The following is a 225,008-nucleotide window of genomic DNA, read 5'->3' on the forward strand; positions in this document are numbered from 1 at the left end:
CCATCGCGTGCTGAGGCCGGGCGGACGCTTGCTGGCGAGCTTCTACAACCCGGCGGTGTTCGTCGCCGACCGCGATCCGGCGTTGCTGGAGCAAGGCCTGATCAGGCCGCGATTCGCCATCCCGTACGCCGATCCCGCGCATTTGTCCGAGGCCGAGCTGGCGGCGAAGCGAACGAAGGGCGAGGCGCTGGTGTTCGGCCACAGCCTGGCCGAGTTGATCGGCGGGCAGACGGCGGCGGGCTTTCTGATCGCCGGTTTTCACGAGGACTGGCAGCCGCGGCCGCGGTTCCTGATCGATCGCTATCTGCCCACCTTCATCGCCACCTGGGCGCTCAAGCCAGCCTGACGCGCGAAAAAAAAGCCCGCCGGAAACGGCGGGCTTTTTCACGAGGGGCGCGGGGTCAGTCGCCGCTGACCACGTCCACGCCCTTGGGCGGAACGAAGGCGAAGCGGGAGGCGGGCAGCGCGGCGTTCTGCTGCGGCTTGCTGAACACGATGCGGGTGTCGTTGCCGAAGCTGTCGGTCAGCTGCATTTCCACCAGCATATTGTTCTTGAAGCCCATGCGGATGGCGCTGAAGGTGTTGTCCTGCTTTTTCGGGCTGGCGGCCAGCCATTCCAGCTCGCCTTGCTTGCCTGCCTCGTTCAGCTTGTAGCTGCGCTCGATCTCGTTGCTGCCGGCCAAGAGCGCGGCCGGGCTGGAGCCCAGCGCGGCACCCTGGGCCTTGCGCGTGGCCTGGGCCAGGTCTTGGTCGTAGATCCACAGCGTCTTGCCGTCGCCGATGATCAGCTGCGAGTAGGGCTTGCTGTATTCCCAGCGGAATTTGCCGGGGCGGGCGATTTCCAGCCGGCCGCTGGCTTCCTCGCGCTTGCCCTTGTTGCTTACGGTCTGGCTGAAGTCGGCGGACAGCGTCTTGCTGCCGGAAACGAAGGCTTTGAGCTGGGCGACGGCGGAAGCCTGGGCAGGCGCGGCCAGGCTGGCGGCGATGGCGGCGGCCAGCATCGGGAAAAACGGTTTCATGGCGTCAATGTCCTCGCGGGCGGTGCGGACCGGAATGAAAAAGGTAAGACCGGCATGGCGCCGGCCCGGTTCATCGCCGGGCCGGGCGATTGTGTTGGCGATTATTGCGCGCGGCGGGCTTTGCGCTTCTTCTTGGGCTTGGCCTGGGGTTGGGCCGCTTGAGCCTGAGGCTCGGCCGCCGCGGCGGGCGCGGGGGCTTCGGCGTGCTCGCCCGGCAGCAGCTTGTCGGTGTCCTTCAGCCAGTCAGGCAGGTCCAGCTTGTCGAAGTCGACGATGTCGTTTTCGCTCAGCTGGTAGACGAATTGCGGCTTGCCGTAATGGCTGTAGCGCACATTGACGTAGGCGTCGCCGCTGAACTCGGGCGCTTCGATGTGGACTTTCTGGCGCAGGGCCAGCAGGTCGCCGCCGCGGCTGGCGTAGATGTCGCTGACGGTGCGGCTCTTGTCGCCGCTGACCGGATCAAGCTTGACCAGGCCCTGCACCAGGCGAATCATCGCCTCGGCGCCGGACTTGTCTTCGCCGGGTTTGTCCGCAGAGGGCTTGATCTGTTCGTGCGCCACTTTAGCCAGACCCTCCAGCATCTGCAGGGTCAGCTTTTGCTCCTGTTCCCGGCTCAGATCCATCCGCAGCTTGTAATGCGCGCCGATTTCGCCGGCGTAGGCGTCCAGCGGCTGGAAGCTGAACGCCTGCTTGTCAGCCTGGGCGTAGGCATCGTCGATGATCCTCGGCATCGCCTGGTACATGGCCTTCAGCGGAATCTGGCTGGCCATCTCGGCCGGCAGCTTGGCGCGGATGAATTTGCCGGACTGTTTGCGCAGCGAGGGCAGGAACAGGTCGACTGCGGACGGGTCCACCAGCAGCGACATGTCCTGGGCGTGGAATTGAAGCGGGACCTTGATGCTGGCCAGCAGGTTGCGCCGCTCGAAACGCAGCTCCGGAATGGCTTCCACCCTGCCATTCGGCGCGTCGACCGCGCCGCTGACGTTGACGCGCACGGCGCGGCCCACCTGATCTATGGTGTCAGCGATGTCGGGCTGGGCCAGCTTGGAGTCGCGGTCGGTGAAGACCAGTTTGTCGAAGCCGATCTGGGCGTCGAAGTTGTAGCTGGCGTTCTGCCAGTTCTGCAGCATCACCTTGCGGGTAGCTTCGTCGGGCGTCTTGCCGGCCAGCGGCGTGGCGCAGCCGGCGAGCAGGGCGAGGGAGGAAAGGGCGGCGGCGGCCGCCAGTTTCATGCGGGTCATTGTGGTCAAGGTCCTGTTAATGTCCATGGTGCGCGATCCTGGCGGATCGTCTGGGTATTCCGGGATTATATCGCAGCTGCAATGGCTATGCGTTTGACCTGCGCGCGCGGCGGACGGCTGCCAGGCGGCCGCCCGGGCGAGGAGAGTCAGCTGAATTTGTTGGTGATCGGGTAGCGCCAGTCCTTGCCGAAGCCGCGCGGGGTGACGCGCGGGCCCACCGGCGCCTGGCGGCGTTTGTATTCGTTGATCTTCAGCAGCCGCACCACGCGGTTCACATCCGCCTCGGCGTAGCCGGCGGCGATGATGTCGGCGGCCGACTGGTTGTCCTCGACGTAGCGCGCCATGATGGCGTCCAGAATCTCGTACGGCGGCAGGCTGTCCTGATCCTTCTGGTCCGGACGCAGCTCGGCCGACGGCGGGCGGGTGATGATGCGTTCCGGGATCACGTCGGACACGGTGTTGCGCCAGCGGCAGAGCTCGAACACCAGGGTCTTGGCCACGTCTTTCAGCACCGCGAAGCCGCCGGCCATGTCGCCGTACAGCGTGCAGTAGCCGGTGGTCATCTCGGACTTGTTGCCGGTGGTCAGCACCAGCTTGCCGCTCTTGTTGGACAGCGCCATCAGCAGCGTGCCGCGGATGCGGGCCTGCAGGTTTTCCTCGGTGGTGTCCATTTCCAGGCCGGCGAACGACGGCGCGAGCGCGGCCATGAAGCTCTCGTACATCGGCCAGATCTCGATTTCGTCGTACTTCACGCCCAGGCGGGCGATCATGTCGCGGCTGTCGGTCACCGAAATGTCGGCGGTGTAGCGCGAGGGCATCATCACCGCGTGCACCTTGTCCGCGCCCAGCGCGTCCACCGCCACCGCCAGCGTCAGCGCGGAGTCGATGCCGCCGGACAGGCCCAGGAGCGCGCCGGGGAAACCGTTCTTGCCGATGTAGTCGCGCACGCCGACCACCAGCGCGCGGTAGACGCTTTCCAGCATGTCCGGCAGCGCGGCGCGCTTGCCGGGCTGGAGGTCGCCGTCGGCATAGTCGACCAGCAGCAGCTCGTCGTCGTAGGCCGCGGCCTGGGCGACCACGTCGCCCGCCTTGTTCAGCGCGAACGAAGCGCCGTCGAACACCAGCTCGTCCTGGCCGCCCACCATCTGTGCATAGGCCATCGGCAGGCCGGTTTCCTCGACGCGGAAGCGCGCCATCTGCTGGCGGGTTTCGATCTTGTCGCGGTGGAAGGGCGAGGCGTTGAGCGCTACGATCAGCTCGGCGCCGGCGTCGGCGGTTTCCGCGGCCGGCTCCAGATGCCAGATGTCCTCGCAGATCAGCACGCCCACCTTGACGCCGTTCTGCTCGAACACCAGCGGCGCGGCGCCGGGGGTGAAGTAGCGGCATTCGTCGAAGACTTCATTATTGGGCAGCTGCATTTTGTGATACTGGCCCAGCCGGTGGCCGTCGCGCAGCACGGTGGCGGCGTTGAAGCGCTCGTTGCCTATCCGGGCCGGATGGCCGACGATCACGGTGATGCCGTCCAGTTGCTCGATGGCGTCCAGGCCCTTGGCCACTTCGCGGTAGAAGCTGTCGCGCAGCAGCAGGTCTTCCGGGCTGTAGCCAGTCAGCGCCAGCTCCGGCGTCAGCAGGATGTCCGCGCCCTGGGCCATGGCCGCGTTGGCGAGGTCGACGATTTTTTTGGCATTGCCGGCGATGTCGCCGACCACGGGGTTGAACTGGGCGAGTGCGATACGCATCTTGAGAGGGCACCGATGATTCTTGATCGTTCGATTTTACCTGAAGATGGAGTCTGTCCAGAAAGGAAAAGCATTGCAGCTGCAACTGTATGACGGCGTGGCCGCCATCGCGCAAGCAGCGTGGCCGGCCGGCGAGGGCGCGGGGGTGTTCGTCGGCCGCGAATGGCTGGCGGCGCTGGAGGAAACCGGCTGCGTCGGCGGCGAGACGGGTTGGCGGCCGCTGCCGCTGGCCTTGGAACGCGACGGGCGAACGGTAGGGCTGGCACCGGCCTATCTGAAACAGCACAGCCGCGGCGAGTACGTGTTCGACTGGTCCTGGTCCGAGGCTTACGCCCGGTCCGGGCTGGATTACTACCCGAAGCTGGTGGTGGCCTCGCCGTTCACCCCGGTGACCGGCAGCCGGTTGCTGGGCGGCGCGGACGAGCAGGCGCATTTGATCGCCGGCTTGCGGCAGCTGGTGGACGACAATGGCCTGTCGTCGGCCCACGTGCTGTTTCCGACAGAGGACGAGGCCGGCCGGCTGCGGGAGGCGGGCTGGCTGTTGCGCGACGGCGTGCAGTTCCATTGGCGCAACCGGGCTTATGCCGATTTCGACGATTTCCTCGCCACGCTGAGCCGCGACAAGCGCAAGAAAATACGCCAGGAGCGACGCAAGGTGGCGGAGGCCGAGGTGGCGGTGCGGGCGCTGAGTGGCGGCGATATCGCCCCGACGGATTGGGAGCTGTTTTTCCGTTGTTACCGGCAGACCTATCTGGAACATGGCTCCCTGCCTTATTTGAACCTGGAGTTTTTCCGGCGGATAGGCGAGAGGCTGGCCGGGCATTGCGTGATGTTCATCGCCAGCCGGGAAGGGCGCGACATCGCCGCCAGCCTGTGCGTCCGGGATGGCGACGCGCTGTACGGCCGCTACTGGGGCGCGCTGGAGGAGGTGCCCTGCCTGCATTTCGAGCTGTGCTATTACCAGGGGCTGGAATACGCCATCCGCCAGGGGCTGGAGACGTTCGAGGGCGGCGCCCAGGGCGAGCACAAGCAAGCCCGCGGCTTCGAGCCGGAGAGGACGGTTTCCGCCCACTACATCGCCGATCCGCGCTTTCGCTCCGCCATCGCCGATTGGCTGCGGCGCGAACGCGAAGGTGTGGCTGATTATGTCGATCAGTTATTTTCCCATTCGGCTTATAAAACACTTGCGCGGGATGTGTAGGGCTTATATACTGCGCAGCCTCTGTGAACGAAACGCCCAGCGTATCGATCCAGAGTTCTGGAGAGGTGGATGAGTGGTTTAAGTCGCACGCCTGGAAAGCGTGTTTAGGTTAATAGCCTAACGGGGGTTCGAATCCCCCCCTCTCCGCCAGAATTCATTACGGAATCGCCTGGCGGTTTCGACAATTTAGCAAGACACCTCCGGAGAGGTGGATGAGTGGTTTAAGTCGCACGCCTGGAAAGCGTGTTTAGGTTAATAGCCTAACGGGGGTTCGAATCCCCCCCTCTCCGCCAAATTGAAAAGCCCCGACATGTCGGGGCTTTTCGCTTTTCCGCAGCAAGAAAACCGGTCGGCTTTCTTCATGCTGGCGATGGCGGCGTCCAAGGCCGGCATGGCGACGACGGCGATCATGCCGCGGCGCGGCTCATTCATTTGGATAGCAGCTCGCTCAGATTGCCGTGCACCTTTCGCAGCAACGCTTGCAGCTGCTTGGCTTCGCCGGCATCCAGGCCTTGCTGGGCCTGGCGCTGCAACTCATCTCCCAAGGCCATCGCCGATTTGAGCGCGTCGTAGGCCGGCGGCAGCAGCTCGATGCGGTTGACGCGGCGGTCGTTGAGGCAGGGCACCCGCTTCAGCCAGCCGGCGGCCTGCATCCGGTCGCACAGGGTCGCCACGCCCATCGGCGTCAGATCCAGCCGGTCCGCCAGCTCCACTTGCGACAGGCCGCCGTCTCCCTCATGCGCCGCCAGCGCGCCCAGCAGCCGGCATTGCGCCAGCGACAGTCCCAGTTGTTGCCGCGCGCGCAGATCGAAAAGGCGGCCATACAGACGGCCGGTATCGCTGACGAGAAAGCCGAAGCGTTCGGTGAGTCGCAGTTTCATAACGCCATAAATAATAAACCAGATTATTGCTTATACATGAATCCGCTTGCCGATGCCAAGCTCTGCCGCCGGATTATCGCCAGTCGAAAAACTAAAATCCGCCATCCCGTCATCGGAAAATGAATCGGCGTTATCCGCGCGCTCAAACTGCGATTGAAACCTTGCATCAAATGAATCGCGGCGTCTCGGCCAATTGGTGCGCGAAATCTGCCTGCCCGGTTCATTCCAGCCATTTTCCGCTCGAAACGGCGCAAAGCAGGAAGTCTCCTTTGTTTGCGCTGTCCAGCATATTGCGGTGCGGAATAACTCGCAAGCGGAGGCGGTTTGCCTGTTTTATGTCGGGTTTCCGGGCAAGGCTTGGTTCTGTTTTAAGTGTTGCTCCGGATTGCGAGCCGAGTAGCGGACATCTAATCAGGATAAGGCCAGCAAGAAATAAAACGGTCCGTTTATCCATTGCGGCTCATATTTTTCCTGGCTTCCCTTGCAATCTCATCCAATTTCCCGCCGCGGCCAAGCGGCATCGAGCCGAACGCGCGAAAACGGATCCGTGACCATGATCCGCATCTGGGAGGAAACATGTCCGATTTGAATCGTCGCCAACTGCTGAAAGGCGGAGCCATCGTCTTTGGCAGCCTCGCCTTGTCCGAGCCCTCGCTGGCGCGTTTGCTGCGCCTGAGCAGGGGCACCCGCTACAACGTCGCCAGCCCGCAGGGCAAGGCGATGCTGCAGATCTACGCGGGCGCGGTCAAGAAAATGATGGACCCCGCGCTGTATCCGGAGGGCAATCCGCTGAACTGGATATTCCAGTGGTACACCCATTTCGTGCGGGGGGACCGGACCAAGCAGCAGGAACTGAGCCGGGTGTATCCGTCGCCATCGGCTAACCGGACGCTGGCGGAAAAGATGTGGAATACTTGTCAGGCCCATAGCTCGGGGCAGCGCGAGGATTTCTTCCTGCCTTGGCACCGGATGTTCATCACTTATTTCGAAGACATCATCCGCCAGGTGTCTGGCAGGCATGATTTCACGCTGCCATATTGGGACTACACCGATCCCAATCAGCAAGTGCTGCCGATCGAGTTCCGCCGGCCCGGCGATGCGGTCTGGGGCTCGTTGTACCGCGAGACCCGCTGGCCTGGCACCAATGCGGGCAAGAATGTCACCGATGGGCGCAGCGCGCTGACTTTGGACTGCATGAAGTCCAATCTGTATTCCGGCTCGGCCGGCGACGCGGGCTTCTGCGCGAACACGGACATGAATCCGCATGGCGCGCTGCATGTCGATGTCGGCAACAGCAAGGGCATGGCCCAGGTGCCGTGGGCGGCGAACGATCCTATTTTCTGGATCCACCATTGCAATATCGACCGGATCTGGGCCAGTTGGAACCTGGCCGGGGGCAAGAACCCGTCCGACTCGCCTTTCCTCAACCAGCAGTTCGTTTTCGCGTCGCCGACTGGCTCCGCGGTGGTCGCGACGGTCAAAAATTACCTGTCTCTTCCCAAAGACGCTTATTCCAGCTATGTCTCGCGGCCGCCGGGCAGCCTGCCGTTCCCGATCAAGCTGGCATTGCCCAAGGCCGCGCTGGCCATGCGCCTGGAGAGCTTCGCGAGCGAAGCCGCGGGTCTGGTGAGGCTGGGGAACGCGCCGGTCACCGTCAGCCTGGGCGACGCGAAGTCTACGTCCGCGTCCGCGCCGCGGGTGGAGATGCTGTCGAGCCGGCTGGGCGCGCTCGGCAAGCAGTCCAGCCTGTTCCTGCGTTTTGAAGGCCTGTCCGCTCATGGAGCCGTCAACGGCGTTTACAGCGTCTATGTCCACACCGGTGGCGCGCCGACGGCAGATGAGCGGGGACCGGGCTTCGTGGGGCAGATCAATTTCTTCAGCGCGGCCGGCACCCATCAGCATGACGGCGAGGGTGCCGGCAACAGCCCGGACAAGAAGGCGTTCAGTTTCCTGTTGAGGGCGGAGACGCGCGCCTGGCTGCAGAAGAACGGCGGGGGCGAACCCCAGGTCACGCTGGTGCCTACGATTCCCGACGGCAATGACGAGGCGATGCCGACGATAGACAAGATAGCGCTGGTGGCGTCGTGACGAGGCGCGGCGCGGCCTGGATTCTGGGCAGGCCGCGCCGCTGCCGAGCGTCGGGGAGGGCGCGGCATATGGGGTCTGGAAAGCGTTTCGCTTGCACCGCGTTGGCGTTGGCCTTGTCCGGCCCGTCGCAGGCTGACGCGGCGGGCATGCGGTTGTTGGGGAGGTATGATGGCAACGGCCGCGGGGTGGAGATTGGAGTCGATGCCGTCCGCATGGCGATCCCGCTGGATGCGCGGGCCTGCCATGGTCGCCGAGGACGCGCCACTTTGTATCTCCGAGGTCTGAGGGCGGACGAGGGGCCGCATCCCGGCTATCGCGTGCTGCTGGTCCGGCGCGGCACGCGCGCGCCTGGCCAGCAGGTCGGCGAGTTCAACTTTTATGGCATTGGGCCCGGCGTCCGGCGGGATGCCAGTTTCGAGCTGGAACCCAAGCTCTTGGCAAACCGTCAGGGTCCATGCGTCGTCCGCCTGTTGCTGCAAGCGGCGGGGCCGGTGGAGAAGGCCGGCCGGGCCGCGATGGACAGCATAGAAATATGGCGCGAGTGAGCTGCCGGGGGCTCCGGCCTGGCGGCGTGGGCAGCCAAGCCAACCGGCCTGCGGTTGCGTTCCCGCATCTATCCCGCCTGTCAGCGCGCTCTTCCGTAATAGTACGTATCAGGATGGCGCCTCGGCGCGCGCCAAGGCTTTGCGCGTGCCGGCAGGCGGAAATACCGGGGGCAGATTGGACTTTCTCCTAACCCTAGCCCCCTAGCATAACTACAATGGATTTCATAAAGCGGGAAATTTGACCAGCAAGCCGGCATGCCGGATGCGGGCGCCAACGTCCGCATGCAGCTGCGCCGTCACAAGGAAACGAGATGTTCAACGACTTGCGACGCGAGCAGGCGAGCATCCTGATCGTCGACGATGTGGCAAGCAATATTCACGTGATCAGGGAGGCGGTACAGGGCCTGGGAGAGGTGCGCTTTGCCACTAGCGGCAAGGCGGCTTTGGAAATCGCCCAAAAGAACGTGCCGGATGTGATCCTGCTCGACATCGAGATGCCGGGCATGGACGGTTACGAGGTGTGCCGGGCGATCAAAGAGTCATCCCGGCTGCGGGATATCCCGGTGATCTTCGTCACCTCGCACGATCAACGCGAGCATGAGCTGCAGGCGCTGAGCCTGGGCGGCGTAGACTTCCTGCACAAGCCGCTGAACGTGCCGGTGGCGCGCGCGCGCATCCAGACCCACCTGGCGCTGCAGATGAGGACCAGGCAGTTGGCGCGGGTCAAGAAGGACTTGGTCGACGTGCTGCAGCATCTGCCGGCCTTCGTCGCGCACTGGAACAACAATCTGTGCTGCCAGTTCTGCAACGATATCGCGGGGCACTGGTTCGGAGTCGCCGCCGCCACCATGCGCGGCATGCACGTGCGCAAGGTGCTGGGCGAGGCCAATTACGCCGCCATCGAAGAGCACTTGAAGGACGTGATGCGCGGCAACTGTCCATCGTTCGATCTGAGCTTCGTCCGGCGCGAGGGCGGTCTGCTGTTCGGCCAAGTGTCGCTGGTGTTCCGCCCGGACGAGGATAGACAACCCGGTTTCCTGATGCTGATCACCGACGTCACCGAGCGCAAGCGGGCGGAGCTGGCGCTGCGCGACGAGAAAGAGCGCATCCGCATCACGTTGAACTCCATCGGCGACGCGGTCATCGCCACCGACGCCAACGGCAACATCACTTTCCTGAATCCCATCGCCGAAGACATGACGGGCTGGCAGGCCAAGGAGGCGCTGGGCGAGCCGGTGGAAAAAATCATGCCGCTGAGGGAGAGCTCCCAGGGGCATGCGATGTTCAATCCAATCCGGCTGGTGCTGTCCGAGCAGCGCTCGGTAGGCATGGCGATGAACTGCGCGCTGATGCGTCGGGATGGCCAGTTGCTGGAGCTGGAGGATTCCGCCTCTCCCATCTTGGATCACGCGGGCCAGCTGACCGGGGCCATCATCGTGTTCCACGATGTCAGCGAGGCCCGGGCGATGGCGGTGAAGATGACCTATCTCGCCCACCATGACGCCTTGACCAATCTGCCCAACAGGATGCTGCTGCAGGATCGCACGCAGCAGGCGCTGCAACAGGCAGCCCACGTCGGCGACAGACTGGGCCTGTACATACTGGACCTCGATCATTTCAAGGTGATCAACGATTCAATGGGGCATACGGTCGGCGATCAGCTCCTGCAACAGGTCGCCCTCCGTCTGCAGGCCGCGCTGCGCCCCTGCGACACCGTCAGCCGCCAGGGCGGCGACGAATTCATCATCCTGATACCGGGCCTGGGGGGCATAGAGCAAGCGGGCGCGATGGCGGACAAGATGCTGAAAGCCATCTCCGAGCCTTATCTGCTGGACGGCAGCCGCTACGATCTTTCCGGCAGCATAGGCGTCGGCCTGTACCCGGACGACAGCAAGGACCAGGAGGAGCTCTACCGCCACGCCGATGCCGCGATGTACCGCGCGAAGCAGGAAGGGCGCAACCGCTACCGTTTTTTCTCCGCCGAGATCGAGGAGGCGCTGCTGACGCGGCAGGCGCTGGAGAGGCATATCCGGATGGGCGCGGAGCAGGGAGGCTTCCTGGTCTACTACCAGCCCAAGGTGGATGCGCGCGACGGCAGCGTGGTCGGCCTGGAGGCGTTGCTGCGCTGGCGCAACGACAAGAACGAGATCGTGTCCCCGGCCCATTTCATTCCGTTGGCGGAGGAGACGGGCCTGATCGTGCCGCTGGGGTTGTTTGTGCTGCGGCAGGCCTGTCTGGATGGCAAGCGCTGGCTGGACGCGGGTCGGCGCTTGCGGATAGCGGTCAACGTATCTGCGGTGCAGGTGACCGAGTCGGACTTCTGCGATACGGTGAGGCAGGCGTTGAAGGAAACCGGCATGCCGGCCGAGCTGCTGGAGCTGGAAATCACCGAAGGCGTGCTGGCGCAGGATGTCGAGCGGACGATGAGCGTGCTGGCCGAGCTGAAAAGCCTGGGCGTCTCCATCGCCATCGACGATTTCGGCACTGGTTATTCCAGCCTGTCCTATCTGAAGCTGTTTCCGCTGGATGTGCTGAAGATAGACCAGAGCTTCATTCGCGACATGCTAGTCGATCGCCATAGCGCGGCCATCGTCGCCGCCATCATCAGCATGGCGCAGGGCATGAGGTTGCGCCTAGTGGCGGAGGGCGTGGAGCGGGAGGATCAGGCCAGCGAGCTTCTCAAGCTGGGCTGCCACATCATGCAGGGCTTTCTCTACGGCAGGCCGGAGCCGGTTGCCGAAATCGACAGGTGTTTCGCCTGACGGCCAGCATCATCCATGCTTTTCGGCGCGCGGATGGCGTTCGGCCGGAACGGCCATGATTTGACGACAAACCTGGGGGCATGCCTTGAACGGACATTGCGACTCGTCTGTCTGGATGAAAAAGCCGTTGTTGTCGACACCGGCCGCCGCATTGCTGGTGTTGTTGCTGGGCGCCGCGCTGAGCTTGCTGCTGGGGTGGAAGGTTGCGCTCGACAACCGCGCGCGGGTGGCGTCCGAGCTGCAGCGCGAGGCCCGGCAACTGGGCGCGGAGGTGGCGGCCCGCATCCAGCGCTATCAGTATGGCTTGAGCGGCGCTCGCGGCGCCATCGCCAGCAATGGCGAGCATGGCATCAGCCGCGCGCGCTTCCACACTTATGCCCAGAGCCTGGATGCTTCCATTGAATATCCCGGTCTGCTGGGTTTCGGCTATATCCGCCGGGTGCCGCAGCGGCAGGTGGCCGAGTTCGAGCGGCGGGAGCGCGGGGATGGGGCGCCGGATTTCGCCGTCCATCAACTGCGGCCGCATGACGGCGAGCGCGCGGTCATCGTCTATTTCGAGCCGGATCGGGGCGATCGCTCAGCCATCGGTCTGGATATCGCTTCCGAGCCCGGCAGACGCGAGGCGGCCGAGTCTTCGATGCGCGGCGGACAGGCCCGGCTGAGCGGGCCCATCGCCTTGATGCCGCATCCAGAGAATAAGGCGCAGGCTTTCCTGTTGTTGCTGCCGGTGTATGGCGGCGGGGTGATGCCCGCGACCGAAGAGGGGCGGCTGAGGGCGGGTTTCGGATGGGTGTTCTCGCCCATACGCGCCAGCGACGCGATGGCGGGGGCGATGGACGATCTGCCCGGTGTGGCCGTGGAGCTGGCCGATGTGACCAATGGCCGGGCGGTGGCTTTTTTCAGCGGCGGCGCCGGCGTGTCCCGGACCATGGCGACGGCTTCGACCCAGCAGCAATTGTTCGGACGCGACTGGCGATTGACCCTGAAGGCGGGCCCCGCCTTTGTCGACAGCCTGCGGCTGCCCAGCGCCGCCCAGGCCGCGCTGGACGGCCTGGGCGCGAGCATTCTGGCTAGCCTGCTGGCGCTGGTGGTGGGGCGCAACCGCCAGCGGCGCCTTGAACTGAGGGCGGCGCAGAATCGGCTGGCGGCCATCGTCGAGGGCTCGGTGGACGCCATCATCAGCAAGACGCTGACGGGCGTGGTCACCAGCTGGAACCACAGCGCCGAGCGCCTGTTCGGCTACCGGGCCGACGAGGCGATAGGCCGGCCGCTAGCCGAGCTGATCGTGCCGGAGGGGCGGAAAGGAGAGGAGGCTGACATCCTGAGGCGGATCGCGAACGGCGAGCGGATCGAGCACTTCGAGACAGTGCGCCAGCGCAAGGACGGCGTTCTGTTGAATGTGTCAGTATCGGTGTCGCCGGTGCAGAACGAAGCCGGGCAAATCGTCGGCGCATCCAAAGTGCTGAGGGATCTCAGCGAGCAGAAGCGGATCAAGACCGAGTTGCAGGCCCTGAGCGAGAATCTGGAGCGGCAGGTGGCCGACCGCACGGCGGAGCTGGACAAGGCCTGGCGCACTTTGCAGACGGTGCTGGACGCGGTGCCCTTCATCATCGGCTATTGGGACAGCGACCAGATCAACCGCGTGGCCAACCAGGCGTACCGGACCTGGTTCGGCATCGATCACGGCGATCTGCCCGGGCGGTCGATGAAGTCCGTGCTGGGCGAGGAGCTGTACCAGGCCAATCTTGTCCACGTGGAAGCCGCGCTGCGGGGCGAGCCGCAGGTTTTCGAGCGGCGGATACCCGGGCCGGACGGCATCGTGCGCTATTCGCTGATCCATTATCTGCCCGATTTTGTGGATGGCGGGGTAAAGGGCTTCTACGCCATCGTGCAGGATATTTCCGAGCAGGTGGAGAGCAGCAGCCGAATGACTTCGGCGCTGCGGGAGCGCGATCAGCTGCTGAACACCATCAATCAGCAACTGCTGTATTCGGCGACCGACACCGAAGGACGCATCCTGGAAGCCAACGACCTGTTTTGCGTGGCTCATGGCTACAGCCGGGACGAGTTGCTGGGACAGGACCACCGCAAGTTGAACGCCGGGGTGCACCCGGTGCTGTTCTGGCAGTCGCTGTGGCATACGATAGGCTCGGGCCGGGTATGGCGCGGCGAGCTCTGCAACCGGACCCGGGACGGCCGGCTGCGCTGGTTCGATACAGTGATCGTGCCCCATGTCGGGGATGGCGGCCGCATCGAGCGCTACATCGCGCTGCGCATCGACATCACCGAGCGGCGGCTGGCCGATGCCGAACTCGCCCGAGTGCATGGGCTGCTGACCAATGTGCTGCGCGCGGCATCGGAAGTGGCCATCATCGCCGCCGACGTGCACGGCATGGTTTCGCTGTTCAACAGCGGCGCGCAGCGCATGCTCGGCTATTCGGAAGACGAGATGGTGGGGCAGGCGATGCTGACCCGGTTCCATCTGGCGGAAGAGCTGAGCGCGCATGGCGAGGAGTTGACCGCGCGATATGAGCGCCGGGTGGAGGGGCTCCGCGCCCTGGTGCACGAGCCAGAGGCCGCGGGCGCGGAAACGCGGGAATGGACCTATGTCCGCAAGGACGGCACCTATCTGCAGGTGTCGCTGATGATGACCGCCATGCGGGACAGCGACGAATTGGTGGTCGGCTACCTGGCCATCGCCACCGACATCACCGTTCAGCAGCGGCAACAGCGGGAGCTGGTGGCCGCCCGCGATCAGATGCAGCTGGCTTCGGAAGTGGCGCAACTGGGTATATGGAGCTGGTCTCCTGCGGATAATCAGCTCAGCTGGAACGCGCAGATGTTCGAAATCTACAGCCAGCCCCCGGAGCTGGCCCAGCAGGGGCTGGAATACCGGCATTGGCGCGAGCGGGTGCACCCGGAGGACGTGGATTACATGGAAGCCAGACTGCGCGAGCTGCTGGCGAGCGGCGAGACGATGGAGCAGGTGTTCCGGGTGGTGCATCCTGATGGCGAAATCCGCCACGTGCAAGTGGGCGCCCGCCTGGAGCGCCACGGCGATGGGGTGAGGGTCACCGGCATCAACCGCGACATCAGCGAGAACCGCGCCTACGAGCAGAAACTGCTGGAGGCCAAGAGTCTGGCCGAGCAGGCCAGCGTGGCGAAGAGCCAGTTCCTGGCCAATATGAGCCACGAGATCCGCACGCCGATGAACGCGGTGCTGGGCCTGCTGCAATTGATGCAGCACACCCGGCTGGACGAGCGCCAGCTCGACTATGTGGGCAAGATCCAGGCCGCTGCCAAGTCGTTGCTGGGCCTGCTCAACGACATTCTGGATTTTTCCAAGATGGACGCCGGCAAGCTGCAGCTGGATCTGCACCCGTTCGAGCTGGAAGGGTTGATGCGCGAACTGGCGGTGGTGCTGTCGGGCAATACCAACGACAAGGACGTCGAAGTGCTGTTCCGCATGGAGCCGACGCTGCCTTCCATACTGGTGGGAGACCGGCTGCGGTTGCAGCAGATCCTGATCAATCTGGCCGGCAACGCGCTGAAGTTCACCACCCAGGGGCAGGTTGTGATCACGGTGCGCGAGTCGTCGCGCGGCGGCGGCGAGGTCAGCCTGTACATCGAGGTCAGCGATACCGGCATCGGCATCGCGCCGGAGCAGCTGGCGCGCATTTTCGAAGGCTTCACCCAGGCCGAGGCGTCCACCACCCGGCGCTTCGGCGGCACCGGTTTGGGCCTGGTGATCAGCCAGCGGCTGGTGGAACTGATGGGGGGCCAATTGCGGGTGGAAAGCCAGTTCGGCTGCGGCAGCCGTTTCTGGTTCGAGCTGACGCTGGGAATGGCCGCGGACGAGCCGCTGGCCCATGCGCCGGCCGAGTCGCTGGGGCCGCTGGCCATCCTGGTGGTGGACGACAACCCGCTGGCCGGTGAAATCCTGATGGACACCATCTCCACCGTCGGCTGGAAGGCCGAATACGCCGATGGCGGCGAAGAGGCGCTGGAAAAAGTGCATCGGGCCGATATGGCGGGGCAGCTCTACGATGTGGTGCTTATGGATTGGCGGATGCCCGGCCTGGACGGCGTCGGCGTCGCCGAAATGATGCGGCAGCAGCTGTCGCGCGACAAGCCGCCGGTGATCATCATGGTGACGGCCTTCGGACGCGAGGTGCTGGCCGAGGCGGCGGACAGCCCGAACCCGCCGTTCAGCGATTTCCTGACCAAGCCGATCACGCCGCAGCAGCTGGTGGACGCGGTGATCCGTTCGGTAACCGGAGCGGAGAGGGAGACCGCGCAGCCGGTTTCAACCCGGCGGCTGGGCGGCATGCGCATCCTGCTGGTGGAGGACAACGCGCTCAACCGGCTGGTGGCGTCCGAGCTGCTGCAGGAGGAGGGCGCGCGGATCAGCCTGGCGGAGGGGGGGCTGTCGGGAGTATCCCAGGCGGTGGAGGCGGATCCGCTGTTCGACATCGTGATCATGGATGTGCAGATGCCGGACATCGACGGGCTGGAGGCCACCCGCCGGATCCGCGCCGATCCGCGTTGTCGTAGCCTGCCCATCCTGGCGATGACGGCCAACGCGTCCCAGGCGGATCGTGCCGCCTGCCTGGAGGCCGGGATGAATGACCATGTCGGCAAACCGATAGACATCGACGAACTGGTGCTCAAGCTGCTGGAATTGAGCGGCCGCGTGGCCGCGGCGGGCGGCGGGCCGCCGCCGGCGCGGGAAGCCTTGCCGCGGGATGCGGCGGAAACCGGCGAGCTGGTCGAGCCGCTGCCTTCGCGCCTGCGCCGTTTCGGCAACAAGCTGCGGGTCTACCGGGCCGCGTTGTCCACCTTCCGTCCAGAGTGCGACGCGCTGCTGACCGGCATCGCCGAAAACGGACGCCTGGGCGCGCAGCCGGAGCTGGCTTCGGGGCTGCACACTCTGAAAGGCTTGTCGGTCACGCTAGGCGCGCTGGCGTTGAGCCAGCAGGCCGCCGCGCTGGAGAAGCGCGCGCGCGCGGGAGAGGCGATAGGCGGCGAGGATCTGGAGCGCTTGCGCGGGCTGCTGGATGACAGCGTGGCGCAGCTGTTCGACAGCCTGCCGGCGGAAGAGGCCAGAAAAGCGTCGAAGCCGCTGCCGGCGGCCGATTGGCTGGAGCAGCTGCGGGATATTCTGGCACTGCTGGAGGACAGCAACCTGGCCGCGATAGACCTGGTGGATGGCTTGCTGGACCGGCCGCTCAGCGGCCAGGAGGAGTCGGTGCGCGAAGTGGCGGCCTGCGTGCAGCGTCTGCAGTTCGAGCAGGCGATCGTCATCGTCAGGGAGCTGCTGGCGGAGGCCGGCTGATCGGGGCGCGCAGGCGGCCGGCCCGCGCTCAGGCCGCCGCGCGCCTCAGCAGCACCGGCACCGATTTGGAGGTCGGCGTGTTGGACACGTCGGCCACGCTGTCCAGCGGGATCAGCGGATTGGTTTCCGGGAAATAGGCGCCCAGGCAGCCGCGCGGGATGTCGTATCCCACCAGCCGGAAGCCGTCGGCGCGGCGTTCGATGCCGTCGTGCCAGACGGTGAAGATGTCCACCCGCTCGCCGTCGGCGAAGCCCAGCCTGGCCATGTCCTCCGGGTTGATCAGCAGCACCCGGCGCTGGCCGTAGACGCCGCGGTAGCGGTCGTCCAGCGCGTAGATGGTGGTGTTGTACTGGTCGTGAGAGCGGGCGGTCATCAGCACCATCAGCTGGTCGCCGTGCAGCGCGCGGGCGCGGGCGATCGGCGTGTCCTTCTCCAGCGCGTTGACGATGAACTGCGCCTTGCCGCTCGGCGTCAGCCAGCGCCGCTCGCGCGAGGCCGGGGTCAGGTGGAAGCCGCCGGGCCTGGCGACCCGGGCATTGAAATCGTGGAAGGCGTCGAACACCTTGGCGATCTCGTCGCGGATCCGCGAGTAGTCGCCCACATAGCTCAGCCAGTCCACCTTGCCGCCGCCCAGCGTCGCGTCGGCGATGCCGGCGATGATGCCGGTTTCAGAACGCAGCTGCGTCGAGGCCGGCGGGTTGATGCCGTAGGACAGGTGCACCATGCACATCGAGTCTTCCACCGTCACGCCTTGCGGGCCGGTTTCCTGACGGTCGATCTCGGTGCGGCCCAGCGTCGGGAGGATCAGCGCGTCGCGGCCGTGGACCAGGTGGCTGCGGTTCAGCTTGGTGGATATCTGCACCGTCAGATCGCAGTTGCGCAGCGCCTCGAAGGTGCGTGGCGTGTCCGGCGTGGCCATGGCGAAATTGCCGCCCAGGCCAAAGAACACCTTGACCCGGCCGTCCAGCATCGCCTTGATGGTGTCCACCGCGTCCAGGCCGTGCCCGCGCGGCGGTTCGAAGCCGTAGACGTCGCGCAGGCGGTCGAGGAAGGCCTGGGCCGGCTTGTCCTCGATGCCCATGGTGCGGTCGCCCTGCACGTTGGAATGGCCGCGCACCGGGCACAGGCCGGCGCCGAGGCGGCCGATGTTGCCGCGCATCATCATCAGGTTGGACAGGATCTGGATCGCCGCGACGGAATCGCGGTGCTGGGTCAGGCCCATGCCCCAGGTGGCGATCACCGCCTTGCCCTTCGCGTATGTCTGGGCCAGAGCGTCGATATCCTGGTAAGGCACGCCGGAGGCGGCGGCCAGGTCCGGCCAGCTTTCGGCGCGCAGGTCTGCGGCGAAGGCGTCGAAGCCGGCGCAATGCTCGGCCAGGAAGGCCGCGTCCAGCACCCGTTCGCCGCCGGCGGCGACGGCCGCGTCGTCCAGCTCCAGCACCCGCTTGGCCACGCCCTTGATCAGCGCGAAGTCGCCGCCCAGCGTCGGGCGGATGAACAGCGAGCTGATGCGGGCGCCGCCGTTGACCAGGTCCAGCGGATGCTGCGGGCTGGCGAAGCGGTCCAGTCCCTTTTCCTTCAGCGGGTTGATCGACACGATGGTCGCGCCGCGCTTGGCGGCGGCGCGCAGCTCGTTCAGCATCCGCGGGTGATTGGTGGCTGGATTCTGGCCGAATACCATGATGGTGTCGGCGTGCTCGAAGTCGTCCAGCACCACCGTGGCCTTGCCCACGCCCACCGTTTGCGGCAGCGCGCGGCTGGACGATTCGTGGCAGAGGTTGGAGCAGTCCGGGAAATTGTTGGTGCCGTACATGCGCACGAACAGCTGGAACAGGAAGGCGGTTTCGTTGCTGGTGCGGCCGGAGACGTAGAACGAGGCCTGGTCCGGATGAGGCAGGGCTTTCAGATGGCCGGCGACCCGCGCGTAGGCGTCATCCCAGCTTATCGGCAGATAGCGGTCGCTGGCGGCGTCGTAGGCCAGCGGTTCGGTCAGGCGGCCGTGCTGCTCCAGCTCGTAATCGCTCTGTTCCAAGAGCTCGGCGACGGTGTGCCGCGCGAAGAAATCGGCGCCGATGCGCTTGGAGGTGGCTTCGGCCGCCACCGCCTTGACGCCGTTTTCGCAGAATTCGAAGGTGGAGGTATGCTCCCGGTCCGGCCAGGCGCAGCCCGGGCAGTCGAAGCCGTCCGGCTGGTTCTGGTGGAACAGCGTCTTGTAACGGCTGCCGGGCACTTTTTCCTTGATCAGCGTGACCGTGGTGCTCTTGAGGGAGTCCAGCCCGCCGGCCGGTTGCGCGTACAGCTGGATGCGTTCGCTGGTCTTGGAATGGCTCATGTCGGGGCGGCTCCTGCTGGAAAGGTGTGGTTCCGGTTTTGCTTTGGATCAAGAGGTGCAAGGATAAAGGATGGCGGCCGCTTGCGGTAAATTCCTTGCGGGCGGCGTTTGCTGGCGCGCGGGGCGGCTCCGGCGGGATAATGTCAATCCTGGCCCGCCGGGGCAAACCATTGCCGGCAGCAGGCCAGGCCTTCTTCGCTGAGCCAGGCGCGGCCGCGGCCGTTGTCCCGGCGCTCCATGTGGGCCAGCCCCAGCTCGGCCAGCAGGTTCAGGCAGCGCAGCAGCGTGCTCATTCCCAGTCCGGCCTGCTTGGCGAGCCGCGCCAGGGGCCAGGGCTGGCCGCCGGTTGACGCGGCCCGCCACAGCTGCGCGAGCAGGGCGGCGATGCTGGGATCCAGCTGGTCGATGGGGGGCAGGTCGGTCATGGCGGTCGCGCGGTGTCGGGCGCGCCAGTGTAACCGATGGCGGCGCGGCCAATGGATGGAATGATGGATTTTCACGGCGGCCTTCTTTCCGGAGGACGCGAAACGAGGCGGACGGATGCGCAAGCAAGACAATGGCGGGACGGAAGAGGGGATGACATCGCTGGCTGTGGTGCGCCATCGCGATGGAGAGATCCGGCCAGACCAGGACCTGGTGGCGGAAGAAACGCCGGTGGCGCTGGTGTTCAACGGCATTTCGCACGCGGTGATGATGGCCACGCCGCTGGATCTGGAACGGCTGGCGGTGGGCTTCGCGCTGAGCGAGGGCATTGTCGGGCGGCGGGCGGAGATTTTCGACGTCGAAGCCGATTTCGTCGCCGGCGGCGCCGAGGTCAGGCTGGAAATCGCCCAGCCGGCTTTCCTGGCCTTGAAGGGCCGGCGCCGCTCGCTGGAAGGCCGCAGCGGCTGCGGCGTGTGCGGCATCGAGAGCCTGGCCTTGCTGGATCTGGAGCCCGGGCCGATGGAGAAGCCGGCCCATCCCGTGATCGCGGACGCGGCGGCGATCGCGCGCGCGGCGGCCGAACTGCCCGCCCATCAGCGCCTGATGCGGGCGACGGGCTGCGCGCACGCGGCGGCCTGGTGCGGCCGCGACGGCGAGGTGAAGGCGGTGTTCGAGGACGTGGGGCGGCACAACGCGCTGGACAAGCTGATAGGCTGGCTGGCGCTGGAGGGGATGGATCCGGGCGATGGCTTCGCCTTCATGTCCAGCCGCGCCAGCTACGAGCTGGCGCGCAAATGCGCCAGGGCCGGGATTCCGCTGCTGGCCACCATTTCCGCGCCCACCTCGCTGGCGGTGGACATCGCGCGCCGCGCCGGCGTCGCGCTGGCCAGCTTCTGCCGGCAGAACGGCTTCGTCGAGTACACGGCCTGACGCGGCTCAGCCTTGCGAGGCGGCCGCCAGGTCGTCCGGGGTATTCAGATTGCGGAAGGCTTGCGGCGCGTCGTCGAAGTCCACCATCGCCGCGCCGGCGCGCGCCTGCCATTCCCTGACCTTGCGTCCGCCGCCGCGCAGATAGTCGCGCAGCGAGGGCAGCAGCTCCGCGGAGACCGCCATGCATACCGGGTGCGGATGGCCTCCGCAACGGGCCACGCTGAGCGCGGTCTCGCCGCGCAGCAGCGGCGCCAGCAGCCGCGCCGCCAGGTCATCGGGCAGGAAGGGCAGGTCGCAGGGGGCGGTCACCAGCCAGGGCCCAGGGCAGGCGGACAGTCCGGCTTCCAGTCCCGCCAGCGGTCCGCCGCCGGCGAATTCCGCCGCGTCCGCCACCACCCGCCCCAGCGCGGCGTAGCGTTCCTGATTGCGGTTGGCGCTGATCAGCAGCGCGTCGGCCTGCGGCCGCAGCCGCGCCGCCGCCCGCTCGGCCAGCGGCACGCCGTCGAGCGCGATCCAGCCCTTGTCCGCGCCGCCCATGCGCCGGCCCTCGCCGCCTGCGAGCAAGAGGGCGGTGACGAATTCGGCGGAGCGATTGCTTGGCATGTGATTTTCCCGTGACTGGAATGAAAACAGGCGGCCGAGGCCGCCTGTCGGATCATAGCGCAGGAGAGAGGGTCAGTGCTGGGCGGCTTCTTCCAGCGCCGGCTGAGCCTTCTCTTCGCGGCGCGAGGCGATGAACATGTACATCGCCGGCACCACGAACAGCGTGAACAGCGTGCCGATGGACAGGCCGGTGAAGATCACCAGGCCCATCGCGTAGCGGCCGGCCGCGCCGGCGCCGGAGGCGATCACCAGCGGGATCACGCCGAACACCATCGCCGCGGTAGTCATCAGGATGGGGCGCAGCCGGATGGACGCCGCCTCCTCGATTGCCTCGCGCTTGGACAGGCCGGTCTTGCGCAGCTCGTTGGCCACTTCGACGATCAGGATGCCGTGCTTGCTGATCAGGCCCATCAGCGTCACCAGGCCCACCTCGGTGTAGATGTTGAGCGAGGAGAAGCCCAGGAAGATGAAGATCATCGCCCCGAACAGCGCCAGCGGCACCGACACCAGGATCACCACCGGGTCGCGGAAGCTTTCGAACAGCGCCGACAGCGCCAGGAACACGATGATCACCGCGAACAGCATGGTCACCAGGAAACCGCCGGATTCCTGCATGAACTGGCGCGACTGGCCGGAGTAGTCGACCGAATAGCCGGTCGGGGCCACTTGCTGCACCGTGTCGCGCAGGTACTGCAGCACTTCGCCCTGCGACGCGCCCGGCACGCCGGAGATGGTCACAGAGTTGAGCTGCTGGAAGCGGGTGATGGATTGCGGCACCACGTCGTACTTCAGCGTGGCCACGGTGCCGACCGGGATCACGCCGTTGTTGGGCGTCTTGATGTAGTAGTCCAGCAGCTGCGAAGGATTGAGCCGGTCTACCTGCTGCACCTGCGGGATCACCTTGTAGGAACGGCCCTCGATCGAGAAGTAGTTGACGTAGCCTCCGCCCAGCGCCGCGCTCAGCGCGTTGCCGACGTCCTGCTGGCTCAGGCCCAGCGCGGTGATCTTGTCGCGGTCCATCACCACCGTGGCCTGCGGCTTGTCGATCTTCAGGTCGGAGTCCAGGAAGTAGAACTTGCCGGACGCGCGCGCCTTGTCCATGACCTGCTGCGCCACCTGGTTCAGGTTCTCGAACGGTTCGGTGGTGTTGATCACGAACTGCACCGGCAGGCCGGAGGCGCCCGGCAGCGGCGGGAACTGGAACGCCGCCACGCGCGCGCCGGCGATCTTGTTCCAGCGCGATTGCAGGTCCATCTGGATCTCGTGCGCGCTGCGCGAGCGCTGATCCCACGGCTTGAACAGCACGCCGCCTATGCCGGCGTTGACGGTGGGCACGCCGGTGATCTGGAACATCTGCTGGTATTCCGGCATGCCCTTGGCCGCCTGGAACACCTGGTTGGCGTAGGTCTGCATCTGGTCCGAGGTGGCCGTCGGCGCGCCGACCACCTGGGACAGCACGATGCCCTGGTCCTCTTCCGGCGCCAGCTCCGACTTGGACATCTTGAACATCACCGCCAGCAGCGCGATCAGGATGGCGCCCATCACGATCAGCACCGGCCAGGTTTCCAGCAGGCTGTGCAGGAGGCGGCGATAGCCGTGGCGCACGCGCTCGAAGGTGCGGTCGATGGCGTGGACGAAGGGGCTGTTGTCCATGTCGGCGTTGAAGAAACGCGAGCACATCATAGGCGACAGCGTCAGCGCCACCACGCCGGACACCGTCACTGCCGCCGCCAGCGTGAAGGCGAACTCGGTGAACAGCGCGCCGGTCAGGCCGCCCTGGAAGCCGATCGGCACGTACACCGCCACCAGCACCACCGTCATCGCCAGGATGGGGCCGCCCAGCTCGCGGGCGGCGATGATGGAGGCTTCGAACGGCGTCTTGCCCTCGCGCATGTGGCGGTCCACGTTCTCCACCACGATGATGGCGTCGTCCACCACCAGGCCGATGGCCAGCACCAGCGCCAGAAGGGTCAGCAGGTTGATCGAGTAGCCCAGCATCAGCATGATGAAGAAGGTGCCGATCAACGACAGCGGCATCGCGATCACCGGCACCACCACCGCGCGGAAGCTCCCCAGGAACAGGAAGATCACCACGGTCACGATCACCAGCGCTTCCAGCAGCGTCTTCACCACCTCATGGATGGAGGTGTTGATGAAGTCGGTGGAGTCGTAGACGATCTGGCCGGTCAGGCCGGTGGGCAATTGCTGCTGGACGGCGGGGAAGGCCTTGCGCACCCGCGCCGCCACGTCGAGGATGTTGGCTTCCGGCGCCACCTTGATGCCGATGAATACCGAGCGCACGCCGCTGAAGGCGACGTTGAAGTCGTAGTTCTCCGAGCCCAGCGTCACCGTGGCCACATCCTCCAGGCGAACGATGGCGTCGCCGTTGCGCTTGATCGCCAGCTGCTTGAATTCGGCGACCGAGTGCAAGTCGGTGTCGGCGGTCAGCGGGATGGTCACCATCTGGCCCTTGCTGGAGCCCGGCGCGCTCAGCGCGTTGTTGCTGGCCAGCGCGACGCTGACGTCGGCCGCGGTGACGCCGTAGGCCGCCATCTTGGCCGAATCCAGCCAGGCGCGCAGCGCGAACTGGCGCGCGCCCAGGATTTCGGCGGTCTGCACCCCGGGAACCGAGTCCAGCTTGGGCTTGACCACGCGCACCAGGTAATCGGTGACGTTGTTGGTCGGCAGCGTGTTGCTGTAGAAACCCATGTACATCGCGTCAGTGGTCTGGCCGGTCTGCACCGTCAGCACCGGCTGCTGCGCCTGGGCCGGCAACTGGTTCTTCACCGAGTTGACCTGGGTGTTGATCTGGGTCAGCGCGCGGTTGGCGTCGTAGTTCAGCCGCAGCGTGGCGGTGATGGTGGACACGCCGTTGCTGCTGGAGGACGACAGGTAGTCGATGCCCTGGGCCTGGGCGATCGCCGACTCCAGCGGCTGGGTGATGAAGCCGGCCACGGTCTTGGCGTCGGCGCCGTAGTAGGTGGTGGAAATCGTCACCACCGCGTTCTGCGTCTGCGGGTACTGGTTGATCGGCAGGCCGAACAGCGAGCGCAGGCCGAGCACGACGATCAGCAGGCTGATGGTCGTGGCCAGCACCGGCCGCTTGATGAAGATATCGGTAAAGTTCATGGCGCTGCCTCAGTGTTCTTGCGGCGTCGGGTTCGGATTATCCGATGGGCGCACCGAGTTGTTGACCGTGATCGGCGTGCCGGTCTTCAGCTTCAGCTGGCCGCTGGTCACCACTTCCTGGCCGTCCTTCAGGCCGCCGGTGATCGCCACCTGATCGCCGCGCGTGTCGCCGGTGGTGACGAAGACCTGCTGCGCCTCGGGGCCGTTCTTGCCCTTCTGGACGATGAATACGGTCGAGCCGTACGGGTTGTAGGTGATCGCGGTCTGCGGCAGCGTCAGGCGGCTTTGCTTGCTGCCCACGTCCACGGTGGCGTTGCCGAACATGCCGGGCAGCAGCTGGCGTTTCGGATTGGCGATGGTGGCCTGGATCTGGACGTTGCGGGTGGCGGGGTCGATCTTGGGGCTGATCGCATTGATCTTGCCGTGGAACTGCTGGGCGCCGAAGGCGTCGCTCTTCACCTTGACCGGCTGGCCCGGACGGATCTGGGCGATCTGGCGTTGCGGCAGGTAGAAATCGATGTAGACCGGATCGATGGTTTGCAGCGTGACTATCTTGTCGCCCGGGTTCAGGTACTGGCCGGGATTGACCGGGGTGATGCCGACGCGGCCGGCGAACGGCGCGCGTATCGTCTTCTTGGCTACCAGCGCCTCCTGCTGCGCCACCTGGGCCTTCTTGCTCTTCAGGTCGGCCTCGTCGGCGTCCACCTGGGCCTGGCTGACGCCCTGCACGGCCAGCTGCGCGCGGTCGCGCTTCAGCGTGGTGGCCGCCAGCTCGGCCGCGGCCTGCAGCGCGCGCAGCTGGGCGACGTCGGAATCGGCGTTCAGCTGCACCAGCACCTCGCCGGCTTTCACGTCTTCGCCGGACTTGAAGTGCAGGCTGCGCACCTGGCCGGCCACTTCGCTGCTGACATCCACGCCGTGCACGGCGGACAGCGTGCCCACCGAGCCCAGCTGCGGCTGCCATTCCTGCATCTTGGCCACCGTGGTGGACACTGTCTGGGGCCCCGGCTTGGGCGAGCTGGCGATCAGCTTCTGGATGTGGAGGAAAAAGCCCACGCCCAGCGCCACCACCAGCGCCAGCACGCAGCCCAGCATGATCAACATTCGCTTGGTCATGATTCGTCTTCTCTTTGATTTAATGGCGATTCGTATTGGCCGGCCCGCCGCTCGCGGCGGGCGATGCGTGTGTCCTGTCGGTCAGTCGGCGGCCGCCGGCTGTTTCCACCAGCCGCCGCCCAGCGCCACGAACAGCGCCGCGGTGTCGCTATAGCGGGCGGCCTGGGCCTGGATCAGGCCGATTTTGGCCTGCTGGTAGCTGCGTTCGGCGTCCAGCAGGGCCAGGTAGCTGATGCCGCCCAGCTTGTACTGCCGGGTATGCACCTCCAGCGACTCGCGCGCCTGGGACTCGGCGTCGGCCTGGGCCTTCAGCGCCATGGCGTCGGCTTCCACCGCGCGCAGGCTGTCGGCGACATTCTGGAAGCCCTTCAGCACGGTCGCCCGGTACTGCGCCTCCGCCTGCCGATAGGCCGCCTCGGCCGCGCGGCGCTTGGCGCTGAGCGCGCCGCCGTTGAGCAGCGGCTGCAGCAGCCCGCCGGTGACGTTCCACAAGGTGTTGCCGACATCCATGTTGGGCAGCACCGTGTGCTGGGTGCCGTAGCTGCCGCTGAGGGTGATCTGCGGATACTGGTTCGCCGTGGCGACGCCGACATTGGCGCTGGCCTGGTGCAGCAGCGCCTCGCTGGCGCGGATGTCAGGGCGTTGGCGGGCGAGGTCGGACGGTAGCGACACCGGCAGTTCGTCCGGCAGCTTCAGCGATTCCAGCCGGAACTCCGGCAGGCCGCCTTCGCCGGGGAAGCGGCCCACCAGCGTCGCCAGCAGGTTGCGGGTTTGCGCCAGCGCTTTTTCCAGCGGCGGCAGCTGGGCGCGGGTCTGCGCCACCAGCGTGCCCTGGCTCAGCGACGCGGAGCGGGCCTGGGCGCCGAGCGCCACCTGCTTGTCGACGATGGCCAGTTGGGCTACCTGCGCCTTCAGCAATTCTTGCGTCGCCGCCAGCTGGCCGCGCAGCGAAGCTTCCTGAACCGCGGCGGTGACCACGTTGGCGACCAGCGTCTGGTAAGCGGCCTCGGTCTGGAAGCGCTGGTAGTCGGCCGCCGCCATCAGGCCTTCCAGCTGGCGGCGGGAGCCGCCGAACAGGTCAAGCGTGTACGACACGTTGACGGTGGCGCTGTAGACGTTGAATTCGCTGGGGTTGGTGCCGGTCAGGATCGCGCGCTGCCGGCCGCCGCCCAGCTGGGCGTTGACATTGGGGAACAGCAGGCTGCCCGAGGCGGCGTTGTAGTTCTCGCGGGTCTGGACCAGCGCCGCCTGGGCGGCTTCCAGCGTGGGGTTGTGCTCCAGCGCGGCGCGGATCAGCTGGTCCAGTTCCGGCGAGCGGAACAGCGTCCACCATTGGGCGGGCAATTCGCCGCCGTTGACCAGCCGCTGGCCGGCGCCGGCGGAACCGGCCCGTCCGGTGCCGGCGGTGGCTGCCGGCAGCGCCGACTCCGAATAGCCGCGTTTGGCGGCGTCCGGAAGGGTGGGGGATTTGAAGTCTGGGCCGACCGCGCAGCCGGCCTGGGACAGAACCAGGGCAAGCAGCGCGAGGCGGCGCCAGGACGGCCTGCCGGCGGCGGGCTGCCGCCGACGGGCGGATGGAGGATTGGATCTGGAATACACAGCGTGCTCCTGAATGTGCAGGAATGCCGCGCGGCCATCATCCGGATCTGCGGCCTTCCCCGATTTCTTCCCTTGCGAGGGCTCTCTTGGGCGGAGCAAGGGAATGAATCCCGTATGCTCTCTGGATTTCGTTCATATGTCTACTGGGTTGATGGTGTGGTTTTGTGAATGTCGTCTTGTTGAACATGGTTGTCGCTCCGATTCGGGCGGATGCTCAGATGGAAGACAGCCATTGCCGCGCCGCAGCATCCGGCGTCATTCCCTCTCGGCTGATCAGATGGTCCAGCCAGGCGACGGCGCGGTTGCCCAGCCGCAGCGCGCGCAAGCCGTCTACGGCGGCTGGCGGCAAGCGGGCCAGCGCGTCCTTGCGGATGACCAGCGTCGCCTGGTCTGGGCCGCGCAACAGGTTTTCCGGATCCGCCAGTTCGCGGATGCGGTGGCGCCAGTGCAGGAATTGCGGCTGCCACAGCGGCACTACCGTCCAGTCGCGCCGCGCGACGGCTTGCTCGAACGCGGAGACGCAGTCCTCCAGGCTGCCGTTTTCAAAATGGTAGCCATCCTCGTCCAGCCGGTAGCGGGAGATGATTTCGCGGGAGAAGCGGCTGATGCCGGCGCCGGGATTGATGCCCTGTATCTTCTTGACCATCCGCGCCGAGACTTCCGGCTTTTTCAGGTCGGCGATCGCGGCGACGGCCTCTGTCGGCACATAGTCGGGCACGCCCCACAGAGCGTGGGGGGCATAAAGCGCGGCCAGTTTTTCGACTTCGTCCGCTATCGGCGCGAGATAGGCGCCGTGGCTGCCGGGCAGCCAGGCGCTGCACAGCATGTCGCCCTGGCCGGCAGCCAGCAGCTCGAACGCGCGCTCGTGCGGCGCGCGGCGTTCTTCTACCGCCACGCCGTGCCGTTTCAGAACGGCGGCCACCGCTGCGGCGCTGGCGGCATGGAAGGATAGGTCTATCGTGATCAGGATGAGGCGGTTGGCAGTCATTGCGATCCCTTAATGGGGGCGCCTGCCGCGCCGTGCGGCAGGCGTGGAGCCGGTCCGGAGCGTCGCGCCGGACCGGTCGGCGGCATTCGCCGCGAGCGCAGGCAAGGACGGCGATGCTTCCTTGCTGCCCTTGCGGCTAGCGGTTTTCAAAAACCGGCCAGCACGATCTTGCCTTTGGCGGTATTGCTTTCCAGCAGCGCGTGGGCGCGCTTGAGATTGGCGGCGTTGATCGCGCCGAAGCGCTCGGCCACCGTGCTCTTGACGATGCCGGCGTCCACCAGCCGCGCCAGTTCGGTCAGCAGCTTGTGCTGTTCGATCTGGTCGTCGGTGGCGAACATCGAGCGGGTGTACATGAACTCCCAGTGCAGCGAGAGGCTCTTGCGCTTCAGTTGGGCAATATCCAGCGCGGCCGGGTCGTCTATCAGCGCGAGCTTGCCCTGCGGCGTCAGCGATTCGACGATTTCGCCGAAGTGCTGGTCGGTCTGGTTCAGGCTGGCGACATAGTCGACCTGATCGACGCCGATGCGTTTGAGCTCCCGGCTCAGCGGCTGGCTGTGGTCGATCACGTGATGCGCGCCCAGTTCCTTGACCCAGGCCTGGGTTTCCGGCCGCGACGCGGTGCCGATCACGGTGAGGCCGGTCAGCTGGCGCGCCAGCTGGACCAGGATGGAGCCGACGCCGCCGGCCGCGCCGACCACCAGCAGCTTCTTGCCGGATGGCTGCGGGTTGGCCAGCACCTGCAGGCGGTCGAACAGCAATTCCCAGGCGGTGATGGCGGTCAACGGCAGCGCGGCGGCGGTTTCGAAATCCAGACTGGCCGGCATGTGGCCGACGATGCGCTCGTCCACCGCGTGCAGCTCGCTGTTGGCGCCGGGCCGTTGCAACGCGCCGGCGTACCAGACGCGGTCGCCCGGCTGGAACAGGCTGGCCTTGGCCCCGACGGCGCGCACCACGCCGGCCGCGTCCCAGCCCAGCACGCGGGCCCGGCCGGCTTCCGGCGCCATATTGGCGCGCACTTTGACATCCACCGGGTTGACGGAGATGGCTTTCACTTCCACCAGCAGGTCATGCTCGCCGATGGCTGGGTCGGGCAGCTGCACGTCCTGCAGCGCTTCTGGGTGGGAGATGGGCAGGCTTTGGTAGTAGGCGACGGCTTTCATTTCGGTTTCCTTGTTTGCTATCCGGGCGGCGCAGAGGTCCGCCTTCGTGATGCCTCGCATGGTATTGCGGTTTGGTTTGAAGAAAATCCGGCTAATATATGAATCAGTTTCAAAAAAATTTTGATGAAAATGGTTCGAGTAGACGATTTGCAGGTGTTCATCCGCGCCGCGGACAATGGCAGCCTGTCGGCGGCCGCGCGGCAGCTGGACCTGAGTCCCGCGGTGGCCAGCGCCGCCTTGAAGCGGCTGGAGCAGGCGCTGGGCGCGCAGTTGTTGGCGCGTTCCACCCGCAGCCTGAGGCTGACGCTGGCCGGGGAGCGCTATCTGGAGCACGCCCGCGGCGCGCTGGACGCGCTGCAGGCGGGCAGGCTGGCGCTGGAGCAGGACCGGCGCGAACTGTCCGGCAGCCTGTCGCTGTCGATGCCGTCGGATCTGGGGCGCAACCTGCTCAGGCCCTGGCTGGACGATTTTTTGCGATCGCATCCCGGGCTGGGCCTGCAGTTGCGGATCAGCGACCGCGTGGCCGATCTCTACCGCCAGCCGGTGGACGTGGCGCTGCGCTACGGCGTGCCCGAGGACTCCAGCCTGGTGGCGCTGCCGCTGATGCCGGACAACCGCCGCGTGTTGTGCGCGTCGCCGGGCTACCTGGCCCGCCATGGCGCGCCGGAGACGCCGCAGGCCTTGCGCGGCCACCAGTGCCTGAGGATGGTGTTGGGAACGGCGGTGCACGAGCGCTGGAGCTTCGAGCGGGATGGCGAGCGGCAGACGGTGGCGGTGGGGGGGCGCTGGCTCAGCGACGATGGCGAGATCGTGCGGCGCTGGGCGGTGGACGGCTGCGGCATCGCCTACAAGTCCCGGCTCGATGTGCTGGCCGATCTGCGCGCCGGACGGCTGGCGCGCCTGCTGCCCGGCTACGAGACCGAGGCGACGCCCCTGTGCCTGGTGACTCCGCACCGCTTGATGCTGTCGCCGGCGGTGGCGGCGCTGCGCGCGCATCTGCAACATTGCCTAGAACAGTATCTGGCGGAACCCGGCGCGGACCGCGCCGATTGAAACAAGTTTCCTGGGGAGGGAAGGGCCGATGTGTATTTTCCGCGGGGATTCGGGCTATAATCGCGACCTTGAATCTCTAACCTTGCGAATCCAGCATTCCAAGCCACTATCTTCCAAATGATCCGCAAGCTCATCCGTAAAGTTCTGGAATTGCCCATGGGCAAGCGCCGCGGCAAGCCGCGCGTCTATCCGCTGCCGCAGCACGGCGTTCGCCGCGACCAGCTCAGCCACGCCGCGCTGCGCGTGACCTCCCGTCTGCAGGAGGCCGGCTTCTCCGCCTTCGTGGTGGGCGGCGCCGTGCGCGACCTGATGCTGGACGTGTCGCCCAAAGACTTCGACGTGGCCACCAACGCCACGCCGGAGCAGGTGCATCATCTGTTCCGCCGCTCCCGCATCATCGGCCGCCGTTTCCGCATCGTCCACGTGATGATGGGCCCGGAAACCATCGAGGTGACCACCTTCCGCGGCGGCAGCGTCGACGACACCAATGAAACCGGCCGCATCATGGCCGACAACAGCTTCGGCAGCCAGGAAGAGGACGCGCACCGACGCGACTTCACCGTCAACGCGCTGTTCTACGATCCGTCCAACGAAACCGTCATCGACTACCACAACGGCGTCAGGGATCTGCACGCCAAGAAGCTGGTGATGATAGGCCAGCCGGCGCGCCGCTATCAGGAAGACCCGGTGCGCATGCTGCGCGCGGTGCGCCTGGCGGCCAAGCTGGGCTTCGAGATCGACGAGGACACCAAGAAGCCGATCCGTTCCCACGCCCATCTGTTGAAGAAGGAGCCGCCGGCCCGCTTGTTCGATGAATTGCTCAAGCTGCTGATGTCCGGCCATGCCTACGCCTGCCTGAAAAAGCTGCGCGAGGAAGGCCTGGCGCGCGGCGTGTTCCCGCTGCTGGACGCGGTGATCGACGACAAGGGCGGCGAAGACGCCTTCCTGAAGCTGAGCCTGGACAGCACCGACGCCCGCCTGCGCGCCGACAAGCCGATTTCCGTAGGCTTCTTGCTGGCCACCTTGCTGTGGCGCCAGGTGGCCCAGGGCTGGCAGCGCCGTTGCGAAGCGGGCGAGAAGAGCCTGCCGGCGTTGCTGGACGCCATTTCCGATGTCGAGAACGAACAGGACAATGACTTCGCCATCCCGCGCCGCTTCAGCGTGACCATGCGCGAAATCTGGACGCTGCAGGCGCGTTTCGACAGCCGCACCGGCGGCCGTCCCTACCGTTTCCTCGAGCAGCCCCGCTTCCGCGCCGCCTATGACTTCCTGGCGCTGCGCAGCGAGGCCGGCGAAGTGCCGAGCGCCCTGGTCGAGTGGTGGGAGCGCTTCCAGCGCGCCGACGGCGACGAGTGCGAGCGCCTGATCGCCGAGGCGAAAGAAGGCGGCGCCGAGGAGCCGGCCAAGAAGCGCCGCCGCCGGCGCAGCGGCCGCCGCAAGCCCGAGGGCGCGGGGGAGAGCGCCGAGTGACGCTGGCCTACGTGGCTCTGGGCAGCAATCTGGAGCAGCCGGAACAGCAGGTCAGGGCCGCTCTCGCGGCCCTTGGCCATTTGGCCGAGACCGAGATGGTCAGGCATTCCTCGCTGTACCGCACCGCGCCGGTCGGTTACGCCGACCAGCCAGATTTCATCAACGCGGTGGCCTTGCTGGACACCGCGCTTCCGCCCCATCGGCTGCTGGACGAGTTGCTGGCGCTGGAGCAACGCTTCGGCCGCGAACGCAGCTTCCGCAACGCGCCAAGGGTGCTGGATCTTGACTTGTTGTATTACGATGGCGTCTTTCTCGAGGATCCGCGGCTGATCCTGCCTCATCCCCGGATGCATGAGCGCGCCTTCGTGATGGCGCCGCTGGCCGAGATCGCCGGCGGATCGACGCTGCCGGGCGTCGGCGACGTGGCCGCGCTGGCGGCGGCGCTGGCCGGCGACGGCGTGGAGCGCCTGGGCGACGAGGCCAACCCGAACAAACAGGAACAAGCATGAGTCAATTGCGATACGTGGTGGTGGAGGGGCCGATAGGCTCGGGCAAATCTTCGCTGGCCCGCCGGCTGTCAGAGTACTGGGGCGTGCAACTGAAGGCCGAGGACCCGGCCGCCAATCCCTTCCTGCCGCGCTTCTATCGCAATATGCCGGCCCACGCGCTGTCCACCCAGCTGAGCTTCCTGCTGCAGCGGGCGGACATCGCGCGCGAGATGATCAGCGGCGAGCTGCAGGCCGCGCCGTTGGTGTCGGACTTCCTGTTCGAGAAGGACGCGCTGTTCGCCCGCCTCAATCTGGACGAGCACGAACTGGCGGTCTACCAGCGCCTGGCGAGGCTGGCGCTGCCGGAGCATCCGGTGCCGGACCTGGTGATCTATCTGCAGGCGTCCGAGGACATCCTGCTGCAGCGGGTGGCCGCGCGCGCGGTCGACTACGAGGTGAACTTCCCCGAGGGCTACCTCAAGCGCGTCCATGCCGGCTATAGCGAATTTTTCCATCAGTACGAGTCGGCGCCGTTGCTGATCGTCAACACCGAACATTTGAATCTGGTGGACGGCGGCGAGGACTTCGAGTTATTGATCCGCTGCATCGCCGAAATGCGCGGCCAGCGCAGTTATTTCAACAAGAGCGTCTGACCGGGGACCGGTTGCATCGTCCCCCTGGACGCCGCAGATGGAACACGAGGAAGTCGAGAAATGAAAATAACCGTCAATACCCTGCACAAGCTGGCCGCGGAAGGCCAGAAGATCAGCATGCTGACCTGCTACGACGCCAGCTTCGCCAGCTTGCTGGACGAAGCCGGCGTGGAAATTTTGTTGGTCGGCGACTCGCTGGGGCCGGTGATGCAAGGCGTGGACTCCACGCTGCCGGTCAGCGAGGAGGACATGCTCTATCACATCCGCTGCGTGGCCCGCGGCAGCAAGAACGCGCTGATCCTCGGCGACATGACTTTCGGCGCCTACCAGGAAAGCCCGCAGCAAGCGTTCGCCCACGCCGCGCGCCTGCTGCAAGCCGGCGCCCACATGGTGAAGCTGGAAGGCGGCGCCTATATGGCCGAGACCACCCGCTTCCTGGTGGAGCGCGGCATTCCAGTGTGCTCGCACATCGGCCTGACGCCGCAGTACGTCAACATGTTCGGCGGCTACCGCGTGCAGGGCAGGGGCGAGGACGCGCAGCGCATCCTGAACGACGCCAAGGCGCTGGCCGAAGCCGGCGCCAGCCTGGTGTTGATGGAATGCGTGCCGGCGCCGCTGGCCAAAGAGATCACCGAAACCGTCAAGGTTCCGACCATAGGCATAGGCGCCGGCGCGGATACTTCCGGCCAGGTGCTGGTGCTGCACGACATGCTGGGCGTGTATCCGGGCAAGAAGGCCAAGTTCGTCAAGAATTTCATGGAAGAGGCGGGCAGCATCCAGGGCGCTGTCCAAGCCTACGTCAAGGCGGTGAAGGACCAATCCTTCCCGGCGGCGGAACACACTTACTGAGCCCGGAAGAGAACGAGAGATGGAAATCATCCGTACCGTGGCCGAGATGCGCGCCTGGCGCAAGCAGGCGGGCAAGCTGGCTTTCGTGCCCACGATGGGCAATCTGCATGAGGGGCACCTGAAGCTGGTGGCCGCGGCGCGCGAACGCGCCGAAAAAGTGGTGGTCAGCATCTTCGTCAACCGGCTGCAGTTCGGCCAGGGCGAGGACTTCGACGCCTATCCGCGCACTTTCGACGCCGATTGCGCCAAGCTGGCCGCCGCCGGAGTGGACGCGCTGTTTTTCCCGACCGAGCGCGAGCTTTATCCGCGCGTGCGGCAGGACTTCAACGTCGAGCCGCCGCACATCCAGGACGAGCTGTGCGGCGCCTTCCGTCCCGGGCACTTCCGCGGCGTGGCCACCGTGGTCACCAAGCTGTTCAACATCGTGCAGCCTGACCTGGCCTGTTTCGGCAAGAAGGACTACCAGCAGCTGCACGTGATCCAGGCGATGATCGCCGACCTGAACTCGCCGATCGAAATCGTCCCGGTGGACACCGGACGCGCCGCCGACGGCCTGGCGCTGTCGTCGCGCAACGGCTACCTGTCGGCCGAGGAGCGCGCCGAGGCGCCGCGGCTGTACCGCAACCTGTCCATGATTCGCGACGGCCTGCTGGCCGGCAGCCAGGACTACGCCGCGCTGGAGAACGCCGCGCGCGACGATCTGGCCGCCGCCGGCTGGACCGTGGATTACGTGGAAGTGCGTCAGGCCGACACGCTGGAAATCGCCCATGCCGGCGAGAAACGGCTGGTGGCGCTGGCCGCCGCGCGGCTGGGCAAGACCCGTCTGATCGACAATATCGAGGTATTCCGCTGAGAGCCGTCGGCGCGGCCGACGCCGCGCCGGGCGCTCCGAAACGGAACGAGAAGGAAAACTGCCATGCAACGCAATATGCTCAAGTCCAAGCTCCACCGCGTGACCACCACGCACGCGGAGCTGCATTACATCGGCTCCTGCGCCATCGACGAGAACCTGCTGGAAGCGGCGGACATTCTCGAGTACGAAGAGGTGCAGATCTGGAACGTCACCAACGGCGAGCGTTTCGCCACTTACGCGATCAAGGCTGAGCGCGGCTCTGGCGTGATCTCGGTCAACGGTTCGGCCGCGCGCCGCGCCGCGCCGGGCGACCTCTTGATCATCGCCTCGTTCGCGCAGTACGAGGACGCCGAGCTGAAGGGCCATTCGCCCAAGCTGGTGTTCGTCGACGGCGAAAACCGCCTCACCGAAGTGAAGGGCGCCACGCCGACCCAGCCGGCCTGATCATCCATTCGCTTTGCCTTGTCGCCGCGCGGCAGTCCGAACGGGCCGCCCGCGGCGATTTGCTTTTTTGCTAGCGTTTGACGTACTTGGCCAGCAGGCGGGCCAACTGGCCGGAGCGCCGCATCGATTCCAGCTCTTCGTCCACCAGCTGTCGCAATGCCTCGCCGCGCGGGTTTTTGCGGCTGAAAATCATGTGGAAGGGGTTGGGATGGGTGCCGGGCAGCGGAGCGTGTCCGATGGCCGCGTCGCCGATCACGTCCAGCGTGCCTATGCTGGCCAGGCCGGCCATCACTTCATAGTCCTCCGCGAACACGTCCAGCCGGCCGGCCTTCATCATCTTAACCAGTTCGGTATAACTGGCGGCGAGTATCATCCTGCTCTTGTCCACGCTATCCAGGCTGGCGTAGGCATAGCCTTTGACGCCGCCCAGCCGATAGCGGTTTAGGTCGGCCTGGCTGTCCAGCTTCAGCCCCTGGGGAAAGCGGTCTTTCGCGTAGAACACGTAATAATGAGTCTGGTAGTAGGGCGATGAAAACAGGAAGCGTTTCTCCCGGTCCGGGTTCTTGCTGGCGCTGAGCGCCATCACGTAGTTCTCACCCGCCTCTATCGAGGCCAAGCAGCGTTTCCACGGCGGCAGGACAATGGAGAACGGTATGCCGTGCTTGCCGAGAATGGCGCTTATCACTTCTACCGAAAAACCGGTGATCTCGGTCGTCGGCTTGCCGTCGGCCCGGCGGTAATAGGTGTACGGCGGCCATTCGTCGCCGTCGTCGCAGATGTGCACCGGCGAGCGGTCGGGTTCCTGGGCCGAGGCGGGCGCATGAGGCAGAGTCAGGCAGAGCAAGGCGGCGGAGAGGATGCGGCGCATGGCGGTTTCCCAAGAAGTGCATATTCCATTGTATGCGGCGTTTGCCATCTGCACGGGATGCCTGACGGGCCTGGCGCAATGGTTTTTTTGCACTTGCAGCATGGCTGAGGCATAGTGAAATGGAGAGGCGGCGAATGCCGCGTTCCAATCCTGCGAAGGAGCGTCGATGAGCGTAGGCCTGACTGGAGGCTGTCTGTGCGGCGCGGTGCGCTATCGCTTGCGCGGCACGCCATGCCACATCACCCATTGCCATTGCCGCAGTTGCCGACGGGCCAGCGGCGCCGCCTTCGTCACCTGGTTCACCATCCGGGTGCACGAGCTGGAGTGGCGCGGCGAGCGGCCGATGCAGTACCACTCGTCGGCGGCGGTGTCGCGCGGCTTCTGCCCGCATTGCGGCTCCACGCTCACCTATTTCCACGAGTCCGATCCCGAAGAGATCGACGTCACCGCCGCCTCGCTGGACACGCCCGAGGTGCTGGTGCCGGAGCACCATACCTGGTGGGAGCAGCGGCTGGAGTGGGGCACCGCCAACGCGCAGAGCGCGCTGCCAGTGCATCAGCGCTGCGGCGGCTAGGCCAGCTGCCGGGCGCTGACGACCACGCCGTCCTCGTCGGCGTACAGCCATTGTCCCGGCCGCAGCTCGCAGCCGCCGACGCGCACGGCGATATCCCTTTGGCCGCTGCCCAGCTTCACCGACTTGCGCGGATGCGCGGCCAGCGCCTTGACGCCCAGCGGCAGCTTGGACAGGGCGGCTGAGTCGCGCACGCAGCCGTCTATCACCAGCCCGGCCCAGCCGTTCTTCACCGCCAGTTCGCCCAACTGGTCCCCCAGCAGCGCGCAACGGCGAGAGCCGCCGCCATCCATCACCAGCACCCGGCCGTTTCCGGCTTCGCCCAGCGTCTCGCGCACCAGGCTGTTGTCCTCGAACAGCTTCAGCGTGGCGATCGGGCCGTGAAAGCGGAGGTTGCCGCCGAATGATTGAAAGATCGGGTCCAGAACCTGGATTTCCGCGTCGAAAGCGTCGCACAGGTCGGTGGTGGCCAAGCTCATGTCGTCTCCCGGATATGAAAATGCCGCCCACCGGTGAGGGTGGGCGGCATCGCCCGCGGGGTACGCGGGCTTTGGGGGCGCCGCTTGTGGCGGCTTAATGGAACTGTTCTTCCTCGGTGGAGCCGGTCAGCGCGGTGACGCTGGAGGCGCCGCCCTGGATCACGGTGGTGACGTCGTCGAAGTAGCCGGTGCCCACTTCTTGCTGGTGGGACACGAAGCTGTAGCCGCGGTCGCGGGCGGCGAACTCGGGCTCCTGCACTTTTTCGACGTAGGCGGACATGCCGCGCGCCACGTAATCCTGCGCCAGGTCGTACATGTTGAACCACATGCTGTGGATGCCGGCCAGGGTGATGAACTGGTACTTGTAGCCCATCGCGCCCAGCTCGCGCTGGAACTTGGCGATGGTGGCGTCGTCCAGGTTCTTTCTCCAGTTGAACGACGGCGAGCAGTTGTAGGCCAGCAGCTTGCCCGGATGCTTCGCGTGCACGGCTTCGGCGAACTTGCGCGCGAACTCCAGGTCCGGCGTGCCGGTCTCGCACCACACCAGGTCGGCGTAGTCGGCATAGGCCACCGCGCGGCTGATGGCTTGCTCCAGACCCTTCTTGGTCTTGTAGAAGCCTTCGGCGGTGCGCTCGCCGGTCAGGAAGGGCTCGTCGTTGGGGTCGACGTCGCTGGTCAGCAGGTCGGCCGCTTCGGCGTCGGTGCGGGCGATCACCAGCGTCGGCACGCCGTAGACGTCGGCCGCCAGGCGGGCGGCGATCAGCTTCTGGATCGCTTCCTGGGTCGGCACCAGCACCTTGCCGCCCATGTGGCCGCATTTCTTAACCGAGGCCAGCTGGTCTTCGAAGTGCACGCCGGCGGCGCCGGCGCGGATCATCGACTTCATCAGCTCATAGGCGTTCAGCACGCCGCCGAAACCGGCTTCGGCGTCGGCGACGATGGGCGCGAAGTAGTCGACATAGCCCTTGTCGCCTTGTTCGATGTTTTTGGCGTGCTGGATTTCGTCGGCGCGGGTGAAGGCGTTGTTGATGCGTTCCACCACCTTGGGCACCGAGTCCACCGGATACAGCGACTGGTCCGGGTACATCGCCGAGTATTCGTTGTTGTCCGCCGCCACCTGCCAGCCCGACAGGTAGATGGCCTTGACGCCGGCTTTCACCTGCTGCATGGCCTGGCCGCCGGTCAGCGCGCCCAGACAGTTGACGTACGGTTCGTTGTTGACCAGCTTCCACAGCTTTTCCGCGCCGTGGCGCGCCAGGCTGTGCTCCACCTGCAGCGAGCCGCGCAGGCGCTCGACGTCGGCGGCGCTGTAGCCACGCTTGATTCCCTTCCAGCGCGGGTTTTCGTCCCAGTCTTTCTGGATGGCTGCAATGCGTTGTTCGCGAGTCGTCATATTGAAACCCTTCTCGAAACGTTTCTGTGCTCGCCGGCGAACCGGCGTCCTCGATGGCTGTACGGCGTATCCGGTGTGCCGGATTTTTGTCGAAACCGGGTCTGTTCGACCTGATTTTTCTTGGCCGAGCGGGGCTGCGTTTTTGCACCGCCGCAACGGTTTTCTCCTTGGTGTGCGGCCATTATAAGCACAAAAAAATCGCGTTGTGTGCGGTGCAGCACAGAAAAAAAACAACATTTTCATAAGCTAACAATGTGCTGCTTCAAACGAATATTTGGGCTTGGCAAAAACATTGTTTACGAAAAATCAGCAGTAGAAATACGCACATTGATTATTTTTTCTTGGAGTGGAGATATGCAGATCGGGGCTTGAAATCGCTGCGAAAGTCCCTACCTTGGGTCTGGACATCAATTTAGCCGGTGCAATTCCGAGGAAACGTCATGCAAGAGAACCAAAACCAGGCGGCCGAAGCCGTGGAAAACGAAATGACCGATACCGCCAGCGAGGCGCACACCGAGCTGGAGCAGACTCCCGAGCAGCATATCGCCGGGCTGGAAGCTGAAATCGCCGAACTGAACGACACCCTGCTGCGCGCCCGCGCGGAGCTGGACAACCAGCGCCGCCGCGCTCAGGACGAAGTGGCAGCTGCGCATAAATATGCGATCAGCAAGTTTGCCGGCGAGTTGGTGACGGTCAAGGATTACCTGGAAATGGCGCTGTTGGACCAGAGCGGCCAGATCGACACCCTGAAGATGGGCGTGGACCTGACGCTGAAGCAGCTGGTCTCCGCCTTCGACAAAGCCCAGATCAAGGACATCGCGCCCAAGGCCGGCGACAAGCTGGATCCGCACCAGCACCAGGCGATGAGCGCCGAAGAGTCCGACGCCGAGCCGAACACCGTCGTGCGGGTGATGCAGAAGGGCTATTTGCTGGCCGATCGCGTGCTGCGCCCGGCCATGGTGGTGGTGGCCAAGGCCAAAGCATAAAAAAGGCCGATGCCGCCCTCTTGAAAAGCGCGGCATAGCCAATATTTATTGAGACAACAGGCCCTGGCTATCAGACAAGCCAAGGCCGGAACGAATAGAGAAAAGGAATACATCATGGGTAAAATCATCGGTATCGACCTGGGCACCACCAACTCCTGCGTGGCAGTGGTAGAAGGCGGCAACCCGAAAGTCATCGAAAACGCCGAAGGCAACCGCACCACGCCGTCCATCATCGCTTACGTCGAAGACGGCGAGATTCTGGTGGGCGCGCCGGCCAAGCGCCAGGCGGTGACCAACCCGAAGAACACCATTTACGCCGCCAAGCGCCTGATCGGCCGCCGTTTCGAAGACAAGGAAGTGCAGAAGGACATCGACCTGATGCCTTTCGAAATCCTGAAGGCGAAGAACGGCGACGCCTGGGTGAAGGCGCGCGACCAGGAGCTGGCACCGCCGCAAATCTCCGCCGAAGTGCTGCGCAAGATGAAGAAGGCCGCCGAAGACTACCTGGGCGAGGAAGTGACCGAAGCCGTGATCACCGTGCCGGCCTACTTCAACGACAGCCAGCGCCAGGCCACCAAGGACGCCGGCCGCATCGCCGGCCTGGAAGTGAAGCGGATCATCAACGAGCCGACCGCGGCCGCGCTGGCCTTCGGTCTGGCCAAGCAGGAAGGCGACCGCAAGATCGCGGTGTACGACCTAGGCGGCGGCACATTCGACGTGTCCATCATTGAGATCGCCGACGTGGACGGCGAGCACCAGTTCGAAGTGCTGTCGACCAACGGCGACACCTTCCTGGGCGGCGAAGACTTCGACCAGCGTGTGATCGATTACATCGTCACCGAGTTCAAGAAGGAGCAGGGCGTCGATCTGAAGCAGGACGTGATGGCGCTGCAACGCCTGAAGGAAGCGGCTGAAAAGGCCAAAATCGAGCTGTCCAGCGCGACCCAGACCGAGGTGAACCTGCCGTACATCACCATGGACGCCACCGGTCCGAAGCATTTGGCGATGAAGATCACCCGCGCCAAGTTCGAAAGCCTGGTTGACGACCTGATCGCCCGTTCGATCGAGCCGTGCCGCGTGGCGCTGAAAGACGCCGGCGTATCGCTGGCCGACATCACCGACGTGATCCTGGTCGGCGGCCAGACCCGCATGCCCAAGGTGCAGGACGCGGTCAAGGAATTCTTCGGCAAGGAGCCGCGCAAGGACGTGAACCCGGACGAAGCGGTGGCCGTCGGCGCCGCGATCCAGGGTTCGGTGCTGTCGGGCGACCGCAAGGACGTGCTGCTGCTGGACGTGACCCCGCTGTCGCTGGGCATCGAAACCCTGGGCGGCGTGATGACCAAGCTGATCCAGAAGAACACCACGATCCCGACCAAGGCCTCGCAAACCTTCTCCACCGCCGACGACAACCAGACCGCCGTGACCATCCACGTGCTGCAGGGCGAGCGCGAGAAGGCCGCCGCCAACAAGTCGCTGGGCCAGTTCAATCTGGGCGACATTCCTCCGGCGCCGCGCGGCATTCCGCAGATCGAGGTCGAGTTCAACATCGACGCCAACGGCATTCTGCACGTGTCCGCCAAGGACAAGGCTTCCGGCAAGCAGGCCAACATCACCATCCAGGCCTCCTCCGGCCTGTCCGAGGCTGAAATCGAGCGCATGGTGCAGGACGCCGAAGCCAACGCCGAGGAAGACAAGAAGCTGCACGAGCTGGTGACCGCGCGCAACCACGCCGAAGGCCTGATCCACAGCATCAAGAAATCGCTGTCCGAGCATGGCGACAAGATCGGCGCCGACGAGAAGGCCAAGATCGAGGACGCCATCAAGGCGGCCGAGGAAGTGGTGAAGGGCGACGACAAGGACGCCATCGAAGCCAAGGCGGAAGAGCTGGCCAAGGCCAGTCAGAAGCTGGGCGAGATCATGTACGCCCAGGCCGCTCAGGCGGAAGGCGGCGCCGAAGGCGCGCAAGCCGCCGCCGGCGACAAGAAGGACGAAGGCAATGTGGTGGACGCCGAGTTCGAAGAAGTGAAGAAAGACAAGGCCTGATAGCCGTCTTGTCATGATGGCGCCAGATGACCGGGCCAAGCCCTCCGGGAAGCCCCGGGGCTTGCTCCGGTCATCGGCGTTTGCGTGACGTCTTCAGGTTCGGTCTTTTGGAGAGTGCATGTCGTCCCGTATCACCTTTTCGGCCCGAGGGCCGTTTTTCGAAACGCTGAAGTCCCGGGTTGACGCCTATTTTCAGCAAACCGGCCAACGCCACACCGGCAATCGGCTGCTGCATTTCAAGACTGTGTTTTCCTACGCGCTGGCTGGTTTCAGCTACGCGATGCTGGTGTGGGGCGCGGAGCATCTGTGGACGGCGCTGCTGGCAGGTTTCGGCCTGACGCAGGGCCTGGTGCTGATCGCCTTCAACGTGATGCACGACGGCGCGCACGGCAGCTATTCGCGCAAGCGCTGGGTGAATTGGCTGATGGGCTCCAGCATGGAAGTGCTGGGCGGCAGCCAGAGCATGTGGCAGCAGAAGCATAATGTGCTGCACCACACTTACACCAATGTCGAGGGCAAGGACGACGACATCGCGCTGGGCAGCCTGATGCGCTTGTCGCCCGCCGCGCAGTGGCGGCCCTGGCACCGGCTGCAGCATTGGTACGCGGTGGTCCTGTATAGCCTGTTGACGCTGTTCTGGTTGCTGTTCAGCGATTGGCACAAGATGATACGCGGCAAGATCGGCGACACGCCGCTGCCGAAGCGGGCATGGTGGGAATGGCCTTATTTCGTGGCCACCAAGTTGCTGTATATCGGCTATGCGCTGGTTCTGCCTGCTTTGTACCATCCGTTTTCGCATGTGCTGCTGGCCTTCCTGGGCGTGCACCTGCTGTTCGGCCTGACCTTGTCGGTGGTGTTCCAGTTGGCTCACACGGTGGAAGGCGCGGCGTTTCCGCTGCCGGACGGCGACGGCAAGATGGCGGACGAGTGGGCGGTGCACCAGTTGAAAACCACGGCCAATTTCGCTTGCGGTAACCGCCTGGTGACTTTTTACATGGGCGGCCTGAATTTCCAGGTCGAGCATCATTTGTTCCGCAAGACCAGCCATGTCCACTATCCGGCGCTGAGCAGGATAGTCGCCGAAGCCTGTCGCGAGCATGGCATGCCCTACCAGTCGTTCCAGTCGGTGTGGTCGGCGATGAGGGCGCATTTCCGCTTTTTGAAACAGATGGGGCGACAACCGGCCGCGCTGAGCGTGGGCCCTGTTGCTGCGGCAACCAGAATTTGAGAGTGACAGCAAGATGTCCAAACGAGACTACTACGACGTGCTCGGCGTCAACCGAGACGCTTCCGACGACGACATCAAGAAAGCCTACCGCAAGCTGGCGATGAAATACCATCCGGACCGCAATCCGGACAGCAAGGAAGCGGAGGACAAGTTCAAGGAGGTGAAGGAGGCCTACGAGATCCTGTCCGACAGCCAGAAGCGCGGCGCCTACGACCAGTTCGGCCATGCCGGGGTTGACCCGCAGGCCGGCGGGGGCGGCGGGCAGGGCTTCGGCGGTTTCGGCGATTTCGCCGACATTTTCAGCGACATCTTCGGCGGCGGCCGGGGCGGCAACGGCGGCGGGCGCTCCAATGTCTACCGCGGAGCCGATCTGCGCTACAACATGGAGATTTCGCTGGAAGAAGCGGCGCGCGGCTGCGAGAAACAGATCCGCATCCCGTCGCACGAATCCTGCTCCACCTGCAGCGGCACCGGCGCCAAGCCGGGCACCCAGCCCAAGACCTGCGCCACCTGCGGCGGCCACGGCCAGGTGAGGATGAGCCAGGGCTTCTTCTCGATCCAGCAAACCTGCCCGACTTGCCATGGCACGGGCAAGCAGATCACCGATCCGTGCACCAGTTGCCACGGCGCAGGGCAGAAGAAAACCACCAAGACGCTGAACGTGAAGATCCCGGCCGGCGTCGACGAGGGCGACCGCATCCGCCTGGGCGGCGAGGGCGAGCCGGGGCAGAATGGCGGCCCGGCGGGCGACTTGTATGTGGTCACTCATATCAAGCAGCACACGGTGTTCCAGCGCGACGGCATGGACCTGCACTGCGAGATGCCGATTTCCTTCTCCACCGCGGCATTGGGCGGCGAGGTGGAAATTCCGACGCTAGACGGCATGGCCAAGGTGAAGATCTCGCCGGAAACCCAGAGCGGGCGCGTCTATCGCCTGCGCGGCAAGGGCGTGAAGGCGGTGCGCGGCGCCGAATTCGGCGACCTGCATTGCCATGTGGTGGTGGAAACCCCGGTCAAGCTGACCGAGCGCCAGAAAGAGTTGCTGCGCGAGTTCGAGGCGATCAGCCAGGGCGATGTGGCCACCCACAATCCGCGTTCCAAGTCCTTTATGGACAAGCTGCGCGACTTCTTCGAATAAGCCGCTTTTCGCCCGCAGCGCAAAACGCCAGCCTCAGGCTGGCGTTTTTGTTTGGGCGTCGCAAAGCAAAACGGCCGCCCATCGGGCGGCCGTTCGCACATTCCTGAAACCGGGGAGACTTAGAAGTTGTGTTTCATCATCGCCCAGATGGTGGACGAAGTGTCCTTGGCGTGCTTGTTGATGGTCTGCGCATCTCGGTTTTCCTTCACCTGGCCGTAGCCGGCTTCCAGCAGCGTGCGCTTGCTGAGCGTGTAGTCCAGCCCGATCGCCCATTGGGTCGCGCCCAGGCTGTAGCGGATGCCGTCCACTTTGGCGTCGTTGCGCTTGGAGTAAACAATCGACGGCTTGAAGTTGCCGATGGTGTAAGCGGCGTTCAGCGCCCAGCCGGTGTTTTCCAGCTTGTTGATGCCGGTATTGATGATGGGGCTCAGGCTGGCGACGCCGGGCAATTTCAGCGAGCCGTCCTTGTTGGCGGCGTGGGCATCGCCATAGAGCGTGACCCATTGATAGCTGGCCGCCAGGTACAGCGCGTCGCTGGTGTAGCCGCCTTCCAGGCGGTTGGTCGAGCTGTTGCTGCCGCCTTTGGTGTTCATCGCGCCGGCGTAGGCCCAGGCGCCGAAGAAGCCGGAATTCTGGTAAGCGAGGCGCAGGCCGTATTTGTCGCCTTGCTTCATCTGGCCGGCGGTGCTGTTTTCGCCTGCGCCGTATTGCAGCGAGGCGTTGAATCCGTAGAAATCCGGGGAGTCGTAGCGGATGCTGTTCTTGAAGCGGGAGTCGCCATAGGCGCCGAACACGTCTGTGGCTTCGTACAGCGGGAAGCCGGTGCCCATGCTGTCGCGGTACGGGCCGTACAAGTTGTCGGTGGATTCGGTGTCGCCCAGCACATCGGTGATGTAGCCCATGCGAATTTTGCCGAAGCCGCCTTCCAGGCCGACGAAGGTCTGGCGGTTGGCCAGGGTGCCGGAGTCGGTGCTGCCGAAGCCGGTGGTGCCGTCGGTGGAGAAGCCGGTTTCCACCTGCCAGATGGTTTTCAGGCCATTGCCCAGATCTTCATTGCCGCGGAAGCCGATACGGCTGCCGAAATCGTCAACGCCGAAAGTGGAGCTGTAGTTGTTGGTGCTGTTCTTGGTGATGGAAACGCCAGTACGCAGCGAGCCGTAGATATTGACATCGGCTTGAGCGAATGCCGGGATGGCCGCTGCGATGGCGGCGGCGAGTGCGATTTTCTTCATTTTCTCTAAAACCCTTTGTTTCGATTTTTTGCCCAGAGGCGCCTTCCGACGGTGTTGTTTTTATTCCGTCGTGATAGGTTCGGCAGTGTGTGGGAGGGATGAGTTTTCCGTCAAGACATACTTGTTAACATATCAGGAAGCTGACTGTGATGCTGTATGAATTTTTATGGCATTTGTTTTAGTTTATTTTGCTATTTTCTTTCTATTCAATGGCTTGTTTTTGCTGATTGCGCTGGGTTCTGTATTTTTTGCGAGGTTGAATTTGTATGGAATATAAAAATTTCAGCCGATAATGATAATGTTTGTTGCTTTTTTGCATTTTGCTGCAGTTGCACAATTAATGATGATTGAGTTTTTGTCATGCGCCGCCATGGCTGGGGAATGTCGGTGGATTCGCTGGCCACCAGCCGCCGCCTGGCATGAGCGCCAGCAGACGGCCGGATGTGAGCCGCAGGCCGTTTGTTGAGCGGATGCCTCCGTTGGCCGCGCAGCTTATCGCGGTTTCGCTTGTCGTTTGATGAGGCGCTTGCGTCGGGCTAGGCAGCAGGATTCGGATTGAGCTCGCGGAATGGAAGAATGTGAGGCCAGGCATTGGAAAAGCTGATGGATGCTTAAATGAATTTGAAAAATGGATGTTTTTGCTTTTCTACTATGCGATGAGCCGCGGATTTCCAACGCCGCCGTGGCCGGAGTGCGGCGGAGCGACGAATGCTGCGCGGATGCATAGGGGCGATGCGTAAAGCCCGCTGCCGCATCGTGGGGATTGGGCGTACAATTGCCGATGTCTTTTTTAGGGGGCTGTCGTCATGATTTTTGCTAATCGCTATTTCCCGGTGACCCGCATGCGCAGGATGCGCAAGGATGAGTTCAGCCGCCGGTTGATGCGCGAGAACGTGCTGACCACCAACGACCTGATCTACCCGGTCTTCGTGATGGAGGGCAGCAACCAGGTGGTGGACGTGCCGTCGATGCCGGGCGCGCCGCGCCTGACGCTGGACAGGCTGCTGCCGGTGGCCGAAGAGGCGCTGGAACTGGGCATCCCGATGCTGTCGCTGTTTCCGGTGATCACCGGCAACAAGGACAATGAAGGCAGCGAGGCCTACAACCCGGACGGGCTGATTCCGCGCGTGGTGCGCGAGTTGAAAAAGCGCTTCCCGGAGCTGGGGGTGATGACCGACGGCGCGCTGGATCCCTATACCATCCACGGACAAGACGGCGTGATCGACGCCAACGGCTACGTGCTGAACGATGAGACCACCGAAATCCTGATCAAGCAGGGCCTGTGCCATGCCGAGGCCGGCGTCGACGTGTTCGGCCCGTCTGACATGATGGACGGCCGCATCGGCGCCATCCGCGAGGCTTTCGAGGAAGAGGGCCTCATCCACACCAAGATCCTGGCCTACTCCGCCAAGTATTCGTCCGGCTTCTACGGCCCGTTCCGCGACGCGCTGGGCTCGTCAGCCAACTTGGGCAAGGCCGACAAGAACAGCTACCAGATGGACCCGGCCAATATCGAAGAGGCGATCCAGGAAGTGGCGCAGGATCTGGAGGAGGGCGCCGACATGGTGATGATCAAGCCCGGCATGCCCTATCTGGACGTGATCCGCCGCGTCAAGGACACCTTCCATGTGCCCACCTTCGCCTATCAGGTGTCCGGCGAGTACGCGATGCTGAAGGCGGCGTTCCAGAACGGCTGGCTCAACGAAGAGAAGTGCATGATGGAAAGCCTGCTCGCCTTCAAGCGCGCCGGCGCCGACGGCATCCTCAGCTATTTCGCGATGGACGCGGCTCGCTTGCTGCGCCAGCGCTGATATCATGAATGGATGAGCCGCACCCCTTGCCAAGACAGCGGCGAGGGGTGTTTGTCTATCTAAGGGCAATATATGGATGTGCTGCACTCCACCTGGTTCTGGCTGGCGGTGATCGCCGCGCCGGCCATTCTCGTGATTGGCACGCTGGCCCGGCTGGCCAGGCGCGAGCCGCCGGTCAAGCTGCCGCCTGGCGTCAAGCCGCTGGGCTGGGACGAGGAGGACGATGTTCCGGAAAAGTTGCATGACGGTGACAGAGAGCCGCCAAAACACTGATAACTGTCACTGCTAGCGCGCATGCGGCTGGGCTAGAATGGCGACAGTTTCGGCGCGCAGCCGCCAAGAGCGGCGCGCGGTGCCTGCGGACGCGGGTTCGATTCCCGCGTCCGGCCAATCCAAAGGACTGCCATGAATCACACTTATCTTGCCCACCTGCAGGCGACGCTGGCCCAGATCAAGGCCGACGGCTTCGAGAAGCCGGAACGCGTGATCGCCACGCCGCAAAGCTCCGATATCGCGCTGGCCGGCGGCGAGCATGTGCTGAACTTCTGCGCCAACAACTACCTGGGCCTGGCCGACGACAAGCGGCTGGTGCTGGCGGCCAAGGCCGGCATGGACCAATACGGCTACGGCTGCGCGTCGGTGCGTTTCATCTGCGGCACCCAGTCCATCCACAAGCAACTGGAAAAGTCGATCTCCGATTTCCTCGGCACCGACGACACCATCCTGTATTCCAGCTGTTTCGACGCCAACGGCGGCGTGTTCGAAACCCTGCTGACCGAAGAGGACGCGGTGATCTCGGACGAGCTGAACCACGCGTCCATCATCGACGGCGTGCGCCTGTCTAAGGCCAAGCGCTTCCGCTACAAGAACAACGACATGGCCGATCTGGAGGCGCAACTGGCCGCCGCCGAAGCGGCCGGCGCCCGCTTCAAGCTGATCGTTACCGACGGCGTGTTTTCGATGGACGGCATCATCGCCGACCTGAAGGGCATTTGCGATCTGGCCGAGCGCCATGACGCGCTGGTGATGGTGGACGATTCGCACGCGGTCGGCTTCATCGGCGAAACCGGCGCCGGCACCCCGGAATACTGTGGCGTGTCCGACCGCGTCGACATCTACACCGGCACGCTGGGCAAGGCGCTGGGCGGGGCGTCCGGCGGCTACGTCGCCGCGCACAAGCCCATCGTCGACCTGTTGCGCCAGCGCTCGCGCCCCTATCTGTTCTCCAACACGCTGGCCCCGGCCATCGCCGCCGCCAGCGTGGAAGTGCTGAACATCCTGAAGAGCGGCGAAGGCGCGGAGCTGCGCGCCAAGGTGCGCCGCAACGCCGAGCTGTTCCGCAAGGAAATGTCCGCCGCCGGCTTCACCCTGGTGCCGGGCGAGCACCCGATCATCCCGGTGATGCTGGGCGATGCCCGTCTGGCCGGCGAAGTATCCGCCAAGCTGCTGGCCGAAGGCGTGTACGTGATCGGCTTCTCCTACCCGGTGGTGCCCAAGGGCAAGGCCCGCATCCGCACCCAGATGTCTGCCGCGCACAGCGAAGAGCAGGTGCTGAAGGCGGTGGCCGCGTTCACCAAGGTCGGCCGCGAGCTGGGTGTAATCTGATTTGACCGCATGACAGGCGGCGCGGATCGAATGCCCGCGCGCCCAAGGATAGAGACATGAAGGCGCTTGCCAAGCTGAAGGCCGCTCCCGGCCTGGAAATGACCGACGTTCCGCAGCCGGAAGTCGGCCACAACGATCTGTTGATCAAGATCGTCAAGACCGCGATCTGCGGCACCGACATCCATATCTGGAACTGGGACGAATGGTCGCAGAAGACCATCCCGGTGCCGATGCACGTCGGCCATGAATACGTCGGCGTCGTCGCCGGTATGGGTTCGGAAGTGCAGGGGTTCAAGATCGGCCAGCGCGTGTCCGGCGAAGGCCACATCACTTGCGGTTACTGCCGCAACTGCCGGGCCGGCCGCCGCCACCTATGCCGCAATACCACCGGCGTGGGCGTCAACCGCGAAGGCGCGTTCGCCGAGTATCTGGTGATTCCGGCCTTCAACGCCTTCCCGATTCCGGATGACGTCTCCGACGACCTGGCCTCCATCTTCGACCCGTTCGGCAACGCCGTGCACACCGCGCTGAGCTTCAACCTGGTGGGTGAGGACGTGCTGATCACCGGAGCCGGTCCGATCGGCATCATGGCGGTGGCCATCGCCAAGCATGTCGGCGCGCGACACGTGGTGATCACCGACGTCAACGACTACCGGCTGGATCTGGCGAAGAAGATGGGCGCCACCCGCGCCGTCAACGTCGCCCGCGAAGACCTGAAGGCGGTGATGCAGGAGCTGCACATGACCGAAGGCTTCGACGTGGGCCTGGAAATGTCCGGCAATCCGCAGGCTTTCCGCCAGATGCTGGAAACGATGAACCACGGCGGCAAGGTGGCGCTGCTGGGCATTCCGCCGTCCAACACCGCGATCGACTGGAACCAGGTGATCTTCAAGGGCCTGGAAATCAAGGGCATCTACGGCCGCGAGATGTTCGAGACCTGGTACAAGATGGTGGCGCTGATCCAGTCCGGTCTGGACATCAGCCCCATCATCACCCACCACTTCAAGGTGGACGAGTTCGAGCAGGGCTTCGCCGCCATGCTGTCCGGCCAAAGCGGCAAGGTGATCCTGGACTGGCGCTGAGCGTCGTCCCGGTTCGACCGCATGCGAAGCGGCTCCGAGAGGAGCCGCTTTTTCATGCCCGCTCAGGCGGTTTTGAAATAGGCGATCATCCGCCGCAGGTGTTCCGCCTGCGTGTTCAACTGGTCGGAGGCGGCGGACAACTGCTCGGAGGTGGAGGCGTTCAGCTGGGTGGCCAGCGACAGGTGGTTGACCGCGGCGTTGATCTGCTGCAGGCCTTCGCTCTGTTCATGCGAGGCCAGCGCGATCTCCTGCACCAGGCTGGCGGTTTTGCGGATGGCGGGCAGCATTTCGTCCAGCGCCGCGCCCGCCTGTTCCGCCATGTCCACGCTGCAGCCGGCCAGCGAGCCGATTTCCCGCGCCGCCGTCTGGCTGTGTTCGGCCAATTTGCGCACCTGGGCGGCCACCACGGTGAAGCCTTTGCCCTGGCTGCCGGCGTGGGCGGCCTCGACGGCGGCGTTCAGCGCCAGCAGATTGGTCTGATAGGCGATGTCGTCTATCACGTCTATCCGGTTGGAAATGTCGCGTATCGCCGCCACGGTGCGGGTCACGGCCTCGCCGCCGCCGCCGGCGCTTTGCGCCGCCTGGCGGGCCATGGTGTCGGTGAGGCGGGCGCTTTCGGAGTTCTGGGTCACAGTGGCCGCGATCTCTTCCACCGAGGCGCTGGTCTCTTCCAGGCTGGCGGCCTGCTGCGACGCGTTCTGGCTCAGCGCCTGCGCCGAAGCCGCGACCTCGGACGAGGTGGCGTTCAATTGCTCGGCGTCGAGCCGCAATTGCTCGATCACCCCGGTCAGCCGGTTCACCATGTGCTGCATCGCCGCCAGCACGCTGCGATCGTCGCCGTCGCGCAGCGCCGGCCTTGCCGTCAGGTCGCCGCCGGCCACCCTGCGGGCGATCTCGGCCACCGCTGCCGGCTCGCCGCCCACCTGGCGGAACAGGCCCCGGCCGATGTGGCCGATGGAGCCGGCCAGGACCAGCAGGCTGAGGGCGGCGACCGCGATGAACAGGTTCAGAGTCTGGCGGTATCCGCGGTCGGCTTCCGCGATCCGATCGGCCAGCATCTTCTCGAATCCGTCCTGGACCTGGGCGCTCTGTCGCAGCAGCTGATCGGTCATCGCGCGGTCCATGCCGCGCACCAGCTTGTCGACGGCTTGCCCGGAGAGCGGGTCTTCCTGGCGGAAGGCTGCCAGCGCCGCGCGGTAGCGGACGGTCAGCCGGAGATGCTCGTCGCGCACCGCGTCTACCGCCGCGCTGGACTCGCCGTCGTCGCGCTGCGCGGCGGAGGCCTGGGCCAGCATTTGCTCGACGATGGCGCGCTCGGCTTCGAAGGCGGCTAGGTAGCGCTGGTAGTCGGCCGGATTGTTGCCGCGCAGCAGCACGTCCTTCCAGTCCTGCACCTGCACCTTGAAGTGCAGATTGGCCAGCTGCATCGCGTGGTTGATCCGGCTGCCGCGGCTGACCTGCTCCAGTTCCCGTCGGGTGTTTTCCGCCATGTCGCGCAGCTGGCCCAGGCAGGATAGGGACAGCAGAAGCAGGACCGTCAGGTTGATCAGGGCCAGGAGCCAGAGCCTGGTTTTCATGCTGAGAGCTTGTCGCATCGGCATTTCTTCGCATCGGGCTGGTTGCTATCGGTATAGCCCGCCGCGACGGAGTCTTCGCGTTCCCGCGCGATGCCGGCCGCTGTTGACCGCAGTCAATGAGGGCGGGGCGGGGGCAGGGATAATCGTGCTTGAACGGGTTTTTTGGAGACGATGATGATCGCGATAATCGGCGCGGGCGTTTCAGGGCTGTCCTGTGCCTGGTGGCTGCAACGGCAGGGCGTGGCGGTACGGGTATTCGAGGCGGCGGAGCGCGTCGGCGGCAAGGTGAGCACCTTGGCGGCTGACGCCTTGTGCGAACAGGGGCCCAATATGCTGTTATTGGACGAGGAGCTTCAGCAGTGGCTGGCCGAGTTGGGGCTGTCTCCGCTGTGGCCGGAGCAGGGCAGCGGCTTGCGGCATGTGCTGCGGAGCGGGCGATACCGGCCGCTGCCATCCGGGCCTTGGCAGTTGCTGGCTGGGAGCTTTTTGAGCTGGCCGGCCAAGTGGGCCTTGCTGCGCGGCCTGCTGCGGCCGGGCAGTCCCAAGGAGGCCGAGGCCAGTCTGGCCGAGTTCTGCCGCCGCCGCTTCGGACAGGAGGTGCTGGACAAGCTGCTGGACCCGCTGGCCGGCGGCGTGTTCGCCGGCGATCCGGAAGAGTTGGCTCTGGATGAGACGCTGCCGAGGCTGGCGCGGGCGGCGGCGCAGCCGCTGCCTTTGTGGCGGGGACTGTGGCGGCAAAGGACCGCGCGCGCCCGGATGTGCACGCTGCAAGGCGGGCTGCAGCAGTTGCCGCAGCGGCTGGCGCGAGATCTGGACGTGAGGCTGGACTCGCCGGTGACCGCGCTGCGCCGCGACGGCGAGGGCTGGCGGCTGCGCACCCGCGAGGGGTGGACGCGGGCCGAGCGAGTGGTGCTGGCCCTGCCGGCCGACGCCGCGGCCGAGCTGCTGCATCCGCTGGCGCCGGAGATGGCCGATATTTGCCGGCGCATCCCGTACGCGCCGCTGGCGGTGGTGTCCACCTTGCTGGACGGCGAGGCGATGGACCGGCCGCTGCCCGGCTACGGCGCGCTGCATCCGAGCGGGGAGGGGGCGCTGACGCTGGGCCACCTGACCGTCAGCAATATCTACCCTCACGTTTGTCCGGCGGGCACCCGGCTGGTGACCAGCTTTATCGGCGGCCGCAGGCATCCGGAATCGCTGGAGAGCAGCGACGCCGCATTGTTGAATGGACTCAACGCCGAGCTGGAGAGGCTGTTCGGCATGCGCGGCAAGCCGCTGGCGCAATACCTGGCCCGCTGGCCGCAGGCGCTGCCGCAGGGCACCGGCTTGCAGCGCAGGCTGCGCGGCGCGGCGGCGCGGTGGAGCGGCAGGGGGCTGCATCTGTGCGCCAACTGGCTGGACGGCGCCTCCCTGCCGGATTGCCTGGGAAAAGGGCGAAGGCTGGCGAAGCAATTGGCGGAGAGGGCGTCCGGCTTTGCGTGAGCGGCCGCAGGGGGTAGAATCGACCCTTGTTTCTTCAATTTTCCAACACCACCTCTATGCTTACCTTCCAGGAAATCATCCTCACGCTCCAGCACTACTGGAACCGCCAGGGCTGCGCGCTGCTGCAACCGTACGACACCGAAGTGGGCGCGGGCACCTCCCATACCGCCACCTTCCTGCGCGCGCTGGGGCCTGAACCCTGGAACGCCGCCTACGTCCAGCCCAGCCGCCGCCCGAAGGACGGCCGCTACGGCGAGAACCCGAACCGCCTGTTCCAGCACCACCAGTTCCAGGTGGTGCTGAAGCCGTCGCCGTCCAACATCCAGGAACTGTACCTGGGCTCGCTGCGGGAGCTGGGCCTGGACACGACGGTGCAGGACATTCGCTTCGTCGAGGACAACTGGGAAAATCCGACGCTGGGCGCCTGGGGCCTGGGTTGGGAAGTGTGGCTGAACGGCATGGAAGTGACCCAGTTCACCTATTTCCAGCAAGTGGGCGGTCTGGATTGCAAACCGGTGCTGGGCGAGATCACATATGGCCTGGAACGCCTGGCGATGTATCTGCAGGGCGTGGAGAACGTTTACGATCTGATCTGGACCCACTTGCCGGACGGCCAGCCGGTCACCTACGGCAATGTGTTCTACCAGAACGAGGTGGAGCAGTCGAAGTACGCGTTCGAGCACAGCAATGTCGAGCTGCTTTTCCGCCAGTTCAACGACTACGAAGCCGAAGCCAAGACGCTGCTGGACGCCAGCCTGCCGCTGCCGGCCTACGAGATGATCCTGAAGGCGGGACATGCCTTCAACCTGCTGGACGCCCGCGGCTCCATCTCGGTGACCGAGCGCGCCGCCTACATCGGCCGCATCCGCAATCTGTCCCGCGGCGTGGCGCAGGCGTATTACGACGCCCGCGAGGCGCTGGGCTTTCCGATGTGCCGCAAGGACTGAGCGGAGGGAGGTCTATGCTGTTAGGGGCGGCGGCAATCGTCGTCGCGCCTGACAGGGGGTGGATATGAGAGTCAAAGCCGCATTCTGGCTGTTGTTCGCTTTGCCGGCCTGGGCGCAGCCGGCCGCCGACTGGGTGGTGTACCAGGACGGCAGCCAGATGCAGCTGGCGATAGACGGCAACTCGCTGTGGCTGGGCAAGGATGGGCTGGTGCATTTCATCAACCAGGAACGCTTCGCCAAGCAACGCTACGAGAAGTCGTACCGGTTGAACTTCTATATCCGCCGCACCACCGGTTACGCCGATTGCAAGCAGTACCAGTACGTGTTTGTCGGTTCCGAGTATTTCGACAAGAACAACAAGCACCTGTTTTCCACCATGTTCCCGGTGCCGCGCTATGCCTGGAAGTGGCAGCCGGTGAACGAGGATTCGGTCGCCCACGCCATGATGAAGGTGATTTGCGAGGCGGCGGGATCCGCATCCCGATAATTGAAGCTTGAGAGAATGAACGCGACCCTGTTGATCGAACTCCTGACCGAGGAGCTGCCGCCCAAGGCCCTGCCGCGTCTGGCCGCCAGTTTCGCCCAGACCATCGCCGAAGAACTGAAGAAGATGCAGTTCGCCGCCGCCGACGCCGAGGCGGTGGTGTACGCGTCGCCGCGCCGCCTGGCGGTGCAGCTGTCCGGCGTGCTCGCCGTGCAGCCGGAACAACGCATCACCCGCCAGGGCCCGGCCGCCGCCGCCGGCATGAAGGACGGCCAGCCGACGCCGGCCTTGGCCGGCTTCGCCCGCTCCTGCGGCGTGGACGTGTCCGAACTCTCCATCGTCAGCAACGGCAAGCAGGATGTCTACGCCTATTCCAGCACCAAGCCGGGCGAGGCGCTTTCCGCGCAGCTGGCCGACGTGGTGTCGCTGGCGCTGAAGAAGCTGCCGGTGCCCAAACTGATGCGCTGGGGCGATTCCGACGTGCAGTTCGTCCGTCCGGTGCACGGCCTGATCATGCTGCACGGCGACAAGGTGATTGAAGGCGAGGTGCTGGGCCTGAAGAGCGGCACCGCCACCCGCGGCCACCGCTTCCTGTCGCAGGGCGACGTAGCCATCGCCAACGCCGATGGCTACGCCCGCGCGATGCACGAGCAGGGCAAGGTGATCGCCAGCTTCGACGCGCGCCGCGAGCTGATCCGCCACAAGCTGGCCGAGGCCGCCGCCAAGCTCGGCGCCACCATCGCCGCGCCGGATGAGCTGTTCGACGAAGTGACCGCGCTGGTGGAGTGGCCGGTGGTGCTGGAGGCCGGCTTCGAGGCCGAGTTCCTGCAAGTGCCGCAGGAATGCCTGATCCTGACCATGCAGCAGAACCAGAAGTACTTCCCGCTGCTGGACAAGAACGGCAAGCTGATGAACCGATTCCTGCTGGTGTCCAACGTCGATCCGCAGGATCCGTCCTTCGTCGTCGGCGGCAACGAGCGCGTGCTGCGCGCCCGCCTGTCCGACGCCAAGTTCTTCTTCGAGCAAGACAAGAAGCACCGCCTGGACAGCCGCCTGCCGCGCCTGGCCAATGTGGTTTACCACAACAAGATCGGCTCGCTGCTGGAGCGCGTCGAGCGCCTGCAGAGCATCGCCGGCGCCATCGCCCATGAGCTGGGCGCCGACGCCGCGCTGGCCGCCCGCGCCGCGTATCTGGCCAAGGCAGACTTGGTGACCGACATGGTCGGCGAGTTCCCGGAACTGCAGGGCATCATGGGCATGTACTACGCCCATCACGACGGCGAGCACGCCGAAGTGGCCGCCGCCATCGAGGGCCATTACCACCCGCGCTTCGCCGGCGACACGCTGCCGGAAGGCAAGATCGCCACCGCCGTGGCGCTGGCCGACAAGCTGGAAGCCATCGTCGGCATCTGGGGCATCGGCCTGATCCCGACCGGCGACAAAGACCCGTTCGCGCTGCGCCGCGCCGCGCTGGGCGTGGTGCGGATGGCGCTGGAAGCCGATCTGGACCTGAAGCGCCTGCTGGCGGTCGTCGCCGAGGCCTTCCCGGCCGGCAAGCTGTCCGCCAACGTCGCCGAGGAAGTGTTCGGCTTCATGATGGACCGCCTGAAGAACTTCCTGGCCGCCGACTACAAAGGCGACGAGATCGACGCCGTGCTGGCGCTGGCGCCCAGCCGCCTGAACGAAGTGCGCGCGGTGCTGGCCGCCGTGGCCGCGTTCAAGTCGCTGCCGGAAGCCGCCGCGCTGGCCGCCGCCAACAAGCGCGTCAACAACATCCTGAAGAAGGCCGAGGGCGAAATCGGCGCGGTGGACGCCGCGTTGCTGCAGGAAGCCGCCGAACAGGCCTTGTACGCCGCGGTGCGGGAGCTGGCGCCGGCGGTGGAGGCCAAGTTCGCCGCCCACGACTTCGCCGGGGCGCTGTCGCAGCTGGCCAGCCTGAAGGCGCCGGTGGACGCGTTCTTCGACGGCGTGATGGTGATGGCCGAGGACGCCAAGGTGCGCGCCAACCGCGTAGCGCTGCTGGCCAGCCTGGCCGCGCTGTTCAACCGCGTGGCCGATATTTCGCTGCTGGCGGAGTAAGCGGCAGGCAGACGCATGGATGGGAGGAGGCCGCGGCGACGCGGCCGGCCTCCCGTTTTGACAAGATGGCTGGGTGAAAGGATTATCGGGTGAAGCTAGTCATTCTGGACCGCGACGGCGTGATCAACGAGGATCGCGACGATTTCGTGAAGAACACCATCGAATGGGTGCCGCTGGCGCACAGCCTGGAGGCGATCGCCAACCTGACCCAGTCCGGCTGGCGCGTGGTGGTGGCGACCAACCAGTCCGGCATCGCCCGCGGCCTGTTCGACATGCACGCGCTGAACGCGATGCACGAGAAGATGCACCGGCTGGTCGGCCAGGCCGGCGGCCGCATCGACGCGGTGGTGTTCTGTCCGCACGGGCCGGACCACGGCTGCGAGTGCCGCAAGCCGCTGCCCGGCATGGTGCTGGAGATCGCCGAGCGCTTCAACGTCAAGCTGGAAGGGCTGCCGATGATAGGCGACAGCCTGCGCGACCTGGAATCCATCGCCGCCGTCGGCGGCCAGCCCATCCTGGTGAAGACCGGCAAGGGCGCCAAGACGCTGGCCAAGGGCGGCCTGCCGGAAAGCACGCTGGTGTTCAACGACCTGTACGATGCCGCCGAGCATCTGATCAACCATCATTGAGGCAGAGACTGAAAGCATGATTGGTTTGTGGATACGCAACTTGCTGTACTGGGTGGTGCTGATTATCGCCACGCCGGTGTTTTTCCTGCTGCTGATGCTGGCCGCGCCGCTGCCGCGCCGCAGCCGCCACGTGTTCGGCGTGAGCTGGGCGATGACCCTGTTCTGGATGCTGGAGCATGTGATCGGCCTGAAATACAAGGTGATCGGCGCGGAGAATATTCCGTCGGTGCCGTCGGTGATCACTTCCAAGCACCAGTCCGGCTGGGAAACGCTGGCGCTGCAAAAAATCTTCCCGTGGCAAGTGTATGTGGCCAAGCGCGAGCTGACCTGGATTCCGGTCTTCGGCTGGGGCCTGGTGCTGATGAACCCCATCATCATCAACCGCTCCGACCGCGCCCGCGCCAACCAGCGCCTGCTGGACCAGGGCCTGGAGCGCAAGCGCCACGGTTTCTGGATCACCGTGTTTCCGGAGGGCACCCGCACCAAGCCAGGCGTGGGCGGCAAGTACAAGCTGGGCGCCGCGCGCATGGCCAAGCAGTTCGACATGCCGATGGTGCCGGTGGCGCATAACGCCGGCGAGTTCTGGCCGCGCAACGCCTTCCTGAAATATCCGGGCGAGGTCACAGTGGTGATCGGCCCCGCCATCCATCCAGACGAAGAGACCGGCCCCGAGGCGATGATGGCCGAGGCCGAGGCCTGGATCGAGGCCCGCCAACGCGAAATCGGCGGCGTCGGCCCCTTCGCCCATCCCGATGAAAAACGCCAGCGTCTGGCACCGCCTGCCTCTGCCTGACGGCGAGGTGCCTGTGCTGTTGACGCGCCGAGCGCGCCAGAGCATAGGCATCAAGGTCAGCGGCGGAGTGGTGGAACTGATCGCCGCGCCGGGTGTCAGTCAACAGCGCTTGCATCAAGTGCTGCAGCAGCGCTACGACTGGATCGTCGGCCACGTGTTGCGCCAGCGCAGCCATCTGGTGGCCGGCGAGCAGCTGAGCAGTCTGGCGCTGCTGGGCGAGCTGTTGGCTATCAGGCTGACAGGCGGCGCGCGCAAGGCGGCGCGGCGCGAGGGCGGCGAGTTGCTGGTGGCGGGCGTCGCCGACGGCGACGCTGCCGCGCTGAAAGCCGTTCTGGCCAAATTCCTGAAACGCGAGGCGGCGATGCTGTTTCCCGGCCGTCTTTCCCTGCTGGCCGCGCATTGCCGCCGCAAGCCGGGCTCGCTGCAGCTGTCGTCTGCGCGCACCCGCTGGGGCAGTTGCAGCGCCGATGGCCGCATCCGCCTGAACTGGCGGCTGGCGCAGGCGCCGCTGGCGGTGGTCGATTACGTGACCGCCCACGAGCTGGCCCATCTCGAACACATGAATCACTCGCCGGCGTTCTGGGCCGAGACCGAGCGTCTCTGTCCGGGCTGGCGCGATGCCCGCCGCTGGCTGCGCCAGCACGGCGGCGGCTTGTTTGTCTTAGACTGATCTTTAAAAGGAAAACGCCATGAGAATGCTCCATACCATGCTGCGCGTCGGCAACCTCGATCGCTCGATCGCCTTCTACCAGGAAGTGCTGGGCATGAAGCTGCTGCGCCGCAACGACTTTCCGGATGGGCGTTTCACGCTGGCCTTCGTCGGCTACGGCGACGAAGCCGCCCACACCGTGCTGGAGCTGACCCACAACTGGGACACCGAATCCTACGACCTGGGCAGCGGCTACGGCCACATCGCCATCGAGGTGGAAGACGCCTACGCCGCCTGTGACATGGCGCGCGCCAAGGGCGGCAAGGTGACGCGCGAAGCCGGCCCGATGAAGCACGGCACCACCGTGATCGCCTTCATCGAGGATCCGGACGGCTACAAGATCGAGTTCATCCAGAAAGGCAGCCGCTAAACGCTGCCGGCGGGATGCCAGGTGCGGGCGTCTTGCCGAATTCGCCGGCCGTTTCGACGCGGCCGGCTGCGGGCGGGAGGGGCCGCCCGGGCGGACCGGCACCCGGAAGCCGGTCCGCTTCCAATAACAACCGGGAATGTTCCGGCAGCCGCGGCTGCGTTTTGGCATCACGGGCACCTGCTCGTTCGGGAAGGACTGATGAATAAAAAACTGATTGCACTGGCGGGAGGGCTGCTGCTCCCCGCGCTAGCCGGCGCCGCCGATCTGGACGGCGCCACGCTTGGCTTGGGCTGGGGCGTGCCGTTCGCCGGCATCCTGCTGTCCATCGCGCTGTTTCCCATGCTGGCTCCCGGCATCTGGCACCGCCATTTCGGCAAGATCACCGCGGTCTGGACCGCGCTGTTCCTGCTGCCTTTTGCCGCCGCCTTCGGGCTGGGGCACACCGGCGCGTTGGTGCTGCACGCGCTGTTCACCGAATACATCCCCTTCATCGTGCTGCTGTTCGCGCTGTACACGGTGTCGGGCGGCATCCTGGTCTGGGGCTCGCTGCACGCGTCGCCCCGGCTGAACACCACCATCCTGGCCATAGGCACCGCGCTGGCGTCCATCATGGGCACCACCGGCGCGGCGATGCTGCTGATCCGGCCGCTGCTGCGCGCCAACGAGGGCCGCAAGCGCAATGTGCACGTGGTGGTGTTCTTCATTTTCCTGGTGGCCAACGTCGGCGGCGGCCTGACGCCGCTGGGCGATCCGCCGCTGTTCCTGGGCTTCCTCAAGGGCGTGACCTTCGGCTGGACCTTCCAGCACATGCTGATGCCGGTGCTGCTGCTGTCGGCGCTGCTGCTGATCATCTTCTACTTCCTGGATCGCCACATGTTCGCCAAAGAGGCGAAGGAGGGCACGCTCAAGCCGGTGGACACCAGCCACGACAAGCCATTGAAGCTGCACGGCAAGCGCAACTTCTGGCTGCTGGGCGGCGTGGTGGGCGCGGTGCTGATGTCTGGGCTGTGGAAGCCCGGCATCGCTTTCGAGCTGCCAGGCGTCCATCTGGAGCTGCAGAACCTTCTGCGCGACCTGGCCCTGCTGCTGCTGGCCTTCGTTTCGCTGTGGATCACGCCCAAGCAGGTGCGCGCCGGCAACGAGTTCAACTGGCTGCCCATCCTGGAGGTGGGCAAACTGTTTGCCGGCATCTTCATCACCATCGCGCCGGTGATCGCCATCCTGCGCGCCGGCGACCACGGTGCGCTGGCCGGCCTGGTGCAGACGGTGTCGGGTTCGGACGGCAAGCCGCTGGACGGCATGTATTTCTGGATGACCGGCATCCTGTCCAGCTTCCTGGACAACGCGCCGACCTATCTGGTGTTCTTCAATCTGGCGTCAGGCGACGCCGCCGAGCTGATGGGGCCGTTCGCCAGCACCTTGCTGGCCATCTCGATGGGCGCGGTGTTCATGGGGGCGATGACCTATATCGGCAACGCGCCCAACTTCATGGTCAAGGCCATTGCCGAGCACCGCCACGTCAAAATGCCGGGTTTCTTCGGCTACATGCTGTGGTCGGGCGCGGTGCTGCTGCCGTGCTTCCTGCTGCTGACGCTGGTGTTCTTCCACTTTTGATGCCGCCTCTGCCGCAAGAAAAAAGCCCATCGCGCATGCGATGGGCTTTTTTTGTCGGAGAGGATCGGGGTCAGGCTTCGGCGGCTGCCGGCTTCAAACCGGCTTGCGGCGCCGGTCGGCCCAGCAGCGCTTTCCAGCGGCGGACGGCGGAGATCAGGATCACTAGTCCCAGCGCCAGCATTACAATGGATATGCCGGCGTTGAACACGTTATAGCCTTTGGCGGCAGGGTTCAGGTAGACGTTCTTCACCATCCAGTAGCCGGCGTAGTTGACCGTCACGTACAGGTAGGCGAGCGGCACCAGGCAGGTCAGCATGTAGCTGCGCTTGTGAGACAACCGCAGGATGATGGTGGCGCCGATGATCAGGCCGATGGAGGCCATCAGCTGGTTGGACACGCCGAACAGCGCCCACACCGAGTTGATGTCGCCGGAGTTCAGCAGGTATCCCCACATCGCGCAGGCCACGATGGAAGCGCCGATCGCGCCAGGCATCCAGTCGGTGCGCTTCAGCGGCGCCCACAGGTCGCCGACGAAGTCCTGGATCAGATAGCGGGCGACGCGGGTGCCGGAATCGATGGCGGTGAGGATGAACACCGCTTCGAACATCACCATGAACTGGAAGAAGTAGGACGCCAGATGGCTGAACCAGGGGATGCGGGTGAAGATGTCCGCCATGCCCACCGCCAGCGTCACCGCGCCGCCGGTGCGGCCGTACAGGTCCAGGCCTATCTCCTGCGACAGCTTGGGCAGATTGACCACGTCCATGCCCAGGGTCTGGAACACGGCCGGCGCGGAGTTGATGGCGAAGTAATCGGCCGGGTGCAAGGCGGTGGCGGCGATCAAGGCCATCACGCCCACCACGCATTCGGCCAGCATCGCGCCGAAGCCCACCGGCAGGATGTCGCTCCACTTGTCGATCTGCTTGGGCGTGGTGCCGGAGCCGATGAAGGCATGGAAGCCGGAAATCGCGCCGCAGGCGATGGTGATGGAGATGAAGGGCCATACCGGGCCGGACAACACCGGGCCGCCGCCGTGGATGAACTGGGTCACGGCCGGGAACTGGATTTGCGGGTTGATGAACACCACGCCGACCACCAGGAGGCCGAACACGCCGATTTTCATGAAGCTGGACAGGCAGGCGCGCGGGGTCAGCAGCATCCATACCGGCAGCGCGGTGGCGAAGAAGGCGTAGATCGGCAGCAGCAGCGATACGGTAGACGCCTTCAGCGACAGCCATTCGCCCAGCGCGGTGTGCTGGATGTAAGGACCAGCGAACACGCAGGCCATGATGGCGGCGATGCCGACGTAGCTGGCGTTCTTCATACTGCCGGTCACGCGTTCCCACAGGCCCACGCCGATGGCGATGGGGATGGTCATGAACACAGCGAAAGCGCCCCACGGGTTGCGTTCCAGCGCGTGCACCACCACCATGGACAGGCCGGCCATGGTGATGGTGATGATGAACAGCATGGCCAGGCCGGTGCACCAGCCGGCCAACGGGCCGAGCTCGGCCTTGGCCACCTCGGACAAGGACTTGCCATGGTGCTTCATCGAGGCGAACAGCACCACGGTGTCGTGCACCGCGCCGCCGATGACACAGCCGATCAACAGCCACAGCATGCTGGGCAGGTAGCCGTACTGGGCGGCCAGCACCGGGCCCACCAACGGGCCGGCGGCGGCGATGGCGGCGAAGTGGCCGCCGAAGGCCACCCACTTGCTGGTGGGCACGTAGTCCTTGCCGTCCTTCAGTTCGTGGGAAGGGGTGACGGCGCTATCGTCGACGCCCAGCACCTTGCGCGTGAAGAATACCCCGTACAGGCGGTAGCAGATCGCAAGTATGCACAGGGTGCCGATCACAAAACTCAATGCGTGATCCATGATGGAGGCTCCGGTGAAATCGTGGCTCCACCTTACGCTTCAAAAGGAGCGGGCCGACGCGGGAAATGGGCGAGCGGCAGCCTGGCGTCGCGAGCGGCGGCGTGGCGGGGGCGAGCGGCGGCGGCCACGACCCCATGAGCAGCGGAAAGAGCCAACCGCGAAGAGTCCCTGGGCCAAAACGAGCCGGCGCGGGCAGCGCAAGTTGCGGGACAAAGAGCGGGTCCGGGGGATTAGCGGTTCTGCGGCTGCCAGTCCTGATAGGGCAGGTGCACCCTGGCGTAGGCTTTTTGCAGCTCGCCGCTGGCGCGCGCGGCCTTGATGGCGCGGCTGATCGCTTGGTTGACGAAGTCGCCGCGGCGATTGCAGGACATGAACAGCACGTCGGGAAAGTCGTCGAAATGCTCGCGATGGATGTGGCTGAGCTTGTGCTTGCGCACTAGGTAGTCGGCTTCTTCTTGCGCCCACAGCACGGCGTCGACGCGGCCCAGATTAAGCTGTTTCAGCGACAGCTCCAGATTGACCACGCTTTTGCTGGGGAAGCCCCAGTTCACCGGCGGCGCCTCCACCGAATAACGGGCGAGGTTGGCGGTGCGAAGGATGTCGATCTTGCGCAGCGGCTTGGCCTGGTTGGAGTAGAGCACGAAAGTGACCTTGCCCATCATTTCGTGGGAGAACTGGTAGGGCGTGGCGCCGTCGGCGTTGTCGCGCACCTTCATGATGGGGAAGCGGAAATCGGCGCCGCGGGCATCGGTATCCAGGTAGACGCGCTTGACCGGCTTGATCTCGAAGCTGATCTTGCCTTCCGGATAATGGCGGGCGATGGTCTTGAGCAGTTCGGCGAAGGGGCCGGATTCGTTGCTTTCCAGTACCTGGGGCAGAAACACCGCGATGCCGTGCAGATCGGGCGCGTCCACCGGGGACGAGGGCTCGGGCGTGGTGGTGCCGTTGCAGGCGAGGGCCTGGGCGGCGCATAGGGCCAGCGGCAGGCAAAGCGTTTTCGGCGCGTATATGGCCATCCCCTTGCATCCATCCTTTTCGTCTTGCGCTTTGTTATGAGGCGGCGCTTGCTGATTTGGGTGTAGCACAGGGGGAGGATGGCGTCAGCCGGGAATGCCCAGCGCCTCCTTCAGCGGCTTGAGGAAGCGCCGGCTGACCGGCAGCGAGCGGCCGGCATGGGTGACAATGTCGGCCATGCCGTTTTCACCCAGGCGAATCTCATGGATCGCGCGCAGGTTGACCAGATGCTGGCGGTGGCAGCGGAACAGCGCGCTGCGCTCCTCGAAGGTGCGCAGCGTCAGCTCGGTGAAGTGTTCACGCCCGTCGCCGGCCTGGACAAACACGCCGCTGACGCGCGAGGACACGAATTCCACTTCGGAGAGCGGCAACAGCATGATGCGGTTGACGCCGTGACAGGGCACCACTTCCAGCGGGGGCAGGCAGCGCAAGATGTCCAGCGCCTGCGGCGCGGTTTCCCGCTTCAGCCTGGCCAGCGTCTTGGCTAGGCGTTGCGGGTCCACCGGCTTGAGCAAGTAATCGAACGCGTGTTCTTCGAAGGCCTGAATCGCGAAGTCGTCGAAGGCAGTGACGAAGACCACGCGCGGCATCTTGTCCGGGTCCAGCATCGCCAGCATTTCCAGGCCGCTGATCCGCGGCATTCTGATGTCCAGGAACACCACGTCTGGTTGCTGGCGGTGGATGAAGGCGATGGCCTCGATCGAGTTGCCGCATTCCCCGACGACGTCGCAATCGCTGTGTCCGGCCAGCATCTGGCGCAATTCGTCGCGTGCTAGCGGCTCGTCGTCGACCAGCAGGGTTTTCAGCATGGCGTTTCTCCGGGCGCGGGGCAGGGCACGCTGAGCGTGACGCGGGTGTAGGCCTCTGGTTTGCATTCCACCGACAGGCCGTAATCCGGTCCGTGGCGGGCGCGGATGCGGCGGTCCACCAGCGCCATGCCCAATCCGTCGCCGGGGCCGGCCGGCGCGTACAGGCCTGCGTTGTCTTCCACCGTCACGCAAAGCCTACCGTCCGCGCAGCGCGCGCCGATGCGGATTCGGCCGGCTTCCAGCAATTGAGAGGTGCCGTGCTTGATCGCGTTTTCCACGATGGGCTGAAGCGAGAACGCCGGCAGCCGCGCCAGGCGGGCAGCCTCATCCAGCGCGATCTCCACGTTCAGCCTGCCGGCGAAGCGCGCTTCCTCGATGCGCAGGTAGGCGCTGACGTGTTCGATCTCGTCTTCCAGCGTCGCGGCCTCTTCAGAGCGCTTCAGGTTCTTGCGAAAGAAGGTGGACAGGTATTGAACCAGTTGCCGGGCGTGCTCCGGGTTGCGCCGTATCACGGCCGACAGCGTGTTCAGCGCGTTGAACAGGAAGTGAGGATTCACCTGGGCATGCAGCAACTTGATCTCGGTTTGCGCCAAGAGCTGCTTCTGCCTGTCGTACTGGCCTTGCAGTATCTGGGTGGACAGCAGCCGGGCGATGCCTTCTCCCAGCGTCAGGTTGATACGGGAGAACAGCTTGTTGCGCGGCTCGTACAACTTGATGGTGCCGATCACCCGTTCGTCCTCGCCGCGCAGCGGAATCACCAGCGAGGACGCCAGCCGGCACTGGGCGCTGATGGAGCAGCGGTAGGGCGTCTCGTTGCCGTCGGCGTACACCACCTCGTTGCGCTCGATCGCGCGATGGGTGTGCGGCGAGGTGATGGCCGTGCCGGGCAGGTGGTGGCCGGCGCCTATGCCGATGAAGGCCAGCAGCCGCTCGCGATCGGTGATGGCCACCGCGCCGACGCCCAGTTCCTCGTACAGGATGCGGGCCACCGTCATGCTGTTTTCCGGGTCGAATCCCTGTCGCAGCACGCCTTCGGCTCGGGCGGCGATCTGCAGGGCCTTGCCGGAGAAGGCGGTGGAGTATTTTTCCGCCAGCACCCGCCGATCCAGCAGGATGCGCATGAACATCGCCGCGCCCAGCGTGTTGGCCGCCATCATCGGCAGCGCGATGCTGGCCACCAGACGCTCGGCCGCATCGGAAGGGCGCACCAGCGCCAGAAGGATCAGCATCTGTCCGATCTCGGCGACGCAGGCCACCGCCGCCACGACCAGAGGATCGAACAACCGCGCGCGCAGGCCGCGGCGCACCAGATACAGATGCACCAGGCCGCCCAGCAGGCCCTCCATCATCGTCGACACCATGCAGGCGCCAGCGGTGAGCCCCCCCAGCGAATAGCGATGCAGGCCGCCGGTGAAGCCCACCGCCAGCCCCACCCAAGGGCCGCCCAGCATGCCGCCCAGCACCGCGCCGATGGCGCGGGTATTGGCGATGGAATCCTGGATGTGCAGACCGAAATAGGTGCCCATGATGCAAAACATCGAAAACACCAGATAGCAGACCAGCTTGTGAGGCAGTTGCAGCGTGATCTGGGTCAGCGGGATGAACAGCGGCGTCTTGGACAGCAGATAGGCGATCACCAGGTAAACGCACATCTGCTGCAGCAACGACAGCACCAGGGTCAGTTCTACGAGCATTCGGCGGCGTGGATGGTTTGCATGAGGACAGTTTAATGGCTGTATCGCCGCCGCGGCCTTGTCCTGGCGCAAGAGTGGACGGCGCCTGCGGCGCGTCGAGGCGGGCGGGGAGGCCGGCTCGCGGTGTCGGGGCGGGCAGCTTTCCGGTATCCTTGCGGTTTCGTTGTTTTTAGCTGCGTTGAACGATATGCACATCCACATCCTGGGTATCTGCGGTACCTTCATGGGCGGCATCGCCGCCATCGCCAAACAGGCCGGCCACAAGGTGACCGGCTGCGACGCCAACGTCTATCCGCCGATGAGCACCCAACTGGAGGCGATGGGCATCGAGCTGGTGCAAGGCTTCGGCGCGGAGCAGGCGGATCTGAACCCGGACGTGTACGTGATCGGCAACGTGGTGACGCGCGGCAAGCCGCTGATGGAGGAAATCCTCAACCGCGGCCTGCCGTACATCTCCGGCCCGCAGTGGCTGGCCGAGAACGTGCTGCAGGGCAAGTGGGTGTTGGCGGTAGCCGGCACCCACGGCAAGACCACCACCAGCTCGATGCTGGCGTGGATCCTGGAAGACGCCGGCCTGGCGCCGGGCTTCCTGATCGGCGGCATTCCAGAGAACTTCGGCGTGTCGGCGCGGCTGCCGGGCCGGCCGGCGCTGGACCCGGACAGCGTCAGCCCCTTTTTCGTGATCGAGGCTGACGAGTACGACACAGCCTTCTTCGACAAGCGCTCCAAATTCGTCCACTACCGGCCGCGCACCGCCATCCTGAACAATCTGGAGTTCGACCACGCCGACATCTTCGCCGACCTGGCCGCGATCGAAACCCAGTTCCACCATCTGGTGCGCACCATTCCCGGCGACGGCCGCATCGTCAGCAACGGCCGCGAGGCCAATCTGGACCGCGTGCTGGACCGCGGCTGCTGGACCCCGGTGGAGCGCTTCGGCGCGGACGCCGGCTGGCAGCTGGGCGCGCTGCATGAGGATGGCGGCTTCGACGTGCTGTTGAACGGCGAGGCGCAGGGCACGGTGCGTTGGGTGCTGATGGGCGAGCACAACCGCCTGAACGCGATCGCCGCCATCGCCGCCGCCCGCCACGCCGGCGTGGCGGTGAAAGACGCCATAGCCGCGCTGTCCCGCTTCGCCAATGTCAAGCGCCGGATGGAAGTGAAGGGAACGGCGAACGGCGTCACGGTGTATGACGATTTCGCCCACCATCCGACCGCCATCGCCACCACGCTGGAGGGGCTGCGCCGCAAGGTAGGCGGCGCGCGCATCCTGGCGGTGCTGGAGCCGCGCTCCAACACCATGAAGCTGGGCACGATGAAGGACGCGTTGCCGGGCTCGCTGGAATTGGCTGACAGAGTGTTCTGCTCGGCGGCGGGGCTGAACTGGAATCCGGGCGAGGCGCTGCAAGTCATGGGCGCCAAGGCGCAGACCTTCGGCGATTTCGACGAGCTGATCGACGCCATCGTCGCCGAGGCCAAACCGGGCGACCATGTGCTGGTGATGAGCAACGGCGGCTTCGGCGGCATCCACCAGAAGCTGCTGGACAGGCTGGCCTGAGCCGCCGAGCGGAGAATGCCGCAAGCGCGGTTCCCGGCTCCGGGCGCTAGATTAAGCGCCTGTGTCGGCTTGCGGGATCAGGGCAGTTCGATGATGTAATTGGCGCCGCCCGCGCGGGCTTTGGCCAAAGCATCCTCCAGCCGTTCCAGCATCGGCGCGGGGCTGGTTTCCTCCGGCCGCAGCGTGCTGATGCCGATGCAGGCGGCCGCCTGGTTTTCGGCGCCTTGGTACAGGAAGGTGAGCTGGCGCAGCGACTTGATCAGGCGCCGTCCCATCTCATGGGCGCCGCTGATCGGCGTCTGCGGCAGCAGGATGACGAAGGTGTTGGCGCTGCGGCGCGCCACCAGGTCGCTGTCGCGGCTGCTTTGCAGGCACAGGCTGCCCGCCAGCCGGATCAGATGGCTGTAGGCGGAGCCGTCATCCTCGCGCGGCACCATCTCGGGAATGTTGACCAGCTCCAGCGCCAGGCTGGACAGATTGCCGCCGTAACGCTTGGCGCGGCTGGTTTCGGCGTGGGCGCTGGACATCAGCCTGTGCATGCCCACCACGCCGGTCAGTTTGTCTTCGTCTTCGCTCTGCCGGCCTTCTTCCTTCAGCGTCTTGACGATGCTGAGCGAGCGCTCCACCAGCTGGCGCTCGAAATCCAGCAGCTGCCCCAGCACCTTGGCCTCGGTGCGGTCGGAGAAACTGACCACCAGCAGCGGCACCTGGTCCAGCAGGATGCGCCGCGCCGACAACTGGACGTCGAACATCCGTCCGGTGCCGGTGCTCAACTGCATGCCGCGGTTGTAGATCATGTTGTTGCCGGCCAGCTCGCGGCAGATGTTGTAGGCCTCGGTCTTGTCCGGCAGGAAGTCGTAGACCGAAGACTTGAGCAGCTCGCTTTGGGGGCTGGCGAGCAGGATGCAGGCCAGCTGGTTGGCGCAGTAGATGCGGCCATCCTCGGGCGAGGCCAGCAGCAGGCTGCCTTGCACCGTGTCTATCAATGGCTGGAATGCCTGCAATGTAACCATCTCTCCGTCTCCCGTGGCTGCCGAAGGTAATGACGCGGCTCGGGCACCTGGGGGAGGCGTCGCAGCACACTACGTTCTTCTACTTAGTTTATTCATAGTTTTCGCCATTTTCACGTTGTTTGATGAAGATTAACTGCTTAATTTTCAATTAGATATCTGTGTTCCAGGCTGGGCGGGCTTTTCGCCGGGATAGGGCGGAGTCGGCGGCGCATCGTTTCGCGCGCATGGGAGAACCGGTCGGCCAGTCCGGTCTGGCAAGCGGCTGAACCATGAAAAAGCGCGCCCTCGGGCGCGCTTTTCGCATGAAGATGGCGGCTTCTTATTGCCACAGCTGACAGTATTCGGTGTTCGCTTCGTAGTTGTCGCTGACCGTGCCGTCGTTGTAGATCTTCTTCACCCAGCCGTTGGGCTGCCGGCTGGTCGGCTGCGCGCCGCAGTTGGGGTGCACCCAGTGGATGCCGACGCCGCTGGTGTACAGCTGGCCGCACAGCTGCAGGCGGTCGCCCTGCTGGATGGTGTTCAGCGGAGAGGGGACGTCTTCGCCGGCGTAGTCGTAGCCGTAGGCGTAGACATTGTCCATCGCCACGTCGTAGGTGCGGCCGTCCTGGTCGGCGCGCAGGCGGACGTGGGTGTGCGACAGCTCGACGCCGTTGAGCGACTGGCCGGAGGCGAAAGTCGGTCCGCTCACCACGGTGCCGGTCAGGTAGCTGCCGGCGGCGGCGCGGCAATCGGATTTGGCGTCCGCCAGCGCGGCGAAGGAAACGCCCAGCAGGCAGGCGGCCAAAGCAAGTTTCTTCATTTCATGACCCTTGTAGTTTTAATGACATTGTTTTAATACGAGAGTCATTCTAGTGATGATGAATAAGGCTTATGTTTCAATTGCAATAAAAGTGATGTGTTTGTTTTGCAATGGTGAAGAAAGTGTTAAGCGGTCGGATTGGCGAAGGCGGAGGCTGGTGGCAACGCGGAAATTGAGCGATCTGGCGCTGCCGGAGGCGGATCCCTGGCGGGATTGCCGAATATGCGGAATGTCATGTAAACGACTATTTACACTGGCATGAATTAGAGACTGCTCGCAATCGTGTTACATTCTGAAACGCATCTTCAAGATGCATCGTGAGGACTGACAGGCCCCACCACCCCGGGGCGCCAGTAGCAACCGTTCAACAGACGGCTCCCTCCCCCGGTTCCGCCGCGCAGGCGGCGCGGCTCGCTCCGGCGGTCCGCAATGCGCGCGACGGACATCTCGACTCCGCGGTTTGCCTCATCGGCAGGCGCGGACGTTCGGCGACGCCGCGGCATCGCGCGTTTCCCGTGCACGTTAGACCGGCTCCGTTTCGGCGGGGCGATTGCGCGTGCCCGAGCGCGCGTGGCGGCACACATAAAACCTATTACACGACAAAGATTTACAGGACATGGCTAGATCTCAATGGGGCTCGCGCCTCGGTTTCATTCTCGCGGCAGCCGGCTCGGCCATCGGGCTGGGCGCCATCTGGAAGTTCCCCTACGTCGCCGCCACCAACGGCGGCGGCGCGTTTTTGTTCATTTATCTCGGCATCTGCCTGACGTTGGGCCTGGCGCTGATGGTGTCGGAGATGGCGTTGGGACGCGCCGCCAGCGCCGGCGCCGTCGGCGCCTTCCGCAAGCTGGCCGGCGGCTTCTGGCCGGTGATCGGCTATATGGGCGTGCTGGTGTGCTTCCTCATTCTGTCGTTCTACAGCGTGGTGGGCGGCTGGACCGTCGCCTATATCGTCAAGTCGCTGCAGGGCAGCATCATGACTTCCGATCCCAAGGCGCTGGGCGCCATTTTCACCGGCTTCATCAGCGACCCGGTGCAGCCGGTGCTCTACCACGGCGGCTTCGCGCTGCTGACGCTGGCAGTGGTGGTCGGCGGCGTGCAGAAGGGCATCGAGGCGCTGTCCAAGTTTTTGATGCCGGCGTTGTTCGTGCTGATGCTGGTGTTGATCGCGCGCGGCCTGACGTTGCCGGGCGCGCTGGAGGGCGTCAGCTACTTCGTCGCGCCGGACTTCTCCAAGGTGAGCGCGGCGATGCTGGTGGACGCGCTGGGCCTGGCCTTCTTCTCGTTATCGCTGGGCCTGGGCATCATGATCACCTACGGCTCCTACGTCGGCCGCGAATCCAAGCTGGTGAGCTCGGCGCTGTGGGTGATCGCGCTGACGGTGGCCACCTGCTTCCTGGCCGGCCTGATGGTGCTGCCGGCGGTGTTCGCCTTCGGCTTCGATCCGTCCGCCGGCCCCGGCCTCACCTTCATCACCATGCCGGCGGTGTTCGCCCACCTGCCGCTGGGGCAGCTGTTCGCGGTGATGTTCTTCTGCCTGCTGTTGCTGGCGGCGCTGACATCTTCCGTTTCGCTGCTGGAAGTGGTGACCAGCTTCGCGATCGACGAGCTGCGCCTGTCGCGCCGCGCCTCCGCCATCCTGATGGCCGCCGGCACCTTCCTGCTGGGCATCCCGGCCTCGCTGTCGCTGGGCGTGTGGGGCGATTATCAGCTGGGCGGCATGAATTTCTTCGACCTGCTGGACTTCGTCACCTCCAAACTGCTGATGCCGGCCGGCGAATTGCTGCTGGCGCTGTTCGTCGGCTGGAAAGCCTGGCCGGTGGTGAAGGCCGAGCTGTCGTCGGGCCGCTCCCCGCGGGCTATGCAGTGCATGCGCGGCTTCTGCATGGCGCTGGCGCCCTTGCTGATAGGCTGGATCATGCTGGCCGGCATCTGACGCCGGAATGAGAAGACGGGGAGCGATGGCTCCCCGTTTTGCTATGGTTCAGACAGTACGGATGGCCTGGAGAGACGATGTCTGGATGGCGAGCGGCGGCGGTCTTGTTGGGCGCGTTGCAGGCGGGGGGCGCGCAAGCGGAAACCCTGCGCATGCTGCTGACGCAGATTCCCGGCGTCATCGAGCTGGCGCCGGACGGCGCGTCCATGCGGGGCACCGGCGTCGACCTGATGAAGGAAGTGGGGCGCCGGGCTAGCGTGGAGCTGCGCTTCGAGGCCTATCCCCAGGCGCGCGCCCGCCTGCTGGTGGAACAGCAGGCCGACGCCTGCTTTCCCGTTGGGCGCTTGCCCGAATTGCAGGCGAAGTACAAATGGACCGCGCCGCTGTTGCACATGCGCCTGGTGTTGTTGGCCAGGGCGGACGACGGCCGTCAGCTGAGCGGCTTGGAGCAGGCTCAGTCGCTGCGGGTGGGGGCGATGCGCGGCACCATGGCGGCGGCGCGGCTGAAAGAGCGGGGCCTGGCGGTGGAGGAGAGCGCCGATTATCTGAGCGGGCTGGAGAAGCTGCGGCTGGGCAGGCTGGACCTGTGGGCGATGCTGGATGTCGGCATTTCGTCGCTGGCCAAGCGTCTGGACATGCCGCCGCCCAGGGTGGCCTGGGTGATGGATACGCTGGACGTATCCTTCGCCTGCAACCGGAAAGTCGACGACGCGCTGATCGCCCGGCTGGACCGCGCCATCGCTTCGATGCGCGCCGACGGCAGCATGGCCCGTTTCGATCTGCGTTGACGGCAGGCATGCCAAATGGGCCCGCGCTGGGCTACACTGCCGTTTTTGCCCGTATGCGAGACACCGTTGAAAGCCCGTCTGACCCTGCTGGCAGGCAGCCTGCTTGTCGCCGCCTGCGCCACGCCGCCTAATCCGGCCTCCGCGCCGGCCCCCATCGTCGCGCCGGAACCGGCCTCCGCCCCCGCCGTCGACGTGCCGCCGTCCCAACCGGCTTCCGCGCCGGCCGCCGCGCTGCCCTCGCGCCCGGTCGCGCGGCCGGCGCAGCCGCCGGCGGCCATTTCCGACAGCCAGGGCCGCGCCTTGCTGGACCGGTTGCTGCCGCCGGGCATCCCGGACCGCAAGGGCTGGAGCAACGACGTGATGGGGGCGTTCAGCCATCTGAAGATTCCATACACGCCGCAGTTCTTCTGCGCGGTGCTGGCGGTGGCGGAGCAGGAGTCCGGATTCAGTCCGGACCCGGTGGTGCCCGGGCTGTCCAGGATCGTCTGGGGCGAAATCGAGCAGCGCCGGCAGAAGTACCTGATTCCGCAGTTCGTCGTCGACGCGGCGATGAGCAAGAAATCGCCGGACGGCCGCACCTTCAAGCAGCGAGTGGACGCCTTGCGCACCAAGCGCGAGATGAACGCGCTGTACGAGGACATGGTGCGCGAGCTGCCGTTCGGCCAGACCATCTTCGAGCATAAAAATCCGATCCGCGACGGCGGGCCGATGCAGGTCAGTGTGGCTTTCGCCGAAACCCACATCCGCGCCTGGCCGTATCCGTACAGTTATTCCAGCTTGCGCGACGAGGTGTTCGGCCGCCGCGGCAGCGTCTACTTCGGCACCGCCATCCTGCTGCAATACCCGGCGCCGTACCACGAGATGGTGTACCGCTTCGCCGACTACAACGCCGGCCGCTATGCCAGCCGCAACGCCGCCTTCCAGCAGGCGGTGGCCCGCCTGTCCGGCCGCAAGCTGGCGCTGGACGGCGACATCATGCTCTACAGCGACAAGATGAACCGCGTGCTGTCCGGCGAAACCAGCGACACCCAGCGCGCGCTGCAGTCCATCGCCGGCCGACTGGGCCTCAGCGACGCCGACATGATGCGCGACCTGCGGCAGGAGAAGCTGTCCGGCTTCGGCCAGAGTCCGCTGTACCAGAAGGTGTTCGCTCTGGCCGGCCCCAAGGCCCCGCGCGAAATCATCCCGCAGATCGTGCTGGTCAGCCCCAAGTTCACCCACAAGCTGACCACCGAGTGGTTCGCGCGCCGAGTCGACGGCCGCTACCAGCGCTGCCTGCAGCGGGGAGGCTGAGCGGGCCCGCCGGCTTGAGTCTGAACCGATAGCGCCTATAGTGATTGCAGCGGCGCCGAGGCGGGATTCCGCCCGGCGCCGGTTCGCATCCGGACGGCGGCCATGGCATGGCCGTCGTCTTCTGTTTCTCGGCTCGGGAGGCAAGGCATGAAGGTTTCCATCAACGGCAAGGAGGTGGAGCTTAACTCCTCTCCGGACACGCCCATTCTGTGGGCATTGCGCGACGAACTGGGCCTGACCGGCACCAAGTTCGGCTGCGGCGCGGCCTTGTGCGGCGCCTGTACGGTGTTGAAGAACGGGTTGCCGATCCGCTCTTGCGTGACGCCGATCTCCACGCTGGCGGCGGACGACAGCATCACCACGGTGGAAGGCAACGCCGACAAGGTGGGCCAGGCGGTCAAGCAGGCCTGGCATGAGCTGGACGTGGTGCAGTGCGGCTTCTGCCAGAGCGGCCAGGTGTTGGCCGCCACCGCCTTGCTCAGCGTCAACCCCCATCCTTCCGATCAGGACATCGACCTGGCGATGAGTGGCAACCTGTGCCGCTGCGGCACCTATCCCCGCATCCGCGCGGCCATCCACGCCGCCGCCAAGTTGCTGTAGGAGACCAGGATGACGACCACTGGAGTGTCCCGCCGCAGTTTCCTGAAAATGAGCGGCGCGGTCGGCGGCGCGCTATGCCTGGGCTTTGTTCTGAGCGAGGGCGGGCGCAGGGCCGAGGCGGCCGAGGCCAAGAACGCCATTCCCTCTCCCAACGCCTTCGTCCGCATCGAAAAGGACGGCGGCGTCACAATCGTCAGCAACAAGTCGGAAATGGGGCAGGGCATCTACACCTCGCTGGCGATGCTGATCGCCGAGGAGCTGGAATGCGACTGGAACCGGATCAAGGTGGTGTCGGCGCCGGCGGCGCCCATCTACGTCCATACCGCCTTCCATATCCAGATCACCGGCGGCAGCACCAGCACGCTGTCCAGCTATGACCAGTACCGCAAGATAGGCGCCGCCGCGCGCGACATGCTGATCGCGGCCGCCGCGCAACGCTGGCGCGTGCCGGTCTCGCAATGCCGCGCCGAAAACAGCCGGGTGTTCAACAACGCCAACGGCGCCAGCCTGGGCTACGGCGAGCTGACCGAGGCCGCCGGCAAGCTGCCGGTGCCGGACGCGGTGGAGCTGAAGCCGCGCCACCGCTGGAAGCTGCTGGGCACCCGCGTGCACCGGGTGGACGGCGACGAGAAGCTGGACGGCCGCGCGCAGTTCGCCATGGACGTCCGCCTGCCCGGCATGCTGACGGCGCTGGTCAAGCGCTGCCCCAGCTACGGCGGCAAGCCGAAGGGCTTCAACGCCGACGCGGCCAGGGCGGTGCCCGGCGTCAAGGACGTGTTCGCGATCAGCAACGGCGTCGCCGTGCTGGCCGATGGCTTTTGGCCGGCCAAGAAGGCGCGCGATCTGCTGGAGGTGGAATGGGACCGCGGCGCCAACGCCGAGCTGGATTCGGCCCGGCAGCGGGCGGATTACCGCGCCCGCGCGGCCAAGCCCGGGCAGGTTTATCGAAGCGAGGGCGACGCCAAGGCGGCGCTGGCCGGCGCGGCCAAGAAGCTGGAGGCTTGGTACGAGGTGCCGTATTTGTCCCATTCGCCGATGGAGCCGCTCAACTGCGTGGTCTGGCTGAAGCCCGGCAGCTGCGAAATCTGGAGCGGCACCCAGTCGCAGACGATAGACGCCGGCATGGCGGCCGCGATGTCGGGGTTGAAGCCGGAGCAGGTCACGCTGCACACCACCTTGCTGGGCGGCGGCTTCGGCCGGCGCGCGGTGCCGGTCGGCTCCGACTGGCTGAAGGAGGCGATGGAGGTGGCCAAGCATCACGGCCAGGACGTGCCCGTCCGGCTGATGTGGACCCGCGACGACGACCTGGCCGGCGCCTACTACCGGCCGATGTGGCTGGACCGCGTGCGCGGCGGCATCGGCGCCGATGGCAAGCCGGCCGCCTGGCTGCAGACCGGCGTCGGCCAGTCCATCATCGCCGGCACGCCGTTCGCGCCGATGATGATCAAGAACGGCATCGACGGGGTGTCGGTGGAAGGCACCGAGGACATGCCCTACGCGCTGCCGGCGGTCTCGCTGGACCTGCACACCCCTGAGATCCCGCTGCCGGTGCTGTGGTGGCGTTCGGTCGGCCATTCCCACAGCGCCTTCTCCAAGGAAAGCTTCATCGACGAGCTGGCGCGGCTGGCGCGCCAGGACCCGGTGGCCTACCGGCTGGCGCTGATGGACAAGGCGCCGCGCGAGCAGGCGGTGCTGCGCGAGGCGGCGCGGATGGCCGGCTGGGGCCGCAAGCTGCCCAAGGGCCATGGCCTGGGCGCGGCCGTGCACACGTCCTTCGGCTCCCATATCGCCCAGGTGGTGGAGGTGTCGGTCAAGGGCAAGGAATTGAAAGTGGTGCATGTCTGGTGCGCGGTCGATTGCGGCGTGGTGGTCAATCCCGACCAGGTGGCGGCCCAGATGGAGGGCGGCATCATGTTCGGCCTGTCCGCGGCGCTGTTCGGCGAGATAACCTTCAAGGACGGCGAGGTGGAGCAGAAGAATTTCGACGGTTACCCCATCGTCAGGATGTTCCAGGTGCCCAAGGTGGATGTTTCCATCGTCGCCAGCGAGGAAGCGCCGGGCGGCACCGGCGAGCCGGCGGTGCCGGTGGTCGCGCCGGCGCTGGCCAACGCCATCCATGCGGCTTCCGGCCAAAGGCGGCGCGAGCTGCCGCTGAGCCGGCACGGCTACCAGATGGTGTGAGGGATACGGACATGAAAATCTCGATAGTTTTGTGCTGGGCGCTGGGCGCCTGGCTGCCGGCCGCGTGGGCGGCGGGCGACCCGGCCGCGTCGCGGCAGGCCTTCGGCGATGTGGCCAGGGTGCTGCAATCGCCGCGTTGCCTGAACTGCCACACCGTCACCGACTTTCCGCGCCAGGGCGACGACCGCCATCCGCACCAGCAGATGATCAAGCGCGGACTGGCGGACATGGGCCATCCGTCGCTGATGTGCCTGGCCTGCCATCAGACGGCCAACTCGGCCGACGGCGCGGTGCCGGGCGCGCCCAACTGGCACCTGGCGCCGCTGAGCATGGGGTGGGAGGGGCTGAGCGCCGGCCAGATGTGCCGCCGGCTGGTGGACAAGTCGCGCAATGGCAACCGCGACGTTCCCGCGCTGGTCGCCCACATGACGACGGACCCGCTGGTGCAGTGGGCCTGGCATCCGGGCGGGCGGCGCACGCTGCCGCCCTTGTCGCAAAACGATTTCCACGACGCGGTGCGGCGCTGGGCCGATACCGGCGCCTATTGTCCGAAATGAGCGCGGCGGTGCGCGGCAACGACGAGACCGTGCTGGCGCAGACGCTGGACTGGCTGCGGCAGGGCCGCCGCGTCGCGCTGCTGACGGTGCTGGGCACCTACGGCGCCAGCCCCAGGCCGCCCGGCGCGCTGGCGGCGATACGCGACGACGGCGTGATCTGCGGCTCGGTGTCCGGCGGTTGCGTAGAGGACGATCTGCGGCGGGAAATCGCTGAAGGCGGCGTGTTCGGCCCCGGCCCCGCAACCTGGGTGCGCAGCTTCGGCGCCAGCGTCGAGGAGAGGCAGCGTTACCGGCTGCCCTGCGGCAACAGCCTCAGGGTGGCGGTGGAGACGGCACCCGACCCGGCACAGCTGGAGGCGCTGCTGGCCGCGGTGCGGCAGCGCCGCTGCCTGTGGCGGCGGGTCGATTACCGGGATGGCGCGGCTTATCTTCTGAATGAAGGGCCGGCGGACGCCTTCGCCGAGGACGAGACGGGATTTTCCGTGCTGCACGGCCCGCGCTGGCGGCTGTTGATCATCGGCGGCGCCGAACTGGGCCTCTACCTGGCGCAGATCGCGCTGACGCTGGACTACGCGGTGACGGTGTGCGAGCCGCGCGAGGAATACGCGGCGGGCTGGGAGCTGGGAGGCGTCGCGCTGTCGGTCGAGATGCCGGACGACCTGGTGCTGGCCTTCGGCTGCGACGAGCGCACCGCGGTGGTGGCGGTGACGCACGATCCCAAGCTGGACGACCTGGCGTTGATGGAGGCGCTCAGGCTGCCCTGCCATTATGTCGGCGCGTTGGGCTCGGCCACGACTACGATGAAACGAAAGGCGAGGCTGGCCGAGCACTTCGGCCTGACGCCGGCGCAGTTGGACAAGCTGCACGGACCTGTGGGGCTGGCGATAGGCTCGCGCACCCCGGCCGAGATCGCGGTCTCCATCGCCGCCGATCTGATCGCCAGCCGCAGCGCTTGTAACCGGGAGGGGGCTCATGGCGAGGAAAGGAGTTGCCGGACATGATGGCGGGCGCTCTGCTGGCGGCGGGCCAGGCGCGCCGCTTCGGCGCCGACAAGCGGCAGGCGCGGCTGCCGGACGGCCGCACGTTGCTGGAGGCCAGCGCCGAGGCGTTTATCGGCCGGCTCGGGCCGTTGGCGCTGGTGCTGCCGGAAGACGACGCCTTCGGGCTGGAGCTGTGCGGCCGGCTGGGCCTGCAGCCGCTGGCCTGCCGGCTCAACCGCGGCGGCATCGGGCATTCGCTGGCCTGCGCCGCCGCCTGGGCGCTGGGGCTGCCGGATTGCCGCGGACTGGTGCTGGGCTTGGCGGACATGCCGGCGGTGCGGCCGCACACCGTCAGCCAGGTGGCGGCGGCGCTGGCGCACGGCCAACTGGTGCTGCCCTGCTATCAGGGCCGGGCGGGCCATCCGCGCGGGCTGCCGGCGGATTGCTTGCCCGGATTGCTCGATTTGCGGGGCGATGCCGGCGCGCGCGACATCCTGGACTGGAATGGGGCCCTGAGGCTGGAGCTGGACGATCCGGGCGTGTTGCTGGACATCGATCAGCCGGAGGACCTGACGAAGCTGGTCTGAGCCGCGCACCCTGGTATTTACGCTTAGCGGCGGGCCTCTCCTATAGTGAGAAGTGTTCCGGCTCGGGGTGGATGACGGATATGCGGGTTCGCTTCACGGTTGCCCACAAACTGGTGCTGCTGATCGCGCCGCTGGTGCTGGCCCTGTCTTGCGTGGCGATAGGCTACGCCTGGCATCAACGCCAGTTGTTGCAGGTGCTGGACCGCGATCAGGTGCTGAGCGCCAATATCGAGATGGTGGGAGAGCTGATCCAGCAGCTGCAGGTCGAGCGCGGGTTGGGCTATGGCTATCTCAACCGCCATCAGGCGTTGCCTGCCGAGCTGGTTCGGGCGCGCACGGCGGCCGATATCGTGCTGCAGAAGCTGCGGGCCCAGCCGCAGGACGAGTTGTCCGACGGCCTGCGCGCCTATCTGAGCCACAGCGTGCCGACGCAGAATGATCTGGACCAGCTGCGCCGAGACATAGACGCCCGCCACATCTCGCCCGCGCCGGAGTTCAACCGCTATTCGGACATGATCGAGCAGCTGTCCGGCATCATCACCCTGTTCAATGCCCAGACGCCCGAGGTGCAGGCCCTGCTGTTGCAGTGGTCTGCGGTGAATTGCCAGAAGGAATTCACCAGCCGCACCCGCGGGCTGGTGACCGGCGTGCTGACCGTGGGCAGCTTCAGCATCACCAATTTCCGGCTGGTCAGCGGCGTGGAGTCGCAGGAAGAGCTGTGCCGCTCGCAATACCGGCAATACGGCGGCGACGAGGCCGCGCTGCGGGCGGCGATGGACCGCAGCCGGCAGTTCGAGTCGGCCCGCGACGCGGTGTTGGCGCGCGGCGCCGGCGCGATGCAGAGCGAGACGCCGGACGAATGGTTCCGCGTCGCCGGCCTGCGGGTGGCGGAGCTGTACCAGCTGCAGGGCCAGCTATTGCAGCAGATCCGCGGACAGTTGGACGCGCAGGCGAGCAGCGCGCGGGTGTATGGCTATCTGGTGCTGCTGGGCCTGTTGCTGCTGCTGTTGCCGATCGGCCTGGCCGTGCTGGTGGGCCGCAACATCATCCGCACCCTGGGCGCGGAGCCGGACGAGGTGGCGCGGGGCATGCGCGAGCTGTCCGCCGGCCGGCTGGACTTCTTCCTGCCGCTGCGGCGCGGCGACGACCACAGCCTGGCCGCCCACATCCGCCAGATGGGCGAGCGGCTGTCCGGCGTGATCCTGCAGGTGAAGGAAGACGCCGACGCGGTGGCCAATGCATCCATCGAGCTGAATTCCGCGTCGCAGGGCCTGTCGCAGGGCGCGGCGCGCACTTCGTCCGACGCGGAAGAGAGCAGCAGCGCGATCGACGACATCGCCTGCAGCATGTTCAGCATGGCCGGCGACGCCAATCACGCCGGCGGCATGGCGGACACCGCCAGCGCTCAGGCGGCCGAGGGCAACCGGGTGGTGCAGCAGACGATAGCGGCGATGCGCCAGATCGCCAAACGCACCGACATCATCGACGACATCGCCTACCAGACCAACCTCCTGGCGCTGAACGCGGCGATAGAGGCGGCGAGGGCGGGCGAGCACGGCCGGGGCTTCGCGGTGGTGGCGGACGAGGTGCGCAAGCTGGCGATGCGCAGCCAGGCCGCGGCCAAGGAGATCGGCCGGGTGGCGATAGACAGCGTGGAGCTGGCGGAGAGCGCCGGCCAGCAACTGAGCGATATCGTCGAGTCCAGCCGCCAGACCCTGGATCTGGTGAAGGGGATTTCCAGCGAGGCGACGGAGCAGGCGCAGCGGGTGGGCAATATCAACCAGGCGATGCGGCGGCTGAACCAGCTGTCGCAGGACAACGCCGCCGCCAGCGAGGAGCTGTCGGCGGCGGCGCAGGAGGTGGCGATGCGCGCCGACAGCCTGCGCCAGCAGATGCATTACTTCCAGCAGGGGACCGAGTCCTCGGATTGACGCTCAGCGCACCTCGCGCAGATTGTCGCGGTCGAAGCGCAGCCGCACCGGCGCGCCGGCCGGCAGCAGATCGGCCGCGTGGCGGTTGAGCCGGTCCACCTGCAGCGTCGCGCCGCCGGCGTCCACCTGGTAGCGGATGATGTTGCCCAGCAGTTGGTGCTGGCGGATCACCGCCGACAGCGCCTGATCGTCGGCGGCGTCATCGCTGCCCAGCAGTTCTATCGATTCCGGACGCACCGCCAGGTGGCCGCGGATTTCCAGCCCCAGCAGCGCGTGGCTTTGCTCGGCGGTCAGCAGATTGTAGTTGCCCATGAAGCGGGCGACGAATTCGGTGGCCGGCTGGGTGTAGATGGTCTCCGCCGCGCCCTCCTGCTCCACCTTGCCCTGGTTCATCACGAAGATGCGGTCCGACATCGTCAGCGCCTCTTCCTGGTCGTGGGTGACGAAGACGGTGGTCAGACCCAGGCGGCGCTGGATGTCGCGGATCTGCTCGCGCAGGTTCTTGCGGATGCGGGCATCCAGCGCCGACAGCGGCTCGTCCAGCAGCAGCACGCGCGGCTCCACCACCAGCGCTCGGGCCAGGGCCACGCGCTGGCGCTGGCCGCCGGACAGCTGGTGCGGCAGGTGGAGTTCGCGGCCGTTCAGCTCCACCAGCGCGATCACTTCTCCCACCTTGCGGCGGATTTCGTCGGCGGAGCGCTTCTGCATCTTCAGGCCGAAGGCGATGTTGTCGGCCACGTTCATGTTGGGAAACAGCGCGTAGCTCTGGAACACCATGCCGATGCCGCGCTTCTGCGGCGACTGGCGGGTGATGTCGTCGCCGGCCAGGCGGATGGCGCCGCCGCTGGGCGTCTCGAAGCCGGCGATCATGCGCAGCACCGTGGTCTTGCCGCAGCCGGACGGGCCGAGGAAGGTGACGAACTCGCCGGCCTCCACCTGCATGTTGAAATCGTGGACCACGGCCTGCTGGCCGAAGCGCTTGTTCAGATGGTCGATTTGCAGAAATGCCATGATGCTTTCCGTTTCCAATTCAATGTTCGTCTGCGCCGAAGGCGGCGCGGTTGCGGCTGACCACCTGCATCAGCCCCATCGCCGCCCAGGTGACCAGGAAGGCGATGATGGCCAGCGCGGCCGGCTCGTAGGCGCGGTTGGCGCCGATCAGTTGCAGATAGGGGCCGAAGGCCGGGCGGGCCAGCAGGCTGGCCAGCGTGAACTCGCCGATGACGATGGCGAAGGTCAGGAAGGCGCCGGACAGGATGGCGGTTTTCAGGTTGGGGAAGATCACCAGTCTGAGGATGTCGAACCAGCCGCTGCCCAGGCTCTGCGCCGCCTCGGTCAGCGAGCGGACGTCTATCGCCGACAGGCCGGTGTCCACCGAGCGGTACAGATAGGGCAGGGCCAGCGTCACGTAGCCGAACACCAGCAGCGCGTCGGTGCCGCGCTCGCTGCCGGTGAACGGCAGCCAGCCGCCGCTGCCGTAGAGGCGCAGGTAGCCGAACACCAGCACGATGGCGGGAATCACCAGCGGCAGCAGGGTGATGAATTCGATCAGCGGCCGCAATTGCGGCAGCTTGAGCTGCACCCAGAATGCGGTGGGCACCACCAGCAGGATGCCGACGGCGATGGTCAGCAGCGCCAGCAGCGCGGAGTAGCCGAAGCTCGCCTGGAAGCCTGGGTCGGTCAGCACCGTTTTATAGGCTTCGAAGCTGTAGCCTTCGCGCTTCATTTTCAGGCTGAATTCGAAGGTGGCGATCAGGGGCAGCAGGAAGTAGCCGCTGCCGAGCAGAATGGCGAGCCAGGCGCCCAGGCGCGAGGTGGCGGTGGGTTTCATGCGGCCTCCCTTTGGCTGCGCTTGCGCAGCCAGATGTAGCCGGCATTGGCGCTGCCGGTGATCAGGACCATGCCCAGCGCCAGCGCGTAGCCCAGGTTCTGGTCGTGCAGCACGTCGCCGTGGATCTGCGCGTACAACAGGATGGTGACGATGTTCAGCGAGCTGCCGGTCAGCGCGTAGGCGGTGGCCACCGCGCCGAAGGCGTTGGCGAACAAGAGCAGCGCGGCGCCGACCAGGCTGGGCCACAGCACCGGCAGCGCGATGTGCCGCCAGTAGGCGAAGTCCGAGCCGCCCAGGCTCTCGCAGGCCTCGCGCCATTCGTCCTTCAGCCCTTCCACGGCGGGGGCGATGATCAGCACCATCAGCGGCACCTGGAAGTACAGATAGGTCAGCGTCAGGCCGGCGAAGCTGAGGATGGAGAAGCCGCTGGCGTACAGGTCGAAGTCCAGATACTTGCGCAGCAGCATGGTCACCAGCCCCATCCGGCCCAGCGTGGACAGGAAGGCGAAGGCGAGCGGAATGCCGGCGAAGTTGGACGCGACGCCGGAGAAGGTGGTCAGCGTCGGGCGGATCCAGGCGGGCAGGCCGCCGCGTATCGCCGCCAGCGCCAGCAACAGGCCCAGCGCGGTGCCCAGGATGGCCGAGGCGGCGCTGATCTCCAGGCTGATCTTGTAGGCGCTGAGGATGTTGTCGTCGAACAGGCGGACGATGTTGTTCAGCGTGAAGTGGCCCTGGGCGTCCTGGAAGGCGCCCACCATCAGCATGCCGGTGGGCAGGATCAGGAACAGCAGCGCGAACAGCAGGAAGGGCGCGACGCCCACCCACGACAGCAGCGAGGCGCGGGCGGCGCTTGGGGGAATGGCTGTGCGGGAGGAGGGCGTCGGCATGGATTCTGAGGATGCGGACATCGGTGTTTCTCTAGGTGAACGGGCCGCCAGAGGCGGCCCGGAGGTAAGGCTAGACGCAGCGTGTTACTTCACGTTGCTGCCAACCACGCTGTCCCACTGCTTGGTGATGCCGGCCTTGTAGGCTTCCTGCTGCTCGATGGTCGGGAACACCGCTTTCTTGTAGGCGGCGGCGTCCGGCAGCTTGCTGATCAGCTCGGACGGGATCTTCTTCCTGGCGGTCAGGTCGTTGAAGCGGATCGGGTGGCAGTAGCCCTTCAGCCAGGCCACCTGGCCTTCGTCGGAGAACAGGTATTCCATCCACAGCTTGGCGGCGTTCGGGTGCGGCGCGTAGGCGCTGATGGCCTGGGCGTAGACGCCGGCCACCACGCCGCTCTTCGGCACGATCACGTCCACTTTCGGGTTGCCCTTCAGCGTGTCGCGGTCGGCCAGCGCGTTGTAGTCCCAGCGCACGATGATGGGGGTGGTGCCCTGGGCCAGCGAGGCGGCCTTGCCGATCACCGGCACGAAGTTGCCGTTCTTGTTCAGCTGCGAGAAGAATTTCAGGCCGGCGTCGGCGGATTTGCCCACGTCGCCCTTGGCCTGGGCCAGGCCGGCGGCGAATACGCCCTGAATGGCCTGGTTGGCGGCGCGCGGGTCGCCGGCCAGCGCCACGGCGTTCTTGTATTCCGGCTTCAAGAGGTCGGACCAGTCGGCCGGGGCCTTGCTGATCAGGTCGCGGTTGACCTGGAAGGTCAGCACGCCGTAGTAGTCGCCGTACCAGTAGCCGTCCTTGTCCTTGACGTTGTCCGGAATGCTCTTCCAGGTGGACACCTTGTACGGCTGCAGCAGGCCGGCGGCCTTGGCTTGCGGGCCGAAGGACAGGCCGACGTCGATCACGTCCGGCGCCTGCGGTCCCTTGTTGTTCTTGTTGGCCTTGATGGCCTCCAGCTCGTCGGCGGAGCCGGCGTCGGGATTCAGCTCGTTGACCTTGATGCCGTACTTGGCCTTGAAGCCGGCGATCACATTGCCGTAGCCGCACCAGTCGTGCGGCAGGGCGATGGTGTTCAGCTCGCCTTCCTTCTTGGCGGCCTGGACCAGCGCGGCGAGATTGTCTGCGATGGCGGCGTTGGCGATCAGACCCAAGGCGCCGGCGACGGCGATGTAACCCAGTTTGTGCTTCATCATTGCTCCCCTTCTGCGGCCGGTGGCCTATCTATCGAAAAACTGATGCGATGGTATGAGGGATTGATGACAAAACGACGTCATTAATATGACAAAACGGTTTCATCCGCCGATGTCCGCCGGCGCGGGCGGAAAAAAACCGCCAGGCCATCAGGCCGTGGCGGCTCAGTGAGAGGAACTTGATCAGGCGTGCAGCGCGAAATCCATCTGTTTTTCGGTGCGGTTGGGGAAGCGGCCGGCCAGGAAGGGCGTGACGTCCAGCGGCAGCGGCTCGCCGCGCACCAGCCCGTTCAGCAGCACGCCGGTGATGGCGGAGGTGAGGATGCCGGTGCGGAAGTGGCCGCAGGCGTTCAGATAGCCTTCGACGCCGTCTTCCGGCCCCAGGATGGGCAGCTCGTCCGGGGTGCCGGGACGCAGGCCGGCCCAGCAGCGCTTGATGTTGACGTTGGCGAGCTCCGGCACGCAGCGGATCGCGCCCTGCACCAGGCCGTTGATTTCCGGGTAGGTGATGGCGGTGTCGTAGCCCTTGTCCTCGGTGGTGCTGCCGATCAGGATTTCGCCGTTGTCCTTCTGCGCGATGTAGCAGTCGCTGGTGGTGATGCAGCCGCGCAAGAGCTTGGGCATTTTCTCGGACAGCACGATCTGGCCCTTGACCGGCTTGACCGGGATGGTGCGGCCGGTGGCCCAGCGCGACAGCTCGGCGGCCCAGGAGCCGCCGGCGTTGATCAGCGTGTGGCAAGAGAAATCGCCGGCCTCGGCGGTGCTGACGCCGGTGACGCGGCTGCCCTGGCGGGTGACGCCGGTGACGTTGACGTTGAAGAACACGTCGACGCCGTTTTGGCGCGCCGCCTCGGTATAGGCGTCGGTCAGGCGGAACGGGCTGACCTGGTGGTCGCACAGGAATTCCAGCGCGCCTTGCGCCTGGCCGCTGACATAGGGCTCGTCCGCGCGCAGCTGGGCCTGGTCCAGCCAGCGCACTTCGCTGGCCAGATGCGGAATCTGGGCGGCGATGTGCTCGGCGTACAGCTGGTCTTCCTCATCGTAAATGATGTACTTGAGCCCGGTGCGCTCGAACTTGAAGTCCATGCCGTGGTTTTCCATCAGCTCCTGGTGCAGCGTCGGGTACAGGGCGTTGGAGGCCAGCGCGAAGTCGAAGAAGCTCTGCGGCAGGATGTGCGGCGTGGTGGCGTCCACGGCCACCGCGGCGCCGGCGGCGTCGCGCTTGCGCTTGGCCGAGGTCATGCGGAAGAAGATCACGCCGCAGCCCAGGCCCACCGACTCGCCGATCGCCCACAGGCCGCCGGCCGACGCGCGCGACGCGTTGCCGGGGCGCTTGCTGTCGATCAGCGCGATCTTCAGGTCGCGGTTCTTGGACAGCTGGTAGGCGCAGGAGGCGCCGATCACGCCGCCGCCGGCGATCACGATGTCGTATTGCTTGCTCATGTCAAATCTCTTCAGTCTGTTGGGCATCGATTGCGGAGAAGGCCGAGAACGGCAGCGGGTCCAGCGGGAAGCGCGGGCGTATCCAGCCCACGTCGCGCTTGCCAGTGTGCTCGCGCAGGCGGTCGCTGCAATAGCCGACGCACATCTTGCCCTGGCAGTCGCCCATGCTGACGCGGGTGCGCATCTTCAGGCTGATCAGGTCGTTGACGCCCTGCTCCAGCGCGGTGTCGATGTCTTGGCGGGTGGCGTGCTCGCAGCGGCAGATCACGGTGTCGCGCGCCGGCAACGCAAGCTGGCCGCGGCCGCGGCGGGTGAAGCTGTCTATGCCCTTGCGGAAACGCAGGATGGAAGCGAGTTCGTCCAGGCATGCCTGGCGCCGGCTCAGCGCCTGCGCTTCGTCCAGCTTGCCCAGCTGCAGCAGCATGGACAGCGCGGCGATGCGGCCGGTGACGATGGCGGCGTCGCCGCCGCGCAGGCCGCCGATGTCGCCGGCCAAGTGAACGTTGCTGCGGCTGCTGCGCTGCCAGTCGTCGTTGACCGGCTTCAGGTAGCCGTCGTCGGCGTAGCGGTGCTCCAGACCCATCTGCTGGGTCAGCTGGGTGCGCGGGATGAAGCCGTAGCCGACGGCCAGCGTCTGCACTTCCAGGCGGCGGCTGCGCGTCAGGTCGGCGTGCCATTCGGCGTCGTACGGCGCGACGGTCACCTCGCCCAGTTCGGCGTCGCCGTGGGCTTCCACCACGCCCCAGCCGTAGTGCAGCGGGACGCCGTGGCGCTTCAGGTAGGCCACCATGCTCAGGCCGTCCAGGAACAGCTGCGGCTGGTTGAGCAGGGCGATCGCCTCCTTGGCCAGCCGGCCGAAGGCGCTGGCCTCGTAGACGCCGGCCACTTCCACGCCGGCGCGGTGCAGTTGGCAGGCGACCAGCGGCAGCAGCGGGCCGGTGCCCACCAGCACGGTGCGGCCCAGCGGCTTGACCACGCCGCTCTTGATCTGCAGCTGCAGGCCGCCCAGCATGATCACGCCGGGCAGAGTCCAGCCGGGGAAGGGCACGCTGCGCTCATGGCAGCCGGCGGCCAGCAGCAGCTGGGAGTAGGGGATGGCTTCGACCTGTTCGTTCGGCGTCAGCGCGAACAGTTCGCCGTCGCCGCCGCCGACGATGCGGGTGTCCAGCCGGATGTCGACGCGGCTGCGGTATTGCTCGAACTCGCGGTGCAGCGCCTGCATGTTCTCGCGATAGCGTTCGCCCAGGTAGTCCAGCACCACGCCCTGGCGCAGCGGGCCGCGGTAGACCACGCCGCCGACGCGGGAGGCTTCATCCAGCAGCACGCTGTCCACGCCGTGTCGGGCCAGTTCCATGGCGGCCGACATGCCGGCCGGGCCGCCGCCGACGATCACCGGTTTCGCGCTCATCTCAGGCCCTCCGTGTTCAGGCGGTTATGGGCCGTTTCCACTTTCATTCCGGGGCTGACCACGGTCTGGCAGGCGCGGCGCTTGTGGCGCCCGTCTATCTTGACCAGGCAGCAATGGCACACGCCCATCCCGCAATAGGAGCCGGCGATCTGCTGGTTGTCGTTGCGGCTGAGCTGGCGCAGGCCGACGGCGCTGAGCACGCTCAGCACGGTTTCGCCGCTGGCCGCTACGACGGGTTGATCGTTGATGTGTATCGTCAGGGTCTGGCCCTGCAATGCCTGGATATCGTGACTGCGGTGTAAGGACATGGTGCACCTTGCTGGTTTTGGCTAGCTGGCGGTTTCTTACCGTGAAGCCGGGTTCCGCCATCGCTCCGGTTCATGATCGCGATACAGGTTTTGTTCGCTTGTCGGCTAAATTATTTTCAAATCTGATGCAAATGGACTTGCTATGCGCAAGCAAAGTTCGTTTTAGCATTATGAAACTGCCATTTGTTTAACTCATGTCAATTTTTGAATTTAAACTCTATAAAAATGACAAACAGACAGTCTGTCTGTTACTTTTTTGCCGACTGTATATATGCAGATTCGAACGCGCTTCATGTTCGTTAACCAAGGGGGGAAATTCGGACATCGGCGGGAAAAACGGCTATGCCTCCTGGCCTGGGCGGCTACAAACGCTTACACGCCGAAACCTGAATGCTGCTGAATTCATTGCCGGGAGCGGTCAAGCTGTAATCGGTTTTGCAAGGAACTGAATACAGCAGGCCGGACGGCTGAGCCGATCCGGCCCGAAATCCAGGAGACGAATGGTGAAAACGATGATTGCCGGCCTCGTCCGGTTGATGCCGCTGGCGGCGGCGTGCGGACTCAGCGCCTGCGTGGTGGCGCCGCCTCGAACGGTGTACCGGCCGGTGACGGTGCAGGTGGAGGCACCGCGCAACTGGCGGCCCGCCGAACATCCCTACTATCTGCATGCGATGAGCGATCTGCGCCAGGCGCGCGCTTATCTGGCGCGGCCGGACTATCCGCAGATCGCCGACGACGAGCGCCGCGCGGTGGCCGAGATCGACGCGGCGCTGGGCGAGATGCAGCATGCCGCCATCGAGGACGGCAAGGATCCCTGGCGCTACGAGCAGCCCGATGGCCATATGAGCCCGACCGACCGCTTCCACCGCGCGCTGGAGCTGCTGGACGCCGCGCGCCGCGACGCCGGCCACCAGGAAGACGACCCCTGGGTGCGCGATTTGCAACGCCGGATCCTGCATCACGTCGACGCCGCGCACCACGCGGTGCAGCAAGCCATCAACGACGCTCTGCGCTGAGCGCCGGACCGATTTCGATCATACGAGGAGACAATCATGAAACTGCGTGGAATTCTGGCCATTGTGGCGCTCGCCGCCGCCGGCAACGCGATGTTGAGCGCCCCGGCGCTGGCCGATGGCTGGCATGAAGGCGACGCGTGGACCTGGCAGCAGCATCAATGGCATCCCGAGGAGCACCCCTACTACCTGCACGCGATGAGCGATCTGCGGCAGGCGCGCGATCTGCTGGCCCGCCCGGACTATCCGCGGGTGATGGACGACGAGCGGCACGCCGTCGATGAAATCAACAAGGCGATGCGCAAGATGCGCGACGCCGCCATCGACGACGGCAAGGACATCTACGACCGCGCTGAGCCGGACGCGCGCTGGCGGCCGGAAGACCGCTTCCATCAGGCCAAGACGCTGCTGAACAAGGCCCGGCAGGACGCCTCCCACCGCGAGGACGATCCCTATCTGCGCTCGCTGCAGCGCGATATCGTCCATCACATCGACGAAGCCCGCCGCGCGATCGACGTGGCGGTGTCCGACGCGCTGCGCTGATCCCGCCTGTTCCGCTGGCGTGTGACGCCGGGTGAGGCTTGCGCTACCATCGTCCGCAGACCAAGTGCGATGGAGTATGCAATGAGCCGAATCCTGGTGCTCTACACCGGTGGTACCATAGGCATGGACCACACACCCGAAGGCCTGGCCCCCGTGCCGGGCCTGCTGCCGCGCCTGCTGCAGCGTTTCGCCCGCCCGGGCCTGGAGTTCGACATCGTCGAATTCGAACAACTGATCGATTCTTCCGCGCTGACGCCGCGCCAGTGGAACCAGATACTGGACGCGCTGGTTTCCCGCTACCACGACTACGACGGCTTCGTCGTCATCCACGGCACCGACACCATGGCCTACACCGCCGGCGTGCTGGCGTTCGCGTTGCGCGGACTGGCCAAGCCGGTGGTGCTGACCGGCGCCCAGCTGCCGCTGGTGCATCCGCGCTCCGATGGCTGGAGCAATCTGGCCGATGCGCTGGAGGCGGCCTGCCAGCCCGACCTCAATGAAGTGGCTGTCGCCTTCGACCGCCTGCTGCTGCGCGGCAGCCGCGTCCGCAAGATGGACGTCGAGCGTTTCGCCGGCTTCAACAGCCCCAACGCCGAGCCGCTGGCCGAGTTCGCCATCCACGCGCACTGGCGCAAGGAGCGCTGGCTGAAGCCGGACGGCGAGTGGCGGCCGCTGCGGATAGACGAAGGCCTGAAGCTGGCCGCGCTGATGCTGACGCCAGGCTACGGCAGCGCGCTGGCGGGGCAGACGCTGCGCGACGGCGGGCTGGACGGCGCCGTCCTGCTGGCTTACGGCAGCGGCAACGCGCCGGCCGATCCCATTCTGCTGCAGGGCATCGCGGCGATGGCGGCGCGGGGCGCGCCGGTGCTGACGCTGACCCAGGCGCCCAGCGGCGCGGTGGAGGTGGGCGCGTACGCCGCCAGCCAGCCGCTGGCCCGCGCCGGCGCGCTGCCGGGCGCGGATCTGACGCCGGAGGCCGCGCTGGCCAAGCTGCAGGCGCTGCTGTCGGCGGGGATGTCCGGCGAAGAGCTGCGCAAGCAACTGGTCCGCCCGCTGCGCGGCGAAATGACGGTTTGAGTTTCCCCGTTGAAATCAAAGGCTGCCTAAAAAACAGGCAGCCTTTTTTCATGCTTTGCGCTCAGGGACTTGCGTGGCTTGTCCACAACGCTTCCACATGGCTTTGCACCGCGAGTGTGGGAAACCGGCGCGATGATCCGGCTTTGCGGCCGGTGGGAATGGACGGCATTTTTGCTTAAAAAATAATCAGTCAGGCGTGAGTCTTGGAAAATCAGCCGCTTGTGCGGCTTGTCCACATCCTGCGCACAGCTTTGTGTACCGGCGCGGTGGATGACGCCAGGCCGCCGGCGCGCAAAGCTGCCTAAAAAACAGGCGATGCCGGTTTTCCCTTCCCATACAGCGGCTTGCCGTGCCTATCCACAACCGGTCCACACGGCTCTGCACCGGCGATGGGGAAAAAATGTTGAAATGATTAAAAAATAATCAACACTGGGAAAGGCCAAGGCATTCAATGCTTTGCGGTTCTTGTCCACAGCCGGCTCACAGGGCTGTCCCCGGTGCTTGTGAAAATCCGGGAAACCATGGTCCATCGGGGTATAATGTCCGGCTTGGCCTGAACAATGGCCGGCGAAGGCCGGGAAGACGGATGATGGGGCAGCAAAGGGCCGCAGGGCCTATCCGGGTGGCGATCGTCGGGCCGGAATCCAGCGGCAAGAGCACGCTGGCCCGGGATTGGTCGCACCGATTGCGAGAGCTGGGCATGAGCGCCGCGTGGGTGGAGGAGTATTCCCGGGCCTATTATGCGGACAGGCCCTATGTGTCCAGCATCGCCGACATCGAGGCGATCGCCGCCGGCCAACTGGCGGCGGAAAGGCGCGCGGAGGAGGCGGGAGCAGACATCCTACTGTGCGACACCACGGCGCTGACTTGCAAGATCTGGGCCGAAGTGGCGCATGGGCAGGCGTCCGACGCGCTGCTGGCCTTATATCGGCCGCGCGATTACGCGCTGACCGTGCTCGCTTGTCCCGACATTCCCTGGGAGCCTGACCCGCTGCGCAGCCATCCTGGCCAGCGTGACTGGCTGCTGGATCTGCATCGGCAGGAACTGGCGCGGCAGGGCATCGCGGCGGTGGAATTGGCCGGCACGCATGAGGCGCGGCTGGCGCGGGCGATGGCGGCACTTTTGCCGTTGCTGCCTGCCTAAAAAATGATCAGCCTGGAAATGGATAAGCGAATCAGCGGTTTGCCGCGCTTGTCCACAGCGGCTCCACAATATTGTTCGCCGGCGGCGTGGATAGTCCGGCGAAGCTGCCTAAAAAACGGGCGGCGAAGAAAACATCAGACAGATTAAGGGCTTGGCGGCCTTGTCCACAGGCCGCTCACAAGCCTGTCCAGAACGAGTGTGCAAAACATGAAGGAAACTTACCAACTCTCCGGCGAGTACATCGCGCTGTGCGATCTGCTGAAAGCCTGCAACGTCTGCCATTCCGGCGGCGCGGCCAAGCATTTCATCGCCGAGGGCAATGTGTCGGTGGACGGGCAGGTCGAGCTGCGCAAGACCTGCAAGATCCGCGCCGGCCAGCAGGTCAGCGGCGATGGCTTCCTGATCGCGGTCGAGGCGGCCTGACATGGAAGACCCCGCCGACATCATGCCGGAGCCGCCGTTCGAGGTGGGCGACGACATGTGCTGCGGCAGCGGCTGCGAACCGTGCATCCTGGATATCCACCAGCAGGAGCTGCGCGCCTACCGCGCGCGGCTGGCAGCCAGGGAGAAGCGCCAGGCGGAGCGGCGGGCCGGGGGAGGCGACGATGGCCAATATTGACCTGCATTTCCATTCCAGAACTTCGGACGGCGCGTTGACGCCGACCGAGGTGATAGACCGCGCCGCTGCGCGCGCGCCGTCCTTGCTGGCGCTGACCGACCACGATTGCACCGGAGGCCTGGCAGAGGCCGCCGCCGCCGCCGCGCGGCACGGCATCCCCTTCCTCAATGGCGTCGAAATCTCGGCGACCTGGGGCCGGCACACGGTGCACATCGTCGGCCTGGGCATAGATCCGGACGAGCCCGCGCTGGCCGTTGGCTTGAAATCGATACGGGATGGCCGGCTGGAGCGGGCGCGGCAGATGGGGGCTTCGCTCGAGGCGGCCGGCATCGCCGGCTGCTTCGAGGGCGCGATGCGCTGGTGCGACAATCCGGAAATGATCAGCCGCACCCACTTCGCCCGCCATCTGGTGGACAGCGGCGCGGTCAAGGACATGCGCGCCGTGTTCCGCAAATACCTGACGCCGGGCAAGCCGGGCTACGTCGCGCACGAATGGGCCAGCCTGGCGGACGCCGTCGGCTGGATCGTCGGCGCCGGCGGCATGGCGGCGATCGCCCATCCCGGCCGCTACGATATGGGCAAGACGCTGATCGAGCGGTTGATCCTGGACTTCCAGGCCGCGGGCGGCCAGGGCATCGAGGTGGCTTGCGGCAGCCACAGCCTGGACGACATGCACAAGTTCGCGCTGCACGCCGACCGCCACGGGCTTTACGCCAGCAGCGGCAGCGATTTCCACGCGCCGGGCGAGGGCGGGCGCGACGTCGGCCATACCGAGGACTTGCCGCCCATCTGCAAGCCGATCTGGCGCGAGCTGGACGCGCGCGTCTTGAGGCCGGCGGGCTGACATAACAAGGACAAGAACATGGCGCAATTCTTCGTGATCCATCCCGACAATCCCCAGGCCAGGCTGATCCGCGAGGCGGTGAAGATCCTGCGCGAGGGCGGGGTGATCGCTTATCCCACCGATTCCTGTTACGCGCTCGGCTGCGCGCTCGGCGACAAGGAGGCGATGGAGCGGATTCTGGACATCCGCGGCGTGGACCTGAAGCAACGGATGATGACGCTGGTGTGCCACGATCTGTCCGAGCTGGCCAACTACGCCAAGGTGGACAACCGCCAGTACCGGCTGCTGAAGAGCGCCACGCCGGGCAGCTACACCTTCATCCTGCAGGGCACGCGGGAGGTGCCGCGCCGCACGCTGCACCCGAAGCGGGCCACCATCGGCCTGCGCGTGCCCGATCACAAGGTGGCGCTGGCCTTGTTGGAAGAGCTGGGCGGACCCATCTTGTCCTGTACCTTGATGCTGCCGGGCGACGACGCGCCGATTTCCGATCCTTATGAAATCCGCGAGCGGCTGGAGCACCAGGTGGACGCTGTCGTCGACGGCGGCTGGTGCGGCACCGAGCCGACCACCGTGATCGACATGACCGACGGCGTGGAACTGGTTCGCGAGGGCAAGGGCGCGCTCGCGCCGTTCGGTTTTTGATTCATTTTTTGTCTGTTAGGAAATCATGCAGGAACTCTCTTTGATCCAGACGCTGGCGGTGTCGATATTGCCGGTGCTGTTCGCCATCACCATGCCCGCCGGCGCCCAGGCCTTCATGGCCGACCGTCTGGGCGACCGCACCGCCTACATGACCGGGCGGCGCACCTTCAGTCCCTTCGCCCACATCGATCCCATCGGCTCCGTCGTGCTGCCGATGATAGGCGTGGCGATGGGCGGCTTCATCATCGGCTGGCCCAAGTCGCTGCAGCTGAATCCGGGCGCGATGCGCAAGCCGCGCACCGCCCTGGCCAAGGTGGCGGTGGTCACCCCGCTGGCCAATCTGGCCATGGCGCTGTTGTGGGCCGGCGCGATCGCCGCCTCCGCCTACGCGCCGGACTATTTCCGCGCGCCGTTGCAATGGATGGGGCTGATCGGCATCAAGGTCAATGTGGCGCTGATGATCTTCACGCTGATTCCGCTGCCGCCGCTGCCGGGCGGCGTCATTCTGCAGTCGCTGCTGCCGTCGCGCGCGGCCTGGCAGTTTTCCAAGGTGGAGCCTTACAGCTTCTGGATCCTGCTGCTGCTGATGTTCAGCGGCGTGCTGGGCGGCCTGCTGATGCCGCTGCTCAAACTGGTCAACATGCTGATTCTGAGCTTGGTTCTGTAGCGGCGCGATTGCGGCCGGATTTGCCAAATCCGCGCGGGGCTGTCATGTTCATAGCGTGGCAGAGCGCGGAGAACGGACATGTTCGACCCCAATCAGCTGGTGCAGCAAGTCACGATTTATGCGTTGCCGGTATTGCTGGCCATTACCTTGCACGAAGCGGCGCATGCTTACGCCGCGCGCCGCTTCGGCGACGACACCGCCTATCTGCAGGGGCGGATGACGCTGAATCCTTTCAAGCACATCGACCCGATAGGCACGGTGCTGCTGCCGCTGTTGACCATCTGGCTGGGCAGCTTCGTGTTCGGCTGGGCCAAACCGGTGCCGGTCAACTTCAACGCCTTGCGCAAGCCGCGCCAGAACATGCGCTGGGTGGCGGCGGCCGGGCCGCTGGCCAATCTGGCGATGATGCTGGCCTGGGTGGCCTTGCTGAAACTGGCGCTGGGCATGGACGGCGCCTATCGCGATCCGCTGATGCTGATGAGCAAGGCGGGCATCAGCATCAACATCTCGCTGATGCTGCTCAATCTGCTGCCCATCCTGCCGCTGGACGGCGGCCGCATCGTCTACAGCCTGCTGCCTCCCGGCATCGCCTGGCGCTACGCGCAGACCGAGGGCTGGGGCATGTGGCTGCTGCTGATTCTGGTGGCCAGCGGCCTGTTGGGCGTCATCCTGCAGCCGCTGTATGTCTTGATGTATCATCTGCTGCAATTGTTTTTCTAGAACCCTGAGCGGGCCTGGCCGCCGGATGGAGCCGGCGGCTTTTCATTTCCCGCGCAACCGAGAGCATAACAATATGTCCGCCAACCGCATTCTCTCCGGCATGCGCCCCACCGGCAGCTTGCACCTTGGCCACTATCACGGCGTGATCAAGAACTGGGTGGAGCTGCAGCACAGCCACGAATGCTTCTTCATGGTGGCCGACTGGCACGCGCTGACCACCAACTTCGACGATGTGTCCATCATCGGCAAGTCCATCAACGAGATGGTGATCGACTGGCTGGCCTCCGGCGTCGATCCGGAAAAGTCCACCGTTTTCGTCCAGTCCAAGGTGCCGCAGCACGCGGAGCTGCATCTGGCGCTGTCGATGGTGACGCCGCTGGGCTGGCTGGAGCGGGTGCCGACCTACAAGGACCAGATGGAGAAACTGAGCCACAAGGATCTGACCACCTACGGCTTCCTCGGCTACCCGTTGCTGCAGGCGGCCGACATCCTGGTATACAAGGCCGGGCTGGTGCCGGTGGGCGAGGACCAGGTGCCGCACATCGAGCTGACGCGCGAAGTGGCGCGCCGCTTCAATCACATGTTCGGCCGCGAACCCAACTTCGAAGAGCTGGCGAAGGCCGCGGCGAAGAAAATCGGCAAGGCCGGCAAGCTGTTCGAGCAGCTGCGCAACCGTTATCTGCAGGACGGCGAAGTGGAAGCGCTGATGCAGGCGCGCGATATTCTGGCGGCCAGCCAGAACCTGGGCGCAGCCGATCGCGAGCGGCTGCACGGCTGGCTGGAGAACAAGGGCAAGACCATCCTGCCGGAGTGCGAGGCCAAGCTGACCGCCGCGTCCAAGATGCCGGGCCTGGACGGGCAGAAAATGTCCAAGTCCTATGGCAACACCATCACCATGCGCGAAGCGCCGGAGACGGTGAGCAAGAAGATCCGCGGCATGCCGACCGATCCGGCCCGCGTGCGCCGCACCGATCCGGGCACGCCGTCCAAGTGCCCGGTGTGGCAGCTACACGAGGTGTACAGCGACGGCGAGACCAAAGAGTGGGTCAAGGCCGGCTGTACCACCGCCGGCATCGGCTGTCTTGACTGCAAGCAGCCGGTGATCGACGCCGTGGTGCGCGAGCAGCAGCCGATGTTCGAGCGCGCGGAAAAATACCTGAGCAATCCGAAGCTGGTGTCCGAAATCCTCGCCGACGGCAATGCCCGCGCCGAGAAGGTGGCGCGCGAGACGATGAACGACGTGCGCGCCGCGCTCGGCCTGGGCTACTGACGCCGCGCCTCCCCTGGGACAATCGGATGGAATGAAAAGCCGGGCCGCATGATCGCGGCCCGGCTTTTTCGCCGTTTCGGCGTTTCAGCTCTGCTGCAGCAGTTCCGACACTTCTTTCACCACCAGCACCACGTCGCGCGCACCGGTGCGGATCTCCTGGATCGCGCTGCGCGCCTGGTCGGCCAACTGCAGGCTGTTGCCGGCCAGCTCCTGCATCTGCCGCATCGCGTCGATGGCCGAGCGGGAATCGTCCTGGATGCTCTTGACGATGCCGGATATCTCGCCGGTGGACTGGCTGGTGCGTTCGGCCAGTTTCCGCACCTCGTCGGCCACCACCGCGAAGCCGCGGCCCATCTCGCCGGCGCGCGCCGCCTCGATCGCCGCGTTCAGCGCCAGCAGATTGGTCTGGTCGGCGATGTCGCTGATGGTGTTGACGATGCTGCCGATCTGGTCGGAGCTGTCGCCCAGCTTGGACAGGATGCCGGACGAGGTTTCCACGCTGCCGGCGACGCGGTTGATCTCGGTGGTGGCTTGCTCCAGCACTGAGCTGCCCTGTATCGACAGCTGCTCGGTGTTTTCCGACGCATGCACCGCGGACTGGGCGTTTTCCGCCTGCTGCCGCAGCTTCGTCATCTGCTCGCTGATGTCGCTGGCGAACTTCACCACCCGCACCGGCCGGCCGTTCGGGTCCAGCACCGGGTTGTAGGTGGCCTGCAGCCAGATCACGTCGCCGTTGCGGTTCACCCGGCGGAACTGCCCTTCCAGAAAGCGCCCTTGCCTCAGTTGCTGCCACAGCTGGCCGTACTCAGGGCTTTGCGCGTAACTGGCCTCGCACAGCATGCGGTGCTGCTTGCCGAGCACTTCGGCGCGCTGGTAGCCGAATACTTTCAGGAAATTGTCATTGGCGTCCAGGATGTTGCCGTCTAGATCGAACTCGATCCGCGCCATGGAGTGGTCTATCGCCTGGCGCAGCGCCTTGCTGTCCTGCTCCGCCTGAACCTGGGAGGTGATGTCGGTGGCCACCTTGATCACTCCGGTCACCTTGCCGGCCTCGTCGACGATGGGCGAGTAATTGGCCTCCAGCCATATTTCGCCGCCGTCCTTGCGCAATCTGAGAAAGTGGCCGGATTGGAATTCCCCGCGGCCTAGTTTCTGCCAGAACTCCCGGTAGTCCGCGCTGTTCGCAAAGCTGGGCGGGCAAAACATGCGGTGGTTGCGGCCGACGATCTCGTCGGCGCGGTAGCCCATTGCGTTCAAAAAGTTGTCGTTGGCCTGAACAATGTCGCCATTGGCGGAAAACTCGATCACCGCCATTGAGCGCTCGATGGCGGCCAGCCTGCTGTGGACTTGCGCCAGACTGTGCTGGGTGGTTTCAAGCTGTCGGGTAAGAGATCGGGTGAAAAAGACCATTCCTGCATTCCTTCAATCAAAACTAGGGCGAGTAGCGTGTTCAAGCCGTCCTTGGGCGGGCGGTCTTATGGGTACTGTCTAGTGCAGATTAATACAGAATAGGTAGATTTACTGATCTTTGATACCGCGGCAATAAAAACGGCGCCCGCTTGGCGAGCGCCGTCATGCCGGTGGTTGGAGGTTCAGTCCAGCTTGTAGCGCACGCCCAGGGTGAAGGCGCGGCCGCCGGGATCGTACTGGGTGGCGTCGTAATAGTGGCTGGCGTTGGAGTCCCAGGGCGGCCGGCGATTGGTCAGGTTCTGCACGGCGGCGGTCAGCGTGGTGCGCTTGATGCCGGCGTAGCTGGCGCTCAGGTTGAGGGTGTCCAGGCCATTGACCTGCTGTTGCGTGGTATCGCTGCCGGTCTGGGTGTAGCCGTCGGTATGGAACCAGGTGAGGGTGGACGACCAGTTGCCGGCATCCCAGTTGGCGGAGGTTTGGCCCTTCCAGCGCGGCAGCGCGCCCAGCAGATTGCTGCCCGCGCCTTCCTGCATGTCGCCGCCCTGCTGCAGCGGCTGGCGGAACGACAGCAGCCGGCTCCATTGCGCGGCCAGGGTCAGCTTGCCGCCGGGCAGTTTCCAGCCCTGCCGCAGCTCGATGTCGAAGCCCGAGGTCTCGCGGTCGCCCAGATTGGTGAATTGCTGGGTGATGGTTTGCAGCCGGCCTTGGGCGTCGCGGACGATGGCGCCGGGGTTGGCGCCGGGGTTGCGGATGATGTTGCCCACGTCTTCCAGGCCGATCACGTCGCGTTGCCGGATGCGGTAGTAATCCAGACTGACGCTGGTATCGGCGCTGGGCGCGAGCACCAGGCCCAGGTTGGCGTTGGTGGATCGTTCCGGCTTGATGTTCGGATTCGCCGTGATCAGGTGGGTGAAGGCGACGTTCTGGCCGGGCGTCAGCGGATCGTACGGGTCTTGCGCCGCGCTGTAGCTGACGGCGGTGCTGCTGGTGATTTCCGGCAGGGACGGCGCGCGGAAGCCGCGCGACACCGAGCCGCGCAGAGTCAGGCTTTCCAGCGGCTGGTAGCGCAGGCCCAGCTTGGGCGAGAAGGCGTTGCCGAAATCGCTGTAGTGGTCGGCGCGGGCGGCGGCGCTGAGGCTGAGGGTCTTGTGCAGCGGCACGTTGAATTCGCCGTAGGCCGCCTGGATGGTGCGGCCGCCGCGGATCAGGTCCAGCGCCGGGCGCAGCTCGGCGCCGCTGGCCACTTCCGCCGAGGTGCCGGCGTTCATCATCTCGCGCCGCAGCTGGTAGCCGGCGGCGAAGCCCACCGGGCCGGCCGGCAGCTGCGCCAGCTCGGTGCTGGCGGTGGCGTCCAGGCTGGCGACGCGGTACCAGGCGGGACGCATGGTGCTGATGCGCAGGCTGTCGCGCGCCGCCTCGCTGTTGCGCGAGGGGTCGATGAAGTTGTAGCCGCCGTTGGCGAGCAGCCGCTCGTAGGCGTAGCGGTTGACGAAGTTATACGCGTATTCGCGCAGCCGGCTGTCGGAGTACAGGCCGGACACATCCCAGTCCCAGGCGTCGCCGCTGCCCTTGACGCCCAGCAGCAGGCGGCGGAACGACACGCTGTCGGTCTTGTTTCGTTGACCCAGATCGAACAGGTTGGCGGTGATCGGCGTCGGCGAGGCGTTGGGATTGGAGGGGTTGCCGGCCGGCAGCACGTTGCTGATCGACGTCAGCGATTGCGAGGCCGCGTCCCAGGCGCGCAGGCTGCCGGAGACGGACAGCGGCGGCCCGAAGATCTGGGTGCTGTGATTGGCGCCGTAGAGGAATTCGGCGTAAGCCTCGGTGGCGGCGTTCAAGCGGTAGCTGCCGTGCAGCGCGGCGTGATAGCGCTCTATGCCCGGTATCAGCGTGGTGTACTGTGCCGGGTTGTAGGCCCAGATGCGGCCGCTCTTGCCGGGGTTTACCGCGCTGTAGTCCAGGTCCTGCAACGGTCCGGTCGCCATGGGGAAGCGCTGGGTCGGGTTGCCGTTGTAGTAGTTGGTCGGCGTGCGTACCAGCTTGCCGCCAGGCAGGCCGCGGAAATCGTTGTCCTTCAGCCAGTCCACCCCGTTTTGGTCCAGCCGGTCCCGCTTCTGGGCGTCGAAGGAGAACCAGACGTTGTAGCCGTCCTTGTCCGGGTCGCCCTTGCCGGCCAGCAGATTGAAACGGCGTTCATCCTGGCCGGTGCTGGTGTCGCGGCCGATGTCGGCGCCCAGCTCCAGCCCCTGGTAGGACGGGTACAGGATGATGTTGACCACGCCGGCGATGGCGTCCGAGCCGTAGATGGCCGACGCGCCGTCTTTCAGGATCTCGATGCGCTTCACCGCTTTCAGCGGCAGCGAGTTCAGGTCGACGAAGGTTTCCTGCAGGTCCTGGGCGGTGGCGTAGTTGGACACGCGCTTGCCGTTGACCAGCACCAGAGTGTTGCGCTGCCCCAGGCCGCGCAGCGAAACGCCGGCGGTGCCGGCCGAGAAGCTGCCGGTGTACTGCTCGTTGAAGCTGTTGCCGCTGTTGACGGCCAGCGAGCGCAATACGTCGGGCAGGCTGGTCTTGCCGCTGCGCTCGATGTCGGCGGCGCTGACGACTTGCACAGGATTGGTCTTGGCCTTGGAGCTGGCGCGCAGGTTGGAGCCGGTGACGGTGACGCGTTCCAGCGAATTGTCGCCGGCATCGGCGGCGTGGGCGGAAAAAGGCAAAGCGGCGCCCAGCCCGGCCAGCAGCAGGGTGTGTTTGATCATCACGAAACTTTCTTTGTTATGGGAGGAAGCGGTGCGCCTGTCCGGAAGGGATTAGCCGGACAGGCTGCGACAGCGGATGGGCTGCGCGGAAGGGGAGTGCTTGATGCTTTGCATGGTGGATACAAAATACATAATTATCTGATATGCAGAATGTATCGATGCGAAACGGATATGTGAAATGAAAGTTTCCGCTTAGTTAATTCCCTTGGCGGGATATTGCGCGCGGACCCCGCGGCCCCCGAACGACTGGCGGTTTGAAGCTTGCGGGTGGCTTGAGGCCTGGCCGACGCGGCGGAGTGGGATGAGCGGCGGTTTGCCGCCAGCCAGGGCGGGGATGCGAAAATCGGGGGCGGATAGCTTAATGGCCTGGCCGCATCGCCTCGACTTGTTGGCGCAGCGCTTCGCGGCAGCTTTGGAGCGCCTGCGGCGTTTGCGCCGCCTGCACGCAGCGCTGGGCGGATTGCAGCACCTGGATGTGCTGAGACAACATCTGCAGCTGCTTGGCTTTCATCTCGCCGAAGCGGGCCGGATCGCGGCCGTGCGGCGCGGAGGCGGCGGGGGCGGCCAGCGCCAGCGACGGCAGCAGGGCGAGGATGGCGGTCAGCGCTTTCTTCATGGCGTTCTCCTTGAGGCGGGATGCCTGATCGAGATATACACCACCGCCATCCGCGGCGCTCAGTCCAGCGGCTCGATCTCGCCGCCGGGGCCGACGCGGCCGCGGATCACCTTGCCGCTGGAAAGATTGCGCACGCGTATCGTTTCGCCCTGATGGCCATTGTCCAGCGCCTCGCCGGCGGCATTGACCTCGACGCCGTCCTGGCGGGCGACGATGCGGGCTTCGGCGCCGCGCTTGACCAGCAGCGGCGCCTGCAGCTGGCGGCGGCGCAAGGGCTGGCCGTCGGCGATGGCGGCGCGCGAAGCCAGGCCCTGCGGCGGCGCGGCGGCGCCGAACAGATCGGCCGGGTCGCTGACCGGCCGATTCGCCCAGGCGATGTCTTCTTCCCGCAGCGGCTCGCCGGCGCGCAAGCCGCGCGCGGCCACCGCCACCCGGGCGCTGGCGGCGGCGCGGACGATGACGGCGCCGCGCCAGCCGCTGGCGGGGCAGCGCAGTTCGAAGCGCATGCGGCTGAAGGCGCGGCTATCGGCCGCGTCGGCCTGCCACGGCGCCGCGCAGGCGGCGGGCAGGTCGCGCGGGGGCAGCAACTGCAGCCGGATGTCGGCTTGATCGAGTCCGGCGTCGGCCAGCCGCTGGCGGACCAGTTTTTGCGCCTGGCGCTCCACTTCCTGTTCGGCCGGCGAGGCCGCCAGGGCGGTTTGGGCGATGGCGAGCAGCAGGCAGCCGAGGCTGTAGCGGGTTTTTGCGAATTTTTCCATTACAAAATGCGTGGTAATTGTTGCGTATACGGTGACGGGCGCGCTTATTAGTATCGCTTTCCAATTGAATAGCTATTCATAGTAAATAGCTTGAACATGGTAGTGAACTGATAGGGTCAAGGCAATGGGCATGCATCTGGACAAGGCCCTGAGCATCCATCCCGAGGCCTTGCGGCTGCGGGCGGATCGGACCCGGGTGCTGGCGTCGAACATCGCCAACGAGAACACCCCGGGTTATCAGGCGCGTGACATCGATTTCAAGGCGGCGCTGGCATCGGCGGCCGCCGATTCGCCATTGGCGTTCGACGACGGCGGCGGCGATCTGCTGTACCGCCTTCCCAATCACCCGTCCCGCGACGGCAACACCGTCGAGCTCAGCGTCGAGCAGGCCGAGTTCTCGCAGAACGTTTCCGAATTCCAGACCAGCCTCACCTTCATCAACATGAAGCTGCACGGTTTGGCCAAAGTGATAGCGGGGCAATAAACCATGTCATTCCGCGACATCTCGCGCATCGCCGGTTCCGCCATGACCGCGCAGACGGTGCGTCTCAACACCGTGGCCAGCAACATCGCCAACGCCGACACCTCCGCCGGCACCGAGCAGGCCGCCTACCGCGGCCGCAAGCCGGTGTTCAGCAGCCAGATGCAGGGCGAGGGCATGGGCGTGCAGGTGCTGGACGTGGTGCAGAACCAGGAGCCGGTGCGCAAGGCGCACGAGCCGGGCAATCCGCTGGCCGACACCGACGGCAATGTTTTCTACAGCAACGTCAACGCGGTGGAGGAGATGACTGACATGTTGTCCGCCACCCGCGCCTTCCAGACCAATGTCGAGGTGCTGGCCAAAGTGAAAACCATGCAGCAGGACCTGCTGAAACTGGGAGATACCGCATGAGCGTGGAACAGGCGCAATCGAGGCAGCTCGCCGCCAACGGCGGCCAGAAGGATGGCGCGCAGAACGTGGCCAAGAACGGCGCGCAGCCGACCAACGACATGTTCATGACGCTGCTGCTGGCGCAGATCCGCAACCAGAGTCCGCTGGATCCGGCCGATCCGTCGCAGTTCGTCAGCCAGCTGGCGCAGATGAGCCAGATGCAGAGCACCCAGGACATGCTCAAGCAGCTGCAGAGCCAGGGCGCGATGCTGCGCGAGCTGCAGGGCGTGGCGCTGGGCGCGCAGGTGGGCAAGCCGGTGCTGGTGCAGACCGACCGCATCCGCAGCGACGGCCAGGGCGAGCTGAACGGCCGCCTGACGCTGGCAGGCCAGGAGGACGGCGCGACGCTGATCCTGACCGACGCCGCCGGCCAGCGCACCCGCATCGAGCTGGGCAAGCGCGCGGCGGGCGCGTCCGATTTCAAGATCAAGCTGGCCGATTACCATCTCGCCGCCGGCAACTACCAGCTGGAGCTGTCCACCGCGTCCGGCAGCAAGGGGCTGTTCGAGCTCAAGGCCGAGGTCGGCGGCGTGCGCCTGCCGGTCAACGGCGGCGAGCCGGTGCTGAGCCTGGCCGGCATCGGCGACTTCCCCGCTTCTTCCGTATCCGCCTTGCTTTCCGCTTAAAGTCACCCCGGAGATAACCATGAGCTTCGAGATCGCCCTTTCCGGCATCAACGCCGTCAACAACCAGCTGGGCAGCGTCAGCGACAACATCGCCAACTCCGGCACCTACGGCTTCAAGTCCGGCCGGGTGACTTTCGCCTCAGCCTACGCGGGCAGCCAGGCGATGGGCGTCAACGCCAATCCCAATAGTCAGAACATCGGCCGCAACGGCGGCCTGGTCAACACCGGCCGCGCGCTGGACGCCGCCATCGACGGCCGCGGCTTCTATGTGTCGCGCAGCACCGCCGGCGCGGTGACTTACAGCCGGGTGGGCATTTTCGACACTGACAAAGAAGGCTATCTGATCGACAACTACGGCGGCCGCGTGCAGGGCTACGGCCAGTCCGAGGACGGCGTGCTGGGCGCGCTGGGCGACATCCAGATTCCCACCGGCAACATTCCGGCCAAGCCCAGCGACCAGCTGAAGTACACCGGCAACATGTCGGCCGGCTGGGCGGTGCAGACAGTGCCGTTCGACAAGGGCGTGTCGCAGAGCTTCAACCATTCCACGATATCCGCGGTGTACGACTCGCTGGGCAACAAGCACAACCTGACCCAGTACTTCTGCAAGAGCGCCGACAGCACCATCACCGTCCACTACCAGCTGGGCGACAAGATGCTGGCCGCCACCACCGATCTCAAGTTCGACACCAATGGCAAGATGACGCAGCCTACCGCTCCGGTGGACCTGGACCTGGGCTCCCCGGCCGGCGCCAGCGCGCTGAAAGTGGCGCTGGACTACAGCGGCACCACCCAGTATGCCGGCGAAGGCAGCACCACCCGCAGCGCCGCCAACGGCTATCCGCCGGGCGCGCGCACCGGCGTCAGCCTGGGCGAGAAGGGCGAAGTCATCGTCAGCTACAGCAATGACCAGAAGCAGGTGGTCGCGCGTCTGGCCATCGCCAACTTCGCCAATCAGGGCGCGCTGACCGCGGCCTCCCAGACCAGCTGGCAGGAGTCGACCGCTTCCGGTCCGGCGCTGCTGTCGCCGGCCGGCAGCAATATGGCCGGCAAGCTGGTCACCAGCTCGCTGGAGCAATCCAATGTCGACGTCACCTCCGAGCTGGTGTCGCTGATGACCGCGCAGCGCAATTATCAGGCCAACACCAAGGTGATCTCCACCGAGAACCAGGTGATGCAGGCGCTGATGCAGGCGGTGTAAGGCGATGGACAAGCTGATCTACACCGCGATGAGCGGGGCGGGCCGGATGCTGCGCGCGCAGCAGATCCACGCCAATAACCTGGCCAACGCCGAAACCGGCGGCTTTCGCGCCGACATCGACACCGCCGTCAGCCAGGAAGTGCCCGGCTACGGCTACGACGCCCGACTGCTGAGCCTGAATGCGCCGACCGCGCTGTCCGACCGCAACGGCACCGTGGTGGAGACCGGCCGCGAGCTGGACATCGCCTTGCAGGGCGACGGCTTTTTCGCCGTCGCCGCGCCGGACGGCAGCGAGGCCTACACCCGCGCCGGCAGCATGACGGTGGGCGCCGACGGCGGGCTCAGCGTCAACGGCCACCCGGTGCTGGGCGACGGCGGCCAGATCCGCCTGCCCGAAGGTTTTCTCAAGGCAAGCGTGGCCGCCGACGGCACGATTTCCGTGCTGAACCCGGATGACAACGCGATGCAGCCGGTGGACAAGCTCAAGCTGGTCAAGCCGGAGGCGCGCGAAGTGGGCAAGCGCCCTGACGGCTTGATCGCCGCGCGCCAGGGCGGCCCGCTGCCGGTGGACGACAGCGTGCGCGTGCAAAGCGGCCACCTGGAGCGCAGCAACGTGTCCGCGGTGGAGGAAATGGTGTCCACCATGACGCTCAACCGCAATTTCGAAATGCAGATGAAGCTGTTCAACGCCGCCAGCGACATGAACGAAGCGGGCAACCGCCTGGTGCGCGGCTGAACGCCCGACTGATTGGGAGATACGATGAATCCGGCACTTTGGATCAGCAAAACCGGCATCCAGGCGCAAGACGCGCGCCTGACCGCCATCGCCAACAACCTGGCCAACGTCAACACCACCGGCTTCAAGCGCGACCGCATGATGTTCGAAGACCTGTTCTATCAGGTCGAGAAGCAGCCCGGCAGCAAGGTGGACGACAACAATACCTCGCCGTCCGGCGTGCAGATGGGCAACGGCACCCGGCTGGTGGGCAGCCAGAAGGTGTTCACCGAGGGCAACATCACCACCACCAACCAGAGCCTGGACGTGGCCATCATCGGCCAGGGCTTCCTGCAGGTGAAGATGGCCAACGGCGAGACCGGCTACACCCGGGCCGGCCAATTGGGCCTGAACAAGGACGGCGTGCTGGTGACCGCCCAGGGCCTGCCGCTGGAGCCGGAAATCCGCATCCCGACCGACGCCTCCAAGGTTTCCATCAGCGAAACCGGCGAAGTGTCGGTGACCCGCGGCACCAGCACCACGCCGGAAGCGGTGGACCGCATCCAGCTGGCCGGCTTCATCAATCCGGCCGGCCTGCTGGCGCTGGGCGACAACCTGTTCCAGAAAACCGACGCCAGCGGCGACGCCAATGCCGGAGATCCGGGCAGCGGCGCGCTGGGCAAGCTCAAGCAAGGCAGCCTGGAAGGCTCCAATGTGCAGGTGGTGGAAGAGATGGTGGACATGATCGCCGCGCAGCGGACCTACGAGATGAACACCAAGGTGCTGTCCGCCGCCGACAATATGCTGCAGCAGCTGGGCCAGTCGGTACGATGACGCTTGCCCGCCTCGCGCCGCTGGCGGCCTTGCTGCTGGCGGCCTGCGCCCAGTTTCAGCCGCCGCCGCCGGAGCCGGACCCGTTGCCGGAGCTGATGCGGCAGCAGACTTCGCAGCCGATCGGCGGCGGCGTGTTCACGTCCGGCGGCTCGCTGTCGCTGACCTCGGACAACCGCGCCTTCCGCCCCGGCGACGTGCTGACCGTGGTGCTGGAAGAAACCACCCAGGCCAGCAAGCAGGCCGGCACCAGCTTCGGCAAGAAGTCCGGCGCCAAGATCGGCCCCTCGCTGATCGGCAACACCACCTTCAACGCCCAGGTCGGCATCGACGCCAACCGCGACTTCAACGGCTCGTCCAGCTCCACCCAGCAAAACGCGCTGGCCGGCTCGCTGACCGTGGTGGTGCACAAGGTGCTGCCCAACGGCCTGTTGCAGGTCAAGGGCGAGAAGCAGCTGGCGCTGAACCAGGGCGAGGAAATGCTGCGCCTGGCCGGCTATGTGCGGGTGGAAGACATCGACACCGACAACCGCGTTTCCTCGCTGCGGATCGCCAACGCCCGCATCGGCTATTCCGGCAGCGGAGCGCTGGCCGACGCCAACAGTCCTGGCTGGCTGATGCGCTTCTTCGCCAGCCCGCTGATGCCGTTCTAAGGTTTTTCATGATATCGAGACAGATTCGAAGCCTGATCGCCGCCGCCTTGCTGGCGGCGTTGTCGTTGCCGGCCGCGGCCCGTCCGCTGCGGCAGCTGGTCAATGTGGAAGGCATACGCGACAACCAGCTGATAGGCTACGGCATCGTCGTGGGCCTGGACGGCACCGGCGACAACTCGCAGGTGAAGTTCTCCGGCCAGTCGGTCGCCAACATGCTCAAGCAGTTCGGCCTGAAGATGCCGGAGAAGACCGACACCCGCGTCAAGAACGTGGCCGCGGTGATGGTCAGCGCCAGCCTGCCGCCCGGTTACAACCGCGGCCAGACCATAGACGTGACCGTGTCGTCGCTGGGCGACGCCAAGAGCCTGCGCGGCGGCACGCTGCTGCTGACCCAGTTGAAGGCGGCCAACGGCGAAGTCTACGCGCTGGCCCAGGGCAGCGTGGTGATAGGCGGCCTGTCGGCGCAGGGCAAGAGCGGCTCCAGCGTCACCGTCAACACGCCCACCGCCGGGCGCATTCCCAACGGCGCGTCGATCGAGCGCGAGATTCCCAGCGATTTCGAGCAGGGCGACAGCATACGCCTGAGCCTGCGCCGCCCCAGCTTCGAGACCGCCACCAATGTGGTGAGGACGATCAACCGCAGCTACGGCAAGATCGCCACCACCCGCAACGCCACCACCATCGAGGTGAGGGCGCCGGGCGATCCGACCGAGCGCGTGGCCTTCGTCGCGCGGCTGGAGAAGCTGAACGTGGACGTCGGCGCGGAAATCCCGCGCGTGGTGTTCAACTCCCGCACCGGCACCGTGGTGATCAGCGAGGGCGTCACCGTGCGCCCGGCGGCGGTGTCGCACGGCAGCCTGCGCGTAGTGATTTCCGAGTCGTCCCAGGTCAGCCAGCCCGGCCCGTTCAGCAACGGCACCACCCAGGTGGTGCCCGACTCCCGGGTGCAGGTGGAGCAGGGCCAGGGGCGGATGTTCAAGTGGCCGGCCGGCGCCAGCCTGCGCGCCATCATCGATACGGTCAATCGCACCGGCGCCACGCCGGACGACGTGATGGCCATCCTGCAGGCGCTGGACCAGGCCGGCGCGATAGACGGCGAACTGGTGGTGATCTGATGCTGAACAACGATTTGCAGAACCCGTCCGCCGGAGCCGGCGGCGACGCGCCGGTGGCGGCCGCCAGTCCGGAATACCGCAAGAAGGCGGAAAAGGCGGCCGAGATGTTCGAGGCCCAGTTCGTCCGCGAGATGTTCAAGCAGATGCGCAAGACCACGCGCGAGGTGGCGGGCGAGGACAGCGTCTTCGCCAACTCGATGAACGCCGACATGCTGGATATCGCCGACGGCGCCTTGGCCGACCAGCTGGCCAGCCAGCGCACTTTCGGCATCGCCAAGGTCATCCTGGCGCAGCTGCTGCCGGAGGATGGGAATATTCCCGTTAAGGATGTGGACGCCGCCGTCGCCAGTCTGAAGCAGGGCCGGGATGCCGGCCAGGGGCTGGCGGCCTTCGCCCCGCCCATGTTCCCACTCACCAAGTGATGACAGCCAACCATGCGCATGATCAATAACGCGCTGTCCGGCGCCCAGGCGGCGCAGGTCGCGCTGAACACGGCCAGCCAGAACATCGCCAACCAGCAGACGCCCGGCTATTCGCGCCAGGGCGTGGTGCTGGCCACCCAGGCTCCGGGCGCCGGCGATCCGCTGAGCGCCGGCTACGGCGTCAACGTCAGCAACGTTCGCCGCTTCAGCGACGATTACAAGAACTTGCTGCAATGGCAGGCCGGCTCCAATGTCGGTTCGATGTCGGCTTCCCAGCCGTATTTCACCCAGCTGGAAAAGGTGATGGGCAGCAAGGGCAGCAGCCTGTCCGAAGGCTTCGACCAGTTCTTCGCCGCGCTGAACGCCGCCAGCCTGGACTCCAACACCATGCGCGACCAAGTGGTCCGCTCGGCCGGCGCGCTGGCGCAGCGCTTCAACAACCTGGACGGCGTGCTCACCTCGCAGCTGGGGGCCATCGCCGAACAGCGCAACGCCACGCTGACGCAGATCAACAGCGCCACCGCCAATCTGGCGATGCTGAACGAGAAGCTGACGTCGGCCAAGGCCCAGGGCATCAACACATCCGGCCTGGAGGACGAGCGCGATCGCCAGATCGACGCGCTGTCCTCGCTGATCGAGGTGAGGGTGGTGGCGCAGCCGGACGGCAGCAAGACCATTTCGCTGAAGAATGGCCTGCCGCTGGTGGCCTCCGACAGCGCCGCCACACTGTCCAGCGAGGCCCAGCCGGATGGCAGCCAGCAACTGAAGCTGGCTTTCGGCACCGAAAAGTACGCGATGGCGGGTTCTGATCTCGGCGGCCAGCTGGGCGGGCTCAACCGCTTCGAAGCGGAAAATCTGCGGCCGGTCCAGGCCCAGGTGCGCACGCTGGCCGGCGAACTGGCCGCCCGCGTCAACGACCAGCTGGCCAAGGGCTACGACATGAATGGCCAGCCGGGCAAGCCGTTGTTCCGCTATGACGCCGGCGCCGCCCACGGCCTGTTGCAGAGCACCGGCATCCTTGCCTCCGAGCTCGGTTTTTCCGCCGATCCGGCCAAGCCCGGCAACAACGACAATCTGCTCGAGGTGTTGAAGGTCAAGCAGCAAGCTTTCCCGCTGGCCGGCGTCGGCAATGTGACGCTGGGCGACGCCTATTCGCAGATGATCGGCCACCTCGCCATTTCCAGCCAGGCGAACAAGGCCGGGCTGGACACCGCCAATGTGATCCGCGCCGAGGCGGAAAAGAGCTGGCAGGCGACCTCGGGCGTCCAGCGGGACGAAGAGGCGGTCAGCCTGATCGAATTCCAGAAGATGTACCAGGCCAATATGAAAGTGATCTCGGTGGCCAACCAGCTGTTCGAAAGCACCCTGGCCATCCTGTAAGGACTTAGCATGCGTATTTCCAGCAACCAGTACCAATCCGTCGTGCTGCTGGCCATGCAGAACAGCAGTTCCGGCATGTCAGAGCTTTTGCAGAAGATGTCCAGCGGCCAGAGCATGCTCGTGCCGTCGGAGAATCCCATCGCCAGCGTGCGCCTGCTGCGTCTGCAGCGCGAAGAGGCGTCGCTGAAGCAGTACCGCGACAATATCGGCGCGCTCAAGTCGCAGCTGACCAAGAACGAAACGCTGCTGAGCGGCATCAGTTTCAGTTTGCGCGACGCGCGCGACCTGCTGGTGGCCGCGGCCAACCAGCCGGCGACCGACGACCTGAAGGCGATGGCCTCGCCATTGGCCAGTCTGCGCGACAGCATCCTGTACGCGGCCAACACCAAGGACAGCGAAGGCCGCTACATGTTCTCAGGCAGCGCGGTCAACAGCGCCACCATTGCCGTGGACGACGCTCAGCCGGCCGGCAGCCGCTACCGCTACAACGGCAACAGCGACCGGCAGCAGGTGACCGTGGGCGAGGGCGTGACCCAGACATCCAATGTCACGCTGGAGGCCATGGCCCCCTTGCTCAACCAGCTGGACAAGGCGATCGCCACGCTGCAAAGCCCTACCCTGGACAGCAAGGACCCGGCGGTGGGCGCCACCATGCGCGAGGTGATGAACGGCGTGGACGCCGCGCTGGATCGAGTCGGCGGCACCATTTCCGAGCTGGGCGGCGCGCAGAACGTGCTCAAGACCTTGGACGGCAACCATGACAGTCTGAGCCTGGCCAACCAGGGAAGCATCATCGAGCTGGGCAGCCTGGACTACGCCACCGCCTATATCGACATGAACAATCTGTCGATGGCGCTGCAGACCAGCCAGAAAGCCTACGGCAAGGTCAGCCAGCTGACGCTGTTCGACGTGATCTAAGCCATGTCCACCACGTTCAGCGGCATCAAGCAGACCAGCGGCGACAAGCGCTGGAGCAAGGACGGCGCGGCCGTCGCGGCGGCCAGCCCGCGCGCGCTTGCGGCCGCGCGCCCGGCGCTGGAGAGTCCGCGTCCGTCGGCCGGGGCCGCCAGCGGCTGGCGCTACAGCACCCAGCTCAACGAGCAGCTGAGCGCCGCGCAGTGCGCGCTGGGCTACGTCGACGGCATGCTGCGGCAGATGGAAAGCTTCAAGGGCAATCTCAGCCGGCAGCTGTCGCAGCGCCAGTTGGACAGCGGCAGCCTCAAGTTCCAGCGCGGCGAGCTGGAGGCTAATTGGCAACGTCGCCAGGCCGACAGCGCGGGGAGTCTGGACAGCCAGTTGCGGCTATCGCTGGGCGCGCCCGCTCGGCAAAGCTTCAGCGTGCGCGGCCTGGACCTGGACAGCCTGACCGGCGGCCAGCCGGAGACCCTGGTGTTCGCGCTGGATGGGCAGACCGCGCCGGCCGCGGTGCGGGTGGGCGACGGCATCAGCCGCGACGCCGCGCTGCGTCGGCTGAACCAGGCGCTCGGTCCGCTGGGCGCGCGCTGCGAGCTGGACGATCATGGCCGGCTGGGCTTCAGCTGCAGCGAGCAGGATTGGGCGCGCCTGCGCGACAGCCTGACCGTGCGCGGCGGCGGCATGCGCTTTCCCGGCGGCATGCCGCAACCGTTGCCGGCCCAGGCCGAGCCGGCTGCGCTGGACGCGGGGCAGTGGCAGCTGGACGACCATGCCCAGGTGCGCCAGACCCTGCAAGGCGTGGTGCGCTCCATCGCCCAGCTGCAGCAAACCCGCGCGGCCATCGGCAGCGCCATCGCCGAAGCCAGGCAATCGATAGGGCAGCTGGCCCGCACCGATGAGCAAAGCTGGGCCAGCGGCTTCGTCAGCGATTTCAACGCCAGGCTCAATCAGACCGCCGACTTCAACCATTTGCAGCAACTGGTGCCGGCGCTGCTGGGCATCAGCCGCTATCGCGTGATTTCGCTGCTTTCGCTTCGTTGACGGACCACAGCGGGCCCGTCTTGACGGCTGTCCCTGCGGGGCAGCCTTTTTTCGTGCCGGCTACACACCCGCTTAACATGTCCATGGCATGATGCGCCCTTTTCTAAAGGATGCTGCAATGTCCAAACGCTGGTGGCCGCTGGCCCTGATCATGGCGTCCTCGCTGGCCCGCGCCGATTTCTCCATTTCCGGTTTCGAGCTGGTGCACACCGCGCCGCGGCATGCCGGCCTGGACACGCCGGATTTGCGCGACCCGGCCACGGCGTGGGGACAGTTGTTCGATTCGGCCAAGCGGGAGATCGCGCTGGAGCAGTTCTATGTGGCGGGACAGCCCGGCAGCCTGATGGACGGCGTCATCGAGCGGCTGGACGCCGCTGGGCGGCGCGGCGTGAAGATCCGCTTCCTGATGGAAAAGAAAGGCATGTTCGCCAGCGACCCGGCGACGATAGAGCGGCTCAAGCGCATTCCCAATTTGGAGTACCGCCAGCTCGACTACAACCAGCTGACCGGCAACGGCATCATCCACGCCAAATTCATCGTGGCGGACGGACAGTCCGCTTATGTCGGCAGCCAGAATTTCGACTGGCGCTCGCTGCAGCACATCCATGAGACCGGCCTCAAGGTTGACGACGCGGCGATGGCCGGCCGCATGCAGGCCATTTTCGAACAGGACTGGGCGGCGCAGGCGACGCTGGCTGCCGGCGGCAAGGTCAAGCCCTTGCGCGAGGTGGAGCAGGCGGCGGACCTGTCCCAGCCGGCGGTGCTGCTGGCCAGCCCCAACGCCTACAATCCGGACGGCGTCGGCGATTCCGAACAGGCGTTGCCGCGCTTGATGGCCGAGGCGAAGGACGAGGTGCGCATCCAGTTGCTGGATTACGCGCCGCTCAGCTTCGGCAAGCCGCGCAGCTACTACCCGGTATTCGACAATGCCATCCGCGGCGCGCTGGCGCGTGGCGTCAGGGTCAAGCTGATGGTGTCGGACTGGAATCTGGAAAAGCCGGGCGTGGACTATCTGAAAAGCCTGGCTGTGCTGCCAGGCATGGAGGTTCGCGTGGTGACCATTCCGCGGGATGGCGCGTGCATCCCCTTCGCCCGCGTCATTCACAGCAAGACCATGGAAATAGACGGCAGGATAGCCTGGGTCGGCACCAGCAACTGGAGCGGCGGCTATATGGACAAGTCGCGCAATCTGGAAGTGGCGCTGCGCAGCGAGTCCATGGCCAGGCGCATCGCCGAACTGCACGAACAGACCTGGTCCTCTCCCTACGCCGCGCCGCTGGACGTCTCACGTTCATACCAGGCGCCGGACAAAGCCTGCCGTCAGGCGGGCTGACGCCCAGGCCCGGGTCATGCCGGGCCTGAGCGAAATACGTCAACATCCCATTCTTATTACCAGTTCCACGCGCGCGGCGGCCTTTCTCTGACTGATTATGCATAAAGCATAATGCGGACCGGGCGGACCACCTGTCCGGCCGCCTGACAAGAGGAGAGCCGAACCATGTGTGGAATTGCCGGATGGGTGAGTTTCGAGCGCGATCTGCGGGAGCAGCGCGCGGTCGCGGAGACGATGACGCGGACAATGGCCCGGCGCGGGCCGGACGACGAGGGGCTATGGCTGGACCGCCATGCGGCGCTGGGTCACCGCCGCCTGTCCATCATCGATCTGGAGGGCGGCCGCCAGCCGATGACCGCCGATGAGGACGGCAAGACGCTGGCGTGCCTGGTCTACACCGGCGAGGTGTACAACTTCCAGGAGCTGCGCCGCGAGCTGCAGGGCCTGGGCCACGCTTTCCGCACCCGCAGCGATACTGAAGTGGTGCTGCGCGCCTATCTGCAATGGGGCGAGGCGATGCTGGAGCGGCTGAACGGCATGTACGCGTTCGCGCTGTGGGACGCGCGCGAGCAGCGGCTGCTGCTGGTTCGCGACCGGATGGGCGTCAAGCCGCTTTACTACTATCCGATGCCGGACGGCGTGCTGTTCGGTTCCGAGCCCAAGGCCATCCTGGCCCACCCGGACGCGCAGCGGCGGGTGACGGCCGAGGGCCTGCGCGAAATGCTGGATCTGGTGAAGACGCCGGAGGCCGCGGTGTTCGCCGGCATGCATGAGGTGCGGCCCGGCCAGATCGTGGCGATAGACCGGAACGGCCTGAGCAAGCGCCGCTACTGGCAGCTGGAGGCGCGCGAGCACGCCGACGACTTGTCGACCACCATCCACACCGTGCGCGCGTTGCTGGAAGACATCGTGGAGCGTCAGATCATCGCCGACGTGCCCTTGTGCACCTTGCTGTCCGGCGGGCTGGATTCGTCGGTGGTCACCGCGCTGGCCGCGAAAAGCATGCAGCGCCAGGGCAAGGGCACGGTGCGCTCGTTCTCGGTGGATTTCGTCAAGCACGGCGTCGAGTTCGAGGCCGACTACCTGCGCGGCTCGCCGGACGCGCCTTTCGTGCGCGATCTGGCTGCCCACGCCGGCACCGAGCACCAGGAAATCCTGCTGGAAAGCCGCGAGCTGGCCGATCCGCGCCTGCGCGCCGCGGTGCTGGGCGCGCAGGACCTGCCGCCGGCCTACTGGGGCGACATGCTGCCGTCGCTGTACAAGCTGTTCGAGGCGATCCGGGCGCAATCGACGGTGGCCCTGTCGGGCGAGTCGGCCGACGAGGTGTTCGGCGGCTATCGCTGGTTCCACGACGCCGCCGCGGTGGACGGCGACACTTTCCCGTGGCTGGCCGGATCCAGCGGCTCCTTCTTCGACGGGCAGTCGCTGATCGCGCCGGGATTGCTGCGCGAACTGGACATGCCGGGTTTTCGCCGCGACAGCTACGCGCAGGCGCTGGCCGAGGCGCCGCGGCTGGCGTCCGACAGTCCGCGCGAGCGGCGGATGCGCGAGATCAGCCACATGCACCTGACCCGCTTCGTCCAGGCGTTGCTGGACCGCAAGGACCGGATGAGCATGGCGGTAGGGCTGGAGGTGAGGGTGCCGTTCTGCGACCACCGGCTGGTCGAATACGTGTTCAACGCGCCGTGGAGCATGAAGAACTTCGACGGCCGCGAAAAGAGCCTGCTGCGCGCGGCCGGCAAGGATGTGCTGCCGGACTCCATCGTCCAGCGCGTCAAGAGCCCGTATCCGGCCACCCAGGACCCGGCCTACGAGCAGGCGCTGCGCCAGGGCCTGACCCGGGTGTTGGACGACGCCTCGTCGCCGGCGCTGCCGCTGCTGGACAAGGCCGCCGCGTGGAAGCTGCTGGACCGGCCGTTCGGCAAGACCAGCACCTCGCCTGAGCGCGCCGGGCTGGAGATGGCGCTGGGCCTGAACGAGTGGCTGCTACACCACCAGGTGGCGTTGGACTTGTGAACCGGCTCAGCGGGGCGGCCGCACCGGCCGCCCCTGGATGGGCGTGGACAGGATGATGGCGGTGCGGGTCTCGCCCAGGTCGTTCAGGCTCGCCACCAGTTGTTCCAGATGCGAGACGTCGCGCGCCAGCAGACGGAACATATAGGAGTCGATGCCGGTGACGTGATGGCATTCCATCACCTCCGGCATCGCCTCCAGCCGCGCGAGCAGCGTTTTCTTGTCCGGCTGCGGCACGGTGATGCCCACCAGCGCCGACAGCGCGTAGCCGGCGCGCAGCGGCGCCACCCAGGCGTGATAGCCGTGGATCACGCCGGCTTCCTCCAGCCGCCGCACCCGTTCCGACACCGCAGGCACCGACAGTCCGACGGTCTGCGCCAGTTCGGTCAGCGATTGCCGCGCATTGGCCTGCAGGGCGGCCAATATCGCCCAAGCTTTGGCGTCTACTTCCATTCGTAAACTCCCTTTGTCTCTTTGCCTTGGTTTTCAAGGCCAGCATAGCGTCCAGGCGAAGAAAACGCATGGGCATCGGTTTTGCATGGCGGCAGACTATGGCTATGGCCGAGGGAGGAGAAAACATGTTCTGGCAGGCGGGCTTGATAGGTTTGGCGATCGCGGCGCCGGTGGGGCCGATAGGTTTGTTGTGCATCAGCCGCACCCTGCGCGGCGGTCCGCGGCTGGGTTTGGCCACCGGGCTGGGCGCGGCCAGCGCCGACGCGTTGTTCGCCATCGCGGGCGTGGCGGGCAGCAGCATGACACTGCATCTCGCCGGCCAGCTGGCGCGGCCGTTGGGCTGGGCCGGCTGCGCGCTGCTGGCCTGGATGGGGATGGCCACGCTGCGGCGTCCGGCGCTTGAGCCGGCTGATAGAGAGGAGGGCGGTGTCGGCTTGCGGCGCGCCTATGCCGGCACGCTGTTGCTGACCTTGAGCAATCCGATGACCATTCTGTCCTTTGCCGCGGTGGCGGCCGGCTTGTCCGGCGGCATGCCGGCCAGCGGCGCGCAACAGCTGGCCATCGTCGCCGGGGTATTCTGCGGCTCCGCGTCGTGGTGGCTGGCGCTGGCCTATGGCGGAGGGGCGCTGTTGTCCCGGCTGGGCGCGCGCGGCCGGCGATGGCTGGATGCAGGCTGCGGCTTGCTGCTATTGGGTTTCGCCGTGCTGCTGGCCTGGCGCGCGGCGGGGATTTGAGCGGACGGGCGGCAATGAAAAAGCCCGGCGAGGCAGGGCTTGGAGCGGGGGGAAGGGCGCTTACAGCTTGAAGTGGCCGACCAGTTGCTCCAGCTCGCCGGACAGTTCGCGCAGCCGGCTCACGGCATCGCTGACCTCGCGCACGGTCTGGTTGTTGCTCTGCGCCATGCTGCTGATGCGCTCGACGTTCTGCGCGATTTCCACGCTGGCGCTCGATTGCTCGCGGGTGGCGGAGGCGATGTCGACGATGCTGGTCACCAACTGGCCGTTATAGCTCTGCACTTCGAGCATCGCCTGGTTGGCTTCCTCGGCGATGCCGACGCTGAGATCCACCTGCTGGCTGCTGTGCTTCACGTCGCTGACCGCTTGCCGGGTTTCGTTGCTGATCGCCTCGACGATGCGGGTGATCTGGATGGTGGCTTCGGCGGTGCGGCCGGCCAGATTGCGCACTTCGTCCGCTACCACCGCGAAGCCGCGGCCCAGTTCGCCGGCGCGGGCGGCCTCGATCGCCGCGTTCAAGGCCAGCAGATTGGTCTGGTCGGCGATGTCCTTGATCACGCCGACGATGGTGGTCACTTCGCTGGAGCGCTCGCCCAGGCCGTTCATCCGCTCGGCCAGCGCGTGCATGCTGTCGGTCATGCGCTGGATTTCGCTGGTGACGCGGTTGACCTTGGCCACGCTCTGCTCGGTCAGGGAGCCGGTTTCGCGGGCGATGTCTCCGGCCTGCTGCGCGGTATTGGCGATGTGCTGGGCGCCGACGGTCACCTGCTCGACGCTGGCGGCGCTGGCCGTGGCGGCGTCGGACTGTTGCGCCGAGGCGTCGTGCACCTGGCTGGCCGACTGGCTCAGCGTCAGCGCGGACTCGGACACCTGGCGGCTCTGGTCCCGCACTTTGACGAACATGTCGCGCAGGCTGTCCAGCAGCCGGTTGAAGGCGTCGGCGGTGCGGCCGATCTCGTCGCGGTTGGCGATGTCTATGCGGATGGTCAGGTCGCCGCCGCCGCCGGCCAATTGTTCCATGGTCTCGGCCAGCCGGTTCAGCGGACGGGTCTGGGAGCGGATCGCGGCGGCCAGCAGCAGCAGGATCAAGGCCAGCGCCACCACGCCGATGGCGATGGCGCTGAGCATGGCCTTGCGGGCGTCGGCGGTGAGCGCGGCGGTGGGCATGCTGATGCCCAGCGACCAGAACTGGCCGGTCTCGCCTATCCGTATCGGGTGGAAGAAGTGGGTGAAGCCGCCGTCCTCATAGACGAAGTCCTCGCCTTTCTTGACGTCGGCCAGGTGGGGGAACAGCGCATCCTCCTTGGGCACCGGCTTGCCCAGCAGCTCAGCCTTGGGGCTGACCACATAAAGCCCGCCTTCGGACACGATGCGGATGAAGCCGCTCCCGCCGGGCTGGATCTGGCCGAAGCGCTTCTGCAGCTGGTCCAGCGCCACGTCGGTGGCGGACACGCCCAGCATTTTGCCGGTGGCATCCTTGATCACCACCGCCAGTGAGCTTTCCAGCACCATTTTGCCCTGCACCTCGTAAGGATAGGGTTCGGTGATGGTGTCGCGGCCGCGCTGCTTGGGCACGAAGTAGAAATCGCCCCAGCCGGTCTTCTCGTAGTCCGGCTTGTAGGTTTCCGGATGTTCCTTGTACTTGGGGAATTCCTTGATGCGGTCGGCTGACATCATCACGTCCATCTGAGCCTTGCCCTGGGCGTTGCGGGTGATGTAGGGCTGGTAGCGGCCGGTAGGGTCGTGGCGCGGCCAGTCGAAGCGGTAGGCGTTGTCGTCGCCGTCGAAGGCGTTGGGTTCCCACAGCATCCACAGGCCGATGGATTGCGGCGCATGGTCCAGCATTTCCTGGATGACGTTGTCGGTCTGCTTGCGGTCCGGCTTGCCGCCGCGCTTGACGCCGGCCACGGAGTCCGCCAGGTGGCGCGGCAGCAGGAAGCCTTGCGACAGCGTGTTCTCTGCGTTTTTGACGTAGCTGTCGGCTTGCTCGGAGGAGAGCTGGTAGCCGGTGTCCAGCGCCGAGGTGTAGTTGAGCCGAGCGATCAGCGCGATCATGACCGCGAAAGCCAGGGAAATGGCGGCGGCGGCCACCAGAGTGATGCGGGTGCTGAGGCGTCCCCATTTCGCGTGCGCTTGACTCATGACGGTTTCCTGCGTGGATGGCGGGTATGGCTCAGGCAGACTAAGTAAAATTTCTTAGTTGAATTGAATATAACGGGTAAGGATCAATACAGGCAATGCGATTGTGCGTATGTCGATACGCAGGAATGGAGGCAAAGCCGGGACTGGCGGAAAGCTTGAGCAGGGTAGGCGCGTCACAGATAAGGCCGCAACTGAGCCAAATCCTGGAGCAGGGCGGGGGCGTCGCCCCGGATGGTGTTCCATATCATGCGCTGGTCAAGTTGGTGGTAATCGTGGACTAACTTGCACCTGAGCTTGTTGGCATGGCTAAGCTGTTGAACGAGGCCGGGAGCATACTGCGAAATCTGCGGGGCGGCCAAGCGCGCTAAGTCCTTGGCCGCCTCTCCCAGGATCACGAATTGGTAGCAGCAACTATCCTGCAGCATCCCATTCGCCAGATACGAGGCGAGGTTGGCGCCCTGGGTGTATTGAAGGACGCTCTGCAACGCGTCCAGCATGTGCTGGCATCGTTCGGCCGGCGTGGGCATGCGGCTAGATTTCCTGGGCGATTTCCAGCAGTTGCCTGCGCTCCTGTCCGCTGAGTCCGTTCTCGCTGATCAGCTGCACGCTGACGCCCAGCTGCTGCGCCAGCCGCTCCTCCATCTCGAACATGTCGAAGTACGACGTGTCCGGCGCGGGGGAGATCAGCAACACCACTTCCGCGTCGCCGGCGCACACTTCCGGCACGTAGCGCAGATGATGCGGATGAAAGGGCTTGAGCGCGTGATTGATCAGGCTCTTGTGTTCGCGGATGAATTGAAGGTCATGCATGCGTTTCTCCCCGGATGAACGGGCGGATCCCGAATATCTGCATTAGGGGAATGCGACTTAGCTCAGTATGTGCCGCTTGAACGGGGTAAACAAGATGTGATTGAAAATCAATGGTTTCAGGCGAGGTTTGCCGCAGTATCTTGTGGCCGCTCAGGCGGTGGTGGGGCAAGTCGTGTGTGGGTTTGCGGCAACAATGCTGGCCTCCTGGCTTCAGGCCGGCGCGCCGGCATTGTTGCGCGGCAGATGCATGGACAGCAGCTGTTCCAGTTGGGAGAAGCTGAATGGTTTTTCCAGCTTGCCTGCCAGCAGCGCGCTGCGGGCGTCGTTGAACTCTTGCTGGAACGCCGTCATGCCGATGATGGGCGTATGCTGATTCGGGCCGAAGCGGCGGGCAGCCTCGGCAACCTCATAGCCGCTGGCCGCGCCGACTTGCAGGTCTATCAGCAGAACGTCGAAGCGGTGGCGCATGACCTGGGCCGCCGCGTCGTTGACCGTGGCGAAGCTGGCCACGCTGTAGCCGTTTTCCTGCAGCAGCGCGCCGTAGGATTCGCGTATCGGATCGTCGTCGTCCAGCAGCAGGACGCGGTTTTGGCCGCTGCCGGCGGCATCGCTGTTTTCCGGTATGGCAGCTTCTTGAACCGGCAGGTTCAGCGTGAAGGTGGTGCCGCGGCCTTCCTGGCTGTCTACCTCGATCTGGCCGCCGAACAGCGTGACCAGCTCGTGCACGATCGCCAACCCCAGGCCGCTGCTGCCGGGGCGGCGCGTTTTGCCGCGGGTGAAGGGGCGAAACAGCTGGACTTTGATGTCCTCGGGAATGCCCACCCCGGTATCCGCGACTTTGAGCGTCAGATTTCGGGGGTGATATTCCATTTCCAGGCGGATTTGCCCCTGGTCGGTGTAGCGGATGGCGTTGGACAGCAGGTTCCACATGATTTGGCGCAGCCGGTTGCCGTCCAGCCACAGCATGGGCATCGGCGGCACGGCCACGGTCAACGCCAGGCCTTTGGCCTCGGCATTGCCCTGATGCACGGCGATGATGCAGGCCACCAGTTCTTCTATGTCCGTGGCGGCGGGGTCGAGCGCGAGCTGATGGTTTTTCAGCGCGGAGATGTCCATGATGTCCCGCACTTGCGCCAGCAGGTAGGCATTGCTCTGCTTGAGGCGGGACAGGTAAGCGTAACCGGGATTGTCGGCAGGGATGCTGTATTCCAGCAGCTCGGTGCAGGTCTGGATGCTTTGCAGCGGCGAGCGGATTTCGTGGCTGATGGTGGCGAGGAAGGTGTCTCGGGCCAGCTCGGTCCGAACCAGCGCGGCCCTGGCCGCCTGCTCCCGTTCCAGAACCTGTTGCTGCTGCATGGAGTGGCGTTTGATTTCCGCCAGCCGGTGCAGCACGAACCAGAAGATGCCGAGAAAGGCCAGCCAGCACATCAGGCCCAGCAGGTACATGGTCTGGTGCCGCTCCACCATGCGCATTTGCTGCACGATCAGGCTGTTTTCCGCGTAGCGGGCCTTGACGCCATAGTCGGCCAGCAGCGGGCGCATCTGTTCCATGTCGCTCGACAGCTCAAGCGCGTCCTGCTTCGTCCATTGGCGCGGCGGATGCCGGAAGATCTTGGTCAGCAGGTCTTTGATCTGGTCGAAGCCTTCTATTTTTTCCAGGTCCGCGTTGACCAGCGACGAGCGGGTGAACAGCTGGTATTTGCTTTCGGCGATGGCGTAGCTCTTGTCGGTCTCCTCGCGGGTGATCTGGCCGGAGTGGTACCGCCAGGCATCCATTTCCAGGCGATTGAAGGTCAGTTGCATCTGCGCCACCATCCAGTACAGATCGGAAGCCTTGTTGGTGATGGGGCGCTTGATGACCGCAGCGTACAAGGTGAAGGAAATGATCACGGTCGCGAGCAGCGACAGGGCGAGGAAGGCGCGTTCCAGCCCTCCTATGCTGCTGAGCACGAGACGGAAATAACGAGTCATTTGACCTCGATGCGGGTGACTTGCCAGGCGAGTTTGGCGATGAAGATTCCGCTCGTTTCGGAGGTCGACATGTCTTGAATGGGGTACATCACCCAGAATGGGCCGAAGTCGTTCAGCTGCAGGGGTTTGTTATTCCAGGTTCTGGCCAGAATGACGTCGTATTTGCTGAAGTCGCTGGCGGGAATGGTGACGTTGTAGTTGTCTTCGCCATAAAACTTGATCTGGCGGCCTTGCGCGCCGACCTTGGCCAGCAGCTCCCGCACCAGCGGCCCGCGGAAAGTGCCCTTGGGCGTCCAGTCGGTCGCCGTGCTGATTTCGCGCATCGGCAGCGCGTTGAATTCGGCTTCGCTGAAGACGTAATTGCGGGCGGGCTGATTGGTGAATTTGCCGATATTGCCGCTGATCGTGAGCGTGACGCCGGCGGCCCGAGCCATTGGGGCGAGAGAGAGCAGGCTGGCGGCGAGAAACAAGATCGGGGGAAAGAGCCGGCTGATTGCTGATTTGGCGCGCGCGCGCTGGCTGGTGGTCGTGTTGGAATTCATGTTCATCTGCTGCCTTGACGTCTGACTTGGGCGAAGTATGCGCGATGCTGCCGCGAGCAAGGCGGAGCGCATATTATGCATTTGATCTAAACGACCACAAGAGGAAAATGGCCTAGCTAGTTAGAAAGGACAGGTGGGGGCGGCGACAGGCCGGCGCGTCGGCCTGTCGCCGCGATGGACCGCTCAGAAACTCAGCGCGTCATGCTCCTCCCGGCCCAGCATGGCGGATGGTTCCCCGACGATCAGAGGATCGGACGCATGGGCCACGCGCGGGTCTTTGCCGGGGTAGTCCAGCCGCGACAGGAAGTGGCGGATGCAATTGAGGCGGGCGCGTTTCTTGTCATCCGACTTCACCACCGTCCAGGGCGCGTCGCCAGTGTGGGTATGGAAGAACATCGCCTGTTTGGCCGAGGTGTAGTCATCCCACTTGTCCAGCGATTGTATGTCGATCGGCGACAGCTTCCAGTGCTTCAGCGGATCGTCGCGCCGCGAGATGAAGCGGCGCAGCTGTTCTTCGCGGCTGACCGAGAACCAGAATTTGAACAGGCGTATGCCGCTGTTGACCAGCATCCGCTCCAGTTGCGGCGTCTGGCGCATGAATTCCAGGTAGTCGTGGGGCGAGCAGAAGCCCATCACCCGTTCGACGCCGGCGCGGTTGTACCAGGACCGGTCGAAGAACACGATCTCTCCGGCGCTGGGCAAGTGGGCGATGTAGCGCTGGAAATACCATTGGCCGCGCTCCAGGTCCGACGGCTTTTCCAGCGCCACCACCCGCGCGCCGCGCGGGTTCAGGTGTTCCATGTAGCGCTTGATGGTGCCGCCCTTGCCGGCGGCGTCGCGTCCTTCGAACAGGATCACGATCTTCTGCCCGGTTTCCTTGACCCAGTTTTGCACTTTCAAGAGCTCGATCTGCAACTCCTGCTTCAGCCGCTCGTATTCGGCGCGGCGCATCCGGGTGTGGTAGGGGTAGTCGGCGGGCAATTCGGCGCTGATGCTGTCTTCGTCGCTGCCGTGGGGAGCCTGTGCCACCTGCAGAGCCATCGGCTGCCGGCTGGTCTGTTCGATGATCTGGACCGATTCGTCGTGCACGCGCTGGAGATTGCGCTCGCGCGCCGATTGGCGGCGTGGTTTGGCCGTGGCGTCGGGTTCGGCGGGGGCGGTGATGGGGTCGGTGTCTTGCGTCACGGCTGTTTTCCCATGGTTTTTACATGGTTTTATCGTACGCCGGCCGGATTGACGTGTCGATGGCGTGAAGAGTGGGTTTTCCTTTCATCCATGGGTATGTGGTTTGGATGGCGGGGCATGGACGCCGGCTGGTTTGAATCTTCTCGGGAGAGCATCAGGCGCGGCAGGCCCGCCAATGCGGCGAATGCCGGAGATGCGGAGGAGAAGGATTATCGGGAGGGAGAGCGCTGGGGCGGCAGCCTGCCGGCTGCTGACGCCGTTTCTGGACGAGCAGAAGGGAAGGCTGGGCGCCAAACTGACCCGGCGCCGGCACCGGCGTCGCCTGCCAGCTGGCCAATCCTTACGATGAGGATCTGGTTTATCTCGGCGTCGGCCTGAACCATCCCAATGAAGTGTGTTTCTACCCGGACAGCGGCAAGGCGCTGGCGCACGGTGGGTTATCTGCGGGAGGGCGAGCCGGACATGCTTATAATCTTGGACTTGATCAAGCGCGTGGGACCGCCCCGGCCGGCGCTGCCTTGCGTCCGGTCCGGGGGCGGATGGATTCAGCGGGCGCGTTTCTGCTTGCGCATTTTCACCCAGCGCACCAGCGCGTGGCCGACGGCCAGCGGCGACAGCGGCACCAGCGCCAGCAGGCCATCGCCCTGGCGGTAGCCGGGGTTGACGCTGAGGAAGAAGCGGTCGGACGGCTTGGTGGAGTTCTGCCAGAGCTGATGGTCGTCCTTGCCTTCGCGGGTCAGGATGCCCAGATTGGCGATAAAGGGACGGTCCGGCGACACCGGCGTGATGTTGAAGCTGGCGAACAGTTCGCAGGCCTTGGCCGCCAGCGGATGGCGGTTGTCCTGGCCGGGCGCGGGCCAGAAACGGTGGGAAAAACGGTGGAGCACCGCGTAGCTGGACGGGTGCAGCATGACGCCGAAGAAATATAGAGGGCGCAGCGGGTGTTGCAGCCAGTGGTACATCACTTGCCGCATCAGGAAGGTGATGTTGCTGTTCTTGCCGCGGAACTCCTTGTACAACCCGGACTGGGCGCGCAGCACGCTGCAGGTGCGCCCGCCTATCTGGCGGCGGAAGCGGTGCATGGTGCAGTAGCCCACTAGGCGGCCGGTTTCATCCCGGTGCAGGAGCAGGCTGCTGTGCTCGGAGGGCGGAGCCATCACCAGATTGGCGAAGGTGGGAAGGTCGGTGCCGGCGAAGATGGCGTCGTGGACCTGGAACAGTTCGCGCGCCAATGCTTCCCTTTCATGGTCGGGCAGCCTGGCGGGTTCCACACGGATGGATTGAGCGATGCGGGCCATTTCTTACCCCTTTGTGCGTTGCAGCAGAGAAATGGCGGCATGGTAGAAATCAGCGGAAAGAGGCGCTACTGTACTTTATTACTATGCATTTGACATTTTATTTTAATAATAAAAATGTCTATTGGTTTCAGTTTCTTATAAAGCGACAGTATGAATTAAGGCAAGGTCAATTGCCTGTTTGTACAGGCGGCCGGCCAGACGGCTTGCTCCGCGCGCAGCATCCGGCTACGTCTTAAAAGCCGCTGACAAAACCTCGTGGAGCACCTGAGGCGAGGCGCGCCGACGCAGACAGCGCAAGCCGTAGGAAAAGTCGACGCAATGCAGCATCAGGGGTTTTGTCGGCGGCTCTAAATGAGCGTCGACAGGCGCTAGTAGCCCTGGCTTCTCACCACCAGGCCATCGGCCTCCATGCCGGCGGCCAGCTTGCGCAGGTTAGCCGCGATCTGTTCCACCGCCTGCTGGCGCAGCGTGATCGCCGCGATGTGCGGCGTGATGGCGACCGAGGGGTGCTGCCACAGGGGATGCCCGTGCGGCAGGGGCTCCTGGGCGAACACGTCCAGCTGCGCGCAGCGGATGTGGCCGTTGTTGAGCAGGGCCAGCAGGGCGTCCTGGTCCAGCAGGTCGCCCCGGCCGGCGTTGATCAGCATGGAGCCCGGCGGCATCAGCGACAGCCGCTCTCCGTTGAGCAGGCCCTGGGTCTGGGGCGTGGACGGCAGCACGCAGGCCAGCACATCGCTGTTTTCCAGCAGCTTTTCCAGGCCGGCGTCGCCATGCAGGCTGCGCACATGGTGGATGTGTTTGGGGCTGCGGCTCCAGCCGCTGACTTGATAACCGTCCTTGCTCAGCGCCTTGGCCGCCGCCGAGCCTATCTCCCCCAGGCCCAGGATGCCGACGCGGATGTCGCCGGGCAGGCGCGGCGCCAGCATCCGCCATTGTCCCGCCGCCTGCTGCCGGCGGTAGATGTCCATATTGCGCTGGTAGCCCAGCACGCCGTAGCGGATGTATTCGGTCATCTGGGCCGCCATGCCGCTGTCCAGCAGGCGATAGAGCGGCAGATCGGCCGGCAGATCGGGCCGGGACAGCAGCTTGTCCACGCCGGCGCCCAGCGCGAACACCGCCCGCAGCTTGGGCAGGCGGGCGATCAGCCCATCGGGCAGGCCCCAGGCGATCAGGTGGCGGACTTGGCCGAGATCGGCTTGGTCCAGGCTGGCGAAGCTTTCCTCCGGCATGGCCGCCCGGAACAGGTCGAGGTAGGCGGCGACTTCCTTGGGATTGGGCGTGTGTACGAGGATCATGGCGATTGCGGCTTGTTGTGATTATGCCTGCAGTATACATCGGCGTTCGGCCGGCAAGGCCAGCGGCGGGCACTCGCCTGCCGGTGTTGTCGGGGCGTAAGGACAAACCGCAATCCGTTGCCGGCCCCGGGCCGCCTCCCTATACCGGAAGCATCATCCGGCTATCGGGGAAACGCGATGGAGACTGACGATATCGGCGGCTTGGCGGCGGCTAGTCTGGGGAAGATGGCCGATGCGGCCCGCATCCTGCCCGGGGGCTGGCTATTGGCCAGCGATGTGGAGGGGCCGCTGTTCTTGGGGGATTTCATCGCCGAGGCGTTGTCCGCCTGCCTGGCGCCGCCGGCGGGCGGGATCGATGCCGAGCCGTCGTATGGCCAGATCCTGTACGCCGAGGGCTATGCGGCTTTCAGCGCCGATACCGAGGTCTCGCGGCGGCCGGGAGGCGCCAGGCGCCGCGGGACGCGGCCCGAGGGCGGCTACACGTTGGCGCAGGAGGGCACCGACACTATCTTCGCCTTGCCCCTGCTGCTGGCGGCCGGCGCCGATTACGCTTACCTGGAGCGATTGGCGCTGGGGTCGCGGGAGACGCCGGGCGCGGCCGAGATGGCGCGGCGGCTGGACGAGATGGGCTGGCAGCGGGCGGGCATCACCACGGCGCCGCAGCAGCCTTACCGGGCGGTGGCCGAGCGGTGCGGCTGGCTGTCGCCTGGCCGGCTGCTGGGCTCGCCGTTTCCTTTGCGGGAGGCGGAGGCGCTGCTGCGCAGGCTTGGCCGCTGGGATGTCGAGATCGCTTGGGTGAGGGCTTATCTGCGCGAGGCCTACGAGCTGATAGACCGCGAGTCCGAGGTGTGGATGGACGGCTCGACGCGGAGGCGGCATTTTTCGGATGCAGGCAGGAAACGGCTGCGGCAGCGGTTTCGCCGCCTGTACCGCGAAGAGCTGGGCATTTCCTACACGCATGGCGAGAGGGCGGCCCGCCCCGCCTTCACCGCGCTGGGCCGGATCGTCGAGGCCTGCGCCATGGTGGGCGACCGCGCGAAGGCCGCGCTGGCGCTGACCCTGGCGCGCCGCGCCGGCGGTCCGGACCGCCTGGTGACGATGGGCGACGGCGCCAACGATGCGGTGATGCTGCGCCGCGCGCGCTGGTCGATAGGCGTCAACGGGCCGGACGCGGCGCGGGCGGCCCGCATTGGCCTGATCACCGACGACATGCGCCATGCGCTGGTGTTGCTCAGGCTGATCGGGGAGCAGGCAGGCGGCGTCGATGCCGTCGTCGGCCTGGCCAGGGAGGAGCTGGGCGGCGCTGCGGTGGTGCATCTGGGCGGAGAGGGACTGACGCCGCAGCTGGCGGAGCGGCATCGGCAGATGAAGCGGAGGCTGCGCGGTGAGTTCGTCACCTATTGAGGCGACAGGATGGCCCGACAGGGCGCGCGTGCTGTCCGGCGCCGGATTGGCAGTCTTGTCCATGTGCTGCGTGCAGTTCGGCGCGGCATTGTCGCAATCCGCGACGCAGACGCTGGGCGCGTTGCACGCGACAGCCTGGCGCCTGGTGTTCGCCGCCGCGCTGCTGTCGCTGTGGCGGCGTCCGGCCCTGCCGCGGCTGCCTGGCGGCGCATGGCGGGTGCTGCTCGGACTGGGCCTGGCGATGGCCGGCATGCTGGGAAGCTTTTTCGCGGCCATTCTCACGCTGCCCCAAGGGCTGGCGGTGGCGATCAATCTGCTGGGGCCGCTGCTGCTGGCATGGCGAACCGACAAGGGGCCCAGGCGCGGCTGGTGGCCGTCGCTGGCGCTGGCCGGCATCCTGGCGCTGGCGCGGCATGGCGAGCGCTGGACGGCGGATCCGGCCGGCTTGGCCTGGGCGCTGCTGGGCGCGGCGTGCTGGGCGGCTTACATCGCGCTGCTCAGGCGGGCCGGCGATCTTTGCCGCGGCAACGACGGCGTGGCCCTGGCTTTGCCGGTGGCCGCCTTGCTCGCCTTGCCGGTTTGCCTGGCCGGCGGCTTGCCTGATGCCGGCGCATTGCCGCGACTGGCGGGATTGTCTCTGCTGATGCCCGTGCTGCCGTATCTGTTGGAGCTGGCCGCGCTGCACCGGATGAGCGCGGCCTCGTTCGGCGTGCTGATGAGCCTGGAGCCGGCCGTCGCGGTCTTGGCCGGAGCCGCGCTGCTGGGCCAGACGCCCGGACCGCTGCAACTGGCCGGGCTGGCCATGGTGACGGCCGCGAGCCTGGGCGCGCTGGCCGAATCCTAAGCGGCGGCGAAGCGCTCGCCCAGGCGGCGCATGGTCGCGATCAACTGTTCCTCGGTGTCATCGCCCCGCGCGATCCGTTCCGTCGCCAGCGTCCCGAGTTGCGTATGCTCGCCCACCTGCACCGCGTGGCGGGCGACGGCGAACATCGGGATATCGTTGCTGTCGTTGCCGAAACACACCATTTCATCCGCCGCGATGCCGTGGCGGGCCAGCGCGGCCGCCTTGTCCACGCCGGCGGCGGTGATGTCGACGATCTGCTGGTCCGAGTGGTGATGAATGCGGATATCGGACCGCCGCGCCAGCGCCTGTTGCAATCCGTCGCTGTCCTCGCAGTCGGTGACCAGCAGTTTCGCGGCCCGGCGGATTGCGCCGCGTTCCACGTGGCGGGCCAGCCGTCCCGGATCGACCAGGCTCATGAAGGGGTGGGCGGGGTCGCCGCTGTAGTGATAATGCCAGTCCAGATCCGCCAGCCAGGATGCGGCATGGCGTTCGGTCAGTTCAAACAGCTGTTCCAGCGTGTCGTCCGGAATCGGCGAGAGATCCACCAGCGTGCGCCGGCGCCAGGTCATCGCGCCGTTGGAGCCGACGAAGAGGCCGCCGTGGAAGCGCTCGTCCAGCAAGGGCAGCATGTCGCGGTAAGGGCGGGCGGAGGCGAAGCCTATCCGGTGTCCCTGGTGTTCGAGTTCGGCCAGCGCGTCCTGAATGGCCGGGCTGATGCTGAAACCGTTGAAGCAGAGGGTGCCGTCTATGTCGAAGATGAAGTGCATGGTTGCAAGCGGTTTTGTGAATAGTGCGCGCTGGCGCGCTGTTTGGTTTCTGGATTGCTGATTTTGTTTAAATTTTGACTAAATATTGCATTGAAATGGCCGATATGAAAAGTGGTTGGATATTCAGGGACAGAATCGTGATTGTGAATAATGGCTTGACCATCTCCTTCCGGCCGCAAGCGGCCGCCGTTTTCACCGGCCGGGTCCAGGGCGTCGCGGACGAGGGCGGCGGCAAGCCCGAACCGTTGCAGGATCTTAACGGCCGCGTCGTCGGCTCGCCGGAATCGCGCTACGGCTTGAGCACCCGGACGCTGCAACTGCTGAAGCAATACGATGTGCGCAGCATGTCCGGCCGCGACTTGTACGCGCTGACGGAGATTCTGGCCGCGAATGACGAGATGGACGGCGAGACTGCCGCGGTGATTCGTTCCGACATCGCGAACAAAGGCTGGAAGGGCTCCGGCGAGGTCAACGCGCTGGATATTTTCTCCAAGCGGCGCGATGACGAGGTGGCCGGCGTCAAGTCGGGAGAGGTGTCGCTGCGTTTCGCCGATTATGCGATCAAGGGATATGAGAGGGCGCAGCAAACGCTGGAGAAGCTGGCGGCGCTGCACGACGCCCTGCAGAGCGAGGACGACGTACAGTCCGCCACCGAGGGCGGCATGTCGCAGGCGAAGGATCTGCTGAATCTGGAACGCTGGGCGCGATCGGCCGAGAAGGCCGAGGCCAACGGTCAAGCGCTGGTTTTAGACCAGGAAACCGCAGAATCGATAGGCCGGGTCATGCAACGCGCAGGCATGGAGCTGCCTTCGCCAGCTTCCGATTTGGAAGATGGCGCTTGGGCTCGCCAAGCGTTGCAGGCGTATCGGACGTGGCAGTTCCGGCATCCGGGCGACAAGCTCGGCATCGATCTGAAGCCGGCGGACGAGACGGACAAGAAGGTTTTCAAGGCGCCGGCCACGCCGTCGACGGAAGTGGCCGGCGAGCAGTTGCCGCAGCAAGCGCCTGTCAGCCCGGCGAAACAGGCGGCCGAAGCGCTGGCGGGGCTGCAGGCGCAGGCGCAGTACGGCATGAGCCTGTCGATGCTGCAGTTGATCAAGGGAACCGACATCGCGAGCTTGTCGGTGGAGCAGGTCAAGCAATATAGCCAATTGCTGCGGGCTGGCGGCGTGTTGTCCGAGGATGACGCGGAATCGTTGTTGCCGCTGACCCAGCGCGGGATGGTGGATCCGATGGGCTACTACAAGCGCGATCTGAGCTGGTTGGCCGACATGAAGGCGAAGGGTCTTACCCCGCAATACTCGGCCATAGGCGGCATGGCCAACCTGTCCAGCGTGGAGGGACGGATGCGGAACGATCAGCAAGGGCAGGGCGTGCTGGAGCGTTTGCAGGCGTTGCACCAGGCGCTGCAGGGCGACGACAGGGTGAAGGCGGCCGCGACCGACAGCCTGGGTCAGGCTGGCGACCAGGCCGCATTCGAGAGATGGGCCCGTGTCGAGCAGCAAGGCGCGCGCAACGCGGAGGCGGCGGAACCGGAGTTCCGCAGCCAGAAGGACGTGGACGGCATCTTCCGCATCCTGTATCGCCTGGGGGTGGAGCTGACGCCGATGCAGGGCGACAGCAGCGCCAGCCAGCGGCTGGGGCAGGCGTGGAAGGATTACCAGAACTGGCGGGGCAGCCACCCCAGCGAGGGGCCTGCCGTTGGGCGGGCTCCCGCGCGCGGCATCGACGCGTACGCCTGATTTCTTGGCTCGGTTAGGCCCTGCGGCAAGGTGGCCAGCAGCAATTGTGGCCTGACGCGCTGGGGTTGGCCGTCTATCGGCGCGGCGACATCGGCCAGCAGGCGGGCGCCGCGGGACAGGTAAAAACCCAGCGAGTTGGGATCGGCGCTATCGCGATATCGGTCTGGCCGGCAGCGCGGGCGATGTCCAGCGCGTGCGCTAGCAACGCCTTGCCCAGGCCGAGGCCCATGCATTCCGGCAGCACCGACAGCGATTCCAGGCGCCATGGCGCGGCGTGCGGGTTCAGCAGGACGAAGCCCACGACTCTGCCGCTCATTTCCGCGACGAAAGTGGGATGGCTCGCCAGGGCGTCGTCAAGTCGTCGCGCCAGGCTTCCAGTTGGCGCGCAGTGTAGGCCCAGTGGGCTTTGGATTTGAACGCCACTCGGTTCATCCGCGCCAGGTCGGCGGGAGCGGCTTTGCGTATCCGGTGCGCAGGCATGGCGTGAACGGTCCGGCGGGAAAAGGCCTATTGTCAGCCGATTCTCATCTCGCGCGCCAGTTCGGCCAGGCAAGCCGTCTGCCATGCAAACTCAGGCTGGAACGACTCCGGCGCCATCGCCGCGCCGTAGCCGCCCTGGCCGTAGACGGCGGCATAGGCCGCGTATTCGGCCGCTTGCCGCGCCTGGCCGGCCAGGGCCCGGGCAGCCGCGTAGCTGGCCGAGACCGCCGCATGGCCGCAGCCGTCCAGCGAGAGGGAGCCGGGATGGGCGCCGGCCAACGCCGCCGCGCGGGCGGCAAGCGCGTTCAGGGCGTCGCGGCTCATCTCGCCCCTCAGGTAGCTTTCCAGGCCGTCCAGGCAGGCGCGCGCGTCTTCGTTTTCCAGCAGATGGGCGACGCGCCGCGCGCAGGCGAGGCCGAAGCGCAGGCGCAGGGTTTCCCGCTCAGGCGAATCCAGCTTGAGGTCGGCGGCGAGGCGGTCTAGTTTGTCGCGCATCGGAAAGCCGGAAGGGAGGCCGGCGTGCTCAGGTCAGGCAGATGACATCGCTTTCCAGCGCGTCCTCTTCCCGCAGCACGGCTTCCAGCGCCTCGAAGCAGGACGGGTCCAGCGCGCTGCCCAGGTTTTCGCGCATGATGGCCAGCGTCTTCGGCACCGGATTCTCTGGATGGTAGGGGCGGGCGGCATGGATGGCGTCGAAGATGTCGGCGGTGGTGATGACGCGGGTTTCCAGCGCGATCTCGCTGGCCGCGATGCCGCGCGGATAGCCTTTGCCGTCCAGCCGCTCATGGTGGGCGCCGGCGACCTTGGCCAGCTCGGCGAACGATTCGATGCGGCCGAGTATGGTCTCGGTGTGGCCTGCGTGCAGTTTCACCGCCTCCCACTCTTCCGGCGTCAGCTTGCCGGGCTTGTCCAGTATGGTGTTGCTGACGCCCAGCTTGCCCACATCGTGCAGCAAGGCGCCGCGCTTGAGCCAGCGCCGCCGCTGCGGACTCAGGCCCAGCTCCTCGCCGATGCGGTCGGCGTAATGGCCGACGCGCAGGCTGTGGCCGGCGGTGAACGGGCTCTTGGAGTCCACCACCTGGCCGAAGCCCTCGGCGATCTCGTCCATGTAGTCGTCGTCCAGCGGCACCGTGCACTGGGCCGGCTCCAGCTCCAAAACCGCGCGCTCGATGTCGTCGGACTCCAGCCGCTGCCAGAACGCCGTGTCGCGGCCGGCGCCGCGGAAGGCGGCCACCAGCTCCGGATCGAACCAGCCGCCGCCGCGGCGCACCGCCTCGTCCAGCGCCGCGTGGCGGCCGTGGGTGACGTGGAACACGTCTATCACCTGGGCCAGCAGCGCGATGCGGGCGTTCAGCGGGATGGCGTCGCGCTGCAGGCCCAGCGGGCGGCCGGAGCCGTCCCAATGCTCGTCCAGGTACTGGATGCCGTTGGCCACGTTTTCGTTGAAGCGCAGCTGGCGGGCGATGTCTGCGCCGCGGTGGCAGCGGGTGTTGATCAGCTCGTCCGCCATTTCCTTGCCGCGGCGCAGCACGTTGACGATGGCGGCCGCGCGCTCGCGCCAGCCGGCGGCGTGGGTGCCGGTATTGCTGAACACGAAGCCCAGCATCTGCGGCAGGCTGACGCCCACCTGCTTGAAGTCCTGCTTGAAGCTGCGGTCGTCGGTCAGATACAGCTCGCAGATGCGGGCGGCGTTGCTGCTGCAGCCCAGGTCTTTCAGCAGGATGGCGTAGTAGAGGTCCCACAGCTCCTGCGGGGCCAGGCCCAGCGCGCGGCCGATATGCATGCCTATCCAGCAGCTGCGGACGCAGTGGCCCTCGGGCTGGCCTTCGGTGATGTCCAGCGCGTAGCTGAGCGAGCTGATCAGTTGCGACAGCTTGAGGGTGGCGGCCATGGACGGTTCCCTTGTCGGCGGGCATTGTCTTGTTTATGCGCGGCGGATCGGATTTTCGCAATGATGGTTTGCTTAGGGAATGTCACCCGCGCGCGGCGCTGGACAGCCTGGCCAGGCCATTCGAGAATGCCTCAGCCATATCCTGCTGTGCGTCCCCTGTCCTGCCATTCGTTTCCAGGAGCTTGCGTCGATGAATGCCGCCTTCACCCTCCGTCCCCTGACTGCCGCCGATTTCGAAACCGTCGCCGCGCTGGGCGCCGCCATCTGGCGCAAGCATTTCATTGGCATGATCAGCCGAGAGCAGATCGACTACATGGTGTCCGGCCGCTACACGCCGGAAAAGCTCAGCCGCTATCTGGACGCGCCGGACCGCTGGTTCCGCCTGCTGCGGGTGGAGGGGCGGCCGGTAGGCTATTGCAGCTACGCGATGGCCGAGCTTCCCGGCGAGATGAAGCTGGAGCAGTTGTATCTATTGGGAGAGATGCGGGGAAGAGGGCTGGGCGGCAAGATGATGGATGAAGCGGAGGCCGCCGCCCGCGCGATGGGCTGCGCCACGCTGATGCTGACCGTCAACCGCCACAACGCCGAGGCCATCGCCGTGTACGAAAAACGCGGTTTTCGCGTGCGGGGGGAGGTGGCGGCCGATATCGGCAATGGTTTTGTGATGGATGATTATGTGATGGCGAAAAGCGTGTAAGGGGAAATTGATATTTTTTATTTTTTGGATCTGGTTGGTTTCCCTTCCTGTTCCATGATCTCCGAGAAGCGCCTCCAAGTCATTTGCTTTTTATTGATCGAATTCCCAGAGGGCAGCCATTCTATATTTCCTTTGCTGATCAGCAACGTTCCCAGTTTGGCACCATCAAGTTTTATCTCAAATTCTACGTCTTTGTGTAGGATGATTTTTTCGCTAAGGTTGAGGGTGACTTCATGAGCCATAATTTCCACTCCTCTCTTACTTGGGGCTGATCGGTTGTTTACTGCTGGTTATAGTAAAAGAGCAAGCATAAATGCTTGCTCTTTATAGGTATGCGGCGAGTTCTTTATTATGTCCCGCAAAACGTCTTATACCCCTCGGCCAGTTCCGGCTCCGCCGGCAGCGCGTAGCGTTCCCATCCCTCGTGCTCGGCGAACGGCTGGCGCAGCGCTTCCAATAGCTTCAGCGCCGGCTTCATGTCGCCGCGTTCGCTGGCGGCGTCCAATGCTTCTTCCACCAGGTGGTTGCGCGGAATGTAGAGCGGGCTTTCGCGGCGCATCGCGGCGGCGATGTCGGGCGGGCGGCGCGTGCGCGGCACGTGGCGGGCGTGCCATTGCTTCAGCCACGGCGCCAGCGCGTCCGGCGATGGGAACAGGGACGTCAGCCGTTCGGGCTTGCCCTCCGCCTCGTCGGCCAGGTAGCGCCAGGCCAGGGTGTGGTCGACGCCGTGGGCGGCCAGCAGCACCAGCCAGTCGTCGGCAAGCGCCTGATCGCCGTCGCGCTCGCCCTCCAGGCCCAGCTTGCGGCGCGCCTGCTCCAGCCAGCGGCGCTGGTACTGCTCCTCGAAGCCTTCGACGATTTCGGTCGCGGCCGGCACGGCGGCGGCCGGGTCTTCCGGCGAGATCAACGGCAGCAGGGTTTCGGCGAAGCGGGCCAGGTTCCATTGGGCGATGGCCGGTTGGTTGCCGTAGGAATAGCGGCCCTGGTGGTCTATCGAGCTGAACACGGTGCCGGGGTAGTGGGCGTCCATGAAGGCGCAGGGGCCGTAGTCTATGGTTTCGCCGGACAACGCCATATTGTCGGTGTTCATCACGCCATGGATGAAGCCGGCGTGCATCCAGCGGGCGATCAGCGCCGCCTGGCGCTCCGCCACGGCGGCCAGCAGCGCCAGGTGGCGGCCGTCCTGGCCGGCCAGCTCCGGATAGTGGCGGGCGATGGTGTAGTCGGCCAGTTTGTTCAGCATGCCGGTTTCGCCGCGGATGGCGAAGTACTGGAAGGTGCCGACGCGCAGATGGCTGGCCGCGACGCGGGCCAGCACCGCGCCGGGCAGCGGCCGTTCGCGGTAGACCGGCTCGCCGGTGGCCGTTACCGCCAGCGCGCGTGTGGTGGGGATGCCCAGCGCCTGCATCGCCTCGCCGACGATCAACTCCCTCAGCATCGGCCCGACGGCGGCCTTGCCGTCGCCGCGGCGCGAGAACGGCGTCTGGCCGCTGCCCTTGAGGGCGATGTCGCGCCGTTGGCCGTTGCGGTCCGTCACTTCGCCCAAGAGCAGCGCGCGCCCGTCGCCCAGCGACGGCGACAGGCCGCCGAACTGGTGGCCGGCGTAGGCCTGGGCGATCGGTTGCGCGCCTTCTGGGATGTCCGCGCCGGAGAACAGCCGCGCCAGCTCGGCTTCGCTGGCTTGTTCGGCATCCAGGCCCAGTTCTCCAGCCAGTTCGGCGTTCCAGTACAGCAGCTCCGGCGCCGCCGGCGTTTCCGGCCGCACCGGCGCCCAGGCGTCGGGCAGGTCGCGGGCGTAACTGTGGTCGAAGGGGATGCGGATCATGGCTGTTTCTCGTGGGCGAAGGTGTCGAGTGGGCGTCTTGCGGCCCCGTTCCCCAACCGCTCTCCCGGGGGAGAGCGGTTTGGCGATGGGGAGAGGGGCACCTTGCAACGGCATTCAGTTTCTCGGTCGAGTGTTACCGTTCATGGCATGCCGCTCGCAATATTGTGCCCCTAGTCCGGGCGCGGCGCCAGCGCATTGGCATGTCGGGCGCGGCGGCGAGAAAAACGCCGCGGTCGGCGGCGTTTTCTGGCGGGACGGCGTCAGCGGCTGCGGCCGGTCTTGCCGCCGGGTTTGGCCGGCGAGCGGCCAGCCTGCGGCTTGCCTGAGGCCGGCCGGCCGCTTTGGCCATGCGAGCCGACGGCCGCGGCAGGCTTGGCGCGCTGGCCCTGTTGCGGCTGGCGGGCGCCAAGGGACTTGCCGCGGCTCATCGTCGCGCCCATCTTGTGGCGCACCGCGGCGGCCTTGTCGCCCGGCTGCGTCGGAGGTATCAGGCAGTGCTTGCTGTGGCCGATCAGATCGCTGCGGCCCATCTGGATCAGCGCGTCGTGGATGATCTGCCAGTTGTCCGGATGGTGGTAGCGCAGGAAGGCCTTGTGCAGCTTGCGGCGGTAGCCGTCGCGCACCACGTCCACCTTTTCCGAGCTGCGGCTCAGGCGCTTCAGCGGATTGCGGCGGGTGTGCCACATGGTGGTGGCCATCGCCATCGGCGTCGGGGTGAAGGTCTGCACCTGGTCCAGGCGGAAGTTGTTCTTCTTCAGCCACAGCGCCAGATTCATCATGTCTTCGTCGCTGGTGCCCGGGTGGGCGGCGATGAAGTAGGGGATCAGGTACTGTTCCTTGCCGGCCTGGCGGCTGAAGCGCTCGAACAGTTCCTTGAACTTGTCGTAGGCGCCCATGCCCGGCTTCATCATCTTGGACAGCGGGCCGTCCTCGGTGTGTTCCGGAGCGATCTTCAGATAGCCGCCGACGTGGTGTTGCACCAGCTCCTTGATGTACTCGGGCGAGCGCACGGCCAGGTCGTAGCGCAGGCCGGACTGGATGTTGATCTTTTTGACGCCCGGCAGCGCGCGCGCCTTGCGGTACAGCTGGATCAGATGGCTGTGGTCGGTGTTCAGGTTTTCGCAGATGTCCGGGAACACGCAGGACAGCTTTCTACAGGAACGCTCGATCTTCGGGTCCTTGCAGGAGAGGCGGTACATGTTCGCGGTCGGGCCGCCCAGATCGGAGATGTGGCCGGTGAAGCCTGGGGTCTTGTCGCGGATTTCCTCGATCTCGTGCAGGATGGACTCTTCCGAGCGGCTCTGGATGATGCGGCCTTCGTGTTCGGTGATCGAGCAGAAGGTGCAGCCTCCGAAACAGCCGCGCATGATGTTGACCGAGTACTTGATCATCTCCCAGGCCGGGATGTGGGCGTCGCCATAGGCCGGATGCGGATTGCGGGCGTAGGGCAGGCCGTAGACGAAGTCCATTTCCTCGGTGGTGAGCGGGATCGGAGGCGGCGTCAGCCACACGTCGCGCTCGCCGTGCATCTGCACCAGCGCGCGGGCGTTGCCGGGGTTGGATTCCAGGTGCAGGGTGCGGCTGGCGTGGGCGTACAGCACTGGGTCGTGGGCGACGGCTTCGTAGGCCGGGATACGGATCACGGTCTTGGCGCGCTCGGCGCGGCGCTTGGCCAGGCGCTCTTCGCGCGATTCGATGCGAATCACCTGCGGCTTGGAGGGATCGATGTCTTTGGTGGCTTCCGCCGCCTGCTCCGGGATTTCCTGATACGGGTTCAGGTGCGGGTCGACGCGGCCAGGGATGTCCACCACGCTGGAGTCCATCTCCTGCCACTCGTCGTCCGGCCGCCAGCCGTGCGGCACGATAAAGGCGGTGCCGCGGATGTCGCGCATCTCCGACAGCTTTTCGCCCTTGGCCGCGCGGTGGGCGATCTCCACCAGCGCGCGTTCGGCGTTGCCGTACAGCAGGATGTCGGCCTTGGAGTTGACCAGCACCGACGGGCGCACCTTGTCGCTCCAGTAGTCGAAGTGGGCGATGCGGCGCAGGCTGGCTTCGATGCTGCCTATCATCACGCCGACGCCAGGATAGGCCTCGCGGCAGCGCTGGGCGTATACGGTGACCGCGCGGTCCGGCCGTTTGTTGGGCTCGGCGTTCGGCGTGTAGGCGTCGTCGGAGCGCGCGCGGCGGTCGGCGGTGTAGCGGTTGATCATCGAATCCATATTGCCGGCGGTGACGCCGAAGAACAGGTTCGGCTTGCCCAGTTCGCGGAACGCGTCGGCGCTGTGCCAGTCGGGCTGGGAGATGATGCCGACGCGAAAGCCTTGCGCCTCCAGCAAGCGGCCCACCAGCGCCATGCCGAAGCTGGGGTGGTCGATGTAGCAGTCCCCTGTGATCAGGATGATGTCGCAGGAGTCCCAACCCAGCTCGTCCATTTCGGCGCGGGTCATCGGCAGGAACGGGGCGGTGCCGAAACGGCTGGCCCAGTACTTGCGGTAGGAATCGATTGGTTTGGCTTGCGGAGTAGTCATGCGTTCACGTCGAATTCAGGCAGCCGGCCATTATGCCGCATTCTGGAAAAAAAATCAGCATAAACAACTGTTTATTCTCGCCAATCGCCCGCATGGCGGTAGGGGCTTTGCGAGCGGCGATTTTCCACGCGAATCAAGGCGCTGGCCGGACTGCGCCGGAGCGGGGCTGCCGGCGCGGCGGCTTTGGGTGTACCCTTGCCGGTTTGCGCGGCGCGGCAAGCTCGCGCCTCTCGAAATATTGGATGATTGCCGGGATGGGAGACGAAATCATGGCGGAACGCATTGTCGGAGTGAAGGATGGGGATACGGGGCTGGTGAGCAGGCTGGAGGCGGGCGCGGTGCTGCATGTGCCGGATTTCGGCTTCGCGCTCAGCGCCGCCGAGCAGGCGCTGCTGAATCCGGCCATCGCCGACCCCAAGCGCAAGAACATCAGCCTGGAGCCGGGCAATGGCGCGTTGCATGGAGTGCTGGGCGGGGATGACGCGCAGCGCGCGGTGCGCTCGCTGGTGTCCCGCTACCAGCGCGCCGCCGCCGATCTCTTGGCCCGCGTGCTGCCGGAATACCAGGGCAAGACCCGCGCCGCGCCAACCAGCCTGCGCCTGGTGCGGGTGGAAGACCGCAAGACCTCGTGGCGCAAGGACGACAGCCGCCTGCACGTGGACGCCTTCCCGTCCCGCCCCACCTACGGCGAGCGCATCCTGCGCGTGTTCTGCAACATCAACCCGGCGGGCGAGCCGCGGGTGTGGCGCGTCGGCGAGCCGTTCGAGGATATGGCCAAAAAAATGCTGCCGCGCGTGCCGGCCCAATGGCCGGGATCGGCCGCCTTGCTGGCGGCGCTGAAGATCACCAAGCGCAAGCGCAGCGGCTACGACCACATCATGCTGCACCTGCACGACGCGATGAAGGCCGATCTGGAGTACCAGCGCGATTGTCCGCAGGAAACGGTGCCGTTCGCGCCGGGCGGTGCCTGGATCTGCTTCTCCGACCACGCGTCCCACGCGGTGATGTCCGGCCAGTTCATGCTGGAGCAGACGCTGTGGCTGCCGCTGGACAAGATGGACGACCCGGCCAAGTCGCCGCTGCGGCAGCTGGAGCGGCTGACCGGCAGGATTCTGGCATGAGTTTCCCCGCGCCAAACTCGAAATGGGTAACACGGATTGCCGTTTTGTAGCAAAATGACCTTGTTTTCGCGATCCGGCGCCGCGTTCGCGGCGCCGGGGCCCGCCATTTCCACGGAAAAAACAGAAACGGTCGCCTGAGCATGCACTCTCCGCAGATATTTTCCCCGATCCAGCTTCTGCCCGACTGGCGTTCCGCCGGCAAGGCGCCCGAGGCCGCCATCTATGGCGAGACCGTGTCCTTGCGTCCGCTGGACGCGGCCCGCCACGGCGCGGCGTTGTTCCGGCTGTTCGCCGGCGACGACGGGCATTGGGAGCATCTTCCCTATGGCCCGTTCGCCGATGAGGATGGATTCATGACCTGGCTGGCGCTGACCGTGGCGCAGTCGGACACCGCGCTCTATATCGTGTGCGCCAAAGACTCGGAGCAGCCGCTGGGCTTCCTGGGCTATCGGCAGATGGTCCAGGCCCATGGGGCGATCGAGATCGGCCACGTCAATTTCTCGCAGGCGCTGCGCCGCACCCGTTTGGCCACCGAGGCCGTGTTCCTGCTGCTGAAGGCCGCGTTCGAGCTGGGCTACCGCCGCTGCGAATGGCGCTGCGATTCGCGCAACGCCGCTTCCGCCGCCGCGGCCCGCCGCCTGGGTTTCCAGTTCGAAGGCACCCTGCGCCAGGCCATGGTGGTCAAGCGCCGCAACCGCGACACCCACGTGTTTTCCATGCTGGATGGCGAATGGGAAGCCTTGCGGCCGGCTTATGCCGCTTATCTGGCAAGCGGCAATTTCGACGGGACGGGCAAGCAGCGCCGCCCGCTGGCCGAGTTTCTGGGCGAGGTCCGTGAGCCGGCCTGACCCGCTCGAGAGCCGTGACCCGTGGCTGGCGCGCTGGCTGCCGTTGCTGCGGGAGGCGGGCAGGCTGGGGCCGGTTTTGGAGATAGGCTGCGGCGAGGGCGAGGATTCGGCCGAGCTGCTCGGCGCGGGGCTGGAGTTGATCGCCTTCGATCTGTCGGCCGACTCGGTTGCCGCCGCAGCCCGCCGCGCGCCCGGCGGCAAGTTCCATTGCCGGGATGCCAGGCGGCCGTTTCCGCTGGATGGCGTGCGGCCGGGCGCGGTGGTGGCGAGTCTGGCCCTGCATTATTTCTCCTGGGACGAGACGGTGGAGATCGCGGAGCGCATCCGCCAGTGTCTGCCGCCCGGCGGCAAGCTGCTGTGCCGGCTGAACGCGACCGACGATCACCATTACGGCGCCAGCGGGCATCCGGAAATCGCGCCGGATTATTATCTGGTGGACGGCGCGCCCAAGCGGTTTTTCAATGAGCGGGCGGTGCGCGAGCTGTTCGCCGACGGTTGGCGCATCCTGTCGCTGGAGCATCGCGTCAGCGGCAAATACGCGTTGCCGAAAGCCTTGTGGGAAGCGGCGCTGGAGCGGTCGGACTGAGTCCGCCGGCTCCGTCCGGACGGTGGGCGGCGCGAGGAATCGGCCGCTTGGCGAAAATGGCGGAAAAATCGGTTACAATGCCCGATTCGCCATACTCACCCACAGCCAGAACATGAGCACGGAAAACAACGCGCCGGTTGTCAACAACTTCATTCGCAGCATCATCGACGAGGATCTGGCCACCGGCCGCCGCAGCTCGGTGGTGACCCGCTTCCCGCCCGAGCCGAACGGCTTCGCCCACATCGGCCACGCCAAGGCGATCTGCATCAACTTCGGCCTGGCCGAAGACTACAACGGCCAGTGCAATCTGCGCATGGACGACACCAATCCGGAGAAAGAATCGGACGAGTTCGTCGAGGCGTTCAAGCAAGACATCTCCTGGCTGGGCTTCAAGTGGAGCGGCGAGGTGCGCTACGCATCCGACTACTTCGACCGCCTGTATGGCTACGCCGTCGAGCTGATCCAGGCCGGCAAGGCCTATGTGGACGACCTGTCCGCAGAGGAAATGCGCGAGTATCGCGGCAATCTGACCGAGCCGGGCAAGAACAGTCCCTACCGCGACCGCAGTCCGGAAGAGAACCTGGATCTGTTCACCCGGATGCGCGCCGGCGAGTTTGCCGACGGCAGCAAGACGCTGCGCCTGAAGATAGACATGGCCTCCGGCAACATCAATCTGCGCGATCCGGCCATATACCGCATTCGCCGCGTGCATCACCACCGCACCGGCGACAAGTGGTGCATCTATCCGATGTACGACTACACCCACTGCATTTCCGACGCCATCGAGGGCATCACCCACTCGCTGTGCTCGCTGGAGTTTGAAGACCACCGCCCGCTGTACGACTGGGTGCTGGACAACATCAGCATCGGCCATCATCCGCAGCAGATCGAATTCTCCCGCCTGGAGCTGCTGTACGCGCTGACCTCCAAGCGCAAGCTGCAGGCGCTGGTCAACGACGGCGCCGTCACTGGCTGGGACGATCCGCGCATGCCCACCATCGCCGGCATGCGCCGCCGCGGCTACAGTCCGGCCGGCATCAAGCTGTTCGCCCAGCGCATCGGCGTGTCGAAGAGCGAGAACATCATCGACATGGCCATCCTGGAAGGCGCGGTGCGCGAGACGCTGGAAAACGACTCGCCGCGCGTGATGGCCGTGGTCAATCCGCTGAAAGTGACGCTGACCAACTACGACGCCGCCGTCACCGCCAGCCGCAGCGCGCCGTTTCATCCGCATCATCCGGAATTCGGCGAGCGCGACGTGCCGATCGCCCGCGAGATCTGGATCGAGCGCGACGACTTCGCCGAAACGCCGCCGCCGAAGTGGCAGCGCCTGACCGCCGGCGGCGAAGTGCGCCTGCGCTACTCCTACGTGATCAAGTGCGACGAAGTGGTGAAGGACGCCAACGGCGAGATCGTCGAGTTGAAGTGCTCGATCGACCACGACACGCTGGGCAAGAACCCGGAAGGCCGCAAGGTCAAGGGCGTGATCCACTGGGTGTCGGCCGAACACGCGATCCAGGCCGACGTGCGCTGGTATGACCGCCTGTTCACCGAGCAGCGTCCAGACGCGGTGCGCGGCGACGACGGCGAATACGTCGATTTCCGCCAGTTTCTGAGCCAGGAATCGCTGAAGCTGGTGCCGGCCTATGTGGAGGCATCCGTGCTGCAAGCGGCGCCGGAGTCGCGTTTCCAGTTCGAGCGCCTGGGTTACTTCGTCACCGACCGCTACGAACACCGGAAGGGCGACAAGGCGGTGTTCAACCGCACCGTCGGTCTGAAGGACAGCTGGAAGTAAATCATCGCAGCACTGCCGGATGGCGAGCCCCAGGGTTCGCCATTTTTGCATGCGCAAGCGGTTTTCGCGCGCGAAGCCCGGCTCATAAGGAGATAAAATGCGCACCGAGCTCAAATCCATCGCCGTATCCTTGCTGGCCGCCGGCCTGCTGTCCGCCTGCGCGACGCCGCCGGGCAAGGGCAACTACGACAGCGGCAAGGTCTACAAGATCACCATCCTGCACACCAACGACCACCACGGCCGCTTCTGGCCGAACAGCGACGGCGAATACGGCCTCGCCGCGCAGAAAACGGTGGTGGACAAGGTGCGCGCCGAAGTGAAGGCCGAGGGCGGCTACATGCTGCTGCTGTCCGGCGGCGACATCAACACCGGTGTGCCGGAGTCAGATCTGCAGAACGCCGAGCCCGATTTCCGCGGCATGGACCGCATCGGCTACGACGCGATGGCGGTGGGCAACCACGAGTTCGACAAGCCGGTGCCGGTGCTGATGCAGCAGCGCAAGTGGATCAATTTCCCGATGCTGTCAGCCAACATCTATCAGGACGGCAAGCGGATGTTCGATCCCTACGCCATGTTCAACCTGGGCGGCGTCAAGGTGGCGGTGATGGGCCTGACCACCGACGACACCGCCAAGATGGTGAATCCGGCGCAGATCAAGGGCATCGAGTTCAAGAGTCCGATCGCCGAAGCCGCCACCCTGGTGCCGGAGTTGCGCCAGAAGGCCGACATCGTCATCGCCGCCACCCACATGGGCCATTACGCCGACGGCAATCATGGCGTCAACGCGCCAGGCGACGTGGAAATGGCGCGCGCGGTGAAGGGGCTGGACCTGATCGTCGGCGGCCATAGCCAGAACCCGGTGTGCATGAAGGCCGAGAACGTCCGCGACGACGCTTACGTGCCGGGCGCGCCCTGCGCGCCCGATCGCCAGAACGGCGCCTGGATCGTGCAGGCGCACGAGTGGGGCAAATACGTCGGCCGCGCCGATTTCGAATTCCGCAACGGCAAGCTCAAGCTGGCCAAGTACCAGCTGATTCCGGTCAATCTGAAAAAGACGGTGAAGACCGCCGACGGCAAGACCGATAAGGTGCCGTACACCGAGCTGATCCCTGAAGACAACAAGCTGCGCAGCTTCCTCAAGGCCTACCAGGACAAGGGCCAGGTTGAATTGGGCGTCAAGGTGGGCGAACTGTCGGCCAAGCTGGAGGGCGACCGCTCCGTGGTGCGCGGCAAGCCCACCAATCTGGGCGTGTTCGTCGGCGAAGCGATGATGGCCAGAACCCAGGCCGACTTCGCGGTGATCAATTCCGGCGGCATCCGCGACTCGCTGCCGGCGGGCGTGGTCAGCTACAAGGACGTGCTCAAGGTGTTCCCGTTCGGCAGCACGCTGGCCTATGTCGACATGAGCGGGGCCGAGGCATTGGATTACCTGAAGGCCGCGGCGCGGATGACGCCGGGCGCCGGCGCCTTCGCCCAGTTCGCCGGCGTCAGGCTGCGCATCGTCGGCGGCGAGCTGCAGCAGGCCGAGGTGGCCGGAAAGCCCATAGCTCCGGCCAAGCGCTACCGCGTGGCGATCAATAGCTTCATGGCCTCCGGCGGCGACGGCTATCCGAAGATGATGGAGCATCCGGGTTATGTGAACACCGGCTTCGTCGATGCCGAAGTGCTCAAGGATTACGTGGCCAAGCATTCGCCGATCCGGGCCGAGCGTTACGCGCCGGCCGGGGCTGTGGCGCGGGAATAAGATTTGGCCGCCACGGCTTGGGGAAGAACGGGCCGCTCCTGTGGAGGGAGCGGCCCGTTTCGCATTGGCGGCGGGCGCGTTCAGCGGATGATTTCGAAGAACGGGTCGCAGCAGCTGCCGGCCGGAGTGCAGCCGTAGCCGCCGGTCTGATCCGGCGCGAAGTCGCTTTTTTTCCATTGCTTGTAATGGGCGGCCGTGTAGTAGACGCGGCTGTTGACGTAGTCGTAGACGACGCGGCCGTCCGATGCGGCGTAGGCGTACTGATTGTCGCCGGCGTACTCGGCCTGGGTCAGCTCAACATAGCCGGTCAGCGGGATCTGCGCGCCGCCCACCGTGCGGAAGCGGTTGGCGTAGCAATGCCAGCGCAGGCTGTTGCTGATGCCGGCGGTGCGGTTCAGCAGATCCATCGTGGCTTGCCGTCCAAGATTGTCCAGGTTGGGGCATTGATTCAGATTCAGCCCGGCGATGTTGACTGCCGGCAGGTGGTTGCGTTCGTTGCCGTGCGGCGAGCGGGCGTATTCGGCCCAGTAGGCGGCGTTCATGAGGAACGGGCCGTCCACTTGCGGGGGGTAGAACTGGCCGGCGGCGGCGGTGGCCAGCTGGTATTGCAGCAGCGAGGAAGCCATCTGCCGCAGGCCGTTGGTCAGCACCGCGCGGTCTTGCTTGACCTGCGGCACCACCAGGCCGGAGCCGGTATTCCGGACTACGGCCCGGACGTCCGCCGGCAGCGCGTTGTAATTGCTGCATTGCTGCGGCGTCCAGCGGGCGCCGAGCGGCATACGGGCGGACCAGAGCTGGCCGATCGCGTCTTGGGGGCTGGTCCACTTGTCGGCGGCGGCAGCATGGCCGGAGAGGCCGATGGCCAGCGCCGAGGTCAGGATGGTGGCGTGAAGTGCGCGCGAAAAAAGCGCGGCGTGTCGTTTGGCCATGGGGCCTCCTGAGGGAAGGGGTATCGGGGTGGCGTGTCGGTCGCCGCGGCCATCCTGCCGCCGTTGAATGTGAAAAAGTACTGATCGTTAGGGCGGGGCGCGGTTTTGCGTTTTTTTCCGGCGCGTCGGCGCAGCGGGTTTGCCGCCGGTCAAGGAAGCGTTTTTTGTCGCGGTCATCGGTCTTGAGGCGGCTTTCGTCCAAGTGGTATGGTGGTGGCGTTATCGGCGCGGCCCGGACGACGGCGCGCCTGTTCCGTCAGTTTCTCATCCAGGTTGCGATCATGACCAAGCCAAGAGCTGTATATCTGCAATCCGGCGGACCCACCGCCGTTCTGAACGCTTCCGCCCAAGGGGCGATTGAAACCGCGCGTCGCCTGGGGCTTTCCCTGTACGCCGCCTATGATGGCCTGGCCGGCTTGCTGGATGATCGCCTGTGCGACACCGATGGCGTGTCCGACACCGCCATCGCCCAGCTCGCCTTCATGCCGGGCGGCAGCTTCGGCGTCAGCCGCCGCATGATAGGCACGTTCGAGGAAGCGCCGGAAGACTGGCTGCGCCTTCGCGACGTGCTGGCCAAGCACGATATCCGCTATCTGTTGATCAACGGCGGCAACGGCTCGCTGGGCTGCGCCGAGCGGCTGGCGGATTTTGAAAAGCGCACCGGCTACAAGCTGGGCGTGATCGGCATACCCAAGACCATAGACAACGACCTGATGGGCACCGACAACAGTCCCGGCTATGGCTCGTCCGCCAAGTTCCTGGCCAGCGCGATGCGCGAGGTGGGGCTGGACATGACCAGCATGGGCTGGGGCAGGGTATTCATCATGGAAACCATGGGCCGCCACACCGGCTGGCTGGCCGCCGCCTGCGCCGCGTCCTCGCGCAGCCCGCAGGAAGCGCCGCACCTGTTGTTGCTGCCCGAGGTGCCGTTTGACCAGGAGCGCTTCCTGGCCGCGCTGGATGCCAGCCTGGCCAAGCATGGCCAGTGCGCGATCGCGGTGGCCGAGGGCATCACCGGCGCGGACGGCCGCTTCGTCGCCGAAGCCAAGAAATCCGAAACCTATGGCCACGAGCAGCTGGGCGGCGCCGGCCACTGGCTGGCCCAGCTGATCTTGCGCGAGCGCGGCATTTCCGCCCACGTGGCCCAGGTGGACTATTTGCAGCGAGCCGGCGGCCATCTGGCTTCCGCCACCGATGTCCGCCAGGCCTACGTGATGGGCGAAAAGGCGGTGGAATGGCTGCTGGCCGGCAAAACCGGGCTGATGGCCGGCATCAAGCGCCTGAACGATCATCCCTACTGCTGGGATGTGGCCGAAGTGCCGCTGTCGGCGGTGGGCGACAAGGAAAAGCGGCTGCCGCCTGAATTCATCGGCGCCGACGGTTTCAGCGTCACCCAGGCTTTTCTGGATTATGTGAAGCCGCTGATGGAGGGCGAGCGCATCCCGCCGTTCAAGGACGGCCTGCCGGATTACCGCCCGATCGCCTGGCCGCGGGTCTGATTCGCGATTGATGGCGAGAAACGGCCGCCGCGTCGCAGGGCGCGGCGGCCGTTTGCGCGTTTCAGCGCGTAATGTCGCGGCGCGAATGACAGAAGCCGGCGCCGCTCTGTTACAATCTCTTCCCTTTGAATCATCAACCATAGGTTTTTTCGATCATGCTGAGCCTGTACAACACACTGACCCGCCAGAAGGAAGCGTTCAAACCCATCGAACCCGGCAAAGTGAGCATGTACGTCTGTGGCATGACCGTTTACGACCTCTGTCACATCGGCCACGCGCGCATGCTGGCCGCCTTCGACGTGATCTACCGCTGGCTGAAGGCCTCCGGCTACGATGTGAACTATGTGCGCAACATCACCGACATCGAAGACAAGATCATCAAGCGCGCGCTGGAGCGCGGCATCACGCCGGAGCAGCTGGTGGCGGAAACCATCGCCGACATGCGCCAGGACGCCGCCGCGCTGGGCCTGCTGCCGCCGACGCACGAGCCGCGGGCCACCCATCATGTGGGCGGCATGATTAAGATGATCGAAACGCTGATCGCCAACGGCAAGGCTTATCCGGCCGCCAACGGCGACGTCTACTACGCGGTGCGCGAATTCGAAGGCTACGGCAAGCTGTCCGGCCGCACCCTGGACAAGCTACGCGCCGGCGAGCGCGTGGAAGTGGACCCGAACAAGCGCGATCCGCTGGACTTCGTGTTGTGGAAAGCCGCCAAGCCGGTCGAGCCGTCCTGGGACAGCCCGTGGGGCAAGGGCCGTCCGGGCTGGCACATCGAGTGCTCGGTGATGAGCTGCCACCATCTGGGCGAACAGTTCGACATCCACGGCGGCGGCGAGGACCTGCAGTTCCCGCACCACGAGAACGAGATCGCCCAATCCGAAGGCGCGCATGGCCACCAGTACGTCAACTACTGGCTGCACAACGGCTTCATCAATGTCGACGGCGAGAAGATGTCCAAGAGCCTGGGTAACTTCTTCACCATCCGCGACGTGCTGCAGCACTTCGACGGCGAGGTGATCCGCTTCTTCATCGTGCGCAGCCATTACCGCAGCCCGGTCAACTACACCGACGGCATCCTCAACGACGCCAAGCACGGCCTGACCCGCCTGTACACCGCGCTGCGCGGCATCGAGTTGCCGGCGTCAGCGGGCCTGGACTGGAACAACGCCTACGCCGCCCGCTTCAAGGCGGCGATGGACGATGATTTCAACTCGTCCGAGGCGGTGGCGGTGCTGTTCGAGCTGGCCGGCGAAGTGAACAAGAGCCGCGACCCGCAGCTGGCTCGCCTACTGAAAGATCTGGGCGGCGTGCTGGGCCTGCTGGAGCGCGATCCGGAAGCCTTCTTGCAAGGCGGAGTGGGCGATGGCGAGCTGTCGGCGGAACAGGTGGAAGCGCTGATTCAGGCGCGCAAGGACGCGCGCGCCGCCAAGAACTGGGCCGAGTCCGACCGCATCCGCGACGAGCTGATCGCCAAGGGCATCGCGCTGGAAGACGGCGCCGGCGGCACCACCTGGCGCCGCGCCTGATCTGGGTTTGGCCGCTGGCGCTTGTCAACGGCGGCCAAACGGCGGATAATGCGATGTTTCGCAAGCAGTACAGGCAAAACCCCTGTACCCGTTATGAAAGGTAGAGAGATGAAAACCGATATTCACCCGAACTACAAAGAGCTGTCCGTTACCTGCTCCTGCGGCAGCCAGTTCGTGACCAAGTCCACCATGGGCAAAGACGCTTTCTCGATCGAAGTGTGCTCCAACTGCCACCCGTTCTACACCGGCAAGCAGAAGATCGTGGACACCGCTGGTCGCGTGGACAAGTTCAACCAGAAATTCGGCGGCTTCTTCAAGCGCTAAGCGCGTTGCCGTATCTGGACTTCGAAAAAGGCAGCCTGCGGCTGCCTTTTTTCATGCCTGCGCCGCATGCGTGGGATAATCATCAGATCCTTAGGAACAACAAGGTGGCAACGGGATGCTGACTTATTCCGCTCAGGCCAGCACGCTGGCCAAGCCGACTGAAAAACCCTGGGTGCTGCTGCTGCTGTGTTTCATCTGGCTGTGGCCCGGCATCCTCGGGCACGATCCCTGGAAGCCGGACGAACCCTTCGTGCTGGCCATCGCCCAAGGCATGCTGGACAGCGGCAACTGGCTGCTGCCCATGCTCAATGGCGCGCCCTATCTAGACAATCCTCCATTGTATTACTGGCTGGTCGCCGGCTGCATCAAGCTGTTCTCGCCCTGGCTGCTGCCCGCGCACGACGCCGCTCGGCTGGCGACGCCGCTGCTGATGTCGCTGTCGCTGCTGCTGGCCGGCATGGCGGGCCGCGACCTGATAGGCCGCCGCCATGGCCGCAGCGTGGTGATGATCCTGATAGGCTGCATCGGCCTGGTGGAGTCCGGCCACCAGCTTACCCCCATCGTCGCCAGTTTCGCCGGCCTTACCGCCGCCTTCTACGCGCTGTCGCTGACCCTGCGTTCGCCAGGCCTCGCCGGCGCGCTGCTGGGCGCGGCCAGCGTGATGACCTTCCTGGGCGGCAGCCTGGCGGACTTGCTGCTGATCTGGCTGGTGGCGGTGATGCTGCCGGCCTTCAGCGGCTGGCGGCGCAAGAATTACGCGATCACGCTGCTGCTGGGATTGCTGCTGGCCCTGCCCGCCATCCTGGTGTGGCCGATGCTGCTGCAGCGTCTGTACCCGGCGGTGTACGCCGAATGGTGGGGCAATTACGCGCTGGGCGGCTCCAGCGGCTTCCGCCATGTCAGGCTGTTTCACGACTTCGGCTATTACAGCCTGAACGTCTTGTGGTTCGCCTTCCCCGCGTGGCCGCTGGCGATGTGGACGCTGTACCGCAATCGCCAGCTGCAGTCCCCCAAGCTGCAGCTGCCGTTGCTGTTCACGCTGATGATCGCGGTGCTGCTGACGCTGTCCGATCGCGCCAGCATCACCGACGCGATGCCGCTGTTGCTGCCGCTGGCCGTGCTGGCCGCGGTGGAGCTGGACAATCTGCGCCGCGGCGCCGCCGCCTTCCTCAACTGGTTCGCGCTGATGACCTTCGGCCTGTTCGGCCTGCTGGTGTGGCTGGGCTGGGCGGCGATGAACTATGGCTGGCCGGAGGGCCTGGCCGGGCGCGCCCAGTACTTCAGCCCCTTCTACCATCCGCACGTGTCCTGGCTGCAGGCGGCCGGCGGCCTGATCGCCACCCTGGTGTGGCTGTGGGCGCTGACCCGGCCGCACCTGCGGGGCCGTCAGGCGATCACCAACTGGGCGGCCGGCCTGACGCTGCTGTGGGGACTGGGGATGACCTTGTGGCTGCCCTGGTTCGACGCGGCCAAGAGTTACCGGCCGGTGGTGAACAGCATGCTGCGCAAGCTGCCGGCCACCGCCACCTGCATCGCGACGGAAAACCGCAACAGCCTGGCCATGATCAGCTGGCGCTACTACGCCGGCATCGACCTGTTGTCCTTTCCTGCCGGGGAGACGCCGCCGTGCGACTACTGGCTGGTGGTGCGCAGCAGCGAGGAGGGCGTGGCCGAGCCCGGCTGGCAGGTGTTGTGGACCGGCAATCGCCCGCGCGAGCAGAACATGACCTTCGCGCTGCTGCAGCGCCTGCCGCCGCCGAAATAGCGCAAATAAGAGCTGCCATTGAAATGAAAGCCGCGCCGGATGCATGCCGGGGCGGCTTTTTTCATGGAGGCTGGGCGCTATTCGAATTTCGGCCGATCAGGCGGGGGATGGCCGGCGTAGCGCTGCATGCCTTCCACCAGCGCGTCGAACGCGGTCTTGCAGGCGCGATTGTGGCGCAGGTCCTCATGCATGGTGATCCAGGTGTCCAGGCGCAGCGCGTAATGCTCGGGCAGGATGCGCCGCAGTCCGTCGCGCCGCGCCAGCGGCAGCTGGCAGAAGCCGAGGCCGGCGCCGGCCCGCAACAGCGCCAGTTGCGCCAGGTCGCTGTCGCTGCGCAGGGCGAATCCTTCCCGCGCCATGCCGGGCATCCGTTTGGCCGCCTCTCTTTGAAAGGCAGTGGGCTGGTCGAAACCGATCAGGCTGTGCCTGTCCAGATCATCCACGGCGGCCGGTTCGCCATGCTCGGCCAGATAGCCCGGCGCGGCGAACAGGCCGACCTCGATGACGCCGACCGGGCGGGCGATCAGCTGAGCCTGTCGCGGAGGCGTCATGCGCACGGCGATGTCCGCCTCCCGCTGCAGCAGATCCTGCGCGCGGTTGCTCAGTACCAGTTCTATCGCCAGCGCGGGATGGCGGCGACGCAGCTCGGCCAGTATCGGCGGTAGCACCTCCACGCCCACCACCTCGCTGGAGGTGATCCTCACCACGCCGCGCGGCGCATCCCCCTGGCTGGAGGCCAGGCGCTCCAGCGCCGCCGCGTGGCTGGCCATCGCCTCCGCGTGCGGGCGCAGCGCCCGGGCCGCGTCCGTCGGCAGCAGTCCGCCTTGGGAACGGGTGAATAGCGGAATGCCCAGCGCGCCCTCCAGCGCGTCGATATGGCGGCCGAGCGTGGGCTGGGCTTGGCCCAGCGCGCGCGCCGCCGCGGAGAGCGATCCTTCCCGCAGCACGGCGAGGAAGGAGCGGTACAGCTGCCAGTCTATCGTGTTATCCATGCGTAAATGTATGGAATGTATGCTGTTTTAGTCAATTCCGTATTGATTCGCGCCGCCATAAGATGGCTCCACCAAGACAAACCAAGGAGCAAGATCATGACGACTCGACAAACGGCGCTGGTGGTGGGAGCGGCAGGCGGCATCGGCGGGGAGCTGGCCCGCCAGCTGCGCGACGCGGGGTGGGAAGTGCGCGGCCTGGTGCGCAGCCTGGAGCAGCCGGCCCTGACGCGCGACGGAATCGTTTGGATCCGGGGCGACGCGATGCGGCCGGACGATGTGGCGCAAGCGGCCGAAGGCTGCGCGGTGATCGTCCATGCGGTGAATCCTCCCGGCTACAAGCGCTGGGCCGAGCTGGTGCTGCCGATGCTGGACAGCACCATCGCCGCGGCGAAGCGGGAGGGTGCCACCATCGTGCTGCCCGGAACGGTGTACAACTATGGTCCGGACGCTTTTCCCATCCTCAAGGAAAACTCGCCGCAGCGCCCGCTGACGCGCAAGGGCGCGATCCGGGTGGAGATGGAGGCCCGTCTGCGCGCCCACGCGGCCGGCGGCGGAAGGGCGCTGATCGTGCGCGCCGGAGATTTCTTCGGTCCCAAGGCCGGCAACAACTGGTTCTCGCAAGGCCTGATCCAGCCTGGCAAGATCACCCGCCGCATCCAGAATCCGGCCATGCCCGGCATCGGCCACCAGTGGTCATACCTGCCGGATGTGGCGAGCAATATCGTAGAGCTCTTGGCGCGGCGCGAATCGCTGGAGCCGTTTGCCACTTTCCATCTGGGCGGCTATTGGGACGCGGACGGCACCCAGGTGGCGCAGGCTATCCGCCGCGCGCTGCAAAAGCACGGCGTCAACGCCAAGGTGGACGCCTTCCCCTGGTGGCTGATCCGGCTGATCGCGCCATTCAACGCCACGCTGCGGGAAGTGATGGAAATGCGCTACCTGTGGCGCAAGCCGGTGCGGATGGACAACGGCAAGCTGCTGGGGGTATTGGGGAGGGAGCGGGTGACGCCGCTGGATGAGGCGGTGGAGGCGACGCTGAAGGGCTTGGGTTGCCTGCCGGGGTGATTGCGCGACGAGGCGGCGCCTGCGATGGCGGGCGCCGCTTCCGTTTGAGTTTGGAGAAGCAAGAGGCATGTCTGGGAGGGGTTTGTCTGGCAGTGAATGACCTGATAGCAAGCGAATATCGTGATTGTTTTTAATCATTACTGATAAAACTACCCCCTCTTTTACTTATTATATTGCCTATGTTGACGGGTTTTAATCCAGATTCATTGCATGATTTACTTAGTAGTCTGTGTAGGGTTTTGTATTGTGCATATTGAAAATATTATATAGGTTTATTTAATCACACAGTAATGTTTACGTATATTAATGCACGAACGAGTGTGTGTGGGATGTTTATACTGACTTTAAATGAGTGTCTTTTTATTTGCTCCAAGCATTGCTGAGGGATTGCAAGGATTTTTGTACAAAATAAACCTGTTCTTTATGCCAGTTTTTGCGAATCATTGACAGATTTTGAGGGTGGGATCGCAAACTGTGCTGATGGTTAAATTGCCTTCTACGTGTGGTTGTGGCAAATTGACCATGCATAATGTATGAAATTAGTCTGTTTTAATTTGTATAATTCAAGCAAGCGGAGTTAACCATGCACCCTCCTTACTCGTTCAAAAATTTTTTAGAGCTAGAAACCTTTATTGACCAATTGGAGAGTATAGGTCAAATGGCAGGGGCCAAAGATCTGCATCACAATTTTCTATATGTCAATGAGAGTTATGCGGACTTTCATGGGATATCGCGTGACGACATTGTAGGAAGAAAATCTGAAAATATGCCTAATGGTATTTCTGTGCTATCAAAATTACTTTTTGAGCAAGACCAAATTGTATTGCACAAAAAGAAGAGGATTATTATGGGCAGTATTCACCCGCATCGCAGTGGTGACCCAAGAGCCTATAAATTTCGCAAATTCCCTGCTCTGATAAATGATAAAGACCAGATAATTCTATTTGCTGGTGAAGATTTGACCTGCGATACTACATTCTGGAGTGAAATATTGTGTGGTATTGAGCCTATGGTTAAATTTGAAAAGTTGGTTGCAGCTTCATTTAACCAACTTCAAGAGCAAAAAGAGATAAAGATTCCGCTTAACGAGAGCGAATTATCTGTTCTATGTCTTTTGTTACGTGGCGTTCCAGTTAAGCGAATTGCAGGGCTTTTTGATCTTACCACTCGCGCTATTGAAAATAGGGTGGAGTCACTAAAAGACAAATTTGGTGCTTTAAATCAGCAGAACTTGATTGATGTGGCAAGAAGGATGGGGTATCAGTCTCTTCTTTCGCGTGCGATTTTCAAAGAGCACATGACTTATAATCTGCTGGTTGAATAACATGAAGCTCAGCAAAGCCATACTCATTGTTCTTCTTTCTACTGGCATCTTTGGCTTTAACTATGTTGCCGCAAAGGTCAGCTCTGTCCGTATTGATCCCGTCGAAACGGCTATGCTTCGTGTAGCTTTTGCAGCTCTACCTGCATGCCTATTCTTACGGCTCAAGAAAGATGAATTCCTTTATGTCTTGCTCTATGGGATTGCGTTTGCTTTAGGGTTATTCTTATTCTTCAAAGGGCTTAAGACAGGTATCGATGCGGGCATTTCCTCCGTGATCATGCAGGCGGGTTCATTATTTACGGCAGCAGGGGGGATTTTGATATTAAAAGAGAGGTGGAACAAGTTTAATGTTATTGGCTGTTTGATTGCAATGTTTGGCATCTATTCCATTTCTAAGATTAAAGAAGGTGGGATCAATGTTGCCGGCATCGCTTTTGTTCTGGGCTCGGCATTCAGTTGGACCTTTGCTAACTTGTCAGTCCGGATGTCCAGAACTGAACGCCCGCTAGCATTTGTGTCCTGGGGAAGTTTGGTTTCTGCTGTGTTGTTATTTGTAATTAATCTTTCTGGTGAGAGATCTATCTTATCCACGATTGGTCAGATCGATCAGCAGGCTTGGCTAGCAATCGCGTTTCAAGGGTATGTGACGACATTGATTGGTTATGGCCTTTGGACGTTGTTGTTAAGCCAAAATCAGTTAGTTTTGAGCGCGCCTAGCTATTTACTCGTGCCGGGGTTTGCGTTATTCTTCTCTCATATTGTGCTGGGAGAGGCAATCACAGCAGAGAGAGTTTTGTTCTCCCTTGTCGTTGTCGCGGGCATCATTATTAATGCAAGCGCTCAAAATCTGAGTACGTTGGGAGAAAAGAAAAAACCTGTAATGATAACATAGCTTTATTGTGCTGATAAGGTGGTTTTCCCCCCTTTTTAATACAAAGGGGGGAGCGACAATAGCTATATTAAGACTTTGATTTGTTGAAGTTTGAATATGGCTGATGCAAAACAATTACTGTTGGAAAATTTCCAGTCAGAATTTTGTCAGATCGTAGCAAATCACATCCAAGATCATCTAAATCCATCAGAGTGGGAGCAGCTGCTGGCACTCACACAAAGTGGAATTCCACATTCTCCAGAACTTTCCTTTACAGCCTTTGATTCCATTGAAAGGCGAGTTCGTCATTTGACCTTTATAGAAAACATCTCGCCCTTGGAGATGTTGTCTGCGCCTCATTTCTATCAACGTTTACAGATCATTGGCACGCTGCATGGCCAGCCTGTTTGCTATTTCTCTGGAAGCGGTATTTATCAATGGAGTTTGACCCCTGATGGCGACTCTTTAAGCTTCTGGCTTACTTACCCTGTCTATCCGCCTGGCTGGCCGAATGATGATGATTTGGACTTGCCTTTTCAGCTTCAAGGTTCTGAATTTGACTCAAAGTGGTTGATGTAAGCTATATGGGGGCGTGTGTAAAGAAATGGTAGGCCGTTTCGGAAGAAGAAGCGATGTTGTAGGAAGGAAGAGGGAGCAGTGGTAGAAGTAAATGGGGTGCTGTAAAGAAAGCAGCCACAAGCATGTGGCTGTTTTTATAGGCGTTATATAGTTGTACGGGCATTATATTAGGTATCTATCCCTTTGGGCCACTTTTGCGGCCTTTTTACCCTCACTTATAATGGAGGGCGTGCTACTAACATACACCTATCGGACTTGTCTAGCAACGATATAAAGGCGGTAGCGATACCGTTTGATATCACATGATTTTTTCTGTTGCTGCTAGGTGTTGGGACAAAACTTAAAGACTCTGGAGTTGATCTCGGAACTTTACGCCAAGCTGGAACATATCTTGCTGATGAGTCTTCTCTAGCTTATCGGTCGGCAGTCCTTGGCCTTTCAGGATGGTTTTTTGGTTTTCAAAAACAAGATTACGTATCCTGACTTGTTCTTTATAGTCGTAGGCAAGCTGTTCTTGGCGGCCTTTCAGCGTGTCGCGCGCGAGGAAATCAATTGAGCTGGTCGTTTTGGCATAGCGTTCGTAGCGGCCTACGAACGTTGCACGTTGATGGGCATGTCCGCCAATCTCACGGCGGGTATTCGTCATTGCTGATGCGACCCGACCGCCGGCGCCATCCCCTTTGACCAGATCGGAATAATCACTATCCGTCACTACGGGATAATTTGAGCTATCGATTTTATTGGGGTCAGTTGAGTTTCCTGGCGCGCACTTTACTAATTTCTGTTCGAATGGGCTAAGTTTCTTTGGCGTTAGGCCGGTGGCAGGGTTGTATATTACGCTCTTGCTCTTATACCTTGCATCTGCGATGCGTTGTTGTCGCTGCCATGCCGTTGTCGGGCCAATCATATAGAATGAGGCATGAGAGTCGTGAAGATGTTGATCAAAGAAATCATGAACATCCTTCGGAACGGGTTGCTTGCCCTCTTCCGATTGCAGCCGCAATAGCTCAGCAGCTTCATTAACTTCGCTTTCTACTATGCGCGCTCTGGATAGGTCACCTTGCCAATCTTTTTCACTGGCGCGCATGTCCTCTAAGTCCTGCTTGTCGGAGCGCGAGCTGCGCTGTGTATTCCCTTTGCTAAGCTGTTGAATGCAATCTTGCTGCATAAATTTGGGGCTGGTAGCAATACGCCAATGCCAATATTTTTTCAAATGGGCATATAGCGCTTCTTCTACAATACGGCCGCCTGGATTCGCCCATGCCATGTAAGCGTTGAAACGTTTGATTACCAGTGGATCTATTTCAAAATCTTTATGAACAGGCAAGTTCGTTAATGATGAAAGTGCCAATAACGGAACACCTGCGGCTCTTGCGTCGTTATACATATTAAGTAGAGGAACTTGGCTAAGTAGCTTACTTCTGCTGCCTACCGCTTTTCCTTGATCACCTGGGCCATAGCCACCTCCAACATCGGAGTGAGAGCCTGGATACACAACTTCAACCGCATTCAGGGGCATGCTGCCATCTTCATGCCGAATGCTGGTTAGAGGGAAAGAGTACCGCACTTCATGAGCGGCCACGTAATGTCGGCATTGTTTCGTGAAACTGGTCACTTTTAACATATCCGGCGTTGCCCAGCTGTTCTGCCCATCTACGACACCATTCGCTGAGCGGCCGGGCGACCTGCCTAAGCCTGGCGTTGAGTGTGCCATCCCGACGGATGCAACAGTGTCAAATATCCCTAAAAAATAAAGACGAATTGGAACACAGCCGGCAAATAGCCAAGTATCGCCCTGGCGTTTACAAGATAATTCTAGCCAGCGGCAAAATACTCTTGCTAGTGCTGCGCCACGTGAGAATCCAAAGACAGCAATGTTAACGATCTCTATTTTTGGGGTATTCTTATTGTTTCCTATTGAGGCGGCTAACTTTTTTTGTACGGCATCAAGCGAAGAAAGATCAGGAAATCGAGGGTTTGGATTTCTATCTTTTGCGACCTTTAGTTCTTTTTTGTAATCACTATCGTAAAATATTGGCTTGTCGGTAAGGCTCAGGCTAATTGAGTTGCATAGTCGATAATAGGCATAGCTTAATCTCGCTTGCCCACCGGCTGCCATCGATAGTCCAAGATCATCCGGTTCATCTTCGCCAATTAATTTGAAAATGGTCCCGACGCCTTGCATGTAATAGGAATAATGATGTGTTGCTCGTTCAGTCTTGGAAGTTTCAAATAAGCTGACAATATTAGAGTGATCGCAAAGACTTCTTTGTTTGCCTTTAGATGTCGGTTCTGATAAGTCTCGATCTCTATTGTTATTTGTGCCATCAAAGAAAAAGCTTACCCAAAGATTATGTTTGCATTCAGGTTTAATTTTTCCATTGCTATCTGTTAGATCGGATTTATTCTTGAAGCGCGTAGCTATTTGTGCTTTGCTTTCTTTTGCAATGGGCGCGGATGCATTGATGATGCTCATTCGGATGCCCCTGTTTTTTTTCGTTTAACGGGCCACTGGTTTTCAATTGGTCTTGTGCCGATAGCGAGTAAATCACCAAACTCTTCTCTTGATGGATGTTCTGCGTATGAGAAGTTGGCGCCATCAGCATAAGCTCTAACTTCATCATTGGGCAAAAATGCTAGTTGTAGCTCAGCTACGGTAGTGGAGTTGTATTGGTGAACTTGAACAATTTTCCGTTTTGATACTTGGATAATTGCACCATTTTTATCACGCTTATTGCAATCTATTGTGGCATGTACGCATGCGTTACGCTCCCAATCAACAGTCACTGTAGTGCCTGGTTTGTATGTTCTAGGTAAAGTAACCCATCCGGCAGATCCGCCACCTTCGTTTGTTCTGGCCAAGCCAGCCCATTTTCCATTTACCCAAACTGAATTTATATCATGTTCCGTAAAATTGAAGGCGCTGACAGGAACGCCTATTGGCTCTTCTTTGCAGCCTGATAGAAGTATTATCGAAATGAAGAGAATGATATATTGTTTCAATTTGCATCCTTTAACTTATTATTTTGCTTTTCGGACTGTAAAGCATCTATCTTTGATTTAGGCCATATCCCCTCAAGCGGCCTTGGGCCATCTTCTATCAGTGGGCCAAATTCTTTATGGGATGGATGCTCCTTATGGAGGAGAGACATATTTCCAACGTAAATTCGTGCATCATCATTTGGCAATAAAACAACCTGTACCTCTGCCATCGTCTCCCCATCATATGGGGGGACGACTACTGTCTTTCTTTTAGTTGTTAGAATGAATCCACCGCTGGCATCTCTTTTTTCACACTCTGGAGTGTCATGGATACAAACGCTCCTCTCCCATTCAAGTTTTACAGAAGTTCCTGGCGTGTACTTTCTTGGCAAGGTAATTGATCCTGCAATTCCACCCCCTCCATTTACACTTGGGCCGCCTACCCAATGCCCATCAGCCCACGCCATGCTAATGTCGTGGTTTGTATAGTTGTATGCACCTACTGGGACTGCAAGCATTTCGTCTTTGCATCCGGTGAGTATGACTATAAAGGATAGGAAAAATAGAATACGCATTTTTTACCCGAGAATTCTATTCTGATAGCGCAGAGACTAGGAGTTGTCCCTTGCGGGTTCGATTCCAATACTCTTGCCACTCCGCTTCTTGATGGAAGCTATCGCCTTGCACAAAGGCAAAAGAGGCAAAAAGCGCTTGGCTCGGTTCATCATGAATGCCATAGCTACTCATCGCTTCAGCCAGCTGGCCAAGACGCAGATGAAGCGATGCCGGCGTTTCGTCCTGGGGCAGCTCCACTGCATAGTGCGCGAGGATCGGCGGGAGCATGTCCGGGCGGGCGCGGTCCATCATTCTATCGAATTGCGCTTGCGTAAACTCCAGCGGTTCCCACGGTTCCGGAATTTCGGGCGTGTCGCGGAGTGTTGCCGCTTCCCATTCGCCAGTGCGGCCGATCCAGCCCCAGCGCGCAACCTGGGAGGCGAGCAGCGTCAATTGCGCGTCCGACATCAGCGGCAGCACGTTGGCCAGCGTGTGGGTGTCGGCAAAGCGCAGCAATAGCTTTTGCCCGTCGTCGGTGTGGAAGTCGCTGAGCCAGTGCCAGAACGCGCTATCCGGGACCGCGTAGCGGAACTCCACCACGCTGAGCAGCGGGCGCCCGGATGTGATGGCCAGCCATTCGGGCCACCAGTCTTGCAGATGCAGCGGCTGCGTCCAGATCAGCGGGCCGAAGTCTTCCAGCTCAGCCATTGGGCTGTGGTCTAGCGCTCTTTGCCAAGGCTGGCCATGGCGCAGCAGCCAGCGCTTTTCCTTGGCGCTGAGCTGGCTGCCATCCATCAGCCAGCAGTAATGGCTGTCCTCGTTTTTGGCCATCCATTGATGCAACTGCGGCAGCAACTCCGGGGCGTGGTGATTCTGCAGGAACATGGCTTAGGCTCCGGGCGTGGTGGTGGCGACCGGGCTGCGCGCGGCCATCGCTTTCAGTAGGCAGGGGATGCAGACATTGTTGGGGAACTGCGGCAAGGGGGGGGCCATCTGATCCGGCCCGCTCCAATCGTGTTTGCCGGCCTTGATGCTGACGTTGCCAGGCGCGTGCAGTTCGATCTTGCCATCCTTGATCCGGACATAGGCGCCGCCGCTGCTCAGCAGGATTTCTTGCTTGGCGTTGGCGTGAATCTTTTGCTTGGCCGATGTGATGGTCAAATCCTGGTCGGCGGTCAGTTCCATGGCGTCGCTCTGCGCCTGCAGCTGCACCTTGCCTTTCGCCGCAATCAGCTTGAACGCCACCTTGTCCTTGACGCCCGCGACAAACAGACTGATATGCATGCCGACATTGTGCAGCCAGCGCCGGCCGGTGGTGTGATTGCTGTCGCGCTGCGAAATCAGATCCAGATTTTGGCCGGCGGCCAGGGTCTGGCTCTGTTCGGTCAGGCTGGCGATGCCGGCCGGGGCGGACAGGATGATAACAGGCTGCTGGCCGGGAACCTCGCCGCCGCCGTTGGTGTTGGTGCCGGCCTCCCACGCCTTCAACGCGCTGGCCAGGTGTGTCAGGTTGCCTTTTTCTTTGGCGCCGTCCTTGGCGTTGTCCGGGTCGATTGCATCCGGGCCGGTTTCCATGGCGTCGGCCAGCTGGCCGGCGGCGGTTTCGCCCAGCACTTGCGCCAGGCTCAGCGCGCTGTTGATCTGGTTTTGCGCATGTTCGCGCGCCAGTTGCTTCCCGCCTGCGCCGTTCTGCGCCTCGGTGGACAGCAATAGGCCGTGCGCGGCGCGAATGGCCCCGTGGTTATCGGTGCGCAGTTCGAAGCCTTCGCCGCGCGGCTGGGCCTTGCCGTCGCTGCGCGGGTGGGCCAGAAAGCCTTGGTTCAGCTGTGTCTTGCCCGGCTCGCTGGACAGCTTGGCGCGGACTTCGCCTGGCGTGTCGTCGAATAGCAATTCGTTGTAGCCGCCGCCCTGGTGCTCTTTCGACTTGATGCCGGATAGCGTCTTGTTGGCCGGCAGGCTGCCGGCGCCGCTGAATGTCGGCGTCGGATGGCTGCCGTTGTACAGCACGCCGGTAATCAAGGGGCGGTCGATATCGCCTTCAATGAAGTTGACCAGCACTTCCTGGCCGATGCGCGGAATGAATTGATGCCCCCACGCCGCGCCGGCCGAAGGCATGGCCACGCGCAGCCAGCAGGAAGACTTGTCGTCCATCCCCGCGCCGATGGTCGGGTGTTCCTCCGGCCGCTGCCAGTGGAATTGCACTTTGACGCGGCCGTGTTCGTCGGTGTGGACCTCTTCGCCGGCCGGGCCGACCACGGTCGCGGTTTGGGTGCCAAGGCTGGTCGGCTTGGCGTGCGGGGTGTCGGCATAGGCCGGCGTCAGCGGGATGCCGCGCCGTTGCGCCTGGAATTCGGTCTGATAGGGCGCGGCCGTCGAGTCTGCCGCCTGCAGGCCCAAGCCGGGGGCGATGGCCTGCAGCTGCCGGGATAGGTCGCCCGGCAGGTTGTTGCGGGCCTGGATGCGCTGGCCGGTGACGACGAATTCGCGCTGTTCCGCGCTGTCGCCCTGGTGCGCCGGGTGGTTGTCCAGCCGGAACCACGCGCCGGCCTGCAGGCCGCGCACCGCGCCGGAACCGGTGAAGGTCTTGGCCTGCAGGTCGTGCGCCTGCTGGCGCAGCTGGGCATAGCGGCTGAGCTGGTCGGCGTCGCTGGCGTAGTAGAGGCCGGGGGCGTCGTAATGGCTAAGGCTGCTTTGCAATGCCTGGCCGGCCTGTCCCTGGTCCACCTGGCTTGTGTCGCTGCTGTGGCTGGTGCTCGTGGGCTGGTAATCGAAGCTGGCCAGCGTCACGCCGCCGGCGACGATCTGGCGCGCGGCCTGCCAATCGGTCAGGCCGTCTTGTTCCTCGGTGGCGTCGGCGCGGTGAAAGCGCACGCTGGGCGCGCTGCCGGCGGGCAGGCTGAAGGCATCGTCAAACACGACAAGTCGGACCTGCGGGCTATCGCCATCGACGTGTTCGAAACGCCAGGCGAAACCCTCCTCATGCATCAGCCGCACGATGAAATCAAAATCGCTCTCTTTATATTGCAGGCAGTAGCTGCGCGAAGGCTGGGCGGCATCCACCTTGATGTCCAGCGTCTGCACGCGGGCAAAGGCGGGATTAGCGGCCTGATGCTCGCTGATGATCTGTTTGATGATGTCCGGAACCGTCATGTCCTGGAACACGCGGGAAGTCCGACGATGGCGCAGCAGGGCAAAGGGCGGTTCTACTGTGATGCCATAGCGGGAAAAGCCGCCGTCGCTGCCCAATAAGCGCGCCTGGCTAATCACGCCGCAACGTACATCCTCGCCGCCTTCGGCATTCATCAGGCCGACGCGGGCCGGGTGGCCTAGCAGGGACTTGAGTTCGATCTGGCCATCTGGCGACAGGCAATCCAGCTGGAAACGGTAGGAGCGGGATACGCCTTCCTCGCCGTCCAGCGTCTGCGGCAGCAGCTGTTCCGGGCCGGCGTCGTCGCTGGCGATGGCAAGGGTGATATGGCGGTTGTCTTGGGAAAAGGCTGAGGCGAAGGAGGCGAGCAGGGCAGTTATATCCATGGCAGTTCCATGAGTGCGCCTCTGAGCGTAGGGCGCTTATCTGGCTGTAACAGAATGGGAAGACTGCAGGATAACCCTTTTACAGATGAGGGAGTGAATAAGGGCTGCTGTACTTTTGGGCAGGTTTAATTTGTTTTATTCTGCGTTTTCGGACAGTAATTGTAGGTGGATCATGCCCACCAAGAAGCAGTATTCATGAACTGGACTCGGCGTGTCGTTCCAAACGTCAACCGCATCTCGCCTCGATTCGAGCGGGGTGCAGACGGGCGGCTTCTTCATTCCCCTTGCAGGCCAGCGAGAATATGAGCCTTTTGCTCATCGGAAACCGGCAGGGCCGAGATCAGTTTTTCCTTGGCGACGCCTGGTATGTGCTGAGAGATATTGTCGATGTCGAAAGGCAGGGCCGGGTTGTCCGGATCCTGGATCAGGTGGCGGGCGCAGTCGATGGCGATTTGCGCGATATGGGTGCGCGGCCGGTCGACGCCCCGGATCAGCTGGCTGATCATCTGCGGCAACTGCCAGATGTCGGCCAGCGCCAGCGTCAATTGCCGGAAGGTGAAGCCGGCGGTGTTCAACTGGGCCAGGCCGGTTCGGTTGGCGCGCCCGGATTCGAATTCCGCGATGGCCGCGGTCGGCAATTCCGGCGCGAAATGCCAAAGCAGCAAATCTCCGGTTTCGGAAAGCAGCGTGGCCAGCGAGATTTCTTCGGGCGAGGTGTCGGAACGGAGATTCGACCACGCCCGCGCGATGCTGGACGCCATGACGGCGGTGGAAACCGCCGCTTTCCAGCCGGGGTGATCCACCTTCACCACCGGGCTTCTGGAAATCAGCGAATACAATTCATCGCTGCCCAACTGAAGTATGGTGGCCAATTGGGTGGTGGTTTCCTTGCCCAGCCGCCTGGAGCGGTGCCGCTCGGCCTCTATCAGCAATTTGACGGCCAGATAGGGATCGTCGTGAACCATGTCCACCAGTTCCCGCGGCGAAAATTCAGGCGCCTCTTTCCCCTGGGATTTCAGCGACTGGAAAATATCCCGCGTTGCCGATAGAACGGGAATGTCCTTGTCTTTCAGGTAGGTCGCCCATTGTTCAGTACTCCAGCCTTGCTGGTGCCGGCTCAACATTTTTCCGCTCCGAAAATCGTTGCGCTTCGCGTTATAGCGTGATCGGTGGATACCGTCTGTATTTGTGGCATCCATCGCGGCTAGCCAAGCGCTTTTGCCTTCTATTCATGATAATTCAGTTCCAGGCATCCAGCGCTTGAAAACATCCTGATATTGCCCCCGCCTTGCGCATTTGGCGGATTTTGGAATGAAGCTGTCGCGTTGGAGGGGTTTTGGCCGGGCCGCTGCCGATGGCTCGGCCAAAACAAAAACGAGGGCGGCGGCCCTCGTTTGCTGAATCGCGCGCGCGGAGGCAGTTTATTCGCCCAGTTCGCTCAGATTCTCGAACAGCTTCAGCGCTTCCGGATTGGCCAGCGCGCTGACATTGCTGACCGGACGGCCGTGGATCACGTTCTTCACCGCCAGTTCGACGATCTTGCCGCTGACGGTGCGGGGGATGTCGGCCACGGCGACGATGCGGGCGGGTACGTGGCGGGGGCTGGCGCCGTTCTTGATCTGGGCCTTGATGCGGCCGGCCAGGTCTTCGTCAAGCTGCACGCCTTCGCGCAGCTTGACGAACAGCACCACGCGCTCGTCGTCCTGCCAGGCTTGGCCGACGGCCAGGCTTTCCAGCACTTCCGGGAACACTTCCACCTGGCGGTAGATCTCGGCGGTGCCGATGCGCACGCCGCCGGGGTTGAGCACCGCGTCGGAGCGGCCGTAGATGATCACGCCGTCGTGCTGGGTGACTTCGGCGTAGTCGCCGTGGCACCAGATGTTGGGGAAGCGGCCGAAGTAGGCCTGGTGGTATTTCTCGCCGTCCGGATCGTTCCAGAAGCCTATCGGCATCGACGGGAACGGCTTCAGGCAGACCAGTTCGCCCTTTTCTCGATACAGCGGGCGGCCCAGCTCGTCGTAGATGTCCACCGCCATGCCCAGGCCGCGGCATTGCAGCTCGCCGCGGTAGACCGGCAGCGTCGGCGCGCCCAGCGCGAAGCAGGAGACGATGTCGGTGCCGCCGGAGATGGAGGCCAGGTTGAGGTCGGACTTGATGTTCTCGTACACCCAGTCGTAGCTTTCCGCCACCAGCGGCGAGCCGGTGGAGAACAGGCTGCGCAGCTTGGGCAGCTGCCAGTCGCGGGCGGGAACGAGAGGCGTCTTCTTCAGGCTGTCGATGTACTTGGCGGAGGTGCCGAAGTGGGTGAAGCCGTGTTCGGCGGCGTAGTCCCACAGCGCGCGGCCGTCATCGGCGAACGGCGAGCCGTCGTACAGCATCAGCGCCGCGCCGGAGGCGAGGCCGCTCACCAGCCAGTTCCACATCATCCAGCCGCAGGTGGTGAAGTAAAACAGGTGGTCGCCCTGATGGACGTCGGCGTGCAGCTGGTGTTCCTTCAGGTGCTGCAGCAGCGTGCCGCCGGCGCCGTGGACGATGCATTTGGGCTTGCCGGTGGTGCCGCTGGAATACAGGATGTACAACGGGTGGTTGAACGGCAGGCGCAGGTATTCCACCGGGCGGGCGTCGAAGCCGGCGAGGAAGGCGTCCAGCGTCTGCGCGCGCGGCACGGCGGCGGCGAAGTCCGCGCCGTCGCCCAGGTAGGGCACCACCACGAAGCGCTCCACGCTGGGCAGCTTTTCCGCCAGGTGGATCATCTTGGCGCGGATGTCCACCGCCTTGCCGTTGTACCAGTAGCCATCCGGGCAGAACAGGATCCTGGGCTCGGTCTGGCCGAAGCGGTCTAGCGCGCCGTCGGTGCCGAAGTCTGGCGAGCCGCTGGTCCATACCGCGCCCAGGCTGCTGGCGGCCAGCATCGCCGCCAGCGCGGCCGGCATATTGGGCATGAACCCGGCGACGCGGTCGCCCGGCTGGATGCTGCTGGCGCGCATCGCCTGCTGCAGGCGGGAGACCAGCTGGTTCAGCTCGCGCCAGGACAGCTTCTGTTCGACCTTGTCCTCGCCGCGGAACACTACGGCCAACGTGTCGTCGTCGCGGCGCAGCAGGTTTTCCGCGAAGTTGAGCCGGGATTCGGGAAAGAAGCGGGCGGCCAGCATGTCGTCGCCGTTTTCCAGCGCGACCGAGCCCTTGTCGCCGATCACGCCGCAGTAATCCCATACCAGCGACCAGAAGCGGCCCGGGTCTTCGACGCTGGCGCGCCACAGGCGGTGGTAGTCGGGCAGCTCCTTGCCCCAGACGGTTTCGGCCAGGCGGGCGAAGGCGGTGAGATGGCAGCCGGACAGCCGCTCGGCGGAGGGCGTCCAGATCGGGGTAACGCGTGCTTGCATGGTTTCTCCTGTGGCGGCCCGCCTGTTTGTTTTGCTTTGGGGGAGCGGACCCGCCGGTATGGTTTCAGCCCTGGCGGCCGAGCGCGTGCGCCAGCTTGGAGGCGGGGGGCTTGCCCAGCGCGTCGGCGATGAACCAGGCGACATCCACCAGTTTAGTGAGATCGATGCCGGTGTGGTAGCCCTCGCCCGCCAGCAGGTAGGCCACGTCTTCGGTGGCGACGTTGCCGGACGCGCCGCGCGCGTATGGGCAGCCGCCCAATCCCGCCACCGAGGCGTCGAACACGCGCAGGCCGATGTCCAGCGCGGCGCGGATGTTGGCGACGGCCATGCCGTAGGTGTCGTGGAAATGGCCGGCCAGCTGCTTGGCCGGCACGGCGTCCAGCACCGCGTCCAGCATCTCGCGCACCGAGGCCGGGGTGCCCACGCCTATGGTGTCGCCCAGCGAGATTTCGTAGCAGCCCAGGTCGGCCAGCGCCCGGGATACCTCGGCCACTTTTTGCGGCGCGATCCGTCCCTCGTACGGGCAGCCGACCACGCAGGACACGTAGCCGCGCACCCTGACGCCGGCGTCCAGCGCGCGGCGGGCCACGCTTTCGAAACGCTGCAGGCTTTCGGCGATGCTGGCGTTGATGTTCTTCTGGCTGAAGCTTTCGCTGGCGGCGCCGAAGACGGCGATTTCGCGCGCGCCGGCAGCCAGCGCCACGTCCAGTCCCTTGTCGTTGGGCACCAGCACCGGGTAGGCGATGGGGCCGGACGTGTCCAGCGCGGCCAACACTTCGGCGCTGCCGGCCATCTGCGGCACCCACTTGGGCGACACGAAGGCGCCGGCCTCGATCGCGGACAGGCCGGTTTCGGCCAGGCGGCGGATCAGTTCCAGCTTGATCTCGGCGCTCAGCGGCTGTTTCTCGTTCTGCAGCCCGTCGCGCGGGCCCACTTCCACTAGCTTGACGCTTTGCATGGCTTTCCTTCAGCGCTTGGGCTGGATGGGGATGTAGATGTCCATCTGCAGGGTGTCCCGGCCGGGGGAGCAGCGTCCGTCGTAGCGTTCGAAGGATTCGCCAGGCGCGTGTTCCCATTTGGCGGACGCGGGCAGCCAGGTCTGGTAGATGTGCTGCCAGGTTGCGACGATGGCTTCGCCGAAACTGGCCGGGTCGGTCGCCGGCGGCGTGGTGAACACCGCGTACTTGGCCGGCGCCACGCTTCGACGCTCGCTGTCCGGCGGCGGCGCGCCGTCCGCCGGGCATTCCATCGCGATCAGGTAGCGGAAGCCGCCGGTTTGCGGATTGAAGTCGCAGGTGACGCCGTATTCCGGGGCGTGCGGTTTGCCCAGCGCTTCCAGCAGCGGCTGGCGCAGCCGTTCGGCGTAATCGTTCCAGAAGGCGGGAATCTGGCGCAGGTTGTCGCCGTTTTCCAGCCGGGTGGGGATGCTGTAGCCGGCCAGCGACAGGCCGGGATGATTGATGATGACGGGGTCCATGTCGGTCTCGTTACCAGGTGCGGTCAAGGTCTTCCGCGTAGAAGCGGATGGCGCGGCGGTAGGCGCGGATGCCGTGGTCGGCGCTGCCGTCGGCCAGAAGCGCCAGCAGGCTTTGCGTGGCTTCCTTGTGTTGGCCGCGGTTGTACAGCGCCATCGCCAGGAATGCGCGCAGCGCGTGGTGTTCCGGGAATAGCCGCAAGCCTTCCCGCAGCGCGGCTTCGGCTTGGTCGAAGCGGCCCAGCGCGCGATGGCTGCTGCCCAGGCCCAGCCAGGCCTCGGCCGCGGTATCGCCGCTCAGTCCCAGTTCCAGCGCCTGCTGGTAATGGGGGATGGCTTCCTCTTCCAGGCCCAGGCTGTCGTGGATGCAGGCGGCGAGGTAATGCAGGTCGGCATGCTGGGGCTGGTGCCGCAACAGCTCCAGCGCCTGGCTGCGCGCGGCCTCGTATTCGCCGCGCTGGCGCAGTTGCTGGATGTTTTCCAGGGCGATATGCATGGCCTTGCCTTATGAAGTCAGGAAAATGATTTTGTCATTCTGCGGCAAAATCGACCAACTCGTCACCATCGTTAACCTGTTCGCCTGCCGCGAAGTAAAAGTCCTGCACCACGCCGTCGCCCGGCGCGGTGATGGTGTGCTCCATCTTCATCGCTTCCAGGATCAGCAGCGGAGAACCCTTGGCGACTTTCGCGCCGATTTCGGCCAGCAGCGCCACCACCCGGCCAGGCATCGGCGCTTTCAAATGGGTTTCGCCATGCACGCCCAGCTCGGTGTAGGCATAGGGATCGATGAAATCGACGCTCAACCGCTCGCTGTTTTCGAACAGCGCGCGCCGCGCGCCGTGGCGGACGATGACGGCCTTGACGCGAAGGCCGTCGAGCACCGCTTCCAGCTGGTTGCCGGCAAGGCTGGCGCGGGCGTGGAAGCTTTCCGTACCGACGCGGACGACGCAGCCGTCATCCTGGTATTGGAGTTCCACGCCGTAGTCTTCATCGTGGCTCTCGAAGGCGAAGCGGCGCGTCAGCCGCCCGTTCAGCCGCCAGCCGGCGGGAGCCGGGTAGGGCGCCTGATTCGCCAGCGCTTCGGCCAGCGCCAGCAAGGCCAGCTGCCTGGCGGTGGGCGCGGCGGGTTCTGGCAGCAATTCATCGTGATGGCGGGCGATCAGGCCGGTGTCGACCTGGCCGCTGGAGAAGCTGGGATGATTCACGATGCGGCGCAGGAAAGACACATTGCTGGACAGGCCGACTATCCGGTACTGCGCCAGCGCGGCATCCATCTGCCTGAGCGCGGCTTCGCGGGTCTCGCCCCAGACGATCAGCTTGGCGATCATCGGGTCGTAGAACGGCGAGATGGCGTCGCCCTGCTCGACGCCGGTATCGATGCGCACATTGGCGGATTCGGCCGGCGTCGCCAGGTGAATCAGCGTGCCGGTGGACGGCAGGAAGCCCTTGTCCGGGTCTTCGGCGTAGATGCGCGCCTCGATCGCGTGGCCGCGGATGGCGAGCTGTTCTTGCTTCAGCGGCAGTTCACCGCCGGCGGCGACAGCAAGCTGCCAGGCCACCAGGTCTTGGCCGGTGATCATCTCGGTCACCGGGTGTTCCACCTGCAACCGGGTGTTCATCTCCATGAAGTAGAACTTGCCCGTGTCCACGTCCATGATGAACTCGACGGTGCCGGCGCCGATATAGCCCACCGCGCGCGCGGCGGCCACCGCCGCCTGGCCCATCGCTTCGCGAGTGGCCTGCGGCAGGTGGGGCGCCGGGGCTTCTTCCAGCACTTTCTGGTGGCGGCGCTGCACCGAGCAGTCGCGCTCGAACAGGTAGACGCAGCCGCCCAGCTTGTCGGCGAACACTTGGATTTCAACGTGGCGCGGCTTGGTCAGGTATTTCTCCACCAGCACCTTGTCGTCGCCGAAGCTGGCGCGCGCCTCGCGCTGGCAGGAGGCGAGGGCGGCGGCGAAGTCTTCGCTCTTTTCCACGATGCGCATGCCCTTGCCGCCGCCGCCGGCGCTGGCTTTGATCAGCACCGGGTAGCCGATGGCATCGGCCTGCTTTTGCAGCTTCGCTGGATCTTGGTCGTCGCCGTGATAGCCGGGCACCAGCGGCACGCCGGCCTTCTCCATCAGCGCCTTGGCGGCGGATTTGCTGCCCATCGCGGCGATGGCCGAGGCCGGCGGGCCGATGAAGGCGATGCCGGCGGCCTCGCAGGCGGCGGCGAAGTCTTCGTTCTCGGACAGGAAGCCGTAGCCGGGATGCACCGCCTGGGCGCCGCTCTGCCTGGCGATGGCCAGGATCAGGTCGGCGCGCAGATAGGATTCGGCGGCCGGCGCCGGGCCGAGGCGATAGGCCTCGTCGGCCAGCTTGACGAAGCGGGCGTCGGCGTCGGCGTCGGAGTAGACGGCGACAGTGGCGATGCCGAGGGCGCGGGCGGTCTTGATGACGCGGCAGGCTATCTCACCCCTGTTGGCGATCAGAATCTTGTTGAACATGGCGTTATCCTTGTTATTCCTGCCATTTCGGCGCGCGTTTCTCGAAGAACGAAGCCAGCCCCTCGCGCGCTTCCTCGCCGGCGCGGATGGAAGCGATGCGGCCGGCGGTGTGCTCCAGCAGTTGGTCGTCCCACGGCGAGCCTTCGCGCAGTTCGGCCAGCAGCAGCTTGGCCTCGCGCAGCGCGCCTGGCGCGCCCTTGGCCAGCTCTTCGGCGATTTCGGCCACCCGCTCGTCCAGCAACTCTTCGCTGACTAGCTCGTGGATCAGGCCCAGCTTCAGCGCGGTGCCGGCGGTGATGCGCTCGGCGGACAGGAAGTAGCGCCGGGCCTGGCGCGGACCGATGGCGTCGGCGACATAGGGGCCGATGGTGGCGGGGACCAGGCCCAGCCTCACCTCGGTCAGCGCGAACTTGGCGGCGTCGGTGGCGATTGCGATGTCGCAGACGGCGGCCAGGCCGGTGCCGCCGGCCATCGCCGCGCCGTGGATGCGGGCGATCACCGGCTTGGCGCTGCGGTAGACGCCTTTCAGCATGGCCGCCAGCTTTTGCGCGTCGGCGAGGTTTTCGGCTTCGCTGTAGCCGGCGGCGCGGCGCATCCAGTCCAGGTCCGCGCCGGCGCAGAAGCTCTTGCCGCGGCCGGCCAGCACGATGACGCGCACGTCCTGCTTGCGGTTCAACTGGCGCATCGCCTCGGTCAGCTCGGCGATCAGCACCTCGTTCAGCGCGTTGTGCAGATCCGGCCGGTTCAGCCAGACGGTGGCCACCTTGCCCTGTTGCTCGATTTGCAGCGTGGTGTAGCTCATCATCCGCTCCTTACATCCGGAACACGCCGAAGCGCGTGGCTTCGACCGGGGCCGACAGCGAGGCCTCCAGCGCCAGCGCCAGCGCGTCGCGGGTCTGGGCCGGGTCGATCACGCCGTCGTCCCACAAGCGGGCGCTGGCGTAGTAGGGGTGGCCCTGTTCCTCGTACTGCTGGCGCACCGGGGCTTTCAGAGCCTCTTCCTGCTCAGGCGTGAAGGCGTCTCCCAGCTGTTCCTTCTTCACCTGGGCCAGCACGCCGGCGGCCTGTTCGCCGCCCATCACCGAGATGCGGCTGTTCGGCCACATCCACAGGAAGCGGGGCGAGTAGGCGCGGCCGCACATGCCGTAGTTGCCGGCGCCGAAGCTGCCGCCTATCAGCACGGTGAACTTGGGCACTTTGGCGCAGGCCACCGCTGTCACCAGCTTGGCGCCGTCCTTGGCGATGCCGCCGTTCTCATACTTCTTGCCCACCATGAAGCCGGTGATGTTCTGCAGGAAGATCAATGGAATGCCGCGCTGGCAGCACAATTCGACGAAGTGCGCGCCCTTCAGCGCGGATTCGGAAAACAAAATGCCGTTGTTGGCCAGGATGCCGACGCGGTAACCATTCAAACGGGCAAAGCCCGTGATTAATGTGGTCCCGTAGTTCTGCTTGAATTCGTCGAAGTCGGAATCGTCCACCAGCCGGGCGATGATCTCGCGCACGTCGAACGGCTTTTTCGGATCGGCCGGAATCACGCCGTAGATTTCCTCCGCGGCGTAGCGCGGCGGCTTGGGCTCGGCGCGGTCCAGTTCGCCCTGTTTTTTCCAGTTCAGGTCCGACACGATGCGGCGGGCGATGGACAGCGCGTGGGCATCGTTCTGGGCCAGGTGGTCGGCGACGCCTGAGATTTTCGCGTGCACATCGCCGCCGCCCAGTTCCTCGGCGCTGACCACCTCGCCGGTGGCGGCCTTAACCAGCGGCGGGCCGCCCAGGAAGATGGTGCCCTGTTCCTTGACGATGACGGTTTCGTCGCTCATCGCCGGCACGTAGGCGCCGCCGGCGGTGCAGCTGCCCATCACCACGGCGATCTGCGGAATGCCGGCGGCGGACAGATTGGCCTGGTTGTAGAAGATGCGGCCGAAGTGCTCCTTGTCCGGAAACACCTCGTCCTGCAGCGGCAGGAAGGCGCCGCCGGAGTCCACCAAGTAGACGCAGGGCAAGCGGTTGTCGCGGGCGATTTCCTGCGCGCGCAAATGCTTCTTCACCGTCATCGGATAATAGGTGCCGCCCTTGACGGTGGCGTCGTTGGCGATGATCAGGCAGTCGACGCCGGAAATGCGGCCGATGCCGGCTATCATGCCCGCGCCGGGGGCGTCGTCGCCGTACATGCCGTAGGCGGCGAGCTGAGACAATTCCAGGAACGGCGCGCCGGGATCGAGCAGCATGTCGATGCGCTCGCGCGGCAGCAGTTTGCCGCGCGCGGTGTGCTTGGCGCGGGCTTTCTCGCCGCCGCCCAAGGCCGCTTGGGCGACTTTCTGTTTCAGATCATCTACCAGCGCGCGCATCTTGTCGGCGTTGGCGACGAAGTCCGCGGCGCGCGGCGACAGCTTGGATTCGAGGATGGGCATGTTCTTTTACCTTGTCATTCGGCGTCGACGAACCACACCGCCGCGATCAGGCCATCGGCGTTGACGTCGTAGATGGCGACGGCGCGCATGTGGTTCTCGCCGTCCAGCGTCACGTCCTCGTGGTCGATGACGCGGCTGCCCTGCACGATGCGGTGCAGCAGCGCGGCGTGCAGCTTGGGCAGGTTGAAGCGCTTGCTGGCGTAGTGGTCGGCCAGCGCGGCGCGGCCATTCAGGCTCAGCGTCATGGCCGGCAGGCGGTAGACCTTGACGTCCTCGGCGTAGCAGGCGGCGAAGGCTTCAAGATTGCGGGCGTTGTAGGCGTCCAGCTGGGCCTGGACGATGCGTTCGGCGGCGGTCATGTTCGGGTTTCCTGAGCGTTGCCGGAAAATAGTGGAGAGCGGCAGGAGAAAAGGCCTGAGGCAAGGCTGCGCAACGCGGCATCAGGCATTTTATCCGTCGTTCTCAGCGGGTTTCGGCCATCAGTTCGCGGCCGATCAGCCAGCGGCGGATCTCGCTGGTGCCGGCGCCGATTTCGTACAGCTTGGCGTCGCGCAGCAGGCGGCCGGTCGCGTATTCGTTGATGTAGCCGTTGCCGCCCAGGCACTGGATGGCGTCCAGCGCCAGCTGGGTGGCGTTCTCGGCCGCGTACAGGATGGCGCCGGCGGCGTCCTTGCGGGTCTGGCGGCCGGTCTCGCCGCGGTCCAGCGCCTGGCCCACGGCGTAGACATAGGCGCGGCTGGCGGACAGCTTGACGTACATGTCGGCCAGTTTGCCCTGCATCAGCTGGAAATCGCCTATCGGCTGGCCGAATTGGGTGCGGTCGTTCAGGTAGGGCACCACGATGTCCAGGCTGGCCTGCATGATGCCCAAGGGGCCGGCGGCCAGCACCGAGCGCTCGTAATCCAGGCCGCTCATCAGCACTTTCACGCCATTGCCTTCGCCGCCGAGCACGTTCTCGTCGGGCACGAAACAGTTGTCGAAGAAGATCGGGTAAGTGTTGGAGCCGCGCATGCCCAGCTTGTCCAGCTTGCTGCCGTGGCTGAAGCCGGCAAAGCTCTTCTCGATGATGAAGGCGGTGATGCCCTTGGGGCCGGCGTTGACGTCGGTCTTGGCGTACACCACCAGCGTGCCGGCGTCGCCGCCGTTGGTGATCCACATCTTGCTGCCATTGAGCAGGTAGCCGCCGTCGGTCTTGTCGGCCTTCAGCTTCATGCTGACCACGTCGGAGCCGGCGTTGGGCTCGGACATCGCCAGCGCGCCGACGTGTTCGCCGGAGATCAGCTTGGGCAGGTATTTCGCGCGCTGCGCGTCGTTGCCGTTCTTGTAGATCTGGTTGACGCACAGATTGGAGTGAGCGCCGTAGGACAGGCCCACCGAGGCGCTGGCGCGGCTGATTTCTTCCATCGCGATCATGTGGGCGAGGTAGCCCATGTCCACGCCGCCGTACTGCTCGCTGACGGTGATGCCGAGCAAGCCGAGCTCGCCGAATTTGCGCCACAGATCGGCCGGGAATAGATTGTCCTGGTCGATGATGGCGGCGCGCGGCGCGATCTCGCGCTCGGCGAAGTCGCGCACCGATTCGCGCAGGAGGTCGTAAGTCTCGCCGAAGGCGAAGCGCAGGCTGCTGTACATGGAATTCTCCTCGTTGGGCGTGCGGCGCGGCTGGCGGCGCCTGATGAGCACATCATCGCTTACGTTTACGTAAGCGTCAATATGGCGCGATGACAGCGAACTGAGGTGTTGGGCGCTTGTACTCGCAAACGGCGGCTGCAGCGATGCGCTGGATACGGTTGTCGGGATTGACGGGTATCATGGCGGCCTGTTGATAGAGAAAGAAGCCGACATGACGATCTGGGTAGACGCCGACGCCTGTCCCAAGGTGATACGGGAAGTGCTGTTCCGCGCGGCGCAGCGCACCGGCGTGGAGCTGGTGTTGGTCGCCAACCAGCTGCTGACGGTGCCCAAGGCGCCGAACATCCGCGCGCTGCAGGTGCCCAAGGGCTTCGACGTGGCCGACAACGAGATCGCCCGCCGCATCGAGCCGACTGATTTGCTGATCACCGGCGACATCCCGCTGGCGTCCGAGGTGCTGGCCAAGGGCGCGCAGGCGCTGAACTGGCGCGGCGACGCTTTCTCCAAGGAGACCATCGCCGCCCAGCTGACGATGCGGGACTTCATGGACAATCTGCGCGCCAGCGGCGTGCAGACCGAAGGACCGCCGCCCTTGAGCCAGGCGGACCGGCAGGCCTTTGCCCGCCAGCTGGACATCTGGCTGGCCAAGAGGCGTTAGCAAGAACCCTGATCCTGCGGTTGCGCCTCCTGGTACGTACTATTTTTACTGCCTGCGTCGGCGCGCCTTGGTTTAGGCTTTTGTCAGCGTCTTATAAGAATCTGTTCATGATCTCTTGTCCGGTTTTTAGGCTTAGCTTGCGGGAAACCGCGTATCCGATGCGTCTAGGTCCCTTCAAGCCTGCCGTCGGGTGGCAGACCCGAGGGTTTAAGCGGCTGTCTGTTTGAGTCCCGCGACGTTAGCGCGGGACGAGTTCAGCCGCGCCTCGGGTCTGACGGGGCCCGACGGGAAGCCGCAAGCCAGGCTTGCAGGGTGGCTTTTAGGGGTGGAGGGGATATTTGGCCAAGCAAATATCCCCTCCCTGTCCGCCGGGCAGCCCCGGCTATGAAAACGATTATCCGCGTAGCGGATTCAAAACCATAAAGATCGTGAGCAGGTTCTAATTGCCAAGCCCAAGCATGCGAAAGCCCCCGAATCCGGGGGCTTTGTCTTATCTGGAAGGCGTCAAGCTCAGGCCTTGCCCAGATGCGGCTCGGCGTCGAACGCTTCCTTGTTGGTCTGGATCGCGCCCGGCTGACGGATGGTCAGCGAGAACAGCAAGGCGACGATCAGCAGCGCCAGGATCAGGTGGAAGGTGGCGAGGAAGCCACCGAACAGCGAGGCGACGATGGAGCCGACTATGCTGCCGATGCCGAAGCCCAGGTAAATCACGCCGTAGTTTTTGGTCAGGTTGTTCAGGCCGAAGAAATCGCTGACCAGAGACGGGTAGACGGTGATGGTGCCGCCGAAGCTGAAGGCGATGCAGGCGATGGCGGCGAAGAACAGGCTGGCGTTGAGCGGGGCGAACAGCAGGGTCAGCATGCCGGCCAGCGCGGCGATCTGGGCGATGGTGATGACGCGGATGCGCGGCATCTTGTCGGACAGCACGCCCAGCACCAGGCGGCCGGACAGGTTGGCCACGGCGATCACGGCCACCGCGTTGGCGGCGGTGGCGGCCGACAGGTGGACGAAGCTCTCACCGATATCCTTGGCCACGCCGATCACGTACAGGCCGCTCATGCACACGGTCAGGAACATCAGCGCCAGCATCCAGTATTGCGGCTGGCGCATCGCCTCGGCCAGCGTGAAGTCGCGGCTGCCGCCGGTTTGCGCCGCGGCCGGTTGCTGCGGCGCGTCAGTCATCAGCAAGGCGCCGGCCACCACCATGGCCATTGCGATCAGGCCCCACAGCTGGAAGGTGGCTTCCAGGCTGAAGCGCGACAGCAAGGCCAGGTTGATGAACTTGAAGCCCAGGCTGCCCAGGCCGTAAGCGCCGATGGCGCAGGCGGAGATCAGGCCCTTGCGTTCCGGAAACCATTTCACGCAGTTGGACAGCGACATCAGGTAGCCGGCGCCGTCGGCGAAGCCCACCAGCAGGCCGGCGCACAGATACAGCATGATCAGGCTGCCGGCGTGGGAGGTCAGGTAGAAGCCCAGGCCCAGCATCAGGCCGGAAGCGATGGCGACCTTGCGCACGCCGAAGCGCTCCTGCAGCTTGCCGGCCATCGACGACGCCACCGCCAGGGCGAGGCTGAGCAGGCCGAAGGCGAAAGCCACCTGGCTGACCGGCTCGGAGAGCTTATGCGACAGCTGGGCGTTGAACAGGCTCCAGGTGTAGACGGAACCCAGCGCGAACTGGGTGATGACGGTACCGGCCAGGGTACGGTAGCGGATGGCGTTGCTTGAGGCGTTCATGGCGCTGCTCGCTTAAAGTCATTACTGTTGGCATGACTATAAGCCCGCGCTTATGGAGGCGGCGCAGCGCGGGAATGGAATGCAGACGGCGCGGAATGAACTGCAATCAAAGATGCATCAACTGCCTGAAGGCCTTGATATTGTTGCGGCTGACCGGGATTTCCGCCTTCAGGTCGTACAGTTTGATGATGTAGGTGCTGTTCTGCCAGGGCGCGATTTCGCGGATCTTGTGGATGTTGACGCAGAAGGAGCGGTGGCAGCGGAAGAAACTGTCGGCCGGCAGCCGCGACACGAACTCGCTGATGCTCATCGCCATCACGTAGCGGTCGCGCGCGGTGTAGACCAGGGTGACCTTCTCGTCGGCCTCCACGTAATAGATCTCTTCGCAGGGGGTGACGATGATGCTGTCGCCCTTGGCCAGGTTGACTGTGCGGCTGAGGGACGCGCTTTCCGTCGCATGGGGCGCGGCGGGCACGGAGGCGGTCGGAGGGGGCGCGGACTCAAGCGCTTCCAACTTACGCAGCAGGCCGATGATGCGGGCCTCGTTGTATGGCTTGAGGATGTAGTCGAAGGCTTCCACCTCGAAGGCGTCCACCGCGAATTCCTTGTAGGCGGTGACGAAGACGATGCGCGGCGGCCGCGCGGTCTTGTGCAGGTTCTTGGCCAGCAGCAGGCCGTCTATCGACGGGATGTTGATGTCGAGGAACACCACGTCGACATCGCGCTCCTGCAGGAATTTGAACGCCTCCAGTCCATCCTCGACGCTGGCGGCGATCTCGATGGAGCTGTGCTCCTGGATCAGGTAGGCCAGCTCTTCGCGCGCCAGGTATTCGTCCTCGACGATCAGCGCCTTCAGCATGCGGCGTCCTCCAGCGGCAGTTCGAAACTCACTTCGGTGCCGGGCTCCAGCCGGGCCAGCCGCAGGCCCTCGCCGTACAGCAGCTTGATGCGCTCGTTGACGTTGGACAGGCCTATGCTGCGGCTCTCCACCTTGCCCTCGGCGATGCCGTCCATCACTTCCTGGCTGATGCCGTAGCCGGTGTCGCGCACCGATACCCGGATGCGATCGACCAGCTTCTTCACCGCGATGCGCACCTCGCCAGGCTCCTTGCGCGGCTGGATGCCGTGCAGGATGGCGTTTTCCACCAGGGGCTGCAGCAGCAGGCTGGGCACGCGGGCGTGGACTTCGTCGACATCGAACACGACGGACAGCTTGTCGCCGAAGCGCGCCTGCTCGATGGCCACATAGTCTCGCACCTGTTTCAGCTCCTCCTGGATGTCGATCAGGGTGTCGCCCAGCGACAGGTTGTAGCGCAGATAGTCGGCCAGTTGGGCGATCAGCTGGCGCGCGTCGGCCGGCCGGATGCGGATCAAGGACGAGATCGCGTTCAGCGCGTTGAACAGGAAGTGCGGGTTGATCTTGCTCTGCAGCGCGGCGAACTCGGCCTTGCGCGCCATCTCCTGCAACTGCTTGATCCGCGACGCCTCCATCTGGGTGGAGATCAACTGCGACAGGCCGACGGCTAGTTCGCGCAGCGAGCCGGTGATGCCGCCGCTCTTGCGGAAGAAGATTTTCAGCGTGCCGGTGACGCGGCCGTTTTCGCGCAGCGGAATGATGATCACCGAGTGGAAGTCTGCCACCCGGTATTGGCGCAGGTCGTTCTCGATGATGATCGCATCCTCGCGCACTGCGCGGCGGGTGATCTCGCCGATGGCGGAGTGGTCGGCCGGCTCGTAGTAGTCCTTGCCCAGGCCGACATAGGCCTGTACGTCGCGGGTGTCGGTGATGGCCACCGCGTCGGCGCCGATGTGGTTGCGGATCACGGTGCATACCTCCACCAGCGCGTCGCGGTCCACATTCTGGAAATAGGGCAGGGTGCGGTTGGCGATGGTCAGCGCCAGCTTGGCCTGGCGCGCCGCCAAGAGCTCCTTCTCGTCGTCCAGGTCCTGTACCAGCTTGATGATCAGGCCGATGCAGACGGTGCCGGTGATCATCGGGTAGGCGATGTGGCCGACGATGGCCTGGCCGACCGCCGGCTCGGTGAGCCACAGGATCAGCGCCATGGTCAGGCTTTCGCAGGCGATGCCGGCGGCGATGCCGTACAGCCACAGCCGCTTGCGGCCGGCGCGGAAGTGGATGGCGGTGGCTAGCAGGCCGGCGCAGATGCTGGAGATCAGGCAGGGCAGCGAGGTGTAGCCGTGGATGTCTATCAGGTAGCGGTGCAGGCCGGAGACGATGCCGGCCGGTATGCCCACCCAGGGGCCGAACAATATGCCGCCGGCCAGGATGGCGATGGTGCGGACGTTGACCAGCGAGCCGTCCACCGGAATGCCGGTATAGGTGCTGAACACGGCGAACAGGCAGAACAGCAGCGACACGCCGGCCAGCTCGGCCGGGCTGTGGGCCTGCTGGCGCAGCAGATGCTGGAACGGCCGGACGCGGGTCAGGAAGAACAGCGCCATCAGCATCAGCGCGGCGCGCTCGAACACCGCGAGCAGCAGCATATTGGGATTGTTTTCTATCATCGGGAGCAAAGCCGCGGCGGCGGCCGCGGAAAACGGAACAGTTGACGCCATTTTAAGGCATGGGGACGAATGGAGCAGCCTGGCGGACAATAAAAGACCATGGGCATGGAAGGGCCGGAAGCCCGCAGGCTTCCGGCTGCGGCGGGCTTAGCCGCGAGACTGTACCAGCGGGAAGTCCACCGCGGTGGCGGCGGCGTTGTTGACGTAGTTGGTCAGGATGTTCAGCGCCACCGTCAGCACGATCTCCAGCGTTTCCGCCTCGTCGAAGCCGGCGCCGCGCAGGGTGGCCAGTTCGGCGTCGGCCACGCTGCCGCGCTGTTCCGCCACATTCAGCGCGAAGCGCAGCGCGGCGGCCTGTTTGGCGTCGGCGCTGGCGAAGTCGCGGGCGGCGGCGATTTCATCATCGCCAAGCTTGGCCACATGCTTGGCCAGGTAGCTGTGGGCGGACAGGCAGTAGTCGCAGCCGTTGAATTCGGCCACCGCCAGCGCGATGCGTTCGCGCAGCGCGGCGTCGAGCCTGCCCTTGGCCAACGCGCCGTTCAGCGACAGATAGCCTTCCAGCGCGGCCGGACTGTGGGCCAGCAGCTTCATCAGATTGGGCACCATGCCCAGTTGTTGTTGCACGGCGGCGAGCAGCGGCTGGCTGGCGGCGGGGATGTGCTCGGCGGCGGGGATGGCGATGCGGTTCATGGCAAGTCTCCTGGAGTGGGGCGGAACGTTTCCGCCATGGAGAGCACTTTGCCAAATTCTTTATTTTGGAAGAATATCTGTTTTATTTAATTGATTGTTCCGTTACGAGGAATAGTGAGTGGACCGTTTCCATTTGATGGGCGTTTTCGTCGCCGTGGCGGAGGAAGAGGGTTTCGCCGGCGCGGCGCGCAGGCTGAAATTGTCGCCGCCGGCGGTGACGCGCGCGGTGGCGGCGCTGGAGGAAAACCTGGGCGTGCGCCTGCTGAACCGCACCACGCGCTACGTCAGGGTGACCGAAGCCGGCGCGCGTTATCTGGACGACGCGCGCCGCATTCTGGCGGCGGTGGCCGAGGCGGAGGATGCGGCGGCGGGGGGCAACGCCGAGCCGCGCGGTCTGATCCGGCTGACTGCGCCGGTGCTGTTCGGCCGTTTGTACGTGATGCCGGCGGTGCTGGACTTTTTGCGCCAGCACCCGTTGGTGGAGATGTCGGCGCAGCTGCGCGACAACGTGGTGAATCTGATGGAGGAAGGGCTGGACGCGGCGGTGCGCATCGGCCATCTGCCCGATTCCTCGCTGCGCGCGGTTCGGGTGGGCGAGGTGAGGCGGCTGGTGTGCGCGGCGCCGGATTATCTGGCTCGCCATGGCGCGCCGGCCGCGCCCGAGGATTTACAAGAACACACGGTGATCGCCTCCACTGCCGCCTCGGCCTCGCTGGAGTGGAAGTTCGGCGCGGGCGGCGAGCGGCGGGTGAGGGTGCGGCCGCGGCTGACGGTCAGCGGCAACGACGTGGCGATAGACGCGGCGCAGGGCGGTTTCGGCCTGATCCGGGCGATGTCCTACCAGGTGGCGGAGGCGCTGGCGGCAGGCAGGCTGGAGCGGGTGCTGACAGCTTACGAGAGCGCGCCGCTGCCGATACACATCGTCCATGCCGAAAGCCGTTACGGCTCGACGCGGATGCGCCGCTTCATCGACTTTCTGGCTGAGCGGCTGCGCGCCGACCCGCGGCTTAGAGATTGATTTCCAGCTTGTCCGCGCCCGCGGCGGGGTAGGCGCAGCACAGTAGGATCTCGCCGGGCCGGGTTGGATAGTCCGGCGGCTGCAGATAGGTGGCCTGGCCGGCAAGCAGCGCGGCGCGGCAACTGCCGCAGGTGCCGCCGCGGCAGCTGAAGTCAGGGTTCAGGCCGCAGGATTCGGCCAGTTCCAGCAGGCTCTGGCCGGGCTGCCATTCGGCATTGATGGCGGACGCGGAAAACCTGACCGGCACCGCGCCGTCGGCCGGCGGTGGCAACGCTTGCGCGGCATGGCCGCTGCGCTGCAGCCCGGCGGGTCCGAAGGCTTCGGCGTGGATGCGGTTGTCTTCCACGCCGGCGGCGGTCAGCTGATCGTACAGCGCCTGCATGAAGCCGGCGGGGCCGCACAGGTAGAAATCGCCGGCCAGATCCGCGCCGGACTGCAGCAGCAGCTTGATGTCGACGCGGCCGGCATGCTGGTAATCCACGCCCAGCCGGCGTCCGGTTTCCGGCTGGCTGGCGGCCGTGACGATGCGCAGCCGGCCGGCGGACCTGGCCCGCAGAGTTGCCAGCTCCGCGTCGAACGCGCGCTCGGCCACGGCGCGGGTGGCGTAGACCAGCAGTGTCGGCGGCATCGCGGCGGGGTTTTCAGACAATTGGTGCAGCATGGCCAGCAACGGGGTGATGCCGATGCCGCCGGCCAGCATGGCGATTGGCCGGTCGGCATGCGCCAGCGTGAAGTCGCCGCGCGGCGGCAGCGCCTCGACGATGTCGCCCGGCGCCAGCTGGTGCAGCCGGGCGGATGCCTTGCCCTGGCGCTTGACGCTGATGCGGTAGCCGCCGGTCCGCGACAGCGTGTAGTTGCGCAGCCGCACGCTGTCCACGCCGGCCACTTTCAGGCTCAGGTGCTGGCCGGGCAGAAACGCCGGAGGCGGGGAGCCGTCGGCTGGCGCCAGGTAGATCGATCTGACCGAATCGCTTTCGTCCTCCACGCGGCTGACCTGGAGCGGCAGCCATTGCCGCTCCGGGGCCTGCTGCGGCCAGGAACCGGTGGCCAGCGTGAACGGCGAGTACTCGCGCAGCGTCCAGCGCAGCGCCAAAGCGTTGCGGCGGCGGACCACGCGCTCGACGCGGAAGGTCCACGCCCGCTCGGCGCCGGCCAATGGGGGCGGCGCTTCCATGTCCGGCACCTCGGCCCGGCCGGCAAGCTGCAGCGTGTCTCCGCTGGAAAAGTCGACGAACAGCAGGCAGGCGCGAGGCTGCAGCAGCAGATTGCCCAGGGTGTTGAAGTAGCCGTTGCCGGCGAAGTCGGGAATGGCCAGCGTGTCGCCGTCCACCTTGACGAAGCCGGGCTTGCCGCCGCGGTGCGACGCGTCGGCCTGCCAGCGGCCGTCTTCGCCGGCCCAGGCGCTGGCGATGAAGAAGGTGTCGGCGGACGAGATGGCGGCGCGCGCGTCGTCGTCCAGCTCGTGCATCCACTCCACCGAGCCCAGGATGCGCGGCCCCGGTTCGCGCGCGAATTCGAATTCGCGCAGCTGAATGTATTTGGGGCAATTGCCGAATGACTGGCCGACGGCGATGGTGAAGCCATCGTCGTCCAGCGCCGTCAGCTCGCCGTTCATCCGGTTGCGGCGGCGGGTGTGCAGCTCGATGCCGAGCACACCCACCGCTGCGCCGGGGCGCAGGCAGTCGCGCAGCGGATCGGCCGGGCTGGGCTGGGCGTTTATCCGCAAGCTGCGCGGATCGGGCGAGCCGGCGAAGCCAGGCCTGCCCTCGACGATGCCCGCCCACGGCCTGCCGGCCTCGTCCACCGCCGCCATCACCATGAAGGGCAGCTGGCGGAAGAAGTCGCGGTGCTGTTCCGGCATATGGTCGCGGATCACGCGCGGACCCGTGGCGGCCATCCTCTGCTGGCTGCCGGCGCGGCGCTGCATTTCCTGTTCGCCGGGATGCCAGGGCGAGGGGGCGGGGCGGGCGTCGGACATCCGTTTTTCCTGTCGTTTAAGCGTTGATGGCTGGCATGGGCAGGAAGCCGGTCAGCGCCTCGACGCGGGTCAGCCAGGCGCGGACATGCGGATATGGCTCCAGCGGGATTTCGCCTTCCGGCGCGCGCGCGGTGTAGGTGTACAGCGCGACGTCGGCGATGGTGGCGGCGTCGCCGGCGAGGAAGGGGCGCTCGGCTAGTTCCTCGTCCATGACCTGGAACAGCGCCTTGGCGCGGCTGGCGGCCAATTCATAGTCCAGCGGCACGCCGCGCCATTTGTGCAGCCGGGCCTGGGCGGCGCCGAAAGCCAGAGGGCCGGCGGCGGCGGACAGCCAGCGCTGCACGCGCGCTTCGCCGAGGGGATCGGCCGGCAGCCAGTCGCCATGGCCGTAGCGGCGCGCCAGGTAGACCAGGATGGCGTTTGAGTCGGGAATCGTTTCGTCGCCGTCGGCCAGCACCGGAATCTGGCCGAAGCGGTTGAGCTTGAGGAAGTCCGGCCGCTTATGTTCGCCTTCGCGCAGATTGACCGGAATGGTTTCGTACTCGAGGTTCAGCAGCGACAGCATCAGCCGGACGCGGTGGCTGTGGCCGGACAGGGCGAAATCGTACAGTTTGAGGGCAGGGCGGGTCATGCGTTTCTCCTAGGGGCGAAAGCGGAATGCAGGCCTTCACTCTGCCTGAGGATGACGAAAACATAAACACCCATCGCAGGCAATGGATTATTCCATGATTAGAAATAAACCGGCTCAGCCGCGCGGCGTTTCCAGCGCGGCCAGCAATTCCGCCAGCCGCTTCTCCAGCGCGTCCACGCTGCGGGCCGGCAGCGCGGACAGTATCGCGTGCTCATTGGCGACGTGGCCTTCCAGCGCGCGCTCCAGCAAGGCGAAGCCGTCGCCGCTCAAGCGCACCAGCGTGCTGCGAGCATCCTGATTGCTGGCTTCGCGCACGATCCAGCCTTTGCCCTCCAGCACCTTCAGCCTGTGGGTCATCGTGCCTGAAGTGACCATCAGCGACGAGAACAATTCAGTCGGCGCCAGCTGGTAAGGCGCGCCGGCGCGGCGCAGCGTGGCCAGCACGTCGAACTCCCAGCCGCTGAGGCCGTATTCGGCGAACACGCCGTCCAGACGTTGCGACAGCAGCGCGGCGCAGCGGCTGAGCCGGCCGATCACGCCCATCGGGCTGACGTCCAGATCCGGGCGCTCGCGCGCCCATTGTTCGAGTATGCGGTCTACCGCGTCGCCGGGAAGAGCATCGCTCATGCCGTCTCCTTGTCTTGATTTCAAGATTTGTTTGCCTTGAATTCGAGATAAATGTTATCTTGAATTCAAGTTAATCATGTTTGAATTATAAGCACAAGCGGAAGGATTGCCCATGTCTGCGGAAAATGAAGCCGGCCACTGGCGCGACGTATTGCTCACTGCGCTCACCCCGGTGATCTGGGGTTCCACCTACATCGTCACCACCCAGCTGCTGCCGCCGGACCGGCCATTCATCGCGGCCTTGCTGCGGGTGCTGCCGGCAGGCCTGCTGCTGGTGTGGATGGGCGGCTGGCGCCCGCGCTCGGCGGAGTGGGGCAGGTTGTTGATTCTGTCGGCGCTCAATATCGGCGCGTTCCAGGCCTTGCTGTTCGTCGCCGCCTACCGGTTGCCGGGCGGCCTGGCGGCGGTGGTGGGCGCTTGCCAGCCTTTGCTGGTGATGGCGCTGGCCTGGCGGCTGGACTGCAGGCGGCCGGCGGCGCTGGCGCTGTGGGCCAGCCTGTCGGGCGTGGCCGGCATGGCGGCGCTGCTGCTGTCGCCGGGTTCTAGCTGGGATGGGCTGGGCATGCTGGCGGCTTTCGGCGGCGCGGTGGCGATGGCCTGTGGCACTTACCTGACCCGGCGCTGGCAGCTGCCGGCTCCGGTGACGGCGCTGACCGGCTGGCAGTTGACGCTGGGCGGGCTGATGCTGCTGCCGTTGGCGCTGGCGGTCGATCCGCCGCTGCCCAGCCTGGGCTGGGCGCAGGTGGCCGGCTACGCCTACCTGGGCTTGTTCGGCGCGCTGCTGGCCTATCTGTTGTGGTTCCGCGGCATCGCGCGGCTGTCGCCGGTGGCGGTGTCGTCGCTGGGCCTGCTCAGTCCGCTGACCGCGGTGATTCTGGGATGGGCGCTGCTGGGACAGGCGCTGTCCGCGCAATCGCTGCTGGGCATGGCGGTGGTGTTGGCCAGCGTGCTGGCGGTGCAGTGGAGCGGCGGCGCGCCCGCGAGAAGCGGGCGCGGCTGACGCTCAGCCCTGGCTCCAGGCGCCGTCCACCCGCCGCCACAGCCGCAGCGGATTGTCGTCGGCCACCTGCGGCGGCAGCAGCGCCGCCGGCAGGTTCTGGTAGCACACCGGTCGCAGAAAGCGGTCCATCGCGGCCAGGCCGACCGAAGTGGCGCGGCTGTCGGAGCCCGCTGGGAACGGTCCGCCATGCACCATGGCCGGCGATGTCTCCACCCAGTTGGGAAACGCGTTGGCCAGCACCCGGCCGGCCCGCGCTTCCAGCAGCGGCAATAACCGGCGCGCCAGCGGCAGGTCGGCGTCGTCCATTTGCAGCGTGGCGGCGAGCTGGCCGTCCAGGCCGGCCATGGCGGACAGCAGCTCGTCCTGATCGCGGCAGGCGACGATCAGCGCGCAGGGGCCGAAAACCTCCTCGGCCAGCTCCGGCCGCGCGGCGAAGCCGGCAGCGTCGATTTCGAACAGCGCCGCCTGCGCCGCGTACGGGCCGCCGCCGGCTTGGCCGGACGCTAGCTCGGCGACGCCCGGAGTGCGGCGCAGTCGGTGCAGCGCGCTCTGGTAGGCGTCGTGGATGACCGGCGTCAGCATGGTGTCCGCCGGCTTGGCCGCCGCCGCGTTTGCCGCGGCGCGGCGGAACCGGTCCAGATCTTCTCCCTCCACCGCCAGCAGCAGCGACGGGCAAGTGCAGAACTGGCCGGCGTTCAGCGTCAGCGCGTCCACCCAGGCCGCGGCCATGGTTTCCGCCCGCGCGGCGAGCGCATGCGGCAGCGCCAGCACCGGATTCAGGCTGCCCATCTCGGCGTACACCGGGATCGGCCGGGGGCGCAGCGCGGCGGCGCGCATCAGGGCTTCGCCGCCGCGGCGCGAGCCGGTGAAGGCCACGGCGGCGATGGCCGGGTGCTCGACCAATTGCCGGCCCAGCGCGTGGCCATCGGCGATCAGCAGCGAAAACACGCCGCCAGGCAGGCCGCAGTCGGCGGCTGCCTGGCGGATGACCCGGCCGGTCAATTCCGAGACCCCGGGATGGGCCGGATGCGCCTTGACCACCACCGGGCAGCCGGCGGCCAGCGCGGAGGCGGTGTCGCCGCCGGCCACCGAGAACGCCAGCGGGAAGTTGCCGGCGCCGAATACCGCCACCGGCCCGATGGGCACGCGGCGGACGCGCAGGTCGGGGCGCGGCGGCAATTTGTCGGGCTGGCCCAATTCCAGCACCGCGCCGGCATCCAGGCCCTGGCGCGCGGCGCGGGCGAACTGGCGCAACTGGGCGACGGCGCGGCCGCGTTCGACGATCAGCCGCGCTTGCGGCAGTCCGGTTTCGCGCGCCGCCCGCTCCAGCAGCCTGCCGCCCAGCGCCAGCAGGCCGGCGGCGATGGCTTCCAGCAGCCGCGCCCGCGTTTCGCCGTCGGCGGCGGCGAACGGCGCGGCGGCCCGGCCCGCCAGCAGGCAGGCGCGCTCCGCATCGACCGCGCCGCCGCAGCCGAACGCGGGCTCCAGCGCTTCCCCGCTGGCCGGGTCCCGCGCGCGCAGCTCGCCTTCACGGCCATAGACCGGCTCGCCGCCTATCAGCATTTCTCCGCGGATATCCATCAGCCCTCCATCGCCTCGCGCATCGAGCGCTCCAGCTTGTCGACCGCCTCGTCCAGTTCGTCCTCGCTGATCACCAGCGGCGGCAGCAGCCGCAGCACGGCCGAGTGGCGGCCGCCGGTTTCGATGATCAGGCCGTTGGCCAGGCAGCGCCTCTTGATCGCGCGCGCCAGCTCGCCATCGGCCGGGCGGCTGCCCAGCGCGTCTGCCGGCGCGTCGGGATCGACGATTTCCACACCCCACATCAGGCCGCGGCCGCGCACGTCGCCGATGACGGGCAGGCGTTCGGCCAGGCCGCGCAGCGCGGCGCCGAGCCGCTGGCCCTTGGCGCTGGCCTGGGCCACCAACTGCTCGGACTGAATCACCTCCATCGCGGCGGCGCCGGCCGCCATCGCGATCTGGTTGCCGCGGAAGGTGCCGGCATGGGCGCCGGCCTGCCAGGCGTCGTATTTCTCGTGATAGAGCAGCAGCGCCAGCGGGAAGCCGCCGCCGACCGCCTTGGAAACCACCACCGCGTCCGGCTCGATGCCGGCGTGCTCGAAGGCGAACATGTGGCCGGTGCGGCCGAAGCCGGTCTGGATTTCGTCGATGATCAGCGGAATGCCCAGCCGCGCGGTGATGTCGCGGATGCCGCGCAGCCAGCGGGCCGAGGCCGGGATCACGCCGCCTTCGCCTTGCACCGCCTCGACTATCATCGCCGCCGGCGGGATGATGCCGCTCTCCGGATCGCTCAGCGCGCGTTCGATGTAGGCCAGCGAGATGTCCTCGCCGCGCTCGCCGCCGACGCCGAAGGGACAGCGGTAGGAATAGGGATAGGGCAGGAAATGCACGTCCGGCATCAGGGACGCCACCTGGCGCTTGGCGCCGAGGTTGCCGGTCAGCGCCAGCGCGCCGGCGGTCATGCCGTGGTAGGCGCCGTGGAAGGCCAGCACGCCGCGGCGGCCGGTGGCGGTCTTGAACAGCTTGATCGCAGCCTCCACCGCGTCGGCGCCGCTGGGGCCGCAGCTCTGGATGCGGACGTGGCGGGCGAAGTCGGGCGGCAGGCATTCCAGCAGCTTGCGCAGGAAGCGGTACTTGGCCGGCGTGGTGATGTCCAGCGCCTGGGTCACGTGGCCGGATTGCAGAAATTCAAGCACCCGCGCCTGAACCTGCGGGTGGTTGTGGCCGGTGGCCAGCGTGCCGGCGCAGGACAGGCAGTCCAGGTACTCGCGGCCAGCGCGGTCGAAGACGCGCGCCAGGCGGCCGCGCTCGATGACCGTGTCGATGGAGTTTGCATAGGTGCGGGCGCCGGATTCGCGCGCTTTGACGAAGTCGTACATTTCCTGCCAGTCAGGCGCGTCGCTTTGCGATACGGGGGCGTCCAGGAGTTCGGTTGCGGTCATGAGGCACCTTGTTGTCGGGTGAGGGGTGGAAGGGCGCTAGCGGAGCAGGCTGTTCATCAGCCCTTTGTCGTTCTTGCCGAAATACCGGGGCCACAACATGGCCTGGGCGCGGAAAGCCGGGTCCCGCAGCAGCAGCGCGTGCAGCCGCGGCAGGTTGTGCAGCGGCACCGAGGGAAACAGGTGGTGCGCGATGTGGTAGTTGATGTTCAGCGGCGCCAAAGTCAGCCGCTCCAGCCAGCTGGCGTCGACGTGGCGGGTGTGGGACAGCTCGGGGCCGCTGTCGTCCAGATTGTGCTCGGCGACGATGCGGACGCGCATGAAGGCCAGGCACAAGGTGTGCAGCGGCAGCAGCCACATGACGATCAGCCAGAGCCAGGCGCCGCTGGCGATGGCCGCCGCGGCGACGATCAGCCAGAAGGCGGCGAATTGCAGCCGCTCGGAGCCGGTCAGCAGCTTCTCGCGGTTGTCGATGACGGCGCCCCAGCCGGTCCAGTAGCGCAGGATAGGCCGCCAGGCCCCGAAGTTCAGGCAGAACAGGTCGCGCAGCAATAGGCGGCGGAAGGATTGCCGGCTTTGCGGAAAGCGGTAGGCGGGGTCTTCTACCAGCTTGGCCCAGTACGGGTCGTTGGGGCGGTTGGTGAACACGTGATGGGGCAGGTGGCCGCGCCGGTAGCAGGAGGTGACCATGCCGGCGGGAAACGCGCACAGCCAGTTGCTGGCCAGCTCGTTCAGGCGGCGGTTGGCGAACAGCCGGTAATGGGTGGCGTCGTGCATGATGATGCCCAGCGCGTGCTGCTTGCAGGCGACCAGGAAAAAGGACAGCGCGAAGCAGGCGGCGACCGCGGCCCAGCCGGGGGCCGACAGGGCGTCGACGCCGCCCTGCAGCTCCAGGACGATGAAGGGCAGCGCCAGCGCGGCGGCGATGGCCAGCCACTGGCGGGCGATCAGCCACAGGCTGCGCAGGGGGTGTATGCGTTGCAGCGCTTGCGCCTCGGCGGCGTATTTGCGGCGATAGTTGACGGTCTGGCCATCATTCACGGTTGCGCACTCCTGTCTGTTGGGCTTGCTTGCAAGCCGGGTTCGACAACGGAAAACGTCCCACTCAGTCGTAGCGGTGGCGGCCCAGCGCCGCAGCCGGGTCCAGCAGCCGCTGCAGCCCGGCGGCCAGCCGCTGCGCGCCGGCGTCGGAGAATTTGCGGTAGAAAGCCGCGTTCAGCGGGCCGACGCCGTGCTCGGCGCTGAAGCTGCCGCCATATTCGGCCACCAGCCGGTACAGGCCGCTTTTCAGCATCGCCAGCTTGGCCGGGCCGTAGGCGGCGGCGTGTTCGCGCGGCAGCAGCGCGATCAGGTGGCAGCCGCCGTCTCCGAAGTGGCCGAAGTCGTACAGCCGCAGCGCCGGGTGCTCGCCGGCCAGCCAGCGCTCGGCGGCGGCGTGGAAGGCCGGCAGCCGGGAGCGCGGCAGGCCGACGTCGAAGGACAGCGGCAGGCCCTCGGCCGCCAGCGCCAGCGGCAGGCTGTCGCGCAGCGGCCACAGCGCTTCCGGCCGGGCGAAGGCGGCGTCGGCGACCAGCCCGCGCTGATGCAGGCCGGCCAGCAGCGACTCGGCCTGTTCCCGCAGCAGCGCGTCCAACCCCGGCATCCCGCTGGCGATTTCCACTAGCGCGTAGCAGCCTGCCGGCGAATCGGCCAGCGGATGGCGCAGCGCCGGATAGTGGCGCAGCGTGACGGCCAGCGCCGGCGCGCCCATCACCTCGAACGCCGACAGCATCTCGCCGAAGCGCTGCTCGCAGGCGTCCAGCATGGCGAGCGCGGCCTCGCGGCCGGGCAGCGCGGCGAACAGCGTCAGCGTCGAGGCGTCGCGCCGCTTCAGGTCCCAGGACGCGGCGGTGACCACGCCCAGCGCGCCGCCGCTGCCGACGAACAGTTGCTTGAGATCGATGCCGGCGTTGTTCTTGCGCAGCGGGGCTGTCAGGTCCAGCACGCTGCCGTTCTCGTCGGCCAGCACCACTTCCAGCCCCAGCAGGTTGCGGCGGACGTCGCCGTGGCGCAGCAGCCGGCTGCCGCCGGTGTTGGCGCCGACCAGGCCGCCGACGGCGGGGTCGCTGCCGACGTCAATCGGCAGCCAGAGGCCGTGCGGCTCCAGTTGGCGGTTCAGCTCGGACAGCGGCATGCCGGCCTCGGCCACCGCGCTGCGGTTCAGCGGGTCGAAGGCGCGCAGGCGGCGCATCCGCGCCAGCGACAGCGCCACCTGGCGGCCGGAACCATCGGGCACCGCGCCGCCGACCAGGCCGCTGAGATTGCCCTGCGGCACCAGCCGCGCGCGGTGGCGGACCGCGGCGCGCAGCAGCGCGCTGACGGCGTCGGCGCCGGAGGGCAGCAGCACCGCCGCGGCCTGGCCGCGGCAGCTGGACGCGTCGGCCTGGTAGGGCGCGCAGGCGTCGCCGTAGAGCAGCGCGTCCGGCGGCAGCAGCGCGGCGGCCTCGGCCAGGAAGGCAGCCAGTCCGGCGGCGGGGGCGAGCAGGGCGGCGTCCATCGCGCCTACCTCGCCAGCGCCAGCTGTTGCGCCAGCCGGCCGCGGATCAGCAGCACCGCCAGCACCGGGGCGACGCCGCCCAGCAGCGGATCGGCGCGCAGCCACAGCGCGACGCCGGCGGCGAGGCCGGAAGCCAGCAGCAGCCAGGCTGACACCCGCCGCACCTGCTCCGGGTCCGGATGCGGCTCGCCGATGAAGCCGAGCGGCGACAACAGCGTGGCGGCGAGGCCGGTGGCGAACACCGAGGCCAGCGCCGGTGCTGCGCCGTAGCCGCGTCCCCACTGGTCGACCGCCTGGGCCGAGGCCAGGGCCAGCAGTCCGCCTATCGCCAGATAGAGATCGACGCCGAGCGCGATCCAGCTGCCGGCTCGCCGCTTAAGCAGCCAGGCCGAGTGCGGCAGCGCCAGCAGGCCGCCGGCGAGGTAGGCGGCGGACCAGCGCGCGCCGGCGTCGCCGGGGCCGAAGCGGCCCCAGAGCAGGAAGGCGATCGCCGGCGCGAAGGCGGCGGCGTGGATCAGATAGGAACGGCTCAGTTGGCGGATGGACATGGATCTCCTTGCAATGGGTTCAGTCGAATAGCGCGACCTGGATTTCGCGCGGGCCCTTGAATGGATTGCGGCCATGGGCGACGGCGATGTTGTCCAGCAGCAGCAGGTCGCCGCGCTGCCAGGGGAAGGCGATTTCCTCGGCCTCCAGCGCGTCGTAGACCGGCGCCAGGTCTTCCGGCGCGATGGCCTCGCCGTCGCCCATCCGCACCTCGTACGGCCGCGCGGGCCGGTCGCGGTACAGCAGCCGGATGTATTCGTAGCCGGCCGCGCCCATCGAGCGCGCGTTGTTGTGCTGGGTGGACAGCTGGTTGAACCAGATTTCCTCGCCGGTGGCCGGATGGCGCGCGGTGGCGCCGCCGACGTGGGATACGGTCAGGCTGCCGTCGTCCAGCCAGCGGTAGTCCAGATCGGTGTCGCGGCACAGCTGTTCGATGCGGGCCGGATCGTCGCTCTGAAACACGTCGTCCCAAGGCCGGTGGTATTCGCGCAGCGTGGAGTTGCGCGGCTCGCCGTCGACGCTCGGGCGGCGGAAATTGCGCAGGTACTGGATGCCGCGCGCGCGGAAACGCTCCACCAGCTCGGGCGGCAGCCGCCGCGTCACCGCCCGCATGTCGCAGATCACGGTCTCGCCGCCGCTGTCAGACGGCTGTTTGCAGAAGAAAGCCAGTTTGCGCGGATAGTGCGCCATATAGGCCTTTTCCTGGTGCAACCCTATCTTCAGCGAGGGGGGAATGCGGGTGGACTCGTAGACCTTGCCGTCTATATTGCGGCGCGGCGTGGCGCCGCCGATATAGCCGAAGGCGTGCTCCGGATGCAGCCCGGCGATGGCCTGGAAATCGGCGGTGTCGCGCAGCGCGAAGCCGCGCAGCAGCAGGCTGCCGTATTCCAGCAGCGCCTGCTCCAGCGCCGCCAGGCTGCCGCGGTACCAGTCGGCGACCGCGGCCGGGCTGTCGCGCAGCGCTTGCTCCCTGGGCGTGATCAGCAGCGGCATCCGCCACGGCGACAGCGGGCGGCACTCCACCCTCGGGTCGTGTTGCAGACCCAGCCCGCAGCGCGGATCGGCATCGGCGGCGTGTTCCATCGTCGTCTCCTCGCTTCAGGCCGGCAGCGGCTTGCGGATCAGGATTTCGAAGCCCAGCGCGCCCAGGCCGATGCCGGGGCTGGTCACCGCGCTGCAATCGGCGAGGCCGGCCTCGGCCACCAGCGCGCGCGCCTCGTCCAGCGTCACCTTCTCTTCGACGTGGGTGGGCGGGTAGCCGACGGCGGCGCGCATCTGGGTGAATTTCTCCAGCAGCGCCGGCGACACGTCGCGGCGCATGTCGTGCACCAGGCCGATGCCGCCCGGCTGCAGCACGCGGTACATTTCGGTCAGGCTCTTGAGCTTGTCCGGCAGATGGTGCAGCGTGGCGCGGCTGACCGCCATCGCCAGGCTGCCGTCGGCGAACGGCAGGTTCTGCGCGTCGCCGACTTTCAGCTCGATCACGCCTTCCAAACCCAGCTCGGCTATGCGCGGGCGGCCGCCGTCCAACATGGTTTCGTCCAGGTCCAGGCCGACGAAGCGCCAGTCCTTGAACACCGGGTCGGCGGCCAGGCGCACCGGCACCACGGCGGTGGCGGTGCCGATGTCGACCAGCGCGCCGGGCGCCATGTCGCGGGCCAGCTGGCGGATGCGGGCGACGAAAAGCACGTCCCACGGCTCCAGCGCCTGCGAGGCGAAACGGTCGTATTCGTCGGCGGGGCGGAGGTTTTTCAGTAGCATCGGGTTTCTCCAATTAAACAAACAGGGTGGCGAGCGGCTTCGTCGCGTTCAAAGCCAGCCGACGGGGACGGTGGCCAACAACTTCCGGGCCGCCTTGCTGCTGACGCCGAAGGCGGGCCGGTCGCGGCGCTCTATCGCGTGCGCCACCATCGCGGCGACGCGGGCGCACAGCCCCAGCCCGACTCCCCAGCGCGGCTCTTCCACGCCCAGGTCCAGCAGCGCTGCGGCGGTGATGAAGTCGATGTTGGGCCGCAGGCCCTTGCGCTCCAGAGCGCGGCGGCAGGCGAGGTCGAACAGCCGGATATGCGGGCCTTCGAAGCCCCATTCGGCGAACAGCGCGCGGATGCGCGGCGGGCGCGGGTCTTCGACGAACAGCGGGTGGCCGAAGCCGAACAGCAGCTGGCCGGGCGAATCCAGCGCGGCGTCGACGGCGGCATGGACCGCGTCGTCGCCGGCGTCAGGGCCGATGGCCTTCAGCCAGGCCAGCGCCTCCTCTGCGGCGCCGACGTGCTTGGGGCCGCTGGCCATGAAGCCGGCCGCCACCGCCTGCGTCAGCGTGACGCCGGTGCCGATGGCGACGCGCGGCACCAGCACCGTCGGCGTGATGTAGCCGAAGCCGGCGTGCCAGGCCACCAGCAGCGCGTCGACGACGCGGATGGCGGTTGCATCGCGGCGGACGGCGCGCATCGCGGCCAGTACCCGCTCGGCGTGGCGGCCGCCGCCGGACTCGGCCCTGCCGCTCAGCGCCGCCGCCAGGAAGGCCGGCGCGCAGGCGATGGCGGCCAGGCCCTGGATGAAGTCCTCGTCCTCCGGTAGGCCGCTGACGGCCGCCTGTTCGCGGGCGACGTCCTCCAGCGCCGACAGATCGGCCAGGAAGCCGCAGGCGGCGGCCTGCACCATGCCGGCGCCGCTGGCCGCCACCGTCCGCGCCGCGGCGATGGCGGGTTGGCCGGCTTCGTCAACTAGCGCCGCGGATACGGCGGCGAGCGCGGCGTCCACCGATTCGGCGACGGCGGGTTCCGGCATCTCGCCGAACCACACCCGCCACAGCGCGCTGGCGAAATCGATGCCGCCTATCAGTTCGTTCAGATTGCTGCCGCGCACCCACAGGCCTTCGTTGGGCTCGATGGTGGCGCCGTCGATGTCCGTCCCGCGGTACAAGGTGCGGGGGCCGCCGAACAGCGATTGCGGCGCGGCCTCAGACGGCGGCGTGGCGACGGTCTGCGTCATGGCTGTCCTCCTGGGCGAGTTCGTCGATGGCGACGGCGACGGCCGCGGCCGGCAGGTCGGCGATGATCCTGCCGTGCAAGTGCACGGTCGGCAGGATGTTGGCGAAGAAGTAGCGGGCGGTTTTCAGCTTGCCGCGATAGAAGGCGGCCTCGGTCTGCGGCAGCTCCCGCTCCAGCGCGCGCGCGGCGAGATGGGCGCCTTCCAGCAGCGTCCAGCCGGAGACGGTATAGCCCAGCATTTCCAGGAAGCGGGTGTAGAACTGGCTGCTCTCCTGCATGCGGCCGTCGCGCACCGCCTCGCCTATCCGCTCCAGCGCCGCTTCCACGACGGCCATCGCCTCGTCCAGCTGTCGCGACAGCGGCGCCTGCTCGGCGGAGGCGTCGGCGTTTTCCAGGAAGGCGTCCAGTTCCTCGCGCAGATACTTGATCAGGCGCGAGTTGCGGCCGAAGCCCAGCTTGTCGCGCACCAGATCCTGCGCCTGGATGTAGTTGGTGCCTTCCCAGATCGACAGGATCTTCACGTCGCGCGCGTTCTGCTCCACCGGGTAGGCGTCGGTGTAGCCGATGCCGCCGTGCACCTGTATCGCCAGTTCGCAGATCCTCCAGGCCTGGTCAGAGACGAAGGCCTTGCACACCGGGGTCAGCAGCTGGACCAGCTTGCGCTGTTTCTCCACCTTCATCTCGTCCGGCGCGGCCTCGGCCTCCAGCGCGAAGGCCTCGGTGGAGGCGGCGGTGAGCTTGCCCAACAGGCCGCGGCAGCCTTCGACGCGGGCTTTCATCTCCAGCAGCATCCGCTGCACGTCGCCGTGCTCGGCGATAGGCAGGCTGGGCGCGCCGCTGTCCGAGGTGCGCTCGATCGCGCGGCCTTGCAGGCGTTTGGCGGCGAACTCCACCGAGTGCAGATAGGCCGACGAGGCCAGGCCCAGGCCGATGACCGCGGTGCTGATGCGCGCCTGGTTCATCAGCGGGATCAGCTGCAGCAGGCCGGCGTTCTTGCGGCCGCCCAAGAGCGCGCCGCGGGTGACGCCCTGGCGGCCGAAGACCAGCCGGGTATTGGCGCAGCCCTTCAGGCCCATCTTGACCGGCAGTTCGGCGCACTCGACGAAGTTTTCCTCCAGCTCGCCGGTTTCCGGATTCGGCCAGAAGCGCGGCACCAGCAGGCAGGACAGCGAGTAGGAGCTGCCGCCGGCGTTGCCCAGGCGGCCGAGCACGAAGTAGACGGTGTTGTCGGTCAGGCTGTGCATGCCGGCCGAGATGAACACTTTCTCGCCGGTCACCGCGTAGACGCCTTCCTGCGGCAGCGGCTCGGCCAGCGTCTTCACCGCGGTCAGGTCGCTGCCGGCCTGGGCCTCGGTGGCGCAGAAGCAGGCGTCCCATTCGTGGCGCTGCAATTTGTCCAGGTAGACGGCCTTCTGTTCCGGCGTGCCGTGCAGGCGGAACAGCTTGATCGCCGGCAGGTTGAAGCCGCCGTAGGTCATGAAGGCCGGATTGGCGCCCATGAACATTTCCTGGATGGCTTGGCGGACGATGGGCGGCAGCGCCGGGCGGTGGACGTCGCCGCCATTGCCCAGCACCGGCACCCATTCCTGCTTGTAGCGTTGCCACAGCGGGTGGAATTCACGCGGGATCTCCACCTCGCCGTTGTCCAGCAGCCGGCACTCCTGGCGGTCGGACGCCTGGTAGGCGCGGCCCAGCTCCAGCGCGAAATCGCGCGCCTTCTCCAGCAGGAGGTCGTAATGGCCGCGGTCGCGGTTGTCGAACGGCGGGCGCGACAGGAATCGGCGCGCGGCCTGGTTCTGCTCCCACAGGAAGAAGCGCAGCTCGCGCAGGCTGACTTTGTAAGCGGACATATCGTTTTTCCTTGTTGGCGTTCAGGCCGCGGCGCAAATCCTGGCCACGACGGCGCCGGAGACGCCGCACAGCGCGGCGTCCCACAGCAGGGCGGCGGCTTGCTGGCCGGGCCGCAGCGAGGCGCGCAGCTCCATCAGCGCCAGCAGCGGATCGGCGTTGGAAAGATGGCTGCCCGCTCGCGCCATGCGGCGTTCCGGCGCGACGCCCAGTTCGTCGGCCACGCGGGCGGCGAAGGCGGGGCCGAAACCGGCCGGCAGCATGCAGTCGATGTCGGACGGGCGGATGCGCGCCTTGTCCAGCGCCGCGCGCGCGGCGGCCAGGGCCCGCGGCAGCAACTGGTCGGCCAGCCGGTCCGGCGCGAGCGCCCACGGATTGGCGATGGCTTCGCCGTAGTGGACGGCGTGGGACTCGATGGCGCCCCAGCCGCCTTCGCCGCCGTCCAGCAGCATCGCCGCCGCGCCGTCGCCGTAGGCCACCAGATCGCCCCAGGCGCGGAAGAACGGGTACAGCCATTTGTCGGTGGCCACCAGCAGCACGCGGCCGCCCAGCCGAACCAGCGCGTCGACCAAGGGCAGCGCGTTGTAGGCGCCGGCGGTGCCGGACTGGCCGACCGCGAACGGCAGCGCCTCGTCCAGGCCCAGCGCGTGCTGGACGCGGCCGGCCACCGATTCGTTGATGCGCTGGTTCAGCGAGGCGCTGGCGACGACGATGTGGGTGACGGCGGCCAGCTCCTCGGCGGCGATCCGCTCGCGCAGCGCGGCCACGGCCTGCAGCGCCAGGTCGGCGTGGCTGAGTTTGGCCTCGGCCACCGGCAGCGCGGCCGGGGAACCGGGCATCAGCCGCAGGCTTTCCGCCTCGTCCAGCCGGCCCTTGCCGCGCGGCAGCGCGCTGGCGGCGGACGGGAACAGCAAATGGCCGTAGCCGAAGTTGCGTTCGGCGGCCTGGACGCCGTGGAAGTCGGTGCGCTCCGGCACGGCGGAGGCGATGGCGCGGATTCTGAGCATGGCGTCACCCGTTGATGGTGGAGGAGGAGGCGAACAGGCCGATCAGCCGCTGTTTCAGCTCTTTGCGGTCTATCTTGCCGTTGGGATTGCGCGGCAGCGGCCCGGCGTGGAAGGCCAGGCGCTGCGGCGTCATGTAGCCGGGCAGCCGCTCCCGGCACAGCCGGAGCAGATCGGCCTCGGCCACGCCGTCCGCCGCGTGCAGGCTGACGACGATGGCCTCGCCCAGCATCGGATGCGGCACGCCGAAGGCGGCCGCTTCGCGCACGCCGGGGTGGGAAAACAGGACCTCCTCCACCTCGGTGGGGCTGACGCGGTAGCCGGAGGTCTTGATCATGTCGTCGCCGCGGGCGACGAAGTACAGATAGCCTTCGTCGTCGCGGTAGACGATGTCGCCGGACCAGACGGCGACGTCGCCGCGCGGAATCTGGCCGTGGGGACCCTGCCATGGCCGGAAGCGGCGGGCGGTCAGCTCCGGATCGTTCCAATAGCCCAGCGTGACGAAGGCGCCGCGGTGCACCAGCTCGCCCGGCTCGCCCGGCGCGCACTCGCCGCCGTCGGGCCGCAGCACGCGGATGTCGGCGTTGGGGACGGCCTTGCCGATGGAGCCGGGGCGGCCGGCGGCGTCTTCCGGCTGCAGATAGGTGGAGCGGAAGGCCTCGGTCAGGCCATACATCAGATAAGGCCTGGCTTGCGGAAAGGCTTGGCGCAGCCGGTCCAGCAGCGGACCCGGCATGTGGCCGCCGGTATTGGCGAAGCGGCGCACGCGCGCGCCGGTTTGCGCCGGCCAGTCGGCGGCCATCAGCTGCATCCACAGCGGCGGCACGCCGGTGATGGCGGTGACGCCGTGGCGCTCGCAGAAGGCGGGCACTTCGTTGGGCTGCAAAAAGTCCAGCGGCGCGTAGCAGGCGGCGCTGGCCAGCGCGGTGCTCAACTGGCTGAGGCCGGCGTCGAAGCTCAGCGGCAGGATGCCGAGTATCACGTCGTCTTCGGCCAGGCCCAGGTAGGCCGACACGCTGTCGGCGCCGGCCACCAGGTTGCGCTGCGACAGCACCACGCCCTTGGGACGGCCGGTGGAGCCGGAGGTGTACAGGATGGCGGCCGGATCGCTGTCCACCACCGCCGGCTCCGGCGCCGCCAGCGAGGCCTCGGGCAGCGCTTCCAGCCGCCAGGCGTCGAGCGTCAGCCCGTCCAGCGCCTCTTTGAGCCGCTGCAGCCGGGGGCCGCTGCTGAGCAGCAGGCGCGCGCCGCTGTCCTGCAGGATGTGGCGCACCTGGGCCGGCTTCAGTTGCGGGTTGATCGGCACCAGGATGGCGCCGCGGGCGTTGACGGCCAGCATCATCGCCACGGTGTCGTATTGCTTGCCGGCGTACACCGCTACTCGGTCGCCGGGCTCGATGCCGGCGGCGGCCAGACGCTCGGCATGGCCGCGGACGTCGGCCAGCAGCCGGGCGTAGCCGGCGCGCGTGTCGCCCTGGACGAAGGCCGGCCGCCCGCCGTGGCGCTCGGCGCTCAGTTGCAGCAGATGATAGAGGCTGACGCGGGCGCGGTTCATTCGCTTGCTCCGGACTGGTGGATATAGGCCCCGGCGGGGCCCAGGGACAGGAAGCCGCTGACGCTGTAGCTGGGATGGTAGGCGCCGCATTGCTCGAAAATGAGCAGATCGCCGACAGCGGGCGCGGCGATGGCCTCCGGCTGCCAGCCTATGACGTCGGCGCGGCTGCAGGTGCTGCCGACGTACTGCACGGAAGCCGTCGCCGCGCCGTCGGCGGCCGGCTGGCGGCGCAGCAACCGGGGGCGCGCGTATTTCTTGATCGCGGATTCGGTGCGGGCCAGCAGGAAGTTGTGGCTGAGGCCGCCGTCGCAGACGGCTACCGCGCGGCCGCCCAGCGTCTTCACCGCGCGCACGCGGGTGGCGAACAGGCCGGCGCCGGCGAAGATGCCGCGGCCGGATTCGTGAACCAGCCGGAAGCGGCGGCGCAGCGGGGCCAGCCGCTCGCGGTAGGCGGCGAAGGCGGCTTCATCGTCGTGGAAGCGCTCGCCGAAGCCGCCGCCGCAGTTGAGGAATTCGATCGGCGCGCCCGTGGCGCCGGCCGCGTCGGCGGCGAAGGCGGCCAGCGCATGGGCGAGGTCGGCGGAGTCGCCGCCGCTGTCGTCGACGCGGAACTGGTGCGAGCCGGCGAAGCTGTGCAGGCCGATCACCGGCACGTCGGCGCGGCTCAGAGCCGCCGCTGCCAGCAGCGCTTCCTGCGGGCTCATGCCGAAATGGTCGGCCGGCTCGCGGCGGCGGCCGGGCATCAGTTCGGCCGCGTTCAGCCGCAACACGGTCTGCGGCGCCGGCTGCTTGCCCATCAGGCCGGCCAGCCGCTCGGCCTGGCCCAGGCTGTCGATGATGAAGACGCAGCGCGAGGCCAGCGCGGCGCGCATGAAAGTCTCGTCCATTGAGGGGTTGTTGATGTACTTGGTCGCCGCTATCCGGCCGACGGCGAGGTCCAGCTCGCCCAGGCTGGCCAGCTCCACGCCGTCGATAAAACCGTGGCCGCAGCGCGTCAGCAGCTCCAGGTTGGAATTGGCCTTCAGCGACACGATCAGCCCGGTGTCCAGCAGCTCGCGCAGCCTGCGGTAGCGCGCTAGCACGATGGACGGGTCGAACACGTAGCCGGGGGTCTTGACATCCCACAGCCACTGGATGGCCTGGTCGTCTTCCGGCAGCGGGATGGAGAGGGCGTCAGTTCGCGTCATGGCTGGCCACCGGGTGCAGGGTGAGGGCGGAGAAGGCGCCGCTGTTGGATTGGGTGACGCTGAGCAAGTGGCGGCCGGCGTCCACTTCGGCCAGGCCGATGTCGGCCAGATTGACCGCCAGGTCCGAGCAGCAGGCGTGGCCCTTCAGCAGGATGTTGTCGGCGCGCAGGATGTCCAGCGGGATGTCCATCGCCTTGCAGATGGAGATCCAGCCCTTGTGGTCGGAGTTGTGCGGCAGCAGGCAGCCGTAGTCTTCCAGCGCCACGCCGCTGTCGGCCACCGCTTGCTGCATCACTTTGCGGGTGTAGTGCCATTCCAGGTTGATCATGTCGCGCTCCACCGCGGCATTGGTGTCCGAACCCTGATGCCATTTGCCGTAGTTGCGCAGCTCCAGCGCGCCGATGCGGTTGCGGCCGCAGTCGCGGCTGAGCAGCAGGCAGGCGGCGCCGTCGCTCTGGATGCCGGACATCTGGCGCAGGCGGAAGCGCTCGCCGTAGACGCGGTCGACCGACACGATGATGGCGTGGCGCAGCTCGGCGTGGCTGGCCATCAGCGCGCCGGCCAGCTGGATCGCCGCGGCGTTGGACGAGCAATTCAGCTGATTGACCGAGCCGGCCCACGACGGCCGCAGGCCGAAGCGGGAAGCCAGCTCCAGCGGCAGGCTGCGCGGCGCGGCCGGCACGCTGAACAGCTGGGTGTGCACATGGATCACCGCGCCGACGTCGGCCGGTTTGAGGCCGGTTTCGTCGAACAGCCGCGCCATCGCGCGTTCGGCCAGCTCGACCTCGTTGATGTCGGGCGCGGCGTGAAAGTGGCGGCAGCCGGAGCGGATGATGGCCTGGACGCGGGCATCCGGCCAATTGTGCTGGCCGGCGCAGGCTTCGATGTCCTGCAGCTCGCCGGGAAAATGGTAGGCGGCGGCCGCGATGCCCATTTGGACCGGTATGCTGGCGATGCTTGTCATGCGTTTTCCTCCTTAGGCCGGCAGCGGCATGGCGGCGTAGTCCATCACCTGCAGCTGCTCGAACACCCGCTGCACGCGCGGGCTGAGCAGGCCCATCTCGCGTATGGTGGGCACCAGGCGGCGGAAGATGGAGCGGCGCATCGAGCTGGTGACCGGGGAGTTCCGCACCAGGTGTCCGCATTCCTTCTTCGACAGTCCCATCGGCTCCCAGATGTCGTCCGCGCACAGGTGTTCGTGCAACGTGTTGGCGCCTTCGGCGACGAACTCCTCGCGCTCCTTGCGCTCGGTGTCCGTCATCTCCTTGTAGAGGCGGCACAGCGTGATGCGGCCGATGGCGAAGTGGCGGGCCTCGTCGCGCTGGATGCGGGTGACCAGGTCGCGGATGAACGGGTCCTGGGTGTAGGCGACGATGCTCTGGAACAGCGACAGCGCGATGCCTTCCACCAGCACCTGCATGCCGAGATTGGTGATGTCCAGATGGCTGCTGGTGATGGTGTCGCCCAGCAGGCTCTTCAGCGACTGGCTCATTGGATAGCTGATCGGCAGCTTGTCGTTGACCAGGCGGCCGAAAGCCTCGATGTGGCGGGCTTCGTCCATGATCTGGCCGGCGGCGCACAGCCGCGCCGACAGGCTCTCCTCGGCCACTGCCAGCTTGGACGCGCAGATCAGCGCCGCCTGTTCGCCATGCAGCACCTGCGACAGGGTCCAGCCTTGGGAGTGGTGGCGCACCTCGGCCCGGCCCTTGGCGTCCAGCTTGTTCCAGACATCGCTGCCGTAGATCAGCAGCGTGCCGTCCGGCATGCCCAGAGGGTTGTCGGCGTTCAGCTCGCAGCTCCAGTCGAGATCGGTGTTGACGTCCCACTGGTTGGCCTTGGCTTTCTGGTAAATGGCGTTCAGGCTGTCGTCGCCGAAGTCGTAGTTTTCGGACATGAACGCGTCCAGCGCGAAGTTCCATTTATACGGCTGGGCGGCATCCATCCGCGTCTCTAGCGTCGCTTGCATATCGATTCCTTTATCGCGTGGCGGCGGCGGGGCCGCCGTCGGTCAGATCCAGAAAGCGGGGCGCCAGCGCGTCCAGCGCGGGCAGGAGCAGGGCGGCTGGATCGGGCTGGCCTGCGTTCCAGAAAGCCAGGCGCAGTGTGTTGTCGCCGGCGTCCCACAGGTCGCGGCGCACGCGCTCGGCTGCGATCCAGGCTACCGGCGCCGGATCGAGGCCGGCGCGCAGCGCGGCTTCCCGCGCCAGGCCGGCGCCCACCGTCACCCGCGCGTCCAGCAGCGAGGCAGGCAGCGCCAGGTCCATCGCCGGCAGCCGCAGCTGCACGAACAGCCGGCAGCGCTCGCCCAGTCCAGACCACGCTTGCCGGACCAGCCGGTCCAGCAGCGCGTAGTACTGGCGGTGGTTGACCAGCACCGGCGCCGGGTTGGCGTGCGCGTAGGCGTGGCGGCGCGCGTAATCCGGCGTTTCCAGCAGCGGCAGATTGGCGCTGGCGCACGGCGCGGCGCGGCCGTGGTCAGGGTTGCGCGTCAGGCGCAGCGCCAGGGTTTGCTGCGGTGTCATGCGGCCTCCAGCGAGTGGCGAAGGTCCGGCGCGAAGGCCAGCTCGGCGATGGAGAAATAGCCGTTCATCGCCAGCGAGGCCAGCACGCAACGCCCGCCGGCGTAATCTTCTCCAGCCTCCATTTCCGCCAGCAGCGACAGCCACGGGTCGCTGCCGAAGGCATGGCCGAAGCGCGGGTAGTGGTCGGGGTGGGCGGCGGCGGCGTCGAAGCTCTTGAACAGCGCATGGCGGGTGGCTTCGGGGAAGAAGGGCAGCGCCAGCGGTATGCCGGGGCGGGGTTCGGTGAAGCGGCCCAGCGCGCGGCCCATCATGGTCAGCGCGTGCGCTTGCGGCGCGGAGCCCAGCAGCAGCGCGCCGTCGCCGCCGTCCGGGTGGATGTCCAGCAGCAGCGTGGCGATGCCGAAGCCGGAGCGGCCCCAGCGGCGGGTGCGGTGCCAGAAGGCGAAATTGTGGATGTCGACGTCGACGATCTGCAGCAGCAGCCGGCGCGGGCCGGTCAGGCTGGCCTTGTCTTTGACGTGGCGGAGGATGTAGCCCCAGCCGGTGCATTCGTAGCCGTTGGTGATCCAGTCTGGCTCGTGGCCGCAGGCGTCGGCGATTCCCCGGCGGAACCGCGCCGCTTCAGGGGTGTCGTCGGCCAGGTACTGGGACAGCACGGTCGAGGTGACGACATAGTCGTCGATGCGGACGCCCGCCGCATGGCGGTTGGCCTCGGCGCCTGCGCGGCGGCCGAGTTCGGCGGCCGCTTCGGCCAGGGGCGCCGACGCCGAGACGAAAGGCGTTTCCGTCTGGCGGTAGGCGACGACGTCGGCCCGGAATGCGGGCGGCGTTTGCGGTTCGGTCATGGCGGTCCCCGGCCTAGGCGTGGCGATCAGACGGTCTGCTGCTGCAACTGGGCGTCCAGCTGTTCCAGCGTGGTGAATTGGGTGATGTTCAGCTGCTCCGGGTCGATCGAGCCGTACAACTGCTCGCAGAACACGATCAGCTCGACGACGTTCAGCGAGTCGATGCCCAGCTCGCCGAGGCCGACGTGGGTATCCACGGTTTCCACGTTCAGGATCTTGGCGGTTTCCTTGCGCAGCATTTCCAGGGTGTTGACGGTTTCGGACATGGTGTTTCTCCTTGTTGAGGGGGGTCAGGCGTTTTGCGCGCGCGCGGCGGCGCGCAGCTCGTGGTAGCAGCGGTAGGAACTGCCTTCCATCTTGGTGAAGGCCAACAGGTCGCGCTGGTCGGCGAAGCGCCCGACGGCGCCGCTGGAGACCAGATGCAGCAGCAGTTCATTGGAGGCGAACTTCAGCGCCAGCACCTTGTGCACGTCCTCGGCGGCGTAGTTGCCCGCCTGAGTCTTGGCGCGGGCGGCGGCGGCGATGAAGTCGCGCGCCGTGAGCGCGTCCTCATCCAGCCGCAGCCGGCCCTGGCCGTGCAGCCATTCGACGTGGGCCATCAGCGCGCGCACCAGAAAGGGCCGCACCGTGGTCAGGTATTTGTTCAGCGCCGCCGGACCGCCGGCCTTCAGCTTGTCGGCGGCGGCCACTGTCACTTCGCCGCGCACATTGCCCAGCTGCACCACGTCGTCGAGGAAGCTGTCGCCGCAGAGGCTGCGCTGCAGCGTCGCGTATTGCTCGGGCCAGACCAGGAAGGCCGACGGGAAGAAGCTGCCCGGGGTGCGGGCGGCAACGATGGCCATGCCGTCCAGGTTGGCGTACATGCCCCAGACCTTGTCTATGCGCAGCTTGAAGCCGTCGCCGTCGGGTTGGGCCACGGTGCGCCAGCTGCCCAGCGTCGGGCCGCCGGCGTCGCTCATCAGGAAGCGCAGATTGTTGCCGCTGTCTATGCATGCGCAGGCCCGGTCGTACTGGTCCGGCGTCAGGAACAGTGAAAACAGGATGCGGGCGAAGGTGCGCATGAAGGGTTTGTAGTGCGGAGCCAGGCCGTCGCGGCGTATCTGTTCCAGAATGCTTTCGCTGAGCGCGTGCTCGCGGTGTTCCAGCGGCACCGGTGCATGCGCGCTGGCTTCCGGCGCGGCGAATGGCTGCGCGGTCTGCCGGATCAGCATGTCGGAGTCCAGCAGCCGCACCGAGGCGCGGGCCACGATGGCGGCGAGGCCGGCGGGAGGCTCGCCGTAGCAGCGCAGCCGTTGCAGGACCGGCTGGGCGGCCAGTTCGGGCAAGCCGGGGGCCGGGATGGCGGGCGCGGCGACGCCGTCCGCCAGCGGGGTGGTGGTGTGCATGAAGCTTCCGTTCGATTGTGAAGGAGGGGGGCGCGTGCCGCGGTCAGGCTGGTGTCGCCGTTTCCTGATTCTCGCCGCGCAAGGCCCGCTCGATGTAGAGGCCGCGGCATTTCAGCCTTTGCAGCTTGCCGCTGGTGGTGCGCGGCAGGCTGCCGTTCGCGACGAAGACAATGGCGTGGGCGCCGAAGCCGAAGCGTTCGCGCAGCATGGCTTGCAGTTCGGCGCGCAACGCGGGCTGCTCGTCTTCGCGCTCGAACTCGATCATCGCGATCAGGTTCTCGGTGCCCTGGGTTTTGTCGTAGACGCCAGTGGCGGCGATGGCGTTGCCGCCTGCCAGCAGCGGGTGGGTGGCCAGCGTGTCTTCTATTTCGTGGGGGAAATAGTTGCTGCCGCGGATGATGATGATTTCCTTTTGCCGGCCGAGCACGAACAGCTGGCCATCGGCGAGATAGCCGAGGTCGCCGGTGGCGAACCATTCGCCTGGCCGGTAAGGCTCGTTCTGCCCTTCGGCGGGAAGATAGCCGGACATCAGCGAACTGCCGCGCAGTTGGATCTCGCCGATCTTGCGCGCTTCGGCCTCGGCGCCGTTGGCGTCGACCACGCGCAGCGACATGCCGGGAATCGGCTTGCCCATCGCCAGCACCGTTTCCGCGGCGCGCGTCCGCGCGTCGGCGGGGCGGGCGACGGCCTCGGCGACGAGGGCGTCGGAATCGATCCGGTCGGGGATCAGATAGGAAAACGCCTGGCGGTCGTAGCCGGCGGTGGCGTCGTGCATGGTGGCGGCCAGCGTGGTTTCCGCCATGCCGTAGCAAGGCTGCAGCGCTGAACGCGACAGCCCGTGCGCTTCGAACACCCGGGAAAATTCCTGCAGGCAAGCCAGGTCGACCCGCTCGGCGCCGATGAAGATGTTGCGCAGGCAGGAGAGGTCGACGTCCTGCATGGACGCGGCGCGGTAGCGGCGCACGCAGTATTGCAGGCCGAAGGTGGGCGTGGCCGTGGTGGTGGCGCCGAAGGAGGCGATGCGCTTGAGCCAGCCCAGCGGGTTGCGGATGAAGCCGGACGGCTGCATCAGCAGCAGCGGCGCCTGGTAGTAAAGATTGGACAGCAGCGTGACCAGGCCCATGTCGTGGTAGAGCGGCAGCCAGCTGGCGGAGGCGTCGCCGCGCGCCGGATCGTAGCCGACGACGCCGCCGATGCCGCGCACATTGTCGATGACGTTGCGGTGGCTCAACACCACGGCTTTGGGGCGGCCGGTGGAGCCGGAGGTCAGCTGCACGTGGTGGGCGTCGTCCGGGCCGGCGCGGAAAGGCTGGATCGAACCGGCGGCCTCGGCTGCCAGCTCCACCTCCGTAGTGGAGAGCACGCGCACCGGCAGCCCGGCGAGTTGCTGCCGCAGGATGTCGGCCTGAGGCGGCGCAGCGATCAGCAGGCGCGGCGAGAACAGCCGGCAGGCGAGATGAATCTGGTTGCGCGAAGAGTCGGCTTGCGTCCGGCCCGGCAGCGGCACGGTGCAGGGCAGGGCGCCCAGCAGCGCTAAGCCAGTTTGCAGCAGCAGGTGGTCGATGGAGGCGGGCAGCGCCAGTATGACGAGATCGTTGCGTGACGCGCCCAATTCGCGCAGAGCCGCGGCGACGGCCAGCGCGCGGCGGGCCAGATCGGTATGGGGGATTCGTTTTTCTTCGCCGTTTTCCTCAAATATGGCGATGTGTCGCTCTGCGCCCGACTGGGAATGTTCCAGCGCAGATAAAATAGCGTCCGTCATTGATGCGTGGGTCTGCAATTTCCGAATCTCCTGCAGTTCTACTAAACGTTATTCTTGCGTTACATCATGCGGATAAGGGTTTGATTTTATTTCTTATGAAATTAACATTTTATTTTTTCGAAAATAATACGACCACGTTGCTTTGGTGTGAACCTGTTATCTAGGACAGGTTTTTGAGTATATTTTTGGGTTTATTTTTTTGAAAGTTTTGAATGAAAAAACGAGAAGCTACATTTATCGTTAGCTAAATTCATGCCGAATTTTTAGCTGAAATAAGCCAAAAATTGGCTGAAAAATTTACTCTATCTTGGATTTGTGATTGAAAGATATGGTTTGGGAGTTGAGGGGCGTGTTTTGATGCGTGATGGGTTGGAAGGGAGTAATGGCCTCTTCGATAGTTAGGCGCGGAGTGCTATGTAATTATTGGTAATGTTATCTAGGCTAATTGGAAGTGTTAGTTTTGTTCTGTGGCCTGTATTTTCCAGGCGCAGGGAAAATGGAAGTGCAGTGAAATATTAATAGCATTGTTATTAATGTTGGTGCGGACATCGGATTGCTATTGGGATTGATGGACTGTCACAAATACTGGTGGACAGTTTCTGCGAAGCTTGATCTGCGCGGTCGGTTGCCGGCGGAGATCGTGGCGGCAAGCCGCCACGGTATGGGAATTCAGGCTCGAGGATTGCCTGGCGCGGCGTCGGCGCTCAAGCGAGCCATCATCAGGACGTTCTTATAGCGGCTATCGATGCGTACGGCGTTGCGCTTGCGGCCTTCCAGTTGGAAACCATGCTTTTCGTAAAGCTTGATCGCGTTGAGATTATCTTCATGCACGGTTAGCTCCAAACGTTGGAGGCCGCGCTGTTCCGCTAAGCGCAATGTGCTTTCCAGCAACCATCCGCCCAGGCCCATACCGCGGTAGCGGGGAAGCAAGCCCATGCCCAATGTGCCGCCATGCTGACAACTGGGGAGGCGATGAGGGGTGATATCGCACCACCCGACGACCTGGTTGCCGTCCAGCAACAACAAATGCGGCGCTTGGCTGGCTAGTTGGCTGCGCACGTATTCCGCCGAGTCCGCTTGCGCGATTTCCAGAAATGGCATGTAGCGCCGCTCTCTGGCCACGCTGTCCGTCAACTGCCAGAATGCCTCGGCGCGCTCGGGGGTGAGCGGCTGCAGCGTGTATGGGGCGGTGTACGGGCTGGGCATGACGGCATCTCCTGAATCGGGTCCATCATTCTGCCGAAGCGAAAATGCCAATGCAATAATGCCTTGGGTCAGGCTGCCGCGCCGCCGCTGGCGATCACGCCGCGGCAGTGCGTTTCCAGCGCGCCGATCTCGTCCAGCACCGCGTCGATGTCGCGGCGCTGTTCTTCCAGCTGGCGGCGCCGGGCCAGCAGCAGGTCCAGCAGCTTCTGGGACTGGCTGGCTTCGTCGTGGGCCAGCTGGTACATGTCTATGATTTCGCGGATTTCCGCCAGCGACAGACCGATGCGCTTGCCGCGCAGGATCAGCCTCAGCCGGGCGCGGTCGCGGCGGGTGAACAGGCGTTGGCGGCCGTCGCGCCGGGGCTCGATCAGTCCCTGTTCTTCATAGAAGCGGATGGTGCGCAGGGTGATGTCGAATTCGCGCGCCAGGTCGGAGATGGTGAATAGTTCGGCTTGGTTCATGGATTTCCTTACAGGCGCGATTGTAGCGTTTTTCCCACGCGGCTTGCTGAAAGCTTGATTTACGTTTACGTAATCGTCAATTATTCCTTCAAGATTTTAAGGACATCGTTGCCGAAAAGCCGCCATGGCAAGCGCTGCGGCCAGTCATGATCGATACGTGGAATGAGTGTCCCGTTAGGCGAGGCGGGCCAGCAGGGTATTGACGAATGGGGGGCGCGTGGATTCAGTCATTTGTCTGGAGGCGCGTTTCCGGGCAGCGGGCCTATGTGTCGGATCATGGCGTGGAGCGAGGGGCGCGGCTCGGCCATTTTGTTGAGTGAGCAGGTTGATGAAGGAGGCTTGCGCGCCTTGTTCTGAGCCAGGCGCCAGGCGTTCGCACCGCGTCAAGAATGCGGGACCGCAGAAGGCGTCCCGCATCTGGCGGATAGGAGGAGACGGCAGCTCAGACTGCCGTTGACGACTCCTGAGCGCTTTATCGCACTACCCATACTTGATTATCGTTGCCTGACATGCAATCCCATACCTGAACGTTGGTGCCGTTCGTGGTCCCGCCGCCGCTGACATCCAGGCACTTGCCGCCGACCCAGACAATCCTGCCGGGAAAGTTGGAGTCGGTCGACCATTGCTGATTGCGGTTGCCCGCTTGGCAATCCCAGATTTGGACATTGGTGCCGTTGGCGGTGCCTCCGCCGGAGACATCCAGGCATTTGTTGGTGCCTGCCCAAATGATTCTTCCTTGGCTGAGTATCCATTGCTGATTGCCGTTTCCGGGCTGGCATTGCCACATCTGGACATTGGTGCCATTGGCCGTGCCGCCTCCGCTGACATCCAGACAATTGCCGCCATGACCTATCACCGTGGCGGCATGCGCAGCGACGCTGAACAGGGATGCGCTCCCAAGTATGGCCAAGCCCATCAATACGGAGTGAGTCGTTTTCTTCATGTCAATCTCCAAATCAGAGAGTCAATCAGAATTCGTTAGCGGTCACATTTGATATCGAAATATCCGGCTTCGGTTTCCTGATATGGCTGGAGACGTGGAGCATGGGTGTTTCTTACTGCCGATGGCTGCCTATCGGCGCAACATGACTGCCAGAGCGAATGCTTTACTGCCACGTGAGTATGGAGTCTGATTCTGCTCATTCAAGTTGGTATGTTTACTGATATAAGTTATTGTTTTTAATGGTTAAGTCATTCGTGTTGTAGAAGAGAAAATGCATATGGAGAAAGCGGCGTTCAGGGAGTCGCGGCTGATATCGGATAGCTAGTGGCGTTGTGTCGCAATGGGGGAGAATCCTGTGTCTCTGGCAAGCAACTGAGGCATTGCGGAGGGTCGCCAGGGCTGATGGGTGGCAAAATGCAATGTCTTTGCGGGGAGCGGCGCGTGCGAGTCGCTTGGGCACAGTGAAGACGCGGCGTGAAATCATCACTGTTCTTTTTGCCAGGGATGGATCACCCATTGCAAGACTCATCGCGATATCGAGCTTGTCGGCTGTTTCCCCGATGCCTGCCATCGGCAAAATCCAGAAATGCCTGATGTGGAGGACGATGGTGGAAAAGTTGAGTCTGAACGACGCCAGGATGGCCTGATCGAGGACAAGAACGCTAGTCGAAATGCGAGGCCGCCGCCGCGCTTTTGGCTTACAATGCCGCCAGACCAGATACATCCAGAGGAATCACACCATGACCGCAACCGTTTTCAATGATGCAGACCTGACCCGTCTCGAAACCCTGCTGACTCCGCTGTCGGCCAGCGGCAGCACCATGCGCCCGGACGAGGTGCAGGGCTTCTTCTCCGCCCTGGTCAGCGGTCCGGACGCGGTGGACACTGACTTCTGGCTGCCGGAAGTGCTGGGCGATGCGCCGGCTTTCGAAAACCAGGCCGACGAAGTCGAGCTGAAGGCCCTGCTGCAGAAACTGTTCGACGCCACCCGCGACGCGCTGGCAGCGGGCGAGGAGCTGGACCTGATCCTGTACGCCGAGGAAGACAGCGGCGAAGAGGGCGAGCCGGACTACTGGCCGTGGGCCAACGCCTACCTGTACGCGCTGGATCTGGTCGACACCGACTGGTTCGAAGTGGCGGAAGAGGATGAGGGCTTCGAAAGCCTGATGATGCCGATGCTGGTGCTGGGCGGCGCCTTCGAGGACGAGGAAGGCGGCGAAGATCTGCTGACTTTCACCGACGAAGAAGTCGACGGCTACAAAGGCGAGCTGAGCGACGCGCTGGCCGCGGTGTTCGCTTACTGGCGCGCCAAGGATCAGGCGCCCACCACCGTTCGCCGCGAAGGCGACAAGGTGGGCCGCAACGATCAGTGCCCGTGCGGCAGCGGCAAGAAATACAAGGCCTGCTGCGGCGCCAACTGAGGCGGCAGTCGGTGCCATGGAAAAAGCGGACTTCGGTCCGTTTTTTTGTTTGCGCCCGCGCGCATCTCGGCGCTGCGGGTATCGCGCTAGCCTGAAGCCTGAGCGGGTGATAGAACGAATCATGGTGGGCCTGGGAGGCGGCGATGGATTGGAAAACTTGGCTTTGCGGCGGTGTGGCCGCGCTGGCCGCCGCAACCGCGCTGGGCGCGGAGGTGGCATCGATGCGGATTCTGCGTCCGGAAGGCGCGCGCGATTATCTGCGGGTGACGCCGCATCCCTTGCCGGCAGGCAAGCGTCCGCTGGTGATTCTGCTGCATGGGCACGGAGGTTCGGCGCGCCAGCTGCTGGGCCTGGAGGCGGGCGCGGCGCCGTTGTCGCAATGGATGGAGATATCCGACCGCGAAGGCTTGCTGCTGGCGGTTCCCGACGGCGCGCGGGGCGGCGACGGAAAGCAGGGCTGGCATGATTGCCGGGCCGACGCCGCTAGGAACTCGCAGACCGACGACGTCGGCCTGGTCGCCGCCATCATCCGGCGCGAGGTTGCCGAGCGCGGCGCCGATCCGGCGCGCGTGTACGCGATGGGCATGTCGAATGGCGGCATGATGGTCTTCCGGCTGGCCAGCGAGTTGGGCGATGGCCTGGCGGCTTTCGCCACCGTCGGCGCGTCGATGGCGCGCAGCAGCGGCTGCGCCGCGCCCAGCCATCCCTTGTCCGCGCTGATCATTGCCGGCACTGCGGACCCGGTGGTGCCCTATGCAGGCGGGCAGGTTCGCCTGTTCGACGAAAAAGGGCGTGGCGAGGTGATGCCGGTGGCGGACAGCGCCGCGTTCTGGCGCCGACTGGACGATCTGCCGGACATCCCGCATGTCACTGCGCAGTTGCCGCATGCCAGCGCCGGCGATCCGACCCGGGCCACGCTGACGCAGTGGGGAGAAGATGGCCCGGGGCGCAGAGTGCTGCTGCTGACCATCAGCGGCGGCGGCCATGTCGAACCCAGCGTGGCTCATCGGGTCGGCGCGTTATACACGCATCTGCTGGGGCATCAGAATGGCGATGTGGAGTCGGCGGAGCTAGCCTGGAAGCTGTTTCGCGACCAGAGAAAACCGTGAGTTCATCGCCGCCGGAGGCCCGCGGCCTTGAGATTCGAGAGGCGGGGCTAGACAGCCAGCAGCCGTTCCTCGAACAGCTGCTGGGTCAGCAGAAGCAGGCCCTGCAGCTGGTCGGCGACGACGGGCGTATAGACGTTCAACTGGCGCAGCACCTGGCAGGTTTCCTGATAGCCGCGCTCCAGTCCGGAGCGAGCCAGCGGAGCGAACGCCTGCAGGAGAGCCTGAGAGGATAGGTCTTCGCGCTGCCGGCGATAAAGCTCCAGCAGGATTTCCATGCCCAGCAGCAGGCGCTGGCTGTGGCTGCCGCCGGTCAGTTCGTTTTCCGGCGGCAGCACTGGTTCGATGTCCAAGCCGGCCAAGCGGGAGATTTGATCCATGGCCGCGCTGAACAGCAGCTCGGCGGCTTGCGCGCCCTGGCTGAGGCTGATGTCGGCGCTGTCCTCTCTCGCGGGCTTGCCGCCGTGCTGGCCGGTCCGGTGTGAGACAGCGAACGGCTCATGATTGCCGGCCGGCCGCGGCTGCACGCCGCGGATCGGTTGCACGGCGATATCGTTATCCTCCGCCATCGCCGTCTCCCGCAGGCTCAGCTAGCGCTGGCCTGGCTGGTTCCCGTCCCGGACGAGGCCGATTGGGCGCTGGAGGACAGGTTGCTTTTCAGGAAGGCGTCCAGGCCTTTTTCGACCAGATCCTTGGTCTTTTCCACCCCGCTTTGCACGTCGCCGTTGAATACCTTGAGGCTTTTCAGGATGTCGGTGGCTTCGCCGTAACCCTGTTCGAAGCCCTGGCGGATCAGGTTGACGAAGTTTTTGGCCTGGTCGTCGGCGCTGAGTTCAGGATGCTGTTGCTGGTACAGCGCGAACATGCTGGTGGCGCCGTCCAGGATGCGCTTGGAGGTGGCTTCCGGCGAGTTGTCGTCGCTCTGGCCGTCCTGCTGGATGGAAATGCTCAGCTGGGTGCTGCTGACTTGCAGCGACCCGCTGCCCTGATTTTGCTGAGAGCCGTCCTGGTTGGAGAAGTCGGCGTTCAAAATCTGGGTGATATTGGTGATCGACGCACGGAACAGCAGAGTTTGAGACTGCTTGCCGCTGCTGATCGACACATCCAGCGACTGCACCAGCACCGAATTGAGCTGGTTGCGGGAGTTTTGGGCGCTGTAGGCGGAACTCTGGGCCGGGAGCGCGCTGCCGGCCTGGCCGGGCTGATTGTTGTTCAGAGAGGATATCGACATCACGGACTCCTGTCGGCGCGTCGTTATTTGGCTGGCGCACGCTTGTGGTGGTTGAGAGGACAACTCCAGTATGCCCCGATATCGGCAATCCGGCCGAAAACTTGGGGGCGGGGTGGGCATGTAAGTGATTTTGCTGATCAAAATGACACAGGCCGCGCCTGGGCGCGGCCTGGAGAGCAGCGATGCGTCGATGCTTAGAAGACGAAGTGCTCCTCGTCCAGCGCCATCAGCGGCTTGGCGCCGGTCTTGATGCTGGCTTTCAGCGCTTCGGCCTCCGGCAGCAGTTTGGCGTAGTAGAAGCGGGCGGTGGCGATCTTGGCGTTGTAGAACGCGTCGTCGCCCTGGCCCAGCTTGGCGAACGACACTTCGGCCATGCGCGCCCACAGCCAGGCATAGGTCAGGTGGCCGATCAGGCGCAAGTAGTCGGAAGCGGCCGCGCCGGCCTCATCCTTGTCTTGAAGGCTGGCCATGCCCACGCCCATGGTCAGTTCGCCCACTTCCTTCATCAGCCTGGCGAGAGGATTGGCGAATTCGCCCAGTTGGGGGTGGCCTTCGTGCTGCTGGCAGAACTGGTGGATCAGCTTGGTGAATTTGCGCAGTTTGGCGCCCTGGTCCAGCAACACCTTGCGGCCCAGCAGGTCGATCGCCTGGATGCCGTTGGTGCCCTCGTAGATTTGCGAGATGCGGGCATCGCGCACCAGTTGCTCCATGCCCCATTCGCGGATGTAGCCGTGGCCGCCGAACACCTGCACGCCAAGGTTGGCCGCGGCGAAGCCGTTGTCGGTCATGAAAGCCTTGGCCACCGGGGTCAGCAGCGCGACTAGGTCGGCGGCGTCGGCGCGGACGGCTGCGTCCGGATGCTTGTCCTCGATGTCCAGCTGCAGAGCCAGAAGGCCGGCCAGCGCGCGGCCGGCTTCGGTGTAGGCCTTCTGCGTCAGCAGCATGCGGCGCACATCCGGGTGGACGATGATGGGGTCGGCGGCCTTGTCCGGGCATTTCGCGCCGTTCAAGGCGCGCATCTGCAGCCGCTCGCGGGCATAGGCCAGCGCGCCCTGGAACGAGGCTTCGCCCAGGCCCAGGCCCTGCATGCCGCAGCCGAGGCGGGCGGCGTTCATCATGGTGAACATGCAGGACAGGCCCTTGTTGGCTTCGCCGATCAGCCAGCCCTTGGCGCCGTCCAGGTTGATCACCGCGGTGGCGTTGGCCTTGATGCCCATCTTGTGTTCCAGGCTGCCACAGGCGACGGCGTTGCGGCTGCCGTCCTTCAGGTATTTGGGCACGATGAACAACGAGATGCCCTTCACGTCCTTGGGCGCGTCCGGCAGGCGTGCCAGCACCAAGTGGATGATGTTGTCGGACAGGTCGTGCTCGCCGGCGGAGATGAAGATCTTGGTGCCGCTGATGAGGTAGCTGCCATCGGTTTGAGGCTCGGCTTTGGATTTCAGCAGGCCTAGGTCGGTGCCGCAGTGCGGCTCGGTCAGGCACATGGTGCCGGTCCAGCTGCCGTCCACCAGCTTGGGCAGGTAGGTCGCCTTCTGCTCGTCGGTGCCGTGGGCGTGGATGGCGGAATAGGCGCCGTGCGACAGGCCCGGGTACATCGACCACGCCACGTTGGCCGAGCATTGCATCTCCATGATGGGAAAACCCAGGCTTTTGGGCAGGCCTTGGCCGCCGTAGGCCGGATTGCAGTCCAGCGCCGGGAAGCCCAGCTCGCAATACTGCTTGTACGCTTCCTTGAAGCCGGCCGGAGTGGTGACAGACTTGGTGGCGCTGTCATAGTGACAGCCTTCCTCGTCACCCTGGCGGTTCAGCGGCGCGAGTTCGGATTCGCAGAATTGGGCCGCTTGTTCCAGGTAGGCGCTGAAGATGTCCTGGGTGGCTTCTTCATATCCCGGCAATGTGGGGATGATGTCCTGCACCTTGATCAACTCGTTGAGAACGAAATCAAAATCGCGCAGAGGGGCTTTGTAAGCGGGCATTCGGTTTCTCCAGTTGGTTGGCGCCGCCTGGTGCGTGCCAGGGCGATACGTTGTTATGATGAGACCCTGTGTAGGCTGGGGTATTCATTCAAACGCTTGTTTAAATTATTCCCGGGATTTTGACAACTAAATCGCGCTCGCGCCTTGGCCGGGGTGTGGTTTAACGGCAACGCGACGGCAAGAAATGGAATGACCTGGCTTAAACGCAAAATGCGCCGCTTTTCCGCGGCGCGGCACAATTGGTTCGCGCGCCCCGGCATGCGGCGGCTGGCGCCGTATCTGGATCGGCCGGCCTATTGGTCGTTCAACCGCCGCAAGGTGGCGATGGGCGTGGCGGTGGGGCTGTATTCGGGCGTGATGCCGGGCTTCACGCAAAAGGCCACGGCGCTGGCGCTGGCCTTGCTGCTGCGGGTGAACATTCCGGCGGCGATGGTGGTTTCGCTGTACAGCAATCCGCTGACCGTGCTGCCGCTGTACTATCTGGCCTATTGCTATGGACGATGGCTGCTGGGCTCGGACGCGGCGGCTACAATGACGGCGCCCCCGGGTTTGCTCGCGCTGGGGCCGGCGGCCTGGGCGCGGCAGACGCTGGGGTGGCTGATTGATTTGGGCTGGCCGCTGCTGGTGGGCATGCCGGCATTGGGGGCGACCCTGGGCGCGGCGGGCTATCTGGCCACCCGGGTATTATGGCGCTGGGCGGTGGTCAGCGCATGGAACGATAGAAAGGCGAAGTGTGGATCTCGTTGAAAAACGGTTGTCGTCGGAACTGGTCTACCAGGGCGGATTCATCAACGTGCGCAAGGACCGGGTAGCCCTGCCGGATGGCAACGAATCCTCGCGCGAATACATTCTTCATCCCGGCGCTGTGGCCGTGCTGGCGATCACGCCGGAGGGCGAGCTGGTGCTCGAGCGGCAATACCGTTATCCGGCCGGCCGCGAGTTCATCGAGATACCGGCCGGCAAGATCGACCCGGACGAAGCGCCGGAGCAGACCGCCCGGCGCGAGCTGCTGGAGGAGACCGGCTACCGGGCCGGCCGTTGGACTTATCTGGGCACCGCCCATCCCTGCATCGGATACTCCAACGAAAAAATCAGCTATTACCTCGCGCAAGAACTTATGCTTAGCGAAAGGCAACTGGACGCCGGCGAGTTTCTGGAAGTGCTGACCGTGCCTCTGGACGCCGCGATGAACATGGCGCTGACCGGCGAAATTTGCGACAGCAAATCCATCGTCGGCCTGCACTGGCTGGCGGCTTACCTGGGCGGGAGGATGCGGGGTGTCGAGATTTGACGCGTATTACGACCGGCGGCGAGGCCGCCGGGTCAGCATGGGGTGCAAGGCCCGCATCAAGTCGCTCTTGAGCGGGCAGACGTTCTACGGAGAGTGCGTGGACTTGTCGGTGGACGGCATGGCCCTGCGCTCGTCCTTCGTGCCGCAATTCGGCGAACGGCTCAGCGTGATCGTGCTGGTGCCAGGCGTCGGCGCCACTTCGGGCAAGCCGTTCGAGGCCGAGGTGGAGGTCAAGCGCTGCAATGAAGTGCAGCGCGGACTGATTTATGAAATAGGCGTGCGCATCCTGGTGCGAAAAACCTGAGCGGCGAGATATTCATCGCTTTCCCGCACTAATTTCAGTAGGCATTACAAGAATTTACTAAGCTTCATCTATTGTTACAAAAATCCGCAATTAAAAAAATCCATTGATTCAAAGACTTCCCCCGCACAATGTTCTCGGCACTGCCTGAACCCGGTTCAGACCGGCTTTTGTCCGGTTGATTGGCGCTGCTATGCTATACCCAAAATAGAACCGGAGACACAGTCAGTACTCTAATTCAGCAAGGGGAAAGGCAGATTGCGAGTTGCAGCGCGCCCAGCCCCTGCTACCAGCCAGGAGAGAGTCATGCACCCGGATATCTTCAGTCACTACGCAGTGCGATACGACAAGACCCGCGAGGAGGAGTACACGATCCAGGAGTACCTGGAGCTGTGCAAGAAAGATCCGGGAGGCTACGCCACGGCGGCCGAACGCATGCTGACCGCCATCGGCGAGCCCGAGTTGGTGGATACCCGCCACGATTCGCGGCTGTCTCGCATTTTCTCCAACAAAGTCATCAAGGTTTACCCGGCATTCCGTGACTTCTACGGCACGGAGGAGGTGATCGAGCAGGTGGTCGCCTACTTCCGCCACGCGGCCCAGGGGCTGGAAGAGAAAAAGCAGATCCTCTACCTGTTGGGGCCGGTGGGCGGCGGCAAATCGTCTATCGCCGAGAAGCTGAAAGAGCTGATGGAGCTGGTGCCGTTCTATTGCCTGAAGGGCAGTCCGGTCAACGAGTCTCCGTTATCCCTGTTCAGCTACGATGAGGACGGCTCCATTCTGGAGGAACAGTATGGAATCCCGCGCCGCTACCTGAAATCCATCCCCAGCCCCTGGGCGGTCAAGCGCCTGCACGAGTTCAACGGCGATATCGGGCAGTTCCGCGTGGTCAAGCGCTATCCGTCGGTGTTGCGCCAGGTGGCCGTAGCCAAGACCGAGCCGGGCGACGAGAACAACCAGGACATCAGTTCGCTGGTGGGCAAGGTGGACATCCGCAAGCTGGAAAAGTACGCCCAGGATGACCCGGACGCCTACAGCTACTCCGGCGGCTTGTGCCTGGCCAACCAGGGCCTGCTCGAGTTCGTCGAAATGTTCAAGGCGCCGATCAAGGTGCTGCACCCTTTGCTGACCGCTACTCAGGAAGGCAACTTCAAGGGAACGGAAGGGTTCGGCGCAATTCCCTTCGACGGCATCATTCTCGCGCACTCCAACGAGAGCGAGTGGAAGCAGTTCCGCAACAACAAGAACAACGAAGCCTTCCTCGACCGGATCTACATCGTCAAGGTGCCGTACTGCCTGCGCGTGGCCGAGGAAATCAAGATTTACGACAAGCTGATCCGCAACTCCTCGCTGGGCAAGGCACCATGCGCGCCGGGCACGCTGAAGATGATGGGCCAGTTCGCGGTGTTGTCGCGCTTGAAGGAGCCGGAAAATTCCAGCCTGTACAGCAAGATGCAGGTGTACGACGGCGAGAATCTGAAGGATACCGATCCCAAGGCCAAGTCGCTGCAGGAATACCGCGATTACGCCGGCGTGGACGAAGGCATGAGCGGTTTGTCGACGCGCTTCGCGTACAAGATTCTGTCCAAGGTGTTCAACTTCGACCACAGCGAGGTGGCCGCCAATCCGGTGCACTTGCTGTATGTAATAGAGCAGCAGGTCGAGCGCGAGCAATTCCCGGCTGAAACGGAACAGAAATACCTGACTTTCCTGAAGGAATATCTGGCGCCGAAATACGTTGAATTCATCGGCAAGGAAATTCAAACCGCCTATCTGGAAAGTTATTCCGAATACGGGCAGAACATTTTCGACCGATACGTGACTTTCGCTGATTACTGGATACAAGATCAGGAATATCGCGATCAGGATACCGGCGAAATTTTCGACCGCACGTCTCTTAATGCCGAACTGGAGAAAATCGAGAAGCCCGCGGGAATTTCCAATCCCAAGGATTTCCGCAACGAGATCGTAAACTTCGTTTTACGGGCCCGAGCCAACAACGGCGGCAAGAATCCCACCTGGACCAGCTACGAGAAGCTGCGCACGGTGATAGAGAAGAAGATGTTCTCCAACACCGAGGAGCTGCTGCCGGTGATCTCCTTCAACGCCAAAGCCAGTGCCGAGGATGCGAAGAAGCACGAGGACTTCGTCAATCGCATGGTGGAGAAGGGCTATACCGCGAAGCAGGTGCGGCTGCTGTGCGAGTGGTATCTGCGCGTGCGCAAATCCTCATAAGCCGCCCGAGCCGGCCCGGCCAGCGTGCCGGGCCGGCAGGAGGCGCCGGGTCCGCGCGGTCCGGCGACAAGGAGACACAACCGCGCGCGGCGATCGGTCACGGGTTCCGGCAAGGAAGCCGGCAGCCGCCAGCAGCGCGCCAGAGAGGTGGCGATGTCCCACATCATAGACAGACGCCTCAACGGCAAGAACAAGTCGGCGGTCAATCGCGAACGCTTTCTTCGCCGTTTCAAGGCGCAAATCAAGGAAGCCGTCTCCAAGGCGATCAAGGGGCGGAGCATCACCGATATCGAGAGCGGGGAAAAGGTATCCATCCCGGTGAAGGACATTTCCGAGCCCAACTTCCATCATGGAAAGGGCGGCGTTTGGGAAAACGTCCACCCAGGCAATGAGGAGTTCATCAAGGGGGATCGCATGCCGCGGCCCCAGGGCGGCGCCGGCGGCGGCGGCAGCAAGGCCAGCCAGGACGGCGAGGGCGAGGACGATTTCGTGTTCCAGCTGTCGCGCGAGGAATTCATGAACGTGTTCTTCGACGACCTGGCCCTGCCCAACCTGGTCAAGACGCAGCTGATGGGCATCGAGGAAATGAAAACGGTGCGCGCCGGCTATACCAACGACGGCACCCCCACCAATATCAACATCGTTCGTTCGCTGCGCGGCGCGCTTGCGCGGCGGGTGGCGATGGCCGCGCCGACGCTCAGCAGCATAGACGAGGCGGAAGAGGAGCTCGATACCTTGATCGAGTCCGATGACGACAACGCGATGGAGGTGAGGGACAGGCGGCAGCATATCCATCAGATGAAAGAGCGGCTGGCGAGCATTCCATGGATAGATCCGTTCGACCTGCGCTACAACAACCGTGTCAAGCAGCCCAAACCGACCAGCCAGGCGGTGATGTTCTGCATCATGGACGTGTCCGGCTCGATGGACGAGCAGAAGAAGGACATGGCCAAGCGCTTCTTCATCCTGCTGTACATGTTCCTGCAGCGGAATTACGAGAAGATCGAAGTCGTATTCATCCGCCACCATACCAGCGCGGTTGAGGTCAATGAGCAGGATTTCTTCCATTCCCGCGAGAGTGGCGGCACCGTGGTGTCGTCCGCATTGAACCTGATGAGCGACGTCATCCGCAAGCGCTATTCCAGCAGCGAGTGGAACATCTACGCCGCCCAGGCGTCCGACGGCGACAACTGGGACAGCGACTCTGCCAATTGTGGCCGCATCCTGGAAGAGAACCTGCTGCCGTACTGCCAGTATTTCGCCTACATCGAGATCACCGAAGGCGAGCCGCAGAACCTGTGGTACGAGTACCTGAAGGTCAAGGCGCAGTGTCCGCAGTTCGCGATGCAGAAAATCCGCTCCGCATCCGACATTTATCCGGTGTTCCGGGAGCTGTTCAAGCGCCAGCCGGCGAATGGGAGGGTGTCGGCATGAAACGGACGCGCAAGGGGGAGGGCACGGCGCCGATTTCCACCGGGTCGGAATGGACTTTCGACCTGGTCGGCGAATACGACCGCGCGATTCGAGAGATCGCCGTGGGAGAATTCAAGCTGGACGTGTATCCCAACCAGCTGGAAATCATCACCGCCGAGCAGATGATGGATGCCTACGCCTCGGTGGGCATGCCGGTCAATTACAACCACTGGAGCTACGGCAAGCACTTCGTCTCCACGGAGAAGAGCTACAAGCGCGGCCAGATGGGGCTGGCTTATGAAATCGTGATCAATTCCAACCCCTGCATCGCCTATCTGATGGAAGAGAACTCCATGATGATGCAGGCGCTGGTGATTGCCCACGCCGCCTATGGCCACAACAGCTTCTTCAAGGGCAACTACCTGTTCCGCTCCTGGACCGACGCCTCGGCCATCATCGATTACCTGGTGTTCGCCAAGAGTTACATCATGAAGTGCGAGGAGCGCTACGGCATCGACGAGGTGGAGGAGCTGCTGGATTCCTGCCACGCGTTGATGAATTACGGCGTCGACCGCTACAAGCGGCCGCAGAAGCTGTCGCTGGCCAAGGAGCAGGCGCGCCAGGAAGAGCGCGAGCATTATCTGCAGATGCAGGTGAACGACCTGTGGCGCACGATACCGAAGCGCGACAAGGATGGCGGCGACAAGATGCCGCCGCGCTTCCCGGCCGAGCCGCAGGAGAACATCCTGTACTTCATCGAGAAATCGGCGCCGCTGCTGGAGCCCTGGCAGCGCGAGGTGGTGCGCATCGTGCGCAAGGTGGCCCAGTACTTTTATCCGCAGCGGCAGACTCAGGTGATGAACGAGGGCTGGGCGACGTTCTGGCACTACACCATCATGAATCGTTTGTACGACAAAGGCCTGATCACCGACGGCTACATGCTGGAGTTCCTGCAGAGCCACACCAATGTGGTGTCTCAGCCGCCGGTCACCGCGCGCTGGTACAGCGGGATCAATCCCTATGCGCTGGGTTTCTCGATGTACCAGGACATCAAGCGCATCTGCGAGGAGCCGACCGATGAGGATAGGGCCTGGTTTCCGGATTTGGCCGGCAGCGATTGGCGGGAGTCGCTGGAGTTCGCGATGCGCAACTTCAAGGACGAAAGCTTCATCTCCCAATACCTGTCGCCCAAGCTGATCCGCGATTTCCGCCTCTTTTCGATCCGCGACGACGACCGCGACGACAAGCTGGAGATTTCCAGCATTCACGATGAGGAAGGATATCGGGACATCCGCGGCAAGCTGGCCGAGCAATACAATCTGGGCTCGCGCGAGCCGAATATCCAGGTGTGGTCGGTCAATATGCGCGGCGACCGCAGCCTGACGCTGCGCCATACCATGCACAACCGCCGGCCGCTGGAGGAACAGAGCGCGCAGGAAGTGCTGAAGCATGTGTGCCGGCTATGGGGTTTCGACGTACGGCTGGAGAGCGTGGACATCAACGGCGAGGTCAAGCAAGTATACGAGGTGCAGGCGGTGAAAGAGACTGAAACAGCCTAAAGGCTTTGGATATGAAACGAAACGGACGGCGCGGGCGCGCCGTCCGTTTTCTTTTCCCGTTCGGTTGGGCCGGGAGGCCGGCCCGGGTGGGGATCAGGCAGTGCCGGCCACCGGCGATAGCCGGCAGTGGGAGCGGTCTTCGAAACTGTCGTTGGGTTCGCCCCAGGCCTGAGCGTACAGCAGTTGGCCATTGGCTTCGACGCGGATGGTGATTTCCTGGCGGAAATGCTCGCTCAGGCTGCGGGGTCCGCTGGCGAACACCACTTCCAGCACGCCGTGTCCGCCCTCCGCCTGGCGTATCGCCGGGTGGGCCAGCACATAGGGCAGCTCGTCCATTACCGGCCACAGGCACAGCGTGCCATCGGGCAGATAGCCGAGCAGGGTGGTTTCTCGATGCAGGATTTCGCCGTCGGTGCCGCTGGCCGTGTAGTGCAGCAGCAGCGCGCGCTGGCCGGGCAAGGCCTGCCAGTGCAGGCAGCCGGTGAAGGTCTGGTCTTCGTGGTTGATGCCTTCGCCACAGAACTGGTTGGGAAGCGATTGCAGAGCGGCTAGCAGCGGCATGACTTCTCTCTTCCGGTTGCGGATGCGAGATGGTCAGGATCGCAGGTTTGCCTGGCGAATGCAATACGGGTCAGGCTTGCGGGGGCGTTTGTCCGGGCATGGGGATGAAGGCGCGCCACGGTTGCTCGGGGTGGACCAATTCGGCCAGCCGCACGCCGTAGACGGCTTCCAACCGCTCGCGCTGCATCATCTCGCGGTTGTCGCCGCAGCCAGCCGCGCGGCCGTCGTTCAGCAGCAGCACCCTGTCAGCGTGGCGTAGCGCCAGGTTGAGGTCGTGCACGACCGCCAGCGCGCCGATGCCCAGTTCGCTGGCCAGCGCCCGGACCCGGGCCATCAGCGCGTCTGCCATCGCAAAATCCTGGGCTGCCGTGGGTTCGTCCAGCAGCAGATAGCGCTCGGGCCGGGGCGATAGCAGCAGCTGGCACAGCGCCCGCGCCAGTTGCAGTCTTTGCCGCTCTCCGCCGGAGAGGCGGGTCAGGTATCGATCGGCCAGGCCGGCGGCATCGCTGAGGCACAGCGCCTCGGCCACGGCGGCGTCGACGCTTTGCCGTCCGGCTTCCGGGCGCAGGTAGGCGCCGGCGGCCACCAGCTCCGCCCCGCGCCAGCCGTCCGGGGTCATAGGGTGCTGTTCGACGACGGCGCGCCAACTGGCCAGCTCCGCGCTGTGCATCCGCGTCAGCGGCTGTCCTGCGAGCAGAATGCTCCCTTGGTCCGGCTGCCACAGGCCGGACAGCAGCTTGAGCAGGCTGCTTTTCCCGGCGCCGTTGGGTCCCAGCACGGCCAGCAGCTCGCCGGGGCGCAGCGTCAGGTCTATATCGGCCAGCAAGATTCGGCCGCCTTTGCTCAGCGACAGGCCGCGGGCTTCAAGCATGGCGAGGTCCTTGGCGGCGAAGCAGCCACAGGAAGAACGGCGCGCCCAGCAGGCTGGTGATCACGCCGACCGGCAATTCGGCCGGCGCCAGCAGCGAGCGGGCCAGCCAGTCGGCGCTGACGGTCAGCCAGGCGCCCAGCAGCGGGGAGACGGCGAGCAGCCGGCGGGAGTCGCTGCCGAGCAACTGGCGCGCCAGGTGCGGCGCCATCAGGCCGACGAAACCTATCATGCCGCAGCCGGATACCACCAGACCGGCCGCGAGCGCGGCCAGCAGCACGATGCGCCATTCCTGCCCGCGCACGGAAAAGCCCAGATGGAAGGCGGCGCTTTCCCCCAGCTGCAAGGCGTTCAGGAAGCGCCAGTGGCTGAATAGCGCGAGCCAGACCAGCGGCGCGGACACGGTCAGCGCCAGGGCCAGCGGCCACTCTGCGCTGGCGAAGCTGCCCATCAGCCAGAAGGTCACCACGCGCAGAGAGCCGTCCGGCAGCATGGTGATCAGCAAAGTCAGCAGGCTGCCGAGCAGGGTGCTGACCGCCAGCCCGCTGAGAATCAGGCGGTTGCCGTCCTTGTCGTCGCCCAATAGCCGGACCAGAAGCAGCGCGCCCAGGCCGCCGGCGAAGCCGGCCGCCGCCACGCCGTACAGGCCCGCACCCAGACTCAGGGCCAGGGCCGCGGCCAGGGCCGCGCCGCTGTTGATGCCGATCAGGCCGGGCTCGGCCAGCGGGTTGCGGAAGCGGGCCTGCACCGCGCAGCCGGCGCTGGCCAGCAGCGCGCCCGCAGAGGCGGCGGCCAGCAGCCGCGGCAGGCGCAGTTCCAGCAGCAGCTGCCATTCCAGAGCCGGCTGCGGATCCAGAGTGAGCAGGCTGGCGGGCCTCAATTGGCTGTGGTACAGCAGGGATGCTAGAGCGGTGAGGCCGAGCAGGGGGAGCAGGATGAAGAGAAGAGAGCGGACGCGCATGGGTGGGAGAGGGAGGGGCGGAGGCCCCTCCGAATGTCAGCGCAGGCCGAGCACGTCCTGCATGTCGAACAGGCCGTGCGGTTTTTCGGACAGCCAGCGCGCGGCGCGCACCGCGCCGTTGGCGAAGGTGGCGCGGCTGGAGGCCTTGTGGCTGATTTCCACGCGTTCGCCCAGAGTGGCGAACAGCGCGGTGTGATCGCCGACGACGTCGCCGCCGCGCACGGTGGCGAAGCCTATCGCATGCGGATCGCGCTCGCCGGTCACGCCTTCCCGGCCGTAAACCGCGCATTGCTTCAGATCGCGGCCCAGCGCGTCGGCGATCACCTCACCCATGCGCAGCGCGGTGCCGGACGGCGCATCCACCTTGAAGCGGTGGTGGGCTTCGATGATTTCGATGTCGTAGTCCTCGTTTAGCACGCGGGCGGCCACATCCAGCAACTTGAAGGTGAGGTTGACGCCCACGCTGAAGTTGGATGCGAACACAATGCCGATCTTGTCCGCCGCGGCGCGGATGGCGGCTTTGCCGGCATCGTCGAAGCCGGTGGTGCCGATTACCATGCGCACGCCGCGCTCAGCGCAGGCCAGCATATGCTCCAGCGTGCCTTCGGGGCGGGTGAAATCTATCACCACGTCGGCACCGTCCAGAGCGGAGATGAAGTCGGAACTGATGGCGATGCCGCTGTTGCGACCGCAGAACAGGCCGGCATCCTGGCCGATAAAGCCGGAGTCGGCGCGGTCTATCGCCGCATGCAGGCGGACACCCGGCGCATTCAGCACCGATTCGATCAGCACGCGGCCCATCCGGCCGGATGCGCCGACGATCACGATGTTCTGGCCGCTCATGGCTTCTTGGTTTCCTGAGCGGGCGCGGACGCGTCCAGCTGCTTGGCCGGCGGCGCCGGCTGAGCATTGCCTTCGATGCGGTCCAGCACATCGCCCTTGAAATAGACGGTCAACAATTTATCGCTGGCGGGATCCACCTTGCCGCCTTTGACGTCGCTATACTTGTAGTCCCAGCGATCGGCATGGAAAGGATCGGTCAGCAGCGGGGTGCCCAGCAGGAAGCGCACCTGAGCGCGGGTCATGCCGGGCTTGAGCTTGGCGACGGCGTCCTGGGTCACGTAATTGCCTTGCTGGACTTCCACGCGGTGGCTCCAGTCGAGCGGATTCATCGAACTGCAGCCGGCGACTGCGATGACGGCGGCGAAAATCAGGGCGCGCATGGTACTCCGATTGACTCAAACGTTTATGAGGCTGTAATTAGGCAAAGCCGTCAAAAGGCTTTATCATGATTCGAAAACCGAGACACTTTATATCACGATGAGCAAAGCCAGTCACCTCAAAGATATCGGCCTGAAAGCCACCGGACCGCGTCTGAAAATCCTCGATCTGTTCGAGCAGGGCGACGCCGGCCACATGTCCGCCGAAGACGTCTATCGCAAGCTGCTTGCGGAAAACATCGACATCGGACTAGCCACCATTTACCGCGTGCTGACCCAGTTCGAACAGGCCGGCATTCTGGTGCGCCACCATTTTGAAACCGGCAAGGCTGTGTACGAGCTGAACCAGGGTGGCCATCACGATCACATGGTCTGCGTCAGCTGCAACAAGGTGGTGGAGTTCTTCGATCCTGAGATCGAGGCGCTTCAAGACCGGATCGCAGAACAGCATGGTTTCCGCATCGTCGAGCATGCGCTGTACATGTATGGCGAGTGCCCGGACTGCCTGGGCAAGAGCGGCCGCCGCGGATGATTCCCTGGCTCGGTCCCGAGCCTGTCTTCCCGCCGGTGTCGCAGGCCCTCAGTCATCCCAACGGCCTGCTGGCGGCCGGCGGCGACCTGTCGTCGCGCCGCATTCTCACGGCCTATTCCGAGGGCATTTTCCCCTGGTTTTCCGAAGGCGAACCGATATTGTGGTGGTCGCCCGCGCCCCGCATGGTGATGTTTCCCGATGAGCTCAAGGTCAGCCGTTCGCTGGCCAAAACGCTGCGCAATCTCGATTACGAGGTTCGCGTCGATGCCGCTTTCTTCGAAGTGATGCGCGCCTGTTCCGAGCCGCGGGCGGGGCAGGACGGCACCTGGATCGTGCCGGAAATGGTGGCTGCCTATTGCCGGTTGCACCAGTTGGGCTACGCCCACAGCTTTGAAACCTGGATGGATGGCGAGCTGGTCGGCGGGCTGTATGGCGTCTCCATCGGCCGCATGTTCTACGGCGAGTCGATGTTTTCGCGGCGGCGGGACGCGTCCAAGCTCGCCTTCGTCCATATGGTTCGGCATCTGCAAGCCCAGGGCGTGGCGATGATAGATTGCCAGATGCACACCGAGCATCTGGCCAGCCTCGGCGCGAGGCTGATATCGCGCGATGTTTTTCTTGCTACTCTGAAAGAGAGCATCCGGCATCCTCAGCCGGATCAGATGTGGGATTACCATTACCGCCATGAGTCATCGTGAAGCCGGCCAGGTCGCGGCCATCCATTTCTACGCCACTGCGCCATACCCGTGCAGCTATCTGTCCGGCCGACAGGCACGCTCTCAGGTGGCGATCCCGGCCGAGGCGATAGACAGCGGCGTCTATAGCCAGCTGGTCAGGCTGGGCTTTCGCCGCAGCGGCCTCTACACCTACCGCCCTTATTGCGATTCCTGCCAGGCCTGCATCCCGGTGCGGCTGCCGGTGGATCAGTTCCGGCCCAGCCGCACCCAGCGGCGGGTGTGGCGGCGCGGCGCCGAGATGAGCGCGCGCTGGCTGCCGTTGGGCTTCGACGCCGAGCATTACGCGCTGTATCGCTGGTATCAGCAGACCCGCCACGCGGGCGGCGGCATGTCGGACGACGACGCGCAGCAGTATTCCGAGTTCATCCTGAAAAGCGGGGTGGACAGCCATTTGGCCGAATTCCGGCTGGACGGCCAGCTGAAGATGGTGAGCCTGGTGGATCGGCTGGTGGACGGCCTGTCAGCCGTTTACACCTTTTACGATCCGGAGGACAGCCAGTCCAGCCTGGGGGTCTACAACGTGTTGTGGCAGGTGGAGCAGGCGCGCCTGCTGGGACTGAGCTATGTCTATCTGGGCTACTGGATCGCAGACTGCCGCAAGATGGCGTACAAGTCCGGCTATCGGCCGCTGCAGATGCTGTACGGCGGCCGCTGGCAGGCGATGCCGGAGCGCGGCTGAGATGGATGCAAACGAAAACAGGCCCGAAAGGGCCTGTTTGCATTGCGGGGCGATGTCCGCTCAGTACGGCACGACGCGGTCGTTGCCGCCGCCGCTCAGCACTTTGACGCGCTGATTGGCGACGAAGGGGATGTCGGCTTCCTGGACGATGGAGATGGTGCGGCCGGTATCCAGCTTGACGGTGATTTCCAGCGCGTTCTTGGTCATCGCGCGTTGCGCGGCCTGGGTGCCGAAGCCGCCGGCCAGCGCGCCGACGATGCCGCCGGCGATCTGGCCCTTGCCGCCGCCGATATTGCTGCCGGCCAGGCCGCC

At 65.1% G+C, this 225,008-nt stretch carries 206 protein-coding genes, 3 tRNA genes and 2 pseudogenes (2 of these 211 only partly in view); 102 read left to right on the forward strand and 109 right to left on the reverse strand.

The features are described 5' to 3' along the window. Positions 1–346 carry the final stretch of a class I SAM-dependent methyltransferase gene (locus BKX93_RS21285; protein ID WP_070981935.1) on the forward strand. 455 nt of this gene lie to the left of the window's left edge, so the window shows 346 of its 801 coding nt (coding positions 456–801); its start codon lies beyond the left edge, outside the window; its stop codon occupies positions 344–346. 55 nt (positions 347–401) lie between these two features. On the opposite strand, the gene lolA is transcribed toward BKX93_RS21285, so the two are convergent. From lolA to BKX93_RS21300, 3 genes are all read right to left on the reverse strand, one after another. Then, the gene (gene lolA / locus BKX93_RS21290) at positions 402–1,019 is read right to left on the reverse strand and encodes an outer membrane lipoprotein periplasmic chaperone LolA (protein ID WP_046157510.1); all 618 of its coding nucleotides are present in this window, start codon (positions 1,017–1,019) and stop codon (positions 402–404) included. 101 nt (positions 1,020–1,120) lie between these two features. Continuing rightward, on the reverse strand, positions 1,121–2,260 hold the full coding sequence (locus tag BKX93_RS21295; RefSeq protein ID WP_046157509.1) for a hypothetical protein: 1,140 nt from the start codon (positions 2,258–2,260) through the stop codon (positions 1,121–1,123). A 146-nt stretch (positions 2,261–2,406) separates the two neighbouring features. Beyond that, positions 2,407–3,999, reverse strand: a complete 1,593-nt coding sequence (locus BKX93_RS21300; RefSeq protein ID WP_046168253.1) for an NAD+ synthase — start codon at positions 3,997–3,999, stop codon at positions 2,407–2,409. 73 nt (positions 4,000–4,072) lie between these two features. Between BKX93_RS21300 and BKX93_RS21305 the strand changes: the two genes are divergently transcribed. From BKX93_RS21305 to BKX93_RS21315, 3 genes are all read left to right on the forward strand, one after another. Further along, positions 4,073–5,200, forward strand: a complete 1,128-nt coding sequence (locus BKX93_RS21305) for a GNAT family N-acetyltransferase (protein ID WP_186009459.1) — start codon at positions 4,073–4,075, stop codon at positions 5,198–5,200. Positions 5,201–5,259: 59 nt separating this feature from the next. Beyond that, positions 5,260–5,350, forward strand: a tRNA-Ser gene (locus BKX93_RS21310). Positions 5,351–5,402: 52 nt separating this feature from the next. After that, positions 5,403–5,493, forward strand: a tRNA-Ser gene (locus tag BKX93_RS21315). Positions 5,494–5,628: 135 nt separating this feature from the next. Here the strand turns inward: BKX93_RS21315 and BKX93_RS21320 are convergent. Both BKX93_RS21320 and BKX93_RS24955 read right to left on the reverse strand, forming a co-directional pair. Continuing rightward, positions 5,629–6,081, reverse strand: a complete 453-nt coding sequence (locus tag BKX93_RS21320) for a MarR family winged helix-turn-helix transcriptional regulator (RefSeq protein WP_046168252.1) — start codon at positions 6,079–6,081, stop codon at positions 5,629–5,631. Between the two features lie 220 nt (positions 6,082–6,301). Then, positions 6,302–6,535 (reverse strand): hypothetical protein, encoded by a 234-nt coding sequence (locus tag BKX93_RS24955; protein ID WP_145929365.1) that lies wholly within the window; start codon positions 6,533–6,535, stop codon positions 6,302–6,304. 122 nt (positions 6,536–6,657) lie between these two features. Between BKX93_RS24955 and BKX93_RS21325 the strand changes: the two genes are divergently transcribed. From BKX93_RS21325 to BKX93_RS21340, 4 genes are all read left to right on the forward strand, one after another. Beyond that, positions 6,658–8,169 (forward strand): tyrosinase family protein, encoded by a 1,512-nt coding sequence (locus BKX93_RS21325; protein WP_046168251.1) that lies wholly within the window; start codon positions 6,658–6,660, stop codon positions 8,167–8,169. 212 nt (positions 8,170–8,381) lie between these two features. Beyond that, the gene (locus BKX93_RS21330) at positions 8,382–8,714 is read left to right on the forward strand and encodes a hypothetical protein (RefSeq protein WP_145929366.1); all 333 of its coding nucleotides are present in this window, start codon (positions 8,382–8,384) and stop codon (positions 8,712–8,714) included. A gap of 311 nt (positions 8,715–9,025) precedes the next feature. After that, positions 9,026–11,476: a GGDEF/EAL-containing response regulator gene (locus BKX93_RS21335; protein ID WP_046157505.1), complete on the forward strand. Its 2,451-nt coding sequence runs from the start codon at positions 9,026–9,028 to the stop codon at positions 11,474–11,476. Between the two features lie 127 nt (positions 11,477–11,603). Beyond that, the gene (locus tag BKX93_RS21340) at positions 11,604–16,811 is read left to right on the forward strand and encodes a PAS domain S-box protein (RefSeq protein ID WP_145929367.1); all 5,208 of its coding nucleotides are present in this window, start codon (positions 11,604–11,606) and stop codon (positions 16,809–16,811) included. Between the two features lie 28 nt (positions 16,812–16,839). On the opposite strand, the gene BKX93_RS21345 is transcribed toward BKX93_RS21340, so the two are convergent. Then, positions 16,840–19,143, reverse strand: coding sequence for an FdhF/YdeP family oxidoreductase (locus tag BKX93_RS21345; protein ID WP_046168249.1), 2,304 nt, complete (start codon positions 19,141–19,143; stop codon positions 16,840–16,842). A gap of 143 nt (positions 19,144–19,286) precedes the next feature. Continuing rightward, the gene (locus BKX93_RS21350) at positions 19,287–19,568 is read right to left on the reverse strand and encodes a helix-turn-helix domain-containing protein (protein WP_046168248.1); all 282 of its coding nucleotides are present in this window, start codon (positions 19,566–19,568) and stop codon (positions 19,287–19,289) included. A 151-nt stretch (positions 19,569–19,719) separates the two neighbouring features. Here BKX93_RS21350 and fdhD point away from each other — a divergent pair, with 151 nt between their 5' ends. Then, positions 19,720–20,496 carry a formate dehydrogenase accessory sulfurtransferase FdhD gene (fdhD, locus tag BKX93_RS21355; RefSeq protein ID WP_235429294.1) on the forward strand — a complete coding sequence of 259 codons (777 nt, stop codon included), beginning with the start codon at positions 19,720–19,722 and terminating at the stop codon, positions 20,494–20,496. Between the two features lie 6 nt (positions 20,497–20,502). Here fdhD and mobA read toward each other — a convergent pair whose 3' ends face one another. The 6 genes from mobA to BKX93_RS21385 form a co-directional block, all read right to left on the reverse strand. Continuing rightward, positions 20,503–21,099 carry a molybdenum cofactor guanylyltransferase MobA gene (mobA, locus tag BKX93_RS21360; protein ID WP_070981274.1) on the reverse strand — a complete coding sequence of 199 codons (597 nt, stop codon included), beginning with the start codon at positions 21,097–21,099 and terminating at the stop codon, positions 20,503–20,505. Positions 21,100–21,171: 72 nt separating this feature from the next. Then, on the reverse strand, positions 21,172–24,228 hold the full coding sequence (locus tag BKX93_RS21365; protein WP_070981275.1) for an efflux RND transporter permease subunit: 3,057 nt from the start codon (positions 24,226–24,228) through the stop codon (positions 21,172–21,174). 9 nt (positions 24,229–24,237) lie between these two features. Then, positions 24,238–25,344: an efflux RND transporter periplasmic adaptor subunit gene (locus BKX93_RS21370; protein WP_046157500.1), complete on the reverse strand. Its 1,107-nt coding sequence runs from the start codon at positions 25,342–25,344 to the stop codon at positions 24,238–24,240. An 81-nt stretch (positions 25,345–25,425) separates the two neighbouring features. Then, on the reverse strand, positions 25,426–26,943 hold the full coding sequence (locus BKX93_RS21375) for an efflux transporter outer membrane subunit (RefSeq protein WP_070981277.1): 1,518 nt from the start codon (positions 26,941–26,943) through the stop codon (positions 25,426–25,428). Between the two features lie 214 nt (positions 26,944–27,157). Further along, the gene (locus BKX93_RS21380) at positions 27,158–27,931 is read right to left on the reverse strand and encodes a glycine betaine ABC transporter substrate-binding protein (RefSeq protein WP_070981279.1); all 774 of its coding nucleotides are present in this window, start codon (positions 27,929–27,931) and stop codon (positions 27,158–27,160) included. A gap of 146 nt (positions 27,932–28,077) precedes the next feature. Further along, the gene (locus BKX93_RS21385) at positions 28,078–29,091 is read right to left on the reverse strand and encodes a zinc-binding alcohol dehydrogenase family protein (RefSeq protein WP_070981280.1); all 1,014 of its coding nucleotides are present in this window, start codon (positions 29,089–29,091) and stop codon (positions 28,078–28,080) included. A 123-nt stretch (positions 29,092–29,214) separates the two neighbouring features. Between BKX93_RS21385 and BKX93_RS21390 the strand changes: the two genes are divergently transcribed. The 7 genes from BKX93_RS21390 to panD all read left to right on the forward strand — a co-directional run bounded on the left by BKX93_RS21390 (position 29,215) and on the right by panD (position 34,901). Then, on the forward strand, positions 29,215–30,144 hold the full coding sequence (locus tag BKX93_RS21390) for a LysR family transcriptional regulator (protein WP_200896017.1): 930 nt from the start codon (positions 29,215–29,217) through the stop codon (positions 30,142–30,144). A 117-nt stretch (positions 30,145–30,261) separates the two neighbouring features. Continuing rightward, positions 30,262–31,614, forward strand: a complete 1,353-nt coding sequence (gene pcnB, locus BKX93_RS21395; protein WP_046157497.1) for a polynucleotide adenylyltransferase PcnB — start codon at positions 30,262–30,264, stop codon at positions 31,612–31,614. Then, positions 31,611–32,123: a 2-amino-4-hydroxy-6-hydroxymethyldihydropteridine diphosphokinase gene (gene folK, locus BKX93_RS21400; protein WP_070981282.1), complete on the forward strand. Its 513-nt coding sequence runs from the start codon at positions 31,611–31,613 to the stop codon at positions 32,121–32,123. The genes pcnB and folK overlap by 4 nt, the downstream gene beginning before the upstream one ends. Continuing rightward, positions 32,120–32,755, forward strand: coding sequence for a deoxynucleoside kinase (locus BKX93_RS21405; RefSeq protein ID WP_070981284.1), 636 nt, complete (start codon positions 32,120–32,122; stop codon positions 32,753–32,755). Before folK ends, BKX93_RS21405 begins: the two co-directional genes overlap by 4 nt. A gap of 60 nt (positions 32,756–32,815) precedes the next feature. Then, positions 32,816–33,604: a 3-methyl-2-oxobutanoate hydroxymethyltransferase gene (gene panB, locus BKX93_RS21410; RefSeq protein ID WP_070981285.1), complete on the forward strand. Its 789-nt coding sequence runs from the start codon at positions 32,816–32,818 to the stop codon at positions 33,602–33,604. 19 nt (positions 33,605–33,623) lie between these two features. Beyond that, on the forward strand, positions 33,624–34,457 hold the full coding sequence (gene panC / locus BKX93_RS21415) for a pantoate--beta-alanine ligase (protein ID WP_046157493.1): 834 nt from the start codon (positions 33,624–33,626) through the stop codon (positions 34,455–34,457). Between the two features lie 63 nt (positions 34,458–34,520). Next, positions 34,521–34,901, forward strand: coding sequence for an aspartate 1-decarboxylase (panD, locus tag BKX93_RS21420; protein ID WP_046168240.1), 381 nt, complete (start codon positions 34,521–34,523; stop codon positions 34,899–34,901). A 70-nt stretch (positions 34,902–34,971) separates the two neighbouring features. Here panD and BKX93_RS21425 read toward each other — a convergent pair whose 3' ends face one another. After that, entirely contained in the window at positions 34,972–35,769 is a 798-nt protein-coding gene (locus BKX93_RS21425; protein ID WP_070981287.1) for a substrate-binding periplasmic protein, read from the reverse strand. Positions 35,770–35,935: 166 nt separating this feature from the next. Here BKX93_RS21425 and BKX93_RS21430 point away from each other — a divergent pair, with 166 nt between their 5' ends. Next, positions 35,936–36,343, forward strand: a complete 408-nt coding sequence (locus BKX93_RS21430) for a GFA family protein (RefSeq protein ID WP_021478193.1) — start codon at positions 35,936–35,938, stop codon at positions 36,341–36,343. On the opposite strand, the gene rraA is transcribed toward BKX93_RS21430, so the two are convergent. After that, the gene (gene rraA / locus BKX93_RS21435) at positions 36,340–36,819 is read right to left on the reverse strand and encodes a ribonuclease E activity regulator RraA (protein WP_070981289.1); all 480 of its coding nucleotides are present in this window, start codon (positions 36,817–36,819) and stop codon (positions 36,340–36,342) included. The genes BKX93_RS21430 and rraA overlap by 4 nt on opposite strands. 94 nt (positions 36,820–36,913) lie before the next feature. Continuing rightward, positions 36,914–38,212, reverse strand: a complete 1,299-nt coding sequence (gene aceA, locus BKX93_RS21440) for an isocitrate lyase (protein WP_046157489.1) — start codon at positions 38,210–38,212, stop codon at positions 36,914–36,916. A gap of 440 nt (positions 38,213–38,652) precedes the next feature. Here aceA and grpE point away from each other — a divergent pair, with 440 nt between their 5' ends. From grpE to dnaJ, 4 genes are all read left to right on the forward strand, one after another. Continuing rightward, complete coding sequence (gene grpE, locus BKX93_RS21445; RefSeq protein WP_046157488.1) at positions 38,653–39,198, forward strand: nucleotide exchange factor GrpE; 546 nt, start codon at positions 38,653–38,655, stop codon at positions 39,196–39,198. Positions 39,199–39,312: 114 nt separating this feature from the next. Further along, the gene (gene dnaK, locus BKX93_RS21450; protein WP_046157487.1) at positions 39,313–41,241 is read left to right on the forward strand and encodes a molecular chaperone DnaK; all 1,929 of its coding nucleotides are present in this window, start codon (positions 39,313–39,315) and stop codon (positions 41,239–41,241) included. A 118-nt stretch (positions 41,242–41,359) separates the two neighbouring features. Then, complete coding sequence (locus tag BKX93_RS21455) at positions 41,360–42,469, forward strand: fatty acid desaturase family protein (protein ID WP_070981291.1); 1,110 nt, start codon at positions 41,360–41,362, stop codon at positions 42,467–42,469. A 13-nt stretch (positions 42,470–42,482) separates the two neighbouring features. Further along, the gene (dnaJ, locus tag BKX93_RS21460) at positions 42,483–43,607 is read left to right on the forward strand and encodes a molecular chaperone DnaJ (protein WP_046157485.1); all 1,125 of its coding nucleotides are present in this window, start codon (positions 42,483–42,485) and stop codon (positions 43,605–43,607) included. A 119-nt stretch (positions 43,608–43,726) separates the two neighbouring features. Here the strand turns inward: dnaJ and BKX93_RS21465 are convergent, their stop codons facing one another. Further along, positions 43,727–44,839 (reverse strand): porin, encoded by a 1,113-nt coding sequence (locus BKX93_RS21465; protein WP_052717610.1) that lies wholly within the window; start codon positions 44,837–44,839, stop codon positions 43,727–43,729. A gap of 206 nt (positions 44,840–45,045) precedes the next feature. Next, the gene (locus tag BKX93_RS24960) at positions 45,046–45,243 is read right to left on the reverse strand and encodes a hypothetical protein (protein WP_144408866.1); all 198 of its coding nucleotides are present in this window, start codon (positions 45,241–45,243) and stop codon (positions 45,046–45,048) included. Positions 45,244–45,645: 402 nt separating this feature from the next. Between BKX93_RS24960 and hemB the strand changes: the two genes are divergently transcribed. The 5 genes from hemB (at position 45,646) to tdh (ending at position 49,337) form a co-directional block, all read left to right on the forward strand. Beyond that, positions 45,646–46,650 (forward strand): porphobilinogen synthase, encoded by a 1,005-nt coding sequence (hemB, locus tag BKX93_RS21470; protein ID WP_046157484.1) that lies wholly within the window; start codon positions 45,646–45,648, stop codon positions 46,648–46,650. A 72-nt stretch (positions 46,651–46,722) separates the two neighbouring features. Further along, positions 46,723–46,923: a hypothetical protein gene (locus BKX93_RS21475; RefSeq protein ID WP_046157483.1), complete on the forward strand. Its 201-nt coding sequence runs from the start codon at positions 46,723–46,725 to the stop codon at positions 46,921–46,923. Between the two features lie 25 nt (positions 46,924–46,948). Further along, positions 46,949–47,040: transfer RNA gene (locus tag BKX93_RS25440), tRNA-Leu, on the forward strand. Between the two features lie 15 nt (positions 47,041–47,055). Next, positions 47,056–48,255 carry a glycine C-acetyltransferase gene (locus BKX93_RS21480; RefSeq protein WP_046168236.1) on the forward strand — a complete coding sequence of 400 codons (1,200 nt, stop codon included), beginning with the start codon at positions 47,056–47,058 and terminating at the stop codon, positions 48,253–48,255. 56 nt (positions 48,256–48,311) lie between these two features. Further along, positions 48,312–49,337 carry an L-threonine 3-dehydrogenase gene (gene tdh, locus BKX93_RS21485; RefSeq protein ID WP_046157481.1) on the forward strand — a complete coding sequence of 342 codons (1,026 nt, stop codon included), beginning with the start codon at positions 48,312–48,314 and terminating at the stop codon, positions 49,335–49,337. Positions 49,338–49,399: 62 nt separating this feature from the next. Here the strand turns inward: tdh and BKX93_RS25835 are convergent, their stop codons facing one another. Beyond that, positions 49,400–50,914 (reverse strand): methyl-accepting chemotaxis protein, encoded by a 1,515-nt coding sequence (locus tag BKX93_RS25835; protein ID WP_244887203.1) that lies wholly within the window; start codon positions 50,912–50,914, stop codon positions 49,400–49,402. Positions 50,915–51,085: 171 nt separating this feature from the next. Between BKX93_RS25835 and hemG the strand changes: the two genes are divergently transcribed. From hemG to BKX93_RS21535, 9 genes are all read left to right on the forward strand, one after another. Next, positions 51,086–52,396, forward strand: a complete 1,311-nt coding sequence (gene hemG / locus BKX93_RS21495) for a protoporphyrinogen oxidase (protein ID WP_082107273.1) — start codon at positions 51,086–51,088, stop codon at positions 52,394–52,396. Positions 52,397–52,452: 56 nt separating this feature from the next. Next, the gene (gene glyQ / locus BKX93_RS21500) at positions 52,453–53,343 is read left to right on the forward strand and encodes a glycine--tRNA ligase subunit alpha (protein WP_070981293.1); all 891 of its coding nucleotides are present in this window, start codon (positions 52,453–52,455) and stop codon (positions 53,341–53,343) included. Positions 53,344–53,407: 64 nt separating this feature from the next. Next, the gene (locus BKX93_RS21505; protein WP_046157479.1) at positions 53,408–53,830 is read left to right on the forward strand and encodes a surface-adhesin E family protein; all 423 of its coding nucleotides are present in this window, start codon (positions 53,408–53,410) and stop codon (positions 53,828–53,830) included. A gap of 15 nt (positions 53,831–53,845) precedes the next feature. Beyond that, a complete protein-coding gene (gene glyS / locus BKX93_RS21510; protein WP_070981294.1) occupies positions 53,846–55,906 on the forward strand; it encodes a glycine--tRNA ligase subunit beta in 2,061 nt (686 codons plus the stop codon). Positions 55,907–55,995: 89 nt separating this feature from the next. Continuing rightward, positions 55,996–56,535: a D-glycero-beta-D-manno-heptose 1,7-bisphosphate 7-phosphatase gene (gene gmhB, locus BKX93_RS21515; RefSeq protein ID WP_046157477.1), complete on the forward strand. Its 540-nt coding sequence runs from the start codon at positions 55,996–55,998 to the stop codon at positions 56,533–56,535. Between the two features lie 16 nt (positions 56,536–56,551). Then, positions 56,552–57,328 carry a lysophospholipid acyltransferase family protein gene (locus BKX93_RS21520; RefSeq protein WP_046157476.1) on the forward strand — a complete coding sequence of 259 codons (777 nt, stop codon included), beginning with the start codon at positions 56,552–56,554 and terminating at the stop codon, positions 57,326–57,328. Next, positions 57,288–57,998, forward strand: a complete 711-nt coding sequence (locus BKX93_RS21525) for a M48 family metallopeptidase (protein ID WP_070981298.1) — start codon at positions 57,288–57,290, stop codon at positions 57,996–57,998. Before BKX93_RS21520 ends, BKX93_RS21525 begins: the two co-directional genes overlap by 41 nt. A 19-nt stretch (positions 57,999–58,017) precedes the next feature. Continuing rightward, positions 58,018–58,407, forward strand: coding sequence for a lactoylglutathione lyase (gene gloA / locus BKX93_RS21530; RefSeq protein ID WP_046157474.1), 390 nt, complete (start codon positions 58,018–58,020; stop codon positions 58,405–58,407). Between the two features lie 198 nt (positions 58,408–58,605). Then, entirely contained in the window at positions 58,606–60,021 is a 1,416-nt protein-coding gene (locus BKX93_RS21535) for a sodium:proton antiporter (RefSeq protein WP_070981300.1), read from the forward strand. Between the two features lie 70 nt (positions 60,022–60,091). Here BKX93_RS21535 and BKX93_RS21540 read toward each other — a convergent pair whose 3' ends face one another. From BKX93_RS21540 to BKX93_RS21555, 4 genes are all read right to left on the reverse strand, one after another. Further along, positions 60,092–61,900: a carbon starvation CstA family protein gene (locus BKX93_RS21540; protein ID WP_070981301.1), complete on the reverse strand. Its 1,809-nt coding sequence runs from the start codon at positions 61,898–61,900 to the stop codon at positions 60,092–60,094. Positions 61,901–62,130: 230 nt separating this feature from the next. Then, on the reverse strand, positions 62,131–62,916 hold the full coding sequence (locus BKX93_RS21545; RefSeq protein ID WP_046157471.1) for a type 2 periplasmic-binding domain-containing protein: 786 nt from the start codon (positions 62,914–62,916) through the stop codon (positions 62,131–62,133). An 84-nt stretch (positions 62,917–63,000) separates the two neighbouring features. Beyond that, complete coding sequence (gene btsR / locus BKX93_RS21550) at positions 63,001–63,723, reverse strand: two-component system response regulator BtsR (RefSeq protein WP_070981303.1); 723 nt, start codon at positions 63,721–63,723, stop codon at positions 63,001–63,003. Further along, a complete protein-coding gene (locus BKX93_RS21555) occupies positions 63,717–65,417 on the reverse strand; it encodes a sensor histidine kinase (RefSeq protein WP_046168768.1) in 1,701 nt (566 codons plus the stop codon). The genes btsR and BKX93_RS21555 overlap by 7 nt, the downstream gene beginning before the upstream one ends. A 187-nt stretch (positions 65,418–65,604) precedes the next feature. On the opposite strand from BKX93_RS21555, the gene mpl reads away from it, so the two are divergent. Further along, positions 65,605–66,975, forward strand: a complete 1,371-nt coding sequence (gene mpl / locus BKX93_RS21560) for a UDP-N-acetylmuramate:L-alanyl-gamma-D-glutamyl-meso-diaminopimelate ligase (protein WP_070981304.1) — start codon at positions 65,605–65,607, stop codon at positions 66,973–66,975. 77 nt (positions 66,976–67,052) lie between these two features. On the opposite strand, the gene BKX93_RS21565 is transcribed toward mpl, so the two are convergent. Both BKX93_RS21565 and BKX93_RS21570 read right to left on the reverse strand, forming a co-directional pair. Beyond that, the gene (locus BKX93_RS21565; protein WP_046157467.1) at positions 67,053–67,988 is read right to left on the reverse strand and encodes a sensor domain-containing diguanylate cyclase; all 936 of its coding nucleotides are present in this window, start codon (positions 67,986–67,988) and stop codon (positions 67,053–67,055) included. A 319-nt stretch (positions 67,989–68,307) separates the two neighbouring features. Further along, positions 68,308–68,787 (reverse strand): hypothetical protein, encoded by a 480-nt coding sequence (locus BKX93_RS21570; RefSeq protein ID WP_046157466.1) that lies wholly within the window; start codon positions 68,785–68,787, stop codon positions 68,308–68,310. Between the two features lie 616 nt (positions 68,788–69,403). Between BKX93_RS21570 and BKX93_RS21575 the strand changes: the two genes are divergently transcribed. The 9 genes from BKX93_RS21575 to BKX93_RS21615 all read left to right on the forward strand — a co-directional run bounded on the left by BKX93_RS21575 (position 69,404) and on the right by BKX93_RS21615 (position 79,640). Then, entirely contained in the window at positions 69,404–70,723 is a 1,320-nt protein-coding gene (locus BKX93_RS21575; protein ID WP_046157465.1) for a sodium-dependent transporter, read from the forward strand. 77 nt (positions 70,724–70,800) lie between these two features. Then, complete coding sequence (locus BKX93_RS21580; protein ID WP_082113739.1) at positions 70,801–71,511, forward strand: substrate-binding periplasmic protein; 711 nt, start codon at positions 70,801–70,803, stop codon at positions 71,509–71,511. Positions 71,512–71,577: 66 nt separating this feature from the next. Then, complete coding sequence (locus tag BKX93_RS21585; protein WP_070981306.1) at positions 71,578–72,804, forward strand: DUF1615 domain-containing protein; 1,227 nt, start codon at positions 71,578–71,580, stop codon at positions 72,802–72,804. A gap of 147 nt (positions 72,805–72,951) precedes the next feature. Continuing rightward, the gene (locus BKX93_RS21590) at positions 72,952–73,404 is read left to right on the forward strand and encodes a (2Fe-2S)-binding protein (protein WP_070981308.1); all 453 of its coding nucleotides are present in this window, start codon (positions 72,952–72,954) and stop codon (positions 73,402–73,404) included. Between the two features lie 9 nt (positions 73,405–73,413). Then, entirely contained in the window at positions 73,414–75,585 is a 2,172-nt protein-coding gene (locus BKX93_RS21595) for a xanthine dehydrogenase family protein molybdopterin-binding subunit (RefSeq protein ID WP_070981309.1), read from the forward strand. A gap of 11 nt (positions 75,586–75,596) precedes the next feature. After that, positions 75,597–76,142: a hypothetical protein gene (locus BKX93_RS21600; RefSeq protein ID WP_070981311.1), complete on the forward strand. Its 546-nt coding sequence runs from the start codon at positions 75,597–75,599 to the stop codon at positions 76,140–76,142. Beyond that, a complete protein-coding gene (locus tag BKX93_RS21605) occupies positions 76,139–77,143 on the forward strand; it encodes an XdhC family protein (RefSeq protein ID WP_070981313.1) in 1,005 nt (334 codons plus the stop codon). Before BKX93_RS21600 ends, BKX93_RS21605 begins: the two co-directional genes overlap by 4 nt. After that, positions 77,140–77,709 carry a nucleotidyltransferase family protein gene (locus BKX93_RS21610; RefSeq protein ID WP_046168616.1) on the forward strand — a complete coding sequence of 190 codons (570 nt, stop codon included), beginning with the start codon at positions 77,140–77,142 and terminating at the stop codon, positions 77,707–77,709. Before BKX93_RS21605 ends, BKX93_RS21610 begins: the two co-directional genes overlap by 4 nt. Before the next feature lie 80 nt (positions 77,710–77,789). Beyond that, a complete protein-coding gene (locus BKX93_RS21615) occupies positions 77,790–79,640 on the forward strand; it encodes a methyl-accepting chemotaxis protein (protein ID WP_070981315.1) in 1,851 nt (616 codons plus the stop codon). 3 nt (positions 79,641–79,643) lie between these two features. Here BKX93_RS21615 and BKX93_RS21620 read toward each other — a convergent pair whose 3' ends face one another. From BKX93_RS21620 to BKX93_RS21650, 7 genes are all read right to left on the reverse strand, one after another. Then, positions 79,644–80,651, reverse strand: a complete 1,008-nt coding sequence (locus BKX93_RS21620; RefSeq protein WP_070981938.1) for an ABC transporter ATP-binding protein — start codon at positions 80,649–80,651, stop codon at positions 79,644–79,646. 19 nt (positions 80,652–80,670) lie between these two features. After that, positions 80,671–81,471, reverse strand: coding sequence for an ABC transporter permease (locus BKX93_RS21625; protein WP_046158569.1), 801 nt, complete (start codon positions 81,469–81,471; stop codon positions 80,671–80,673). After that, positions 81,468–82,379, reverse strand: a complete 912-nt coding sequence (locus tag BKX93_RS21630; protein ID WP_070981316.1) for an ABC transporter permease — start codon at positions 82,377–82,379, stop codon at positions 81,468–81,470. Before BKX93_RS21630 ends, BKX93_RS21625 begins: the two co-directional genes overlap by 4 nt. Before the next feature lie 63 nt (positions 82,380–82,442). After that, positions 82,443–83,543: an ABC transporter substrate-binding protein gene (locus BKX93_RS21635; protein WP_021477296.1), complete on the reverse strand. Its 1,101-nt coding sequence runs from the start codon at positions 83,541–83,543 to the stop codon at positions 82,443–82,445. A gap of 180 nt (positions 83,544–83,723) precedes the next feature. Next, positions 83,724–84,983, reverse strand: coding sequence for a cyanide-forming glycine dehydrogenase subunit HcnC (gene hcnC, locus BKX93_RS21640; RefSeq protein WP_070981318.1), 1,260 nt, complete (start codon positions 84,981–84,983; stop codon positions 83,724–83,726). A gap of 1 nt (position 84,984) precedes the next feature. Further along, positions 84,985–86,391 carry an FAD/NAD(P)-dependent oxidoreductase gene (locus tag BKX93_RS21645; protein WP_070981320.1) on the reverse strand — a complete coding sequence of 469 codons (1,407 nt, stop codon included), beginning with the start codon at positions 86,389–86,391 and terminating at the stop codon, positions 84,985–84,987. Then, positions 86,388–86,699, reverse strand: coding sequence for a (2Fe-2S)-binding protein (locus tag BKX93_RS21650; protein ID WP_031296427.1), 312 nt, complete (start codon positions 86,697–86,699; stop codon positions 86,388–86,390). The genes BKX93_RS21645 and BKX93_RS21650 overlap by 4 nt, the downstream gene beginning before the upstream one ends. 503 nt (positions 86,700–87,202) lie before the next feature. Between BKX93_RS21650 and BKX93_RS21655 the strand changes: the two genes are divergently transcribed. The 11 genes from BKX93_RS21655 (at position 87,203) to BKX93_RS21705 (ending at position 95,238) form a co-directional block, all read left to right on the forward strand. Then, the gene (locus BKX93_RS21655) at positions 87,203–87,715 is read left to right on the forward strand and encodes a hypothetical protein (RefSeq protein ID WP_144408909.1); all 513 of its coding nucleotides are present in this window, start codon (positions 87,203–87,205) and stop codon (positions 87,713–87,715) included. A 36-nt stretch (positions 87,716–87,751) separates the two neighbouring features. Next, positions 87,752–88,255, forward strand: a complete 504-nt coding sequence (locus BKX93_RS21660; protein ID WP_083340629.1) for a hypothetical protein — start codon at positions 87,752–87,754, stop codon at positions 88,253–88,255. A gap of 81 nt (positions 88,256–88,336) precedes the next feature. Then, the gene (locus BKX93_RS21665; RefSeq protein WP_046168605.1) at positions 88,337–89,332 is read left to right on the forward strand and encodes an asparaginase; all 996 of its coding nucleotides are present in this window, start codon (positions 88,337–88,339) and stop codon (positions 89,330–89,332) included. Between the two features lie 586 nt (positions 89,333–89,918). Then, positions 89,919–90,476, forward strand: a complete 558-nt coding sequence (locus BKX93_RS21670) for an AAA family ATPase (protein ID WP_046168604.1) — start codon at positions 89,919–89,921, stop codon at positions 90,474–90,476. Between the two features lie 207 nt (positions 90,477–90,683). Next, a complete protein-coding gene (locus tag BKX93_RS21675) occupies positions 90,684–90,899 on the forward strand; it encodes an RNA-binding S4 domain-containing protein (protein WP_021477288.1) in 216 nt (71 codons plus the stop codon). Between the two features lies 1 nt (position 90,900). Next, entirely contained in the window at positions 90,901–91,095 is a 195-nt protein-coding gene (locus tag BKX93_RS21680) for an oxidoreductase-like domain-containing protein (RefSeq protein WP_070981322.1), read from the forward strand. Then, positions 91,082–91,939: a 3',5'-nucleoside bisphosphate phosphatase gene (locus tag BKX93_RS21685; RefSeq protein WP_046158562.1), complete on the forward strand. Its 858-nt coding sequence runs from the start codon at positions 91,082–91,084 to the stop codon at positions 91,937–91,939. The genes BKX93_RS21680 and BKX93_RS21685 overlap by 14 nt, the downstream gene beginning before the upstream one ends. Before the next feature lie 18 nt (positions 91,940–91,957). Next, positions 91,958–92,581, forward strand: a complete 624-nt coding sequence (locus tag BKX93_RS21690) for an L-threonylcarbamoyladenylate synthase (protein WP_046158561.1) — start codon at positions 91,958–91,960, stop codon at positions 92,579–92,581. A gap of 25 nt (positions 92,582–92,606) precedes the next feature. Further along, on the forward strand, positions 92,607–93,248 hold the full coding sequence (locus tag BKX93_RS21695) for a site-2 protease family protein (protein ID WP_046158560.1): 642 nt from the start codon (positions 92,607–92,609) through the stop codon (positions 93,246–93,248). A gap of 78 nt (positions 93,249–93,326) precedes the next feature. Beyond that, positions 93,327–93,968 carry a site-2 protease family protein gene (locus tag BKX93_RS21700; protein ID WP_046158559.1) on the forward strand — a complete coding sequence of 214 codons (642 nt, stop codon included), beginning with the start codon at positions 93,327–93,329 and terminating at the stop codon, positions 93,966–93,968. Between the two features lie 73 nt (positions 93,969–94,041). Then, the gene (locus tag BKX93_RS21705; RefSeq protein ID WP_070981324.1) at positions 94,042–95,238 is read left to right on the forward strand and encodes a tryptophan--tRNA ligase; all 1,197 of its coding nucleotides are present in this window, start codon (positions 94,042–94,044) and stop codon (positions 95,236–95,238) included. Positions 95,239–95,322: 84 nt separating this feature from the next. On the opposite strand, the pseudogene BKX93_RS26020 reads toward BKX93_RS21705, so the two are convergent. From BKX93_RS26020 to flgA, 5 genes and pseudogenes are all read right to left on the reverse strand, one after another. Then, a pseudogene (locus BKX93_RS26020) lies at positions 95,323–95,664 on the reverse strand (methyl-accepting chemotaxis protein); the annotation flags it as partial. 219 nt (positions 95,665–95,883) lie between these two features. After that, positions 95,884–96,648: pseudogene (locus BKX93_RS26025) on the reverse strand (PAS domain-containing protein); the annotation flags it as partial. Between the two features lie 182 nt (positions 96,649–96,830). Beyond that, positions 96,831–99,407 (reverse strand): TonB-dependent receptor plug domain-containing protein, encoded by a 2,577-nt coding sequence (locus BKX93_RS21715; protein WP_070981326.1) that lies wholly within the window; start codon positions 99,405–99,407, stop codon positions 96,831–96,833. A 358-nt stretch (positions 99,408–99,765) separates the two neighbouring features. Then, a complete protein-coding gene (locus BKX93_RS21720; RefSeq protein WP_046158555.1) occupies positions 99,766–100,023 on the reverse strand; it encodes a hypothetical protein in 258 nt (85 codons plus the stop codon). Between the two features lie 59 nt (positions 100,024–100,082). Continuing rightward, complete coding sequence (gene flgA / locus BKX93_RS21725; RefSeq protein ID WP_083340630.1) at positions 100,083–100,781, reverse strand: flagellar basal body P-ring formation chaperone FlgA; 699 nt, start codon at positions 100,779–100,781, stop codon at positions 100,083–100,085. A gap of 130 nt (positions 100,782–100,911) precedes the next feature. Between flgA and flgB the strand changes: the two genes are divergently transcribed. The 14 genes from flgB (at position 100,912) to asnB (ending at position 113,960) form a co-directional block, all read left to right on the forward strand. Continuing rightward, the gene (flgB, locus tag BKX93_RS21730; RefSeq protein ID WP_011135253.1) at positions 100,912–101,265 is read left to right on the forward strand and encodes a flagellar basal body rod protein FlgB; all 354 of its coding nucleotides are present in this window, start codon (positions 100,912–100,914) and stop codon (positions 101,263–101,265) included. Between the two features lie 3 nt (positions 101,266–101,268). Next, positions 101,269–101,673 carry a flagellar basal body rod protein FlgC gene (gene flgC, locus BKX93_RS21735; RefSeq protein ID WP_021477632.1) on the forward strand — a complete coding sequence of 135 codons (405 nt, stop codon included), beginning with the start codon at positions 101,269–101,271 and terminating at the stop codon, positions 101,671–101,673. Further along, positions 101,670–102,338 (forward strand): flagellar hook capping FlgD N-terminal domain-containing protein, encoded by a 669-nt coding sequence (locus tag BKX93_RS21740; RefSeq protein ID WP_046159082.1) that lies wholly within the window; start codon positions 101,670–101,672, stop codon positions 102,336–102,338. The genes flgC and BKX93_RS21740 overlap by 4 nt, the downstream gene beginning before the upstream one ends. A 19-nt stretch (positions 102,339–102,357) precedes the next feature. Then, the gene (locus BKX93_RS21745) at positions 102,358–103,539 is read left to right on the forward strand and encodes a flagellar hook protein FlgE (protein ID WP_046159083.1); all 1,182 of its coding nucleotides are present in this window, start codon (positions 102,358–102,360) and stop codon (positions 103,537–103,539) included. A gap of 4 nt (positions 103,540–103,543) precedes the next feature. Next, complete coding sequence (locus BKX93_RS21750) at positions 103,544–104,275, forward strand: flagellar basal body rod protein FlgF (protein WP_070981328.1); 732 nt, start codon at positions 103,544–103,546, stop codon at positions 104,273–104,275. A gap of 24 nt (positions 104,276–104,299) precedes the next feature. Next, entirely contained in the window at positions 104,300–105,088 is a 789-nt protein-coding gene (flgG, locus tag BKX93_RS21755) for a flagellar basal-body rod protein FlgG (protein ID WP_046159085.1), read from the forward strand. Next, on the forward strand, positions 105,085–105,738 hold the full coding sequence (flgH, locus tag BKX93_RS21760; RefSeq protein ID WP_021477636.1) for a flagellar basal body L-ring protein FlgH: 654 nt from the start codon (positions 105,085–105,087) through the stop codon (positions 105,736–105,738). The genes flgG and flgH overlap by 4 nt, the downstream gene beginning before the upstream one ends. An 8-nt stretch (positions 105,739–105,746) precedes the next feature. Continuing rightward, on the forward strand, positions 105,747–106,853 hold the full coding sequence (locus BKX93_RS21765; protein WP_046159087.1) for a flagellar basal body P-ring protein FlgI: 1,107 nt from the start codon (positions 105,747–105,749) through the stop codon (positions 106,851–106,853). Continuing rightward, the gene (locus BKX93_RS21770; protein WP_021477638.1) at positions 106,853–107,275 is read left to right on the forward strand and encodes a rod-binding protein; all 423 of its coding nucleotides are present in this window, start codon (positions 106,853–106,855) and stop codon (positions 107,273–107,275) included. The genes BKX93_RS21765 and BKX93_RS21770 overlap by 1 nt, the downstream gene beginning before the upstream one ends. Before the next feature lie 12 nt (positions 107,276–107,287). Then, entirely contained in the window at positions 107,288–108,655 is a 1,368-nt protein-coding gene (flgK, locus tag BKX93_RS21775) for a flagellar hook-associated protein FlgK (protein ID WP_046168228.1), read from the forward strand. A gap of 9 nt (positions 108,656–108,664) precedes the next feature. After that, a complete protein-coding gene (gene flgL, locus BKX93_RS21780; RefSeq protein ID WP_046159090.1) occupies positions 108,665–109,573 on the forward strand; it encodes a flagellar hook-associated protein FlgL in 909 nt (302 codons plus the stop codon). A gap of 3 nt (positions 109,574–109,576) precedes the next feature. Further along, on the forward strand, positions 109,577–110,611 hold the full coding sequence (locus BKX93_RS21785) for a hypothetical protein (protein WP_070981330.1): 1,035 nt from the start codon (positions 109,577–109,579) through the stop codon (positions 110,609–110,611). Positions 110,612–110,729: 118 nt separating this feature from the next. Continuing rightward, positions 110,730–111,944, forward strand: a complete 1,215-nt coding sequence (locus BKX93_RS21790; RefSeq protein WP_070981332.1) for a phospholipase D-like domain-containing protein — start codon at positions 110,730–110,732, stop codon at positions 111,942–111,944. Positions 111,945–112,109: 165 nt separating this feature from the next. Next, positions 112,110–113,960 (forward strand): asparagine synthase (glutamine-hydrolyzing), encoded by a 1,851-nt coding sequence (asnB, locus tag BKX93_RS21795; protein ID WP_070981334.1) that lies wholly within the window; start codon positions 112,110–112,112, stop codon positions 113,958–113,960. A 6-nt stretch (positions 113,961–113,966) separates the two neighbouring features. Here the strand turns inward: asnB and BKX93_RS21800 are convergent, their stop codons facing one another. Next, positions 113,967–114,410: an Lrp/AsnC family transcriptional regulator gene (locus tag BKX93_RS21800; protein WP_070981336.1), complete on the reverse strand. Its 444-nt coding sequence runs from the start codon at positions 114,408–114,410 to the stop codon at positions 113,967–113,969. A gap of 125 nt (positions 114,411–114,535) precedes the next feature. Between BKX93_RS21800 and BKX93_RS21805 the strand changes: the two genes are divergently transcribed. Further along, positions 114,536–115,144 carry a LysE/ArgO family amino acid transporter gene (locus BKX93_RS21805; RefSeq protein ID WP_052717605.1) on the forward strand — a complete coding sequence of 203 codons (609 nt, stop codon included), beginning with the start codon at positions 114,536–114,538 and terminating at the stop codon, positions 115,142–115,144. A gap of 60 nt (positions 115,145–115,204) precedes the next feature. On the opposite strand, the gene BKX93_RS21810 is transcribed toward BKX93_RS21805, so the two are convergent. From BKX93_RS21810 to BKX93_RS21845, 8 genes are all read right to left on the reverse strand, one after another. Beyond that, positions 115,205–117,286 (reverse strand): methyl-accepting chemotaxis protein, encoded by a 2,082-nt coding sequence (locus BKX93_RS21810; RefSeq protein ID WP_070981341.1) that lies wholly within the window; start codon positions 117,284–117,286, stop codon positions 115,205–115,207. A 173-nt stretch (positions 117,287–117,459) separates the two neighbouring features. Then, positions 117,460–117,813 (reverse strand): HepT-like ribonuclease domain-containing protein, encoded by a 354-nt coding sequence (locus BKX93_RS21815; protein WP_070981343.1) that lies wholly within the window; start codon positions 117,811–117,813, stop codon positions 117,460–117,462. Positions 117,814–117,817: 4 nt separating this feature from the next. Next, a complete protein-coding gene (locus BKX93_RS21820) occupies positions 117,818–118,096 on the reverse strand; it encodes a hypothetical protein (RefSeq protein ID WP_070981345.1) in 279 nt (92 codons plus the stop codon). Positions 118,097–118,306: 210 nt separating this feature from the next. Further along, the gene (locus BKX93_RS21825) at positions 118,307–120,067 is read right to left on the reverse strand and encodes a hybrid sensor histidine kinase/response regulator (protein ID WP_046157706.1); all 1,761 of its coding nucleotides are present in this window, start codon (positions 120,065–120,067) and stop codon (positions 118,307–118,309) included. Next, positions 120,064–120,615, reverse strand: a complete 552-nt coding sequence (locus tag BKX93_RS21830) for a putative pterin-binding protein (RefSeq protein ID WP_160298948.1) — start codon at positions 120,613–120,615, stop codon at positions 120,064–120,066. The genes BKX93_RS21825 and BKX93_RS21830 overlap by 4 nt, the downstream gene beginning before the upstream one ends. 177 nt (positions 120,616–120,792) lie before the next feature. Continuing rightward, positions 120,793–121,650, reverse strand: coding sequence for a polyphosphate kinase 2 (gene ppk2, locus BKX93_RS21835; protein ID WP_313900555.1), 858 nt, complete (start codon positions 121,648–121,650; stop codon positions 120,793–120,795). A gap of 689 nt (positions 121,651–122,339) precedes the next feature. After that, positions 122,340–123,092: a hypothetical protein gene (locus tag BKX93_RS21840; RefSeq protein ID WP_144408865.1), complete on the reverse strand. Its 753-nt coding sequence runs from the start codon at positions 123,090–123,092 to the stop codon at positions 122,340–122,342. Positions 123,093–123,460: 368 nt separating this feature from the next. Next, a complete protein-coding gene (locus BKX93_RS21845; RefSeq protein WP_046157709.1) occupies positions 123,461–124,387 on the reverse strand; it encodes a 2-hydroxyacid dehydrogenase in 927 nt (308 codons plus the stop codon). A gap of 177 nt (positions 124,388–124,564) precedes the next feature. On the opposite strand from BKX93_RS21845, the gene BKX93_RS21850 reads away from it, so the two are divergent. Both BKX93_RS21850 and BKX93_RS21855 read left to right on the forward strand, forming a co-directional pair. Beyond that, positions 124,565–125,791 (forward strand): cation-translocating P-type ATPase, encoded by a 1,227-nt coding sequence (locus tag BKX93_RS21850; protein WP_070981346.1) that lies wholly within the window; start codon positions 124,565–124,567, stop codon positions 125,789–125,791. Between the two features lie 46 nt (positions 125,792–125,837). After that, entirely contained in the window at positions 125,838–126,635 is a 798-nt protein-coding gene (locus BKX93_RS21855) for an EamA family transporter (protein WP_145929369.1), read from the forward strand. Here BKX93_RS21855 and BKX93_RS21860 read toward each other — a convergent pair. Next, positions 126,632–127,402 carry an HAD-IIB family hydrolase gene (locus BKX93_RS21860; RefSeq protein WP_046168222.1) on the reverse strand — a complete coding sequence of 257 codons (771 nt, stop codon included), beginning with the start codon at positions 127,400–127,402 and terminating at the stop codon, positions 126,632–126,634. The two genes, BKX93_RS21855 and BKX93_RS21860, sit on opposite strands and share 4 nt — an antisense overlap. Before the next feature lie 137 nt (positions 127,403–127,539). On the opposite strand from BKX93_RS21860, the gene BKX93_RS21865 reads away from it, so the two are divergent. After that, positions 127,540–129,144, forward strand: a complete 1,605-nt coding sequence (locus tag BKX93_RS21865; RefSeq protein ID WP_145929370.1) for a hypothetical protein — start codon at positions 127,540–127,542, stop codon at positions 129,142–129,144. A 73-nt stretch (positions 129,145–129,217) separates the two neighbouring features. On the opposite strand, the gene BKX93_RS26030 is transcribed toward BKX93_RS21865, so the two are convergent. The 3 genes from BKX93_RS26030 to BKX93_RS21880 are packed head-to-tail and all read right to left on the reverse strand — an operon-like array spanning position 129,218 to position 131,515. Then, complete coding sequence (locus BKX93_RS26030) at positions 129,218–129,709, reverse strand: GNAT family N-acetyltransferase (protein ID WP_083340632.1); 492 nt, start codon at positions 129,707–129,709, stop codon at positions 129,218–129,220. Further along, on the reverse strand, positions 129,658–130,119 hold the full coding sequence (locus tag BKX93_RS21875; protein ID WP_070981353.1) for a hypothetical protein: 462 nt from the start codon (positions 130,117–130,119) through the stop codon (positions 129,658–129,660). Before BKX93_RS21875 ends, BKX93_RS26030 begins: the two co-directional genes overlap by 52 nt. Before the next feature lie 28 nt (positions 130,120–130,147). Beyond that, positions 130,148–131,515, reverse strand: coding sequence for an HD-GYP domain-containing protein (locus BKX93_RS21880; RefSeq protein ID WP_046157714.1), 1,368 nt, complete (start codon positions 131,513–131,515; stop codon positions 130,148–130,150). A gap of 190 nt (positions 131,516–131,705) precedes the next feature. Between BKX93_RS21880 and BKX93_RS21885 the strand changes: the two genes are divergently transcribed. Further along, positions 131,706–132,212, forward strand: a complete 507-nt coding sequence (locus BKX93_RS21885; protein WP_070981355.1) for a GNAT family N-acetyltransferase — start codon at positions 131,706–131,708, stop codon at positions 132,210–132,212. Positions 132,213–132,229: 17 nt separating this feature from the next. On the opposite strand, the gene BKX93_RS21890 is transcribed toward BKX93_RS21885, so the two are convergent. The 3 genes from BKX93_RS21890 to BKX93_RS21900 form a co-directional block, all read right to left on the reverse strand. Further along, a complete protein-coding gene (locus BKX93_RS21890; protein WP_070981357.1) occupies positions 132,230–132,454 on the reverse strand; it encodes a hypothetical protein in 225 nt (74 codons plus the stop codon). Between the two features lie 107 nt (positions 132,455–132,561). Then, positions 132,562–134,037, reverse strand: coding sequence for a protein adenylyltransferase SelO (locus tag BKX93_RS21895; RefSeq protein WP_070981359.1), 1,476 nt, complete (start codon positions 134,035–134,037; stop codon positions 132,562–132,564). 260 nt (positions 134,038–134,297) lie between these two features. Further along, on the reverse strand, positions 134,298–136,565 hold the full coding sequence (locus BKX93_RS21900) for a YgiQ family radical SAM protein (RefSeq protein WP_046168218.1): 2,268 nt from the start codon (positions 136,563–136,565) through the stop codon (positions 134,298–134,300). Positions 136,566–136,834: 269 nt separating this feature from the next. Between BKX93_RS21900 and kdoO the strand changes: the two genes are divergently transcribed. From kdoO to ushA, 5 genes are all read left to right on the forward strand, one after another. Then, a complete protein-coding gene (kdoO, locus tag BKX93_RS21905; protein WP_070981950.1) occupies positions 136,835–137,686 on the forward strand; it encodes a Kdo hydroxylase KdoO in 852 nt (283 codons plus the stop codon). 140 nt (positions 137,687–137,826) lie between these two features. Next, positions 137,827–138,534: a GNAT family N-acetyltransferase gene (locus BKX93_RS21910; RefSeq protein WP_070981361.1), complete on the forward strand. Its 708-nt coding sequence runs from the start codon at positions 137,827–137,829 to the stop codon at positions 138,532–138,534. Next, positions 138,521–139,120, forward strand: coding sequence for a class I SAM-dependent methyltransferase (locus BKX93_RS21915; protein ID WP_046168216.1), 600 nt, complete (start codon positions 138,521–138,523; stop codon positions 139,118–139,120). Before BKX93_RS21910 ends, BKX93_RS21915 begins: the two co-directional genes overlap by 14 nt. Positions 139,121–139,232: 112 nt before the next feature. After that, the gene (locus BKX93_RS21920) at positions 139,233–140,915 is read left to right on the forward strand and encodes a glutamine--tRNA ligase/YqeY domain fusion protein (RefSeq protein WP_070981363.1); all 1,683 of its coding nucleotides are present in this window, start codon (positions 139,233–139,235) and stop codon (positions 140,913–140,915) included. Between the two features lie 97 nt (positions 140,916–141,012). After that, complete coding sequence (gene ushA, locus BKX93_RS21925) at positions 141,013–142,659, forward strand: bifunctional UDP-sugar hydrolase/5'-nucleotidase UshA (protein ID WP_070981365.1); 1,647 nt, start codon at positions 141,013–141,015, stop codon at positions 142,657–142,659. A gap of 80 nt (positions 142,660–142,739) precedes the next feature. Here ushA and BKX93_RS21930 read toward each other — a convergent pair whose 3' ends face one another. Beyond that, on the reverse strand, positions 142,740–143,588 hold the full coding sequence (locus BKX93_RS21930; protein ID WP_070981367.1) for a hypothetical protein: 849 nt from the start codon (positions 143,586–143,588) through the stop codon (positions 142,740–142,742). Positions 143,589–143,869: 281 nt separating this feature from the next. Between BKX93_RS21930 and BKX93_RS21935 the strand changes: the two genes are divergently transcribed. The 4 genes from BKX93_RS21935 to BKX93_RS21950 all read left to right on the forward strand — a co-directional run bounded on the left by BKX93_RS21935 (position 143,870) and on the right by BKX93_RS21950 (position 148,705). Next, complete coding sequence (locus tag BKX93_RS21935) at positions 143,870–145,087, forward strand: 6-phosphofructokinase (RefSeq protein WP_046157726.1); 1,218 nt, start codon at positions 143,870–143,872, stop codon at positions 145,085–145,087. 155 nt (positions 145,088–145,242) lie between these two features. Beyond that, positions 145,243–146,616 (forward strand): cysteine--tRNA ligase, encoded by a 1,374-nt coding sequence (cysS, locus tag BKX93_RS21940; RefSeq protein ID WP_070981369.1) that lies wholly within the window; start codon positions 145,243–145,245, stop codon positions 146,614–146,616. Positions 146,617–146,724: 108 nt separating this feature from the next. Then, a complete protein-coding gene (gene rpmE / locus BKX93_RS21945; protein ID WP_021478681.1) occupies positions 146,725–146,940 on the forward strand; it encodes a 50S ribosomal protein L31 in 216 nt (71 codons plus the stop codon). A gap of 115 nt (positions 146,941–147,055) precedes the next feature. Beyond that, complete coding sequence (locus BKX93_RS21950; protein ID WP_046157728.1) at positions 147,056–148,705, forward strand: ArnT family glycosyltransferase; 1,650 nt, start codon at positions 147,056–147,058, stop codon at positions 148,703–148,705. Between the two features lie 77 nt (positions 148,706–148,782). Here BKX93_RS21950 and BKX93_RS21955 read toward each other — a convergent pair whose 3' ends face one another. Next, complete coding sequence (locus BKX93_RS21955) at positions 148,783–149,697, reverse strand: LysR family transcriptional regulator (protein WP_070981371.1); 915 nt, start codon at positions 149,695–149,697, stop codon at positions 148,783–148,785. A 96-nt stretch (positions 149,698–149,793) separates the two neighbouring features. Here BKX93_RS21955 and BKX93_RS21960 point away from each other — a divergent pair, with 96 nt between their 5' ends. The 4 genes from BKX93_RS21960 (at position 149,794) to BKX93_RS24965 (ending at position 153,536) form a co-directional block, all read left to right on the forward strand. Continuing rightward, positions 149,794–150,762, forward strand: a complete 969-nt coding sequence (locus BKX93_RS21960; protein WP_046157730.1) for an NAD(P)H-binding protein — start codon at positions 149,794–149,796, stop codon at positions 150,760–150,762. Between the two features lie 583 nt (positions 150,763–151,345). Next, positions 151,346–152,086 carry a PAS domain-containing protein gene (locus BKX93_RS24240; protein ID WP_082107266.1) on the forward strand — a complete coding sequence of 247 codons (741 nt, stop codon included), beginning with the start codon at positions 151,346–151,348 and terminating at the stop codon, positions 152,084–152,086. Between the two features lies 1 nt (position 152,087). Further along, the gene (locus BKX93_RS21965; RefSeq protein WP_070981373.1) at positions 152,088–152,978 is read left to right on the forward strand and encodes a DMT family transporter; all 891 of its coding nucleotides are present in this window, start codon (positions 152,088–152,090) and stop codon (positions 152,976–152,978) included. A gap of 96 nt (positions 152,979–153,074) precedes the next feature. Continuing rightward, positions 153,075–153,536: a hypothetical protein gene (locus tag BKX93_RS24965; protein WP_145929371.1), complete on the forward strand. Its 462-nt coding sequence runs from the start codon at positions 153,075–153,077 to the stop codon at positions 153,534–153,536. Positions 153,537–153,876: 340 nt separating this feature from the next. On the opposite strand, the gene BKX93_RS24245 is transcribed toward BKX93_RS24965, so the two are convergent. From BKX93_RS24245 to BKX93_RS22025, 15 genes are all read right to left on the reverse strand, one after another. Next, a complete protein-coding gene (locus BKX93_RS24245) occupies positions 153,877–156,012 on the reverse strand; it encodes a phospholipase effector Tle1 domain-containing protein (RefSeq protein WP_083340634.1) in 2,136 nt (711 codons plus the stop codon). Continuing rightward, the gene (locus BKX93_RS24250; RefSeq protein ID WP_082113767.1) at positions 156,009–156,539 is read right to left on the reverse strand and encodes a DUF3304 domain-containing protein; all 531 of its coding nucleotides are present in this window, start codon (positions 156,537–156,539) and stop codon (positions 156,009–156,011) included. The genes BKX93_RS24245 and BKX93_RS24250 overlap by 4 nt, the downstream gene beginning before the upstream one ends. Beyond that, the gene (locus BKX93_RS24255; RefSeq protein ID WP_083340635.1) at positions 156,536–157,093 is read right to left on the reverse strand and encodes a DUF3304 domain-containing protein; all 558 of its coding nucleotides are present in this window, start codon (positions 157,091–157,093) and stop codon (positions 156,536–156,538) included. The genes BKX93_RS24250 and BKX93_RS24255 overlap by 4 nt, the downstream gene beginning before the upstream one ends. Before the next feature lie 16 nt (positions 157,094–157,109). Next, positions 157,110–157,958 carry a DUF4123 domain-containing protein gene (locus BKX93_RS21970; protein WP_070981375.1) on the reverse strand — a complete coding sequence of 283 codons (849 nt, stop codon included), beginning with the start codon at positions 157,956–157,958 and terminating at the stop codon, positions 157,110–157,112. Between the two features lie 3 nt (positions 157,959–157,961). After that, positions 157,962–160,607 carry a type VI secretion system Vgr family protein gene (locus tag BKX93_RS21975; protein WP_070981377.1) on the reverse strand — a complete coding sequence of 882 codons (2,646 nt, stop codon included), beginning with the start codon at positions 160,605–160,607 and terminating at the stop codon, positions 157,962–157,964. Positions 160,608–160,882: 275 nt separating this feature from the next. Continuing rightward, positions 160,883–161,731: an HDOD domain-containing protein gene (locus BKX93_RS21980; RefSeq protein WP_046158684.1), complete on the reverse strand. Its 849-nt coding sequence runs from the start codon at positions 161,729–161,731 to the stop codon at positions 160,883–160,885. Between the two features lie 297 nt (positions 161,732–162,028). Next, positions 162,029–163,990 (reverse strand): acetoacetate--CoA ligase, encoded by a 1,962-nt coding sequence (locus BKX93_RS21985; protein ID WP_070981378.1) that lies wholly within the window; start codon positions 163,988–163,990, stop codon positions 162,029–162,031. A 64-nt stretch (positions 163,991–164,054) separates the two neighbouring features. Next, complete coding sequence (locus tag BKX93_RS21990) at positions 164,055–164,948, reverse strand: hydroxymethylglutaryl-CoA lyase (RefSeq protein ID WP_046168904.1); 894 nt, start codon at positions 164,946–164,948, stop codon at positions 164,055–164,057. 9 nt (positions 164,949–164,957) lie between these two features. Next, positions 164,958–165,467 carry a GyrI-like domain-containing protein gene (locus tag BKX93_RS21995; RefSeq protein ID WP_046158687.1) on the reverse strand — a complete coding sequence of 170 codons (510 nt, stop codon included), beginning with the start codon at positions 165,465–165,467 and terminating at the stop codon, positions 164,958–164,960. 10 nt (positions 165,468–165,477) lie between these two features. Continuing rightward, a complete protein-coding gene (locus tag BKX93_RS22000) occupies positions 165,478–165,960 on the reverse strand; it encodes a tetratricopeptide repeat protein (protein ID WP_046168905.1) in 483 nt (160 codons plus the stop codon). A 34-nt stretch (positions 165,961–165,994) separates the two neighbouring features. Beyond that, the gene (locus tag BKX93_RS22005) at positions 165,995–167,950 is read right to left on the reverse strand and encodes an acetyl/propionyl/methylcrotonyl-CoA carboxylase subunit alpha (RefSeq protein WP_070981380.1); all 1,956 of its coding nucleotides are present in this window, start codon (positions 167,948–167,950) and stop codon (positions 165,995–165,997) included. Between the two features lie 13 nt (positions 167,951–167,963). Next, entirely contained in the window at positions 167,964–168,752 is a 789-nt protein-coding gene (locus BKX93_RS22010) for an enoyl-CoA hydratase/isomerase family protein (RefSeq protein ID WP_046158690.1), read from the reverse strand. Between the two features lie 10 nt (positions 168,753–168,762). Then, positions 168,763–170,361, reverse strand: coding sequence for a carboxyl transferase domain-containing protein (locus BKX93_RS22015; RefSeq protein ID WP_046167057.1), 1,599 nt, complete (start codon positions 170,359–170,361; stop codon positions 168,763–168,765). A gap of 14 nt (positions 170,362–170,375) precedes the next feature. Continuing rightward, complete coding sequence (locus BKX93_RS22020; RefSeq protein ID WP_070981382.1) at positions 170,376–170,720, reverse strand: nuclear transport factor 2 family protein; 345 nt, start codon at positions 170,718–170,720, stop codon at positions 170,376–170,378. Positions 170,721–170,823: 103 nt separating this feature from the next. Next, positions 170,824–171,993, reverse strand: a complete 1,170-nt coding sequence (locus tag BKX93_RS22025) for an isovaleryl-CoA dehydrogenase (RefSeq protein ID WP_070981384.1) — start codon at positions 171,991–171,993, stop codon at positions 170,824–170,826. A gap of 211 nt (positions 171,994–172,204) precedes the next feature. On the opposite strand from BKX93_RS22025, the gene BKX93_RS22030 reads away from it, so the two are divergent. Beyond that, positions 172,205–172,651: a YaiI/YqxD family protein gene (locus tag BKX93_RS22030; RefSeq protein WP_046158694.1), complete on the forward strand. Its 447-nt coding sequence runs from the start codon at positions 172,205–172,207 to the stop codon at positions 172,649–172,651. Between the two features lie 510 nt (positions 172,652–173,161). On the opposite strand, the gene BKX93_RS22035 is transcribed toward BKX93_RS22030, so the two are convergent. The 4 genes from BKX93_RS22035 to BKX93_RS22050 all read right to left on the reverse strand — a co-directional run bounded on the left by BKX93_RS22035 (position 173,162) and on the right by BKX93_RS22050 (position 177,601). Next, entirely contained in the window at positions 173,162–174,385 is a 1,224-nt protein-coding gene (locus BKX93_RS22035) for an L-lactate MFS transporter (RefSeq protein WP_070981388.1), read from the reverse strand. Between the two features lie 106 nt (positions 174,386–174,491). Next, the gene (locus BKX93_RS22040; RefSeq protein ID WP_070981390.1) at positions 174,492–175,244 is read right to left on the reverse strand and encodes a LytR/AlgR family response regulator transcription factor; all 753 of its coding nucleotides are present in this window, start codon (positions 175,242–175,244) and stop codon (positions 174,492–174,494) included. Further along, the gene (locus BKX93_RS22045) at positions 175,238–176,911 is read right to left on the reverse strand and encodes a sensor histidine kinase (protein WP_070981392.1); all 1,674 of its coding nucleotides are present in this window, start codon (positions 176,909–176,911) and stop codon (positions 175,238–175,240) included. The genes BKX93_RS22040 and BKX93_RS22045 overlap by 7 nt, the downstream gene beginning before the upstream one ends. A 147-nt stretch (positions 176,912–177,058) precedes the next feature. Further along, a complete protein-coding gene (locus BKX93_RS22050; RefSeq protein ID WP_046167051.1) occupies positions 177,059–177,601 on the reverse strand; it encodes a carboxymuconolactone decarboxylase family protein in 543 nt (180 codons plus the stop codon). A gap of 118 nt (positions 177,602–177,719) precedes the next feature. On the opposite strand from BKX93_RS22050, the gene BKX93_RS22055 reads away from it, so the two are divergent. Next, positions 177,720–178,619, forward strand: coding sequence for a LysR family transcriptional regulator (locus tag BKX93_RS22055; protein ID WP_046167050.1), 900 nt, complete (start codon positions 177,720–177,722; stop codon positions 178,617–178,619). Here the strand turns inward: BKX93_RS22055 and BKX93_RS22060 are convergent. The 3 genes from BKX93_RS22060 to BKX93_RS22070 all read right to left on the reverse strand — a co-directional run bounded on the left by BKX93_RS22060 (position 178,609) and on the right by BKX93_RS22070 (position 181,855). Then, the gene (locus BKX93_RS22060) at positions 178,609–180,597 is read right to left on the reverse strand and encodes a 2Fe-2S iron-sulfur cluster-binding protein (protein WP_070981394.1); all 1,989 of its coding nucleotides are present in this window, start codon (positions 180,595–180,597) and stop codon (positions 178,609–178,611) included. The genes BKX93_RS22055 and BKX93_RS22060 overlap by 11 nt on opposite strands. 16 nt (positions 180,598–180,613) lie before the next feature. Then, entirely contained in the window at positions 180,614–181,228 is a 615-nt protein-coding gene (locus BKX93_RS22065; protein ID WP_046158701.1) for a glutathione S-transferase family protein, read from the reverse strand. Positions 181,229–181,342: 114 nt separating this feature from the next. Beyond that, on the reverse strand, positions 181,343–181,855 hold the full coding sequence (locus tag BKX93_RS22070; protein WP_046167048.1) for a MarR family winged helix-turn-helix transcriptional regulator: 513 nt from the start codon (positions 181,853–181,855) through the stop codon (positions 181,343–181,345). A gap of 112 nt (positions 181,856–181,967) precedes the next feature. Between BKX93_RS22070 and BKX93_RS22075 the strand changes: the two genes are divergently transcribed. After that, a complete protein-coding gene (locus BKX93_RS22075) occupies positions 181,968–182,855 on the forward strand; it encodes an EamA family transporter (protein ID WP_046158703.1) in 888 nt (295 codons plus the stop codon). A 3-nt stretch (positions 182,856–182,858) separates the two neighbouring features. On the opposite strand, the gene BKX93_RS22080 is transcribed toward BKX93_RS22075, so the two are convergent. From BKX93_RS22080 to BKX93_RS24970, 23 genes are all read right to left on the reverse strand, one after another. After that, a complete protein-coding gene (locus BKX93_RS22080; protein WP_070981396.1) occupies positions 182,859–184,436 on the reverse strand; it encodes an aldehyde dehydrogenase (NADP(+)) in 1,578 nt (525 codons plus the stop codon). Further along, entirely contained in the window at positions 184,436–185,815 is a 1,380-nt protein-coding gene (locus BKX93_RS22085) for a diaminobutyrate--2-oxoglutarate transaminase family protein (RefSeq protein WP_222103271.1), read from the reverse strand. Before BKX93_RS22085 ends, BKX93_RS22080 begins: the two co-directional genes overlap by 1 nt. A 36-nt stretch (positions 185,816–185,851) precedes the next feature. Then, the gene (locus BKX93_RS22090) at positions 185,852–186,853 is read right to left on the reverse strand and encodes a fatty acid desaturase family protein (RefSeq protein WP_070981398.1); all 1,002 of its coding nucleotides are present in this window, start codon (positions 186,851–186,853) and stop codon (positions 185,852–185,854) included. Between the two features lie 64 nt (positions 186,854–186,917). Then, complete coding sequence (locus tag BKX93_RS22095; protein WP_070981400.1) at positions 186,918–188,348, reverse strand: FAD-binding oxidoreductase; 1,431 nt, start codon at positions 188,346–188,348, stop codon at positions 186,918–186,920. 5 nt (positions 188,349–188,353) lie between these two features. Beyond that, positions 188,354–188,896, reverse strand: coding sequence for a hypothetical protein (locus BKX93_RS22100; protein ID WP_046156725.1), 543 nt, complete (start codon positions 188,894–188,896; stop codon positions 188,354–188,356). A gap of 19 nt (positions 188,897–188,915) precedes the next feature. Further along, complete coding sequence (locus BKX93_RS22105) at positions 188,916–189,977, reverse strand: TauD/TfdA family dioxygenase (protein WP_070981402.1); 1,062 nt, start codon at positions 189,975–189,977, stop codon at positions 188,916–188,918. A 15-nt stretch (positions 189,978–189,992) separates the two neighbouring features. Then, positions 189,993–190,655, reverse strand: coding sequence for a class I SAM-dependent methyltransferase (locus tag BKX93_RS22110; protein WP_046156727.1), 663 nt, complete (start codon positions 190,653–190,655; stop codon positions 189,993–189,995). 48 nt (positions 190,656–190,703) lie between these two features. Further along, positions 190,704–191,885 (reverse strand): citrate/2-methylcitrate synthase, encoded by a 1,182-nt coding sequence (locus BKX93_RS22115; RefSeq protein WP_070981404.1) that lies wholly within the window; start codon positions 191,883–191,885, stop codon positions 190,704–190,706. Continuing rightward, the gene (locus BKX93_RS22120) at positions 191,854–193,734 is read right to left on the reverse strand and encodes an acyl-CoA dehydrogenase family protein (RefSeq protein WP_070981407.1); all 1,881 of its coding nucleotides are present in this window, start codon (positions 193,732–193,734) and stop codon (positions 191,854–191,856) included. The genes BKX93_RS22115 and BKX93_RS22120 overlap by 32 nt, the downstream gene beginning before the upstream one ends. A gap of 21 nt (positions 193,735–193,755) precedes the next feature. Beyond that, entirely contained in the window at positions 193,756–194,739 is a 984-nt protein-coding gene (locus BKX93_RS22125; RefSeq protein ID WP_070981409.1) for a hypothetical protein, read from the reverse strand. A 4-nt stretch (positions 194,740–194,743) separates the two neighbouring features. Then, entirely contained in the window at positions 194,744–196,291 is a 1,548-nt protein-coding gene (locus BKX93_RS22130) for an acyl-CoA ligase (AMP-forming), exosortase A system-associated (RefSeq protein ID WP_070981411.1), read from the reverse strand. Then, positions 196,288–197,478, reverse strand: coding sequence for a type III PLP-dependent enzyme domain-containing protein (locus tag BKX93_RS22135; RefSeq protein WP_046156732.1), 1,191 nt, complete (start codon positions 197,476–197,478; stop codon positions 196,288–196,290). Before BKX93_RS22135 ends, BKX93_RS22130 begins: the two co-directional genes overlap by 4 nt. Beyond that, complete coding sequence (locus tag BKX93_RS22140; protein WP_046156733.1) at positions 197,465–198,442, reverse strand: beta-ketoacyl-[acyl-carrier-protein] synthase family protein; 978 nt, start codon at positions 198,440–198,442, stop codon at positions 197,465–197,467. The genes BKX93_RS22135 and BKX93_RS22140 overlap by 14 nt, the downstream gene beginning before the upstream one ends. Before the next feature lie 12 nt (positions 198,443–198,454). After that, complete coding sequence (locus BKX93_RS22145) at positions 198,455–199,444, reverse strand: ferritin-like domain-containing protein (RefSeq protein ID WP_046167037.1); 990 nt, start codon at positions 199,442–199,444, stop codon at positions 198,455–198,457. Between the two features lie 10 nt (positions 199,445–199,454). Next, positions 199,455–200,000, reverse strand: a complete 546-nt coding sequence (locus BKX93_RS22150; RefSeq protein ID WP_070981413.1) for a hypothetical protein — start codon at positions 199,998–200,000, stop codon at positions 199,455–199,457. Continuing rightward, positions 199,997–200,845: a hypothetical protein gene (locus tag BKX93_RS25605; RefSeq protein WP_070981415.1), complete on the reverse strand. Its 849-nt coding sequence runs from the start codon at positions 200,843–200,845 to the stop codon at positions 199,997–199,999. The genes BKX93_RS22150 and BKX93_RS25605 overlap by 4 nt, the downstream gene beginning before the upstream one ends. Before the next feature lie 26 nt (positions 200,846–200,871). Next, positions 200,872–201,111 (reverse strand): acyl carrier protein, encoded by a 240-nt coding sequence (locus BKX93_RS22160; protein WP_046156736.1) that lies wholly within the window; start codon positions 201,109–201,111, stop codon positions 200,872–200,874. Positions 201,112–201,135: 24 nt separating this feature from the next. Further along, positions 201,136–202,230 carry a hypothetical protein gene (locus BKX93_RS22165; RefSeq protein WP_070981417.1) on the reverse strand — a complete coding sequence of 365 codons (1,095 nt, stop codon included), beginning with the start codon at positions 202,228–202,230 and terminating at the stop codon, positions 201,136–201,138. Positions 202,231–202,273: 43 nt separating this feature from the next. Beyond that, a complete protein-coding gene (locus BKX93_RS22170) occupies positions 202,274–203,992 on the reverse strand; it encodes an AMP-binding protein (protein WP_083340636.1) in 1,719 nt (572 codons plus the stop codon). A gap of 669 nt (positions 203,993–204,661) precedes the next feature. Further along, positions 204,662–205,198, reverse strand: a complete 537-nt coding sequence (locus tag BKX93_RS22175) for a GNAT family N-acetyltransferase (protein ID WP_070981420.1) — start codon at positions 205,196–205,198, stop codon at positions 204,662–204,664. 68 nt (positions 205,199–205,266) lie between these two features. Beyond that, entirely contained in the window at positions 205,267–205,659 is a 393-nt protein-coding gene (locus tag BKX93_RS22180) for a MerR family transcriptional regulator (RefSeq protein WP_070981422.1), read from the reverse strand. A gap of 472 nt (positions 205,660–206,131) precedes the next feature. Next, positions 206,132–206,602 (reverse strand): RICIN domain-containing protein, encoded by a 471-nt coding sequence (locus BKX93_RS22190; protein ID WP_082107091.1) that lies wholly within the window; start codon positions 206,600–206,602, stop codon positions 206,132–206,134. Between the two features lie 214 nt (positions 206,603–206,816). Then, the gene (locus BKX93_RS24970; RefSeq protein WP_145929372.1) at positions 206,817–207,326 is read right to left on the reverse strand and encodes a hypothetical protein; all 510 of its coding nucleotides are present in this window, start codon (positions 207,324–207,326) and stop codon (positions 206,817–206,819) included. A gap of 16 nt (positions 207,327–207,342) precedes the next feature. On the opposite strand from BKX93_RS24970, the gene BKX93_RS22200 reads away from it, so the two are divergent. Together BKX93_RS22200 and BKX93_RS22205 are read left to right on the forward strand one after the other, a co-directional pair. Next, a complete protein-coding gene (locus BKX93_RS22200; RefSeq protein ID WP_021476270.1) occupies positions 207,343–208,023 on the forward strand; it encodes a YecA family protein in 681 nt (226 codons plus the stop codon). A 143-nt stretch (positions 208,024–208,166) separates the two neighbouring features. Next, a complete protein-coding gene (locus BKX93_RS22205) occupies positions 208,167–209,132 on the forward strand; it encodes a CE1 family esterase (RefSeq protein ID WP_046167032.1) in 966 nt (321 codons plus the stop codon). A gap of 47 nt (positions 209,133–209,179) precedes the next feature. Here the strand turns inward: BKX93_RS22205 and BKX93_RS22210 are convergent, their stop codons facing one another. From BKX93_RS22210 to BKX93_RS22220, 3 genes are all read right to left on the reverse strand, one after another. Beyond that, positions 209,180–209,698, reverse strand: a complete 519-nt coding sequence (locus BKX93_RS22210; protein WP_046156744.1) for a DUF5610 domain-containing protein — start codon at positions 209,696–209,698, stop codon at positions 209,180–209,182. A 17-nt stretch (positions 209,699–209,715) separates the two neighbouring features. After that, the gene (locus BKX93_RS22215) at positions 209,716–210,360 is read right to left on the reverse strand and encodes a DUF5610 domain-containing protein (RefSeq protein WP_052717399.1); all 645 of its coding nucleotides are present in this window, start codon (positions 210,358–210,360) and stop codon (positions 209,716–209,718) included. A 194-nt stretch (positions 210,361–210,554) separates the two neighbouring features. Continuing rightward, positions 210,555–212,339: an acyl-CoA dehydrogenase C-terminal domain-containing protein gene (locus BKX93_RS22220; protein ID WP_070981428.1), complete on the reverse strand. Its 1,785-nt coding sequence runs from the start codon at positions 212,337–212,339 to the stop codon at positions 210,555–210,557. A 189-nt stretch (positions 212,340–212,528) separates the two neighbouring features. Here BKX93_RS22220 and BKX93_RS22225 point away from each other — a divergent pair, with 189 nt between their 5' ends. The 6 genes from BKX93_RS22225 to BKX93_RS22250 all read left to right on the forward strand — a co-directional run bounded on the left by BKX93_RS22225 (position 212,529) and on the right by BKX93_RS22250 (position 219,138). Further along, the gene (locus tag BKX93_RS22225; protein WP_021476275.1) at positions 212,529–213,086 is read left to right on the forward strand and encodes a DUF2062 domain-containing protein; all 558 of its coding nucleotides are present in this window, start codon (positions 212,529–212,531) and stop codon (positions 213,084–213,086) included. After that, entirely contained in the window at positions 213,073–213,630 is a 558-nt protein-coding gene (locus tag BKX93_RS22230; protein ID WP_046156747.1) for an NUDIX domain-containing protein, read from the forward strand. The genes BKX93_RS22225 and BKX93_RS22230 overlap by 14 nt, the downstream gene beginning before the upstream one ends. Beyond that, on the forward strand, positions 213,617–213,934 hold the full coding sequence (locus BKX93_RS22235; protein WP_115618613.1) for a PilZ domain-containing protein: 318 nt from the start codon (positions 213,617–213,619) through the stop codon (positions 213,932–213,934). Before BKX93_RS22230 ends, BKX93_RS22235 begins: the two co-directional genes overlap by 14 nt. Before the next feature lie 303 nt (positions 213,935–214,237). Beyond that, positions 214,238–216,166, forward strand: coding sequence for a PrkA family serine protein kinase (locus tag BKX93_RS22240; protein ID WP_046156749.1), 1,929 nt, complete (start codon positions 214,238–214,240; stop codon positions 216,164–216,166). Between the two features lie 153 nt (positions 216,167–216,319). Further along, the gene (locus tag BKX93_RS22245) at positions 216,320–217,600 is read left to right on the forward strand and encodes a YeaH/YhbH family protein (RefSeq protein WP_070981953.1); all 1,281 of its coding nucleotides are present in this window, start codon (positions 216,320–216,322) and stop codon (positions 217,598–217,600) included. Then, positions 217,597–219,138, forward strand: a complete 1,542-nt coding sequence (locus BKX93_RS22250; RefSeq protein ID WP_046156750.1) for a SpoVR family protein — start codon at positions 217,597–217,599, stop codon at positions 219,136–219,138. Before BKX93_RS22245 ends, BKX93_RS22250 begins: the two co-directional genes overlap by 4 nt. A gap of 93 nt (positions 219,139–219,231) precedes the next feature. Here BKX93_RS22250 and BKX93_RS22255 read toward each other — a convergent pair whose 3' ends face one another. From BKX93_RS22255 to BKX93_RS22275, 5 genes are all read right to left on the reverse strand, one after another. Next, on the reverse strand, positions 219,232–219,699 hold the full coding sequence (locus BKX93_RS22255; RefSeq protein WP_046156751.1) for a hypothetical protein: 468 nt from the start codon (positions 219,697–219,699) through the stop codon (positions 219,232–219,234). Between the two features lie 70 nt (positions 219,700–219,769). Continuing rightward, positions 219,770–220,570, reverse strand: a complete 801-nt coding sequence (locus tag BKX93_RS22260) for an ATP-binding cassette domain-containing protein (RefSeq protein WP_070981429.1) — start codon at positions 220,568–220,570, stop codon at positions 219,770–219,772. Continuing rightward, positions 220,563–221,528 carry a FecCD family ABC transporter permease gene (locus BKX93_RS22265; RefSeq protein WP_046156753.1) on the reverse strand — a complete coding sequence of 322 codons (966 nt, stop codon included), beginning with the start codon at positions 221,526–221,528 and terminating at the stop codon, positions 220,563–220,565. Before BKX93_RS22265 ends, BKX93_RS22260 begins: the two co-directional genes overlap by 8 nt. 36 nt (positions 221,529–221,564) lie before the next feature. Then, on the reverse strand, positions 221,565–222,371 hold the full coding sequence (gene dapB, locus BKX93_RS22270; RefSeq protein WP_046167028.1) for a 4-hydroxy-tetrahydrodipicolinate reductase: 807 nt from the start codon (positions 222,369–222,371) through the stop codon (positions 221,565–221,567). Then, positions 222,368–222,751 (reverse strand): outer membrane protein assembly factor BamE, encoded by a 384-nt coding sequence (locus tag BKX93_RS22275; RefSeq protein ID WP_070981431.1) that lies wholly within the window; start codon positions 222,749–222,751, stop codon positions 222,368–222,370. The genes dapB and BKX93_RS22275 overlap by 4 nt, the downstream gene beginning before the upstream one ends. 97 nt (positions 222,752–222,848) lie before the next feature. Between BKX93_RS22275 and fur the strand changes: the two genes are divergently transcribed. Genes fur through BKX93_RS22290 form a run of 3 tightly spaced genes read left to right on the forward strand, consistent with a single transcriptional unit; the run spans position 222,849 to position 224,696 of the window. After that, positions 222,849–223,280 (forward strand): ferric iron uptake transcriptional regulator, encoded by a 432-nt coding sequence (gene fur / locus BKX93_RS22280; RefSeq protein ID WP_021476286.1) that lies wholly within the window; start codon positions 222,849–222,851, stop codon positions 223,278–223,280. Continuing rightward, positions 223,277–223,978 carry a leucyl/phenylalanyl-tRNA--protein transferase gene (aat, locus tag BKX93_RS22285; protein WP_046156756.1) on the forward strand — a complete coding sequence of 234 codons (702 nt, stop codon included), beginning with the start codon at positions 223,277–223,279 and terminating at the stop codon, positions 223,976–223,978. Before fur ends, aat begins: the two co-directional genes overlap by 4 nt. Beyond that, positions 223,965–224,696, forward strand: a complete 732-nt coding sequence (locus tag BKX93_RS22290) for an arginyltransferase (RefSeq protein WP_070981433.1) — start codon at positions 223,965–223,967, stop codon at positions 224,694–224,696. The genes aat and BKX93_RS22290 overlap by 14 nt, the downstream gene beginning before the upstream one ends. A 60-nt stretch (positions 224,697–224,756) precedes the next feature. Here BKX93_RS22290 and BKX93_RS22295 read toward each other — a convergent pair whose 3' ends face one another. After that, a protein-coding gene (locus BKX93_RS22295; protein WP_031296090.1) for an outer membrane lipoprotein crosses the window boundary here: on the reverse strand, positions 224,757–225,008 show its 3' portion. It continues 210 nt past the right edge of the window; the window shows 252 of its 462 coding nt (coding positions 211–462); the start codon falls outside the window, past its right edge — the gene reads right to left on this strand; it ends in the stop codon at positions 224,757–224,759.

It is taken from the genome of Chromobacterium vaccinii, assembly GCF_001855275.1.
In the GTDB taxonomy this organism is placed as follows: Bacteria; Pseudomonadota; Gammaproteobacteria; order Burkholderiales; family Chromobacteriaceae; genus Chromobacterium; species Chromobacterium vaccinii.

Excerpts from the sequence above, each read along its gene's own strand:
- BKX93_RS21600 (WP_070981311.1), top strand. The coding sequence starts at position 75,597 with ATGAAAATCTCGATAGTTTTGTGCTGGGCGCTGGGCGCCTGGCTGCCG.
- BKX93_RS21620 (WP_070981938.1), bottom strand. The coding sequence starts at position 80,651 with ATGGCATTTCTGCAAATCGACCATCTGAACAAGCGCTTCGGCCAGCAG.
- flgL (WP_046159090.1), top strand. The coding sequence starts at position 108,665 with ATGCGTATTTCCAGCAACCAGTACCAATCCGTCGTGCTGCTGGCCATG.
- BKX93_RS22180 (WP_070981422.1), bottom strand. The coding sequence starts at position 205,659 with ATGAACCAAGCCGAACTATTCACCATCTCCGACCTGGCGCGCGAATTC.
- BKX93_RS21480 (WP_046168236.1), top strand. The coding sequence starts at position 47,056 with ATGAATCACACTTATCTTGCCCACCTGCAGGCGACGCTGGCCCAGATC.
- BKX93_RS21830 (WP_160298948.1), bottom strand. The coding sequence starts at position 120,615 with ATGAACATGAATTCCAACACGACCACCAGCCAGCGCGCGCGCGCCAAA.
- BKX93_RS21680 (WP_070981322.1), top strand. The coding sequence starts at position 90,901 with ATGGAAGACCCCGCCGACATCATGCCGGAGCCGCCGTTCGAGGTGGGC.
- flgG (WP_046159085.1), top strand. The coding sequence starts at position 104,300 with ATGAATCCGGCACTTTGGATCAGCAAAACCGGCATCCAGGCGCAAGAC.
- BKX93_RS21430 (WP_021478193.1), top strand. The coding sequence starts at position 35,936 with ATGAGCGTAGGCCTGACTGGAGGCTGTCTGTGCGGCGCGGTGCGCTAT.
- BKX93_RS22000 (WP_046168905.1), bottom strand. The coding sequence starts at position 165,960 with ATGCATATCGCCCTGGAAAACATCCAGCAACTGCGCCAGCGCGGCGAA.
- BKX93_RS21580 (WP_082113739.1), top strand. The coding sequence starts at position 70,801 with ATGTCTGGATGGCGAGCGGCGGCGGTCTTGTTGGGCGCGTTGCAGGCG.
- BKX93_RS24965 (WP_145929371.1), top strand. The coding sequence starts at position 153,075 with ATGGCTGATGCAAAACAATTACTGTTGGAAAATTTCCAGTCAGAATTT.
- hemG (WP_082107273.1), top strand. The coding sequence starts at position 51,086 with ATGATGATCGCGATAATCGGCGCGGGCGTTTCAGGGCTGTCCTGTGCC.
- BKX93_RS21970 (WP_070981375.1), bottom strand. The coding sequence starts at position 157,958 with ATGTTCCTGCAGAATCACCACGCCCCGGAGTTGCTGCCGCAGTTGCAT.
- BKX93_RS21740 (WP_046159082.1), top strand. The coding sequence starts at position 101,670 with ATGAGCGTGGAACAGGCGCAATCGAGGCAGCTCGCCGCCAACGGCGGC.
- BKX93_RS21850 (WP_070981346.1), top strand. The coding sequence starts at position 124,565 with ATGGAGACTGACGATATCGGCGGCTTGGCGGCGGCTAGTCTGGGGAAG.
- BKX93_RS22205 (WP_046167032.1), top strand. The coding sequence starts at position 208,167 with ATGGATTGGAAAACTTGGCTTTGCGGCGGTGTGGCCGCGCTGGCCGCC.
- BKX93_RS22210 (WP_046156744.1), bottom strand. The coding sequence starts at position 209,698 with ATGGCGGAGGATAACGATATCGCCGTGCAACCGATCCGCGGCGTGCAG.
- BKX93_RS21785 (WP_070981330.1), top strand. The coding sequence starts at position 109,577 with ATGTCCACCACGTTCAGCGGCATCAAGCAGACCAGCGGCGACAAGCGC.
- BKX93_RS22120 (WP_070981407.1), bottom strand. The coding sequence starts at position 193,734 with ATGTCCGCTTACAAAGTCAGCCTGCGCGAGCTGCGCTTCTTCCTGTGG.
- BKX93_RS21895 (WP_070981359.1), bottom strand. The coding sequence starts at position 134,037 with ATGATCCGCATCCCCTTCGACCACAGTTACGCCCGCGACCTGCCCGAC.
- flgA (WP_083340630.1), bottom strand. The coding sequence starts at position 100,781 with ATGGAAAAATTCGCAAAAACCCGCTACAGCCTCGGCTGCCTGCTGCTC.
- BKX93_RS25605 (WP_070981415.1), bottom strand. The coding sequence starts at position 200,845 with ATGACCGAACCGCAAACGCCGCCCGCATTCCGGGCCGACGTCGTCGCC.
- BKX93_RS24970 (WP_145929372.1), bottom strand. The coding sequence starts at position 207,326 with ATGTATCTGGTCTGGCGGCATTGTAAGCCAAAAGCGCGGCGGCGGCCT.
- BKX93_RS21575 (WP_046157465.1), top strand. The coding sequence starts at position 69,404 with ATGGCTAGATCTCAATGGGGCTCGCGCCTCGGTTTCATTCTCGCGGCA.
- BKX93_RS21390 (WP_200896017.1), top strand. The coding sequence starts at position 29,215 with ATGAAAATGGTTCGAGTAGACGATTTGCAGGTGTTCATCCGCGCCGCG.
- BKX93_RS21380 (WP_070981279.1), bottom strand. The coding sequence starts at position 27,931 with ATGACTGCCAACCGCCTCATCCTGATCACGATAGACCTATCCTTCCAT.
- gloA (WP_046157474.1), top strand. The coding sequence starts at position 58,018 with ATGAGAATGCTCCATACCATGCTGCGCGTCGGCAACCTCGATCGCTCG.
- BKX93_RS22115 (WP_070981404.1), bottom strand. The coding sequence starts at position 191,885 with ATGACGCAGACCGTCGCCACGCCGCCGTCTGAGGCCGCGCCGCAATCG.
- BKX93_RS22010 (WP_046158690.1), bottom strand. The coding sequence starts at position 168,752 with ATGAGCTACACCACGCTGCAAATCGAGCAACAGGGCAAGGTGGCCACC.
- BKX93_RS21990 (WP_046168904.1), bottom strand. The coding sequence starts at position 164,948 with ATGCAAAGCGTCAAGCTAGTGGAAGTGGGCCCGCGCGACGGGCTGCAG.
- BKX93_RS21325 (WP_046168251.1), top strand. The coding sequence starts at position 6,658 with ATGTCCGATTTGAATCGTCGCCAACTGCTGAAAGGCGGAGCCATCGTC.
- BKX93_RS21635 (WP_021477296.1), bottom strand. The coding sequence starts at position 83,543 with ATGATGAAGCACAAACTGGGTTACATCGCCGTCGCCGGCGCCTTGGGT.
- BKX93_RS21625 (WP_046158569.1), bottom strand. The coding sequence starts at position 81,471 with ATGAAACCCACCGCCACCTCGCGCCTGGGCGCCTGGCTCGCCATTCTG.
- BKX93_RS21505 (WP_046157479.1), top strand. The coding sequence starts at position 53,408 with ATGAGAGTCAAAGCCGCATTCTGGCTGTTGTTCGCTTTGCCGGCCTGG.
- BKX93_RS22100 (WP_046156725.1), bottom strand. The coding sequence starts at position 188,896 with ATGTCCATCCGCCAACTGAGCCGTTCCTATCTGATCCACGCCGCCGCC.
- BKX93_RS24955 (WP_145929365.1), bottom strand. The coding sequence starts at position 6,535 with ATGGATAAACGGACCGTTTTATTTCTTGCTGGCCTTATCCTGATTAGA.
- BKX93_RS22250 (WP_046156750.1), top strand. The coding sequence starts at position 217,597 with ATGAAACGGACGCGCAAGGGGGAGGGCACGGCGCCGATTTCCACCGGG.
- BKX93_RS21330 (WP_145929366.1), top strand. The coding sequence starts at position 8,382 with ATGGCGATCCCGCTGGATGCGCGGGCCTGCCATGGTCGCCGAGGACGC.
- BKX93_RS22245 (WP_070981953.1), top strand. The coding sequence starts at position 216,320 with ATGTCCCACATCATAGACAGACGCCTCAACGGCAAGAACAAGTCGGCG.
- BKX93_RS21695 (WP_046158560.1), top strand. The coding sequence starts at position 92,607 with ATGCAGGAACTCTCTTTGATCCAGACGCTGGCGGTGTCGATATTGCCG.
- BKX93_RS22135 (WP_046156732.1), bottom strand. The coding sequence starts at position 197,478 with ATGACGCGAACTGACGCCCTCTCCATCCCGCTGCCGGAAGACGACCAG.
- mobA (WP_070981274.1), bottom strand. The coding sequence starts at position 21,099 with ATGCCAAGCAATCGCTCCGCCGAATTCGTCACCGCCCTCTTGCTCGCA.
- BKX93_RS22165 (WP_070981417.1), bottom strand. The coding sequence starts at position 202,230 with ATGCACACCACCACCCCGCTGGCGGACGGCGTCGCCGCGCCCGCCATC.
- BKX93_RS21555 (WP_046168768.1), bottom strand. The coding sequence starts at position 65,417 with ATGCTCGTAGAACTGACCCTGGTGCTGTCGTTGCTGCAGCAGATGTGC.
- BKX93_RS21615 (WP_070981315.1), top strand. The coding sequence starts at position 77,790 with ATGCGGGTTCGCTTCACGGTTGCCCACAAACTGGTGCTGCTGATCGCG.
- mpl (WP_070981304.1), top strand. The coding sequence starts at position 65,605 with ATGCACATCCACATCCTGGGTATCTGCGGTACCTTCATGGGCGGCATC.
- BKX93_RS21295 (WP_046157509.1), bottom strand. The coding sequence starts at position 2,260 with ATGACCCGCATGAAACTGGCGGCCGCCGCCGCCCTTTCCTCCCTCGCC.
- panC (WP_046157493.1), top strand. The coding sequence starts at position 33,624 with ATGGAAATCATCCGTACCGTGGCCGAGATGCGCGCCTGGCGCAAGCAG.
- dnaK (WP_046157487.1), top strand. The coding sequence starts at position 39,313 with ATGGGTAAAATCATCGGTATCGACCTGGGCACCACCAACTCCTGCGTG.
- BKX93_RS22140 (WP_046156733.1), bottom strand. The coding sequence starts at position 198,442 with ATGACAAGCATCGCCAGCATACCGGTCCAAATGGGCATCGCGGCCGCC.
- BKX93_RS21720 (WP_046158555.1), bottom strand. The coding sequence starts at position 100,023 with ATGAAGAAAGCGCTGACCGCCATCCTCGCCCTGCTGCCGTCGCTGGCG.
- lolA (WP_046157510.1), bottom strand. The coding sequence starts at position 1,019 with ATGAAACCGTTTTTCCCGATGCTGGCCGCCGCCATCGCCGCCAGCCTG.
- BKX93_RS21320 (WP_046168252.1), bottom strand. The coding sequence starts at position 6,081 with ATGAAACTGCGACTCACCGAACGCTTCGGCTTTCTCGTCAGCGATACC.
- rraA (WP_070981289.1), bottom strand. The coding sequence starts at position 36,819 with ATGAGCTTGGCCACCACCGACCTGTGCGACGCTTTCGACGCGGAAATC.
- BKX93_RS21685 (WP_046158562.1), top strand. The coding sequence starts at position 91,082 with ATGGCCAATATTGACCTGCATTTCCATTCCAGAACTTCGGACGGCGCG.
- asnB (WP_070981334.1), top strand. The coding sequence starts at position 112,110 with ATGTGTGGAATTGCCGGATGGGTGAGTTTCGAGCGCGATCTGCGGGAG.
- BKX93_RS21765 (WP_046159087.1), top strand. The coding sequence starts at position 105,747 with ATGATATCGAGACAGATTCGAAGCCTGATCGCCGCCGCCTTGCTGGCG.
- BKX93_RS22220 (WP_070981428.1), bottom strand. The coding sequence starts at position 212,339 with ATGCCCGCTTACAAAGCCCCTCTGCGCGATTTTGATTTCGTTCTCAAC.
- BKX93_RS22040 (WP_070981390.1), bottom strand. The coding sequence starts at position 175,244 with ATGCTGAAGGCGCTGATCGTCGAGGACGAATACCTGGCGCGCGAAGAG.
- BKX93_RS22015 (WP_046167057.1), bottom strand. The coding sequence starts at position 170,361 with ATGCCCATCCTCGAATCCAAGCTGTCGCCGCGCGCCGCGGACTTCGTC.
- BKX93_RS21885 (WP_070981355.1), top strand. The coding sequence starts at position 131,706 with ATGAATGCCGCCTTCACCCTCCGTCCCCTGACTGCCGCCGATTTCGAA.
- BKX93_RS22145 (WP_046167037.1), bottom strand. The coding sequence starts at position 199,444 with ATGCAAGCGACGCTAGAGACGCGGATGGATGCCGCCCAGCCGTATAAA.
- BKX93_RS21985 (WP_070981378.1), bottom strand. The coding sequence starts at position 163,990 with ATGCAAGCACGCGTTACCCCGATCTGGACGCCCTCCGCCGAGCGGCTG.
- BKX93_RS22160 (WP_046156736.1), bottom strand. The coding sequence starts at position 201,111 with ATGTCCGAAACCGTCAACACCCTGGAAATGCTGCGCAAGGAAACCGCC.
- BKX93_RS22190 (WP_082107091.1), bottom strand. The coding sequence starts at position 206,602 with ATGAAGAAAACGACTCACTCCGTATTGATGGGCTTGGCCATACTTGGG.
- BKX93_RS21955 (WP_070981371.1), bottom strand. The coding sequence starts at position 149,697 with ATGGATAACACGATAGACTGGCAGCTGTACCGCTCCTTCCTCGCCGTG.
- BKX93_RS22125 (WP_070981409.1), bottom strand. The coding sequence starts at position 194,739 with ATGCTCAGAATCCGCGCCATCGCCTCCGCCGTGCCGGAGCGCACCGAC.
- BKX93_RS21520 (WP_046157476.1), top strand. The coding sequence starts at position 56,552 with ATGATTGGTTTGTGGATACGCAACTTGCTGTACTGGGTGGTGCTGATT.
- glyS (WP_070981294.1), top strand. The coding sequence starts at position 53,846 with ATGAACGCGACCCTGTTGATCGAACTCCTGACCGAGGAGCTGCCGCCC.
- BKX93_RS21810 (WP_070981341.1), bottom strand. The coding sequence starts at position 117,286 with ATGAGTCAAGCGCACGCGAAATGGGGACGCCTCAGCACCCGCATCACT.
- BKX93_RS21965 (WP_070981373.1), top strand. The coding sequence starts at position 152,088 with ATGAAGCTCAGCAAAGCCATACTCATTGTTCTTCTTTCTACTGGCATC.
- BKX93_RS21750 (WP_070981328.1), top strand. The coding sequence starts at position 103,544 with ATGGACAAGCTGATCTACACCGCGATGAGCGGGGCGGGCCGGATGCTG.
- BKX93_RS21840 (WP_144408865.1), bottom strand. The coding sequence starts at position 123,092 with ATGGCCCGCATCGCTCAATCCATCCGTGTGGAACCCGCCAGGCTGCCC.
- ppk2 (WP_313900555.1), bottom strand. The coding sequence starts at position 121,650 with ATGGCTCTGCAGGTGGCACAGGCTCCCCACGGCAGCGACGAAGACAGC.
- BKX93_RS21535 (WP_070981300.1), top strand. The coding sequence starts at position 58,606 with ATGAATAAAAAACTGATTGCACTGGCGGGAGGGCTGCTGCTCCCCGCG.
- BKX93_RS22065 (WP_046158701.1), bottom strand. The coding sequence starts at position 181,228 with ATGACCCGCCCTGCCCTCAAACTGTACGATTTCGCCCTGTCCGGCCAC.
- fdhD (WP_235429294.1), top strand. The coding sequence starts at position 19,720 with ATGACATCGCTGGCTGTGGTGCGCCATCGCGATGGAGAGATCCGGCCA.
- BKX93_RS21645 (WP_070981320.1), bottom strand. The coding sequence starts at position 86,391 with ATGAGCGCGAAACCGGTGATCGTCGGCGGCGGCCCGGCCGGCATGTCG.
- BKX93_RS24240 (WP_082107266.1), top strand. The coding sequence starts at position 151,346 with ATGCACCCTCCTTACTCGTTCAAAAATTTTTTAGAGCTAGAAACCTTT.
- dnaJ (WP_046157485.1), top strand. The coding sequence starts at position 42,483 with ATGTCCAAACGAGACTACTACGACGTGCTCGGCGTCAACCGAGACGCT.
- BKX93_RS21950 (WP_046157728.1), top strand. The coding sequence starts at position 147,056 with ATGCTGACTTATTCCGCTCAGGCCAGCACGCTGGCCAAGCCGACTGAA.
- BKX93_RS21465 (WP_052717610.1), bottom strand. The coding sequence starts at position 44,839 with ATGAAGAAAATCGCACTCGCCGCCGCCATCGCAGCGGCCATCCCGGCA.
- tdh (WP_046157481.1), top strand. The coding sequence starts at position 48,312 with ATGAAGGCGCTTGCCAAGCTGAAGGCCGCTCCCGGCCTGGAAATGACC.
- BKX93_RS21770 (WP_021477638.1), top strand. The coding sequence starts at position 106,853 with ATGCTGAACAACGATTTGCAGAACCCGTCCGCCGGAGCCGGCGGCGAC.
- BKX93_RS22050 (WP_046167051.1), bottom strand. The coding sequence starts at position 177,601 with ATGAACCGCATCGCCATCCCCGCCGCCGAGCACATCCCCGCCGCCAGC.
- BKX93_RS24245 (WP_083340634.1), bottom strand. The coding sequence starts at position 156,012 with ATGAGCATCATCAATGCATCCGCGCCCATTGCAAAAGAAAGCAAAGCA.
- BKX93_RS22105 (WP_070981402.1), bottom strand. The coding sequence starts at position 189,977 with ATGGAACACGCCGCCGATGCCGATCCGCGCTGCGGGCTGGGTCTGCAA.
- BKX93_RS22265 (WP_046156753.1), bottom strand. The coding sequence starts at position 221,528 with ATGCGCGTCCGCTCTCTTCTCTTCATCCTGCTCCCCCTGCTCGGCCTC.
- BKX93_RS21475 (WP_046157483.1), top strand. The coding sequence starts at position 46,723 with ATGGATGTGCTGCACTCCACCTGGTTCTGGCTGGCGGTGATCGCCGCG.
- BKX93_RS21350 (WP_046168248.1), bottom strand. The coding sequence starts at position 19,568 with ATGACCGACCTGCCCCCCATCGACCAGCTGGATCCCAGCATCGCCGCC.
- ushA (WP_070981365.1), top strand. The coding sequence starts at position 141,013 with ATGCGCACCGAGCTCAAATCCATCGCCGTATCCTTGCTGGCCGCCGGC.
- BKX93_RS21700 (WP_046158559.1), top strand. The coding sequence starts at position 93,327 with ATGTTCGACCCCAATCAGCTGGTGCAGCAAGTCACGATTTATGCGTTG.
- BKX93_RS22240 (WP_046156749.1), top strand. The coding sequence starts at position 214,238 with ATGCACCCGGATATCTTCAGTCACTACGCAGTGCGATACGACAAGACC.
- flgC (WP_021477632.1), top strand. The coding sequence starts at position 101,269 with ATGTCATTCCGCGACATCTCGCGCATCGCCGGTTCCGCCATGACCGCG.
- BKX93_RS22035 (WP_070981388.1), bottom strand. The coding sequence starts at position 174,385 with ATGAACGCCTCAAGCAACGCCATCCGCTACCGTACCCTGGCCGGTACC.
- BKX93_RS21630 (WP_070981316.1), bottom strand. The coding sequence starts at position 82,379 with ATGTCCGCATCCTCAGAATCCATGCCGACGCCCTCCTCCCGCACAGCC.
- grpE (WP_046157488.1), top strand. The coding sequence starts at position 38,653 with ATGCAAGAGAACCAAAACCAGGCGGCCGAAGCCGTGGAAAACGAAATG.
- BKX93_RS21880 (WP_046157714.1), bottom strand. The coding sequence starts at position 131,515 with ATGGCCGCCACCCTCAAGCTGTCGCAACTGATCAGCTCGCTCAGCTAC.
- aat (WP_046156756.1), top strand. The coding sequence starts at position 223,277 with ATGATTCCCTGGCTCGGTCCCGAGCCTGTCTTCCCGCCGGTGTCGCAG.
- BKX93_RS21545 (WP_046157471.1), bottom strand. The coding sequence starts at position 62,916 with ATGGCCATATACGCGCCGAAAACGCTTTGCCTGCCGCTGGCCCTATGC.
- BKX93_RS21815 (WP_070981343.1), bottom strand. The coding sequence starts at position 117,813 with ATGCCCACGCCGGCCGAACGATGCCAGCACATGCTGGACGCGTTGCAG.
- BKX93_RS21935 (WP_046157726.1), top strand. The coding sequence starts at position 143,870 with ATGACCAAGCCAAGAGCTGTATATCTGCAATCCGGCGGACCCACCGCC.
- BKX93_RS22095 (WP_070981400.1), bottom strand. The coding sequence starts at position 188,348 with ATGGACGCCGCCCTGCTCGCCCCCGCCGCCGGACTGGCTGCCTTCCTG.
- BKX93_RS21900 (WP_046168218.1), bottom strand. The coding sequence starts at position 136,565 with ATGACTACTCCGCAAGCCAAACCAATCGATTCCTACCGCAAGTACTGG.
- btsR (WP_070981303.1), bottom strand. The coding sequence starts at position 63,723 with ATGCTGAAAACCCTGCTGGTCGACGACGAGCCGCTAGCACGCGACGAA.
- BKX93_RS22060 (WP_070981394.1), bottom strand. The coding sequence starts at position 180,597 with ATGTCCGACGCCCGCCCCGCCCCCTCGCCCTGGCATCCCGGCGAACAG.
- BKX93_RS21975 (WP_070981377.1), bottom strand. The coding sequence starts at position 160,607 with ATGGATATAACTGCCCTGCTCGCCTCCTTCGCCTCAGCCTTTTCCCAA.
- BKX93_RS22005 (WP_070981380.1), bottom strand. The coding sequence starts at position 167,950 with ATGTTCAACAAGATTCTGATCGCCAACAGGGGTGAGATAGCCTGCCGC.
- panD (WP_046168240.1), top strand. The coding sequence starts at position 34,521 with ATGCAACGCAATATGCTCAAGTCCAAGCTCCACCGCGTGACCACCACG.
- BKX93_RS21805 (WP_052717605.1), top strand. The coding sequence starts at position 114,536 with ATGTTCTGGCAGGCGGGCTTGATAGGTTTGGCGATCGCGGCGCCGGTG.
- BKX93_RS22170 (WP_083340636.1), bottom strand. The coding sequence starts at position 203,992 with ATGACGGACGCTATTTTATCTGCGCTGGAACATTCCCAGTCGGGCGCA.
- BKX93_RS21930 (WP_070981367.1), bottom strand. The coding sequence starts at position 143,588 with ATGGCCAAACGACACGCCGCGCTTTTTTCGCGCGCACTTCACGCCACC.
- BKX93_RS21610 (WP_046168616.1), top strand. The coding sequence starts at position 77,140 with ATGATGGCGGGCGCTCTGCTGGCGGCGGGCCAGGCGCGCCGCTTCGGC.
- BKX93_RS24255 (WP_083340635.1), bottom strand. The coding sequence starts at position 157,093 with ATGCGTATTCTATTTTTCCTATCCTTTATAGTCATACTCACCGGATGC.
- BKX93_RS22130 (WP_070981411.1), bottom strand. The coding sequence starts at position 196,291 with ATGAACCGCGCCCGCGTCAGCCTCTATCATCTGCTGCAACTGAGCGCC.
- BKX93_RS21995 (WP_046158687.1), bottom strand. The coding sequence starts at position 165,467 with ATGGACCCCGTCATCATCAATCATCCCGGCCTGTCGCTGGCCGGCTAC.
- BKX93_RS22290 (WP_070981433.1), top strand. The coding sequence starts at position 223,965 with ATGAGTCATCGTGAAGCCGGCCAGGTCGCGGCCATCCATTTCTACGCC.
- BKX93_RS21525 (WP_070981298.1), top strand. The coding sequence starts at position 57,288 with ATGAAAAACGCCAGCGTCTGGCACCGCCTGCCTCTGCCTGACGGCGAG.
- BKX93_RS22080 (WP_070981396.1), bottom strand. The coding sequence starts at position 184,436 with ATGGATATCCGCGGAGAAATGCTGATAGGCGGCGAGCCGGTCTATGGC.
- BKX93_RS21365 (WP_070981275.1), bottom strand. The coding sequence starts at position 24,228 with ATGAACTTTACCGATATCTTCATCAAGCGGCCGGTGCTGGCCACGACC.
- BKX93_RS22045 (WP_070981392.1), bottom strand. The coding sequence starts at position 176,911 with ATGATAGAAAACAATCCCAATATGCTGCTGCTCGCGGTGTTCGAGCGC.
- BKX93_RS21845 (WP_046157709.1), bottom strand. The coding sequence starts at position 124,387 with ATGATCCTCGTACACACGCCCAATCCCAAGGAAGTCGCCGCCTACCTC.
- BKX93_RS22200 (WP_021476270.1), top strand. The coding sequence starts at position 207,343 with ATGACCGCAACCGTTTTCAATGATGCAGACCTGACCCGTCTCGAAACC.
- BKX93_RS21335 (WP_046157505.1), top strand. The coding sequence starts at position 9,026 with ATGTTCAACGACTTGCGACGCGAGCAGGCGAGCATCCTGATCGTCGAC.
- BKX93_RS21405 (WP_070981284.1), top strand. The coding sequence starts at position 32,120 with ATGAGTCAATTGCGATACGTGGTGGTGGAGGGGCCGATAGGCTCGGGC.
- fur (WP_021476286.1), top strand. The coding sequence starts at position 222,849 with ATGAGCAAAGCCAGTCACCTCAAAGATATCGGCCTGAAAGCCACCGGA.
- BKX93_RS21690 (WP_046158561.1), top strand. The coding sequence starts at position 91,958 with ATGGCGCAATTCTTCGTGATCCATCCCGACAATCCCCAGGCCAGGCTG.
- BKX93_RS21825 (WP_046157706.1), bottom strand. The coding sequence starts at position 120,067 with ATGACTCGTTATTTCCGTCTCGTGCTCAGCAGCATAGGAGGGCTGGAA.
- BKX93_RS21660 (WP_083340629.1), top strand. The coding sequence starts at position 87,752 with ATGAAACTGCGTGGAATTCTGGCCATTGTGGCGCTCGCCGCCGCCGGC.
- BKX93_RS21595 (WP_070981309.1), top strand. The coding sequence starts at position 73,414 with ATGACGACCACTGGAGTGTCCCGCCGCAGTTTCCTGAAAATGAGCGGC.
- BKX93_RS26030 (WP_083340632.1), bottom strand. The coding sequence starts at position 129,709 with ATGGCAGACGGCTTGCCTGGCCGAACTGGCGCGCGAGATGAGAATCGG.
- BKX93_RS22085 (WP_222103271.1), bottom strand. The coding sequence starts at position 185,815 with ATGACCGCAACCGAACTCCTGGACGCCCCCGTATCGCAAAGCGACGCG.
- aceA (WP_046157489.1), bottom strand. The coding sequence starts at position 38,212 with ATGACGACTCGCGAACAACGCATTGCAGCCATCCAGAAAGACTGGGAC.
- BKX93_RS21820 (WP_070981345.1), bottom strand. The coding sequence starts at position 118,096 with ATGCATGACCTTCAATTCATCCGCGAACACAAGAGCCTGATCAATCAC.
- BKX93_RS22255 (WP_046156751.1), bottom strand. The coding sequence starts at position 219,699 with ATGCCGCTGCTAGCCGCTCTGCAATCGCTTCCCAACCAGTTCTGTGGC.
- BKX93_RS21715 (WP_070981326.1), bottom strand. The coding sequence starts at position 99,407 with ATGATCAAACACACCCTGCTGCTGGCCGGGCTGGGCGCCGCTTTGCCT.
- BKX93_RS21385 (WP_070981280.1), bottom strand. The coding sequence starts at position 29,091 with ATGAAAGCCGTCGCCTACTACCAAAGCCTGCCCATCTCCCACCCAGAA.
- BKX93_RS21345 (WP_046168249.1), bottom strand. The coding sequence starts at position 19,143 with ATGAGCCATTCCAAGACCAGCGAACGCATCCAGCTGTACGCGCAACCG.
- flgK (WP_046168228.1), top strand. The coding sequence starts at position 107,288 with ATGCGCATGATCAATAACGCGCTGTCCGGCGCCCAGGCGGCGCAGGTC.
- BKX93_RS21875 (WP_070981353.1), bottom strand. The coding sequence starts at position 130,119 with ATGCGCGACAAACTAGACCGCCTCGCCGCCGACCTCAAGCTGGATTCG.
- glyQ (WP_070981293.1), top strand. The coding sequence starts at position 52,453 with ATGCTTACCTTCCAGGAAATCATCCTCACGCTCCAGCACTACTGGAAC.
- BKX93_RS21675 (WP_021477288.1), top strand. The coding sequence starts at position 90,684 with ATGAAGGAAACTTACCAACTCTCCGGCGAGTACATCGCGCTGTGCGAT.
- rpmE (WP_021478681.1), top strand. The coding sequence starts at position 146,725 with ATGAAAACCGATATTCACCCGAACTACAAAGAGCTGTCCGTTACCTGC.
- cysS (WP_070981369.1), top strand. The coding sequence starts at position 145,243 with ATGCTGAGCCTGTACAACACACTGACCCGCCAGAAGGAAGCGTTCAAA.
- BKX93_RS21790 (WP_070981332.1), top strand. The coding sequence starts at position 110,730 with ATGTCCAAACGCTGGTGGCCGCTGGCCCTGATCATGGCGTCCTCGCTG.
- BKX93_RS21705 (WP_070981324.1), top strand. The coding sequence starts at position 94,042 with ATGTCCGCCAACCGCATTCTCTCCGGCATGCGCCCCACCGGCAGCTTG.
- BKX93_RS22225 (WP_021476275.1), top strand. The coding sequence starts at position 212,529 with ATGACCTGGCTTAAACGCAAAATGCGCCGCTTTTCCGCGGCGCGGCAC.
- BKX93_RS21670 (WP_046168604.1), top strand. The coding sequence starts at position 89,919 with ATGATGGGGCAGCAAAGGGCCGCAGGGCCTATCCGGGTGGCGATCGTC.
- BKX93_RS21455 (WP_070981291.1), top strand. The coding sequence starts at position 41,360 with ATGTCGTCCCGTATCACCTTTTCGGCCCGAGGGCCGTTTTTCGAAACG.
- BKX93_RS22110 (WP_046156727.1), bottom strand. The coding sequence starts at position 190,655 with ATGCTACTGAAAAACCTCCGCCCCGCCGACGAATACGACCGTTTCGCC.
- flgH (WP_021477636.1), top strand. The coding sequence starts at position 105,085 with ATGACGCTTGCCCGCCTCGCGCCGCTGGCGGCCTTGCTGCTGGCGGCC.
- BKX93_RS22025 (WP_070981384.1), bottom strand. The coding sequence starts at position 171,993 with ATGTACAGCAGCCTGCGCTTCGCCTTCGGCGAGACTTACGACCTCCTG.
- BKX93_RS21860 (WP_046168222.1), bottom strand. The coding sequence starts at position 127,402 with ATGCACTTCATCTTCGACATAGACGGCACCCTCTGCTTCAACGGTTTC.
- BKX93_RS21540 (WP_070981301.1), bottom strand. The coding sequence starts at position 61,900 with ATGGATCACGCATTGAGTTTTGTGATCGGCACCCTGTGCATACTTGCG.
- BKX93_RS22030 (WP_046158694.1), top strand. The coding sequence starts at position 172,205 with ATGACGATCTGGGTAGACGCCGACGCCTGTCCCAAGGTGATACGGGAA.
- BKX93_RS22020 (WP_070981382.1), bottom strand. The coding sequence starts at position 170,720 with ATGACCGCCGCCGAACGCATCGTCCAGGCCCAGCTGGACGCCTACAAC.
- BKX93_RS21565 (WP_046157467.1), bottom strand. The coding sequence starts at position 67,988 with ATGGTTACATTGCAGGCATTCCAGCCATTGATAGACACGGTGCAAGGC.
- BKX93_RS22175 (WP_070981420.1), bottom strand. The coding sequence starts at position 205,198 with ATGCCCAGCCCGTACACCGCCCCATACACGCTGCAGCCGCTCACCCCC.
- BKX93_RS21745 (WP_046159083.1), top strand. The coding sequence starts at position 102,358 with ATGAGCTTCGAGATCGCCCTTTCCGGCATCAACGCCGTCAACAACCAG.
- BKX93_RS21910 (WP_070981361.1), top strand. The coding sequence starts at position 137,827 with ATGCACTCTCCGCAGATATTTTCCCCGATCCAGCTTCTGCCCGACTGG.
- pcnB (WP_046157497.1), top strand. The coding sequence starts at position 30,262 with ATGATCCGCAAGCTCATCCGTAAAGTTCTGGAATTGCCCATGGGCAAG.
- BKX93_RS22215 (WP_052717399.1), bottom strand. The coding sequence starts at position 210,360 with ATGTCGATATCCTCTCTGAACAACAATCAGCCCGGCCAGGCCGGCAGC.
- BKX93_RS21570 (WP_046157466.1), bottom strand. The coding sequence starts at position 68,787 with ATGAAGAAACTTGCTTTGGCCGCCTGCCTGCTGGGCGTTTCCTTCGCC.
- BKX93_RS21960 (WP_046157730.1), top strand. The coding sequence starts at position 149,794 with ATGACGACTCGACAAACGGCGCTGGTGGTGGGAGCGGCAGGCGGCATC.
- BKX93_RS21590 (WP_070981308.1), top strand. The coding sequence starts at position 72,952 with ATGAAGGTTTCCATCAACGGCAAGGAGGTGGAGCTTAACTCCTCTCCG.
- flgB (WP_011135253.1), top strand. The coding sequence starts at position 100,912 with ATGCATCTGGACAAGGCCCTGAGCATCCATCCCGAGGCCTTGCGGCTG.
- BKX93_RS21920 (WP_070981363.1), top strand. The coding sequence starts at position 139,233 with ATGAGCACGGAAAACAACGCGCCGGTTGTCAACAACTTCATTCGCAGC.
- BKX93_RS21665 (WP_046168605.1), top strand. The coding sequence starts at position 88,337 with ATGAGCCGAATCCTGGTGCTCTACACCGGTGGTACCATAGGCATGGAC.
- BKX93_RS21890 (WP_070981357.1), bottom strand. The coding sequence starts at position 132,454 with ATGGCTCATGAAGTCACCCTCAACCTTAGCGAAAAAATCATCCTACAC.
- hemB (WP_046157484.1), top strand. The coding sequence starts at position 45,646 with ATGATTTTTGCTAATCGCTATTTCCCGGTGACCCGCATGCGCAGGATG.
- kdoO (WP_070981950.1), top strand. The coding sequence starts at position 136,835 with ATGGCGGAACGCATTGTCGGAGTGAAGGATGGGGATACGGGGCTGGTG.
- BKX93_RS21300 (WP_046168253.1), bottom strand. The coding sequence starts at position 3,999 with ATGCGTATCGCACTCGCCCAGTTCAACCCCGTGGTCGGCGACATCGCC.
- BKX93_RS22075 (WP_046158703.1), top strand. The coding sequence starts at position 181,968 with ATGTCTGCGGAAAATGAAGCCGGCCACTGGCGCGACGTATTGCTCACT.
- BKX93_RS21800 (WP_070981336.1), bottom strand. The coding sequence starts at position 114,410 with ATGGAAGTAGACGCCAAAGCTTGGGCGATATTGGCCGCCCTGCAGGCC.
- panB (WP_070981285.1), top strand. The coding sequence starts at position 32,816 with ATGAAAATAACCGTCAATACCCTGCACAAGCTGGCCGCGGAAGGCCAG.
- BKX93_RS22150 (WP_070981413.1), bottom strand. The coding sequence starts at position 200,000 with ATGACACCGCAGCAAACCCTGGCGCTGCGCCTGACGCGCAACCCTGAC.
- BKX93_RS21605 (WP_070981313.1), top strand. The coding sequence starts at position 76,139 with ATGAGCGCGGCGGTGCGCGGCAACGACGAGACCGTGCTGGCGCAGACG.
- BKX93_RS21370 (WP_046157500.1), bottom strand. The coding sequence starts at position 25,344 with ATGACCAAGCGAATGTTGATCATGCTGGGCTGCGTGCTGGCGCTGGTG.
- BKX93_RS22260 (WP_070981429.1), bottom strand. The coding sequence starts at position 220,570 with ATGCTTGAAGCCCGCGGCCTGTCGCTGAGCAAAGGCGGCCGAATCTTG.
- BKX93_RS21650 (WP_031296427.1), bottom strand. The coding sequence starts at position 86,699 with ATGTCCTTACACCGCAGTCACGATATCCAGGCATTGCAGGGCCAGACC.
- dapB (WP_046167028.1), bottom strand. The coding sequence starts at position 222,371 with ATGAGCGGCCAGAACATCGTGATCGTCGGCGCATCCGGCCGGATGGGC.
- BKX93_RS22070 (WP_046167048.1), bottom strand. The coding sequence starts at position 181,855 with ATGAGCGATGCTCTTCCCGGCGACGCGGTAGACCGCATACTCGAACAA.
- BKX93_RS21980 (WP_046158684.1), bottom strand. The coding sequence starts at position 161,731 with ATGTTGAGCCGGCACCAGCAAGGCTGGAGTACTGAACAATGGGCGACC.
- BKX93_RS21425 (WP_070981287.1), bottom strand. The coding sequence starts at position 35,769 with ATGCGCCGCATCCTCTCCGCCGCCTTGCTCTGCCTGACTCTGCCTCAT.
- BKX93_RS25835 (WP_244887203.1), bottom strand. The coding sequence starts at position 50,914 with ATGAAAACCAGGCTCTGGCTCCTGGCCCTGATCAACCTGACGGTCCTG.
- hcnC (WP_070981318.1), bottom strand. The coding sequence starts at position 84,983 with ATGAGCAAGCAATACGACATCGTGATCGCCGGCGGCGGCGTGATCGGC.
- BKX93_RS22275 (WP_070981431.1), bottom strand. The coding sequence starts at position 222,751 with ATGCGCGCCCTGATTTTCGCCGCCGTCATCGCAGTCGCCGGCTGCAGT.